The organism is Mesorhizobium wenxiniae, assembly GCF_002284535.1.
Lineage (GTDB): Bacteria > Pseudomonadota > Alphaproteobacteria > Rhizobiales > Rhizobiaceae > Mesorhizobium > Mesorhizobium wenxiniae.
Genome location: NZ_NPKH01000020.1, coordinates 512,291 through 738,280 on the forward strand (window position 1 = coordinate 512,291; position 225,990 = coordinate 738,280).

214 protein-coding genes and 13 pseudogenes (1 of these 227 running past the window's edge) are annotated in these 225,990 nt (G+C 62.2%); 114 read left to right on the forward strand and 113 right to left on the reverse strand.

Annotated elements, in window-relative coordinates:
• The 3 genes from CIT31_RS12700 to CIT31_RS12710 form a co-directional block, all read left to right on the forward strand.
• Positions 1-732 carry the 3' portion of a tripartite tricarboxylate transporter substrate-binding protein gene (locus tag CIT31_RS12700; protein WP_095518852.1) on the forward strand. The gene continues 246 nt to the left of window position 1, outside the view, so the window shows 732 of its 978 coding nt (coding positions 247-978); its start codon lies off the left edge, out of view; the stop codon is at positions 730-732.
• 95 nt (positions 733-827) lie between these two features.
• Positions 828-1,301 carry a tripartite tricarboxylate transporter TctB family protein gene (locus tag CIT31_RS12705; protein ID WP_095518853.1) on the forward strand — a complete coding sequence of 158 codons (474 nt, stop codon included), beginning with the start codon at positions 828-830 and terminating at the stop codon, positions 1,299-1,301.
• Between the two features lie 10 nt (positions 1,302-1,311).
• Entirely contained in the window at positions 1,312-2,820 is a 1,509-nt protein-coding gene (locus tag CIT31_RS12710) for a tripartite tricarboxylate transporter permease (protein ID WP_029350468.1), read from the forward strand.
• A 6-nt stretch (positions 2,821-2,826) separates the two neighbouring features.
• Here the strand turns inward: CIT31_RS12710 and CIT31_RS12715 are convergent, their stop codons facing one another.
• The 6 genes from CIT31_RS12715 to CIT31_RS12740 all read right to left on the reverse strand — a co-directional run bounded on the left by CIT31_RS12715 (position 2,827) and on the right by CIT31_RS12740 (position 9,057).
• Complete coding sequence (locus tag CIT31_RS12715; protein ID WP_095518854.1) at positions 2,827-3,903, reverse strand: ABC transporter ATP-binding protein; 1,077 nt, start codon at positions 3,901-3,903, stop codon at positions 2,827-2,829.
• A gap of 5 nt (positions 3,904-3,908) precedes the next feature.
• On the reverse strand, positions 3,909-4,955 hold the full coding sequence (locus tag CIT31_RS12720; protein WP_095518855.1) for a carbohydrate ABC transporter permease: 1,047 nt from the start codon (positions 4,953-4,955) through the stop codon (positions 3,909-3,911).
• Positions 4,952-6,070: a carbohydrate ABC transporter permease gene (locus tag CIT31_RS12725; protein ID WP_165778425.1), complete on the reverse strand. Its 1,119-nt coding sequence runs from the start codon at positions 6,068-6,070 to the stop codon at positions 4,952-4,954. Before CIT31_RS12725 ends, CIT31_RS12720 begins: the two co-directional genes overlap by 4 nt.
• A gap of 91 nt (positions 6,071-6,161) precedes the next feature.
• Positions 6,162-7,634 carry an ABC transporter substrate-binding protein gene (locus tag CIT31_RS12730; RefSeq protein ID WP_095519360.1) on the reverse strand — a complete coding sequence of 491 codons (1,473 nt, stop codon included), beginning with the start codon at positions 7,632-7,634 and terminating at the stop codon, positions 6,162-6,164.
• A gap of 326 nt (positions 7,635-7,960) precedes the next feature.
• Complete coding sequence (locus tag CIT31_RS12735; RefSeq protein ID WP_095518857.1) at positions 7,961-8,509, reverse strand: SIS domain-containing protein; 549 nt, start codon at positions 8,507-8,509, stop codon at positions 7,961-7,963.
• Complete coding sequence (locus CIT31_RS12740; RefSeq protein WP_245316213.1) at positions 8,452-9,057, reverse strand: orotidine 5'-phosphate decarboxylase / HUMPS family protein; 606 nt, start codon at positions 9,055-9,057, stop codon at positions 8,452-8,454. Before CIT31_RS12740 ends, CIT31_RS12735 begins: the two co-directional genes overlap by 58 nt.
• A 283-nt stretch (positions 9,058-9,340) precedes the next feature.
• On the opposite strand from CIT31_RS12740, the pseudogene CIT31_RS12745 reads away from it, so the two are divergent.
• The 3 genes and pseudogenes from CIT31_RS12745 (at position 9,341) to CIT31_RS12755 (ending at position 12,626) form a co-directional block, all read left to right on the forward strand.
• Positions 9,341-9,981 (forward strand): annotated as a pseudogene (locus CIT31_RS12745) (glucose-6-phosphate isomerase).
• Between the two features lie 79 nt (positions 9,982-10,060).
• On the forward strand, positions 10,061-11,014 hold the full coding sequence (locus tag CIT31_RS12750) for a shikimate dehydrogenase family protein (RefSeq protein ID WP_095518859.1): 954 nt from the start codon (positions 10,061-10,063) through the stop codon (positions 11,012-11,014).
• Positions 11,015-11,102: 88 nt separating this feature from the next.
• Entirely contained in the window at positions 11,103-12,626 is a 1,524-nt protein-coding gene (locus CIT31_RS12755) for a xylulokinase (protein WP_095518860.1), read from the forward strand.
• A gap of 87 nt (positions 12,627-12,713) precedes the next feature.
• Here the strand turns inward: CIT31_RS12755 and CIT31_RS12760 are convergent, their stop codons facing one another.
• A complete protein-coding gene (locus CIT31_RS12760) occupies positions 12,714-13,307 on the reverse strand; it encodes a DJ-1/PfpI family protein (protein ID WP_095518861.1) in 594 nt (197 codons plus the stop codon).
• A gap of 63 nt (positions 13,308-13,370) precedes the next feature.
• Positions 13,371-14,072: a GntR family transcriptional regulator gene (locus tag CIT31_RS12765; protein WP_095518862.1), complete on the reverse strand. Its 702-nt coding sequence runs from the start codon at positions 14,070-14,072 to the stop codon at positions 13,371-13,373.
• Between the two features lie 141 nt (positions 14,073-14,213).
• On the opposite strand from CIT31_RS12765, the gene CIT31_RS12770 reads away from it, so the two are divergent.
• The 3 genes and pseudogenes from CIT31_RS12770 (at position 14,214) to CIT31_RS12780 (ending at position 17,781) form a co-directional block, all read left to right on the forward strand.
• On the forward strand, positions 14,214-15,440 hold the full coding sequence (locus CIT31_RS12770) for an iron-containing alcohol dehydrogenase (RefSeq protein WP_095518863.1): 1,227 nt from the start codon (positions 14,214-14,216) through the stop codon (positions 15,438-15,440).
• 18 nt (positions 15,441-15,458) lie between these two features.
• Positions 15,459-16,945: pseudogene (locus CIT31_RS12775) on the forward strand (NAD-dependent succinate-semialdehyde dehydrogenase).
• A gap of 11 nt (positions 16,946-16,956) precedes the next feature.
• Complete coding sequence (locus CIT31_RS12780; protein ID WP_095518864.1) at positions 16,957-17,781, forward strand: alpha/beta hydrolase; 825 nt, start codon at positions 16,957-16,959, stop codon at positions 17,779-17,781.
• Between the two features lie 65 nt (positions 17,782-17,846).
• Here the strand turns inward: CIT31_RS12780 and CIT31_RS12785 are convergent, their stop codons facing one another.
• The 5 genes from CIT31_RS12785 to CIT31_RS12805 all read right to left on the reverse strand — a co-directional run bounded on the left by CIT31_RS12785 (position 17,847) and on the right by CIT31_RS12805 (position 22,767).
• Positions 17,847-18,656 (reverse strand): formylmethanofuran dehydrogenase subunit C, encoded by an 810-nt coding sequence (locus tag CIT31_RS12785; protein ID WP_095518865.1) that lies wholly within the window; start codon positions 18,654-18,656, stop codon positions 17,847-17,849.
• Positions 18,653-19,561, reverse strand: a complete 909-nt coding sequence (gene fhcD / locus CIT31_RS12790; protein WP_095518866.1) for a formylmethanofuran--tetrahydromethanopterin N-formyltransferase — start codon at positions 19,559-19,561, stop codon at positions 18,653-18,655. The genes CIT31_RS12785 and fhcD overlap by 4 nt, the downstream gene beginning before the upstream one ends.
• The gene (locus CIT31_RS12795; RefSeq protein ID WP_095518867.1) at positions 19,549-21,180 is read right to left on the reverse strand and encodes a formylmethanofuran dehydrogenase subunit A; all 1,632 of its coding nucleotides are present in this window, start codon (positions 21,178-21,180) and stop codon (positions 19,549-19,551) included. The genes fhcD and CIT31_RS12795 overlap by 13 nt, the downstream gene beginning before the upstream one ends.
• On the reverse strand, positions 21,174-22,268 hold the full coding sequence (locus tag CIT31_RS12800; RefSeq protein WP_095518868.1) for a molybdopterin-binding domain-containing protein: 1,095 nt from the start codon (positions 22,266-22,268) through the stop codon (positions 21,174-21,176). Before CIT31_RS12800 ends, CIT31_RS12795 begins: the two co-directional genes overlap by 7 nt.
• A 118-nt stretch (positions 22,269-22,386) precedes the next feature.
• Entirely contained in the window at positions 22,387-22,767 is a 381-nt protein-coding gene (locus CIT31_RS12805) for a 4a-hydroxytetrahydrobiopterin dehydratase (protein ID WP_095518869.1), read from the reverse strand.
• A gap of 156 nt (positions 22,768-22,923) precedes the next feature.
• On the opposite strand from CIT31_RS12805, the gene CIT31_RS12810 reads away from it, so the two are divergent.
• The 7 genes from CIT31_RS12810 to fae all read left to right on the forward strand — a co-directional run bounded on the left by CIT31_RS12810 (position 22,924) and on the right by fae (position 29,481).
• Positions 22,924-23,892 (forward strand): beta-ribofuranosylaminobenzene 5'-phosphate synthase family protein, encoded by a 969-nt coding sequence (locus CIT31_RS12810; RefSeq protein ID WP_095518870.1) that lies wholly within the window; start codon positions 22,924-22,926, stop codon positions 23,890-23,892.
• 59 nt (positions 23,893-23,951) lie between these two features.
• Positions 23,952-24,845, forward strand: coding sequence for an NAD(P)-dependent methylenetetrahydromethanopterin dehydrogenase (locus tag CIT31_RS12815; RefSeq protein ID WP_095518871.1), 894 nt, complete (start codon positions 23,952-23,954; stop codon positions 24,843-24,845).
• A 13-nt stretch (positions 24,846-24,858) separates the two neighbouring features.
• Positions 24,859-25,953 carry an ATP-grasp domain-containing protein gene (locus CIT31_RS12820; RefSeq protein WP_095518872.1) on the forward strand — a complete coding sequence of 365 codons (1,095 nt, stop codon included), beginning with the start codon at positions 24,859-24,861 and terminating at the stop codon, positions 25,951-25,953.
• Positions 25,950-26,906, forward strand: a complete 957-nt coding sequence (gene mch / locus CIT31_RS12825; protein ID WP_095518873.1) for a methenyltetrahydromethanopterin cyclohydrolase — start codon at positions 25,950-25,952, stop codon at positions 26,904-26,906. Before CIT31_RS12820 ends, mch begins: the two co-directional genes overlap by 4 nt.
• 85 nt (positions 26,907-26,991) lie before the next feature.
• Positions 26,992-27,936: an ATP-grasp domain-containing protein gene (locus CIT31_RS12830; RefSeq protein WP_095518874.1), complete on the forward strand. Its 945-nt coding sequence runs from the start codon at positions 26,992-26,994 to the stop codon at positions 27,934-27,936.
• Positions 27,937-27,948: 12 nt separating this feature from the next.
• Positions 27,949-28,806 (forward strand): triphosphoribosyl-dephospho-CoA synthase, encoded by an 858-nt coding sequence (locus CIT31_RS12835; protein ID WP_101918689.1) that lies wholly within the window; start codon positions 27,949-27,951, stop codon positions 28,804-28,806.
• 168 nt (positions 28,807-28,974) lie between these two features.
• The gene (fae, locus tag CIT31_RS12840; protein WP_077373969.1) at positions 28,975-29,481 is read left to right on the forward strand and encodes a formaldehyde-activating enzyme; all 507 of its coding nucleotides are present in this window, start codon (positions 28,975-28,977) and stop codon (positions 29,479-29,481) included.
• 265 nt (positions 29,482-29,746) lie between these two features.
• On the opposite strand, the gene CIT31_RS12845 is transcribed toward fae, so the two are convergent.
• On the reverse strand, positions 29,747-30,445 hold the full coding sequence (locus tag CIT31_RS12845; protein ID WP_095518875.1) for a HisA/HisF-related TIM barrel protein: 699 nt from the start codon (positions 30,443-30,445) through the stop codon (positions 29,747-29,749).
• A gap of 56 nt (positions 30,446-30,501) precedes the next feature.
• Here CIT31_RS12845 and CIT31_RS12850 point away from each other — a divergent pair, with 56 nt between their 5' ends.
• On the forward strand, positions 30,502-31,536 hold the full coding sequence (locus CIT31_RS12850; RefSeq protein ID WP_095518876.1) for a hydantoinase/oxoprolinase family protein: 1,035 nt from the start codon (positions 30,502-30,504) through the stop codon (positions 31,534-31,536).
• Positions 31,537-31,549: 13 nt separating this feature from the next.
• On the opposite strand, the gene CIT31_RS12855 is transcribed toward CIT31_RS12850, so the two are convergent.
• From CIT31_RS12855 to CIT31_RS35090, 4 genes are read right to left on the reverse strand one after another with little or no spacing between them, the layout of a single operon-like run.
• A complete protein-coding gene (locus CIT31_RS12855; RefSeq protein ID WP_095518877.1) occupies positions 31,550-32,140 on the reverse strand; it encodes a DUF447 domain-containing protein in 591 nt (196 codons plus the stop codon).
• A gap of 3 nt (positions 32,141-32,143) precedes the next feature.
• On the reverse strand, positions 32,144-33,538 hold the full coding sequence (locus CIT31_RS12860) for a DUF6513 domain-containing protein (protein WP_095518878.1): 1,395 nt from the start codon (positions 33,536-33,538) through the stop codon (positions 32,144-32,146).
• Positions 33,531-34,082, reverse strand: a complete 552-nt coding sequence (locus CIT31_RS12865) for a flavoprotein (RefSeq protein WP_065010930.1) — start codon at positions 34,080-34,082, stop codon at positions 33,531-33,533. Before CIT31_RS12865 ends, CIT31_RS12860 begins: the two co-directional genes overlap by 8 nt.
• Positions 34,083-34,085: 3 nt before the next feature.
• Positions 34,086-35,927 carry a (5-formylfuran-3-yl)methyl phosphate synthase gene (locus CIT31_RS35090; RefSeq protein ID WP_095518879.1) on the reverse strand — a complete coding sequence of 614 codons (1,842 nt, stop codon included), beginning with the start codon at positions 35,925-35,927 and terminating at the stop codon, positions 34,086-34,088.
• Between the two features lie 225 nt (positions 35,928-36,152).
• Between CIT31_RS35090 and CIT31_RS12875 the strand changes: the two genes are divergently transcribed.
• The 6 genes from CIT31_RS12875 to CIT31_RS12900 all read left to right on the forward strand — a co-directional run bounded on the left by CIT31_RS12875 (position 36,153) and on the right by CIT31_RS12900 (position 41,333).
• Positions 36,153-37,403, forward strand: a complete 1,251-nt coding sequence (locus tag CIT31_RS12875) for an ABC transporter substrate-binding protein (RefSeq protein WP_095518880.1) — start codon at positions 36,153-36,155, stop codon at positions 37,401-37,403.
• A gap of 66 nt (positions 37,404-37,469) precedes the next feature.
• The gene (locus CIT31_RS12880) at positions 37,470-38,411 is read left to right on the forward strand and encodes a YVTN family beta-propeller repeat protein (RefSeq protein WP_165778459.1); all 942 of its coding nucleotides are present in this window, start codon (positions 37,470-37,472) and stop codon (positions 38,409-38,411) included.
• A gap of 38 nt (positions 38,412-38,449) precedes the next feature.
• On the forward strand, positions 38,450-38,944 hold the full coding sequence (locus CIT31_RS12885) for a cupredoxin domain-containing protein (protein ID WP_095519361.1): 495 nt from the start codon (positions 38,450-38,452) through the stop codon (positions 38,942-38,944).
• 99 nt (positions 38,945-39,043) lie between these two features.
• Positions 39,044-39,832: an ATP-binding cassette domain-containing protein gene (locus CIT31_RS12890; protein ID WP_095518882.1), complete on the forward strand. Its 789-nt coding sequence runs from the start codon at positions 39,044-39,046 to the stop codon at positions 39,830-39,832.
• Positions 39,829-40,704: an ABC transporter permease gene (locus tag CIT31_RS12895; RefSeq protein WP_095518883.1), complete on the forward strand. Its 876-nt coding sequence runs from the start codon at positions 39,829-39,831 to the stop codon at positions 40,702-40,704. The genes CIT31_RS12890 and CIT31_RS12895 overlap by 4 nt, the downstream gene beginning before the upstream one ends.
• Positions 40,704-41,333, forward strand: coding sequence for a hypothetical protein (locus tag CIT31_RS12900; protein ID WP_095518884.1), 630 nt, complete (start codon positions 40,704-40,706; stop codon positions 41,331-41,333). The genes CIT31_RS12895 and CIT31_RS12900 overlap by 1 nt, the downstream gene beginning before the upstream one ends.
• A gap of 27 nt (positions 41,334-41,360) precedes the next feature.
• On the opposite strand, the gene CIT31_RS12905 is transcribed toward CIT31_RS12900, so the two are convergent.
• The 4 genes and pseudogenes from CIT31_RS12905 to CIT31_RS12915 all read right to left on the reverse strand — a co-directional run bounded on the left by CIT31_RS12905 (position 41,361) and on the right by CIT31_RS12915 (position 43,887).
• Positions 41,361-41,561 (reverse strand): hypothetical protein, encoded by a 201-nt coding sequence (locus CIT31_RS12905; protein ID WP_095518885.1) that lies wholly within the window; start codon positions 41,559-41,561, stop codon positions 41,361-41,363.
• 272 nt (positions 41,562-41,833) lie between these two features.
• Positions 41,834-41,950: pseudogene (locus tag CIT31_RS36025) on the reverse strand (oxidoreductase); the annotation flags it as partial.
• A 6-nt stretch (positions 41,951-41,956) separates the two neighbouring features.
• Positions 41,957-43,261: a beta-ketoacyl-ACP synthase II gene (gene fabF, locus CIT31_RS12910; RefSeq protein WP_095518886.1), complete on the reverse strand. Its 1,305-nt coding sequence runs from the start codon at positions 43,259-43,261 to the stop codon at positions 41,957-41,959.
• A 47-nt stretch (positions 43,262-43,308) separates the two neighbouring features.
• Complete coding sequence (locus CIT31_RS12915) at positions 43,309-43,887, reverse strand: TetR/AcrR family transcriptional regulator (protein ID WP_095518887.1); 579 nt, start codon at positions 43,885-43,887, stop codon at positions 43,309-43,311.
• A gap of 122 nt (positions 43,888-44,009) precedes the next feature.
• Between CIT31_RS12915 and CIT31_RS12920 the strand changes: the two genes are divergently transcribed.
• Together CIT31_RS12920 and CIT31_RS12925 are read left to right on the forward strand one after the other, a co-directional pair.
• Entirely contained in the window at positions 44,010-44,561 is a 552-nt protein-coding gene (locus CIT31_RS12920; RefSeq protein WP_245316215.1) for a nuclear transport factor 2 family protein, read from the forward strand.
• A 377-nt stretch (positions 44,562-44,938) separates the two neighbouring features.
• Complete coding sequence (locus CIT31_RS12925; protein ID WP_165778427.1) at positions 44,939-45,364, forward strand: hypothetical protein; 426 nt, start codon at positions 44,939-44,941, stop codon at positions 45,362-45,364.
• A gap of 72 nt (positions 45,365-45,436) precedes the next feature.
• Here CIT31_RS12925 and CIT31_RS12930 read toward each other — a convergent pair whose 3' ends face one another.
• The gene (locus CIT31_RS12930; RefSeq protein ID WP_095518888.1) at positions 45,437-46,396 is read right to left on the reverse strand and encodes a LysR family transcriptional regulator; all 960 of its coding nucleotides are present in this window, start codon (positions 46,394-46,396) and stop codon (positions 45,437-45,439) included.
• Between the two features lie 123 nt (positions 46,397-46,519).
• Here CIT31_RS12930 and CIT31_RS12935 point away from each other — a divergent pair, with 123 nt between their 5' ends.
• The 10 genes from CIT31_RS12935 to gph all read left to right on the forward strand — a co-directional run bounded on the left by CIT31_RS12935 (position 46,520) and on the right by gph (position 56,525).
• Positions 46,520-47,566, forward strand: coding sequence for a class 1 fructose-bisphosphatase (locus CIT31_RS12935; RefSeq protein ID WP_029350350.1), 1,047 nt, complete (start codon positions 46,520-46,522; stop codon positions 47,564-47,566).
• Positions 47,567-47,571: 5 nt separating this feature from the next.
• Positions 47,572-48,444 (forward strand): phosphoribulokinase, encoded by an 873-nt coding sequence (locus tag CIT31_RS12940; RefSeq protein ID WP_065010922.1) that lies wholly within the window; start codon positions 47,572-47,574, stop codon positions 48,442-48,444.
• Positions 48,445-48,454: 10 nt separating this feature from the next.
• Entirely contained in the window at positions 48,455-50,491 is a 2,037-nt protein-coding gene (gene tkt, locus CIT31_RS12945; protein ID WP_095518889.1) for a transketolase, read from the forward strand.
• 12 nt (positions 50,492-50,503) lie between these two features.
• Positions 50,504-51,583 carry a class II fructose-bisphosphate aldolase gene (gene fba / locus CIT31_RS12950; protein WP_095518890.1) on the forward strand — a complete coding sequence of 360 codons (1,080 nt, stop codon included), beginning with the start codon at positions 50,504-50,506 and terminating at the stop codon, positions 51,581-51,583.
• Between the two features lie 21 nt (positions 51,584-51,604).
• Positions 51,605-53,098 (forward strand): ribulose-bisphosphate carboxylase large subunit, encoded by a 1,494-nt coding sequence (locus CIT31_RS12955; protein WP_095518891.1) that lies wholly within the window; start codon positions 51,605-51,607, stop codon positions 53,096-53,098.
• A gap of 18 nt (positions 53,099-53,116) precedes the next feature.
• Entirely contained in the window at positions 53,117-53,551 is a 435-nt protein-coding gene (locus tag CIT31_RS12960; RefSeq protein WP_065010919.1) for a ribulose bisphosphate carboxylase small subunit, read from the forward strand.
• Between the two features lie 8 nt (positions 53,552-53,559).
• Entirely contained in the window at positions 53,560-54,498 is a 939-nt protein-coding gene (gene cbbX / locus CIT31_RS12965; protein ID WP_095518892.1) for a CbbX protein, read from the forward strand.
• Between the two features lie 62 nt (positions 54,499-54,560).
• The gene (gene rpe / locus CIT31_RS12970; RefSeq protein ID WP_065010917.1) at positions 54,561-55,247 is read left to right on the forward strand and encodes a ribulose-phosphate 3-epimerase; all 687 of its coding nucleotides are present in this window, start codon (positions 54,561-54,563) and stop codon (positions 55,245-55,247) included.
• A gap of 22 nt (positions 55,248-55,269) precedes the next feature.
• Positions 55,270-55,827, forward strand: a complete 558-nt coding sequence (locus CIT31_RS12975) for a thioredoxin family protein (RefSeq protein WP_095518893.1) — start codon at positions 55,270-55,272, stop codon at positions 55,825-55,827.
• Entirely contained in the window at positions 55,824-56,525 is a 702-nt protein-coding gene (gene gph / locus CIT31_RS12980) for a phosphoglycolate phosphatase (protein WP_095518894.1), read from the forward strand. Before CIT31_RS12975 ends, gph begins: the two co-directional genes overlap by 4 nt.
• Positions 56,526-56,653: 128 nt before the next feature.
• Here the strand turns inward: gph and CIT31_RS12985 are convergent, their stop codons facing one another.
• Entirely contained in the window at positions 56,654-57,034 is a 381-nt protein-coding gene (locus tag CIT31_RS12985) for a c-type cytochrome (RefSeq protein ID WP_095518895.1), read from the reverse strand.
• 568 nt (positions 57,035-57,602) lie between these two features.
• On the opposite strand from CIT31_RS12985, the gene CIT31_RS12990 reads away from it, so the two are divergent.
• From CIT31_RS12990 to CIT31_RS35100, 7 genes are all read left to right on the forward strand, one after another.
• The gene (locus tag CIT31_RS12990; RefSeq protein WP_065010914.1) at positions 57,603-57,812 is read left to right on the forward strand and encodes a hypothetical protein; all 210 of its coding nucleotides are present in this window, start codon (positions 57,603-57,605) and stop codon (positions 57,810-57,812) included.
• 42 nt (positions 57,813-57,854) lie between these two features.
• Positions 57,855-58,838: an ABC transporter substrate-binding protein gene (locus tag CIT31_RS12995; RefSeq protein ID WP_425350599.1), complete on the forward strand. Its 984-nt coding sequence runs from the start codon at positions 57,855-57,857 to the stop codon at positions 58,836-58,838.
• Positions 58,835-59,662, forward strand: coding sequence for an ABC transporter permease (locus CIT31_RS13000; protein WP_095518897.1), 828 nt, complete (start codon positions 58,835-58,837; stop codon positions 59,660-59,662). The genes CIT31_RS12995 and CIT31_RS13000 overlap by 4 nt, the downstream gene beginning before the upstream one ends.
• A complete protein-coding gene (locus tag CIT31_RS13005) occupies positions 59,631-60,371 on the forward strand; it encodes an ABC transporter ATP-binding protein (RefSeq protein ID WP_095518898.1) in 741 nt (246 codons plus the stop codon). The genes CIT31_RS13000 and CIT31_RS13005 overlap by 32 nt, the downstream gene beginning before the upstream one ends.
• Before the next feature lie 36 nt (positions 60,372-60,407).
• On the forward strand, positions 60,408-61,376 hold the full coding sequence (locus CIT31_RS13010) for a quinoprotein relay system zinc metallohydrolase 2 (protein WP_095518899.1): 969 nt from the start codon (positions 60,408-60,410) through the stop codon (positions 61,374-61,376).
• A gap of 117 nt (positions 61,377-61,493) precedes the next feature.
• Positions 61,494-61,802, forward strand: a complete 309-nt coding sequence (locus CIT31_RS35095; RefSeq protein ID WP_245316217.1) for a thiosulfate oxidation carrier protein SoxY — start codon at positions 61,494-61,496, stop codon at positions 61,800-61,802.
• The gene (locus CIT31_RS35100; protein ID WP_245316219.1) at positions 61,799-62,356 is read left to right on the forward strand and encodes a quinoprotein dehydrogenase-associated SoxYZ-like carrier; all 558 of its coding nucleotides are present in this window, start codon (positions 61,799-61,801) and stop codon (positions 62,354-62,356) included. The genes CIT31_RS35095 and CIT31_RS35100 overlap by 4 nt, the downstream gene beginning before the upstream one ends.
• A gap of 54 nt (positions 62,357-62,410) precedes the next feature.
• Here the strand turns inward: CIT31_RS35100 and CIT31_RS13020 are convergent, their stop codons facing one another.
• Positions 62,411-62,764, reverse strand: coding sequence for a hypothetical protein (locus tag CIT31_RS13020; RefSeq protein ID WP_095518900.1), 354 nt, complete (start codon positions 62,762-62,764; stop codon positions 62,411-62,413).
• Between the two features lie 685 nt (positions 62,765-63,449).
• Here CIT31_RS13020 and CIT31_RS13025 point away from each other — a divergent pair.
• The 4 genes from CIT31_RS13025 to CIT31_RS13040 all read left to right on the forward strand — a co-directional run bounded on the left by CIT31_RS13025 (position 63,450) and on the right by CIT31_RS13040 (position 67,496).
• Positions 63,450-65,348 carry a methanol/ethanol family PQQ-dependent dehydrogenase gene (locus CIT31_RS13025; protein WP_095518901.1) on the forward strand — a complete coding sequence of 633 codons (1,899 nt, stop codon included), beginning with the start codon at positions 63,450-63,452 and terminating at the stop codon, positions 65,346-65,348.
• A gap of 184 nt (positions 65,349-65,532) precedes the next feature.
• Positions 65,533-66,057 (forward strand): c-type cytochrome, methanol metabolism-related, encoded by a 525-nt coding sequence (locus tag CIT31_RS13030; RefSeq protein WP_095518902.1) that lies wholly within the window; start codon positions 65,533-65,535, stop codon positions 66,055-66,057.
• A 1-nt stretch (position 66,058) separates the two neighbouring features.
• The gene (locus tag CIT31_RS13035) at positions 66,059-66,919 is read left to right on the forward strand and encodes a substrate-binding domain-containing protein (RefSeq protein WP_165778428.1); all 861 of its coding nucleotides are present in this window, start codon (positions 66,059-66,061) and stop codon (positions 66,917-66,919) included.
• 19 nt (positions 66,920-66,938) lie between these two features.
• Positions 66,939-67,496 (forward strand): PQQ-dependent catabolism-associated CXXCW motif protein, encoded by a 558-nt coding sequence (locus CIT31_RS13040; RefSeq protein ID WP_095518904.1) that lies wholly within the window; start codon positions 66,939-66,941, stop codon positions 67,494-67,496.
• A gap of 50 nt (positions 67,497-67,546) precedes the next feature.
• On the opposite strand, the gene CIT31_RS34180 is transcribed toward CIT31_RS13040, so the two are convergent.
• Positions 67,547-67,684 carry a hypothetical protein gene (locus tag CIT31_RS34180; RefSeq protein ID WP_023797673.1) on the reverse strand — a complete coding sequence of 46 codons (138 nt, stop codon included), beginning with the start codon at positions 67,682-67,684 and terminating at the stop codon, positions 67,547-67,549.
• Between the two features lie 239 nt (positions 67,685-67,923).
• On the opposite strand from CIT31_RS34180, the gene pqqB reads away from it, so the two are divergent.
• Genes pqqB through pqqE form a run of 4 tightly spaced genes read left to right on the forward strand, consistent with a single transcriptional unit; the run spans position 67,924 to position 71,028 of the window.
• The gene (gene pqqB, locus CIT31_RS13045; RefSeq protein WP_095518905.1) at positions 67,924-68,862 is read left to right on the forward strand and encodes a pyrroloquinoline quinone biosynthesis protein PqqB; all 939 of its coding nucleotides are present in this window, start codon (positions 67,924-67,926) and stop codon (positions 68,860-68,862) included.
• Positions 68,859-69,617, forward strand: coding sequence for a pyrroloquinoline-quinone synthase PqqC (gene pqqC, locus CIT31_RS13050; protein ID WP_095518906.1), 759 nt, complete (start codon positions 68,859-68,861; stop codon positions 69,615-69,617). Before pqqB ends, pqqC begins: the two co-directional genes overlap by 4 nt.
• Positions 69,614-69,910: a pyrroloquinoline quinone biosynthesis peptide chaperone PqqD gene (gene pqqD / locus CIT31_RS13055; protein WP_095518907.1), complete on the forward strand. Its 297-nt coding sequence runs from the start codon at positions 69,614-69,616 to the stop codon at positions 69,908-69,910. Before pqqC ends, pqqD begins: the two co-directional genes overlap by 4 nt.
• Positions 69,907-71,028, forward strand: coding sequence for a pyrroloquinoline quinone biosynthesis protein PqqE (gene pqqE, locus CIT31_RS13060; RefSeq protein ID WP_095518908.1), 1,122 nt, complete (start codon positions 69,907-69,909; stop codon positions 71,026-71,028). Before pqqD ends, pqqE begins: the two co-directional genes overlap by 4 nt.
• Positions 71,029-71,039: 11 nt before the next feature.
• On the opposite strand, the gene folP is transcribed toward pqqE, so the two are convergent.
• Positions 71,040-71,873, reverse strand: coding sequence for a dihydropteroate synthase (folP, locus tag CIT31_RS13065; protein WP_095518909.1), 834 nt, complete (start codon positions 71,871-71,873; stop codon positions 71,040-71,042).
• 105 nt (positions 71,874-71,978) lie between these two features.
• On the opposite strand from folP, the gene CIT31_RS13070 reads away from it, so the two are divergent.
• Both CIT31_RS13070 and CIT31_RS13075 read left to right on the forward strand, forming a co-directional pair.
• Positions 71,979-72,449 carry an SRPBCC family protein gene (locus tag CIT31_RS13070; protein WP_095518910.1) on the forward strand — a complete coding sequence of 157 codons (471 nt, stop codon included), beginning with the start codon at positions 71,979-71,981 and terminating at the stop codon, positions 72,447-72,449.
• A 22-nt stretch (positions 72,450-72,471) separates the two neighbouring features.
• Entirely contained in the window at positions 72,472-72,897 is a 426-nt protein-coding gene (locus tag CIT31_RS13075; RefSeq protein ID WP_095518911.1) for a GFA family protein, read from the forward strand.
• Positions 72,898-73,024: 127 nt separating this feature from the next.
• Here CIT31_RS13075 and CIT31_RS13080 read toward each other — a convergent pair whose 3' ends face one another.
• Positions 73,025-73,744, reverse strand: a complete 720-nt coding sequence (locus tag CIT31_RS13080) for a DUF899 domain-containing protein (protein ID WP_095518912.1) — start codon at positions 73,742-73,744, stop codon at positions 73,025-73,027.
• A gap of 645 nt (positions 73,745-74,389) precedes the next feature.
• Between CIT31_RS13080 and CIT31_RS13090 the strand changes: the two genes are divergently transcribed.
• A complete protein-coding gene (locus CIT31_RS13090; protein ID WP_342586922.1) occupies positions 74,390-74,629 on the forward strand; it encodes a DUF2905 domain-containing protein in 240 nt (79 codons plus the stop codon).
• A gap of 1,113 nt (positions 74,630-75,742) precedes the next feature.
• Here CIT31_RS13090 and CIT31_RS13100 read toward each other — a convergent pair.
• Both CIT31_RS13100 and CIT31_RS13105 read right to left on the reverse strand, forming a co-directional pair.
• Positions 75,743-76,777 (reverse strand): S-adenosylmethionine:tRNA ribosyltransferase-isomerase, encoded by a 1,035-nt coding sequence (locus CIT31_RS13100; protein WP_095518915.1) that lies wholly within the window; start codon positions 76,775-76,777, stop codon positions 75,743-75,745.
• A complete protein-coding gene (locus tag CIT31_RS13105) occupies positions 76,774-77,496 on the reverse strand; it encodes an SDR family NAD(P)-dependent oxidoreductase (RefSeq protein ID WP_095518916.1) in 723 nt (240 codons plus the stop codon). Before CIT31_RS13105 ends, CIT31_RS13100 begins: the two co-directional genes overlap by 4 nt.
• Positions 77,497-77,581: 85 nt before the next feature.
• Between CIT31_RS13105 and soxR the strand changes: the two genes are divergently transcribed.
• Entirely contained in the window at positions 77,582-78,016 is a 435-nt protein-coding gene (soxR, locus tag CIT31_RS13110; protein ID WP_095518917.1) for a redox-sensitive transcriptional activator SoxR, read from the forward strand.
• A 233-nt stretch (positions 78,017-78,249) separates the two neighbouring features.
• Here soxR and CIT31_RS13115 read toward each other — a convergent pair whose 3' ends face one another.
• The 6 genes from CIT31_RS13115 to CIT31_RS13140 form a co-directional block, all read right to left on the reverse strand.
• Positions 78,250-79,086, reverse strand: a complete 837-nt coding sequence (locus CIT31_RS13115; protein ID WP_095518918.1) for a 3-oxoadipate:acetyl-CoA acetyltransferase — start codon at positions 79,084-79,086, stop codon at positions 78,250-78,252.
• 9 nt (positions 79,087-79,095) lie between these two features.
• Complete coding sequence (locus CIT31_RS13120; protein ID WP_095518919.1) at positions 79,096-79,530, reverse strand: type II 3-dehydroquinate dehydratase; 435 nt, start codon at positions 79,528-79,530, stop codon at positions 79,096-79,098.
• Positions 79,531-79,534: 4 nt separating this feature from the next.
• Complete coding sequence (locus tag CIT31_RS13125; RefSeq protein WP_095518920.1) at positions 79,535-80,836, reverse strand: TRAP transporter large permease; 1,302 nt, start codon at positions 80,834-80,836, stop codon at positions 79,535-79,537.
• Positions 80,833-81,351, reverse strand: coding sequence for a TRAP transporter small permease (locus CIT31_RS13130; protein WP_095518921.1), 519 nt, complete (start codon positions 81,349-81,351; stop codon positions 80,833-80,835). Before CIT31_RS13130 ends, CIT31_RS13125 begins: the two co-directional genes overlap by 4 nt.
• A 73-nt stretch (positions 81,352-81,424) precedes the next feature.
• Positions 81,425-82,411, reverse strand: coding sequence for a TRAP transporter substrate-binding protein DctP (gene dctP / locus CIT31_RS13135; RefSeq protein WP_095518922.1), 987 nt, complete (start codon positions 82,409-82,411; stop codon positions 81,425-81,427).
• Between the two features lie 48 nt (positions 82,412-82,459).
• Entirely contained in the window at positions 82,460-83,368 is a 909-nt protein-coding gene (locus tag CIT31_RS13140; protein WP_095518923.1) for a shikimate dehydrogenase, read from the reverse strand.
• Positions 83,369-83,544: 176 nt separating this feature from the next.
• Here CIT31_RS13140 and CIT31_RS13145 point away from each other — a divergent pair, with 176 nt between their 5' ends.
• The 7 genes from CIT31_RS13145 (at position 83,545) to CIT31_RS13175 (ending at position 89,833) form a co-directional block, all read left to right on the forward strand.
• On the forward strand, positions 83,545-84,231 hold the full coding sequence (locus tag CIT31_RS13145) for a TetR/AcrR family transcriptional regulator (RefSeq protein WP_095518924.1): 687 nt from the start codon (positions 83,545-83,547) through the stop codon (positions 84,229-84,231).
• Positions 84,232-84,315: 84 nt separating this feature from the next.
• Positions 84,316-86,208, forward strand: a complete 1,893-nt coding sequence (locus CIT31_RS13150) for a bifunctional sugar phosphate isomerase/epimerase/4-hydroxyphenylpyruvate dioxygenase family protein (protein ID WP_095519363.1) — start codon at positions 84,316-84,318, stop codon at positions 86,206-86,208.
• A 5-nt stretch (positions 86,209-86,213) separates the two neighbouring features.
• Positions 86,214-87,014, forward strand: a complete 801-nt coding sequence (gene pcaD / locus CIT31_RS13155; RefSeq protein ID WP_095518925.1) for a 3-oxoadipate enol-lactonase — start codon at positions 86,214-86,216, stop codon at positions 87,012-87,014.
• On the forward strand, positions 87,011-87,415 hold the full coding sequence (gene pcaC / locus CIT31_RS13160) for a 4-carboxymuconolactone decarboxylase (protein ID WP_095518926.1): 405 nt from the start codon (positions 87,011-87,013) through the stop codon (positions 87,413-87,415). Before pcaD ends, pcaC begins: the two co-directional genes overlap by 4 nt.
• Positions 87,412-88,170 (forward strand): protocatechuate 3,4-dioxygenase subunit beta, encoded by a 759-nt coding sequence (pcaH, locus tag CIT31_RS13165; RefSeq protein WP_095518927.1) that lies wholly within the window; start codon positions 87,412-87,414, stop codon positions 88,168-88,170. The genes pcaC and pcaH overlap by 4 nt, the downstream gene beginning before the upstream one ends.
• Positions 88,170-88,784, forward strand: a complete 615-nt coding sequence (gene pcaG / locus CIT31_RS13170) for a protocatechuate 3,4-dioxygenase subunit alpha (protein ID WP_095518928.1) — start codon at positions 88,170-88,172, stop codon at positions 88,782-88,784. Before pcaH ends, pcaG begins: the two co-directional genes overlap by 1 nt.
• Entirely contained in the window at positions 88,781-89,833 is a 1,053-nt protein-coding gene (locus tag CIT31_RS13175; protein WP_095518929.1) for a 3-carboxy-cis,cis-muconate cycloisomerase, read from the forward strand. The genes pcaG and CIT31_RS13175 overlap by 4 nt, the downstream gene beginning before the upstream one ends.
• 122 nt (positions 89,834-89,955) lie before the next feature.
• On the opposite strand, the gene CIT31_RS13180 is transcribed toward CIT31_RS13175, so the two are convergent.
• The 4 genes and pseudogenes from CIT31_RS13180 to CIT31_RS13195 form a co-directional block, all read right to left on the reverse strand.
• Complete coding sequence (locus CIT31_RS13180) at positions 89,956-90,354, reverse strand: hypothetical protein (RefSeq protein ID WP_165778402.1); 399 nt, start codon at positions 90,352-90,354, stop codon at positions 89,956-89,958.
• Positions 90,315-90,674: pseudogene (locus tag CIT31_RS13185) on the reverse strand (alcohol dehydrogenase catalytic domain-containing protein); the annotation flags it as partial. The gene CIT31_RS13180 and the pseudogene CIT31_RS13185, both read right to left, overlap by 40 nt.
• Before the next feature lie 23 nt (positions 90,675-90,697).
• Positions 90,698-91,198, reverse strand: coding sequence for a cyclophilin-like fold protein (locus tag CIT31_RS13190; protein WP_095518931.1), 501 nt, complete (start codon positions 91,196-91,198; stop codon positions 90,698-90,700).
• Positions 91,180-92,356: pseudogene (locus tag CIT31_RS13195) on the reverse strand (MFS transporter); the annotation flags it as partial. The pseudogene CIT31_RS13195 and the gene CIT31_RS13190, both read right to left, overlap by 19 nt.
• A 747-nt stretch (positions 92,357-93,103) precedes the next feature.
• Here CIT31_RS13195 and CIT31_RS13200 point away from each other — a divergent pair.
• The 3 genes and pseudogenes from CIT31_RS13200 (at position 93,104) to CIT31_RS13210 (ending at position 96,175) form a co-directional block, all read left to right on the forward strand.
• Complete coding sequence (locus CIT31_RS13200) at positions 93,104-93,757, forward strand: 5-formyltetrahydrofolate cyclo-ligase (protein WP_095519364.1); 654 nt, start codon at positions 93,104-93,106, stop codon at positions 93,755-93,757.
• Positions 93,738-95,450, forward strand: a pseudogene (ctaD, locus tag CIT31_RS13205) (cytochrome c oxidase subunit I). The gene CIT31_RS13200 and the pseudogene ctaD overlap by 20 nt, the downstream one beginning before the upstream one ends.
• 44 nt (positions 95,451-95,494) lie before the next feature.
• Positions 95,495-96,175, forward strand: coding sequence for a Tim44/TimA family putative adaptor protein (locus CIT31_RS13210; RefSeq protein ID WP_095518932.1), 681 nt, complete (start codon positions 95,495-95,497; stop codon positions 96,173-96,175).
• A gap of 144 nt (positions 96,176-96,319) precedes the next feature.
• Here CIT31_RS13210 and CIT31_RS13215 read toward each other — a convergent pair whose 3' ends face one another.
• From CIT31_RS13215 to fsa, 3 genes and pseudogenes are all read right to left on the reverse strand, one after another.
• Entirely contained in the window at positions 96,320-96,610 is a 291-nt protein-coding gene (locus CIT31_RS13215; protein ID WP_133116142.1) for a hypothetical protein, read from the reverse strand.
• Positions 96,611-96,683: 73 nt separating this feature from the next.
• Entirely contained in the window at positions 96,684-98,210 is a 1,527-nt protein-coding gene (locus tag CIT31_RS13220) for an FAD-dependent oxidoreductase (RefSeq protein ID WP_095518934.1), read from the reverse strand.
• Positions 98,211-98,453: 243 nt separating this feature from the next.
• A pseudogene (fsa, locus tag CIT31_RS13225) lies at positions 98,454-99,107 on the reverse strand (fructose-6-phosphate aldolase).
• A 142-nt stretch (positions 99,108-99,249) separates the two neighbouring features.
• Between fsa and CIT31_RS13230 the strand changes: the two are divergent.
• The 4 genes from CIT31_RS13230 to CIT31_RS13245 all read left to right on the forward strand — a co-directional run bounded on the left by CIT31_RS13230 (position 99,250) and on the right by CIT31_RS13245 (position 103,099).
• Positions 99,250-99,621: a DUF488 domain-containing protein gene (locus CIT31_RS13230; protein WP_095518935.1), complete on the forward strand. Its 372-nt coding sequence runs from the start codon at positions 99,250-99,252 to the stop codon at positions 99,619-99,621.
• Positions 99,622-99,900: 279 nt separating this feature from the next.
• Entirely contained in the window at positions 99,901-100,749 is an 849-nt protein-coding gene (locus tag CIT31_RS13235) for a LysR family transcriptional regulator (protein WP_095518936.1), read from the forward strand.
• Between the two features lie 483 nt (positions 100,750-101,232).
• A complete protein-coding gene (locus tag CIT31_RS13240) occupies positions 101,233-102,195 on the forward strand; it encodes a CBS domain-containing protein (protein WP_165778429.1) in 963 nt (320 codons plus the stop codon).
• Between the two features lie 133 nt (positions 102,196-102,328).
• Positions 102,329-103,099, forward strand: a complete 771-nt coding sequence (locus tag CIT31_RS13245; protein ID WP_133116143.1) for a two-component system sensor histidine kinase NtrB — start codon at positions 102,329-102,331, stop codon at positions 103,097-103,099.
• Positions 103,100-103,233: 134 nt separating this feature from the next.
• Here CIT31_RS13245 and CIT31_RS13250 read toward each other — a convergent pair whose 3' ends face one another.
• From CIT31_RS13250 to CIT31_RS35865, 10 genes are all read right to left on the reverse strand, one after another.
• A complete protein-coding gene (locus CIT31_RS13250) occupies positions 103,234-105,774 on the reverse strand; it encodes an NAD-dependent epimerase/dehydratase family protein (protein WP_095518939.1) in 2,541 nt (846 codons plus the stop codon).
• A gap of 143 nt (positions 105,775-105,917) precedes the next feature.
• A complete protein-coding gene (locus tag CIT31_RS13255; protein ID WP_133116144.1) occupies positions 105,918-106,148 on the reverse strand; it encodes a hypothetical protein in 231 nt (76 codons plus the stop codon).
• Between the two features lie 330 nt (positions 106,149-106,478).
• The gene (locus tag CIT31_RS13260; protein WP_095518941.1) at positions 106,479-107,033 is read right to left on the reverse strand and encodes a DUF488 domain-containing protein; all 555 of its coding nucleotides are present in this window, start codon (positions 107,031-107,033) and stop codon (positions 106,479-106,481) included.
• 1,048 nt (positions 107,034-108,081) lie between these two features.
• Complete coding sequence (locus CIT31_RS13270; RefSeq protein ID WP_095518942.1) at positions 108,082-108,621, reverse strand: GreA/GreB family elongation factor; 540 nt, start codon at positions 108,619-108,621, stop codon at positions 108,082-108,084.
• A 146-nt stretch (positions 108,622-108,767) separates the two neighbouring features.
• Positions 108,768-109,217: a nucleoside diphosphate kinase regulator gene (gene rnk, locus CIT31_RS13275; protein ID WP_029350268.1), complete on the reverse strand. Its 450-nt coding sequence runs from the start codon at positions 109,215-109,217 to the stop codon at positions 108,768-108,770.
• 600 nt (positions 109,218-109,817) lie between these two features.
• On the reverse strand, positions 109,818-110,015 hold the full coding sequence (locus tag CIT31_RS13280; RefSeq protein WP_095518943.1) for a universal stress protein: 198 nt from the start codon (positions 110,013-110,015) through the stop codon (positions 109,818-109,820).
• Complete coding sequence (locus CIT31_RS13285; protein WP_133116145.1) at positions 110,012-110,335, reverse strand: hypothetical protein; 324 nt, start codon at positions 110,333-110,335, stop codon at positions 110,012-110,014. Before CIT31_RS13285 ends, CIT31_RS13280 begins: the two co-directional genes overlap by 4 nt.
• Before the next feature lie 322 nt (positions 110,336-110,657).
• On the reverse strand, positions 110,658-111,134 hold the full coding sequence (locus tag CIT31_RS13290; RefSeq protein ID WP_095518945.1) for a hypothetical protein: 477 nt from the start codon (positions 111,132-111,134) through the stop codon (positions 110,658-110,660).
• A gap of 319 nt (positions 111,135-111,453) precedes the next feature.
• Positions 111,454-111,612 carry a hypothetical protein gene (locus tag CIT31_RS34185; protein WP_165778430.1) on the reverse strand — a complete coding sequence of 53 codons (159 nt, stop codon included), beginning with the start codon at positions 111,610-111,612 and terminating at the stop codon, positions 111,454-111,456.
• Positions 111,613-112,056: 444 nt separating this feature from the next.
• Positions 112,057-112,248, reverse strand: a complete 192-nt coding sequence (locus CIT31_RS35865; RefSeq protein ID WP_342586923.1) for an NUDIX hydrolase — start codon at positions 112,246-112,248, stop codon at positions 112,057-112,059.
• Between the two features lie 292 nt (positions 112,249-112,540).
• Between CIT31_RS35865 and CIT31_RS13300 the strand changes: the two genes are divergently transcribed.
• Genes CIT31_RS13300 through CIT31_RS13310 form a run of 3 tightly spaced genes read left to right on the forward strand, consistent with a single transcriptional unit; the run spans position 112,541 to position 116,927 of the window.
• Positions 112,541-113,566, forward strand: a complete 1,026-nt coding sequence (locus CIT31_RS13300) for an ABC transporter substrate-binding protein (RefSeq protein ID WP_095518946.1) — start codon at positions 112,541-112,543, stop codon at positions 113,564-113,566.
• A 2-nt stretch (positions 113,567-113,568) separates the two neighbouring features.
• A complete protein-coding gene (locus CIT31_RS13305) occupies positions 113,569-115,851 on the forward strand; it encodes an ABC transporter permease (RefSeq protein ID WP_095518947.1) in 2,283 nt (760 codons plus the stop codon).
• A complete protein-coding gene (locus CIT31_RS13310) occupies positions 115,851-116,927 on the forward strand; it encodes an ABC transporter ATP-binding protein (protein WP_095519365.1) in 1,077 nt (358 codons plus the stop codon). Before CIT31_RS13305 ends, CIT31_RS13310 begins: the two co-directional genes overlap by 1 nt.
• Here the strand turns inward: CIT31_RS13310 and CIT31_RS13315 are convergent.
• From CIT31_RS13315 to CIT31_RS13340, 5 genes are all read right to left on the reverse strand, one after another.
• The gene (locus tag CIT31_RS13315) at positions 116,917-117,711 is read right to left on the reverse strand and encodes an inositol monophosphatase family protein (RefSeq protein ID WP_206073358.1); all 795 of its coding nucleotides are present in this window, start codon (positions 117,709-117,711) and stop codon (positions 116,917-116,919) included. The genes CIT31_RS13310 and CIT31_RS13315 overlap by 11 nt on opposite strands.
• A 691-nt stretch (positions 117,712-118,402) precedes the next feature.
• Complete coding sequence (gene fdhF, locus CIT31_RS13325; RefSeq protein ID WP_095518949.1) at positions 118,403-121,192, reverse strand: formate dehydrogenase subunit alpha; 2,790 nt, start codon at positions 121,190-121,192, stop codon at positions 118,403-118,405.
• Between the two features lies 1 nt (position 121,193).
• Positions 121,194-122,867, reverse strand: coding sequence for an NAD(P)H-dependent oxidoreductase subunit E (locus tag CIT31_RS13330; protein ID WP_095518950.1), 1,674 nt, complete (start codon positions 122,865-122,867; stop codon positions 121,194-121,196).
• Positions 122,868-123,095: 228 nt separating this feature from the next.
• Positions 123,096-123,335 carry a sulfurtransferase TusA family protein gene (locus tag CIT31_RS13335; RefSeq protein WP_095519367.1) on the reverse strand — a complete coding sequence of 80 codons (240 nt, stop codon included), beginning with the start codon at positions 123,333-123,335 and terminating at the stop codon, positions 123,096-123,098.
• A gap of 117 nt (positions 123,336-123,452) precedes the next feature.
• Positions 123,453-124,709, reverse strand: coding sequence for a molybdopterin molybdotransferase MoeA (locus CIT31_RS13340; RefSeq protein ID WP_095518951.1), 1,257 nt, complete (start codon positions 124,707-124,709; stop codon positions 123,453-123,455).
• Between the two features lie 181 nt (positions 124,710-124,890).
• Here CIT31_RS13340 and fdhD point away from each other — a divergent pair, with 181 nt between their 5' ends.
• Both fdhD and mobA read left to right on the forward strand, forming a co-directional pair.
• The gene (gene fdhD, locus CIT31_RS13345) at positions 124,891-125,784 is read left to right on the forward strand and encodes a formate dehydrogenase accessory sulfurtransferase FdhD (RefSeq protein WP_095518952.1); all 894 of its coding nucleotides are present in this window, start codon (positions 124,891-124,893) and stop codon (positions 125,782-125,784) included.
• Positions 125,774-126,406: a molybdenum cofactor guanylyltransferase MobA gene (mobA, locus tag CIT31_RS13350; protein ID WP_095518953.1), complete on the forward strand. Its 633-nt coding sequence runs from the start codon at positions 125,774-125,776 to the stop codon at positions 126,404-126,406. Before fdhD ends, mobA begins: the two co-directional genes overlap by 11 nt.
• Here mobA and CIT31_RS13355 read toward each other — a convergent pair.
• The 5 genes and pseudogenes from CIT31_RS13355 to CIT31_RS13375 all read right to left on the reverse strand — a co-directional run bounded on the left by CIT31_RS13355 (position 126,390) and on the right by CIT31_RS13375 (position 131,785).
• Complete coding sequence (locus CIT31_RS13355; protein ID WP_095518954.1) at positions 126,390-128,330, reverse strand: molybdopterin biosynthesis protein; 1,941 nt, start codon at positions 128,328-128,330, stop codon at positions 126,390-126,392. The two genes, mobA and CIT31_RS13355, sit on opposite strands and share 17 nt — an antisense overlap.
• Positions 128,331-128,337: 7 nt before the next feature.
• Entirely contained in the window at positions 128,338-129,468 is a 1,131-nt protein-coding gene (locus CIT31_RS13360) for a molybdopterin-binding protein (RefSeq protein ID WP_095518955.1), read from the reverse strand.
• 41 nt (positions 129,469-129,509) lie between these two features.
• A complete protein-coding gene (locus CIT31_RS13365; RefSeq protein ID WP_165778464.1) occupies positions 129,510-130,334 on the reverse strand; it encodes an ABC transporter substrate-binding protein in 825 nt (274 codons plus the stop codon).
• A gap of 35 nt (positions 130,335-130,369) precedes the next feature.
• The gene (locus CIT31_RS13370) at positions 130,370-131,089 is read right to left on the reverse strand and encodes an ATP-binding cassette domain-containing protein (protein WP_095519368.1); all 720 of its coding nucleotides are present in this window, start codon (positions 131,087-131,089) and stop codon (positions 130,370-130,372) included.
• Between the two features lie 2 nt (positions 131,090-131,091).
• Positions 131,092-131,785 (reverse strand): annotated as a pseudogene (locus CIT31_RS13375) (ABC transporter permease).
• 35 nt (positions 131,786-131,820) lie between these two features.
• Here CIT31_RS13375 and CIT31_RS13380 point away from each other — a divergent pair.
• Positions 131,821-132,695, forward strand: a pseudogene (locus CIT31_RS13380) (substrate-binding domain-containing protein).
• A 42-nt stretch (positions 132,696-132,737) separates the two neighbouring features.
• Here CIT31_RS13380 and CIT31_RS13385 read toward each other — a convergent pair.
• Positions 132,738-132,944 carry a DUF6494 family protein gene (locus CIT31_RS13385; RefSeq protein WP_095518957.1) on the reverse strand — a complete coding sequence of 69 codons (207 nt, stop codon included), beginning with the start codon at positions 132,942-132,944 and terminating at the stop codon, positions 132,738-132,740.
• Positions 132,945-133,053: 109 nt separating this feature from the next.
• Between CIT31_RS13385 and CIT31_RS13390 the strand changes: the two genes are divergently transcribed.
• Positions 133,054-134,340 carry a c-type cytochrome gene (locus CIT31_RS13390; protein WP_095518958.1) on the forward strand — a complete coding sequence of 429 codons (1,287 nt, stop codon included), beginning with the start codon at positions 133,054-133,056 and terminating at the stop codon, positions 134,338-134,340.
• 3 nt (positions 134,341-134,343) lie between these two features.
• Here CIT31_RS13390 and CIT31_RS13395 read toward each other — a convergent pair whose 3' ends face one another.
• Positions 134,344-136,383, reverse strand: coding sequence for a 4Fe-4S binding protein (locus tag CIT31_RS13395; RefSeq protein ID WP_095519369.1), 2,040 nt, complete (start codon positions 136,381-136,383; stop codon positions 134,344-134,346).
• A gap of 102 nt (positions 136,384-136,485) precedes the next feature.
• Here CIT31_RS13395 and CIT31_RS13400 point away from each other — a divergent pair, with 102 nt between their 5' ends.
• The 10 genes from CIT31_RS13400 to CIT31_RS13445 all read left to right on the forward strand — a co-directional run bounded on the left by CIT31_RS13400 (position 136,486) and on the right by CIT31_RS13445 (position 145,616).
• Positions 136,486-137,223: a biotin/lipoate--protein ligase family protein gene (locus CIT31_RS13400; RefSeq protein WP_095518959.1), complete on the forward strand. Its 738-nt coding sequence runs from the start codon at positions 136,486-136,488 to the stop codon at positions 137,221-137,223.
• Complete coding sequence (locus CIT31_RS13405; protein ID WP_095518960.1) at positions 137,214-137,756, forward strand: DUF6505 family protein; 543 nt, start codon at positions 137,214-137,216, stop codon at positions 137,754-137,756. The genes CIT31_RS13400 and CIT31_RS13405 overlap by 10 nt, the downstream gene beginning before the upstream one ends.
• Positions 137,753-138,769 (forward strand): DUF6352 family protein, encoded by a 1,017-nt coding sequence (locus CIT31_RS13410; RefSeq protein ID WP_095518961.1) that lies wholly within the window; start codon positions 137,753-137,755, stop codon positions 138,767-138,769. The genes CIT31_RS13405 and CIT31_RS13410 overlap by 4 nt, the downstream gene beginning before the upstream one ends.
• A gap of 13 nt (positions 138,770-138,782) precedes the next feature.
• On the forward strand, positions 138,783-139,295 hold the full coding sequence (locus CIT31_RS13415) for a DUF3305 domain-containing protein (protein ID WP_095518962.1): 513 nt from the start codon (positions 138,783-138,785) through the stop codon (positions 139,293-139,295).
• Positions 139,292-139,993 (forward strand): DUF3306 domain-containing protein, encoded by a 702-nt coding sequence (locus tag CIT31_RS13420; RefSeq protein ID WP_095518963.1) that lies wholly within the window; start codon positions 139,292-139,294, stop codon positions 139,991-139,993. Before CIT31_RS13415 ends, CIT31_RS13420 begins: the two co-directional genes overlap by 4 nt.
• 103 nt (positions 139,994-140,096) lie before the next feature.
• Positions 140,097-140,768: a TorD/DmsD family molecular chaperone gene (locus CIT31_RS13425; protein WP_095518964.1), complete on the forward strand. Its 672-nt coding sequence runs from the start codon at positions 140,097-140,099 to the stop codon at positions 140,766-140,768.
• A 33-nt stretch (positions 140,769-140,801) separates the two neighbouring features.
• The gene (locus CIT31_RS13430) at positions 140,802-141,014 is read left to right on the forward strand and encodes a formate dehydrogenase (protein WP_095518965.1); all 213 of its coding nucleotides are present in this window, start codon (positions 140,802-140,804) and stop codon (positions 141,012-141,014) included.
• Positions 141,015-141,021: 7 nt separating this feature from the next.
• Entirely contained in the window at positions 141,022-143,934 is a 2,913-nt protein-coding gene (locus CIT31_RS13435) for a formate dehydrogenase subunit alpha (protein ID WP_095518966.1), read from the forward strand.
• Between the two features lie 15 nt (positions 143,935-143,949).
• Positions 143,950-144,546, forward strand: a complete 597-nt coding sequence (gene fdh3B / locus CIT31_RS13440; protein ID WP_095518967.1) for a formate dehydrogenase FDH3 subunit beta — start codon at positions 143,950-143,952, stop codon at positions 144,544-144,546.
• 53 nt (positions 144,547-144,599) lie between these two features.
• Positions 144,600-145,616, forward strand: a complete 1,017-nt coding sequence (locus tag CIT31_RS13445; RefSeq protein ID WP_095518968.1) for a formate dehydrogenase subunit gamma — start codon at positions 144,600-144,602, stop codon at positions 145,614-145,616.
• Positions 145,617-145,731: 115 nt separating this feature from the next.
• On the opposite strand, the gene CIT31_RS13450 is transcribed toward CIT31_RS13445, so the two are convergent.
• Together CIT31_RS13450 and CIT31_RS13455 are read right to left on the reverse strand one after the other, a co-directional pair.
• Positions 145,732-145,953, reverse strand: coding sequence for a hypothetical protein (locus CIT31_RS13450; RefSeq protein WP_095518969.1), 222 nt, complete (start codon positions 145,951-145,953; stop codon positions 145,732-145,734).
• Positions 145,954-145,998: 45 nt separating this feature from the next.
• Positions 145,999-146,664 carry a hypothetical protein gene (locus CIT31_RS13455; protein ID WP_095518970.1) on the reverse strand — a complete coding sequence of 222 codons (666 nt, stop codon included), beginning with the start codon at positions 146,662-146,664 and terminating at the stop codon, positions 145,999-146,001.
• A gap of 463 nt (positions 146,665-147,127) precedes the next feature.
• On the opposite strand from CIT31_RS13455, the pseudogene CIT31_RS35870 reads away from it, so the two are divergent.
• The 3 genes and pseudogenes from CIT31_RS35870 to CIT31_RS13465 form a co-directional block, all read left to right on the forward strand.
• Positions 147,128-147,372: pseudogene (locus CIT31_RS35870) on the forward strand (hypothetical protein); the annotation flags it as partial.
• Between the two features lie 784 nt (positions 147,373-148,156).
• Positions 148,157-149,368, forward strand: a complete 1,212-nt coding sequence (locus tag CIT31_RS13460; protein WP_245316221.1) for an efflux RND transporter periplasmic adaptor subunit — start codon at positions 148,157-148,159, stop codon at positions 149,366-149,368.
• A complete protein-coding gene (locus CIT31_RS13465) occupies positions 149,365-152,547 on the forward strand; it encodes an efflux RND transporter permease subunit (protein ID WP_095518971.1) in 3,183 nt (1,060 codons plus the stop codon). The genes CIT31_RS13460 and CIT31_RS13465 overlap by 4 nt, the downstream gene beginning before the upstream one ends.
• Before the next feature lie 977 nt (positions 152,548-153,524).
• On the opposite strand, the gene CIT31_RS13470 is transcribed toward CIT31_RS13465, so the two are convergent.
• From CIT31_RS13470 to CIT31_RS13510, 9 genes are all read right to left on the reverse strand, one after another.
• On the reverse strand, positions 153,525-154,604 hold the full coding sequence (locus tag CIT31_RS13470; RefSeq protein WP_095518972.1) for an ABC transporter ATP-binding protein: 1,080 nt from the start codon (positions 154,602-154,604) through the stop codon (positions 153,525-153,527).
• 11 nt (positions 154,605-154,615) lie between these two features.
• Entirely contained in the window at positions 154,616-155,428 is an 813-nt protein-coding gene (locus tag CIT31_RS13475) for a carbohydrate ABC transporter permease (protein ID WP_095518973.1), read from the reverse strand.
• Positions 155,425-156,273 (reverse strand): carbohydrate ABC transporter permease, encoded by an 849-nt coding sequence (locus CIT31_RS13480; protein ID WP_095518974.1) that lies wholly within the window; start codon positions 156,271-156,273, stop codon positions 155,425-155,427. The genes CIT31_RS13475 and CIT31_RS13480 overlap by 4 nt, the downstream gene beginning before the upstream one ends.
• 100 nt (positions 156,274-156,373) lie before the next feature.
• A complete protein-coding gene (locus CIT31_RS13485; RefSeq protein ID WP_425350601.1) occupies positions 156,374-157,669 on the reverse strand; it encodes an ABC transporter substrate-binding protein in 1,296 nt (431 codons plus the stop codon).
• 29 nt (positions 157,670-157,698) lie between these two features.
• On the reverse strand, positions 157,699-158,706 hold the full coding sequence (locus tag CIT31_RS13490; protein ID WP_095518975.1) for a Gfo/Idh/MocA family protein: 1,008 nt from the start codon (positions 158,704-158,706) through the stop codon (positions 157,699-157,701).
• On the reverse strand, positions 158,703-159,416 hold the full coding sequence (locus tag CIT31_RS13495) for an N-acetylmannosamine-6-phosphate 2-epimerase (RefSeq protein WP_095518976.1): 714 nt from the start codon (positions 159,414-159,416) through the stop codon (positions 158,703-158,705). The genes CIT31_RS13490 and CIT31_RS13495 overlap by 4 nt, the downstream gene beginning before the upstream one ends.
• 73 nt (positions 159,417-159,489) lie before the next feature.
• Entirely contained in the window at positions 159,490-160,383 is an 894-nt protein-coding gene (locus CIT31_RS13500; protein ID WP_095518977.1) for an N-acetylmannosamine kinase, read from the reverse strand.
• On the reverse strand, positions 160,367-161,194 hold the full coding sequence (locus CIT31_RS13505) for a MurR/RpiR family transcriptional regulator (RefSeq protein WP_095518978.1): 828 nt from the start codon (positions 161,192-161,194) through the stop codon (positions 160,367-160,369). Before CIT31_RS13505 ends, CIT31_RS13500 begins: the two co-directional genes overlap by 17 nt.
• Before the next feature lie 22 nt (positions 161,195-161,216).
• Positions 161,217-162,392, reverse strand: a complete 1,176-nt coding sequence (locus CIT31_RS13510) for a GNAT family N-acetyltransferase (RefSeq protein ID WP_095518979.1) — start codon at positions 162,390-162,392, stop codon at positions 161,217-161,219.
• Positions 162,393-162,477: 85 nt separating this feature from the next.
• On the opposite strand from CIT31_RS13510, the gene CIT31_RS34190 reads away from it, so the two are divergent.
• From CIT31_RS34190 to CIT31_RS13530, 3 genes are all read left to right on the forward strand, one after another.
• Positions 162,478-162,888, forward strand: a complete 411-nt coding sequence (locus CIT31_RS34190; RefSeq protein ID WP_165778432.1) for an SIS domain-containing protein — start codon at positions 162,478-162,480, stop codon at positions 162,886-162,888.
• A complete protein-coding gene (locus tag CIT31_RS34195; RefSeq protein ID WP_165778433.1) occupies positions 162,885-163,487 on the forward strand; it encodes an SIS domain-containing protein in 603 nt (200 codons plus the stop codon). The genes CIT31_RS34190 and CIT31_RS34195 overlap by 4 nt, the downstream gene beginning before the upstream one ends.
• A gap of 1,819 nt (positions 163,488-165,306) precedes the next feature.
• Positions 165,307-165,897 (forward strand): hypothetical protein, encoded by a 591-nt coding sequence (locus tag CIT31_RS13530; protein WP_095518981.1) that lies wholly within the window; start codon positions 165,307-165,309, stop codon positions 165,895-165,897.
• Between the two features lie 216 nt (positions 165,898-166,113).
• Here CIT31_RS13530 and tnpC read toward each other — a convergent pair whose 3' ends face one another.
• The 3 genes from tnpC to tnpA form a co-directional block, all read right to left on the reverse strand.
• Positions 166,114-167,646 (reverse strand): IS66 family transposase, encoded by a 1,533-nt coding sequence (gene tnpC, locus CIT31_RS13535; protein ID WP_095518982.1) that lies wholly within the window; start codon positions 167,644-167,646, stop codon positions 166,114-166,116.
• Between the two features lie 69 nt (positions 167,647-167,715).
• Positions 167,716-168,072 (reverse strand): IS66 family insertion sequence element accessory protein TnpB, encoded by a 357-nt coding sequence (gene tnpB, locus CIT31_RS13540; RefSeq protein WP_023800865.1) that lies wholly within the window; start codon positions 168,070-168,072, stop codon positions 167,716-167,718.
• On the reverse strand, positions 168,069-168,503 hold the full coding sequence (gene tnpA / locus CIT31_RS13545) for an IS66-like element accessory protein TnpA (protein WP_095518983.1): 435 nt from the start codon (positions 168,501-168,503) through the stop codon (positions 168,069-168,071). The genes tnpB and tnpA overlap by 4 nt, the downstream gene beginning before the upstream one ends.
• A 124-nt stretch (positions 168,504-168,627) precedes the next feature.
• Here tnpA and CIT31_RS35735 point away from each other — a divergent pair, with 124 nt between their 5' ends.
• Positions 168,628-168,759 (forward strand): hypothetical protein, encoded by a 132-nt coding sequence (locus tag CIT31_RS35735; RefSeq protein ID WP_268929511.1) that lies wholly within the window; start codon positions 168,628-168,630, stop codon positions 168,757-168,759.
• A 563-nt stretch (positions 168,760-169,322) separates the two neighbouring features.
• Here the strand turns inward: CIT31_RS35735 and CIT31_RS13555 are convergent.
• The 11 genes and pseudogenes from CIT31_RS13555 to CIT31_RS34200 form a co-directional block, all read right to left on the reverse strand.
• Entirely contained in the window at positions 169,323-170,423 is a 1,101-nt protein-coding gene (locus CIT31_RS13555) for a DUF4238 domain-containing protein (RefSeq protein ID WP_091595756.1), read from the reverse strand.
• Positions 170,424-170,834: 411 nt separating this feature from the next.
• Positions 170,835-170,977: pseudogene (locus CIT31_RS36030) on the reverse strand (IS5/IS1182 family transposase); the annotation flags it as partial.
• A gap of 237 nt (positions 170,978-171,214) precedes the next feature.
• Positions 171,215-171,976: a hypothetical protein gene (locus CIT31_RS13575; RefSeq protein WP_091595760.1), complete on the reverse strand. Its 762-nt coding sequence runs from the start codon at positions 171,974-171,976 to the stop codon at positions 171,215-171,217.
• Positions 171,977-171,978: 2 nt separating this feature from the next.
• Entirely contained in the window at positions 171,979-172,206 is a 228-nt protein-coding gene (locus tag CIT31_RS13580) for a hypothetical protein (RefSeq protein ID WP_091595762.1), read from the reverse strand.
• The gene (locus CIT31_RS13585; RefSeq protein ID WP_164746655.1) at positions 172,199-173,026 is read right to left on the reverse strand and encodes a cupin-like domain-containing protein; all 828 of its coding nucleotides are present in this window, start codon (positions 173,024-173,026) and stop codon (positions 172,199-172,201) included. Before CIT31_RS13585 ends, CIT31_RS13580 begins: the two co-directional genes overlap by 8 nt.
• A gap of 107 nt (positions 173,027-173,133) precedes the next feature.
• Positions 173,134-174,162, reverse strand: coding sequence for a protein-L-isoaspartate O-methyltransferase family protein (locus tag CIT31_RS13590; RefSeq protein WP_091595766.1), 1,029 nt, complete (start codon positions 174,160-174,162; stop codon positions 173,134-173,136).
• A gap of 411 nt (positions 174,163-174,573) precedes the next feature.
• Complete coding sequence (locus tag CIT31_RS13595) at positions 174,574-175,947, reverse strand: transposase (protein ID WP_095518985.1); 1,374 nt, start codon at positions 175,945-175,947, stop codon at positions 174,574-174,576.
• Positions 175,948-176,158: 211 nt separating this feature from the next.
• Positions 176,159-176,719, reverse strand: coding sequence for a hypothetical protein (locus CIT31_RS13600; RefSeq protein ID WP_091595768.1), 561 nt, complete (start codon positions 176,717-176,719; stop codon positions 176,159-176,161).
• A gap of 883 nt (positions 176,720-177,602) precedes the next feature.
• Positions 177,603-177,797: pseudogene (locus tag CIT31_RS13605) on the reverse strand (transposase); the annotation flags it as partial.
• A gap of 752 nt (positions 177,798-178,549) precedes the next feature.
• Positions 178,550-178,936, reverse strand: coding sequence for a hypothetical protein (locus CIT31_RS33820; protein WP_133116148.1), 387 nt, complete (start codon positions 178,934-178,936; stop codon positions 178,550-178,552).
• 105 nt (positions 178,937-179,041) lie between these two features.
• Positions 179,042-179,179 (reverse strand): hypothetical protein, encoded by a 138-nt coding sequence (locus tag CIT31_RS34200; protein WP_164746654.1) that lies wholly within the window; start codon positions 179,177-179,179, stop codon positions 179,042-179,044.
• Positions 179,180-179,330: 151 nt separating this feature from the next.
• Between CIT31_RS34200 and CIT31_RS13615 the strand changes: the two genes are divergently transcribed.
• Positions 179,331-179,690: a helix-turn-helix transcriptional regulator gene (locus tag CIT31_RS13615; RefSeq protein ID WP_425284473.1), complete on the forward strand. Its 360-nt coding sequence runs from the start codon at positions 179,331-179,333 to the stop codon at positions 179,688-179,690.
• On the opposite strand, the gene CIT31_RS13620 is transcribed toward CIT31_RS13615, so the two are convergent.
• The 5 genes from CIT31_RS13620 to CIT31_RS13640 all read right to left on the reverse strand — a co-directional run bounded on the left by CIT31_RS13620 (position 179,671) and on the right by CIT31_RS13640 (position 185,376).
• On the reverse strand, positions 179,671-180,924 hold the full coding sequence (locus tag CIT31_RS13620; RefSeq protein ID WP_095518986.1) for a tyrosine-type recombinase/integrase: 1,254 nt from the start codon (positions 180,922-180,924) through the stop codon (positions 179,671-179,673). The genes CIT31_RS13615 and CIT31_RS13620 overlap by 20 nt on opposite strands.
• Positions 180,925-181,241: 317 nt before the next feature.
• On the reverse strand, positions 181,242-182,804 hold the full coding sequence (gene guaA / locus CIT31_RS13625; protein WP_095518987.1) for a glutamine-hydrolyzing GMP synthase: 1,563 nt from the start codon (positions 182,802-182,804) through the stop codon (positions 181,242-181,244).
• A gap of 55 nt (positions 182,805-182,859) precedes the next feature.
• A complete protein-coding gene (locus tag CIT31_RS13630; protein WP_095518988.1) occupies positions 182,860-183,525 on the reverse strand; it encodes a 5'-methylthioadenosine/S-adenosylhomocysteine nucleosidase in 666 nt (221 codons plus the stop codon).
• Between the two features lie 4 nt (positions 183,526-183,529).
• Positions 183,530-183,988 (reverse strand): PaaI family thioesterase, encoded by a 459-nt coding sequence (locus CIT31_RS13635; RefSeq protein ID WP_029348345.1) that lies wholly within the window; start codon positions 183,986-183,988, stop codon positions 183,530-183,532.
• A gap of 98 nt (positions 183,989-184,086) precedes the next feature.
• Positions 184,087-185,376, reverse strand: coding sequence for an RsmB/NOP family class I SAM-dependent RNA methyltransferase (locus tag CIT31_RS13640; protein ID WP_095518989.1), 1,290 nt, complete (start codon positions 185,374-185,376; stop codon positions 184,087-184,089).
• A 228-nt stretch (positions 185,377-185,604) separates the two neighbouring features.
• Between CIT31_RS13640 and CIT31_RS13645 the strand changes: the two genes are divergently transcribed.
• Positions 185,605-186,282, forward strand: a complete 678-nt coding sequence (locus CIT31_RS13645) for an MIP/aquaporin family protein (RefSeq protein ID WP_095518990.1) — start codon at positions 185,605-185,607, stop codon at positions 186,280-186,282.
• Between the two features lie 114 nt (positions 186,283-186,396).
• On the opposite strand, the gene katG is transcribed toward CIT31_RS13645, so the two are convergent.
• The gene (gene katG, locus CIT31_RS13650; RefSeq protein WP_095518991.1) at positions 186,397-188,592 is read right to left on the reverse strand and encodes a catalase/peroxidase HPI; all 2,196 of its coding nucleotides are present in this window, start codon (positions 188,590-188,592) and stop codon (positions 186,397-186,399) included.
• Between the two features lie 148 nt (positions 188,593-188,740).
• On the opposite strand from katG, the gene CIT31_RS13655 reads away from it, so the two are divergent.
• The 7 genes from CIT31_RS13655 (at position 188,741) to CIT31_RS13685 (ending at position 195,336) form a co-directional block, all read left to right on the forward strand.
• Complete coding sequence (locus CIT31_RS13655; RefSeq protein WP_095518992.1) at positions 188,741-189,649, forward strand: hydrogen peroxide-inducible genes activator; 909 nt, start codon at positions 188,741-188,743, stop codon at positions 189,647-189,649.
• A gap of 332 nt (positions 189,650-189,981) precedes the next feature.
• Complete coding sequence (locus CIT31_RS13660) at positions 189,982-191,112, forward strand: TRAP transporter substrate-binding protein (RefSeq protein WP_095518993.1); 1,131 nt, start codon at positions 189,982-189,984, stop codon at positions 191,110-191,112.
• Positions 191,113-191,182: 70 nt separating this feature from the next.
• Positions 191,183-191,842, forward strand: a complete 660-nt coding sequence (locus CIT31_RS13665) for a TRAP transporter small permease subunit (protein ID WP_095518994.1) — start codon at positions 191,183-191,185, stop codon at positions 191,840-191,842.
• Complete coding sequence (locus CIT31_RS13670) at positions 191,839-193,260, forward strand: TRAP transporter large permease (protein ID WP_029348357.1); 1,422 nt, start codon at positions 191,839-191,841, stop codon at positions 193,258-193,260. Before CIT31_RS13665 ends, CIT31_RS13670 begins: the two co-directional genes overlap by 4 nt.
• A gap of 396 nt (positions 193,261-193,656) precedes the next feature.
• On the forward strand, positions 193,657-194,181 hold the full coding sequence (locus CIT31_RS13675) for a hypothetical protein (protein ID WP_095518995.1): 525 nt from the start codon (positions 193,657-193,659) through the stop codon (positions 194,179-194,181).
• A gap of 50 nt (positions 194,182-194,231) precedes the next feature.
• Complete coding sequence (locus CIT31_RS13680) at positions 194,232-194,588, forward strand: SDR family NAD(P)-dependent oxidoreductase (protein ID WP_206073359.1); 357 nt, start codon at positions 194,232-194,234, stop codon at positions 194,586-194,588.
• A 34-nt stretch (positions 194,589-194,622) separates the two neighbouring features.
• The gene (locus tag CIT31_RS13685) at positions 194,623-195,336 is read left to right on the forward strand and encodes a haloacid dehalogenase type II (RefSeq protein ID WP_095518996.1); all 714 of its coding nucleotides are present in this window, start codon (positions 194,623-194,625) and stop codon (positions 195,334-195,336) included.
• Positions 195,337-195,418: 82 nt separating this feature from the next.
• Here the strand turns inward: CIT31_RS13685 and CIT31_RS35105 are convergent, their stop codons facing one another.
• From CIT31_RS35105 to hisS, 6 genes are all read right to left on the reverse strand, one after another.
• Entirely contained in the window at positions 195,419-195,568 is a 150-nt protein-coding gene (locus tag CIT31_RS35105) for a hypothetical protein (RefSeq protein ID WP_245316224.1), read from the reverse strand.
• 190 nt (positions 195,569-195,758) lie between these two features.
• Positions 195,759-196,232, reverse strand: a complete 474-nt coding sequence (locus tag CIT31_RS13700) for a VOC family protein (RefSeq protein WP_065010942.1) — start codon at positions 196,230-196,232, stop codon at positions 195,759-195,761.
• Between the two features lie 164 nt (positions 196,233-196,396).
• The gene (locus tag CIT31_RS13705; RefSeq protein ID WP_095518997.1) at positions 196,397-198,169 is read right to left on the reverse strand and encodes an AMP-binding protein; all 1,773 of its coding nucleotides are present in this window, start codon (positions 198,167-198,169) and stop codon (positions 196,397-196,399) included.
• A gap of 202 nt (positions 198,170-198,371) precedes the next feature.
• Entirely contained in the window at positions 198,372-199,076 is a 705-nt protein-coding gene (gene hisG / locus CIT31_RS13710) for an ATP phosphoribosyltransferase (RefSeq protein WP_095518998.1), read from the reverse strand.
• Entirely contained in the window at positions 199,073-200,194 is a 1,122-nt protein-coding gene (locus CIT31_RS13715; protein WP_095518999.1) for an ATP phosphoribosyltransferase regulatory subunit, read from the reverse strand. The genes hisG and CIT31_RS13715 overlap by 4 nt, the downstream gene beginning before the upstream one ends.
• Positions 200,195-200,458: 264 nt before the next feature.
• Positions 200,459-201,958 carry a histidine--tRNA ligase gene (gene hisS, locus CIT31_RS13720; protein WP_095519000.1) on the reverse strand — a complete coding sequence of 500 codons (1,500 nt, stop codon included), beginning with the start codon at positions 201,956-201,958 and terminating at the stop codon, positions 200,459-200,461.
• Between the two features lie 215 nt (positions 201,959-202,173).
• On the opposite strand from hisS, the gene CIT31_RS13725 reads away from it, so the two are divergent.
• The gene (locus tag CIT31_RS13725) at positions 202,174-202,425 is read left to right on the forward strand and encodes a hypothetical protein (RefSeq protein ID WP_095519001.1); all 252 of its coding nucleotides are present in this window, start codon (positions 202,174-202,176) and stop codon (positions 202,423-202,425) included.
• A gap of 53 nt (positions 202,426-202,478) precedes the next feature.
• On the opposite strand, the gene CIT31_RS13730 is transcribed toward CIT31_RS13725, so the two are convergent.
• Positions 202,479-203,114: a DNA-3-methyladenine glycosylase I gene (locus CIT31_RS13730; protein ID WP_095519002.1), complete on the reverse strand. Its 636-nt coding sequence runs from the start codon at positions 203,112-203,114 to the stop codon at positions 202,479-202,481.
• Between the two features lie 213 nt (positions 203,115-203,327).
• Here CIT31_RS13730 and CIT31_RS13735 point away from each other — a divergent pair, with 213 nt between their 5' ends.
• The gene (locus CIT31_RS13735) at positions 203,328-204,074 is read left to right on the forward strand and encodes a L,D-transpeptidase (protein ID WP_095519003.1); all 747 of its coding nucleotides are present in this window, start codon (positions 203,328-203,330) and stop codon (positions 204,072-204,074) included.
• A 273-nt stretch (positions 204,075-204,347) separates the two neighbouring features.
• The gene (locus tag CIT31_RS13740) at positions 204,348-205,268 is read left to right on the forward strand and encodes a bifunctional 5,10-methylenetetrahydrofolate dehydrogenase/5,10-methenyltetrahydrofolate cyclohydrolase (RefSeq protein ID WP_095519004.1); all 921 of its coding nucleotides are present in this window, start codon (positions 204,348-204,350) and stop codon (positions 205,266-205,268) included.
• A 198-nt stretch (positions 205,269-205,466) separates the two neighbouring features.
• Here CIT31_RS13740 and glcF read toward each other — a convergent pair whose 3' ends face one another.
• The 6 genes and pseudogenes from glcF to CIT31_RS13770 form a co-directional block, all read right to left on the reverse strand.
• The gene (glcF, locus tag CIT31_RS13745; RefSeq protein ID WP_095519005.1) at positions 205,467-206,798 is read right to left on the reverse strand and encodes a glycolate oxidase subunit GlcF; all 1,332 of its coding nucleotides are present in this window, start codon (positions 206,796-206,798) and stop codon (positions 205,467-205,469) included.
• A 9-nt stretch (positions 206,799-206,807) separates the two neighbouring features.
• Positions 206,808-207,209, reverse strand: a complete 402-nt coding sequence (locus CIT31_RS13750; RefSeq protein ID WP_095519006.1) for a DUF4870 family protein — start codon at positions 207,207-207,209, stop codon at positions 206,808-206,810.
• Positions 207,206-208,462 carry an FAD-binding protein gene (locus tag CIT31_RS13755; protein WP_095519007.1) on the reverse strand — a complete coding sequence of 419 codons (1,257 nt, stop codon included), beginning with the start codon at positions 208,460-208,462 and terminating at the stop codon, positions 207,206-207,208. Before CIT31_RS13755 ends, CIT31_RS13750 begins: the two co-directional genes overlap by 4 nt.
• 76 nt (positions 208,463-208,538) lie before the next feature.
• Positions 208,539-209,056: pseudogene (locus CIT31_RS13760) on the reverse strand (endonuclease domain-containing protein).
• Between the two features lie 2 nt (positions 209,057-209,058).
• A complete protein-coding gene (locus CIT31_RS13765; protein ID WP_095519008.1) occupies positions 209,059-210,555 on the reverse strand; it encodes an FAD-linked oxidase C-terminal domain-containing protein in 1,497 nt (498 codons plus the stop codon).
• Positions 210,556-210,730: 175 nt separating this feature from the next.
• Complete coding sequence (locus CIT31_RS13770; protein ID WP_095519009.1) at positions 210,731-212,053, reverse strand: DUF3422 family protein; 1,323 nt, start codon at positions 212,051-212,053, stop codon at positions 210,731-210,733.
• 199 nt (positions 212,054-212,252) lie between these two features.
• On the opposite strand from CIT31_RS13770, the gene CIT31_RS13775 reads away from it, so the two are divergent.
• The 3 genes from CIT31_RS13775 (at position 212,253) to CIT31_RS13785 (ending at position 215,300) form a co-directional block, all read left to right on the forward strand.
• Positions 212,253-213,056 carry a FadR/GntR family transcriptional regulator gene (locus tag CIT31_RS13775; protein ID WP_029348383.1) on the forward strand — a complete coding sequence of 268 codons (804 nt, stop codon included), beginning with the start codon at positions 212,253-212,255 and terminating at the stop codon, positions 213,054-213,056.
• A 298-nt stretch (positions 213,057-213,354) separates the two neighbouring features.
• Positions 213,355-214,491: an alpha-hydroxy acid oxidase gene (locus tag CIT31_RS13780; RefSeq protein ID WP_029348384.1), complete on the forward strand. Its 1,137-nt coding sequence runs from the start codon at positions 213,355-213,357 to the stop codon at positions 214,489-214,491.
• Positions 214,492-214,526: 35 nt separating this feature from the next.
• Complete coding sequence (locus CIT31_RS13785) at positions 214,527-215,300, forward strand: metallophosphoesterase (RefSeq protein ID WP_095519373.1); 774 nt, start codon at positions 214,527-214,529, stop codon at positions 215,298-215,300.
• A 26-nt stretch (positions 215,301-215,326) separates the two neighbouring features.
• Here CIT31_RS13785 and CIT31_RS35740 read toward each other — a convergent pair whose 3' ends face one another.
• Positions 215,327-215,458 (reverse strand): hypothetical protein, encoded by a 132-nt coding sequence (locus CIT31_RS35740; protein ID WP_258124092.1) that lies wholly within the window; start codon positions 215,456-215,458, stop codon positions 215,327-215,329.
• A gap of 283 nt (positions 215,459-215,741) precedes the next feature.
• Positions 215,742-216,440, reverse strand: a complete 699-nt coding sequence (locus CIT31_RS13795) for a type 1 glutamine amidotransferase (RefSeq protein ID WP_029348387.1) — start codon at positions 216,438-216,440, stop codon at positions 215,742-215,744.
• An 87-nt stretch (positions 216,441-216,527) separates the two neighbouring features.
• Here CIT31_RS13795 and CIT31_RS13800 point away from each other — a divergent pair, with 87 nt between their 5' ends.
• The 4 genes from CIT31_RS13800 (at position 216,528) to CIT31_RS13815 (ending at position 220,689) form a co-directional block, all read left to right on the forward strand.
• Positions 216,528-217,175, forward strand: coding sequence for a hypothetical protein (locus CIT31_RS13800; RefSeq protein ID WP_095519010.1), 648 nt, complete (start codon positions 216,528-216,530; stop codon positions 217,173-217,175).
• A 31-nt stretch (positions 217,176-217,206) separates the two neighbouring features.
• On the forward strand, positions 217,207-217,941 hold the full coding sequence (locus CIT31_RS13805; RefSeq protein WP_095519011.1) for a 16S rRNA (uracil(1498)-N(3))-methyltransferase: 735 nt from the start codon (positions 217,207-217,209) through the stop codon (positions 217,939-217,941).
• 161 nt (positions 217,942-218,102) lie between these two features.
• On the forward strand, positions 218,103-219,476 hold the full coding sequence (locus tag CIT31_RS13810) for a glutamate--cysteine ligase (protein ID WP_095519012.1): 1,374 nt from the start codon (positions 218,103-218,105) through the stop codon (positions 219,474-219,476).
• 205 nt (positions 219,477-219,681) lie between these two features.
• On the forward strand, positions 219,682-220,689 hold the full coding sequence (locus tag CIT31_RS13815) for a DUF937 domain-containing protein (RefSeq protein ID WP_095519013.1): 1,008 nt from the start codon (positions 219,682-219,684) through the stop codon (positions 220,687-220,689).
• 182 nt (positions 220,690-220,871) lie between these two features.
• On the opposite strand, the gene CIT31_RS13820 is transcribed toward CIT31_RS13815, so the two are convergent.
• Complete coding sequence (locus tag CIT31_RS13820) at positions 220,872-221,162, reverse strand: DUF1127 domain-containing protein (protein ID WP_029348395.1); 291 nt, start codon at positions 221,160-221,162, stop codon at positions 220,872-220,874.
• Between the two features lie 223 nt (positions 221,163-221,385).
• On the opposite strand from CIT31_RS13820, the gene CIT31_RS13825 reads away from it, so the two are divergent.
• The 3 genes from CIT31_RS13825 (at position 221,386) to CIT31_RS13835 (ending at position 225,151) form a co-directional block, all read left to right on the forward strand.
• Positions 221,386-222,342, forward strand: a complete 957-nt coding sequence (locus CIT31_RS13825; protein ID WP_095519014.1) for a LysR substrate-binding domain-containing protein — start codon at positions 221,386-221,388, stop codon at positions 222,340-222,342.
• A gap of 72 nt (positions 222,343-222,414) precedes the next feature.
• Positions 222,415-223,980 carry an exodeoxyribonuclease VII large subunit gene (gene xseA / locus CIT31_RS13830; protein ID WP_029348400.1) on the forward strand — a complete coding sequence of 522 codons (1,566 nt, stop codon included), beginning with the start codon at positions 222,415-222,417 and terminating at the stop codon, positions 223,978-223,980.
• A 40-nt stretch (positions 223,981-224,020) separates the two neighbouring features.
• A complete protein-coding gene (locus tag CIT31_RS13835) occupies positions 224,021-225,151 on the forward strand; it encodes a DmpA family aminopeptidase (RefSeq protein ID WP_095519015.1) in 1,131 nt (376 codons plus the stop codon).
• A gap of 79 nt (positions 225,152-225,230) precedes the next feature.
• Here CIT31_RS13835 and CIT31_RS13840 read toward each other — a convergent pair whose 3' ends face one another.
• Positions 225,231-225,485: a DUF768 domain-containing protein gene (locus CIT31_RS13840; RefSeq protein WP_095519374.1), complete on the reverse strand. Its 255-nt coding sequence runs from the start codon at positions 225,483-225,485 to the stop codon at positions 225,231-225,233.
• Positions 225,486-225,990: the final 505 nt, after the last annotated feature.

The following is a 225,990-nucleotide window of genomic DNA, read 5'->3' on the forward strand; positions in this document are numbered from 1 at the left end:
GAGCCGGACGGCTATACGCTGCTCCTCCACCACATCGGTATGGCGACAAGCGCCACGCTGTACCGAAAGCTCGCATACGACACGCTGAACAGCTTCGAATATGTCGGTCTCGTCACCGAGGTGCCGATGACCATCGTCGGCCGCAAGGACCTCGAGCCGACCGATCTGAAGGGGCTGGTCGACTACGCCAAGGCCAACAAGGATACCGTCACCGTTGCCAATGCCGGTATAGGCGCGGCCTCGCATCTGTGCGGTATGCTGTTCATGAGTGCGATCGGCACTCCGCTGGTCACCGTGCCCTACAAGGGCACCGGGCCGGCCATGACCGACCTTCTCGGCGGTCAGGTCGATATCATGTGCGATCAGACGACCAATACCACCAAGCAGATCCAGGGCGGCACGATCAAGGCCTACGCCGTGACCTCGCCGGAACGCCTCGATGTTTTGCCGGATCTCCCGACGACGACGGAAGCCGGTCTCCCTGAGGTGCAGGTCGGCATCTGGCATGGCCTCTACGCGCCCAAGGGCACGCCTGCCGAGGTCACCGTGCGCCTGTCGAAATCGCTTCAGGTCGCACTGAAGGACCCGAACGTCGCCGCCCGCTTCGCCGAGCTCGGCACCAAGCCGTCGTCCGACGCCGACGCGACGCCGGCCGCGCTGAAGGCCAAGCTGGAAGGCGAGATCGCGCGCTGGAAGCCGATCATCGAAGCCGCCGGCCAGTACGCCGACTGAGGTTCGAAACGGGGCGCCACCAGCGCCCCGTTTTCGCTTCGGCCGCGTTTTCGCACTGCACCGGCGCGCCCGCGGCGCGGGCCTGGGAGGACGACATGAAACCTTTCGTAATCGACACGACCAACGGCATCTGCGCCGCGCTGTTCATCTTCCTCGGCGGATTCTTCGCGCTGCAGTCGCTCGGCCTCGAAATCGGCACTGCTTTCCGCATGGGACCGGGCTATTTCCCGCTGGTCCTGGCGATCGTGCTGATCCTGCTCGGCGCCGTCATCCTCATCCAGGCGGTGCGCTTCGAGAGCGAGCCGATCGGGCATATAGCCTGGCGCGGCATGCTGTTCATCCTCCCTGCTCCGATCTTCTTCGGCCTGACCGTGCGCGGCCTCGGCTTCATCCCCTCGATCTTCCTGACGGCGCTGATCGCATCCTTTGCCAGCGGCCGCATGAGGCCGCTGACCGCGCTCGTGCTGTCCGCGGGCCTGACGCTGTTTGCGTTCCTCGTCTTCAGCTATGCGCTCGGCCTGCCGTTCCGGCGCTTCGGCCCGTGGCTGCCCTCATGGCTGGTATTGTGAGGGGCTGAACATGGAACTCCTCGACAACCTCGCGCTTGGCTTTTCGACGGCCACGTCGCTGGCAAACCTCGGTTTCTGTCTGATCGGCGTCCTTCTCGGCACGCTGATCGGCGTCCTGCCAGGCATCGGCGCCACCGCGACCATCGCCATGCTGTTGCCGATCACCTTCCAGATCGGCGACCCGGTTTCCTCCCTGATCATGCTCGCCGGCATCTATTACGGCGCGCAATATGGCGGCTCGACCACCGCCATTCTCATCAACATGCCCGGCGAATCCTCGTCAGCCGTCACTGCAATCGACGGCTACCAGATGGCCAAGAACGGCCGCGCCGGTGCGGCACTCGCCATCGCGGCAATTGGCTCGTTCTTCGCCGGCACGGTGTCTACTTTCCTCGTCGCCATCTTTGCCCCGCCGCTGACGGCGATCGCGCTGCAATTCGGCGCAGCCGAGTATTTTTCGCTGATGATCGTCGGCCTTGTCTCGTCCGTCGCGCTCGCCCACGGCTCGATTGTCAAGGCGCTGGCAATGGTGGTGCTCGGCCTGCTGCTCGGCATTGTCGGCACCGACATCTATACCGGCACACCGCGCTTCACGCTCGGCATCCGCGAATATGCCGACGGGCTGAATTTCGTCGCGGTGGCGGTCGGCGTCTTCGGCGTCGCCGAGATACTGCGCAACCTCGAAAACGAGCACGAGCGCTCCGTGCTGATCAGAAGGGTCTCCGGCCTGATGCCGACCCGCGAGGACTTTCGACGCATGGCGGCGCCCATCGTGCGCGGAACGATCATCGGTTCGGCGCTCGGCATCCTGCCGGGAGGCGGTGCGATCCTTGCAGCCTTTGCCTCCTACACGGTCGAAAAGCGCGTATCGAAAAACCCGGGGGAATTCGGTAAGGGCGCCGTCGAAGGCGTCGCCGGACCGGAATCGGCCAACAATGCCGGCGCGCAGACCTCCTTCATCCCGATGCTGACGCTCGGCATTCCGGCCAACCCGGTGATGGCGCTGATGATCGGCGCGATGATCATCCAGGGCATCGTGCCCGGCCCCAATGTCGCGATCGAACAGCCGGCGCTGTTTTGGGGCATCATCGCCTCGATGTGGATCGGCAATCTGATGCTGATCATCTTGAACCTGCCGCTGATCGGGCTTTGGGTAAAACTCCTGACGATCCCCTATTACGTGCTCTTCCCGATCATCATGGCGTTCTGCTCGATCGGCGTTTACAGCGTCAACACCAACGTCTACGACCTCTACGCCGTCGCCTTCTTCGGCTTCCTCGGCTACCTCCTGACCAAGCTGCGCTGTGAACCCGCGCCGCTGCTGCTCGGCTTCGTGCTCGGGCCGCTGCTCGAGGAAAACCTGCGCCGCGCCATGATTCTCGCGCGCGGCGACCCGAGCACCTTCGTGACGAGGCCGATCAGCGCCGGCCTGCTCTTCATCGCGCTCGCCGTGCTCGTCATCGTCTTCCTGCCGGCGGTCAAGAAGAAGCGCGAAGAGGTGTTCGTGGAGGAGAATTAGCGAGAGTCACGCGGCCGCTTCTCGACGGCCGCGGCCGCCGATGCGGGTGCCGGTTTCCGAATCGAACAGGAAGACCGCAGTGTCATGGAATGTGATCCCGATCGGCTCATCCATATCGTAATGCGCCGATTTATCGGCCTTGACCGTTACGGTGGCCCCACCGAATTGGCAGGTGATCAAGGTATGATCGCCCATCAGTTCCACGGCATAGACCCGCGCCGCGATCTTGCCCTCCGATGCGCCGGTGACCCGGCAATCCTCGGGCCGGAGGCCGGCAGTGACCTTTTTCCGGCTTTCGGCAACGCTGGTCGCAAATCGCCCTTCTGCGCAGGCGAACGCACCCTGGACGAGCTCGCCCTGGAGAAAATTCATCGGCGGCGAGCCGATGAAGCCGGCGACGAACAGGTTCGCCGGATCGTCGTAGATCTGTCGGGGCGTCGCGATCTGCTGCACGACACCGCGGTTCATGATGGCAACACGGTGAGCCAAGGTCATGGCCTCGATCTGATCGTGGGTGACGTATATCGTCGTCACGCCCAGATCCGCCTGCAGGCGTTTCAGCTCCGAGCGCATGTGGCCGCGCAGCTTGGCGTCCAGATTGGAGAGCGGCTCGTCCATCAGGAAGACGCTCGGCCGCCGCACCATGGCGCGGGCGAGTGCGATGCGCTGCCGCTGACCGCCGGAAAGCTGCCGTGGATAGCGGTCGAGGAACTCCTCAAGGTGGACCTTGACGGCGGCGCTGCGGACGGAGGCGTCGCGTTCGGTGCGCGGCACGCCCCGCAGCTTCAGCGGATATGCGATGTTCTCCGCGACCGTCATATGCGGATAGAGTGCGTAGGACTGGAACACCATCGCCACGTCGCGATATTTGGGCAGAACGTGGGTGACGTCGCGGTCGCCGATGAGGACGCGGCCGGAACTCACCGATTCAAGCCCGGCGACCATGCGCAGCGCCGTCGTCTTGCCGCAGCCCGAAGGGCCGAGCAGCACGAGGAACTCACCGTCCTCGATCTCCAGGTCGAGCCCTTTGACGACTTCGACCGCGCCGAAGGATTTGTAGATATCGGACAGGGTGACCCGCATATCGACTAGCCCTTCACTGCGCCGACCAGCAGCCCGCGCGCGATGTGCTTCTGCAGGATGCTGGAGATGACGATCACGGGGGCGATCATCACGGTGATCAACACCGACATATTCCACCATTGCGGACCGCGGGTCGTGTTCTGTGCCGATACAAGCACCGGCATCGTCTGCGCATCGGCATTGGAGAGGAAGAGGGCCAGCAGATACTCGTTCCAGGCAAGGATCAGTACCAGCAGGAAAGTCGCGACCAAGCCGGATCGCACCAGCGGCAGCGCGATGGTGAAGAACACGCGAAACTTGGAGGCTCCGTCTAGCTGTGCGCTCTCCTCAAGGTCGAGCGGGATGCCGGCGAAGAAATCGCGCGTCAGCCACACGACGATCGGCAGGTTGATGGCGGTGTAGGTGGCGATCAGCGCCACCTGCGTGTCGAGCAGGCGCATCTGCTGGAACATCACGTAGATCGGCAATACGGCGACGATCGGCGGCATGATACGGTTCGAGATCATCCAGAACTCAATGTCGTTATTGCCGACCGCAAGCTTCGTGCGTCCAACGAGCGTGAACAGCGCAATGATGAAGAGAGCGGCCGCCACGGCAATGGCGATCTCCCACCGCACGCCGAAAGTGGCCACTGCGACGATGATTGCGGTGAGCAGGATCAGGAAGATTGCAACGGCGGCGAGTTTCACCTGGAAGCGGATACGCACGAGCGCGTAGGCCGCCAGCGAGCCGATCAGGACTGCGAGCAGCGTGCTGGCCAACGCGACGACGACGGAATTCATATAAGGGCGCAGTGTGTAATTCTGCACGAGCATGAAATCCCATGCCTGCAGCGAGGGGGCAAAGTCGACGAACGGGAGATAGAACGGCCCGTTGTCGACCTCTCCAGGCCCCTTGAAGGAGGTGATCAACACCCAGTAGAGAGGAATCACAACAACGAGCGCCCACAGGAACAGCAGCGCATAGGTGACGATCTTGGTGACCGGCGCCTGGCTGTCGATCGAGGCCGGCTCGAACAGCCGGCGCGCCAGTGAGCGCGGCTCGGCGCTCATGCTTCGAACCGGCGCGCCGGCCGGACCACGAAGTTGAAGAACGAGACGCATACGATGGTCGAGATTAACAGGAGCATGTAGCCGACAGCGGCCGAGCCGCCGAGATCCTGGGTGCGCCAGGATATGAAGGAATGGAGCGTCATCGATTCCGTTGCCAGGCCAGGGCCGCCGCCCGTGAGCACGTTCGGCAGGTCGATGATCTTGAAAGCCTCGATCAGCCGGATCAGCACGACGGTAGCGGCAATCGGCGCGATCGCTGGCCAGGTAATGTCGCGAAAAATCTGGAAGCCGTTGGCTCCGTCGAGCCGCGCCGCCTCGACCTGATCGCGCGGTTGGTTCTCAATGGCCGCCAGCAGCACGATGAACATGAACGGCGTCCACTGCCAGGTGTCGCCAACCAACACCATGAGTCGCGCCGACCAGGCCTCTGTGGCCCATGACCACTCGCTGATGCCGAAAGCGCGCACGAGCGGGGCGAAGGGGCCCTTCTGCATGTCGGCGAGCATGCGGAACGTGTAGGCGATGCCGACCGGGGTGACCATCAACGGAATGAAGAAGAGGACGCGAAAGAAATTTCGGCCGCGGATTGGCTGCCCGCAGAGGAGCGCCAGGCCCAGCCCCAGTGCGAACTGCACGGATACGCCGACGAACACGTAGAGAAGCGTGTTGACGACGGTCCCCGGCACGCCGCCCGGCGCCATGGTGGCCAGCGCAAGTACCGCCAGGGCCATAGCCGTTGCCGTCGCGAGAAGGCGACCAACCATGCCGGCGATCGTCGGCCTGCCACGCCAGAGATAGCGGGCGAGAAGAAAAAGCAGCGCTGCCGCTATCAACGCCAGCAAAGCCCATTGGACAAAGCCGAACGTGCCAAACTTGCCGAGCAGGTGATACTGCTGTGAGCCGACCAGCAACTTGCGGAAGTTCAAAAGGCCGATGAATTTCAGCGTGAATCCGCCCGACGCGAGTGCAAAGCGCGAAAGCGCGAGATAGGCCGAGATGATGAGTGGAAAAATCGCGAAACAGAGAAGCACGACGACGGCTGGCAGCACCATGATCCGGCCCGAGTGACCGTCCAGCCATTCGGCCCAGCTGCGGCGGGCGGCAGCTTCTGGCATAGTGTCGGTTGCGGTCATCATAACCCGGGAAAGTGTGGCAGGCACGAGACCCGGCGCGGACCGATGCCACGCCGGGTCGATTGCTTCACGCCTATTTGGCGCCGATAGTCGCCTTGTAAAGTTTGAGCTGCTCGTCTTTGCCAATCTCTTCGTTCAGCTCATTCCAGCCTTCCTCGACCGCTGCGACGGTCGCTTCCTTGTCGATTTCGCCGGCGAGGAAGCGCGAGACCGCCTCGTCGAGCACGACCTGCTGGTACTTCTGATTTTGCGGGATGCGCAGGTCGAGGATCATGTTCGGGCTGCTCATGCTGTCGTTGATCGCTCCCAGGTAGACTTTAGCCTCGTCCTCGCTCATGCCGGCCTTCTTCCAAAGGTCGCTGTAGCTGAGCTGCGAGGTGCGGTACGGGTTGAAGCCGGTGCCGCCGACGGTGACGTCGGCATTTGACTGTGCCGGCTGCGTCATGAACGAGAAGTAGGCGTAGGCGGCGTCCTTCACCTTCGGATCGGCCGCCGCGTTGATGCCGCCGCCCCAGCCGCCAAAGGCGGCGAACGGTGCATGGTTCACGCCGTCGATCGCGTGCGTGCAGTTTTCTGCCGTGCAGGCCTCCAGCTTGCCGGTGTCCCAGTTCAGGACCTCCTTGGATCCGGGCATGATCGCCGCGCCCCATTTGCCCATCACCTTGGACTGCGCCGGATCGATCGAGATCGTGCCTACATCACCCCAGTCGAGGTTCAGCGCGCAGCGGCCGGAAGCGAAGAGCGGCCTTGTGTCGCTGACATCGAGGTTTAGCTCGTCCGGCGGGCCGTATTTGGTCGATTCAAACAGGAAGTCGAGCGCCTTCCGGAAGGCGTCGTTGTTGACGAGCGGCGTCATGTCCTTGGTGTTGAAGAAGGTGCCCTGGCTAGTTCCCTTGGACTGGGTCATCGAGCCGACCACATCGGTGACGAACCAATAGCTTTGCGCGTTGCGCTTCTTGGCGATGCACGAGCCGAAATCCGGCGTGCCATCGCCGCTCATATCCTTGCCATGCGTGGCCTTGGCGACCTCGAGATACTCGTCCCAGGTTTTCGGCACCGCCAGGCCGGCCGCTTCCAGCACGTCCTTGCGGTAGTACATCATGTGGAAGTCGCCATCGAGCGTGATCATGTAGGTCTTGCCGTTGTACTTCTCGGAGAAGTCCCGGAAGAACGCGCCCACATCCTCCTGCTGAATGTCCTTGTCGGCCTCGACCCGCGGCGTCAGGTCCTCGAGGTAGCCGCCGGCGATGTAGTCGACCATCCATTGCGGGGCGAACACGCCGGCGTCGACCGAGTTGGTGCCGCTCGCCCAGTCGGTGAGGATCTTTTGATAGAGATCCGAGAAGGGCACCGCGATGACATTGATCTTGGCGCCGGTGAGCGCTTCGAACTCGGGCGCGCGCCTCTGTAGAGGCTCCTGAATCGCACCGGTCTGCGTAATAACGTTCACGGTAACTCCCGCGAACGGCTTGTCCTGCGCGAAGGCAGGTGCGCCAACAAGCGCAGAAAAGGCCGAAAAGCCGGCCAGAAAGGCCCCAATTCTCATCAGACTTCCTCCCATATTGACCGGGGACCTGTTCCTGCGAACAAGCCGCCGGCATCTCCCCGTCGGTTGCCGTCGCCAAAGCACGGCACCAACGCTCCTCAAGTACAATATCGGCATCGCACAGCGAGTCCAGTGTCTTGCCGCTACGGAAGGTGAGACGCCCAGCGAGCTTCCTGGCTACTGCATATCGCCCAAGAGATGTCCTCGGGCGTGACCCGAGGGTGCGCGGCTTGAGCGCGTCGCCGGGAGACCGCTCGATCTTGCCTGAGAAAATCCCACCGCATCGACAGTCCCCGTCTCCGATGCTCGCACCGTCGGCACGGGCGTCACTGCAAGTTGGTGTGGCGGGACAACATCAGCTTGTGCGCGTCGGGAGTCTGCTGCGCCAAGCCGAGCACAATGCTGTCGAGCAGGATGAGGCAGGATTGCTCGAACAGGCTGCCGCCAAACTGTTCCGATTTCTCGACAGGTACATGCAGCGTGACATCTGCAATGCCAGCCAGGGTCCCCGCCGGCTTATGCGTCAGCGTAACGATCTTGGCGCCCTCCGCCTTGGCGATGCGGGCAAAGCCTGTACTGACCGACGTCTCTCCAGAGCCGGAGATGATCAGCAGCGCATCGCCCTTGCGGATCGACGGCGCCGATACCTCACCGACGAAATGCACCGTTCGGCCAAGGTGCATGAAGCGCATCGCGCCCATCTGCGCGACAAGGCCGGAACGCCCCTGCCCGGAAAAGAACCATCGCTGATCGGGGTCATCGAACGCCTGCACCAGCCTTGCAAAGGCGACGGCGTCGATCCGGCCAAGAAGGTCGGTTATTTCCTGTCCCACGGCCAGCCACGGCCTGGATTGGGCAATCTGTCGCGAATCCATCGTGCTACCTCTTTCGGGCTTGCGGATTCTGTAATGGCGCTGCCAACCACGAGGATTTCGGGTTCGACTGCGATCACCGCCTCCAGCGTGTCGGGGCCGATCCCGCCGGCGAGCGAAACCAGGAAGCCGCGATCGTGCATCTTTCTTACGGCGTCGATATGTGACGTGGAGGTGTTGCCCGCCAGCCGCGCATCCTTTGGCGAGTGGACCGCGACATAGCCGAAGCTTTCGGGGAAGACAGCATTCAAGGGAAGCAATTCTGCCTCGCCCGACTCGGTGATGGTATCGACGATGACCGTCGCGCCGAAGGCGGCGGCACGTTTTCCTATTGCTTCGTGCGTGGCGGACGAAGCACACGACAGGACCGTCATGAACGCGGCACCGGCGCCGAATACCATATCAGCCTCGAGCTGGCCGCCGTCGACGGTCTTGGTATCAGCCAACACCATGATTTCAGGGCAGAGCTCGCGCGCCGTGGTGATGGCAGAGAGGCCAAAGCGTTTCAGCAACGGCGTGCCGATCTCGATAATGTCGGCGAACGCCTTCATCTGCGGGAGCAGGGCCAGGTGTTCTGGCTTGTCGAAGGCGACTTGAAGGAGCAAGGCGGTTCTCTCGGATTGCTTAAGACAGCGGGGGCGGCATGACGACAACGCCCAATTCACTGTCGTGTGCCTCGTAGTCGAAATCTGCCATAATCCAGAAACCCCCAAGCTGGTCTGCATAGGGAGAGCAAATCGTACCCTGCAAAGCAAGTGTGGTTCTTGTCGAAAAGCAGGAGGTGCAGTCCAGATCAGCGCCGATACCAACAGTAACGCGATATGAGGTAGTCCTTTGACAAGATTGTTTGAGCCCATTGGATGCAAGGTCGATCTGTCGACTGGTGCGATGGGAAATGCAACCGGCAGCTACCAAAAACGCTTCTGCGATCTGGACGGGCTCTACGCGGACCCCGCTGCCTTCGAAGCCATGCGCGCGACGTGGGGCGAGCGCATCGTCTACGAGGTCTCCGAGTTCCGAGCGACCGAGCAGTCGGGCGATCTGATTTTCGGCGTCACGCGCATGGCGCCCGGAAAAGTCGGCGACGAGTATTTCATGACACGCGGTCACATCCACAACCAGGCCGACCGGCCCGAGATCTACTATGGCCAGAAGGGGCACGGCCTCATGCTGATGGAATCGCCGGAGGGCGAGGTCCGGATCCTGTCCGTCGATGCGCAGACCGTCTGTTACGTGCCCCCTTTCTGGATCCACCGCTCGATCAATGTCGGGGAAGACGATCTGGTGATGCTGTTCTGCTATCGGCCGATTCAGGGCAGGACTACGAGATCATCGCAAAATCGGGAGGCATGCGCTCGCGCGTGGTCGCCGACGATGGAGGCTGGAAGGAAGTCGACAATCCGGATTGGCGACCGCGTGACGCGAAGCTGATCTCCGCCCTGTATGGGCAACAATCCCGCACGGTGCCGGCATGAAGGCTCCCTTCGAGACCGCTGCTTCACTTCGCAATATTGCGGCTGTGCTGCGCGCGAGGGAAATCCGGGAGATCGGCAAATGAGCCGCTATCGGCCGGCTACCCAGCCGACACTCTATTTTATCGGTGTCACGACGACGAGCAGTTCGATCATGCGGGTTTTCCCTGCATGGGCGCGCCACCTCGGGCTGAAGGATGCGGTTCTCAAGGGCATCGACTTTCCGCTTCATGCCGATCCGGAGGCCTACCGTGAGGTTGTCTCCTTCATAAACTCCGACCCGCTGTCGCTTGGCGCGCTCGTCACCACGCACAAGATCGATCTCTTCAACGCAGCGCGCGACCTGTTCGACGTGATCGATCCGCACGCTCGCCTGATGCACGAGACCAGCTGCCTGTCGAAGCGGGGCGGCAAACTCATCTGCCATGCCAAGGATCCGATCTCTTCGGGCCTTGCGATAGATGGTTTCGTCCCGGTGGGATACTTCGCAGACACCGGCGCGGAAGTCCTGTCGATGGGCGCCGGCGGATCGACGATTGCGATCACCTGGCACCTGATGCGAAAGGAACGTGGCGCCGACGTACCTCCGCGCATCGTTGTCACCAACCGTTCGCAGCCGCGCCTCGACGAAATCGAGCGTATCCACGGAGAGATGATGTCGACGGTCGAGATCGAGTATGTCCTGGCAGACAGACCCGAGATCAATGATGAGACGTTGGCGGCGCTGAAACCAGGCTCGCTGGTGATCAACGCGACAGGACTTGGCAAGGACGCCGCTGGCTCGCCGATCACTGATGACGGCGTGTTCCCCCAGCGCGGCATTGCCTGGGATCTCAACTATCGCGGTGACCTGATCTTCCTTGACCAGGCAAGGCGGCAGCAGGCCCGACAGCAGTTGCAGATCGAGGACGGTTGGACATATTTCCTGCATGGTTGGACGCAGGTGATCGCAGAGGTCTTCGACATCGCGATCCCGGTGTCGGGGCCGGATTTCGAAAAGATTTCGCGCATCGCCATCGAAGCGGCGAAAGGCTAATGCCATGGAACGCATTCTCGTCACGCCGCGCTTGCTCTGACCGAAAGACAGAGGATCACATGCTTGCCCATCTCAGGAATCTGCCGAAATGAGCGGCGAGCTTTTCCTCGCCATCGACGTCGGCACCGGCAGCGTCCGCGCCGCTCTGATCGATGTCACCGGCAATATCCTCGAACTTGCGTCGCGAGAGCACGACCAGATCGTGCCGGAGTTCGGCCGGGCCGAACAGCGGCCGGTCGATTGGTGGGAGGGTGCGCGAGCGAGCGTCAAGACGGTGCTGGACCGCCTCGATGGCGCCCGCGAACGCATCTCCGCCATCTGCGTCTGCGGGCAGATGCACGGGCTGGTCCTGCTCGATGCGCACGGAGCGCTGACGCGCGAGACGGCGCCGCTCTGGAACGACAAGCGCACCATCGATCTCGTACGTCGTTTCGAGGAAGCGAATGAGCCGGACAGCTACCTGCCCGAAAGCGGCAACACGCCGACCCCCGCATGGCCGGGTTTCAAACTGCAATGGGTCCGAGACAACGATCCCGCCGCATACGCCCGCAGCGCAGTCGCCATCATGCCGAAGGATTACATCAACTACCGGCTGACCGGCGAGATTGCCATGGATACTGGCGATGGGTCCTGCAGCTTCCTGATGAACCCAGAGCGGCTCGACTGGTCGCCGGTGATGATCGAGCGCATGGGTCTGGATGCCGCCAAGTTGCCGCCAATTCGCAACCCGCTGGATGTCGTCGGCCACGTCACCGAACAGGCGGCGCGTGACACCGGCCTGCGGTCAGGCACCCCCGTGCTGGTCGGCGGCGCCGACTATCCGGTTGCACTGCTCGGCTCAGGCGCTTGTCGGCCGGGAATGGGTTCCGACAGCACCGGCACGGGCGCGATCATCACGGCGATCGCAGAGAAGCCGCTGCTTGACCCGGAAATCTCGAACGTTGCGACGATCGAAGGCAACTGGGCGCAATTCGTGCTGCTGGAGACCGGTGGCGACGGCATGCGCTGGGCACGCCGCGCCTTCCACAGCAACGCGCTGTCCTATGACGAGATCGTCGCCTGCGCCGCCGAGGCACCCGCCGGTTGCGACGCATTGCTCTTCATGCCCTTTCTCACCGGCGAGCGCCTGGGGCGCCATCGCAACGCCCGCGCACAGTTCTTCGGATTGGGCGCCGGGCATGGCATGGAACATCTGCACCGCTCGATCCTGGAAGGCATCGCCTTTGCCATGACGCGTCACATCCGCATCATGGAACGCGCGTCAAACAAGCCGCTGGAGCGCGTTATCGCCGCGGGTGGCGGGGCGCGCACCGAACTCTGGCTGAAGATCAAGGCAAGTGCCTTCAACATTCCGATCCTGGTTCCGCGGGAGCCCGAATGCGGCATTGTCGGCTGTGCCGCGATGGCCGCGAAGGCGACCGGCCGCTTCTCACGGGTCGAACAGGCGGCCGAGAGCTTCGTGAGCTACGGCGCCGAAATCCTGCCGGACCCCAGATGGGCCGAGACCTACAGGCGCACCCAACCCGTTTTCGACAAGCTCTACTATCACAGTCAGGCGCTCTACGACGACATCGACGCACTGGCGGCCGCCACGCGGCCGACGCAGCCGTGACGCATCTCAGGCCTGTGGGGCCGTGCCTGCAGCGACAGACCTGGCAATCACGACGCATCCCGTCTGGGATGCATCGGGCCGATTGACTCAGTTGTGGCGGATTTCCGTTCCCAGCACTTTCAGGCACTCGCGGATGAACGCGGCTAGTGCGGTCCAGCCCTTTGCCGAGACCATCGTTCCGTCGACATAGGCCTCAGTCGGGGACAGGTCGATATAGGTTCCGCCGGCCAGCGTCACTTCCGGCTCGCAGGCGGCCAGCGCACCGACTTTCTTGCCACGCACGACGCCGTCGACCGCAATCAGGATCTGGACGCCATGGCAGATGGTAAAGATCGGCTTCTTGTTTTCGTGGAAATGGCGGACCATCGCCTGCACGCGCTTGTCGGTGCGGATGTACTCGGGGCCACGACCGCCCGCGCAATAGACGGCATGATACTGATCGAGCTGTCTTTCCGCCTCCGAAAAGGTCTTGTTCAGCAAGGCATAGTGGCCGGGCTTTTCGGTGTAGGTCTGGTCACCTTCGAAATCGTGAAGCGACGTCTTGATCAGGTCTCCAGCGTTCTTATCGGGACAGACAACGTGGACGATGTGGCCGACGGCCTCCATCGCCTGCTGATAGACGAAGATCTCGTATTCTTCGGTAAACTCACCGGTCAACATCAGTATTTTCTTGCCAGGCATGGGTCGGTTCCTCGTTTTGTGAATGGAAGTCGGGCGGGCATTGACTCGCCGGCGGCGCGAATCTCAATCGAACGCCGGCAACAAACGATCACGAGAATGCTCGATATGACGGCGCATCGCCTGTTCCGCCGCAGCGGGGTCGGAGGCGGCGAAGGCGGCCAGAATGGCCTGATGCTCGTCGAGCGCTTCCTCGGTGACGCGCGAATGGAACATCAGGCGGAAGATGTGGAAGTGGGTATGCTGGAAGGCGAGCGTCTCGCGCACCAGTTCATTGTTGGCAAATTCCATGATCCGGTCGTGGAAGATGGCATCCTGCCGCGCAAAATTGGAGTAACGTAGGCGTTCATCCTTGCCTTCGCGGCGCGCCATGCCGCCTGCGGACTCCTCAAGCACCGCAAGTTTCGTCTCATCCATCAATGCGGCTGCTTTGGCCGCCGCATGCGGCTCGAGCAGCAGGCGAAGCTCATAGAGTTCGTCAAATCGGCGCCTGGTTATCTGTGGCGCGGCGCGGTAGCCGATCAAATGTGTCTTCAGCACAAGACCTTCGCCTTCGAGGCGGCCAAGCGCTTCACGGATTGGCGTGTGGGAGACGTCGAGTTCCTTGACCAGACTGTCGACGGTGATCCGTGAGCCAGGCGCGATCTTCAGCGACATGAGTTGCGCGAAGATCGCTTCATAGACGTCCTCAACAAGGCTGGTGGATCGCTGGATGCGCCCGCCGGCGGGGTCGACTTCTCGGGTAGTGCTTGCGTTCGTGACCTGCATCTTTGCCTCTTGACAGGACCACTGGCTAACACGATGCTCTGCTCAATACAATCCTATATCCTATACGATTTAATAGAGGATATTTTTGGGCCGAGTTCGGCGAGCTTTCGCCTTTCCACCATCATCAAGGAACGCAAGAACATGAGCCTTTTCGCTGCCATAAGGCTGCCGCGTGAAATCCTCTTCGGAAAGGGTCAGCGCCATGTCATTCCAACCGTTGCGGCCAGGCTCGGCCGTCGCGCTCTGGTCTGCACGGACGAGCGCTTTGCCGCAACTGTCGTCTTCTCCGAGATCATCGCGGCGCTCGAGGGCGCATCGATCGCTGTGCTGGTGCACGATCGTGTGCAGCCCGATGTGCCGCGCGACACGGTTGCCGTCTGCGTCGAGGAGGCGCGGGATTTTGCGCCCGACATGGTGATCGGCATCGGCGGCGGCAGCTGTCTCGACATGGCCAAATGCGCCGCGTTGCTCATCAGTCACGGCGGCCTGCTCCAGGACTACTACGGCGAGTTCAAGGTGCCCGGCCCGACGCTGCCGCTGATCGCGGTGCCGACGACAGCCGGCACAGGCTCGGAAGTGACCCCTGTCGCGGTGATCTCCGATCCGGATCGCACTATGAAAGTAGGCATCTCCAGCCCGCATCTGATCGCGGCAGCCGCCATCTGCGACCCGGAACTGACGATGACATGTCCCCCGGGGCTGACGGCGATCGCCGGCGCAGACGCGCTGACCCATGCGGTCGAGGCTTTTACCGCCGCCAGGCGCGGCACTGACCCCAGCCTGCCGCAACAGCATGTCTTCATCGGCAAGAGCGCGCTGACCGATCATTTTGCGCTGCTCGCGATCAAGCTGCTTGGCCGCAGTCTCGAGAAGGCATACCGCGATCCGGCCGACGAGGACGCTCGCGCCGATGTGATGATGGGGGCGCTTGCAGCCGGCTGCGCGTTCGGCACTGCCGGAACGGCGGCGGCGCACGCGGTGCAGTATCCGGTCGGAGCCCTTACCCACACCGCGCACGGGCTGGGTGTCGCCACCATGTTGCCGTACGTCATGAAGTACAACCTTGTCGCCGCGGCCGCCGAGATGACCGAGATCGGCCTTGCCCTTGGTCTCGACGGGAGGGAACGGAGTACCGCTGAGATGGCCGACGCGGCGATCGACGAGATCGGCCGGCTGTTTGGAGCGATCGGGATCACGCCTACGCTGGCCAGGCTCGGGCTCCCCTCCGACAAGCTCGATTGGACGGCCGAACAGGCGCTCGGCATCGACCGTCTCATCAAGAACAATCCGCGTCCATTCGATCCGGCGGCCATGCGGGGCCTGATCCAGGCCGCCTATGATGGCGACCTCGCCGCCTCTGTCATGTGAGCAATCGAGGAGCAGGCCATGAACATATCGCATCAGGTGCTGGAGGACGAGGAGGACACTGCCGGCTTCCATAGGTTCTCCCACGGCTTGTATATCGGCGGCCAATGGCGGCAATCCACCGACGGCAGGGAAATCCAGATCGTCGACCCTTCAACTGAAGCGGTGATCGCTGCGGTTCCCGATGCGACGATCGAAGATGCCGCGGCCGCCGTCGAGGCTGCGGCCAGGGCCGCCGATGGCTGGCGCACGACGGCGCCGCGCAAGCGTTCCGAAATCCTCAGAAATTGCTTCGAGCTGATGACGAAGCGTTCCGAGACGCTGGCCACACTGATCTCGCTGGAAAACGGCAAGGCACTACGGGACGCGCGTGGCGAGATCGCCTATGCCGCGGAATTCTTTCGCTGGAATGCCGAGGAAGCCGTTCGCATCACCGGCGAATTCGGCATGGCGCCTTCCGGCACCAACCGCATCGTCGTCGACTACGAGCCGATCGGCATCTGCGTCCTTGTCACACCCTGGAATTTTCCTGCCGCCATGGCGACGCGCAAGATCGCGCCCGCCCTGGCTGCCGGGTGCACGTGATTTTGAAGCCGGCCAGCGAGACCCCGCTCACCGCCTACGCGCTTGCCGCCCTATATGAAGAAGCGGGTGTCCCGCCGGGGGTTGTCAACGTTCTGACAACCTCCAAGCCCGGTCCGGTGACGGCCGCGATGCTGGCCGATCCGCGGGTGCGCAAACTCTCCTTTACCGGCTCGACTGGTGTCGGGCGCGTTCTGCTGGCCGAGGCCGCAAAGCACGTGGTTTCGTGTTCGATGGAACTTGGCGGCAACGCGCCATTCCTCGTGTTCGACGACGCGGACCTCGACGCGGCGGTCGATGGCGCGATGGTGGCGAAGATGCGCAACGCCGGGGAGGCCTGCACGGCCGCAAACCGCATCTATGTCCAGTCCGGCGTTTACGATGTGTTTTGCAAAAACCTCGCCAGGCGGATGTCGGCACTCAAGATCGGCGCCGGCCCGGACGCGGCCACGGAGTGCGGGCCGATGATCACCAGGAAGGCCGTCGACAAGATCGACCGCCTGGTCAACGATGCTGTCGCCCGTGGCGCGCGGGTGCTGTGCGGAGGCAAGGCAGGCTCGGGAACAGGATACTACTATCCGCCGACCGTGCTCTGCGACGTCCCGGCCGAGGCGGAGATCGCGCACGAGGAGATTTTTGGGCCGGTGGCGCCGATGTCGAGGTTCGAAACGGAAGCCGAAATCATCGCCCGCGCCAACGACACCGAATACGGTCTTGCCGCCTACATCTACACGCGCGATCTTCAACGTGGAATGCGGGTGGCGTCCAGGATCGAAGCTGGGATGATCGCTCTCAACCGCGGACTGATGTCCGATCCGGCAGCACCGTTCGGTGGGGTCAAACAGAGCGGCCTCGGCCGCGAGGGCGGCCAGCATCACGGCATTGCCGAGTTCATGGAGGCGAAATACCTCGCCATCAGCGCCTGAGCGGAGGAAGAGTGCAAAACGATCCGTTCCGCATCCGCGACCATGTCGCCGATTTCGATCAAATCGTCCAGGACATCGTTCACCGCAGCGAGGCCGTCCGCGCCACTATTCCGATGACTGCGGACGTTGCCTATGGACCGGATCAGACCGAAACCATCGACCTTTTCTTTCCCCCGGGCAAACGAAGCGGCCTGCCGGTGCACATGTTTATCCATGGCGGCTACTGGAGGATGTTCTCCAAGCGCGACTACTCATACGTCGCGGCGACGATTACCCAGGCCGGTGCGATTGCCGTCATCGTAGACTATGCGCTGATGCCCAAGGTCAGGATGGCGACGATCGTCGACCAGGTGCGCCGCGCCAAGCAGTGGGTTCTGGCCCATATCGCCGACCACGGCGGAAACCCGGCAGAGCTGACTGTCAGCGGCCATTCGGCTGGAGCACATCTTTCTACGTTTCTGTTCAACAGCGAGAATACCCCATCGAATGTGCGGGCAGTCCTTCTGCTCGGCGGGCTCTACGATTTGAAACCACTCCAGAACTCCTTTCTCGCCAACGAGATTGGAATCACCGATGAGGAAGTCGCCATGTTTACACCTCTTGCCAATCGGCATGATCCTCAGACCAGGGCGACGGTTCTGGTCGGAGCCAATGAGACGCCGCCTTTCCATCAGCAAGCAGATCGATTCAAAGAGAACCTGCTGCAGCAGGGTTCGCCGGCAACGTCGCTTGTTCTCACGAACCGCAACCACATGGACAGTGTCAGAGATCTCGGCGTGCCTGAGAGCCAGGCGGGTGATTGCCTGACGAAACTGATTGCCAACGACCGCCGCTAACCCTCCCAGCAGACATGCCGGCCATCACCACGGCGGCTTAACCGCAATGCCGTCTGCTGAACGCCTCAACGAGGGAAAAGAACCTCACCCATTCCAAGCACCGCGTTGTCACCGCCATATTTCTGCGGCGCCTTGCCCAGAAGCGGCCGTTTCAAAATACCCTCGGCGATCAGATGGCGATCGACGATGGCGGCGAAAACACTCTCTGGCGCGCCGCATTCGACGAAGCTCGGCGACAGGCTTTCCGGCGCGCGATCGAGAAGGATCGAACCCCGACGCATCAGATAGCCGGGCATCTCGCCGGTGCCGCCGGCCACCACCAGCGTGCCGGCGATCATGCGGCTGCCGGCATGGTCGCCTGAGCCTTTCAGCACCGCGATCAGGCCGCGCCGCATGCGGTCGGCGGAAAAAGCGCCGGCTCTGCCCCTGACGATCAGCACGCCGCCATTCATGCCGGCCAGTTCCCCGGCGAGCGGCGCCCCAAGGTGATCACCGGCGTTGCCTGTCATTTCAAGCCTGCCGCCGCGCATGCCGGAGCCGGCATGCGGACCGGCATTGCCTTCGACCGTGAGTTTGCCGCCGCGCATGGCACGCCCGGCCTGGGCGCCGGCATTACCGACGACGCGAACCGAACCGCCCCGCATGCCTTCCGCCACGCGGTCGAGGCGCGTGCTTCCACCTTCGAACACGATGTCCAGCGGATCGTTGCCGGCGACCCGAAAGATATCGCCGACCTTCGATCCATGCTTCGACATGCCGATCTGGACTTTTTCGATATCGCGCCTTTCCATCCCGGCAAGCCGCTCCGGCGTCAGCGGCGACAGGTCAAGGCGCTCTGGCGGCTCGGCGACAAGGGTGAAGGTCAGCGCCTTCATGGCAGCATATCCTTCAGCGAATAGATGAACTTGCCGAGCTTGCCGCCGTAATTGCCGGCGCTTATGCGAACCGCTCCTCGCTTCGGCCCAAGCTCGATGACGGCCTTGATGCCGGCCTTCATCGCGGCGGCAACGGCTTCGTTGGTCTCGCCGTCGATGACGATTTCCAGGACGGCGTTGATGTGGGGACCGAGCTCACTTCTGACGACACCGCGCAGTGTCGGCGCGTAGGCTTCGTTGGCCGAGGCGATCATGCCCTTGTATTTACCACCGATCTTGGAACCCGAACGGGCAATGCCGCCCGGAAACGGCACGATCGCGCCAGGCACCTGGCCGATTGCGGCGACGGCGGCCTCGGCAGCATCCAAGGCCTTGGCGCTGCTTTCAGCCATGACAAAGAAATTGCCGCCGCCGACGGCATCCTTCGTCAGTCCGGTTGTTGCTTCGCACAGGAATTCGCCATCCATGACGGGAACGCGCCAAAAATGCCTGCCGCCGATTTTCTTGGAGATCTGCCAGCCGTCGCCAAAATAACGCAGCGCCGAACCGAGCTTCAACTCGAGGCTGCCCTCCAGTCCGGCGAAGCAGGCCGAACCCGGCGAGGTCAAGACACACTGGCCGACGCGATTGAGCAGTTGTTTCTGCAGTTCCTCGGTCCCCATCGCAAAAATCATCACGCGGCAGCCGGGCCGGCCATCCGGTGTGGCCGATGGCGGCAGTTCGACATCGATTGCCGCTTCGCAGCCGCAGCCGATCACCGAGGTGGCAAAGCCGGTCATAGTGATCGCCGCCTGGCGCGCCCATTTCCGGTTCGGCGCGGTGATGATGATGGCGGTTGCGCGCATGCCGAAGGCCTCGGCAAAGGTATCGTCGATCGTTATGCCATTTACGCTCACATTCGGCATGCTACCTCGCCGAACGGCTGTTCGCGCGCGATTGCGGAATCCGGGAAATTGAACCAGTCCAGCGACAGGCCGTAACGCTGCTGGTGATAGTCGTCCAGCCGCCGCACCATCGCCTTGTCCGGCGACGGATTCAGCCTGAGCGCCTTGCCCCAACGGTAATGGGTGATCTCCCCATCTTGCACGACGAGATCGCCATCCTTGAAGACATACGCCGCCTGCCCCAGCATTTTCGCAATATTCTCGTCCCTGCGGTAGACAGCGATGTCGGCTGTGACGCCGACGCCGAGATGGCCCCGATCCGTCAGCCCGAGCAGCTTGGCTGGGGCCGCGCGGGTCATGATGGCAATTTCCTCGAACGTGTATTCACGGTCGATTGACGCCAGGGTGGACAGCGCCATGGCGGATTTTGGAAGTTCGGCAATCGTTTCGGCGCGCGCTTCCCGGCTCATCAGCAGCTCGAACAGAGCCGGGTAGACGGTAAAGGGCGCGCCATTGGGATGATCGGTGGTGAAGAAGACACGCCACGGATCGTCGATCAGGAGAAAAAGCTCGAGCCCGATCGCCCACTGCATCGTGCCATAGAAATCCTTGCCATAGCTGTAGGGCACGATGCCGCCGCCATTGCCGTCCCCATCATGAATGACGGATTTCTTCGGGTGGGCACTGCCACGCGCCGAAAACTGCCGCATGACGTCGGAGGAGACAGTGACCGTCTGGCCGAACATTACCTGGCCGATGTCGATGGTGACCTCCGGCGTCGCGTTGACCAATTCGGCTAGACGCGCCGCGGCCGAGGAAAACCTGCGCTTGCCTTCGGTGCCGTAGCCGTAGAACTGGAGATGCGCGAGGTGCAGCGGCAATCCTTCCGCCGCCGCGATCGTCGCGGCCGCCGTATCCGCCGATCCAGGGCTGCCCAGATTATTGCAATGGACATGCAGAGGATGCGGGACGCCGAGACTGTCGACGGCGGCCTGCAGCGTCTTGACGATCTTGCGCGAGCTGACGCCATAGGAAGGCACGACTTCGTCCAGCGAGAAGGTGCGGACGTTTTCCTTGAAGGCGGCCGCCGCACCGGCGTTGATCACCTTGACCCCAAGCGCCCGCGTCGAGGCGACCGTCCAGGCGACATAGTCTTCGATCATCTTTGAGGGGGCGTCGTCGCGGATCATCGACAGCAGGAAATCGTCGTTGCCGAGAATGGCGAGCGTCGCCTTGTCGATGATCGGGATGTCGGCCAGTTCGAGGTGGGTGTGAAGTGCGGCTCCCGGCGACATCGCCGGCTCGACGACCGTCGTGAAACCCATTTTGGCGTAGAGGCAGCCGGTCTGGAAGGTCGACCAGCCCGCGTTGGAGAGCGGCGTCGTCGCCGGCCGCGCCTGATGCGCGGCATGCTGCTCGGGCAACAGCAGCCGTGCCGTATTCACGTTGCCGCCGCCGATGTGGGAATGGATGTCGATGGCGCCCGCCATCACGATGCAGCCGGCAGCGTCGATGGTCCGGTCAGCAGCTCCCCCCGCCGGCGCCGCAACGATCTTGTCGTCCCTGATCCAGAGGTCGCCCTTGCCGAGACGGCCGTTGACCGGATCGATGATGTCGCCGCCCGAGATTTTCGTCAGCATGACAACGCGGCCTCGGCGGAGACATGACTGGCGACCAGGCGGATAACAGTTGCAGCGGAGGGCAGTTCCGACGCCGCTCGCACATCGACCGACCTTAGCGAACCGGTGCGGCTGGAATAAACCACCGCCTCGTGATCGACGCCCGCTTCGCCAATGGCGATGGTGACTGCAGCACCCGCGATCGGCTCCTGCGTTTTCGCCAGCACAATCAGCGCCATGCGGTTCTTTTTCTTCTGCGGCTGGACAATTGAGGAAGAAATCCGCAGGTGCAGGTCGGCTTCGCCGGCAGCGATCATGCGCGCGACATCGTAACGCCAGGGATCGAATTCCGGAAAGCCGCGCGCAAAGCCGGTGCGCAACGGGAAACCCGTCATCCAGGTCGAGGCGAGCGCGCTTCCCCAGCCGTTTTCGTTCGCCGGCAGATGAAGGCCGGATGCGCGTGACTTGCGGTTGAGATCGGCGATCAGTCCTTGCAGCATCTCCAGCGCCAGCCCTTCGGTTGCGCCGCCTGAAAACAGGAAGACGGGAAAATGCGCAGCCTCCAGGGCTTTGGCGAAATCGTCGAAATTCGACACCGGTTGCGATGTCCGACGCCCCCTGCACTGCGCCCTCATCGCCGCCAGCGTCGCGCCGAGGCTTGCCTCGCCGCAGGAAAGGAGCGTCGCCGTCCGCCCGTTGTTCAGCGGCGGAGCAGACGCCCCTTTCGATCCGACCAGAAAGATTTCCCGCTGATTCTTGGCCGAGAGATCGGGAACCGTCTCAGCAAGCTCGCCGACAAATTCATGATGGATTTGCGGGAGTTCGCCCACAATCACCACGACATCGGCGCGCCGGCGCGTCTCGCCGGGCGCGACGGTCATCGCGCCCTTGTCGGTAAAAAGCGCGGTCTCCCGCGAAAGTGCCGCGCCATCGGCGGCATGATCGTATGCCGCGCCAACCCGCTCAGCCAGCGCGATCGCCGCCCTGGTGCCGTGTATATCCGTATCCAAGCTGAAAACCGGGCACCGGCTCGACCCCAACAGCGCGGCGGCATGTGCAGCCGCGCGCTCGACCAGCGTTTCCCGGTTGCCGATCCAAGCAACCGCCATCCACTAAGCTACTTTCTGGTGCCGGCCCGATCCTAGACGAAACTGGATTGGCCGTGAACCCCGCCTGCCAGCAGATTAGCGAATGTTTTCATACGCTATCAACAAATTCCAATCGCGCTTAATCATATTTGATGTAAGCGAAGCGCTGATCGGTCGGCGGAGTGCCTTCCAGCGCGCCGCCTTCCTTGGCCGGCTGCCACTGGACGACATCCTCGATCTTCTTGGCCAATTCGAAGTCTTTGTCGGTGATCCCCTTCGCTGCGTGGTTCATTAGGCGCACCTCGACCCAGGCATAGGAGGCGGTGATGTCGGGATGGTGCCACGCCGCCTCGGCGAGATGGCCGACCGTGTTGATGACCATAAGTGTCGATTTCCAGCTGTGGGTCTTGTACTTGCGCCGGATCCAGCCGTTCTCGTAGCGCCATTTCGGCAGCTCCTTCTCGAGCCGCTCAGCAATCTCGGCTTCCGAATAGACCTTTTCCTTAGCTGTCTCGCTCATCTCGATCTCCGCGAACTGCCCGCTCTGTCATGCCGGGGCCAAAACAGATAAAACGAATGCACTCTCTCCGGCTTGCCCCTTCGACGAAAACAGCTATCATGGTGACGGGCACCTAAACTTCCATGATGCGTCTATGATGCACCCATCGGGGGGTAGATGTCGAATTCTGTTACCATACGAGTGCCCGCCCGCCTGCACCTTGGCTTCGTCGATCTCAATGGCGATACCGGCCGCCGGTTTGGCAGCGTCGGGCTACCATTAAGCGAACCCGAAACCGTCGTCACTCTGTCGCGGTCCAGCGAGACCATCGTCGAAGGCACCGAAAGCCGTCGCGCCAGCGAGCATTTGTCGACGCTCTGCAGCCATCTCGGCATTCGCGGCCAGCACCGGCTGGTGGTCGAACAGTCGATCCCGAGCCATGCCGGCCTGGGCTCCGGCACGCAGATCGCACTTGCCGTCGCCTCGGCGCTGCGCACGCTCCACAAATTACCTCTCGATATCGGCGGCGACGCGACCCTGCTCGAGCGGGGCGGCCGATCCGGCATCGGCATCGCCAGTTTCGAACGCGGTGGTGTCATTGTCGACGCCGGCAAGGACGACAGCGGCAGGCCGCCGCCGGTCGTGGCGCGCCTGCCGTTTCCGGAAGAATGGCGCGTCATCATGATCCTCGACCACGGCGGCCATGGACTGCATGGCGATGCCGAGATCGCGGCGTTTCGTTCGTTGCCACCCTTCCCGGCGTCCGGCAGCGGCGAGATCTGCCGGCGGGTGCTGATGGGCATTATGCCGGCTTTGATCGAGCACGACCTTCCAGCCTTCGGCGCCGCCGTCGCCGCGATCCAAATGCTGATCGGCACCCATTTTGCCCCGGCGCAAGGCGGCGTGTTCACCTCCAAGCGGGTCGAGAGGGTGGCCCACGGTCTCAATGAAGCAGGCGCCGTCGGCATCGGCCAAAGCTCGTGGGGACCAACAGGATTTGCCTTCGCCCCATCGCAAGACGCCGCAGTCAGCTACGTTAGCGCGGTTCAGCAGAAAGTTGAAAACGGCATCCAGATCAGGATCGTCAAGGGCAGGAATTCCGGCGCGAACATCAGTTCGACCAAACTTGATCTCGTCGGCAGCTGACGGCTCGGCAACGCGATCACGTTCAAGCTGACAGGCGAGAAATGGCAGAAAGGCGAGAAATGGCCCGCAAACATATCCTGCATATGCTGACGCCGTTGAAGCATATGAGCCCTTTCGACGTGAATATGGCGCTCGACGCAGGCTTCGACGCCGTCGTGCCCTATGTCGATGTAAGCCTCGGCGAGGTGACAGGCCTGGTGCAGGACGCGATCTTTTCGCGCCCGCCCGATGCGGGCGTCGATACCGGCATCTTCATCGCCGGCAAGGATGCCTCGCTGGCGCTCGACATGTTCGACACGGCGCGAAAGGCGATGGTGCCGCCCTTCCAGGTTTCGGTATTCGCCGACCCAGCCGGCTCGTTCACCACTGCCGCTGCGATGGTGGCCAAAGTCGAAAAAGCGCTGGAGAAAAAACTCGAGCGAGGGCTGAAAGACACCAGGATCGCTGTTTTCGGCGCCACCGGCGTCGTCGGCTTTTGCACCGCCGTCATCGCCGCCAGGGAGGGCGCAGGGGTGACGCTTGTCGGCCATGACGGTATCGAAAGGGTCGAGCAGATCGCGGCCGAGATCAAAAGCCGATTCAAGATCGCCGTCGACGCGGCTGACGGGTCGAGCGACGCCCGCAAGATGAAGCTGGTCGAGGCGAGCGAAGTCATCCTGGCTTGCGCAAAGGCCGGCGTCCAGGTGATCTCGAAAGCCCAGTTGAAAGGCAAAGGTCTGCTTATTGCCGCCGACGTCAATGCGGTCCCGCCGGCCGGCATCGAAGGCGTAGCCGTCAACGCCAATGGCGATCCGATCGAAGCGACCAAAGCTGTCGGCATTGGTCCGCTTGCCATCGGCAACGTGAAATACAAGGTCGAATTCGGCCTTTTCAAACGAATGATCGAAGCCGAAAAAACCATCACGCTCGATTTCCAGGAAGCGTTTTCCCTTGCACGCGAGATTGCCAAATAACGCCGGATCTCTCTTGATCGCGGCGATTTCAGGCCGGGCGCTGGCTGCCGCCGCGCGCCGCGCCGGCTATCGTCCGCTGGTCGCCGATTTCTTTTGCGACACGGACACGGTCGCGCTCGCCGAACGCGCGACGATGCTGCCGGGCGACCTGCAAGGCGGCATCGACGGCGAGCGCATCATCGAGACGCTTCGGCAATTGGCTGGAGACGACCAGCCGGCCGCCATTGTCCTGGGCTCGGGTTTCGAACGGATGACGGAGACCGTCGACGAGGTTTCGCGCCATTTTCCGCTCGCCGGCAATAGCGGCGCCGCGATCCGCAGGATCAAGGACCCGCAATTGCTGGCCGCCGATTGCGCCGAGCTCGGCATCCCGCATCCGGAATTCCGATGGGACCGGCCGCCTGATCCGGAGAACTGGGTGGTCAAGACGGCGGGCGGCGCCGGCGGCACGCATATCAGACGGGCTGCCGGAGAAGCCCCGGCCACAGGCCGTTATTTCCAGCATTTCGTTCCCGGCCGCAGCATCTCGGCCCTCTTCGTCGGCGACGGCCAAACCGCTGATATCGTCGGCTTCAGCCAACAATGGGCGTCCCCCGCCCCGGCAGCGCCCTATCGCTATGGCGGCGCCGTGCGGTTGAGACGCTTCGACCGCAGGCAGGCGGCGATGATCCGCGGCTGGCTTTCAGGTCTGACGCGCCGCGCTGGCCTGGTTGGATTGTGCAGCGCCGATCTCATTCGCGCACCGGATGGCTACAAGCTCATCGAGATCAATCCGAGGCCAGGCGCCACGCTCGACATTTTCGACGATGCCGACGCGCCACTGATCGAAGCGCATTTGCGCGCCGCGGCAGGCAGGGCTTACCGCCTGCCGCGCTTCGTCGATTCGATGGCGTCGATGGTGACCTACGCGGCAGCGCCGATCGCCCGGTTTCCATCGATTGCCTGGCCTGAATGGACTGCGGACCATCAGTCGCCAGGCACCCGGCTGATCGCTGGCGATCCTGTCTGCACCATCTTCGCGCGCGGTCCGAGCGCCGATTTGACCAGGCGGCTCATCAAGGACCAAGCCAACCGATTGCAACATCAATGGGAAGGAGACCGGACATGAAAGATGGTTCGGCATTCCTGAATGACAATGCGCAGCGCATCATCGATGGCATGATCGGCGACGCCGAACGCCTGCGTATCGCCGTGTCGAGGGGCCCACTGGGCGAGTGCCTGATCGATGCCGGCGCCAAGGCCGCCGGCGGCGTCGAGGCCGGGCTGCGCATGGCAGAGGCCGCGATGGGCGGTCTCGGCAGCATTTCGGTCTGCATGGACCGTGCGTCGCAGAAATGGCCGCTCACCATCGAAGTGCGGTCTTCGCAGCCGGTGCTTGCCTGCCTGGGCAGCCAGTATGCCGGCTGGAACCTGTCGAGCCAGGGCTATTTCGCCATGGGATCGGGGCCGGCGCGGGCGCTCGCCCGCGTCGAACCGCTGTTCGAAGCGCTTTCCTATCGCGATACGGCGTCATCCGCCGTGCTTATCCTGGAGACGGCCGAACCGCCCCCCCAGGCGATCGTCGAGAAGGTCGGCAAGGTGACTGGACTGCCAACCGAAAAGCTCACCTTCCTCTATGCGCCGACACAAAGCCTTGCGGGCAGCGTGCAGATCGTTGCACGCGCGCTCGAGGTCGCCTTGCACAAGAGCAACGATCTCAAATTTCCGCTGGACAACATCGTCGACGGCATCGGTACCGCCCCTATCCCCGCTCCCCATCCGGATTTCCTGACCGCCATGGGCCGAACCAACGACGCCATCATCTATGGCGGCAGCGTTCAGCTCTTCGTAAAAGGGTCGTCGAAAGACGCCCGTGAGCTCGCGGAGCGACTGCCGAGCCGAGCCTCGCGGGACCACGGCCATCCCTTCGCCGAGATCTTCAAGCGGTTCAACGGTGATTTCTATGCTATCGATCCGCTGCTGTTCAGCCCGGCCGAAGTGATCGTCACGGCGATCGAGACCGGCGATACGTTTCGCACCGGCGAGCGTGATCTGCAGATGCTCGAACGGAGCCTCGGTTAGGGCATGGCGCTGCAATGGATTCCTCGTTCATCCGCCTGCCGGGCCGCCCGCTCGCGCCTTCGGTATCCGGTATCCGAGGCGTGACATGATCCCCCGCATCCTGATCGTCAGCGACGTCTCGGACGCCCGCGCCAAGGGCCTGGCGGCAAGGCTGGAACGGCGCGGCGCGGTGGTCGCAACGGTGCCGCTGGCGGCGATCGCGTTCGACACCGGCAGCCCGAGCGGACTGTCGATCCCCGGCTTCGACGGCGCGCTGCCCGACGCCGTGCTGGTCCGTTCGATCGCCGCCGGGTCATTCGAAGCGGTCACCCGCCGCCTCGGCGTGCTGCACGCATTCGGCAAGCTTTCCATTCCGGTGTGGAATTCCGCACAGGCGATAGAACGCTGTGTCGACAAGTCGATGACGACCTTCCTCCTGAAGGATGCCGGCCTGTCGACGCCGCCGACATTCGCGGTCGAGGGACGTGCCATGGCCGAAGTGATCGCCGGACGCGAACTGCCGTTTACGCCGCTGGTGCTGAAGCCGCTCTTCGGCGCACAGGGTCGCGGCATCAGGCTGATCGAAACGCTGTCCGATCTCCCCGCCGAGGACGAGGTGAACGGCGTCTACTATCTCCAGCACTACGTGCCGCGTCCCGGCCCTCCTTTCCGCGATTTTCGCGTTTTCGTCTGCGCCGGCGAAGTCCTGGCGATGATGAGCCGACGTGGCGACGACTGGATCACCAACGTCAATCGCGGGGCAGTGCCCGAGCAAGTCTCAGGGCACGGCGAAACCGAATTAGCGGCGCTGGCAAAAGCCGCCGCCGCCGCTATGTCAGCGGATTTCGCCGGCGTCGATATCGTGCCGGCGGCCGACGGCAAGCTGTTCGTGCTGGAGGTCAACAGCATGCCGGCCTGGTCCGGGCTTCAATCGGTCGTCGCGGTGAACATCGCCGATGCGATTGCCGATGCCCTGCTGAAATTCCTGGCTGATCGCACCGAGGCGGCGGCGGCGCGCGCCTACCGCCTTACGGCGCCGGCGAATTCGTGACGAGCCGGTAGAATGGCGCTTTCGCGAGAACGCCTCCGGGTTGCCTACAAGGATTCCTGCCGGATGGAGATCGAGGCGCTGAAACCGGGCAATGTCCATCTGTTCGCCGACGGGCACGGCATGTCCGCCGCCCAGTTCATGACCAGCGCCGAGGTCTCGTCCGGACCGCTGACCGACCCTCGCCTGCCGGTCGGACGGCGCATGCTGGAAGCGGTCCGCGCGACTCGCCTGGCGGTCGCGACCAATACCAACCTCGGTATCATACTTCTGGCAGGGCCTCTGCTGTGCGCCGCCGGAATGGCAGGCGCCCCACTGCACGACAATCGGCTGCGCGACAATCTCGACGCGGTGCTGCGCGCGATGAGCATGGACGATACCAGGGCGGTGTTCGAGGCGATCGTTGCGGCCGTGCCGGGCGGTCTTGGCGAGGCCGCGAACGATGTGCGGCAGGAGCCGAAGGTTCATCTGCTCGAAGCCATGCGGGAGGCGGCCGACCGCGACATGATCGCCCGCCAGTATGTCACCGGTTTCGGCGACGTGTTCGGCGTCGGGCTTGCGGCTCTGCAAGCGGCGTTGGCACGCGGCGAAGGCGGCATGTGGCCGACGGTGTTCGCCTATATGGCGTTTCTCGCCGGCTTCCCTGACAGTCATGTGGTGCGCAAGCATGGCGCTGAAGCCGCACTTCAGGCGCGCCAACAAGCCCTTGCCGTTGAGGCGGCGCTGCATGCCAGCGATGACGAGACGTCACGCATTCGTCTGCTCATGGAGCTCGACCGCCGGCTGAAAGCGAACAAGGTCAATCCCGGCACCTCGGCCGACCTGACCGTGGCTACTCTTTTAGTCCACACCCTCGGCGTTCAGCTTGCATAATCGCGACGTTGGTGGTTGACTTTCAGGAGCGGAAGCTGGGCTTCCGCGGCTATCCAGCCAACCGGTCCGGATCTCCGGGCGCTGCCAACAAGGATAGCTGTCCATCGAGCGCTCGCTCGGTTTGCGGCGTCTTTGGACACCATAACTGTGTCTTGGAGGAGAATTGGCATGGCAAAGATCTCGAAAGTAATGGTCGGTGAATCGCTGGTAGGAGACGGCAACGAAGTGGCGCATGTCGACCTGCTCATCGGCCCGCGGGGGAGCGCGGTCGAAACAGCATTTTGCAACGCGCTGACCAACAACAAGGACGGTTTTACCTCCCTTTTGGCGGTGATCGCGCCCAATCTTCAGTGCAAGCCCAACACCGTGATGTTCAACAAGGTCACGATCAAGGGCGCCAAGCAGGCCGTGCAGATGTTCGGCCCGGCGCAGCATGCGGTTGCCAAGGCCGTACAGGACAGCGTCGCCGAGGGGATCATTCCCGCCAACGAGGCGGACGATCTGTTCATCTGCGTCGGCGTTTTCATCCACTGGGACGCCGCCGACGACGCCAAGATCCAGAAGTACAATTACGAAGCGACGAAGGAAGCCATCCAACGCGCCGTCGCAGGAACGCCGACCGCCGCCGAGGCCACGGATAAGCGGGACCAGGTGAAGCATCCGTTCGCGGCTTAGACAAGAGACAGCCCCGCACAGGCAAAACCCTCGGCGGAGCCCGAGGGTCTGTTGCGCCGCCTGAAAAAGCTTCTGGGCCTTTAGGAATCGGACCCGATCTTGCCTTCTCCCCTTGTGGGAGAAGGTGGATTGGCGCGCAGCGCCAAGACGGTTGAGGGGTGCTGGAAGGATCGCCGGCGGTGCCAAGCTGGAACACCCCTCATCCGATCGAGCTTCGCTCGGCCACCTTCTCCCACAAGGGGAGAAGGCAAGAGCCGCGCGGACCTCAGGCACCAAGCGTTGTGAGGTGCCCGGGCGTGAGCGTGCCGTCATGCAGCGAGGTTGCGACCAGCGCGGCGGCGATACCGAGTGACGAAAGGGCGCGAATGTCGGCCTCGTTGCGCACCCCGCCGGCCGCGATGACGGAGCGGCTTCCAGCCTTCCCCTTGATGGCCTCGAGCCGCGTGAAATCGGGACCGGAGGCGGAACCGACCTTGGCCAATGTCATGACGATCAATTTTTGCGGCCAAAGCGCCGGCTCGTCGAGAAATGCTGCCGGGCCGCGAAACCCGTCGTCGAAGAAATCCAGCGACAGGATAAGCTCCGGATGATCGCAAAAGCGCCGCAACAGCGCGTCGTCCTGCTGCGATTCGGATCCCAGGACCGGGCAAAGCCAGGGTTCGGCAAGTGCTGCCGAAAGGGTTTTCTCGTCGGCGAAGCCGGCATCGAGCCAAAGCTCCGGCGGCTCCGCCATCGCCTTCAGCCGGGCAAGCGCGCCGCTGTTTGGCGTTCCGCCTTCGATGGCATCGAGATCGGCGATATAAAAGGCCGGAAAAGGGTAAAGCCGGCGCAGGCCTTCGGCGACCGCAACGACGTCGGAAGTTTGGCTGAGCGGCGTGACGATCGGCTTGTAGCGATCGCGTTTTCCTTGCTGGGCGCGGACCACCTCGCCGCCTTTCAGGTCGAGAACCGGAATGATACGCAACGCTCTTTTTCTCGCTGACCAACTGCCCCTGACCAACTGTGATGAAAGCTTGAAGTGTGGAAAAAAGAAAGAGCATCGTTGCCGGCTTCGATATTGGCGGCGCGCATCTGAAGGTGACGCGTGCGCAAGACGGCCGCATCCTCGAGGCAGTAACGGTCGCCACGCCGCTTTGGCTCGGGCTCCATACCCTGACCTCGGCGTTCGAGGAAACGGCTCCAATCTATGCCGGCGCCGATCTCAACGCTTTCACCATGACCGGCGAACTGGCGGACATCTTTCCGTCCCGCGATGCCGGCGTCGCGGCACTGCTGGATGAGATTTCAAGCCGTTTCCCAGGCGAAAACCTGATCTATGCCGGACCGTCCGGCTTTGTCGGGGCTGAGCAGGCAGCGCGGCTGAGCGCCGATGTCGCCTCCGCCAACTGGCACGCGACAGCGTCGTTGGTGGCAAAGCTCGCCGGCGATGCGCTGTTCGTCGACATGGGCTCGACCACCACCGACATCATCGCCATAAAAAATGGCGCCGTCGCCAATGACGGCTACACCGATGCCGGACGGCTTCTGAGCGGCGAACTGGTCTATACCGGCTTCACCAGGACGTTCCTGTTCGGCGTCGCCTCGTCTGCTCCCGTCCGCGGCAGGCTGACGCCGCTGATGAACGAGTATTTCGCCTCGATCGCCGACGCGCACCGGATCCTGGGGGTGCTCGACGAAAAGGACGACAGGCACGCTTCCGCCGACGGCAAGGAAAAGACGATCGACGGTTCGATCGCCCGGCTGGCGCGCATGATCGGGCGCGACGCTGCCGACCTGACGTTGCCGGAATGGCGTGAAGTCGCGCGCTGGTTCAGCGAACAGCAGTTGCGCAAGATGCACGACGCAGCGTCCCTGGTTGCCGGGCCCATGGCGCGGGATGTGCCGATCGTCGGCGCCGGAACCGGCCGCTGGCAGATCAGGCGGCTGGCCGAACGCATGGAACGCCGCTTCGTCGACTTCGCCGAGATCATCCCCGCAGATGACGCCGTTCGCGGCGAAGCCAGCAGCGTCGCGCCTGCGTCCGCAGTGGCGCTGCTGGCGGGATCTCAATTGTAGGCACTATATTGGTTCAGCCGCGTACCTCATCACCGCTGGACTCCTTGACCGACAGGTGATCGCCGACACGCTGCATCAGCCAGTCCCAGGCTTGCTTTTCGGCCTCGCCCGCGGTCTTTTCGATGGCAATCGACAGGTAGGCGACTTCCGCCTCGATCTTGTCGCGCTGCAGCATGCCGAGCCGGCTGACCAGGATGGCCAGCTCCAGCACCGCCGCCTTGGCGCGGTTGAAGCCGGTGAACGGCGCATGCGTTTCCTCCTGCACCACGCGGCAGAAGTGGCGAGGTCGCATAGCATCGTCATCGATACCTTCGACTTCGAGGACAGAATGCGCGAGCGCCGCTGCGAGCCGCGGCACCGGAAACCCGTTTACCGCAACGGTTGGCCAATGCTTGCGCCCGGTCAGGCAGCCGGCAAAGATACGCACGTCATCGGTGTAATTGGCGATGGCGAACGGCACTTCGGCGAGATTGTCGAGCGTGATCGACGGCCGGAACGGCGCGATCACCCAGCCGTCCTTCTCGGCGATGATGCCGATCGGCGCTATGTGGACGTCGCCGGTCTTGCTGACAGTGGTGATGATCGATTCTCTGATGTAGGGCATGGTTTAGCGCTCTTTCTTCGCGCGAAGCGTGTGGCCCGCCTCCGCAAGGCGGGTGCGGTCGGTTTCTGGAGCCGGCGCGGCAACGCCCCATGCGAGCGGCTCGTCCTGCACATAGCGCTTGCCGAGGCGCCACGCGATCTCGGCCTTCATCAGTTCGGCGCCGAGATAGAACGCATGCGCGCCATCTGCCTCAACGCCAAGCCCGGCAAAGAGTTCGAACGCATCCCTGGAAACTGCATGCCCCTTGCCGTTGAAAACATGAATGCCGTCCTCGGCGGTCATGATGCGGAAGTTGTTGTCGCGCACCTCCGCCGCGAGCGCTGCGATATCCTCGGTCGAGGCCGTAAACGGCTTGCGGTCGTGAACCTGCAGCAGCCCTGGATGGTAACTGCGCGGCAGCGCTCCGTCGTTCTTCGCCGCAAACAGGATGCGGCGGGCAACATCGTGCTCCTCGATCGTTCGCAGCGTGTGCGGGCTGACATGCACGGCAAGCACGTTTCGGATCTGAAGTTCCGAGCAGAGCCCGGCCAGAACCGCGGTAACGCCGGAACTGTCGGCGTCGGTCAATTCGGTGAGATTGCCGGTGCCCATCAGCAGTTCGATGTCGGGCCAGCGCCGCCGCGCCTCAATGAAGCGCGCAAGTGAGGCCGCAAAGCCGAAATGGATCGGGTCGAGCACGGGATCGGCGATGAAGGCGACGCCGGCCTTTTGCGACGCTTCAATGGCGCGGCCGAGCGAATCCAGGTCGCCGGGCGTGGCCGGGATCAAAACTGGTACGGCCTTGTAGTCGAAGGCCAGCGGCAGCGTGTTCTCATCGAGGCTGAGAAGATAGTCCGCACCGGCGCGTGCGCCGATCGACAGTTCGTCTGATCTGGCCGAATCGACGCTGACCAGAAATCCCTGTGCCTTCAGTTCGCGCACCGCCTCTTCCAGCAAGGGAAACGGCGTTTCCGGCAGGCAGCCGAGATCGATGACGTTGGCACCGGCCGCGGCCAACGTCCGTGCCCTCGCCACCAGCGCCTCGACCGACAGCATCGGCGCGTCGACGATTTCGGCGAAGATGCGCATGTCGTGACGCGAAAGGTCAGGCGGCTCGCCCGCCCGGCCGAGGAAGGCCGGCAGATCGGCGATCTCGTCAGGCCCGCGCACGAAGGGCACGCCGAAATGGTTCGACAGATGCTCGATGTCGCCGCGATAGCGGCCGGGCAGGATGACGCGGTCGATGCCGCCCGTCAGGCTGAGCCGCCGCTTGATGATGTCTTCGCTCATCAGCGCCGCAACCTTGACGCCGATGTCGATGATCTCCCAGGCAAATTCGGTTTCGCCCAGTCCGGCCAGCAGCCTTTCCAGCCGGACTTTTGCCAGGTGGCCGGTAAGAAAGACCAGCCGCTCAGCCATGGCGTGCGAGTTCGGCGTAGCGCCGTCTGACCGAGGCTTCGAGATCGGCAAGCGACTCGACCACCTGTGTTCGCTCAAAACTCTTCAGCTGGTTGGTATTCTCCAGGTCGATCCTGCGCGGATAGACCTTGACCAGCCCATGCGGCGCCATGGTTTCGAGTTCCGGCGCGGTGTCGCAGGCAAAGACGATGGCCGGCACCCGGCATTTTCCCGCCTGGGCAAAGACGTTGGTGGCGAGCGTGTCGGAAATGCCGTGCACGCATTTGGCGACCGTATTGGAACTGGCCGGCGCCACCACCACCGTATGATAGACACCATGATAGAATTCGCCGACCGGGATCGCGCTTGCCGTCTTGTCGTGCAGCACGCGCGTCGTCTCCGGAAAATCGAGCTTGAGCTTGTACATGCGCAGCACTTCGTTAGCGGCTTTCGACACGAAGACATCGCAATGCTCGATCTGGTGGATGAGTGCAAAACTCTCCGTAAAAAAATGACCGGAACCGGTCAAAACCCATGCCCAGCGCGGCGTATGCAGCGTCGCCATCGCCTACCCTGCTTTTCTTGCCGACCGGATCGGAGCCGCGATCCGAATGCCGGGCAGACTGCCCGCCGCGAGCAGCGCCGCGGCGTCGGCGGCATCTTTCGGGCCGGCGAGATGGACATCGACACCGTCGGGCAGCATGGCGGCGAAGCCGGCATCGACGATGCCTCTGGCCGCCAGGCTGTCGATCGCGTCGCTGCCGAAGAAGGCGCCGGTCTGCTTGATCAAGAGCAGCGCATTGGCGCCGAGCTTGCCGGCAAGCCAGGCGGCCAGCGAATCGGAGGTAACGTCCCAGGACGCCGGAATGTCCGGCGCCGGCAGCGCCAAGGACGATGGCAGCCACACCGGCACTTTCCCCGCGTCCAGCGCCCGCCGCATTTCTTCCAGCGACCGCGCCGGCGCCAGCCTTTCGTCGCGGTCGAGGATGATTTGGGCGAACTGCTCCATGGCGAGGATCGCCATGGCGTGGGCGGCGGTGTCGGAAAAATCCATGTAAATCTGCGTCTCGCGCACCTGGTCGGCAAAGCGGCCGCCGCCGGGCACGATGACGATCGGCAGGCTGGAGCCCGCCAGCGCCGCGATCCAGTCCGCCATTTCCGTCGCATCGGCCGTGCTGCCGCCAAGCTTGACGACGGCTCGCTTGGCGATGACGCGCCTGACGGCTTCGGGCCTTTCCGGTCGCGGCTGGGAAACAGCGCCTTGGTCTTTTCGGCCGGCAGCGCCGGAGGCGACGCCGCGGCCAGCCGATTGGCGCTTGCGTTCGATCTCGACGCCGACGCCGCCCGGGCCGAGTTCGAGTTTTTCCACCCTTACCGTGACGCGTACGACACGCGGGTTGTCCAGAATGTAGGTCGCCACCTGCTCGGCCAAGGCCTCGCTAAGCTGGACGTGGCCGCGCGCAACAATGGTGCGAATGCCATCCATGATGATGTCGTAGGAGAACACATGGCGCATGTCTTCGGGATGGTCGGTGACTTGCAGCACGTCGGCGGTCACGTCGAAACGCACCTTCTGTGTATGGCCGTGCTCGAAGCTGTAAGCGCCGATCTGAACCGGCAGGACAAAGTCCCGCACGAAGATTTTGTCGGTGCCCAGTGTCGGGTCGGTGCCCGGCGAATAGCCCCTCGCCGCCAGCAGGCGGTAGTCGACGCTCGACGGGCCGCCGGCCCGGGATTCTTCCGGGACCAATTCGCGGATCTGCGCAACGGCCTCGACACTGATCGAACCCACGCGGCCGGAGTGGCCGCACAGTGCCCCGCGAAAGCCGAGAAAATCGGGAGCGAAGGGCAGCAGACGCGGGATATCAGGGATTTCCAGCGATCCGCTCAGGCCAACAATCAGACCGAGCGATTTGGCTCGATCGATGAAACCCGGGATACGCTCGGGCGGCAGATGGTCAAGCAGCCGCCCGTTTGCCTTGATCGCAGTGTCGACCATAGCGCCATGGAAGCGATGTTTGGCAAGCATCGGCAGAAGCTCGAAATCCGGCGCCAGGTCGGCGAAAAGCACGGCGATCAGTTTCGTTCGCGCGGCGAGCGGCTCGAGCGCCGCCGCGCAGGCGGAGACATTTTCCGACGGGAAAAAGCCTATCTTGACGTAATCGACGCCGGTCGCGGCGATCTCTTCGGCCTTGCCGCGGATCGTCTCCGGTTCCATCGGCAGGTCGCCGCAGACCGCGCTGACCGGCGCCCGGCCGGCGATGAATGAAATCGTCCGGCGGATGGTTTGCGTGGATACCGCGCCCAGCGCCCCCGCCTTCGGATCCTTCAGGTCGACGATGTCGACGCCACCCGAAAGGGCGATCTCCGCCTCGTCGACGCCGGTGACACTGGCCAGCATTCTGGTCATTGGAAGACTTTCTCCGGCATGAGGGACAGGGCGCTCTCGGGTCCGGATACCGAAATCCGCTCAGTTGCGCTTCCGGCGAGCAGGCATGCCACTAAAGCAGACGCGAGAAGTCCACTTTCAGGGTTTGATAAAATTTGCGGGTCAGCTAAGCTCATCATGGGCACCTTGACTTCGCGCCGGTCCGGCAACAATCGGACTTTAGCGCAAGAACGGGTAATTTTATCGATGACGAGCGCGGTGCCGGGCACTCTCGCGGCCTTTTTGTGCTTTTTTTCCCTGACCGTCAACGTTCCGGGCGCGCTGGCCCAGGAAGCGACGGGCAAGCAACCGGCCGCAACGGCCAAGCCGGAAAAAAAGCTGACCGAAATCAAGATAGGCTATTTACGCGCCTATGCGCCGCAGCTCGCTTTGTCGGTGCTCGACGTCCCGCCCCGCGATGAAGGCGTTGCCGGCGGCAATGTCGCGATTGCCGACAACAACACGACCGGCAGCTTCCTCGGCCAGAAATTCAGCCTCGACGTGATCGAGGTAAAGCCGGACGCGGATGTCGTTGCGGCCTTCCAGGAAATGATCGCCAAAGGCGACCGCTACGTAATCGCAGACCTCTCGGTCAAACAATTGCTGTCGATCGCCGATCTTGCCCGCGACAACGGCGTTCTGATCTTCAATGCCGGCGCCACCGACGACAGTCTTCGCGAGGAGGAATGCCGCGCCAACATCTTCCACACCATCCCGACGCGCAGCATGCTGGCTGACGGGCTGGCGCAATATCTGATCTGGAAGCAATGGCGGCGCTGGGTGCTGATCTTCGGCTCGCACCAGCGCGACCAGCTTTTTGCCGAGGCCCTGCGCCGGGCGGCGACGCGCTTCGGCGGCGAGATCGTCGGCGAAAAGCTGTTCGAGGATACCGGGACAGCACGGCGAACCGATTCCGGCGTCGTCCAAATCCAGCGGCAGATGCCTGTCTTCACCCAGGATCTGCCGGAGCACGATGTGTTGCTGGTCGCCGACGAAAGCGAGGTGTTCGGCACCTATGTTCCGTTCCGCACCTGGACTCCGCGGCCGGTCGCCGGCACCGCCGGGCTCACCCCGTCGGCCTGGCATCCGGCCAGCGAGCAATGGGGCGGCACCCAGATCCAGAACCGCTTCGCCAAGGCAAACGGCCGCCGCATGATGTCGAAGGATATGGCGGCATGGACCGCGGTGCGCATCCTCGGCGAGGCGGCGACCCGCACGCAGGGTGCCGACCCGCGCAAGATGGCCGACTTCATCCGCTCCGACGATTTTTCGATCGCCGCGTTCAAGGGGCAGAAACTGACTTTCCGCAAGTGGAACCAGCAGTTGCGGCAGCCGATCTTCCTCGGCGACAACAGGTCGGTCGTCTCGACATCGCCGCAGGAGGGTTTTTTGCACCAGATGTCGGAGCTCGATACGCTCGGGGTCGATGAACCGGAAACAAAATGCGTGCTTGAGTAGAACCAATTGGGAGGAATTTCAGTGCAGAGACGAGCTTGCGCACTCGCCATTCTCGCGACCGGCTTCATGGCCGGCCCAGCGTCGGCCTACATGGCCTATGTTTCCAACGAGAAGGACAACACGATGTCCGTCGTCGACACCGCGACGATGCAGGTGGTGAAGACCGTCAATGTCGGGCAACGTCCGCGCGGCATCACCATCTCGCATGACGGCAAGCACATTTATCTCTGCGCCAGCGACGACGATTCGATCGAGGTGATCGACACGGCGTCGCTGGAGATCGTCGATACCTTGCCCTCCGGGCCCGACCCGGAGCTCTTCGTGCTCTCGCCTGACGGCAAGACGCTTTATATCGCCAATGAGGACGACAATCTCGTCACCGTCATCGACATCGAGAATAAGAAGGTGCTGGCTGAAATTCCGGTCGGTGTCGAACCGGAAGGCATGGGCGTCAGCCCGGACGGAAAGATCATGATCAATACGTCCGAAACGACAAACATGGCGCATTTCATCGATACGTCGACCCACGAGATCACCGACAACGTGCTGGTGGATGCGCGTCCGCGCTTCGTCGAGTTCACCCCCGACGGCAAGCAGGCCTGGGTGACTGCCGAGATCGGCGGCACTGTTTCGGTGATCGACAATCAAACGCGCGAAGTTGTCCAGAAGATCACCTTCGAGATTGCCGGCCTGAGGGCCGAATCGATCCAGCCGGTCGGTGTGCGCATCACCGCCGACGGCAAGAAAGCCTATGTAGCGCTCGGACCGGCCAACCGCGTCGCGGTGATCAACACGCAGACATACGAGGTCGAGAAATACGTGCTGGTCGGCCAACGCGTCTGGCAGCTCGCTTTCACTCCGGACCAGAAAACCATCATCTCGACCAACGGCGTGTCGAACGACATCACCTTCATCGACGTGGAGACCGACGAGCCAGTGCAGTCGGTGACCGTCGGCGCGCTGCCATGGGGCGTCGTCGTCTCGCCCAATTTGAATCAACCCAATTGAATCAAACAGACAGAAAAACAGCAGAAGGGCAGGAAATCATGCGGATATTTCGGGCCGTCACTTTCGCTGCGCTGGTCGGCATGGCACTCACGCAGGGCCAGGTCTGGGCGCAGGACCATGACGACGACGCAGCCGCCGGTGCGGCCACCAAAACTGACGCCAGCCCCGAAGCCGAGAAGGCAACCCGGGCCAGCAAGGACGTGCCGGAACTTATCCTCGGCAGCAAGGGAGACCAGTTCACCGCCAACCAGAAGGACTTCCAGCTGATTGCCGGCCAGGGCTATCGCTGGAAGATCACCGCAGCGGGCGGGCTGGAGTACAAATTCCATACCGACCTCTTCCGCAATGTGTGGAACAACCAGATCGTGATCAATGACCTCGAGGTGCACATGAACGGCGCACCCGCATGGCTCGAATTCGACGCCGACGGCACCATCCAGGTGCAGTTCACCACCGTGAGGCCCGGCATCTACACATGGTCGGTGCCCGACCTCGCCGACAGAGGCATGAAAGGCACAATCACGATCAAGTAGGATCACCGGAAAGCGGGACCTTCGCGATCGGGCCCGGTGCGCTAGACTCCTGGTGCGCTAGGTGCGCTAGACTATCGTCGACGACAAGGAGCCAGCCGCGTGCAGCATGTGAGGACAAGCGGACCAGGAGATGAGGTGGCGGCGCTCGACGTCGTCGGCGTCAGCCATTCCTATGGTCCGAAGCGGGCGCTCAACGACGTCTCATTCTCGATCGCGCCGGCGACCTTCACCGTCCTTCTCGGCCTTAACGGCGCCGGCAAGACAACTCTGTTCTCGCTGATCAGCCATCTTTACGACACGCGCCGCGGATCGATCCGCATCTTCGGTCATGACGTCAGCCGCGCTTCTGGCGAAGCACTCAGGCGTGTCGGCATCGTGTTCCAGGCCCGCACGCTCGACCTCGATCTCAGCGTCCACCAGAACCTCTCCTATCACGCCGCGCTGCATGGCATCGGCGGACGCGAGGCCCGGCAGCGCATTGCCGCGCTGCTCGATACGGTCGACATGCAGGGCCGCCAGCATGACAAGGCACGCAGTCTTTCCGGCGGCCAGATACGGCGCATCGAGATCGCCAGGGCGCTGCTCCACCGCCCTTCCCTGCTGCTGCTCGACGAGGCGACCGTCGGTCTCGACATCCAGTCGCGTGCGGGCATTCTCGCCACCATCCGCAAGCTCGTCGAAACCGAGGGCATTGGCGTGCTGTGGGCGACGCATCTGATCGACGAGGTCAAAGACGGCGACCATGTCGTCGTGCTGCGGCAGGGCGAACTGGTCGCCAAGGGCAAGGTTGCCGATGTCGTCAGGACGAGCGGCGCCGGTTCGATCCGCGACGCCTTTTCGAGGCTCAGCCGCATCGAGGCAGCCGGCATCCCGGAGATATCGCCATGAGCGCTCCCGCAATGCCCGAGAAAGTCGCCGGCATCATCCCGGTGAAGTTCGAAAAATTCGGCCTGGGCCATTATCTCGTTTGCCTCAAAGGCGTCGTCCTGCGGGAGTGCCTGCGCTTCCTGCACCAGCGCGAGCGCTTCATATCCTCGCTGGTTCGGCCGCTCATCTGGCTATTCATTTTTGCCGCCGGATTCCGGCAGGTGCTCGGCGTATCGATCATCCCGCCCTACAAGACCTACGTGCTCTACGAGGTCTACATCACGCCGGGCTTGTGCGGCATGATCCTGCTGTTCTCAGGCATGCAGTCTTCGCTGTCGATGGTTTATGACCGCGAGATGGGCAACATGCGCACGCTTTTGGTCAGCCCCTTCCCGCGCTGGTTCCTGCTGGTGTCGAAGATGCTCGCCGGCGTCTCCGTATCGATTGCGCAGGTCTACGCGTTCCTGATCGTTGCCTGGTTCTGGGGCGTCAAGGCGCCGCCGATCGGCTATCTCATGGTGCTGCCGGCGTTGTTCCTGTCGGGCATGATGCTTTGCGCGCTCGGCATGCTTTTGTCGTCGATGATCAAGCAGCTCGAAAATTTCGCCGGCATCATGAACTTCGTCATCTTTCCCGGCTATTTCGCCTCTCCGGCGCTCTATCCTTTGTGGCGCATCCAGGAGGCGAGCCCGCTGCTCTACAAAATCTGCCTCGCCAACCCGTTCACTTATGCGGTCGAGTTGATCCGCTTCGCCTTCTACGGGCAGGTTAACTGGCTGTCGCTGGGCGTCGTTGCCGGCTGCACGCTGCTGTTCCTTGCCGCCGCCATCATCGCTTACGATCCTTCGCGCGGCCTGATGACCCGCAAGCAGGACACTGGAGGAAATGCCTGATGGCACGAATGAGCCTTGTTCGCTGCCTGGCTGTGGTTGCGATGCTCGCGCCGAGCGTGAATGCCAAGGCGGCGAGCACCGATCCGGACTGGCCCTGCATACAGCGCAAGGTGCCGCAACTCTCGCTCGGCCAGATCTGGAACGGGCCGGAGCTGCCGCCAGCGGCGAAGGACTTGTCGAAAGACCCCGGTATCTCCGCGCTGGTCGAGGAGGTAGCAGCCCGGCGGATACCGATTGCCGAAGCCCAAAAGAAGATCAAGGATTTCGCCGCCTCGCTGCCGGCCGAGCAGCTTGCGCCGAAAATGGCGATGCTGGTGCAAGGCATGTTCGATCACATGGACGCCGAGCGTTCTCACGTGATCTCAGGCATTGCCCGTTACGCCCACAAGCAGCTCGAAATGGCCGCCGCGTTGCGCAAGGAAGCGTCCGACGTCGATGCGTTGCGGGCAAAGCCCGATGCAGATCCCAACGAGATCGAACGGCGAACCGAACAGCTGAAATTCGCAACGCGAATTTTCAACGAACGCGTCCAATCACTGACTTACGTCTGTGAAGTGCCGACGATCATCGAGCAGCGGCTTTATCAATTGTCCAAGGCGGTCTCGGAAACACTCGCCGCGAAGAAGTAGAACCTCATTCGACCTTCGCGGCGGCTCTCACGATCCTCGGCCGGGCAGCACGCGCCAGCGCTGAACGAAATAACCGGGATGCGTCTCGATCCACTGGGCGACCAGCGGCTGCGCCTGCATGAAGGCGGTCCCGGGATTCATCGCCAGGCCGTCCACCATCTGTTCGCGTTGTTCACAGGTCTGCGGCACATCCGTCAGGCAGACCATCATTACGAGCGTGTAAAGCATTACCCCCTTGTCCCATCGAGTCCCGAACCCCATGCCCGGGAGGTTTCAGTGATACCGACCAGTCTGCAGGGGTCGCACATACAGATTGCTTACGGCTATGAAAGGACGTTGCCCCTGCTCTTTCGCACTGCAACATAACATATCGCTTATCTAACGCCAACGATCGCCGGGACGTTCTCCAGAGCAATTGCTTAAGGTTTGCGCTGCCTCGATGTGGCGCCGATGTTTCCAGTGCCGATGAATCCGATCTTCACGGCATGTCGTCGATGTCGTCAGACCGGCAGCCCGTTCTGCTTACGCAGGCTCTTGTCGAATGCCAATGCGGGGCGAAACGGCGCAGGAAACTGACCTGGCGCGCCATTTTTTCCCGCCGCATAGCACCTTCTCGGAGGGCGTCAGTTATGAGCGCCTCTGGTGCCCGCACCCGCCAACTCGTCCGTCCAGCGCCGGAATAGCGCGCTGGCATTGACGCCTCCGAAGCCGAAGCCGTTGGAGATCGCGTAGTCCATTCCCATTGGGCGGGCTTGGTTTGCGACGAAGTCGATCCCGTCGCCGGCTGGATCCGGCGCGCTCAAATTGAGTGTCGGCGGTGCTACTTGATCCCTGAGCGCCAGGATTGCGAAGATGGCTCCAAGTCCGCCGGCGGCTCCGAGCAGGTGTCCGGTCGCCGATTTCGTTCCGCTGACAGCGATGGCGGGATCTGCGCCGAAGAGTGTTCTGATCGCCGCGATTTCCCCGAGATCACCGACCGGCGTCGAGGTCGCATGCGCATTGAGGTGGCGAACCTCACGCGCCGAAATGCCGGCTTGGGTGATCGCGATCTCCATAGCCCGCCGCGCCCCGTCGCCGTCCTCGGGACCGGAGGTGACGTGATGAGCATCCGCCGTCGTGCCGTAGCCGACGAGCTCGGCGAGCGGTTTCGCACCGCGCGCAAGCGCGTGGCTCAATTCCTCGATCACCAGAATGCCGGCTCCTTCGCCCATGACGAAGCCGTCACGCAACATGTCGAACGGACGGGAGGCCTGATCAGGACGGTGATTAAAGGAGGTCGAAAGAGAGCGAGCCGCGGCAAAACCACCGAGGCTGACAATATTCATGCATGCTTCCGTCCCCCCGCACACCGCGATATCGGCTTCATTGGCGCGGATAAGACGAGCCGCATCGCCGATCGCCTGGATGCCGGCCGCACACGCCGTCACCGGTGCGCCGAGTGGCCCCTTGAAGCCATAGCGGATCGAGATGTGGCCCGCCGCGAGGTTCACCAGGAAGGACGGTACCGTAAACGGCGATAGACGGCGGACGCCGCGCCGGTCGACCGTGCGCACCGCCTCGGTTATGGCGGGGAATCCGCCGACGCCCGAGGCGATGATCGTAGCCGTACGCAGGCGATCCGCTTCCGAGGCGGGTGCCCATCCTGCTTGGGCGAGTGCCTCTTGTGCAGCGGCGAGTCCAAAGAGAATGAACCGGTCTACCTTGCGCTGGTCCTTTGGCGGCAGGACGGCATCCGGATCGAAACCAGCGTCCGGATCGTCTTCCAGCGACGGAACCACCCCGCCGATCTTCGCCGGCAGGTCTCCCACCACATCGTCCGGAAGCCTGCGGATGCCCGAGCGGCCGGCCAGGAGGCGCGACCAGGACGCTTCGACATCGGCGGCAAGGGGCGTGACCGCTCCCATGCCTGTAACAACGATCCGTCGCATCTATTCTCCTGTCGATTTGGCTGCGCCGCCAGCGCTGCTCATGCCGCTCAAGCGCCGGCTGCTTCACGAACCTGTTCGGTCGCCGCGTCCAGAAAGGCTTGGGCGAGGTCCGGGTCATTGACGACGCGCGATAGCGTCAGCGCACCGACCATCGTCGAGAGAATGGCCATGGCCTTTCCATCGGACTCCTCACCATTGGCCTCGGCAATGAAACGGCCGAGGATTTCGAGATGCTCCCTGATCCCGGCTTCGAACGACGCTTTCACGTCGCTGCCCTGTCTGGCGGCATCCGAACCGAGCGCGACAATCGGGCAGCCGTCCATCTTTTCTCCGCGATGGTCCATACTGAGGTAGAACGCGATCACCGCGCCAAGCGGATCCTCGGATTTTGCCGCAGTCGCGGCCGACCACCGGAGTGTGGCGCTCTTCATCGCCCGCCTGGACGCCTGCGCCGCCAGATCGTCCTTGGACGCGAACTGCTTGTAAAACGCGCCCTGGGTCAGCCCCGCAGCCTCCATCAGGTCCTTAAGGCCGATGCCGTCAAACCCGCGCTCCCGAAAAAGCCGGCTTGCCACATTGATCACGGTTTCGCGGTTTTCCGCAGCCTGAATGCGACTCACGCGCATGGTCGACCTCCTAAATTAGCTTGCGTTAGACATCTATAGCAGATATAGAGTGCGAACGCAATCCAATTTAGCTGCGCACGGTGCCGACGATCACGCCATCGAAAGTTTGGAGGAGAGGTCAAATGCTTTACAGTTATTTTGTCGAGAAATCGATCCGGCAAAGCTTCGATCACGTCAACAAACATCGCGGGGATGAGGCGGTGAAAGCACTCGTGCCGCATGTTCATCATCGCGTTTCCGGCGCCCACGCGCTTGGTGGTGAGCGGCACGACAAAGAAGCCGTGCGCCGCTGGTTTGAGCGCCTCGGCCGCGTCCTCCCCAATCTTCATCTCACAGTCAACCACATCTGGGTGAAGGGCTGGCCGTGGCATACCACCGTGTTCGCCCCGTGGGACGGCACCGCAACGCTGCTCAACGGCGACGCCTCGTACGTCAACCGTGGTATCCACATGTTCACGCTGCGGTGGGGCAGAGTTTATGCACTTGAGGAATTTACGATTCACAGGCAGCGGCCCGCGCTCTTGCCGCCCAAGCGGCAACTGGCCTCGAAGGAGCTGTCGCCGAACAAATCGTGGGCTAAGCGCGGTCAGAGGCCCACCGCGTGGGTGACCGCGGGTGCGCTGGCCCGTGGCCCGTCATCGCCTGGCTGGCTATCGCCTCGGATCGGCAAATAAGTATTTCGCCACCAGCGATGCCTCCCAACCCTCGATCATCAGAATCGACCCGCTGAACTCGCGTGGACGGCACCTGTGTGGCGCGCTATGTGCTCGACGGTGACGCCGCGGGGGCGCTCGGTCATTGCCTCGGTCCGTGCTGGGCATCGTCCGCAGACGACCCCATCTGCACGCCCTCGGCCGCTGCTTTTAGGAACCGCTTCGACAGCCGCTCGAGTTGACGGCCCCCGAGAGGAGCACCGCACCGACCATCGTCGAGAGAATGGCCATCGCAGCCTGAATGCGACTCACACGCACCACCAATTTTCTTTTTAGATTGCATTCGTAATCTATCTCCTATAGAGTTCAAACGTAATCTAAAAAAGGAGATACGAGAGATGATCCGCAGAACCCTGAGCGCATCACTTTTAGCCGCGCTGTTTCTCGCCACCCCGGCGATTGCCGAGGAAGCCACCACAGGACGCCCGATCGAAGGCGGCAGCCTGCACGAGGGACACCTCGACATGGTCGCTTATTACGTCCCGGTCGACGGCGACCTCCTGGAGGTCACCGCCACCTTCGCGCCGAAGATCGGGGGCGATCCGCAGCGCGTCGTCATGGGCCTCGCCGACGGGGACTCCGTGGCCTTTTCGATGCCGGGCAACCGGGGCGCCCTCTACGCGTTCTCGAGGTCCGGCGAGGAGGTGACGGTGTCGTCCGAGACCGACGTGCACCTGCGAGCCGACGCCAGTGCACTGACCCGTCCTGCAGACGGCAGCCTGCGTGCTGCTGGCCGAGAGCTCGCGTCCGTGGGGCCGATGTAAAGGTCAAACGCAATCTAACTTGAGAGCGACGAGGGCCATCGTTTGTCTGAAGGGTTTGTCCTGGGCCGCGCCCTAACTCGCGCGACCTCTAGTGTTCGGTTCTTCGTGCGGATAGAGCTTGCCGAACAGGGGCAGGTACATCGCGCCTTTGCGCATCAGGAAGTCGTGGAACGTCGCCATGGCAGGCGAGATCGCGTGATCGCAGCGCATCACCGAAAACCATTGCCGGCGGATCGGCATGCCGACAACGTCGAGGATGACCAGCCGGCCGGCTTCGGTTTCGGCGGCGATGGTGTGGGCAGAGATGAAGGCAATGCCGAGCCCGGCCATCACCGCCTGCTTGATCGTTTCGTTCGAGTCCATCTCGACGCCGAGATCGTCGATGCGGCCGGGCACGTCGCTCAGGAATATCTCCAGCGAGATGCGCGTGCCGGAGCCGGGCTCGCGAATGAGGAAATGCTCCTCGGCGATCCGCTCCTTGGATATCTCGCGTGCCGAGGCCAGCGGGTGGTCGGGCGGCGCGATGATGACCAGCGGGTGATCGCCGAAGACCGAGGCACGGACCGGGACTTCCTTCGCCGGGCGTCCCATCAGCGCAATGTCGATGTCGTGGTTCTTCAGACTGTCGATCGTTTCGGCGCGGTTGCCGATGGCAAGCCGCATGTCGATGTCGGGATGCTCCTTCATGAAGCCGGCCATGAGCCGCGGCGCGAAATATTTGGCGGTGGAAACGACGCCCAGCCTCAAGCTGCCGATGCGCACGCCCTTGATCGCATCCATCCTGTCTTCGAGCAGGCGAAGCCGCTCTTCGATCGCCTGCGCCGTCTCGACGAAGGCCAGACCTGCGGCAGTGGGACGCATACCGTCCGACGTCCGGTCGAACAAGGCCAGTTGGAACTCCTCCTCGACTTGCCGCAACTGGATCGTCAGCGCTGGAGGAGACAGGCCTAACGCCTTGGCCGCGCTGACGATTTTTCCGTGGCTGATGATTGCCTGAACTGTCTTGAATTGCTTGAGGGTGAGGTTTCTCATGCGACATACTAAATTTTTTTTAGTGCAGAAGTAAAGTTATTGAATTTTACTTATCCGGTGGTGTTTGTTCTCATTCCCCTGTCCGGCCGACCCGAGGAGAGGCGGCTGGATCGGGAGGTTACGATGCCAGCCGCAACGCTCGATGCTTTTCTGAATTCCTATCTCGGCCCGCCGGACGAGCTGCGCTCCGCGGTGGTGGCGACTGTCCGCCAGCTGACGCAGGCCGCTACCAATATCCGCAACACCATCAATCAAGGGGTGCTCGGCACCGCCTTTGCCGGGACCCGCGGCGCCAATGCCGATGGCGACATCCAGAAGGATCTCGACATCTTCGCCGACGACATCTTCCTCGACGCCATGCGCCACGCTCCGGTCGCGCTCTACGCCTCCGAGGAACTGGAGCAGCCGGTCCTGCTCGACAGGCAAGCGCCTCTCGCCATCGCCATCGACCCGCTCGACGGCTCCTCCAACATCGACACCAACGTGTCGATCGGAACGATCTTCTCGCTCCTCCCTGCAACTGGCGCGCCGGACGAAAATCCGGCCGCCTCTTTTTTGCAGGCAGGCGTGAACCAGCTGGGTGCCGGTTTCTTCATCTACGGGCCGCAGCTGGCACTGGTTCTGTCGCTCGGCAGCGGTACGCATGTCTTCGTCCTCTCGACCAGGCTCGGCACTTTCGTCCAGGCCTACGAGAGCCGGATCATCCCGCAGCGCACCCAGGAGTTCGCCATCAACGCCGCCAACTACCGGCATTGGGACGAGGCAGTGCGGCTCTACATCGACGACTGCCTCGAAGGCACCGAAGGCCCACGAGAGAAGGAGTTCAACATGCGCTGGATCGCCTCCCTGGTCGCCGACTGCTATCGCATATTGATGCGCGGCGGCGTATTCCTGTATCCAGGCGACAAGCGCAAGGGTTATCGCCAGGGACGGCTGCGCCTCGTCTACGAGGCCAACCCGATCGCCTATCTCATCGAACAGGCGGCCGGTGCCGCTACCGATACGATTACCCGCATCCTCGAAATCGAACCCGAGAGCCTGCACCAGCGCGTCCCCGTGGTGTTCGGATCGGCGCGGGAAGTCGCGCGCATCACCCGCTATCACACCGAGCCCAGCGCCATCGGCGAGCGTGCGCCGCTGTTCAGCCGCCGCGGCCTGTTCAGGGCTTGAGCATCATGTCGGCAAAGCACCCCATCATCACCATCACCGGGTCGTCGGGCGCAGGCACCACCTCGGTCAAGCGCATCTTCGATCTGATCTTCCGGCGCGAGAATATCGAGGCCGCCTTCATCGAGGGCGACGCTTTCCATCGCTACGACCGTGCCACGATGAAGGTGAAGGTGGCCGAGGAGGAGAAGGCGGGCAATCCGAACTTCACCCACTTCAATGCCGCGGCCAACGAACTCGGAATCCTCGAAGAGGTGTTTGAGGAATATGGCCGCCGGGGAACCGGAAAGACCCGCACCTACATCCATGACGAAGACGAGGAGAAGCAGTACGGCACGCCGCCGGGACAATTTACCGAATGGCGCGAATTCCCGCCGAGCGATCTGCTCTTCTACGAGGGCCTGCATGGCTGCGTCGTCACCGACAAGATCAACCTGGCCAGGCACGCTGACCTCAAGATCGGCGTGGTGCCGGTCATAAATCTCGAATGGATCCAGAAGATCCATCGCGACCGGGCAACGCGCGGCTATTCCACCGAGGCGGTGATGGACGTGATCCTGCGCCGCATGCCGGACTATGTCCGCTACATCGTCCCGCAGTTCTCGCAGACCGCCATCAACTTCCAGCGCGTGCCGATCGTCGACACGTCCAACCCATTCATCGCGCGCTGGATTCCGACGCCCGACGAATCGATGCTGGTGATCCGCTTCGCCAACCCCCGCGGCATCGATTTCCCCTACCTGCTTTCCATGATCCACGACTCGTTCATGTCGCGGCCGAATTCCATAGTGGTACCAGGCAACAAGCTCGACCTTGCCATGCAGCTGATCCTGACGCCGCTCATCCTGCAATTGATCGAACGCAAGAACCGTGTGTCGTGAGGAGGACGCCATGAACAGCCAAGCAACAGCATTGAAGCCCGTCGCAGCCGTCTCGGAGCGCGACATGGCGAATGCCATTCGGGCACTGGCGATGGACAGCGTCCAAAAGGCCAATTCCGGTCATCCTGGCATGCCGATGGGCATGGCCGATGTCGCGACGGTACTATTCAGCCGCTTCATCAATATCGATCCGTCGGCGCCCAACTGGCCCGATCGCGACCGCTTCGTGCTTTCGGCCGGGCACGGCTCGATGCTGCAATATGCGCTGCATTTCCTGCTCGGCTACGACGACATCCCGATCGAGGAACTGCAGCGGTTTCGTCAGCTGGGCAGCCGTACCGCCGGACATCCGGAATATGGCCATGCGCTTGGCATCGAGACGACCACCGGTCCGCTTGGACAAGGCATCTCGACCGCCGTCGGCATGGCGCTGGCCGAACGCATGCTTGCTGCCCGCCACGGCGCCGATCTCGTCGACCATTTCACCTATGTGATCGCCGGCGACGGCTGCCTGCAGGAAGGCATCAGCCATGAGGCGATCGACCTTGCCGGTCACCTGAAGCTCTCCCGGCTGATTGTCTTTTGGGACGACAATGCGATCTCGATCGACGGACCGACTTCGCTGTCGACATCGATGGACCAGCCGGCACGGTTCAAAGCCGCCGGATGGCATGTCCAATCGGTGGACGGCCACCATATGGAGGGCGTCGCTGCGGCAATCGAAGCAGCACAGCAGTCGGATCGACCATCTCTGATCGCCTGCCGCACGATGATCGGCAAGGGCGCGCCCAATCTGGGCGGCTCGGAAAAGACACATGGCGCACCGCTGGGCGATGCAGAGATCGCCGCGACGCGCGAAAACATCGGCTGGGCCTACGCGCCGTTCGAGGTGCCGGACGACATCCTGTTCGCCTGGCGCGAGATTGCCGAGCGCGGGCAAGCGGCGCGGCACGCCTGGGAGCAGCGGCTTGCCGCCTCGCCTCAGCGCCAGGCCCTCGAGAGCGCGGTCGCCGGCAACCTGCCCGACACAGTCTTCGAAGCGCTCGGCGCTTTCCGCAAGGAGCATGTCGAGAAGGCGACCAAGGTTGCAACGCGAAAAGCCTCCGAAATGGCGCTCGGCGCAATCAACGCCGCGACCGACCTGACAGTCGGCGGCTCCGCCGATCTGACGCATTCGAACCTGACGATCACCAAGGGCATGGATCGCATAGCGCCGGATGACTATGCCGGCCGTTACATTCACTACGGCATCCGTGAGCACGGCATGGCCGCGGCCATGAACGGAATCGCGCTGCATGGCGGCTTCGTGCCTTATGGCGGCACGTTCCTGTGTTTCGCCGACTATGCGCGCGGCGCGATGCGGCTCTCAGCGCTCATGGGCCAGCGCGTTATCTATGTGATGACGCATGATTCCATCGGGCTCGGCGAGGACGGCCCGACCCACCAGCCGGTCGAGCACCTGGCGATGCTACGGGCGACGCCGAACCTCAACGTCTTCCGGCCGGCCGACATCATCGAAACGGCGGAGTGCTGGGAACTGGCGCTGAAGAGCAAGAACCGGCCGAGCGTGCTGGTGCTCTCGCGCCAGAACCTGCCGATGCTGCGCCAAGCACACAGCGAGGAGGCACACAGCGACGAGCCACACAGCGACGAGAACCGGTCGAGCCAGGGCGCCTACATCCTGCGCGAGCCAGCCGAGCACCGCGCCGTGACGCTGATCGCCACCGGCTCGGAAGTCGAGATTGCCGTTGCCGCCGCCGAACGGCTGGAAACCGAACACCGCATCGCCGCAGCGGTCGTCTCGATGCCATGCTGGGAGCTCTTCGAGGAACAGGATGCGGACTACCGCAAGGCCGTCCTCGGCTCGGCGCCGCGCATTGCCATCGAAGCCGCGGCGCGGCTCGGCTGGGATCGCTGGATCGGCGACACCGGCGCTTTCGTCGGCATGGCCGGTTTCGGCGCCAGCGCCCCTGCCCCGGATCTCTACCGGCATTTCGACATCACGCCCGAAGCCGTCGCCGCAGCGACGCTGAAGCTCATCATCTAGGAGGACCCGATAATGGCCCGCATCACCCTTCGCCAGCTTCTCGACCATGCCGCCGAGCACGGCTATGGCGTGCCCGCATTCAACATCAACAACATGGAACAGGGCCTCGCCATCATGGAGGCGGCCAAGGCCTGCGACGCGCCGGTCATTATCCAGGCGTCGCGCGGCGCCCGCTCCTATGCCAACGACATCATGCTGGCCAAGATGATGGAGGCGTTGACCGAAATGCATCCGGCCATTCCGCTATGCGTCCATCAGGATCACGGCAACAACGAAGCCACCTGCCTTTCGGCGATCCGCCATGGCTTCACCTCGGTGATGATGGACGGGTCATTGATGGCGGACGCCAAGACGCCGGCGAGCTACGATTACAACGTCGCCATCACCGAACGTGTCGCACGCATGGCGCATTGGGTCGGCGCTTCCGTCGAAGGCGAGCTCGGCGTGCTCGGCTCGCTGGAAACCGGCCAGGGCGAGGCCGAGGATGGCCATGGCGCCGAAGGTGCGCTTTCCCACGACCAGCTTTTGACCGATCCCGATCAGGCGGTCGACTTTGTCACCGCCACCCAGGTCGACGCGCTGGCGATCGCCTGCGGCACTTCGCATGGCGCCTACAAATTCAGCCGCAAGCCGGACGGCGGCATCCTGGCTATGCAGGTGATCGAGGCGATCCACGAAAAGCTGCCCAACACGCATCTGGTCATGCATGGTTCTTCCTCGGTGCCGCAGGATCTACAGGACATCATCAACAAATATGGCGGCGAGATGCCCCAGACCTTTGGCGTTCCGGTCGAAGAGATCGAGCGCGGCATCCGCTACGGCGTGCGCAAGGTCAACATCGACACCGATTGCCGCATGGCCATGGCCGGGCAGTTCCGCCGCATCGCTACGGAGGACCCGCGCGAATTCGATCCGCGCAAATTCCTGAAACCCGCCATGGACGCCTTGCGCGACCTGTGCCGCGATCGCTTCGAACGCTTCGGCACAGCGGGCAACGCCTCGAAGATCAGGGTTATCGCCATGGACGAGATGGCCAAACGTTACGCCGCGGGAAAGCTCGACCCGCAAATCGCAACCGCGAAAGCCGCCTGAGCGGCAAACAGGAGACCTGTTATGAACAAGATCGACATGCCGTCAGCAGGCACCCTCAAGGAAGGCAAGGAACGCTACAAGTCGGGCGTCATACCCTACAAGAAGATGGGTTACTGGGAGCCGGACTACCGGCCCAAGGAAACCGACCTGATCGCCATGTTTCGGATCACGCCGCAGTCCGGCGTCGACCACGAGGAGGCGGCCGCCGCCATCGCCGGTGAATCCTCTACCGCGACATGGACCGTGGTGTGGACCGACAGGCTGACCGCCTGCGAGCTCTACCGCGCCAAGGCGTTCAGATCCGAGCCGGTGCCGAACACAGGTCCCGGCACCAAGACCGAGCAGCAGTACTTCGCCTACATCGCCTACGACCTCGACCTGTTCGAGCCGGGCTCAATCGCCAACCTGACTGCATCGATCATCGGCAACGTGTTCGGCTTCAAGGCAGTCAAGGCCTTGCGGCTCGAGGACATGCGCATCCCGGTGGCTTACCTCAAAACCTTCCAGGGCCCGGCGACCGGCATCGTGGTGGAACGCGAGCGGCTCGACAAGTTCGGCCGGCCGCTGCTCGGCGCGACGACGAAGCCGAAGCTTGGCCTGTCAGGCCGCAACTACGGCCGCGTCGTCTACGAGGCGCTGAAGGGTGGCCTCGACTTCGTCAAGGACGACGAGAACATCAACTCGCAGCCCTTCATGCACTGGCGCGACCGCTTCCTCTACTGCATGGAGGCTGTGAACAAGGCCTCGGCCGCTACCGGCGAAGTCAAGGGCCATTATCTCAACGTCACCGCCGGCACGATGGAGGAGATGTACGAGCGCGCCGAATTCGCAAAACAGCTTGGCTCCTGCATCATCATGATCGACCTCGTCATTGGCTACACGGCGATCCAGTCGATGGCCAAATGGGCACGCCGCAACGACATGATCCTGCACCTGCACCGCGCCGGCAACTCGACCTATTCGCGCCAGAAGAACCACGGCATGAATTTTCGCGTCATCTGCAAATGGATGCGGATGGCCGGCGTCGATCACATCCATGCCGGCACCGTGGTCGGCAAGCTGGAAGGCGACCCGCTGATGATCAAGGGTTTTTATGACACGCTGCGCGAGGAGCGCACGCCGCAGAACCTCGAAACCGGGCTGTTCTTCGATCAGGAGTGGGCCTCGCTCAACAAGGTGATGCCCGTTGCCTCGGGCGGCATCCATGCCGGCCAGATGCACCAGCTGATCCATTATCTCGGCGAGGACGTCATCCTGCAGTTCGGCGGCGGCACGATCGGCCATCCGGACGGCATCCAGGCCGGCGCGACGGCCAATCGCGTCGCGTTGGAGGCGATGATCCTCGCCCGCAACGAGGGCCGCGACTATCTGCGCGAAGGGACCAAAATCCTCGAACAGGCGGCCAGATGGTGCACGCCGCTGAAGGCGGCCCTGGAGACCTGGAAGGACGTCACCTTCAACTACGAATCGACCGACACGGCCGACTTCGTGCCAACCGCAACGCCCAGCTTCTAGACGAAAGGAACCGTCGCCATGATGACCAATCCGGGAAACAAGGTCACGCAGGGACAGTTTTCGTTCCTGCCCGACCTGACCGATGAGCAGATTTCGGCGCAGATCAAATACGCGCTAAAAAACCACTGGGCGGTCAGCGTGGAGTACACGGACGATCCGCATCCGCGAAACACCTATTGGGAAATGTACGGCAACCCGATGTTCGACCTGAAGGACCCGGCGGGCATCCTGCTCGAAGTCAACAGCTGCCGGAAAGCCATGCCCAACATGTATGTCCGGGTCACCGCCTTCGATTCGACCAAGGGCTGGGAAGCGCCACGCATGTCGTTCATCGTCAACCGGCCGCCCAACGAACCCGGGTTCCGGCTGCTGCGCCAGGAGCGCGACGGCCGCAGCCAGGGCTATTCGATCGTGCCTTATGCGACCGACAGGCCCGAAGGCGAGCGGAGCTAGCCGAAACCATGCTGGACGCGATAGCAAAGGGCGCTGCCGCGCAGGACGAATCGGTTGACCTGCAGGCCGAGTTCGAGGCGTCTAACATCGACGAGGTGATGGACAAGCTCGACCGCGAACTCGTTGGCCTGAAGCCCATCAAGACCCGCATCCGCGAAATCGCGGCGCTGCTCCTGGTCGACCGGCTTCGCCGCAAGTTCGGCCTGACCTCGGGCGCGCCGACGCTGCACATGAACTTTACGGGAAATCCCGGCACCGGGAAGACCACCGTGGCGCTCAGGATGGCCGAAATCCTGCATCGTCTCGGCTATGTCCGCGAAGGCCATATGGTCGCGGTGACGCGAGACGATCTCGTCGGCCAGTATGTCGGCCACACCGCGCCCAAAACCCGCGAAGTGATCAAGCGCGCCATGGGCGGGGTGCTTTTCATCGACGAGGCCTACTATCTCTACAAGCCCGAGAACGAACGCGACTACGGCCAGGAATCGATCGAAATCCTGCTGCAATGCATGGAAAACAACCGTGACGACCTGGTCGTGATTCTTGCCGGTTACAAGAACAAGATGGACCGCTTCTTCGACAGCAATCCCGGCATGCGCTCGCGCATCGCCCACCACCTAGATTTTCCCGACTACGGCGTCAGCGAACTCAAATCGATCGCCGAGATCATGCTGGCGGAACAGAATTACCGTCTCAGCGAGGCGGCGGCCAAGGCGCTCGAAGAGTATCTCCCGATACGCATGCGGCTGCCGCATTTCTCCAACGCCCGCTCGGTCCGCAATGGGCTCGACCGGGCGCGGCTTCGCCAGGCCAACCGGCTTTTCGCGTCGCGCGATCGGGCGTTGACGAAAACCGACCTTATCACCATTGAAGAATCCGATATTCGCGGCAGCCGCGTGTTCGCGGAAGGCAAGCTCGAAGGCGAACCGGAGACGAAGGCGCGCTGACAAGATGACGCCAGTTGGTGTTCAGCGACCGGAAACGGTAGACAGAATGGGAGCCGACGACCATGGGTACTAAGACAATCATCGCGCCCTCGGTGCTTTCTGCGGATTTCTCGCGGCTCGGCGACGAGGTCGAAACGGTCGTCCGGGCGGGTGCCGACTGGATCCATCTCGACGTGATGGACGGCCATTTCGTGCCAAACATCACCTTCGGCCCGCCGGTGATCAAGGCGATCCGCGACCGAACGGACAAGATCTTCGACTGCCATCTGATGATCGCGCCGGCCGATGCATATCTCGCCGCCTTCGCCGATGCCGGCTGCGACATCATCACGGTGCATGCCGAGGCCGGGCCGCATCTCGATCGTTCGCTGCAGGCGATCAGGAATCTCGGCAAGAAGGCCGGCGTATCGCTGAACCCGTCGACGCCGGAAAGTGTCATCGAATATGTGCTCGACCGGCTCGATCTGGTGCTTCTGATGACAGTCAATCCGGGTTTCGGCGGCCAGGCGTTCATTCCGGCGGTCGTCGACAAGGTCAGGCGGATCAAGGCACTGATCGGTAACCGCCCGATCGACATCGAGATCGACGGCGGCGTCACGCCCGAAACCGCGCCCCTGGTCACCGCGGCCGGCGCCAATGTGCTGGTTGCCGGCTCGGCCATTTTCAAGGGTGGCACCGAGGCTGCCTATCGCGCCAATATCGGCGCCATCAGACAGGCAGCCGACGGGGCGATCCGGAAAGCCGCGTAAAACCATTTCATCGGAGGGCAACATGGGGGCGATCCCACCTGTCTGCGATTTCGGCTGGCAAGCCATCGATGCCGTTTTGCCCGGCATCGACGGCAAATCGCACTCGATCTTCAGCCACGCCGGCCCGAACGGGCTGGTCATAGCCTTCATCTGCAACCACTGCCCTTATGTGAAGGCGGTGATTTCACGCATCGTCCGCGATGCCAACGATCTCAAGCCCGAAGGCATCGGCTTTGTCGCGATCAATTCCAACGATGCCGACGCCTATCCGGATGATTCCTTCGACAACATGAAGCTCTTCGCCAGGACGAACGGCTTCACTTTCCCCTACCTCCACGACGAGCGCCAGACCGTGGCGCGTGCCTATGGAGCCGTTTGCACTCCGGATTTCTTCGGGCTCAACAGCGAGTTGACGCTGCAATATCGCGGCCGGCTGGACGCGGCGCGACGCGACGCCGGACCGCCCGGGTTGAGACGCGACCTGTTCGAGGCGATGAAGCAAATTGCCCGAACCGGCGACGGGCCGCTCGACCAGATCGCTTCGATCGGCTGCTCGATCAAGTGGAAGGACGCCGCATGAACGTCGGCATGGGTAGGCGGCTTCGATCGTCGAAAGCGATCCTGTTCGATCTCGACGGCACGCTGGTCGATTCGGCGCCTGATATAACGGCCGCAGTCAACGAGTTGCTGGCCGGCCGCGATGTGCCGCCGCTGCGCCTGGAACAGGTTAAGGCCATGATCGGCGGCGGCGTCAGGAAACTGGTCGAGCGAGCCTTCACCGCTTCCGGTACGCCGCTCCTCGGCAGCGCGCTTGACGAGGCCAACCGCGTCATGGCGCCGATCTACCGCAGACATCTCACCGGCCTGACGACGCTGATGCCTGGCGTCAGGGAGGTTCTCACCCACTTCCACTTGAGCGGAATAGCCATGGGTGTGGTGACCAACAAGCCGCAGTTGGCGGCTCGCGAAATCCTGCTGCATTTTGGGCTGACGGAACACCTTAGCGCGATCGTTGGCGGAGACGCGGTGACATACCTGAAACCGGCGCCCGACGCTCTGCTGCTGGCGCTCGACCAGCTTCAGGTCGAACCTCGTGACGCGCTGATGGTCGGAGACAGCGGCGCCGACGTGGCTGCCGCGCGCGCCGCCGGTATGCTTATCATTCTGCTGCGTGGCGGCTACACCCAAATTCCGGTTGAAGAGCTTGGCGCCGATCTCGTTTGCGACAACTTGTTCGACCTGCCTTCCGCGATGCGCAGGCTGCAAGACGCCGCCTGACCGGCGTCACCACCAGGCGGGCGCCGGCTGAACGCAGTTTCGAACGGCCGGCGAAGTCGCGTTATTTCCGGGGAAGAACAGGGTTACTTCATGCGGAAGAACCAGGTTATTTCTGCGGAAAAACCGGGTTATTTGGAGAATTGCTTCAGATAGGCGATGACGTTGGCGAGGTCCTCATCCTTCTTGAGGCCGGCAAACGCCATCTTCGTACCTTTGATCATGGCCTTGGGGTCGCGAAGATAGGCTGTCAGCGTGGCGTCGTCCCATTTGACGCCGGATGCACCCGCCTCGGTCATGGGTTTGGAATACTTGAACCCCGGATGCGTGCCGGCCGTCCGGCCAATAACGCCGTTCAACGACGGACCGATCTTGTTCTTGTCCTCGTCGACGACGTGGCAGGCCTTGCATTTGGCGAAGACCTTCTCACCCGCGGCGGCATCCTGTGCCTGAGATTGGCTCGTGATAAACGTCGCAACGGAGACGACGGCGAAAAACGCGATTGCACGCATGGCATTTCCTCATTGATCGTCAAGGTGCCCTGGACGATTTGCGCATGCCTTTGTTTGATCATCGGCATGCGTCGATTATGGCAGAGCGAAAGCTTCTCCCCTGTGGAGTTGCGACGCCTGCATCTTGGAAGCTACCCGGGAGATGAGCGATGTCAACCATACAGAGGTCCAGTGAACCGCAGGCACGGCGAGAAGTGCCCGGCACGGGAGATGAGGGCAGCGCAAAACCGGAAGCGATTGCCCTGGTCGCGAGCTCGCGATTCGTTGCTTTGTGGCGGCATTTATGCTATTGATTTGGCCATGCGCTGATTTGCGCCAACGACCCGCCCGCCGAGGCGGGTTTTGTGTTTTCAGGTATCGCCGGCGTCCTTCCCGAATTCAGAGGAGCTCGGCTCCGGCGCCCTATCCATTCGACTTTGTTGACGGCCATCGGGCGAACGCGTAGCCTCAAACCATTCCGGTTTTCCATGGGCACCTCGGGACTCCGGCAGTTGGTGATTTTGTCCAGGCTCGCAGATCGGGCCGGATCTCGCCGAAGCGGCGTCTTTAAGCGCGCAAGAGGTGCTGAATGGATATGGTCGACCTCATATTGACGGTTTGCCTGATTACCAATCCGGGCAATTGCCGAGACGAGCATCTCTATTTCGAGAGCCGTGGCTCTCTCGTCCAATGTATGGTCTTGGCGCCCAGCGAAATCGCGAAATGGTCGCAGGAACACCCGACCCTCAAGGTCAAGCGCTGGAAATGCGCTTTCCCGAACAAGGACCGTGCGATCTGATCGGCGCCCCGGCCTGTTACGGCCCCGGGAGGAGACATCATCATGATTTCGCGTCGAGGAACGCTCCGTCTGGCGGCTCTTGGAACGGCCGCAGCGCTTGTCTCAAAACCCTCCTTCGCCACGAGCAAGGTTCGCATCGGCGTGCTGAAGTTCGGCACCGTGAGCTGGGCGCTTGATACCATGAAGCAACACAAGTTCGACACAGCCAACGGCATCGATCTGGAGATCGTCGATTTCGCCGGCGAGGATGCAACCAACGTCGCCATGCTGGCCGGCGCGATCGACAGCATCGTCTCCGACTGGCTGTGGGTTTCGCGCCAGCGCTCGGAAGGCGTCGACCTCACGTTGGTCCCCTATTCGACCGCCGTCGGGGCAATCATGGTGAAGGAGGGGGCGCCGATCCGCACGATCATCGATCTCAAGGGAAAAAAGATCGGCGTCGCCGGCGGGCCTCTCGATAAAAGCTGGCTGCTGATCCAGGCGCTGGCCAGACGCGATCACGGCCTCGACCTGCCGGCAACCAGCGACATCGTCTTTGGCGCGCCGCCGCTGATTTCAGAAAAGGCGATGCAAGGCGAACTCGATGCGGTGCTCAATTTCTGGCATTTTTGCGCCCGCCTTGAGGCCAACGGCTTTCGTCGGCTGATCGGCGCCGATGATGCGGCGAAAGCGCTCGGTGCCTCGGGCGCCGTGTCGGCGCTCGGCTATGTCTTTCATGACAAATGGGCGAACGAAAATCCGGCCGCCGTCCGGGGCTTCATCAAGGCTTCGGCGCAGTCCAAGGACTTGCTGGCCAGATCCGACGATGAGTGGCTGCGCCTTGCGCCGATTATCCGCGCACAGGGCAAGGAATTGGCCAAACTGCGTGACCGCTTTCGCGAGGGCATTCCCAGACGCCCGGTCGCCGAGGATGCGGCCGACGCCGGCAAGCTCTACCGCGTGCTGGCCGAGATCGGCGGCGAAAAGCTGGTCGGCCGCGCGCCGGAAATGGCGCCAGGCACGTTCTGGCAGGAGCTCCCGCAATGAGCGCACCTGATACCGGCGATCGCCCGCCGGGCGCCGTGGCCGACATCTCCAGCCAATCCAGCCTTGCAACGGCGCTGACACCCGTGCTGACGGTCGCGGTCTCTCTGCTCGGGCTTTGCCTGCTGTGGGGTCTTGCGGAAAATGCCTGGCCGAGCCGTGCCTTTCCAGGGCCGGGACAGGTCTGGCAGGTGCTGCTCGCAGAGGCGGCGAACGGCGACCTTTTCTACCATCTCGGCGCGACACTCGGCCGGGTTGCCGCGGCATATGTCGTCGCGATGGTTGTTGGCTCGGTCATCGGCGTTCTCCTCGGCAGCCACCGCAGCGCAGACCGGTTCTTCAGTCCCTGGGTGGTTCTGTTCCTCAACATTCCCGCGCTGGTGGTCATCGTGCTCGCCTACATCTGGTTCGGCCTCAACGAAGCGGCGGCGATTGGCGCGGTTGCCGTCAACAAGATCCCCAATGTCGTCGTGACGATGCGCGAAGGCGCCAGAGCGCTTGATCCGAGTTACGCCGAAATGGCCGCCGTCTACCGCTTCGGTCTTCTCGACCGTGTCCGCCACGTCCTGCTGCCGCAACTGCAGCCCTATCTTGCCGCCGCCTCACGATCCGGCATCGCTCTCATCTGGAAGATTGTCCTGGTGGTCGAACTGCTCGGCCGCTCCAACGGCGTCGGCTTCCAGATCTATCTTTATTTCCAGCTCTTCGACGTCGCCGCCATCCTCGCCTACACGCTGGCTTTCGTGGCGGTGATGCTTGTCATCGAACTCCTTCTGGTGCAGCCCGTTGAACGACATGCAACCCGTTGGCGCCGTCGTCCCGCTTAGGGTCGACATCGCCGAAAAGACCTTCAGGTCCGCGCAAGGCGTCTCGATCACGGCGCTCCAGGACCTTTCCTTCGAGGTCCGGCAAGGCGAATTCGCCTGCTTGCTGGGACCGTCGGGTTGCGGCAAGACCACGACGCTGCGCATCCTGCTTGGATTGGACAAGAACTTTTCCGGCTCATTCCAACTGCCTGAAGGCGGCTCCAACCGGATCGCCGCCGTATTCCAGGAGCCAATCTTGCTGCCGTGGCGGACGGTGGAGCAGAATGTCAGGCTGGCGCTGCCGAAAAGCCTGAGAACGAAAAATCTCGACGGGCTGTTCGACACGCTCGGCCTCGCCGGCATGCGCTCGCTCTATCCGGCCGAGCTTTCGCTCGGGCTTGCACGCAGGGCAGCACTTGCCAGGGCCTTCGCCACCGAACCGGCGGTGCTTTTCCTGGACGAACCCTTTGCCTCGCTCGACGAACGGACTGCCGGGCGGCTTCGGCACCTGCTTTTGACCGTCTGGTCGGCGCGGCCTACGACGGCCCTGATGGTAACCCACAATCTGCGCGAGGCGCTGATGCTGTCGGACCGCATAATCGTTCTCGCGCAGCGGCCGGCCCATGTGCTCGGCATGTTCGACGTAAAGCTGCCGCGGCAATATCGCAATCCACAGGTGATGAGCGACCTATTGCGGTCGTTCCATCAAAAATTCCCAGGCGGGGCCTGATCGCCTTACGGTTCGGAATGCATAGTGGGGAAAGCCATGCCGATCGACAGGGTACGACGCAAGCTTGTGAACGGCTTCGCCTGCACCGCGGTCAGCGCCGCGATGCTGCCCTGTTGCCACGGGCGGGCCGCTCTCGCCGCGGCCGGCCTTGAATTCAAGCTCAGGAAAATCGCCGACGGCGTCTTCGCTTTCCGGGGCGTCGATGCAATGATGAGCGCCGCCAACCAGGGCGCCATCTCGAACCTGGGCGTCGTCGTCGGCACCGACGCTGTTGCCGTCATCGACAGCGGCGGCAGCCTGATCGAGGCGAACGCCTTCATCGCCGCGATCGGCAAAATAACCGCCAGGCCGGTTCGCTACCTGATCAACACCCACATGCACCCCGACCACATCTTCGGCAATGCGGCATTCCGGGAGATCGGCGCGACCATCGTCGGCCATCGCAATCTGCCGCGCGCGCTCGAGGCACGCGGCGCGTTCTACCTGCAAAGCTTCCGCGAACAGATCGGCGACGCGCTCATGAAAGGGGTCGAGATCATACCGCCGACGATGCTGGTCGATGATCGCCTGCAGCTCGACCTCGGTGGACGCGTGCTCGAATTGCAGGCATGGAAAGCGGCTCACACCGACAACGACCTGACCGTCTTCGACAGCGCGACCCACACGCTGTTTGCCGGCGATCTCGTTTTCATAGGTTCCTTGCCGACGCTCGACGGATCGCTGCTCGGTTGGCTTCGCCAGATGGATGCGCTCGCCGCGATCGGCGCCGTGCGCGCCGTTCCGGGTCATGGCCCGGTGCCGGCCGACTGGCCGGAGGCACTGACGGCGGAGCGGCGCTATCTCGAAGTTCTGGCGCGCGATATTCGCAAGGCGATCGTCGACGGGACGCCGCTCAGCGAGGCAGTCAAGACCGCCGGCGCAAGCGAACGGGGCAATTGGCATATGTTCGACGACTACAACCAGCGCAATGCAACGGCCGCCTTTGCCGAAGTCGAATGGGAATAGATCACACCGACAAGCGTTGGACGGGATGAAGTGGATCGATTTGCCAACGCATCGTCAAGGGTCTATCCTCGACTTCGGCCTGGGCACCACCTCTTTGACATTGGTGGAGGCATCGAAATGCAGAACCACGCTTACCGGAGCCGGCAGCTCGGCTTGCCGCTCGCAGTCGTCTTTGCCGCGATTGTCCTGACCGTCGGCACGCTGTTTGGCGCCTCCGGCGCCGCCAACGCCCAGCAGACAACCGCGTCTTCGAACAGGATCTGGCAGGCTCTGAAAGGCGACGTGTTCGGCGATCGGGCAATTCTGGTCGATAGCGGCGTCGTCAGGATCGAGGCGCCGAAGCGGGCTCAGGATGCCGCCATCGTGCCGTCGACATCTATATCGACCCGGCCAGGGCGCCCGCCGGCATCAAATCCGTCACCTTGATCATCGACGTCAACCCGGCGCCGGTGGCGGCGACGTTCGAGATCGGCAAGGACGCCGGCGTGACGCATCTGTCGACGCGCGTGCGCGTCGACGACTATTCCTATCTGCGTGCCATAGCAGAGACGCAGGGCGGCGAGCTTCACATGGCCCAGACCTTCGTCAAGGCGTCAGGCGGATGCTCCGCCCCGGCGGTCAAGAACCAGGACGAGGCGATGGCGACGATGGGGCAGATGAAGCTGCGCCAATTCCCGCCGCAAGAGACGATGACAAAGGCGCAGGAATTGCAGCTGATGATCCGCCACCCGAACAATTCGGGCCTGCAGCGCAATCCGCTGACCCAGTATTTCATCCCCGCGCATTTCGTTCAGAAACTGTCGGTCTCGCAGGCCGACCGGCTGATCCTGTCGATGGAAGGGGGGATATCTATTTCGGAAGATCCCAATTTCCGGTTCGATTTCACCGCGCACGGCACTGGCCAAATCCAGGTCGAAGCAATCGATACGGATGGCAAGGTGTTTCGCAATCAATGGCCGCTGGAGGTTACGGGGCTTTGAAGCCTCGAAACCACATGCAAAGCGTCGCATGAATCCACTCAAACGCGACGCGCTTTAAAAGCAGCGCACGTCGGCCTCCGCCTGCGCGCGCTTCAGTTCCGTGCTTGCGGCTTTTGCCGGCGCGTTTTCGCGGAACAGTCCCGAACGCTCCCCTGTCGTCAGGGACATGCTCTTGAAAGTCTCGGCCCTTTCATAATCCTCGAACGGAAGGATCGAGGCGATGACGTCGATCGAGCAGGAACAACTCTCCAGCGCCTGACGTGTCTGGCCATTCGTCTGCATGCAGCCGAGCACATAGTTGACAACCGTCACCGTCGGATAATCTGATGCGGCGCCGGCCGGATTGGCGAAGGCCAGGCCCGAAATGAGCAACAGCGGCAAGCTCGAAAAGCCGACAAATCTGATCATGGAGAACCTCCGATTGGCCCGGAACGTGACAGGCCGAGCCCGCTGGCCGAGCCCGCTGGATCGAGACGGATCACCGCACCAGTTGGCCTCGCGAAACCACGCCAGTCAAGTTCTCGTGCAGGCCATATAGTACCAAAGGACAGGGCCGTCCCGGCCGGCAAAAGGCCTCCCCGACAGCACGAACATCGGCTCCGAATCCTGGTGCTGAGCTTGATTTCAGGTCTCCTCCACTATCGGCAACCGAAGCGACGTGCGCATACTTAAAATCATACGCTCCAACGAATATTCGATAATAAAAATCAATACATTTTGCGCAAAAAATACGCAAAATTTAACCACTTATATAAATCTCGCTTCATCCACAGTCGATCAATAGCTTTCAGTCCGGGTTTTTTCACATCTATTTCTCTATATTGCAGTGCAACATAGATGGAAGTGATTTTTCTTGCCTTCCGTCTGGGGATGACATAGCTTCATCCTGTTTCCGGCTTCAAGGGCGTCACCGTCATTAGGGAGCGGCGACAGTCTTTCGTAGGCCAGGTGGGATGGGCAGTAACGGTGCCCTCTGCTCATTCGGCTTAGGTCGTGACACGCTGCCGGAAATACTTCCCCCACATGAATCGCTTGGGCAAGCCCTGGTGGGCTCAACGGACGATTCGTCATTGTGCACCCTGGGAGGACTTTGATGCGTGTATTAGCGAGAACTGCCTACCTACTAACGACCGCGGCGCTCATGTCGTTCGGCGCGGTCCACATGACGTCGGCCAATGAAGAGCTGATGAAAATGTCCTCTGACCCCAAGAACTGGGCGATGCCAACGGGTGACTACGCCAACACCCGTTATTCGAAACTGAACCAGATCAACAAGGACAATGTGAAGAATCTGCAGGTCAAGTGGACGATGTCCACTGGCGTGCTGCGCGGCCATGAAGGCGGCCCGCTGGTGATCGGCGACGTGATGTATATCCACACGCCGTTCCCGAATATCGTCTACGCTCTCGACCTCAATAACGAGGGCAAGATCCTCTGGAAGTACGAGCCCAAGCAGGATCCGAACGTCATTGCGATCATGTGCTGCGATACGGTCAATCGCGGCGTCGCCTATGGTGACGGCAAGATCATCCTCAACCAGGCCGACACGACTGTTGTGGCGCTCGATGCCAAGACCGGCAAGGTCGTCTGGTCGGTCAAGAACGGCGAGACCGACGGCAGCAAGGGCGAATCCGGCACAGCCGCGCCTATGGTCGTCAAGGACAAGGTCATCATCGGCGTTTCAGGTGCTGAATTCGGTGTCCGCGGCTGGACCGCGGCGTATAACCTCAAGGATGGCTCGCTTGCCTGGAAGGCTTATTCCACCGGTCCGGATGCAGAGACGCTCATCGATCCGGAAAAGACCACGCATCTCGGCAAACCCGTCGGGCCGGATTCCGGCATCAACACCTGGGAGGGCGAGCAGTGGAAAACAGGTGGTGGCACGACCTGGGGATGGTTCGCTTATGATCCCAAGCTGAACCTGGTTTACTATGGCACCGGCAATCCCTCGACCTGGAACCCGGTCCAGCGCCCGGGCGACAATCGCTGGTCGATGACGCTCATGGCGCGCGATGCCGACACAGGCGTGGCCAAATGGCTCTACCAGATGACCCCGCATGACGAGTGGGATTATGATGGCGTCAACGAGAACATTCTCGTCGACGGCATGGAGGTCAACGGCGCCAAGCATGACGTGCTGGTGCATTTCGACCGCAACGGCTTTGCCTACACCATGGATCGCGCCAGCGGCGAGCTTCTGGTCGCCAAGAAATACGATCCCACGGTGAACTGGGCGACCGAGGTCAACATGGACCCCAAGAGCGACCAGTATGGCCGCCCGCAGGTCGTGGCCAAATATTCGACCCAGCAGAACGGCGAAGACACCAACACGACGGGCGTCTGCCCGGCCGCGCTTGGCACCAAGGACCAGCAGCCGGCGACCTATTCGCCGAAGACCGGTCTGTTCTACGTGCCGACAAACCATGTCTGCATGGACTATGAGCCCTACAAGGTGAGCTACACCGCCGGCCAGCCCTATGTCGGCGCCACGGTGGCGATGTACCCGACCCCCAACAGCCATGGTGGCATGGGCAACTTCATCGCCTGGGACGCTGCCAAGGGCGAGATCGTCTGGTCCAAGCCCGAGCAGTTCTCGGTCTGGTCCGGCGCGCTTGCAACCGAAGGCGATGTGGTCTTCTACGGCACGCTGGAAGGCTACATCAAGGCCGTCGATACCGAAGGCAAGGAACTCTACAAGTTCAAGACGCCGTCGGGCATCATCGGCAACGTCAACACGTTCGAACATCGCGGCAAGCAGTATATAGCCGTCCTGTCGGGTGTCGGCGGCTGGGCTGGCATCGGCCTCGCAGGTGGCCTTTTGGGAGCCGAAGGCGCCGCGGCCTGGCAAGCGGCAGTGGCGGGTGAAAAAGCTCCGACCGAGGAAGAAAAGTCCATCTCCACGGCTGGTCTTGGTGCGGTCGGCGGCTATGCCGCTCTTGCCGACTACACGACGCTGGGCGGTCAGCTCACCGTCTTCGGCCTCCCGGATTGATCTTCCGGGACATCGCACGACCCTAGCGATGCAAAGGCCCATGGCCTGAGAAATGGCCTGAGAAACGAGAGCCCGGATCACCGGCGAATGCCGCCGGGCTCTCGATTTCGCCGCGCTCCAAAACATCGATCAATGCCGCTTCACGACAGCAAGACCGTGTGCAGGCGAAATGAAGGAAGTCTGAATGTCCGTTCGCATTGTAATTTCCGCTCTCGCTCTGGCTCTGCTGCCTTTGGCAAGCTCAAGCCTCGCACAAGCCCAGGACAGCGCGGAAAAAGCCAAGGCAGTGACGGAAGAAAACGGCAAGCATTTGGACGCGGACGGAAATCCGACCTACAAGATCGAAAACGGAACCGTCGATTGGTACACGTTCAGCGGTTACCGCCGCTATCACTCCGACTGCCATGTCTGCCACGGGCCCGATGGCGTCGGCTCGAGCTACGCGCCGGCCCTGGCGGAGACCATGAAGAACATGGACTATGGAACCTTCCTGTCGATCGTCGCCGAGGGTCGCAAAAATGTCGGCGGCGGCAAGGAAAACGTCATGCCGGCCTTCGGCGACAACAAGAACGTCTACTGCTACATGGACGACCTCTATGTCTATCTGCGCGCACGCGCCATCGGCGCTGCTCCGCGTGGCCGCCCGCCCAAGAAGGCGGAGAAGCCGCAGGCAGCCAAGGACCATGAAGCGTCCTGCATGGGAGGATGAGATGAGTTGGTACCGCGATAGACTGCGCCTCTTCCTGTTCGCTGCCACGGCTGCCGCGTTCGTCCCCGCCCATGCGCTGGCGCAAGATGCGGGACTCGGCGCCGCCGGAGAACTGGTCGACCCGGAAGTGCTGCGCGTCTGCGCCGATCCCTCGAACATGCCGTTCACCGACCAAAGTGGCGAAGGTTTTGAAAACAGGCTGGCCGAACTGGTTGCCGAAAAGACCGGCCGGAAATCAGTCGCCTATACCTGGTTTCCCATGATCACCGGTTTCGTGCGCAACACGCTGACAGCCAACCGCTGCGACGTCATCATGGGATACGCGCAGGGCGACGAACTGGTCCAGAATACCAACGCCTATTACCGGTCGGCTTATGTGCTGGTTTACAGGGAGGGCGGCGGTCTCGGCGGCGTCGAAACCATAGGGGATCCCAAGCTTGCGGACAAGAAAATCGGAATTGTCGGCGGAACGCCGCCGGCTTCCAACATGGCCGCGGCCAAGCTGATGCGAAGCGCCAAGGCCTACCCGTTGATGGTCGACACGCGCATCGCCCCATCGATGGCCGAAATCATGATCAAGGATCTTTTGGCAGGCACGATCGACGCCGCGATCGTGTGGGGGCCGATGGCGGGCTACTACGCCAAGAAATCGGGCGCCGATCTCACCGTCGTTCCGCTGGTGAAGGAAAAAACCGGCGTCCGCATGTCCTACCGTATCACCATGGGCGTGCGTCCATCCGACCAGGAATGGAAGCGGACGCTCAACCGGGTGATCAGGGAAAACCAGGCGGAGATCAACAGGATCCTGCTGGACTACAATGTGCCGCTGATCGACGAACACGATAATCCGATCACGCAATGACGAGAAACGTATGAAGGGTATGAAGGGAAAGGAGACGATTTTGCTGGTCGCCGCGGGCCTTCTGGGTCTAACCGAACCGATGTGGGCTGGAGATATCGCCGAGCCCGGCGGCTACCGGATGGACGAATATCGGGCGCCGGTGCCACAGACGTTGCAGGGCGCGAAGGTCGTGACGACGGCGGAGGCGGAGGAGCTGTGGCGGGAGAAGAAGGCCGTCTTCTTCGACGTCATGCCGAACACGCCCAAGCCGGCCAATTTGCCGGCAGGAACGATTTGGAGAGCCACGATCAGAAAGGACATCCCCGGCAGCACCTGGCTGGCCAATGTCGGTTACGGCGCTCTCTCCGAGGAGACCGCCAACTATTTTCGCCAAGGCCTCGCGGCCGCAGCCGGTCCCGACAAGTCGCGTGCCATTCTGTTCTATTGCATGACGAATTGCTGGATGTCGTGGAATGCTGCGAAACGGGCCATCGAATGGGGCTACAGTTCGGTGATCTGGTATCCGCCCGGCGCCGATGGATGGGAACGTGCCAACCTTCCACTGGAGGAAAGGAAGCCTTATGTGATTAGCAATTGAGCATGAGCATTGCTATTTTCTTGTTTTTCGACTTTTCAGGACCTGCCGTTTCATTTGTCCATTTTGAGAGCTGATGGACGAGCCATTGCAATGGTGCCCAGCAATGGTTGACTGAGAAAAGGATCGGCCCCTTCGGGCTGGTAGAAGAGGAGATATGCCATGAAGAAGAGCTGGACAAAACCGACCATGTGCCAGGTTGCTGCGGGCTTCGAGATTTCGCGGTATCTGCCTGCTGAAATTACTCCCAAGAAGTAGGCCGCAGAGGTGCGTGTCCCCGGCAACGGGGACACGCACTGCCATTTCGCGCGAGCTCTTGGTGAAAGGCTTTGACGCGTTCAATGCGGGCGCGAAGCCATTCGCGGTCGAAAATTTGCTGTTGGTTGAACAGGCCGCTGTTGGTTGAACAAGCCGTTGGGCGGGCATTGCAATGCGCTTGAAGATCATCGGCTCGGCGGCAGGCGGCGGCTTTCCGCAGTGGAATTGCAACTATCGCCTAAGCCGCGCGGCTCGCACCGGGATGGCTGGCGTGCATTCGCGAACCCAATCAAGCATCGCCGCCTCGGTGGATGGGGCCGGCTGGGTTCTCTTCAACGCCTCGCCCGATATCCGCCAGCAGATTGCGCAAACGCCTGAATTGCAGCCGGCGCAGGATGCGCCGTTGCGTTCGACGCCCATCCGCGCGGTGGTGCTGACCAATGCCGATGTCGATCATGTCGCCGGCCTGCTCAGCCTGCGTGAGCGGCAGCCCTTCGCCATCTACGCAACGACACAGGTGCTGGCGACGCTGGAGGCGAATTCGATCTTCAATGTCCTCGATCCGGCGCTCGTGCCGCGACGCATCTTGCCGCCGGCGGAAGAACTGGCGATCTGCGACGCAGACGGCCACGACACCGGCGTGACTGTCGAGAGTTTTCCCGTGCCCGGCAAGATAGCCCTCTATCTCGAGGAAAGAAGCCGGCCGGAAGCCAAGTTCAGTTCCGACGCCGGCGACACGATCGGCGTCCGTATCACTGGTGCCGGCAGTCGCGGCTCCGTCTTCTACATCCCGGGCTGCGCGCGCATCGATGCGGCCCTGCGCACGCGTCTGGCCGATGCCGCCTGTCTGCTGTTCGATGGCACGGTCTATACGGACGACGAGATGATTGCCGCCGGCGTCGGCCAAAAAACCGGGGCGCGCATGGGGCATCTGGCAATGTCGGAAGACGCGGGTTCGATCGCCGGCTTAGCCGATCTAAGGATCGGCCGCCGTGTCTTCGTCCACATCAACAACACCAACCCCGTTCTGGACGAGAATTCCGCCGAACACGCAGCGGTCGAGGCGGCCGGCTGGGAAGTCGCCGCCGACGGGATGGAGATGGAATTTTGAGTGATTTCCACGACGCGGCCAGGAACGGCCTGTCCTTCAGCGAGCTCGAAGCCGTGCTGCGTCAGGTCGGTGCCGAGCGCTATCACAACCGCCATCCTTTCCATCACAGGATGACCAGTGGTGCGCTGTCGAGGACCGAGATGCAGGCCTGGGCGCTGAACCGCTACTGCTACCAGGCTGTCATCCCGCGCAAGGATGCCATGATTCTCGCAAATGCCGAGGACCCGGCGTTTCGCGCCGCCTGGCGCAAACGCATCGAGGACCATGATGGCGAGGACGGCTGGAGCGGCGGTATCGCGCGCTGGCTGCATCTGGCGACCTCGCTCGGCCTCGACGCCGATGCGGTGAAGAGCGAAAGGCTGGCGCTGCCGGCGACACGTTTCGCGGTCGGCGCTTACCTCTCCTTTTGCACGAACCGGACGCTGTTCGAGGCGGTCGCGTCGTCGCTGACCGAGATGTTTTCGCCGCTCATCATCGGCGAGCGGGTGCCGGCGATGCTGGCCAAATACGATTACATCACCGAGGATACGCTGGCCTACTTCACCCGACGGCCCGAACAGGCCTCGCGCGACGCCGACTTTGCCCTCGCCTACGTGCTCAGCCATGCCGACACGGCGGAGCGCCAGCAGCAGGCGATCGATGCGCTGGTGTTCAAATGCGATATACTCTGGGCCATGCTCGACGCGCTTCAACACGCTTATGCCGAGCCGGGAAACATCCCGCCCGGCGCCTTCCGTCCAGAGACAGCCCGATGATGGCGCTGCGCGAAAGAGCTTTGGTGTCGTCACGATCGGTGCCTTCGCTGCCGAAGCACGTGCGCATACGGTACGATCCCGTGCGGCAGGCCTTCGCCGTGCTTTCGCCGGAAAAAGTATTTTGGCCGAACGACATCAGCCTCGACATATTGCGCCGCTGCGATGGACGGTCCACGGTCGGCCACATCATTGCCGACCTTGCCGCGGATTATGACGCCGAACAGGAGGCCGTGGCGGCCGACGTCGTCGCCTTCCTGCAGGAATGGTCGGACAAGCTGCTGGTGAAGCTATGAGCGAGCCCCTTCTCCCTCCGATCGGCATGCTTGCGGAACTGACGCATCGCTGCCCGCTGCAATGCCCTTATTGTTCCAATCCGCTCGAATTGCTGAAGGCCAATCGCGAACTCGATACACAGACCTGGCTCGACCTGTTCTCGCAGGCCGCCGATCTCGGCGTTCTCCAGGTGCATCTGTCGGGCGGCGAACCGACGCTGCGCCGCGACCTCGAGCAATTGATCGCCGGGCTTTCGGCGCGCGGCGTCTACACCAACCTGATCACCGCCGGCGTCGGCATTGCCGAAGGCCGTATCGAGGCGTTTGCCGAAGCCGGGCTCGACCATCTGCAGCTGAGCTTCCAAGGCGCACGTCCGTCGACCACCGACCGCATCGGCAACCACAAAGGCGGCCACGAAAAGAAGCTGGAGACGGCCGGCCGCGCTCGCGCGGCCGGCCTGCCGCTTACCATCAACGCACCGATCCATCGTCACAACATCGAGGAGGTGCCGGAATTCATCGATCTGGCCCTCTCGCTGGGCGCGGAGCGGCTCGAGATCGCCAACGTGCAGTATGCCGGCTGGGCGCTGACCAATCGCGATCAACTGATGCCAGAGCGTGCTGCGGTCGACCGTCAGGCGGAGATCGTCGCGGCGGCGCGCGAACGGCTCACCGGCATCATGAACATCGATTTCGTCACGCCGGATTATTTCGCCATCTATCCCAAGCCGTGCATGGGCGGCTGGGCGCGCGACGCCTTCATGGTGGCCCCGGACGGCACCGTGCTGCCATGCCATGCCGCACAGACCATCCCGTCGCTCAGTTTTGAGCGTTTCGGACCGCGCAGCTTGGCCGAGATCTGGACGGATTCGCCGGCATTCAACGCCTTTCGCGGCACCGACTGGATGCAGCAGCCCTGCCGCAGCTGCGAACGGCGTGAGATCGACTGGGGCGGCTGCCGCTGCCAGGCGATGGCGATCGCCGGCGATGCCGCCGCGACGGACCCGGCTTGCGCGAAATCGCCGATCCATGCGCGCATGGCAATGCTGATCGACGAAGCCCAGGGTGCTGCGGCGATTCCTTCGAACGACGAACAATTCGTCTACCGGCGGATCGGCGTCGTGACCGAGCCCGCCTGACGCGCGCTCTTCTATTCCACCGTCTCGCGCTCGCGCACCGCGTCGGCGAAAGCCAGTGCATCGCGATTGACCGCGACATTGTGCACGCGGAAGATCGAAGCGCCCTTCAACCGCAGGATGACGCTGGTCGCCGCTGTGCCGACGTCTCGCCCCTCGTCAGTCCCGCCGACCAGGTGACGGGCAAGACGCTTGCGTGACGTGCCGACCAGCAATGGAAAACCGAGCGCGCGCAATTCACCGAAGCGAGCCATAAGCTCAAGGTTTTCCTCTCCGTCCTTGGCGAAGGCGAAGCCCGGGTCCAACACGATCCGGTCGTCCGGGATGCCGGCGTCGCGCGCGATCTCCAGCGATCTGTTCAGAAACAGGATCTGGTCGGCGATCACATCCGCCAGTTTTTCGCGGCCGCGCCCGGTGTGCATTATGACGAGGCCGGCCCCGGTTTCCGCCGCGACATGCGCGATGTCGGGCTCGCGCTGCAGGCCATGCACGTCGTTGACGATATGTGCGCCCGCAGCGACCGCCAGGCGCGCCGTCTCGGCCCGATAGGTGTCGACCGAAACGAGGGTGCCGCCGTCGGACGACAGCGCCTCGATGACCGGGAGGATGCGCGATTGTTCCTCGCGCGCCGAAACGGCGCCGGCTCCGGGCCGGGTGGATTCGCCGCCGACATCGATGATCGCCGCGCCCTCGCCGATCATGCGCCGCGCCTGCTGGAGCGCCGGCTCCGGCCGATCGAATTCCCCCCCGTCGGAAAAACTGTCCGGCGTGACGTTCAAAATCCCCATCAGCAACGATTTCGCGCCAATGTCGAGATGCCGTCCATGAGCAAGGTGCCAGCGCGTCATGCATCAACCTTCCGGCATACTAGAAGCCATTCGCGACACGATTGTCACTCACACGAGTCCGGTTTCCCATCTACCTATGCTCGCGAAACTACAAGGAGCGTAGCAATGACCAAGGAAAGCTTTATCTACACGACCTATGTTGTCTCGACACCGGGAAAGGTGTTTGAGGCGATAACGAAACCGGACCTCGCACGGCGCTACTGGGGGCACGAGAACGTCTCTGACTGGAAGCCGGGTTCAAGATGGGAACATATCCGCGCCAATGATGAACGGACCGTCGAACTCGTCGGCAAGGTCGTCGAGGTGTCGCCGCCGACCCGTCTCGTCATCACCTGGGCAAACGCTTCGCAGGCATCTGATCCGGCGAGCTACAGCCGGGTGACCTTCGAGCTCGAGGAATACGAGGCCATGGTCCGGCTGACCGTCACCCATGACGAACTCGAAGCCGGCAGCGGGATGGCGAACGGCATCAAGCGCGGTTGGCCGATCGTCCTCTCCAGCCTGAAATCCTTCCTCGAAACGGGTCAGGCGATCGATGTCTTCGCCAGGCCGCGCGCCTCCGAACGAGCGGCCTGACCCAGGACAAAGGACCGAGCAGATGAGCACTCTCTACACCGGCGGATGCGCGTGCGGCGCGGTGCGCTACGAGGCAAAGGCAGCCCCGATCTTCGAAAACCACTGCCAATGCCGCGATTGCCAGAAAAGAAGCGGCACCGGTCATGGATCCTATCTGACGTTTGCGGCGCGAGCGGACGTGGCCATCACCGGCACGACGACGGACTGGCGTATCGCGGCGGACAACGGAAATGTCAAAATCCATTCCTTCTGCTCGGTCTGCGGAACCCCGGTTTACTTGACATACACCGCCATGCCGGACCCGATCACGGTCCATGCCGCAAGCCTCGACGATCCGAGCCGGTTCAATCCGACCGTTGTGACCTACGGCAGCCGGGCCCTCCCCTGGGACAGGATGGAAACCGGGCTGACGACGTTCGAAAAGATGCCGCCAGGCCCGGCGTCATAGCGGACGCGCACTATCTTCATGAGGCGGATCTGCGCCCACCGCGGGCGCGGATCGAAGGCACGGCAGGCAGAAAGGAAATAGCGCACCTGTCACCGTAATTCGTGGTTGTGCCCATCACACTCACCGCTCAGCGATTGCCGTACTCGTCATGGCGGCGCCACCATGCCTGGGGGAACTCGAGCCCGTTCTCGTTCCTTCCCCACGGAGCCAGGTCGAGGAAACGGTAGACCCCCATAAGCGCCTCGGTGCCACGGGCGTAGGTGGAGTAGGTGTGGTAGACGGCACCGTCCTGGAGCGCGAAGACGCTCATTCCCTCCTTCTGCGGCTCGGCCCTGTCGACATGCTGATAGTTATAGTCGGCGCCGTCTCTCTGCTGCTCTTCGGTGAAGGCGGCGCCGAAGTCGTATTTGAAATCGCTCCCGAGCGACGAAACCCACGGAAAGCGCCAGCCCATTTGCTGCTTGTAATCCTGGAGCTTCTGCAACGGGGCGATCGATTCGCAAACGAGGGTAATGTCGCGGCCGTTCAAGTGGGGGATGACGCAGTCGAAGTGATCGGCGATCAAGGAGCATCCGGTGCATCCTTGGCGCTCATCGGTGAGCCGGTATCCGTAGCCGAACATGAAATGATAGACGAAGAGTTGCGAGCGCCCTTGGAAAAGGTCGGCGAGCGAGGCGCTTCCCTCCTCGGTCTCCAATAGATATTCCTTATCGATCCGAACCCACGGCAGCTCCTGTCGCTGTCGCGCCAGCTCGTCGCTCTGCCGCATGAGCCGTTTCTCCGCCTCGAGCAGTGCGAGCCGCGCTCCCAGCCATTCCTCGCGTGTTCCGGTCTTGTGTTTCGTCATCGCTCCTGTCTCCTCCTCGGTGTTTCCTTTCCGTTCCTCGAAGCAACTTGTTGTGTCAGGAGATAAACTTAACGCCGGAGGCGAAACATGGTAGCCAGATGTGGGGCGGGTTTCTGATGGACTCCCTGATCACGGATGCCAATGATGTCACCTTGGCCTTCGAAGACTACAAATGGATAGCGCTCCCGCTCGAACACCTCTGCTCGATGCGTTGCGGACCGCAGGCGGAAAAAGAAGGACGGAGTCACAAGGCGAGGTGCTGATGTTCCCTCGCGGCGGGGCATTTCCTGCTTGAGACGCACGCCGAACCCGGCGCCCTCCCTCTTGATGGAGTTCATCAAGCGAACACAGGGGGAGCGGCGACCGCACCTACAACGGCCAGCCCATGTCGACCCGAAGATCCTGCAGCCCGCCATGTCCGCTGATAACCGAGCAGCTGTCGACAACAAAACCTCGACTTTCTCACGCGCCTGTGGGCCGTGTGGAACCTGCGCCAAACTCGTGAGTTCCAGATAACGCCCAATCCGTCCGGCGCTTTGGCTGATCTTCGACCTCGAGCTCAGCCAGCCTGGCATGGCATCGCCGCTCTTGCGGGTTGACGCTGGCCATCCAGCGTCCCGAGACGCCGACAATGAAACGCCGAAGATGAACGAGAAAGAAGCAGCGGAAATTGAGCGCAACGAGATGTCGCGAACCCTGATTGTCATTGGTTTGATTATAGTCGCCACAGGCCTATTGTGGCCCTGGTTGTCTCGAATCGGTCTGGGCAGACTGCCTGGCGACATCGTGATCGAACGTGAGAACTTTACGTTTTATGCTCCGATCGGCACCGGAATATTGATCAGCATCGTTCTCTCTTTTGTTCTGTGGCTACTCAACCGGTAACGAGTCCGGCGAGCCTGCGTCTCCGGAGGGAACGGACGACGCGGGGAGCAACCCGATCTGGCAGCAATAGCGATTGCGCCTTATCTCGGCGAAGGCGGTTTTTCCGCTGCTCGGCAACAGAAACTCTTGAATAGTACACGGCTTTCACCAATTCGATTTTGCTGGGCGAGTCACCCGGCGGTACAGACGGCGGGACCTATACAGCCCCTCGTCTACTTCGGAGGATGCGGCTGTGAGCGCGAGATTCTGTACGAGATACGTGTATCGTCAGGGAGGCCTGAAATGCGCCGGGATTATCGCGACTGGGATGCTGTGATGCTTTGGTCGGGTATCGGATTCATTCTGATCCTATGGTCCACGTCGATTCTCAAGGCCCTAACCGAGTGATTCAGAAAAGGGCGGGTCCTTGGCCGCCTCCTATGTTGAATTCGTATTGGCAGAAGCAGCCGCACTTCGCAGATCCGCATTCGTGACCTATGGTATCCGGGCCCTCCCTTGGGACAAGATTGATACCGCGCTGAAGACGTTCGAGAAGATGCCGCCAGGCTAACCGGCCCGGCGGCAGGGCGGACGCGCACTATCTTCAGGAGGCGGATCTGCGCCCACGACGGCATTACGGATCGAAGGCACGGCAGGCAGAAAGGAAAATAGTGCACTGTCACCGCAGTTCGCGGTTGTGCCCATGACACTCAGCGATTGCCGTACTCGTCAATGGCGGCGCCACCATGCCTGGGGGAATTCGAGCCCGTTCTCGTTCCTTCCCCACGGAGCAAGGTCGCATCAGACCGGCTGCGCATGATCTGCGAATGCGAAGCCGCTGATATCGCCAGCGTTCGGAACGTCCAGCACGAGGCTGAAGCCAGGTTTGAGCGGCTGCCGATGTGCTGGGCGAGCCGTGAGATCCAGTCGTCAGGCTAGTGCGGATGAAAGTTGCAAGCCGTCGTTGTGTGTCGGAACCTAGCCAGCAGGCAACCGCTCATTTCTAGATCGAAGTGCGCCTCGCCGAATGCAGCGTCCAGGCGTGCCACCGTGGCGGCGATGCGCCAATCTTCCATGACCGTGAAGGACGCATGTGAGGGACGAGGAGGAGGAGGAGGCCCGGTCCTGTTCGCGCTATAGATGCAGCGGTTGGCGATTGAGCAGCATGGAATCGCCGAATTCATGCGTGCGGTATCGGTACGCGGTGAAGGCTGCGGAGGCCTTGGCGAGCAGAGCATCGTCGGCAAAGGCACGCAGGAGCTCGAAATGGCTTTCGCCGGGTTGGTGGACGCCTGTGAGAATAGCATCGACCACGTGAAGCCGCGTGTCCCGCGCGATGCGCCCTGTCGCAATGGCATTTTCGGCACGCACATTCCCGTCGGGATTGGCGGCCGCCTCAAGCGCGCGCACTACACTCGTGCCGATCGCGATGATGCGGCCGCCGCGGAGCTTCGCCCGCGCAACCTGCGCCGCGGTGCGCTCAGGGATGCGGTACGGCTCGTCGAAAGGGAGGCGCAGGTCGAGCGCGGGATCGCCGGTGGAGGAAACGCCTGCGGCATGCGTGACTGTTGCGAAGCCGACGCCGCGCCGACGCCAGGCTTGGAGCGTGCGCCAGTCGAGTGCAAAGCCTGCCGACGGCGCCTCGAACGCGACCGGCCCGGCGGCAATCTTTGTCCAGACATCCCACAGTGCCAACGGCTCGGGAACATGCGCGTACTGAATCGGCCGGCCGTGCTGCGCCAGTCCAGCAAGCACCGCTGCGCGATTGCCTTGGAAGCGCAGCTCGAGAAGGCGAGGATGGTCGAGAAGGCGCTCTACGACGGCTTCCAGCGGTCCGAGCCGGAGGCGATCGCCTGGTGACAGCGGAGGCGGCGGCAGCCGGTCTTCCGTGCGCGTGCGGTGATCGCCCGCGCCGAAGGCAATAGCCACGAAGCGGGTCGGATCGGGAAGTGACAGCCAACCTGCCAGGCGAATCTCGATAGCCTTTTCGCTGGGGACATGCGTGCCGTGCAAGCTGGCAGGCAAGGTCGCGGCGTCGTTGCCGACGACCAGATCGCCGGGATCGAATAGCATCGCGAGTCCAGCGCGCGGCAGGTCACGCATCGTGCCGTCTGCCTCGATGACGAACAGCCTGGCGGAGCGCCGGTCGGGACGGTCGGCGGCAATCATCCGCGTGTCCCGGCGAGAGCCGCTGTGCTGACCGGCAACGCGTCGAGCATCTTTTCGATGATCTCGGCAGCAGCCACTTCGGGGCGCTTCAATGTCGACGGGTCGGCGTCAGGAAGCGCCAGCGCGTGCAGCGGGGTGTCCATATCGCCGGGATCGAGCGCGAGGAGCCGGATGCCGTCGGCTTTCGCCTCCTCGTCCCAAATCGCCGTGAGATGGGCAAGAGCAGCCTTGCTCGCGCCATACGCGCCCCAGCCGGGATAGGCGTTCACCGCCGCGTCGCTGGAGATGTTGATCACCAGCGCGCCACGGCCCTCGCGTGCCGACACGGCAAGCGCACCGAACAGGGCTTTCGTTAGCCGGAACGCGCCGACGAGATTGACCGCGAGTGCTTTTTCCAACTCCTCGCACTCGGTATCGGCAAGAAGCGCCAGAGGAACAGGTCCGAGGCTCGACGCATTGTTGATCAGGACGTCGAGCCCGCCGAGGCTGGCGGTGACTTGCAACGCGATCGGATAGATGTCTTCCTTCTTGCCGACGTCGCCGACAATCCCGTGCGCGCCGGTCTCGTCGGCGATCCGTTCGACGTCCGCGGTGGTGCGGGCGACGAAGGCGACGGACGCACCCTGCTCGGCAAGCTGCCGCACAAGAGCCAGTCCGAGGCCGGACGTGCCGCCCGTGACCGCCACGCGAAGTCCCTGAAGATCGATATTCGTCTGCATTGCCGGTGCTCCTTCAATCTGTACTGCCGTTGCTACAAGTTCAAGTTAACTTGAAGTCAAGCGGGAATTGTGCTTTCGTTCATGCATGGAATCCATGCTGACCATCACCGACGTGTCGCGGCGCAGCGGCGTCGCCTCATCGGCATTGCGTTTCTACGAGGAGCGCGGGCTGATCGCTTCCGAGCGGGCTGGCTCGGGGCATAGGCGCTATCCGCGCTCGGTGCTGCGCCGGATCGCCTTCATCGTCTTCGCGCAGCGAATTGGGCTGACGCTTGAGGAGATTGGCGGCGAACTCGCCAAGTTGCCAGCCGATCGCGTGCCGTCACGTCGGGACTGGTCGCGTTTGTCGGGCCGGTGGACCAAGCGCATCGACCAGCGCATCGCCGAGTTGCAGCGTCTGAGGTCCGGGCTTACCGAGTGCATCGGTTGCGGCTGCCTGTCGATCGACCGGTGTAGCCTTGCGAACCCTGCCGATATGGCAGGTCGCAAGGGGCCGGGGCCGAGGTATTGGCTGGGATGAGTTGGCGGCGTGCCTGTCAGAGCCGCTTGTCCGGTGTGATGGGCAGTTCGCGGATGCATTTGACAGTGCACTTTTTGTCGGGCTCGGTGGTAAAAGCCGGCCTTATTGATGTCCGGGTGCGCCAGGATGTCGAGCTTCCTCCTTGTCGCGGATAGCGATGTCTGAAGGATCGACGAGGACGGTGGCCAAGGCGCAACAGCTCCGACAGCGCGGCGCGAAGCTGCGGCCGGGAATTACGGTCCTGACGCCAGACCAAGCGTTTGACGCGCCTCGTTGACGGTGGCCACACGCCGGCCAAGCCTCTCGACTGAGGCCGCCGCGAGTTCGACGAGCTCGGCGTTGCTGCGCGCCAGGCGTTCCCTAGTGATCCTGATATTATCCTCAAGTCCGGTACGCACTGCGTCTGCTCCGCGTGCCAACGCCCATTGCATTACGATCGTCTGGTTGCGGCCTATTCCGGCCGCCGTCCAGGTGGATTGTGGAAACAGGAATTTCGCTTCCCTGAGGAGCGCGTCGAGCAATCTCTCCTCCGCAGGCAGTGCGTTTTGCACGCCCATGACAAACTGGATGTGCGGGCGTTCACCTATAAGTCCGCCGTCGGCCAGCCGCCTGGCAGTGTGAAGGTGCGAGAGGTCGAAGATTTCGATCTCCGGCAGCACGCCATTTGCCTTCATCGCGGTTGCGAGATCACCGATCAGGGCGGGATGGTTCTCGTAGACTATGGATGGGAAGTTGACCGAACCGGTCGAAAGCGAGGCCATGTCCGGCTTCAGATAAAGTGCTGAGCCACGCGCGGCAGGATCACGACCGCGCCCGCCGGTCGAAAACTGGACGATCATACCGGGGCAGTGCCTACGCACCCCCGCCTGAACGGCAGCGAAGCGCGTTGGTTCAGACGATGAACTCTGATCGTCATTGCGCACGTGGATGTGCACCAGCGACGCACCTGCTTCAAAGGCTTCCTGGGTCGACTCGATCTGTTCGGCCACGCTGATTGGCACGGCAGGATTGTCTTCCTTGCGTGGCAGCGAGCCGGTGATCGCAACGGCGATGATACAGGGTTCAGGCATGGCGATACACTATCGGTCGACCTGGTCCATGAGCCAGCGGATCGCGAGCGGATACCCCTCGGCGCCGAGCCCCGCGATCACGCCGGTGGCGACCTTCGATACCAGCGACCGATGATAGATCTCCTCGCGGCGATGGATGTTCGAGATATGCAGTTCGACGATCGGGCCCGGAAACATTTTGAGCGCATCGAGCACCGGGATCGAAATGAAGCTCAAACCCGCGGAATTGATCAGAATGCCCGCGCCTTCGTCGATCGCCTCATGGACCCAGTTGACGATTTCGCCCTCAATGTTCGACTGGTGAAAACGGATCGGATGGTCGCCGGCGGCGTCACGGCACATCTCCTCGATTTCTGCGAGTGTCGTCCTCCCATAGATCTCCGGCTCGCGCATGCCGAGCCGGTTGAGATTTGGGCCGTTGAGAACGAAGATTGGCTTGGTCATGGTCCTATCCTTGATATCCCAGCAGGCGCGGCAGCCACAACACCAGCGATGGGAAGAAGGTGATCAGCATCAGGGCGGCAATCATGGCGTAGAGAAACGGCATTACGTCGTGCACCAGGTCGCGCAGCGGCACTTCTGCGATGCGGGTCATGATGAACAGCAGCAACCCGTAGGGCGGGGTGACGAGCCCGAGCATGATGTTGACGACGACCATCACGCCGAAATGCACCATGTCGACGCCGAGCGCCTTCGCTGTCGGAATCAGCACCGGCACGATCACCAGCAGGATAGTCGTGCCCTCCAGCAAGCAGCCCAGGATCAGCAGCAGGATGTTGACCAGGCTCAGGAAACCCATCGGCGAAAGATCCCAGGACTGCAGGATCACCGACAGCGACTGCGGAATGTTCTCAACCGTGACAACGTAGTTGAACACCAGGGCGCCGGCGATGAGCATTCCGATCGAGGCGGTGGTGCGGGCGCTGTTGAGAAGCGCATGGTAGAGCTGACCCGGCGTCACGCTGCGATAGATCGCGACCGAGATGAGCAGCGCGTAGCCGGCGGCGACCGCAGCGGCCTCGGTCGGGGTCATCACGCCGCCCCTTATGCCGACCAGCAGGACGACCGGCAGCATCAGCGCCGGAAATGCGCGCAAGGTGATCCCCGGAACTTCCCTGAGCGGCACCGGCTTCTCGACCGGAAAGTTTTTCCGGCGCGCGTCGATGGCGACGATGATCATCTGCGACAGCGCGAGAAGAAGGCCCGGCACGATACCCGCAATGAAGAGATAGCCGATCGATGCATCCGAGATTAGCGCATAGATGACCAGCGGAATTGACGGAGGAATGATCGGGCCGATGACGGAGGTGACGGCTGTCAGCGCAGCGGCATAGCTCGCCGGGTACTTGCCATCCTTAGTCATGAGTTTCTGCATCATCTTGCCGGTGCCCGCGGCGTCGGCGATGGCCGAGCCGGACATGCCGGCGAAGATGATCGACTGCAGCACGTTGACTTGCGCCAGGCCGCCGCGGAAACGGCCGACGACGGCGTTGCAGAATTGCAGCAGCCGGTCGGTCATTGTCCCGGCGTTCATCAACTCCGCGGCGAGAATGAACATCGGTACGGCAAGCAGAATGTAGCTTGTGTAGAGCCCGTTGAGGAGCTGCTCGGCGGAGGTTCCCATGTCGAGCCCTGCAAGCCAGAGATAGAGGATCGACCCGGCGATCATCGAGTGACCGATCGGCAGGCCAAGCAAGGCCAGCGCTGTGATCGCAACGACTGACAGCGAAAAGGGGCTCGCGAGATTCATACGCCGGAGCTCGCTTTCGTGGGGTCAAATTCCGCCGGTGCTTCGCCGCGCAGAGCACGCCACGCCAGCCATAGGTAGCGGGCGATCACGGCGACCACGAAGACCAGATAGATCGAGAACAGCCAGTCGAAGCGTATCTTGAGGTAGGCGGTGCTCTCGACCTTCATGAAGGTCACGTAGTCGAAGACGGCCAGAAAGGACCAGCCATAGAGCGCGACGAGAGCGATTGCGAAGGCAAGTGTCATTACCCGCCTAATGTCCGGACCGACTGTGGCGTAGAGGAGATCAAAACGGATTTCCTCTTCTTCACGAACGACGAACGCTGCGCCGAACAGCACAACCCAGATCCAGAGTACGATGGTGAGCTCGTTGCTCCAGCCGGTCGGCCAGTTGAGAAGGTAGCGAAAAGCAACCTGCAGCAGAAACGCGGCGAACATGGTGCCGATTGCGATGGCGATGGCGTTCTCGGCGCGCCGGTAGAGCCAGCCGCCGACCTTTCTCAATCCCGGGTTCATAATGCCTCCCTGGCGGGCGTCTGGCCAAACGGGCCAGCCGCTCGCAAGCGGACCGGCCGGCGAGTTCGTCGCGTCAAAGCGCGTTGATCTTGTCGATCATCCCGGCAGGCCATTCCTTGGCCAGGTCGGAGGCAAGATATTGCTCCTGCACATGCTTGCGGAATGCTGCGACATCGGGCTCGTAGATCTTCAGGCCCTTGCCCTTGAATGTTTCAACGAGTTCCTTCTCGCGCGTCAGGTGTTTCTCTGTCGAGAAGTCGATCGCCTTGTCCGCCGCGGCCTGGACCTTTGCCTGCTTCTCGGCCCCCATCTCGTCCCACACCTTTTTCGAGATGCTGAGAAGGTCGAAACCGACAAGGTGCGAGGTAAGTACGATCTGCGACATGACCTCGTAGAACTTCATGTTCTCGACGTTGGGCAACGGGTTGTCCTGCCCGTCGATTGCGCCTGTCTGCAGGCCGGTATAGACCTCGGCGTATGCCATGGGCGTAGGGTTCGCGCCGAGCGCCTGGCCGAGGAATTGCCAGGCGTCGCCACCCGGCATACGCAGCTTGATGCCGGCCATATCGGCGGGAGTCTTGATTTCCTTGTCCGGCTTCAGACCGACCTGGCGCAGGCCGAAATAGGTGGGGCCGAGCACCCTCACGCCGAGTTGGTCCTCGGTCATCCTCTTCAGCTCCGCCCCGGCATCGCTGGCAAAGAAGGCCTTCAGGTGCGCGGCGTCACGGAACAGGTAGCCGGCGGTGACGATAGACCACGCCGGAATCTGCTTGGAGATGTCCTGCGGGGCAACGTTGCCCATCTCAAGATTGCCGCGCTGGATGGCGACAAGTTCGGTGCCCTGCTTGAACAGGTTCCCGCCGTAATAACCCTCGAAGGCAAAGTCGTCCTTGATGGCGTCGGCGAACAATTTCATCATCTCGGCCCGGATGTCCTGTTCCGAGAACACGGCCGAGAAACGCAGTTTCGGTTTGTCCTGAGCGAAGGCGGGAACGGCGGCCCCGGCGGCGAGTGCGCCGGCGGCGACCATAAACAGGCGTCGGTTCATTTCAGCTTTCATGTCGATTTCCTCCCTATGGTCTTCATATGGTTATAAGCGTCATTGCCTTCATGCGGCGGCCTCGAAATGATCTGCCATGGCGCGGCGGTCGGCCTTGCGCCCGGTGAAGAGTTCGAACGCACGTACGGCCTGATAGATCGCCATGCCGATGCCGGGCAGCGTTCTGCAGCCGATCGTACGGGCCGCGACCAACAACTCTGTTTCGGTCGGAAAGTAGATTATGTCGGCGACCCATTTTTCGGCTGTCAGAAGAGCCGTGTCGAACGGTGTTCCGGGGTATTTCGCCATGCCCACCGGGGTCGTGTTGACGATCCCGTTTGCCATGCGCACGGCTGCGGCCGGGTCCGGCCACGTCTCGACGCGACCGCCGAACAAGGCGCCCATGCGCGACGCAAGATCCGAGGCGCGACTGGGTTGGCTGTCGAGGACGAACAGCCGGCCAACGCCCATTTCCATCAGCGCGTTTGCGACTGCAGCGCCCGCTCCGCCGGCGCCGAACATTGCGACGCAGCCCATCGATGCGCCTGTCATCGCTTCGCGAAAACTCTCCGCGAAACCCCAGCTGTCGGTGTTGTGGCCTTCCTTGCGTCCGCCAGCGAAGACGACCGTATTCACCGCGCCTATTGCGCGCGCTGCCGGCGACAGCACATCCAGGACGGGCATAACAGCCTGTTTGAACGGATGAGTGACGTTGAGGCCATGAAAGCCTGCAATCTCCGCCGCCGCGATCAAGTCGCCGATCGCCGCGTCGGGAAATCCGAGCCGGTCGAAATCGAGCAAAAGGTACGAATAGCCGATGCCGAGGCGCCGGGCTTCACGCTCGTGCATGCCGGGAGTGCGCGAGGACTGAATGCCGCGTCCGACGAGGCCAATCACGACCTTTTCGCTGTCGCCGCTGGCGGCGCCCTTGTGCTCGTCCGCAAGACGGCAAAGGAGGTCGACAAGGCTGTCGCCCATCTCCGAATTTCCTCCCTGTGGCGGGCCGCCTCCCAGCCCAAATGCGGCAATTCCTGGATCGCCCTTGTGTTCACGCCAAACGCGCCGGTAAATGAGTCCGTCGCGATTTGCGAATGATGTACTAACTGGTTAGTTTAGTCAAATGCCGGCTGCGCCGGGGCGGGAACTCAAACTGCATGGCCGTTATCAAGAAAGAACGAAAGCCGAAGCCGGACGCGAGCACGACGCGTATCCAGGACCCTGAGGGCACGCGCCGCAACATCCTGGAGATCGCCTCCAAGGAGTTTGCCCTGAACGGCTTGTCGGGCGCCCGCATAGACGAGATTGCAGCGCGCACGCGCTTCAGCAAACGCATGATCTACTACTACTTCGGCGATAAGGAAGGTCTCTACCTGCGCGCGCTCGAGAACGCGTATCGCCAGGTGCGCGAGGGCGAGGCTCAACTTGATATCGAAGGTCTGCCCCCCGTGGCGGCACTGGCACGCCTGGTGGAGTTCACGTTCGACCACCATCACCGACACGAGGAATTCATCCGCATGGTGATGATCGAGAACATCCATCACGGCCATTACCTCGAACAATCGAATGCGATCCGCGAACTGAACGTGACTGCGATCGACCATATCTCTCGCATCTATTCACGCGGTGTCGAAGAGGGGGTCTTCCGGCCGGGACTCGACGCGGTCGAACTCCATTGGCAGGTAAGCGCGCTGTGCTTCTTCAACGTTTCCAATCGCACCACCTTTTCGATGATCTTCGGACGCGACTTCGGCGCACCGGCACAACTCGAGCGGCTCAAACGCAACACCGTGGAGATGCTGTTGCGTTTTGTCGCGAAGGACGAAGCTCCCGCAGAACGCTGAGCGCGCCGAACTTGCGGTGCTGCCAGCGTTGCCTTAGTTATGTACGAACTGGTTCGTTCACAACAAACCAGGGAGGAGGCGCGTTTGAAGACTTCGATCGCGACGGTGTCGATCGCTGGTGACCTGGCGGAGAAATTCGCGGCAATTTCCGCCGCGGGCTTCGACGGCGTTGAAATCTTCGAGAACGATTTCCTCGCCTTTGACGGCTCACCGCGCGACGTCGGCCGAATGGCTGGTGACACAGGTCTGACCATAACCCTCTTCCAGCCGTTCAGGGATTTTGAGGGTTTGCCGGAGCCCCAGCGCAACCGCGCCTTTGATCGTGCCGAGCGCAAGTTCGACGTCATGCAGGAACTCGGCACCGACCTGATGCTGGTATGCTCGTCGGTGTCCCCGGTCTCGCTTGGCGGGATCGACCGGGCTGCCATGGATTTTCACGAGCTTGGCGAGCGCGCCGCCAAGCGCGGTCTGCGCGTCGGCTACGAGGCATTGGCCTGGGGGCGTCACGTCAACGATCATCGCGATGCATGGGAAATCGTCCGCAGGACTGACCATCCGAACGTCGGGCTGGTTCTCGATTCCTTCCACACGCTGGCCCGCAGGATTGAACTCGGCTCCATCCGTTCGATACCCGCTGACAAGATCTTCATTGTCCAACTCGCCGACGCGCCGCTGATCGAAATGGACTTGCTCTATTGGAGCCGGCACCTCCGCAACATGCCAGGCGAAGGTGATCTGCCAGTGCGACAGTTCATGCAGGCGGTCGCGGCAACCGGTTATGACGGCTATCTGTCGCTCGAGATTTTCAACGACCAGTTCCGTGGCGGGTCGGCAAAGGCGATCTCCGTCGACGGACGGCGTTCGCTCGTATGGTTGATGGATCAGGTGCGGCGTGAAGAACCGGCGCTTGAGATGGCCATCCCGCCCATGCCCGACCGCATCGGGGTTGGAGGGGTCGAGTTCATCGAGTTCGCGGCCGATCGCCAGGACGCCGGACAGCTTGGATCGCTGTTGCGCATGCTCGGCTTTGTCGAGGCCGGTCGGCACGTCTCGAAGGAGGTCACGCTCTACCGCCAGGGCGAGATCAATATTGTCATCAATACCGAGCGGCAGGGCTTTGCCCATTCTTCCTTTGTTGTCCATGGCACGTCGGCATACGCGATGGGCCTCAAGGTCGAGGACGCCGCCGCCACGGTCGCGCGCGCCGAGGCGCTGGGCGCGGAAATCTTTCACCAGCGGGTCGGGCCCGGCGAGTTGTCGATCCCGGCGATCCGCGGCGTCGGCGGCGGACTGATCTACTTCCTCGATGCCAAGACCGACCTGGCGAAAGTCTGGGACATAGAGTTTACGCCGGTCACGTCGGCAAGCTCCGGCAATGGCGTCGGCCTCACCCGTATCGATCATGTCGGGCAGACCATGGCACAGGAAGAGATGCCGAGCTGGCTGCTGTTCTATGTCTCGATCTTCAGGACGACCAAGACCCCCATGGTCGACATCGTCGATCCGGCCGGCCTAGTGCGTAGCCAGGTGATCGAAGGTCTGGACAAGCGCTTCCGCCTCACGCTGAACGGCGCCGAGAGTCACCGCACGCTGGCTGGCCATTTCATCGCAGAAACCTTTGGTTCCGGCGTCCAGCATCTGGCACTCGCGACGGATGACATCCTTGCGACGGCGGCGAAGCTGCAGGCCAACGGCTTCGAACCACTTCAGATATCGATGAACTACTACGACGACGTAGAAGCGCGCTTCGGTTTGAATCCGGAGGTCGCCGATCGGTTGCGCTCAGCCAATATCCTTTATGACCGCGACGACAACGGCGAATTTTTCCAGCTCTATGCACCGACATTCGGAGAGGGGTTCATTATCGAGTTCGTTGAACGGCGCGGCGCGTATGCAGGATATGGTGCGCCGAACGCACCATTCCGCATTGCCGCGCAAAAACGGCTGATGCGGCCCAAAGGAATGCCAAAGGTATGACGGGTATGAACTTTGCTCGCATTAATGGCGCGACGATCCATTACCGGCATCGTCCCGCAGCTGGCAGGCCGACGGTCGTCTTCGCGAACTCGCTCGGCACCGATATGCGCATCTGGAACGAGGTCGAGCGAAGGCTCGCCGACGACTGCACGTTCGTTGCGTTTGACAAGCGCGGACACGGCCTGAGCGAACTGGGTGGCGCGCCGCAAACAATCGAGACCCATTCGACGGACCTTGCAGGGCTGCTCGACCATCTTGGCGTAAAGCGCGCGGTGATCTGCGGGCTTTCGATCGGCGGCGTCATTGCGCAATGCCTTTACAAGACGCGATCGGATTTGATCGAGGGGTTGATCCTTTGCGATACGGCAGCGAAAATCGGTACGCCCGAGATGTGGAACGGGCGCATCAACGCGGCTCTGTCGGAGGGCATCGCGAGCTTTGCCGACGACGTGATGCGAAAATGGTTCACACCGGATTTCCATAAGAATCGCGGCGAGGAACTGGCGGGTTATAAAACGATGCTGACGCGCCAGGATCCGAACGGCTACGCCGCTGCCTGCGCGGCAATCCGCGACGCCGATTTCACCGCGACGACCGCCGCGATCAAAGTGCCGACACTCTGCATTGTCGGCGATCAGGACGGATCGACGCCGCCTGAACTGGTGGAATCGCTGGCCCGCTCAATCCCCGCCGCACGGTTCGAGGTCATCGCCGGTGCGGGCCACATCCCATGCGTCGAGCAGCCGGAAAGGCTCGCCGGGCTGATGCGTGGCTTCCTGAACGACATGCGAAGAGAGCGCAAATGAGCAAGCCACAACACGGCGACCGATACGTCGAAGGGATGGCGACGCGCCGTTCGGTGCTGGGTGACGCCCATGTCGACCGCGCAGAGGCGGCCAAGACCGAATTCGACATTCCTTTCCAGGAACTGATCACGGAGGCTGCATGGAGCCACGTCTGGTCGCGGCCGAACATCACCAAGCGCGAGCGCTCTATGATCACCATCGCGCTGCTCGCCGCTCTGAAGCAGGATGAAGAGGTTGCGATGCATATCCGCGCCAGCGTCAATACCGGGGCGACGCGCGACGACATACGCGAGGCGCTGCTGCATGTGGCAATCTATGCCGGCGTACCGGCGGCAAATCATGCGATGAAGATCGCCAGGAAGACGTTCGACGAAATGGACGCTCACGCCGGCAAATCATGACCAACTCGCGCTTTCCCGCCAACCGCACGCCGGAAATCGGCGCCTTCTTTCGGCGCGACCGCAACTGGCATCCGCCGGCCTTCACGCCAGCCTACAAGACTTCCGTGCTGCGCTCGCCGCAACGGCCGCTTCTTTCCCTCGACAACACCCTGTCGGAGCTTACGGGGCCGGTCTTCGGCCACAATATTCTCGGTGAACTGGACAATGACCTCATACACAATCTTGCCGGGCCTGGCGAAAGCGCGATCGGGCCGCGCATCCTCGTCTATGGCCGCCTATTCGACGAGCGCGGCATCGGCGTCGCCGGTGCGCTGCTGGAGGTATGGCAGGCCAACGCCGGCGGACGCTATCGACACAAGAAGGAGACTTATCTCGCGCCACTCGATCCGAACTTCGGCGGCTGCGGCCGCACCATCACCGGCGAGGATGGCTCCTATTGTTTCCGCACGATCCAGCCGGGGCCATATCCCTGGCCCAACGGACCCAACGACTGGCGTCCAGCTCACATCCATTTCTCGATCTTCGGGCACGGCTTCGCGCAGCGCTTGATCACCCAGATGTATTTCGAGGGCGACCCGATGATCTGGAGGTGCCCGATCGTGCGGACCATCAACGACCGCCGCGCTATTGAAGGCCTCACCGCCACGCTCGACATGGAGGCAACGATACCGATGGATGCGCGGGCATACAAATTCGACATTGTACTGCGCGGCCGCCGCTCGACGCTGTTCGAGAATCGTATGGAGGGCAACTGATGGTCCAGGCTCTCCGTCGGCTGAAGGAAAGCGCCTCGCAGACCGCGGGACCCTACGTCCATATAGGGCTGACGCCCAACTTTGCCGGTATCTCGGGCGTCTATGAACGCGACCTTGGCACCGCGATGGTCAATGACAAGACCAGGGGCGAACGCATCAGGGTCAACATCCGGGTGATCGACGGCGCCGGCTCGCCGCTGAAGGACGCGCTTGTGGAGATCTGGCAGGCGGACGCCGCCGGCATCTACAATTCGCCCTCGGATCTGCGCGGCTCCGCCGACCCGAATTTTACCGGCTGGGGCCGGCTGCCCACCGACATGACGACGGGCGAATGCATGTTCGAAACCATCAAACCCGGTCGCGTGCCCTTTTTTGACGGCCGCAAGATGGCGCCGCATTTGACGGTCTGGATCGTCGCGCGTGGAATCAACATTGGCCTTCACACCCGCATGTATTTCAGCGACGAGGAAACGGCCAACGCCGAGGATCCCGTCCTGATGCGCATTGAGCAAAGAGAGCGCGTGTCAACGCTGGTCGCGCCGCGCGATGGCGACATCTATAAGTTCGACATTCATCTCCAGGGCATCAACGAGACGGTCTTCTTCGACATATGATCGCAGCATTCGACAATCCCCTCCTGTCCGGGCTTCTCGGCGATGAGAAGATGGCGACGCTGCTCGGCGTCGAGGCCGAACTTGCGACGATGCTGCAAGTCGAGAAAGCGCTCGCCGACGCAGAAGGTGCACTCGGCATCGTCCCGGCGGTTGCAGCAAGCGCAATCGGCCGCGTCCTCGACAATTTTCGACCGGAAATCCAAGCCCTGAGGGACGCAACGGTGCGCGACGGCGTCATGGTGCCGGAGCTCGTGCGGCAGATTAGGCATGCTGTGGGAGAGCCGCATTCGGAGCATGTGCATTTCGGTGCGACCAGTCAGGACGTGATCGACACGGCCATGATCCTGAGAATTCGCGCCTGTATCGACCTATTGGAAGAACGGCTTTCGGCTCTGGTGGTCGCCTTCGCCGATCTCGGCCATCGGTTTGGCGATCGCCCGCTGATGGCCCGAACCCGAATGCAGGCAGCGATTCCGATTTCTGTAGCCGACCGCGTCACAAGCTGGCGCCAACCGCTCGTGCGCCACCACGAGCGGCTTCAATCGGTGCGAGGATCGATTCTCGTCATCCAGTTCGGCGGGGCCGTCGGGACACTCGAGAAGTTCGCAGACAAAGGCGCCGCCATCCGTGCCGCGCTGGCCCGGCGGCTAAGCCTCGGCGACGCGCCGCAATGGCACAGCCAGCGCGACCGCATCGCTGAGCTGGCCAACTGGCTGTCGCTTGTGACGGGCGGCCTCGGCAAGTTCGGGCAGGACATTGCGCTGATGGCGCAGGCAGGCGGCGAGCTGCAACGGGCGGGCGGCGGTTCATCGTCCGCCATGGCGCACAAGCGCAATCCCATCGACGCTGAGATGCTGGTGACGCTTGCCCGCTACAACGCAGTCCAATTGTCGGGAATGCATCATGCGCTGATCCATGAGCAAGAGCGCTCTGGTGCAGCCTGGACGCTGGAATGGTTGATCTTGCCGCAGATGCTCATGGCGGCTGGAGCATCGACCTGTGTCGCGGACAGGCTGGTCCGAACCATAGCGGCAATCGGAACAACCTAAAGCGCGTCGCATGAGGCCGGTCAAACGCGACGCGCTTTAGGCGGCTCACGCCGTGGATTCTGCGATTTAGCCGTCTCCGCTACCACTTGGTCAGTAAGATCAAGCGGTCACGTGAGCTGCCATCAGCCCCACTGAGCGCTCTCGCAGGCATCGAGAGGGTTGGAAATGGCCGTGCCCTGGTTTGCCGACAATTGTGCGGCCATACCCATGGCGACAGCTTTCCAGCCATCATCCAACGTCACCGCTATCGGCCCTTCGCCTCGTAGGGCGGCGCAGAACCGCTGATGCTGATAGAAAGTCGAGCCGTTGTGATCGCCGGCCGTCAACAATTGTGGGTCGACCGGGATCTCGACGGTATACGGTCCCTGCGGAAAGCGCGGGCTGACGATCAACTGCGGCGTCGGCGCCGCGCCGAGATGAGCTGGCCAGAAGCGGCCGGGACCCGGCACCAGGCATTCGACTTTACCTCGCGCACCGACGGCGCTGATCTCCTCCTGATAGCGGCTGCCCTCTGCATACATGCATAGTTCGCACAGGATGTCTGAAAGCCAAAGCGGCAATGCGAGCAGGTATTGTCGGAAATACAGAAGGAGCCGACGACGAACTGGCCGGGGCGGACCGTGCGGACCTCGCTGCCGACCTCGACGACGATGCCACAATATTCGTGACCCATATGCATTGGGCGGTCCACCGGCTGCAGCCCGCGATAGGGCCACAGATCAGACCCGCAGATGCAACTGGCTGACAGCTTGATGATGGCATCGGTCGGCTGCTGTATCTTGGGATCTGCAATCTCCTCGCAGCGAATATCGCCTGGCTGATGTAGGATGGTCGCGAGCATGGAGTGCTCCTTCTTGCGTTGCGTCAGGAAATGGCCTCGACGCGCAGTGGGAATTCGCCGCGCACATGCAGAGCCTCGTAGCCCTCGTCGAAACGGCCGAGCGTGATCAGACCGGGATGGCGGTAGTCGGCGTAGAACATCGCCAGGTTGCCCCAGGGAATGAAATAGCAAAGGTCGTAGGGCCTTTCATTGCCAAAGGGGCCACTGCCTTCCTCGGTGAGCTTGCGCGGAAGGTGGGCGATTTTTTCGTTGTTGCTGAAATCCTCGATCGTAAGGTCGAGCGGCGCCATGGAGAAAAAATCACGCGCCGACGGGTTGTCGTAAAGCGTGGCGGTCATGGTCCGACCGTCGAACGTCATGCTGATCCGCATGTCGGTAAGCTCCTGACTGGCCGGGTCCCTGCCCTGCTGGCCGTAGGCGAGACGCGGCAGGACCGCCGTTGCGAGCACGGCGCCGAGCAGCGTCCGGCGGGTGAGGGCTGAGTGCTTGTCGTCATTGGCAGAGACCTCCGAGCTGCGCGCCACGCGGTGACGGCGAAGAGCGACGATCCGCAGAGAAGTGCCGCGCCGAATGCGAACGCGCTCCACCAGCCGATCGCATCGAAGTGCATGCCACCGATCGCGGGGCCGCCCCTAATCGCAAGCTGGATGACGGCAACTTGCAGCCCGCCGCCGGCCTCCGCCTCATCAGGCAGAGTGCGGCTCAGCCACCTGCCCCAACCGACCGGCGCGGCGGTGGCGAAAAAACCCCAAGCGACGAGCAGCAGCGACACAGCAACCGGCATTGCTCCGAGCGCGATAAGCCCGACAGCGAGAACAGCCATCACCATCGGGATCACGATCAGGATGCTGAACAGTCGGGTTCGCAGCAGCCGCCCGATCCACCAGGCTCCCGCGACACCCGCCAGTCCCATCGCAAGCAGCATGGCCGAGAGTGCGGAAATGCCGAGTCCAGTGACGCGCTCGAGAAACGCGCGCAAGTAGGTGAAGAGCGCGAATTGCCCCATGAAGAGCATCAGGATGGAAGCCATGCCGAGCGCGACGGGCGGCGGCCAAACAGCGCCAGCACGAGCCGGACGCCCGTCTTCCCCGTGTAGCAAGCGGCGGCAGACTGATCCATTGCCAGACCAGCGCCAGCATGCCGAGCGGCACGACGAGGAAGAAGGCGCCGAGCCATCCGACATAAGCGCCTAGCAAGCTGCCAAGAGGCGCTGCGACGGTCGCCGCGATCGCGTTGCCGGCGTTCAGCATGGCAAGCCCCTTCGGGACAAGGTCTTCCGACAGCAGGCGCATGACGATCGAGGTCGACATCGACCAAAATCCGCCGATCGCGACGCCGAGCAGCGCCCGACTAACCATCAGAAGCGCGTAACTCGGGGCGAAGGTGACGGAGAGCCCGGAGACGATGAGCAGCACGGTGAAGCCAGTCACGACGAGCTTGCGGTCGATACGGCGCGTAACGCCGGCCACCAGCAAGCTGGTGACGACGGCAAAGGCGCCCGAGATCAAAATAGCCTGCCCCGCCTGGCCCTCCGTGATGTGGAGATCGGCCGCGATCGGCGACAGCAGGCTGACTGGCATGAACTCCGACGCGATCAGGAACGCAACGCAAAGCGCCATCGAGAGCACCGCACCCCATGCGCCGCGGGCATCGGCAAGCCGGGTGTCGTAGGTGGCTTCCATGGCGAGCATCCTGACAAGGCGGCAGGCGGTCATTCGTGCCGTCAGTCCACCGCGATGCCCGGGAAATAGCGTCCCTACGCTCATCATATTAGACAGTCCAATCCACTTGGACTTATCGATCCTGGGCATAAATGAGGTCCGAAGCCGTGCCTGCCCGCGGCCTGCAGAGGCTCCGGCCGTGGCCAAGAAAGCTTAATTGCCCCGCGCGCCTCCATGGTCCGTTTGAATTTCGAGCTCACCGAACGGAACATTGGGCCGGACGCGATCGCATTTAGTGCCAAGCCGACTTAGAGCGAGGCTCGCGGAGTGTCCGAGAGGGTCAGACATTCGGGTTTCGCAGGGACGCGTCGCACCGAAATGCCCGTTGCACCAAGCCACGCGAACTCTCGCGCTGTCCACACGGCCGTACCACCCGCTTGCAATGGAACTTCCGATTTCTCGAAGATTCCAAATGGGTTCGAATCCAAAAGATGGGCTCAAATAGCGCCAGAAAATCTAACAAATCGAATAGTTAAAATAGTGATGGGCCCGGAGGACGTATTCAGTCCGCCTCGGCTTCTGGGTGTCCTCTAAGACGAGAAAGCGGAATAATGCGTCCCGGCGCGTGCCCGAATTCACGGGCTGTGTCCTCGTCTGTTCAACATCCGCAACGCGCTCAGAGCAAAATTTTTGCGTTTATGAAGCATTTAATTCCGTTTGCCTTCGATTCTCGCGGCGCGCAGGCTGTGCACCGAACGGATCTCAGCCATGCAAGACGACATCCCAGCAGAAACCACTGAATACGCATCTCCACCGTGCTTCATGCATGAACTCTCGCCGGAATACCGCGTCGAGGCCCTGCGCTGGGACGGATGGAGCGGTGTCCCCAGATGGCGGAAAGCCGAGCGGAAACGGCCTCTCGACGGACGGCTGGCGTTGACCCAGCACGATCGGGAAGCCCGTTCCAGCCGCATCGCCAGCATGCTCGACCTGACGATCAGCGATTATAGCGGGCGAATTGTTGGCACTTACTGGCCATTCCGCGGCGAACCGGATCTTCGCAACTGGGGGACCCAGGTCGTTGAGCGAGGCGGACGCATCGCCCTGCCCGTCGTTATCCAAAAAGGTTGGCCACTCGAATACCGGATATGGACGCCGGGCGATCCGCTTGAACGCGGCGTCTGCAACATACTCGTTCCGGCGCAAGGCCCTTGCGTGCAACCCGACATCGTAATCGCGCCGGTCGTCGGTTTCGACGAGGCGCACTATCGCCTGGGCTACGGCGGCGGCTTGTTCGACCGGACGTTGGCCATCATGCGGCGCAAGCCGTTGATCATCGGCGTGGGCTACGCCCAGAGCAGGATACCGACCATTTACCCTCAGCCCCACGACATCCCGATGGATGTGGTTCTCACGGACTGACGGAGTACGCAGGCAAGGCCCGGCGCAACACGACGACGGCACCGGAGACGCCATCTCGCTCCACCACCGGGCCTGTCGCAACAGAAAGGCGGGACGCGATGTCAGCCACGACGAGCACTGCAGTAGATGACAAACCACCGTTCGTCAGACGTTGGCTGTTCTCGACCAACCACAAGGATATCGGGACGCTCTATCTCGTACTATCGATGTTATCGGGTGTCCTCGGCACCGGACTGTCTGTCCTGTTGCGTGCCGAACTGCAGGAGCCGGGCCTGCAGTTTTTCGCCGACCCTAATCTCTTCAATGTCGTCGTCAGCTCGCACGGATTGGTGATGATCTTCTTTGTCATCATGCCGGCTTTGATCGGCGGCTTCGGCAACTGGTTCGTTCCGATCATGATCGGGAGCCCCGGACATGGCGTTCCCGCGGATGAACAACATCTCGTTCTGGCTTCTGGCCACCTCACTTGTCCTGTTCATCCTGTCCCTAATCTTGCCAGGGGCCTCCGGTTCCTTCGGTCACAGCGGCGGATGGACGCTCTATCCGCCTTATTCGGCGGATGGCCAGCCGGGCCCCGCCGTTGACCTCGTCATCTTGTCGATCCACCTGTCGGGAGCCTCGTCCATCCTCGGCGCCATCAACTTCATAACCACGATCTTCAACATGCGTGCGCCCGGCATGACGCTGCACAAGATGCCGCTGTTCGCCTGGTCGATGCTGGTCACCGCGTTCATGCTGCTTCTGTCGCTACCGGTGCTCGCCGGCGCCATCACGATGCTACTCACCGACCGCAATTTCGAAACGACGTTTTTCAATCCCGCTGGAGGAGGCGATCCGATCCTCTATCAGCATCTTTTCTGGTTCTTTGGCCACCCCGAAGTCTACCATGATCCTGCCCGGCTTCGGCATCATCAGCCACGTCATCTCGACTTTCGCGAAGAAGCCGATCTTCGGATATCTCGGCATGGCCTATGCGATGGTGGCAATCGGCGCGATCGGCTTCGTCGTGTGGGCGCATCACATGTACACGACCGGCCTGTCGGTGGACACGCAGCGCTATTTCGCCTTCGCCTCGATGGTCATCGCCGTGCCGACCGGGGTAAAGGTCTTTTCCTGGTTGGCGACCATGTGGGGCGGGTCGATCGTGTTCAAGACGCCGATGCTGTGGGCAATCGGTTTCGTCTTGCTCTTCACCATCGGCGGCGTCACCGGCGTCGTCCTTGCCAACCCGGGCGTCGACCGGATGCTGCACGACACCTACTATGTCGTGGCGCATTTCCACTACGTTCTGTCGTTAGGAGCCGCCTTCGCGATCTTTGCGGGCTTCTACTATTGGTTCCCGAAAATGACCGGCTACATGTACAGCGAAACGCTGGGCAGGCTGCATTTCTGGCTGATGTTCGTCGGCGTGAACCTCGTCTTCTTCCCGCAGCATTTCCTCGGCATGGCCGGCATGCCGCGCCGTTACGCCGACTATCCGGACGCTTTCGTAGGCTGGAATTTCGTCTCGTCCATAGGCTCGTACATCTCTGCTGCCGGGCTCGTCGTCTTCTTCATCACCGTCGCCGAGGCCTTCGGCCGCAAGCGCATCGCGGGTGCCAACCCTTGGGGTGAAGGGGCGACCACGCTCGAATGGACGCTGTCATCACCTCCGCCTTTCCATCAGTTCGAGTCGCTCCCTCGCATTCGGTAGCCTGCGTTTCGTTTGGGGAGGCGCTTGAATAGGAGTGCACTGACATGAATGAAACGGTCGATCTTAACGCCTACGCGTCCTACGTCCTGATAGCCGTATACTACGTGATCATGCTTCGGCTATGGTTGCCGCCTCCGCCGTCGGAGAGGCGCGACGAGGCCGGCAATGACAAGGCCGTAGTTCCGGATGGAGTGTCATCCCGAGCAACCGGGCGGCAGATAGCGCCGCCCCCTCCCGGCGACAATGGCCAGCCGAGTCCGTCGACCAAAGCAGTGCAACCAGACGAACCGCTTGAGCGGATCCGCGCGGCGGACGAACATTTCGACGAAAGCGCTTTTCTTTCCGGGGCATCACAAGCCTACGAACTCGTCGTCAATGCCTATGCCAAGGGAGATATGTCGAAGCTGAACGGCCTTCTCGACGCCGATGTGGCCGCTGCTTTCCATGACGCCATAGGCGAGCGCAGGGAGAAAGGCGAAGTTCTCTCGCTTAGTTTCGTCCGCATTCGAGAACTGGACATTGCCGACGCCTGGCTCGAGGCGGGTCTGGCGGAAATCACCGTTCGCTTCGTTAGCGAGCTGGTCACGGCGACGCACGCGGCCGACAATACAGTTATCGCCGGTGACCCCACCAGGATTGTTACCTCGACCGATTTGTGGACATTTGCCCGCCGCGTGCCATCAAGCAATCCCAATTGGAAGATCGTCGCTACGGGTGGCCCTTGACCCGTCAGGTCTAACGTCGACGGGAGAAGCCGGCACGTTGCGGGTGCGAGAGCCTGAGGCTCCCTAGCTGGCGAATTTCCCCCAAGGCATCGCTAGTGACGCAGCCGACTGCAATGGGCTGCGAAGCTTGTAGGTCTCTTCGCTCTACTCGAACATCAAACGAGCGGTACACCTCTTTGCAATCAGCATCCTGCGGACATCCTGCATCCGCTCCGCCTGCTGTTTGCTATAAGGCCCCATGGGGCGGGTCCTTTTGTCGCCGCAGCGAACATTGCAATACCAGTTGTTACCGATCGCATAGATTTCAACGGATGTCGGGCTCGACTCTCTGTCCATTACCTTGTCGATGAACTTGACGGCGGCCGAATGGCCTTGCGCGGGCGTAACTAGGCGCAGACCGCTGGTGGTGTTCGGTTCCTGCTGCATTGTGGCCATGAGGCTATTCCTTTCCATCACCGCGACATTCGTGATTCCGCTTTCTATGCGAGTTGCTTGTCGAGAGCTCTTCCTACGCCGCCCTTAGGTGTTCCATAGCCAGCTCGGCCTCCAGGCTTTCGCTATCCCGGAAGATTGATGCGACAGCCAGTGTTCGCCCATTGCGCTTGAACCGGAGAAGGCAATCTCTGGTCGCAATGTCGCCCTCGATTTCGACCCCGTCCCATTGCTCGGCGTGGCCGACATAGTTGATCGAAACATCGTAATGCTGGCTCCAGAAGAAAGGCACGTCGGTATATTTCTCGCGCCGGCCAAGCATGTTGACCGCTGCAGTCTGCCCCTGTCGTTCCGCAACCACCCAATGCTCGACTCGAATGTTCTCGCCGGTGTGAGGATCCGGCCACCGGGCTATGTCGCCAGCCGCGAAGATCCCCGGCACGCTCGTTTCGAGAAACGCGTTCACGGTCACGCCGCGGTTGAGGCTCAACCCCGCGGTTTCGGCAAGCGCCGTCCGCGGACGCACGCCGATACCGGCGACGACGAAATCCGCAGGCAATGTGCCGCCGCCGTCGAGTTTCACCGTCGCGCCGTCGATTCTGCTCGCCTTGTCCTCGAGGTGAAAGACGACGCCGTTTTCCTCATGCAGGGAACGGATGAAGTCACCCATCTGGGCCCCAAGTATCCGTTCCATCGGTCGCTTGTCCGGCGCCACGACGTGAATCTCGATGTCACGGGCGCGAAGCGCCGCCGCTACCTCGAGGCCGATGAAGCTGGCGCCCAGCACGACCGCGCGGCGCGCGGTCCCGGCGCTGTCGATGATCGTCCTGCAATCGGCGAGTGTACGCAGCGTATGAACATGCGGCTGGTCAGCGCCGGGGATGGTCAGGCGAACGGGCTCGGCTCCGGTCGCCAGCAGGAGCCTGTCGAAGGGAATCCTGCTTCCGTCCACGAGCACCAGCTCACTGGAACCGACGTCGATGCCGGTTGCACTCGTCTCGAGACGCAAATCGATCTCGTTCTTCGAATAGAAGTTTTGCGCGCGCAGCGGAATCCAGTCCTCTGAGGCTTTGCCAGCGAGGTAGTCCTTGGAAAGATTGGGGCGATCGACGGGTGGCGCTTCGTCGTCGCTGAGCATGACGATGCTGCCTTGATATCGTTCGCGGCGCAATTTCTCGGCCGCGGCAAAGCCAGCCGCGCCGCCGCCGACGATGACGATCTTATCCGGAGCCTCAGCGGGCCCTTCATCACGCTGCTTCGGTGCGATGCGCTTGAGCTTCTCGCCTAGGAATATCTTGCCTTCTCGCTGTTCCACCGACCAGCACGCGAGCGGACTGAAGGCGGGAGCGCGCACGGCTTCGCCTGTGCGCAAATCGAAGCAAGCGTGATGCCATGGACAACGGACGGTGTCATCGACTACCAACCCATCGACCAGCGGCCCGCCGTAGTGCGTGCACGTCGCGCTGACCGCGAACACCTCGGCCCCGCGGCGCACCAGCAGCACCTGCTCGTCGCTGCATCGACCGACGAGTTTGCTACCGTCGGGGAGATCGCCAAGCGCAATGCCTTTGACGAGATCCGGTCCGTCCTGGCTTTCAGCCATTTTCCTTCTCCTTGACGATCTGATCGAACCAGCCGCTGCGACTGGAGGCACGAACTTCTGTGGTCGGCCGCTTCGGATTCTGTCCTGCCGGCACCCTCTGGCTTTTGCTCCACGCCGAACTATGTCCTCCGTGGCGGGTCGGGCCGCATTCAACCGATTGTCGAACCGTTCATGGCATCATGCAAACGAATTTAATCGGCACTTCCGCGCAACTTTTATGCTAACTCAATATCACCGCCACGGTTACAGGATCGCTTGCCCTGTCTTCTTCCAATCGCGAGAAAAGCTTCGAGCCCCTTGTCGGTGAGCGGGTGCTTGGCAAGATTTCTCAGTACTCCCGGCGGAATACTGTCGACATCCGCGCCTGCCATCGCTGCTAGCTTGACGTGGAGAGGCGTGCGCATCGAGGACGCGAGGATTTTGGTCTCAAAAGATTTGTCGTTGTCATAGATTGTCCGGATTTCGCGGATCACCTCCATGCCGTCCAGACCGATATCGTCGAGCCTTCCGACGAAGGGAGAAACGTAGGTTGCGCCCGTCTTCGCGGCGAGTAGCGCCTGGTTGGCCGAGAAGCACAGGGTGATGTTGACCTTTCGACCGCGCTCACTGAGCGTCCGGCAGGCCCTGAACCCGTCCCATGTAGACGGCACCTTGACGGCCACGTTGGCGGCAATGTCGGCTAGCCGTTCTCCCTCAGATATCATGCCGTCGAAGTTGGTCGCCGTGACTTCAGCGGACAGGACCCACAACTGTCTGGCAAATTTCTGCGATCACGTCACGGATTGGCCGGCCGGTTTTGGCGATATGCGATGGGTTGGTTGTCACCCCATCAAGTACTCCCGCCGCAGCGAGCTCTCGGATCTCCAAAATATCGGCTGTATCGACAAAGAACTTCATTTTTCTTCTCTTCGAAAGAGAACCTGTGTCCTTGATGATTGGATGCCGTTCCGCCAGTTCGGTTCCAAAATGATGATTCGTGTTTCAGTCATCGCTGGGCGTCCTATGTCTTAGAGGTAAGTGCAGTGCCGGAGCGTAGTCGATGGCTGAAAAGGTCCCCGAGGAACGAGTGAAAACGAAGCGGGCGTATGAGCGCCCGGCCGACGACGACGGCACGCGGGTGCTTGTTGATCGCCTTTGGCCCCGCGGTCTCAAGAAGACCGATGCTGCGATCGACCGTTGGGCAAAAGAGCTCGCGCCGAGCACGGATCTGCGGAAATGGTTTGGACACGATCCGGCCCGCTGGGAAGAATTCCGCCGACGCTATTCGGAGGAGATCCGCCAACATCGCGAGGAGTTCGACCGATTGCGCGATCTGGCGCGAAAAGGTCCGGTCACGCTTGTCTACGCAGCCCATGACGAGACCCACAACGACGCCGTAGTGCTCAGAGAGATACTGCTGGCGCGCCGGTAAACCAGGCCGCATCCATGTTTCCCAGATGGGCGGTGCGTCATATCTAGTCCTTCTTGAGGCGGGCGAATGCCCCTTCATCACCAACTCGCGTGACGCAGAAGCTCGTCAGCATCCTCATTCCCAGCAATGCGGAGCACTCGTCGCGGCGTTCGCCGATCCAATCTCGCCCCGCAGTATGGTCAGGCGCTCGGCTGCAGGTTCACCGAAGCGTAGCGCGCAGCTACCTATCTGACAAACGAAGTCGATTGACATTTGAATGCAAGTTTTATGCTATGTCGGATGGACATCGAACTCGCGCGCACCTTCATCGAAATCGTTTCTACCGGCAGCTTCATCCGGGCTTCGGAGCGGCTGAATGTCGCTCAAACCACCGTGAGTGCCCGAATCCGCAGCCTCGAGCAACAGCTCGGACGTGCGCTTTTCATTCGACATAAGGGTGGAGCTACGCTCACACCGGCAGGCGAGCAATTTCTTCGCCACGCTCCGATGTTCGTTCAGCTATGGCAGCGTACGCTTCATCAGGTTGCCGTGCCACCGGGTCGTCGCGCTGTTCTAACAGTCGGAAGCGAGGTCAGCCTTTGGCAACCGCTGCTCCTTGATTGGGTCCGATGGATGCGCCAGTCGCTACCGGACATCGCGCTTCGAGTGCACGTCGATGTGCCGCAGGATCTGATTAATCAAGTTGCGTCTGGAATGGTCGACGCTGCGATCATGTACGCCCCGCAGCATCGCCCAGGTCTGAAAATCGACCTGCTCACCGAAGAAAAGCTCGTGCTCGTGACGACCGATCCCGAAGCGCGCCTTCTAGGCGGCTCCGACTATGTGTATACGGATTGGGGGCCCGACTTTGTACTTCACCACGACATGAGTTTTCCGGACGTCGCACCGGATCTTTCTTTTGATCTCGGCCCACTTGCGCTCAGCTATCTCCTTTCAGCCGGAGGCTCCGGCTATGTCAGGATGAGTGCAGTCCAGCATCATATAGCGGAAGGCCGGCTTCACCTCGTTCCCGAGATGCCGCAGTTCTCCTATCCGGTCTACGCTGTGCACTCAGCTAATTCGGATGAAACCGTAGTAGGGCCCGCCCTGGCTGGACTGCATTCCATTTCAGAAGGCAGCACCGAATAGGCCATTCGCCTTCCGCGTTCTCCGGTAGAGCGGCGAAAAGGACCATAGAAACCTTGTTGTTCCGTTCAGCGCAAACCCGGCGAGGTACTTCGCCAACAAACGGTTGGGCTATGCACAGGCGGGCTGGATCGAGCAATGAACGTGCACTCACGCGGCAATAACATTCGTTGGACGTGGAACCCTATCCGGCAAACAATCGGGTGTCGGTCGCAGACAATGACATTTTTGACTTGAAAAGGGCGCTGCATGCCACTCCACACGGCTTTCAAGCCCAAGTTCCCAACGTTGATAACGCGGATTCCAGCTACGACCGCCCAACCAACGGGACGTCGGCAGGCACGGCTCGTGAGCATCCGCCTGCAACGGGAACTAACCAGGTGCGCGTGCCGTGGAATACCTATCACATACAGGCAGCTGCTCCGATCAATTGCAAATGTATCAGACGCCGACGCAACTCTTGTCAGGGCCGCCCTTGAAAGACTGATGGACGAGGACACGATCGCCGCCAGGCCCTTCGTGGCGGCGTTGGTTATAGGCACACAAGCAGGCGGGCGTCCGGAGCCATGGTTCTTCAGCAAGGCTCGAATGACCGGACGGCTGGCTTCGCTGTCGGATGAACTCGATGCGTTGGCATTCCACGCGAGAGAACTGCAGCGAGCGATTTCGTATTATCGCGCCATGGCGTCGAACTCCGCGGCAGCGCTCAGCGTGCGGCGCCCGGGCGTGGGTAATGAAGGAGCAGTCGAAATGCTGATGGCCAAAGATGTAATGACCCCGGACGTCATCACCGTGGCGTCCGACGCCCCTATTCACGCTGTCGCGGATATCCTCGTCACCCAAGGCATCAGCGGGGTCCCCGTTCTGGACAAGGATGTTGTGGTGGGTATCGTGACCGAAGGGGACCTCCTCCATCGCGCCGAAATCGGCACAGCTCGGCGCCCAGCGTCATGGTGGTCCAGGTTATTCAAGAACAAGGCACTGCTTGCCGCCGCGTACAGCCGCGAGCATTCCAGTCGCGTGGTGGACGTCATGACCAAGAACGTCGTGACCGTAGACGAATTCACGCCGATTGCGGACATCGCGGACTTGTTGGCGCAGCGAAGGATAAGGCGGGTGCCCGTGATACGCGGCGGGAAGCTTGTGGGGATAGTCAGTCGCGCCAACATAGTTCGCGCCCTAGCTGTAACCGCGAACCTGCCACGAAGCGCGTGCAAGGCAGATGACGAAACTATCCGCCAGCAGATTCTTTTGGCTTTGCGCGACGAGGCGTGGCCGAGCGGCAGCACGCCCAATTTTCCGGTCAAGAACGGCGTGGTCTCCTTCTGGGGCACCGTAGAGTCCGATGCGGAACGCAACGCCCTCCGGGTCCTATGCGAAAACGTTCCAGGTGTTCAAAAAGTCGAGGATCATCGTATGATTCTGAGCTTTCGGACCTTTGCCCTATGATCGGCGCAGGTAGGAAGACACATCCTGCGTCTTGTAATGTTAAAAGGACCAGGAATTGCGGTCGGATTGGCTCGCGGCCGTCGTGACGAATGCCGCAACGGCGTCCGATCTCCCATCCGCGATTGGAAAGAAGGTGACTCAGGAAACGTCCGTCCAGCTTCATACGCCGCTACCTTCCGCTGCTGCGGCGGAGCAGCGGGCAGCAGCGACACGAAGGCTGGCAGCGCTTGGCGAACTCACCGGAGGAATGGCCCACGATTTCCGGAACTTGCTGACAGCTATCGGGTCGGGCCTCAGGCTGGCTGAAAACAACTGGGACGATCCCGCGAAACTGCGCGCGTACCTCGCAGAGACGAAGATCGCGATCGACGGAGGGATCGCGCTGACGTCTCAGCTCCTTGCATTCGCCAGGCATCAGAGCCTGGACCCCCATGTCGGCAACGTGAACGAATATTTGCACACGTTCGAGCCTTTTCTCAGATACGGCGCCGGGCCGGACGCTCGTCTCATCCTGGATCTCACTCCTGACCTGCCGAACTGCCTGCTGGATCCAGCCTTCTTCGACGCGGCCGTTTTAAATCTTGTGACTAACGCCAGAGACGCCATGCCGAACGGAGGCAGGATCGACATCAGCACCAGACATGTGTCTGGCTCAGAGACACCTGGCATCGACCTCACATCGAGCTACGTTCGCGTCAGGGTCAGAGATGAGGGCTGTGGAATGCCCGCCGACATCATCCGCAAAGTGTTCGATCCATTCTTTACGACGAAAGGTGATCACGGGACGGGGTTCGGGCTTCCGCAGGTGCGCGCGTTCATGGAGATGGTTGGCGGCACGATAGCGATTTCCAGCGAGCCCGAAGCGGGCACGACTGTCGATCTGCTTTTCCCATCTGTCTCGTAAACCAGCTGTTGTCGCGACAGACCGTAGTCGGTCGACGGTGCACCGAACGGTTGGTTCGCATAGGCATTCCAGCCCCACCTCATATTCTCCACCTTCGAACAGGGCTGGCTCGTTCCTCCTCGGCCGTGTTCGAGTCAGATGATCGCTCGGTCCCAGCCGCCGTAGTGCTCTTCGCTGCGGGTTCCTCGGGGCAAGCTCAGGCCTGTCAGCGCCACGCCGATGATCACGGCTGCCGCCGTCCCAATCGGTGTGCCGCCCTCGAACACGAACGGTGATGCTGCGACGGCGAGACCAAACGGCACATTGAGGAAGCGAACGGGCCGCGCCACCTCGGCCATCGCTGTCACCGCGACCATGATGATGAGGCAGCCAAGAACGTGATCGCTGAAATAGAGCGGCGGCTCGGTGCCGAATATTGGCGGCGTCGCCAACAGCAGAATGCCGAGAGCCACGCTCGCCGCCAGCGTCCAGGGGTAGTTGACTCCGCCAATGACGAAATCGCGCAGAAGTCTTGTCGCCGGACGGTCGAGGTCTGGAGCCGGCGTCTGGTTCTCCGATAGCGCCGGTCCGCCTTTCCAGAAAGTGCGCCAGAACGGCTCGCCCGCCTTCGTGGCGCGCCACAGATACTGGACGGTCGCCAGCACCTCGTCGATCGAATAGGGGATGAGGGCCACCGTCACCGCCGCCTGAACGATACACAGCGTGCACAGCGCCCCGATCAGAAGCGGCTGGATGATGATAAAGAAGACGCTGGTCACTCCGAGCGGGATGATGAGCAGGCCGAACAGGAACACCATCCACGGCATAGTGCGCCAGCGCCTGCGGTCGCCGATCGCGCCGGCCAGGATGTCCAAGGCATAGGCGAAGGCACCGAAGCCGGCGTCGGCGATGGGGAAGCCCTTCGAGACCCAGGAGGTGACCACCGCCTCGCTGCCGTTGGCGACCGGCGCGTCGCCCGAACCGAAGAACGGATCCCATAGCCCGTCGATGTGTCCCATCTGGTAGGCCGCTAGATAGCGCGAGACGAACAGGCCGACGAAGGCGAGCGCCACGATTGGAATGCGCTGGGTGAAGGACGATGGCGAATAGCTCCAGCCCATCGGCCGGTCGTCGTCTGCGGCGAGCGCGCGACGGCTGATTCCGGGTATCGGCGGGATCATCACCGCGAAGGCGACGATCAGCATGCCGATCAGCGTGTCGATGCCGTAGGCGGCGGCGCTGGTGGTCCAGAAGACGAGCGGCGCGAGCATGATCCACACGCCGACCGCGGCGGTGACCCACTGCACCCAGTTCCAGCGGCGATACATGCCCAGCAGCGCGAAAATGGCGACCAGCAGACCCGATACAATCTCGCTCACCCCGAGGCGCAGGTTGCGAATATTGGCCTCATCAATCTCGTGTCCGAGTGCCGGCGGCGGCGCGACGCTCACGGGATCGAACAGTCCAAGAATCATCGGCGACGAAATCAGCCACAGGCCGAGCACGGCGTTCGTCAACGGTGCCCAGAGCGTCCGATAGCGGTGTTGCTCCAGGCCCGCGTCCACCTCCGCCTCGTTGCGCTCCAGCGGGCCCGCTATCCGCCGCCTCGCCTGCACGAGCTCCGGCCCGGATGCCGCCACCGCGGCCGGGTGCAGCTTGTTCTTCTCGTACCAGTCGGTCGGGTCTGCCTTAAGCCGGCGTATCATCTCCGCCAGCGTTTCCCCGAGGCCGTGGCGCGGCTGCCAGCCGAGGAGCCGCCGAGCGCGCGAGGCGTCTATCTCGTAATGGTCGTCGGAGTTCTCGATCATCCACGGCTGGATGTCGGTGTCCTCGTCCAGCACCTCAGTCTGGAACCATGATCCGGCCTTGGTCAAACCCTTAGGCAGTGACAGCGTTCGCCATTCCTCGTCGTGAACGAGCCGTCCGATACGCTTCTGCATCTCCTCATAGGAGAGCGTCTCCTCCTCGCCGACTAGGAGCACCGTCTCATCGGGAAGCTCTGCGCGGCGGTCTACGGTTCGGACCACTGCATCGACGAGATCGTCCCGGTGCAGATAAGGCTGGCCGCTTTCGAGATCGCCCGTGAAGAGATAGGCCGTCGGCCGCCGTTCGAAGATGCGTGCGATCTGCTGCGCGATGAAGGCGGCGCGGCAATCCTCGTCATAGACGCCGGCGAGCCTGAGGATGACGGTCTTGATGTTGCCGCGCTCGCGGGCGATCAGAGCCTCGGTCTCCGCCTTCGATTTTGGGTAGGCCCATGTCGGATCGAGTGCCGACTCCTCGTCGATTCTCACTCCCTTTTCCGGGCTGGGTGCGTGGACGAGCAAGGTGCTGGAGAAGACGAACTGCTCGGTTTCCAGCGCCTTCAGGGCGGAAAGCAGCCGGCGCGTTCCCTGTACCGTGACCGCTTCGTACTTCGGATTGTCTTGGCCCGTCGTGTCGTAATAAGCAGCGAGGTGAATGACGGAGGCGATGCGCCCGTTGCCGCGTTGGCGCACCTCTTCGACCGCCTTCGTGACGCTGTCGTCCGAGGTGAGATCGACGGGGATTGTCTCCGTTTCTTTCGCTGCTTGCCTCGCGTTGAGCAGATCGAAGCCGATGACCCGGTATCGTCTCTTCAATCGATTGGTGATCGCTTGGCCCAGAAAGCCGCTGGACCCCGTGATCAGGACGAAGGGGAGACTTTCATTTATCATAATCTTGCCCCGTCGGGTGCTGCGGGTGGCTATCTATCTCGGCTCGCCCCCGCGCAATGCGACAACGATCACGGGGCGCCGCCGGCCGGGACCACGGTTTCGAATCCCATCTGCCGTTCCCTTCACACGAGGAAATCGCCCGTTCAACGTGTCTGAGGGCCTTCTGTCACACCGTTGTCAATCGCCCCGCCTCTTTGCGTAAGGCCATAGTGGATCGATTGAAAGACAATCTTGCCGTTCTCGATCACGAAGCTGTCGGCGCCCTCGACCGCGTCAAAGCGCGTGGATTTCGCAGACCAGACCAACAGCGCATACCGCCCGCTCACCTGCTTTGCGGCAACGTGGAACCGCGCCTCCGGCAACTGCCGCCACAACCGGTCCGCCGACCTCCGTAGAGCGTTATGACCCTCGCATCGGAGTTGACCGTCAGGAGAAGCACATCTTCCGAGTAGTTTCGTCGAAGATCCTCGGCTGCAGCGCGAACCAAGCCTAAAGATGATGGCAAAAGTATCTTTCTCACGCTCGGAAAGTATACGTTGGGATTCAATGGCCCATGTGGTGGTACTCATAGCCCTGAAATGGGGCGACCAACATAAACGTCAAATGAATGTTATTGCGCTTTGAATGCAATTTAGTCGCACACCGAGCGGGGCTGGAAAGCGGCTAAAGCGCTCGGCCATTGCGCTGCGATGCCGTGGCTGCGCTCAGCTCATCCGCATTGACCAGGGGTATGATGGATAGATCACCAACTCGTCTTCACGGATGACCGCCCCGGAGGTGAGAACGGCCCTTTCGGCTCGGCCTCCATCCATCAGGTGACAGACGTCCTCTCCGCGCGCAAGAAGGTGGTCCGAAACGATGCGTCGATGGCATCGCCACCATACCGCCTCGGAGCACATCATGGCGCACCTCCGTGCCCTCCCGAAATCGATCAGGATCGCGAGCCCCTTCTGGAACTCTTGCGAGAGGGCGTAGTCGGCATAGTTGTGAAAGCTGCTGTTCCGCCATGCGCCGTTCAACTCGGGCGCCACGGAGTTCGTCTTTCCTCTACGTCCGCCGAGAAGCGGGAGGTGTTCATAGGCGATCTGGAACTCGGCTAGCGATCGGGAGAGTCGATCCTGGTCGAACTGGGGGTTGGTTCGCGAACCTGGGGATCTACGCACATCCGCCACGATGCCGATTTCAGCAACACGAAGGATCTCTAGAAACTCATGGAGGCTTCGGTTCGAATGTCCGACCGAAAAGAATGGGTTGGCCATCAACTCCCTCCCGACCTTTGACCTTCCACATTACGCTGGAGCCGAAGGCTATGTTCCCGCGAGCGGCATCCTCGATTGGGTTACCTCAGTGAGATGCCCTCGAGACATGATGGACCGGCCAATCCATCCATCCGGTGGCTCTCGAAGCGTCAGGTACCCTCTCGACTTGGTAGGAAGTCTGCGAGTCGCTCCCGTCTCTCTTCCTCGAAGGTTTGCATCCAGGCGTGCGCCTCGGCAGCCGTCCGGGATTGCCGGAGTAGGTTCGGAAGCCCATCGCGCCGCAAGTGGCGCCAGACTCCGCGCAGGGCGGGTACGAATCCTCTCGAATCCGGCGTCGGCCACAGCAGAGCAAATAGCAGATCGACCGAAGCGTCGCCCGGCGTGCCGAATGCAACCGGCCGCTGCAGTGTTGCCAACACAGCCACGGGAGGTTCCTTGAGACTGGGCGACACTCTACTGCTCTTTAAGCTATCGGCGCCGATCCGCAAACGACGCGGAAGTTTCTCGTCCCGTGAAACTGGCGCGGCGCGCAATACCGCCTGTCGCTGCGGGGCCTACCGCAACGACCTCGATCCATGGCGGCTCTGCAATGTCACTGCCGATCATGGGCATTCGGTCTCCCGTCGACAGTCCGAGCAAGGTGATCCCGAGAGGCGTGGCCACTGATATCTCAGCGGGAGGCCACATTCTGTCATCCGGATGGATCAGGAGCCCGCGTCCTGCCTTGTAGGAGCCTACCGTCCTGTAAGTGACGAAGCGGTCGAGCGAAACTGTGTCTGCCGAGATTGCCTCAGGATCGTGCAATTCCGCACGCTGGAGTTCCTGCAGGATCGGTGCTGCCAGGGGGTGGGACTGTTCCAGGAAGGACTGGGCAATCGCCTGCAGACGATTTCGGTCGCCTGCAGATATGACGACAGGGGGCAAGTCCGGATATGAGAGCATTCCAGCCTCCAACTGACAAATATCCACTCCTCCCCGATGGTGTCCTTTTGGATGCCGGCATTCGCTTTCAAAAGAACCGGCCTCCACCCTCGCTTGTGCACCGGCCTCATGCAGCCGAGGGTCCCGGGTCGTCGAAATCGTCTGACCCGGCGGGCACGAGGCGCGGCTCGTTGTAGAGCGCGCCGCGAACCAGCTTCAGCGATGGCTTGCGCTGCGCGGGAGCGGAAGAGCTCGACAAGGCTTCCCTCTCGCGCCGTGCGGCTTCCGGCTGATAGTGCACCTTCTCCAGCACGACACGCTCTTCCCGCCCTTCGTGGTCTGTCAGGAAGAAGTCCTCGCCCTCGGCAAGTCCAAGGAGGGCGAGCCCCCTCGGCGTGGTGATCGGCAGGAACAGGCCGGCTGACCCGTTCATCCGGTCGTGCGAGAGAATACGCGTATCGGGTTCGCGCCCGTCAACCCTGAACGCAACGCGGCTGCTGAGCGTCGCGACGTTGACGCGAACGTCATCGCGGAAAACCACCAGGGCGCTCTCGATCTTTCTCTTCAGGATCGGCGCCAGCGGATCGTCCCGGCCGAGGCAGCGTTCGCGCATGACCTCGAGGATGGTCAAATCCTTGGTGGTGAGAATACAGGTTTCTGTTGGCATCGCAGTTCTCCATCGCTCCGCCCCGGGAGCGGTTGCATTTAAACGGAATGGAGAATCCCCTGGCCGCGCACGGCGGCACAGGGGCTACGACCCTGCGATGAGACAGCCTCCGAAGAGCGAAAGGCGGCAAGGGGCCAGGACTTGTATCACGGCGCCGTCCTCAGTTCGGCGGGCGCAACAGGACTTGGGATTGTACCCGGTGCCTCCACCGTCTCGACTGTCAGACGGTGGATCCGGCCATCACGCGCAGTCCAGTCGATCGACTGTCCCGCGGAAAGGCCGATAAGCGCCGCGCCGATCGGTGTGAGGATCGAGATCTTGCCCGCGGCGATGTCGGCCTCGCCCGGAAATACCAGTGTCGCGCGCCGGTCTTCTCCCAGGTCGCTGGTGAAGCGAAGGGTGGACCCCATGCGAACGACATCGGCCGGGATGCGTGCGTCTTCGACCACGCGCGCGCGTTCCAACTCTGCCATGAGTACGTCCGCGACATCGGGGGCCCTCATCGCATAGGATTCCGCCAGCAGCCACAGCCGCTCGCGGTCGGAGCGCGTCATTGTAATCGCCGGCTTGCGCTGTCTCTTACTCTCGGGAGCCATCTAGGCCTCCTACTGGTTTCATGCTGCTGCCGGGCACGGCGTGCCCGCAGCCTGATCGTTGTCTTGGATTATGTCGCTCTGCGGCTAATCCCTGCGTCAGGGAAAGTGGCCTATGCCCCGCGACCAGGGCGCGACGCGACCTGGCCGGGGGTCAGGTGCCCGCGATGGGGCACACCCGCGTAAGGAGAAAAGTAAGGCGGTCGGTCAACATGTTATGAACGTGGGATGGCAATGACGAAAAGTCAAGCTCGGCACCAAGCTGGACTATGTCGACGCCCGCTCTCTTATGGGGATGGTCTCGCCACACGCAAGTTGCGGTCCAAGCAATGTAAGCAGCCAACATGGCTGCCCTCCCCGCGAGCTGACGCCAGCCGACATCGAATTTGCCACGCGAGCAATCAGCTCGCTGGACCCCAGGCCTGCAGCCGTCACAAACTTTCATGCGACTAGCTCCGTCCTATTGGTCGGCACCGTCCGTCGACCGGCGGCCAGTTTGCGTGCATCGGCCGCGGAGGTTCAGGCGTTAACGCCTGCGGGGGGACCGTCCGCAGTACCGAGATGCCAGGGCGAGAAGCTGAAGCGTCGCGACGCAGTCGAGTGTCAACGCGCACGGCTCGGCACGACGAGTACATCGCAGGGTACATCATTCAGAATGCGCGAGGCTGCGCTACCCAAAAGGGCATGCATCAAGCCGCTTCGTCCGTGCGTGCCTGCGATGACGAGATCGGTATCGGCTTCATTCGTCAGTACCTCGAGTCCGGTCACCGGGTCCCCATGCCGGACAATGACCTCAGTCATAGACACAGCATCCGCGCCTGCCACGCCCTGACGAAAGCCCGGCACTTCTCGACCGCGCTTTCCTCGAACTGCGTGTCGTAAGCTGCCTTGACGTCCACCAGACCGCGATAGGGCGGGTCGAACGCGTGAAACAGCTCAAGACGCCGAAACCCAAACCATCGCAACCCCACCATCAACGCCGGCTTCGACGAGTCCGACAGGTCGGTCGGCACGGCTGCTCGACCCTCCGTCTCCAGCACCCTCTTCTTCACGACCAGGAGTGGTACCGGCGACGTCCGCGCAAGAGCGTTGACCGTGCTGCCGATCAGTACATGAGCCAAGGGGCCGGTCCCGGCTATTCCGGTCTTCGGGCCTTGGCCCTTTTGATCAGATCAGCGCTCACACGACCCGCAATCCTACCATCCTTACCAAGGCGAAGGCCGGATTGCTGTCGGTCCGTTCAACAAAACGCGATTTTAGACAACATAGCAGCCGATGGGTTATTTCAACCAGCGGATGGCGGCTTAACGGCATTCTGTCCGAGCACGCACGCGTAGCGGCACAAGAATGCGACATCCTCCCAAATCGAACTGCCTTGAGATGAGTACACATTGTTGATTACAGCCTCTATCGCGCACTCGTGCAGATTCGGGCTGGTGCCTCCTAACAGCCTTCCGCCTTCAGCGAACGTACCATGCGGACTACAATCGGATCGTAGGGGATCTTCTCGTTGCGGCTATAATTGATGGTGAACAGGGCGGCGCGGTCCCAGCAGACTCTGATGGCCCGCACATACCGGATTTGGCCGTCTTTAACACCGGAGTAGCTGGCCCATTCCGGCGTCACCCGACGATAGGTCAATTGCCAGCCGTTCTGCTCGTCCTCGACCATGCGATGCTCGATCTCGGTCCGAAAACTCGCCTTACCGAGCCGCGCGCCCCAGACAGTAAGAAACGCGTCGTTTTTGCCCTCAAACGCTGCTCCCTCATTCGAACGCTGCGTCAGCACAAACCCGGGTGGAACATCGAACGCGAAGCCGAAGTGCCTGAAGCCAATGGGCAGCCATGTCTGAGCATGGAGCAACGCGGTGGGGATCATGATGAAGGTTAGAATGAGCGGGAAACGTGTGACTTGTCTCATTAGCGTGGCCTCGATTATGGCCGGTAGCCCGCGCCAATCTTCAGGCGCGGGCCGGCCGGCCTCTGGCGGAGAGCCAGCCATCCGCGGCTACTTGCCGGTGGCCGGCGGACTAAGTTTCAAACCGGATTGACCGATCTTCGTTCCATGACGATCTTGGAATATTAGCCGTATCTTCAGCAGTTGATCGCAACTCCGATCAAGGCCTGGAGCTCGACGTGTGCTTGCAGCCGGGCTCTAAGCCGTCGCAGTCAAGGCACGCAGTTCGACCTCACCAGCAACGTACCGTATTTCGCCCAAAGGTGCTCGCACTGCTGTGTTCTCAAAGCTTGGAAATCATGGCGGAGCGAACGTCCAACATCGACGCGTTCGCGACAATCTGAATTTGCTGCCCTAATTGGCGGTGATCGATCGCAGCTTCTTTCTTGTTCACCGTGTCAAACACGCCAAGGATCCGCGCTTCGTCATTGCGTGAGGCCAACTCTGAAATCATCGGGGACCTGAGCCAAATCCGACCCATTGGCGACCATTCCCCGTGAGGTCCCTTGCCAAGCAGCGGCGCGTCGCGACAGCGACGGCATCAGTAGTCGCTGCGGCCCGCGGCCACCGCGGAGATACTCTGCACCCGCAAGACGACGCCAGGATTGTCGGAAAATGGGCCCGTGCTCTGCGCCATCTTCCGACGTTAGCGTAAATCGCGGCAGGGTTGGCCAGATGCGGTATTCGCTGGACTTTGCCGATAGATGTAGCTGACCGCTGGTTCGGGGCACAGGAGCCTGAGCCATCGATCTCACGAGACTGACCAGTTGGGGTCCATCGATCAGGGCCGCAGCGTCGGCTGGCGGGAGCCAGGCGCGTTGCCGCTGGGAACCCTCATTCCAGTCAGGCTGCACATCGACGACCGATAGCAGGTAAACCTTGACGGTTACCCGCACGAAGTGACCGGAAAGGCGCTTCCAATAGGCGTAGACGCCAGTGGCTCCTTCAATGCCTCGCCAACAACGCCGGCCTCTTCCCATGCTTCGGCGACTGCTGTCTTCCTTCCGCTTATGCCATTCATCGGCCAGCCTTTCGGCACGATGAAGCGGTTGGTCGTCTTGGAGGTGATCAGCATCACCTCTACGTGCCGTGGCAGTCAACCCGGAACGGAACTGCCGCAACCTGCCTGATCGGTTTACCCTTCTTCGCCCCGCGGACGATCCGCTTTTCCTTCACCATCAAATCGTGAATCTCATTGAGGACGCGCCTGACGTAACATCGACGGTCCATTGCGGGAGGACCTATGGGCAGCCCTGTTCCGGCCGCTACCGACTCGATTTGCAAATCGGCAGAAAAGCTCCCAATCTGGTTGTCGCCGCAGCATAGCTTGATGCTTGTTAGACGGCGAAACAATGGGAGGAAATTCGCACATGAACAAGACCTATGTCCGTCTGGCGGCAACCGCTGTAATGCTCGTCTCTGCCGCCACCTCGGCTTACGCCGACAGCCTCACCCTCTATTGCGCCGCCGAGGAGGCCTGGTGCCAGCAGATCAAGACTACCTTCGAGGAAAAGACTGGCATCACCGTCGACATGACCCGCAAGAGCTCCGGCGAGACATACGCCCAGTTGCGCGCCGAAGCCGGAAACCCGAAGGGCGACGTCTGGTGGGGCGGAACCGGCGATCCTCATCTCCAGGCCGCCGAAGAAGGACTGACTGTGGAATATACGTCCCCAATGCGGGGCGAACTGCACGACTGGGCGATCAAGCAGGCGCAAGCCGCCAACAACAAGACGATCGGCGTCTACTCCGGTGCGCTCGGCTTCGGTTACAACAAGGATCTGTTGGCCAAGAGCAATCTGCCGGAGCCGAAATGCTGGGCCGATCTGACCAAGCCGGAATACAAGGGCCACATCCAGATGGCCAACCCAAACTCATCGGGCACCGCCTATACGATGCTCGCCACGATAGTTCAGCTCATGGGGGAGGAAAAGGGTTTTGAATACCTGAAGGCCCTCCACGCCAACATCAACCAGTACACCAAGTCGGGCTCCGCTCCGATTAAGGCCGCGGGTCTTGGCGAAACGACCATCGGCATCGTTTTCATGCATGACGCGGTGACGCAGACGGCAGCCGGCTTCCCGATCGTCACGGTGGCGCCGTGCGAAGGCACCGGCTATGAAATCGGCTCGATGTCGCTGATCAAGGGCGCCCGCAACCCGGAAGCAGCAAGGCAGTTCTACGACTGGGCGCTGACCGCCGAGATGCAGTCGAAGGCGAAGGACGTGAAGTCGTTCCAGTTGCCCTCGAATAAGAACGCCACCGCGTCCGACCTGTCGCCCGACCTGTCGACCATCAAGCTCATCGACTACGACTTCAAGAAGTATGGATCGAGCGCCGAGCGCAAGCGCCTGCTGCAGAAGTGGGATACGGAGGTCTCGACCCTGCCGCAGTAATCATGCGCGTCCGCACTGCCACGAGCGCGCTTCACCCGACCGTCGTCCTGTGGACGGCGGTCGGATTGGTCGGCTATGCGCTGCTGCCTTGGTATGGGCTGGAAAGCAACTTCTTCACCTTGTCCTGGCTGTTGGACGGCTATCCGCATGACGATGACGTCGCGCCGGCGCTTTTCCTTGTGCTGCAAGGCGAGAAACTCTGGCTTGCACCCCTCGGGCCGCTGCTTCTCGCGCCGCTCCTGCTATGGGGGCGCAGGAAGTCCGACCCTTTCTTTGGGAATTTGCTAATCGTCGTCGGCGCGACCGGCGTCGCCTACTTCCTGCTTCAAGGTTTCGGCATTGGTCTGCGCGGTTTCCAGTGGCAATGGCTGACCTGGCTCGTTGGCGAGCTCGACGACCGCCAGTTCGGCATGGGCTGGGGAGCACTGCTCGTAAGCGGCGCGTTCCTGTTCCTGTTCACCCTAGGGCTTGCGGCGCGCGGCGCGGTGGCCGGCGACGAGTTCGTCGTCGGCTCGATCGGCTTCGTCGTCGCCGTGGTCACCATCTTCATCTTCATGCCGATCGGTCAAATGCTGGGGAGCGCACTGCTCACACAAGAGGGCGACTATTCGCTTCCCATCTTTCTCGCAAAACTCTCCAGCGACCGGCTCTGGAATCTCGGCTGCCTTTTCGGCGGTCCGCGCTGCGGCGTCGCCTGGAATTCGCTGTTTCTCGCCATTCTGGTCGGCGTGATGACCACCGCACTCGGCTTGGTCTTTGCCCTGGTAGTGACGCGTACTGGCTTTCGCTACGGCGCGCTGTTGCGCGCGCTGACCGTGCTGCCGATCATCACACCACCTTTCGTCATCGGCCTCGCCATCATTCTTCTGTTCGGCCTCTCGGGCGCCATCAACCTGGGTTTCGCCGAGCTAATCGGCGTCCGTCCGACGCGATGGATCTATGGACTGCCTGGCCTGCTCATGGCCCAGGTGCTCGCCTTCACGCCGATCGCTTTTCTGGTGATGATCGGAGTGGTCGAGGGCGTCAGCCCCTCCCTGGAGGAGGCCGCCCAGACCCTGCGCGCCAATCGCTGGCAGACCTTCATCACCGTGTCTCTACCTTTGATGCGGCCGGGTCTAGCCAACGCCTTTCTGCTCGGCTTTATCGAGAGCATGGCTGACTTCGGCAATCCGCTGGTGCTCGGCGGCAATTTTGACGTTCTGTCCACCGAGATCTTCTTCGCCATTGTCGGCGCACAATACGACCAGGCGCAGGCGGCGATCCTCGCCCTCGTACTCCTGTTCTTTACCCTTGGGGCTTTCTACGCCCAGCGATTCTGGCTCGGCAAAAAGTCCTACACGACCGTTTCCGGCAAAGGCGACGCCGGCGTCCACCCGCTTCTGCCGGCAACATTCCGCAACCTCGTCGTCGCGGTAGCCGCTGTCTGGACGCTTTTTACCTTGCTGATTTATGCGACGATCTTCTACGGCAGCTTCGTCAAGCTGTGGGGCGTCGATTTCTCTCTGACCTTTGAACACTACGTGAAGGCGTTCTCCATCGGGTGGAACGAGTTCGGCGTCCACTGGCGCGGCTCGGCCTGGAGTTCGTTCTGGACGACCATGGAAATAGCTTTGATCTCCGCGCCGCTGACCGCGGCCATCGGACTCTTGACCGCCTATTTGCTGGTCCGCCAGAATTTTGCCGGCAAAGACGCTTTCGAATTCGCAACGATGCTGTCCTTCGCCATTCCCGGCACTGTGATCGGCGTGTCCTATGTGATCGCGTTCAACGTGCCGCCGATCGAGCTCACCGGCACCGGCATTATCCTGGTGCTCTCCTTCATCTTCCGCAACATGCCGGTCGGGGTTCGCGCGGGTGTCGCGTCGATGTCGCAGATCGACCGCAGCCTTGACGAGTCCTCCCTGACTCTCGGCGCTAACTCCTGGCAAACCTTCCGCAAGGTGGTGATGCCGCTCCTGCGGCCGGCCATCCTTGCCGCGCTGGTTTATTCCTTCGTTCGCGCAATGACCGCCATCAGCGCCATTATCTTTCTGGTCAGCGCCCAGTACGACATGTCGACCAGCTACATCGTCGGCCGCGTCGAGAATAACGAATACGGCATCGCCATCGCTTATTCCGCCGTCCTGATCGGTGTCATGCTAGCGGTGATCGGCCTGATGCAGCTTGCTGTTGGCAGCCGCATGATCGGCCGGCGCGGTCTCGACGGCGATCTGGCGCAGTCGCGCACCAATGTCAGCCAGTCAGTGGTGGCGCGTCCACAGCCGGCGATCTCGGGAGGCGGATGATGGCCGAAATTCGCAGCAACGCCGCCTCAGTCGAATTCAGGAACGTCACCAAGATCTACGGCAAGAGCAAGGCGCCCGCCGTCAATGGCGTCTCGCTGTTCATCGAGGCCGGGAAGCTGGTCACCCTCCTTGGACCGTCGGGCTGCGGCAAAACGACCACCTTGCGCATGATCGCTGGACTGGAAATGGTAACGGGCGGCCAGATCCTGATCGGGGGCGCCGACGTCACCCGTTTGCCGGCTACCGATCGTGATGTGTCCATGGTGTTTCAATCTTACGCGCTTTTCCCGCACATGACCGTGACCCAGAACGTCGAATACGGCCTGGGCTTTTCCGGCTTCGGGAGGAAGGAGACGGCCGAGAGGGCCAGAGCAGGGCTTGAGCTGGTCGGACTCTCCAACTTCGGCGACCGCCTGCCGAGCCAGCTTTCGGGTGGACAGCAACAGCGAGTGGCGGTAGCGCGGGCGCTGGTTCTGGAGCCGCAGGTGCTGCTCTTCGACGAGCCTTTGTCGAACCTGGATGCCAAGCTGCGCCGGCGCGTGCGCGAGGAGATCCGCGAGATTCAGCAGAAACTCGGCCTGACGGTCGTCTATGTCACCCACGACCAGGAGGAAGCGCTCGCCGTCTCCGATCGCATCATTGTCATGAACAATGCGGTGATTGCTCAGGACGGCACGCCACGCGAGCTCTACGAGCAGCCCGCAAATGCTTTCGTGGCCGACTTCATCGGCGAAGCCAACATGTTCCAATGCGAGGTGGTGTCGGTCGAGGGCGACAGCGCCACCGTGCAGCTGGGATCCGCTGTCCTGAAGCTGCCGGCTCGCGGCCGCAAACCGGGGCCAGCCAAGCTGGCGGCGAGACCGAGCCGCCTCGAGATTGGTGAACCGAATGCTCCCGGCACTTTGCCCGGCACACTTGAAAAAGTGACCTATGTCGGCAGCCACCTCGAATTCGTAGTCGCCACGCAATTCGGCGAAGTCTTTGTGATCTCGCCGGATGTCGACACGGCATTTCGAGCGGGGCAGCCGGTAAGCATCGGCTTTCCCGAACGCGGGCCCGTGCTGATCACAGACTGAACGCCTCTTTGCAAAGCGCGTGGACCTTGTCGAATACGCCCTTACCGCCCGCGATGACCAGTGTTCCTTCCTCCAGGACCGTTTTCGGATCGGGCGGGACGACCAATCCGCCGGCCTCTTCGACCAGAAGCATGCCTGCGAGGCAGTCCCAAGCGTTCATATGCTCCTCGACATAGGCGAGCAGCCTGCCCGACGCGACGTAGGCAAGCATAAGCGCGCCGGATGCATTGCGGAAAAAGACGCCGCCCTCCTGAAGCAGGAGATCGATCAGTTTGGCGACGGCACGAGCTTCACGCCGATTTGAGAAGCCGGTTCCGACCGAGCCTTGCATCAGACTCGTCGTCGGACTTGTCTTTATGGGCCGCTTGTTGAGGAAAGCTCCGCCGCCGCGTCGTCCATAAAAAGTCTCGCCGGTAGACGGTTCATGGATAACGCCCACGACCGTCACCCCCTCCTTGACGCAGGCGATGACGACGGTCCAGGCTGGGATGCCGCGCAGGAAATTGGCAGTGCCGTCGATCGGATCTATCACCCAGGTGTAACCCGATCCGCCCGCTAGTGCGGCGTGTTCCTCTCCGATAACGCCGTCTTCCGGGTACTGAGTCGCAAGCTCCTGGCGGATAAACGTCTCGACATTCCGGTCGGCCTCGGAAACCAGGTCCTGATGACCCTTGCTCTCGATTGTGAGCGTCTCCAGTTGTCGGAAATATTGCAGGCCGAGCTCGCCGCCGCGCCGCGCCAACGCAGTCGCAAACAGCATCCGATCGTTATTGCCACCGGCCATGGGCACTCGCTCTTTGTTGATTCCACCTCTTGTCAAAGCAGATGTCATCGCCTTCCGCTGATCAGGATCATTCACGCAGGTAATTGTGTCATTGTTTCTGCTTCCGTTCGTTCGTCAGCCGTTTGTATTGATCGCCGATTTTCGGGGGGAAGCTTGAGTTTAACCCTCGGCGATCGGCCGCCACTCGTGGATGACCTCGTATCCCGGCCACTCGAAAGTGAAGAAATGTCCAGGGAACGGTTGATGCCGACTGCGCGAAATCGGCGCATCCAGTAGCTCGCATAGCAAGAGCGTGCCGACACCGCCGTGCGACGAAAGCAATATCGCCGTCGGATGGGTCCCAAAGAAGCGAAACCCGGCCCGTACTTTGAGTTCCTGGGCATCGCACGGTCCCATCCGCGGACACTCTCATGTGGATTAGCGAAGCAGGAGTAAGCGACTCGTTCGAAATCGGCGGGTGGAAGGAAGCCTGTTGCGGAGCGGTCATTCTCGCCAAGGTGCTCATCCACTTGGACGGGCTGCGGCCAGCAGGCCAGCCGCTTCAATTGCCTCGGCCTCAGAGCTCGACCAGATGGACGTTAGGCCGGACAGCACCGCACCGTTCGGAGACGCTTGCGAAGCGAACGCGGGCTGCGGGCCGACGAATGGCACGCCCAGCCCTCTGGGTCGTGTAGATGGCGTGATATCGGTTTCATTCGGCAGCTTCGGCCTTCGCCGCCGGCGCAATTCGTGCGGCGCAGTATTTGAACTCCGGAATCTTGCCGTAGGGGTCCAGCATCGGGTTGGTGAGCATGTTGGCCGGACTTTCGTTGAAGCAGAACGGCATGAACACCATGCCGTCGGCGACTTCCCGATCGGCGCGGAGGATGGCGTCGACCGTGCCGCGCCGCGTCTCGACCGCAATCATCTCCCCTTGGCGTAGGCCGTGCCGTTTGATCTCATAAGGGTTCATCGCGGCGATCCCGTGTGGCTCGATCGCGTCCAGCACGCCCGCCCGGCGCGTCATGGCGCCGGTGTGCCAATGCTCGAGCAGGCGGCCGGTGGTGAGCACCAGTGGAAACTCTTCATCGGGCACCTCATCGGGCGGTAGCAAATCGGCCGGCACGATGCGGCCGCGTCCGTCCGCGGTCGGGAATCCGGACGAGAAGATGATCTCGTTGCCAGGCTTGTCGGGGCCGTCGGCCGGATAGACAACCGATCCCTCGCGTTCGACGCGATCCCAGGAGATGTGTTTGAGCGAAGGCATGACGCTGGCCATCTCGGCATAGACATCCGAGACATGGCCGTAATTCCAGTCCAGACCCACGCGCCTCGCCAGTTCGACGATCAGTTCCCAGTCCTGACGCGCTTGGCCTGGCAGTTCGAGCGCTGGACGCCCAATCTGCACCTGCCGGTTGGTGTTGGTGTATGTGCCGAGCTTTTCGGCATGTGCCGAGGCCGGCAGCACCACATCTGCATGCCAAGCGGTCTCGGTCAGGAAGATGTCCTGCACCACGAGATGGTCGAGCATGGCCAGTGCTTGCCGGGCATGGGTTTGGTCCGGATCGGACATGGCCGGGTTCTCGCCCATTATGTACATGCCCTTGATTTCGCCTTCATGGATGGCGTCGATGATTTCGACGACCGTCAGGCCCCGTTTGGGGTCCAGCGTCTGGCCCCAAAAGTTCTCGTAGGCGCCGCGGATGTCGATGTTCTCGACCGATTTATAGTCGGGGAAATACATCGGGATGAGCCCGGCATCGGATGCGCCCTGCACGTTGTTCTGGCCGCGCAGCGGGTGCAGGCCGGTTCCCGGCCGGCCGACATGTCCGGTGATCAGCGCCAGAGCGATCAGGCAGCGCGCATTATCGGTCCCGTGTGTGTGCTGGGAAATGCCCATGCCCCAAAAGATGATCGACCGCTCGGCGGTCGCGTAGGTGCGGGCGACGTCGCGCAGCACGCTCGCCTCGACACCGCAGACCTCGGCCATCGCTTCGGGCGAAAAATCCTTCACCTTGGCCTTCAGCGCCTCGAATCCGGAAGCGTTGGCCTGGATATACTGCTCGTCGTAGAGCTTTTCCTCAACGATGACGTGGATCAGCGCGTTCAGCATGGCGACGTCGCTGCCAGCCTTGAACCGCAGCGAATGCGACGCATGGCGCATCAGGTCCTGGCCGCGCGGGTCCATGACGATCAGCTTGGCGCCGCGCTTGGCCGCCTGCTTGAAATAGGTCGCGGCGACCGGATGGTTGGTGGTCGGCCGCGCGCCGATGACGATGATGCATTCGGCCTTCAGCGCGTCGTTGAAGGGCGCCGAAACTGCTCCCGAACCGACGCCTTCCATGAGTGCTGCCACCGACGATGCGTGGCACAACCGCGTGCAATGATCGACATTGTTGGTGCCGAAGCCTTGGCGCACCAGCTTCTGGAACAGATAAGCCTCTTCATTGGAGCCTTTCGCCGAGCCGAAGCCGGCCAGCGCCTGCCCGCCATGATCCTTGAGAATGCGCTTCAGCCCGCCGGCGGCACGCGCGAGCGCCTCTTCCCAGGTAGCCTCGCGAAACACGGTCAGCGGATCGACGCCGCGCATGTCCAAATCGCCCGATTTCGGGGCGTCGTCGCGGCGGATAAGCGGCTTCGTCAGCCGTTCAGGCGACATGGCATAATCGAAGCCGAAACGCCCCTTGACGCAGAGCCGGTTCTCGTTGGCATAGCCGTTACGGCCATCGACCTGGACGATCTTGTTGTTCTTGACGGCAACGCTGGTCTGGCAGCCGACGCCACAGAACGGGCACAGCGTGTCGATGACCTTGTCGAATTCCTGGATGACGCGGGTCTTACCTGTCTTGTCCATCAGCGACTTTTCGTAGAGCGCGCCGGTCGGGCAGGCCTGAACGCATTCACCGCAGGTGACACAAGTCGACAGGCCCATCGGATCGTGCATGTCGAAGACGGGAAGCGAGTGATTGCCGCGTTCGGCCATGCCGATCACATCGTTGACCTGGACCTCGCGGCAGGCCCGCACACAGGCGCCGCAAGTGATGCAGGAATCGAGATTGACGGCAATGGCGGGATTCGTGATGTCGAATTCCGGCCGAACATCGTCGCTGGCAAATTTTGAGCTATAGCGATCGCCCGAAATCCCCATCGAACCAGCCCACTGCCAGAACATCGACTGCTGATCCGGACCGTCGGCCGCCGGCCGCATATTGCTGGCGAGAAGCTCGAACACCATCTCGCGCGATTTCCTGGCCCGTTCGGTATCCGTCGTCACCACCATTCCGGCGGAAGGTTTGCGGATGCAGGAGGCGGCGAGCACCCGCTCGCCCTCGACATCGACCATGCACGCGCGGCAATTGCCGTCTGGCCGATAGCCCGGCATGTCAACATGGCACAGATGCGGGATCCTGGTGCCTTCGCGCTTCGCAACGTCCCAAATGGTCTCGTCGTCAGCAGCTGTGACCGTTTTACCGTCGAGGGTGAATATGACGCCATCTGCCATTTCAAAGATCATCCCTAAAATGCGTCAAAAGGTGATTGACCGGATTGGGCGCCGCCTGGCCGAGACCGCAGATGGAGGAATCTCGCATCACTGTTTCAAGGTCGCGCATCGCCGTCTCGTTGGGCACGCCCTTCTCTTTCAAGAGCGTTACAAGCTTTTCGGTTCCTTCCCGGCACGGCGTGCATTTCCCGCAACTCTCATGTTTGAAGAAATTCATGAGATTGAGGGTCACATCCTTGATATTGTCGGCTTGCGAAAGCACGACCACCGCATGTGAGCCGACAAAGGCGCCCTGTTTGGCGAGTTCGCCGCCGAAATCGAGTTCAATGTCGCCCATCGACGCCGGAAGGATGCCCCCCGAGGCTCCACCTGGCAGATAGGCCTTGAATTCATGCCCGTCTGCCATGCCGCCGCAATAATCCTCGATCAATTCGCGCACGGTGACGCCGGCCGGGGCCAGCTTGACACCCGGCTCCTTCACATGTCCGGAAACCGACCAGGAGCGAATTCCCTGATGGCCGGGCTTGCCTTGCGCGGCGAACCATTCGGGCCCCTTCTCGACGATGTCGCGAATCCACCACAGCGTCTCGACGTTGTGGTTGAGTGTCGGGCGTCCGAAAAGGCCGACTTCGGCAATATAAGGAGGCCGGTGTCGGGGCATGCCGCGCTTGCCCTCGATGCTTTCCAGCATCGCGCTTTCCTCGCCGCAAATATAGGCGCCGGCGCCGCGCCGCAGTTCGATGAAGCCGGGCTTGACGATGCCGGCCCCCTCGAGCGCCACGATCTCGGCGCGCAAAATGGCGAGCACGGCTGGGTATTCGTCGCGCATGTAGAAGTAAACGCGCTTGGCCTCCACCGCGTAGGCAGCGATCAGCGCCCCTTCTAAGGTACGATGCGGATCGCTTTCAAGATAGACGCGGTCCTTGAAAGTGCCAGGCTCGCCTTCGTCGCCATTGATCGACATCAGCCGCGGCCCTGGATAGCCGCGCACGAAACTCCATTTCTTGCCGGCCGGAAAGCCGGCGCCGCCGAGGCCGCGCAGGCCGGCGTGCTCCATGATCTCGATAATGGCATTCGTGGTCAGCACGCCGTCGCGCACTTTCTGCAAGAGCTGATACCCACCGGCAGCGCGATAGGCATCCAAGCCGACATAGTCAGGCGCCGCTGTGCGGATGTCCCCGTCTCTCGCCATCGCCAACAGCTTGTGGCTTGTCGCGTGGTCGACTTCGCGGTCGCCGACGCGCGCGGCAGGGGCGGTGGCGCAGCGGCCCATGCAGGGCGCACGCATGACGCGGATGGCCTGCGGGTCGGCGTCGCCGGCCAGTTCGCCAAACAGGCGTTCCGCGCCCGCCAGCATGCAGCTTATCGATTCGCAAACCCGGATTGTCAGCGGCGCGGGCCGCGCCTCGCCTTCCTTCACGATATCGAAATGGTCGTAGAAGGTCGCGACCTCGTAAACCTCCACCTGGGACAGGCGCATGTCCTCGGCAAGCGCGCGCAGATGCGCGGCCGACAGACAACCGTAGTGGTCTTGGATCAGATGCAGGAACTCGATCAAGAGATCCCGGCGCCGTTCGCGATGGCCAAGAAGTTCCCGGACATCTGCCAGGGCCACGTCATCCAGCGCCCGCCCTTTGGGTCCGCGATCCGGGGACCGCCGTTGCTGCATTGTCATTCTCTCTCCTCCCGGCGCGAACCCTTCGTCTGAGGAAGGCGGCTCAAGCCACCGATATCGTTGTCAGTTTCTCGCATTACAGTTCAAGTGAGCCGTATCCTGCCCTTGAGCCCGGCGCACCTTTGATCAAGGACCTGGCACACGAGTTGAAGCAATGCCGGTCTGGCAATTTTTAGCATCCCGGGGCGCCGCGACAGAACTGATCTGCGCCCTGATTTGTCGCACGGTTTATACCGGGGCAGCTTGCGCCCTCTCGATCAAGAAAATGATGTGGTCGCCATCCCGTTCCGTCGCCTCCAGGCGGTCGCCCGTTTCCTTGATCAGATTGGGAATGTCTATGGCCGCCAGCGGATCGGTGCAACGGACCTCAAGACGCTCGCCTGGCCTTATGCCGCTGAGCGCCTTGCGGGTTTTCAGCGCCGGCAAGGGACATTTCAATCCCGTCAGATCGAGCTGTCTCGTTGTCATGGTGGCGCACCATGGCGGACCGGTCACCGGTCGTCAACGGCCACGGCCTCCCGGCTGCCGCAAATGAGAGCGGCCAGGGGTCTCGGCAAACTGCGTGCGCCGGCCCGACGGCGTTCGTCAATTCAGGTCCGAATAGGCGAGGAACTGAACGGTCTGACCCGGCTCTACCTGGGCTACTTCCTCGCCGAGTTCGACAAGGCCGTCGGTTTGGACCAAAGAAGACAGCAGGCCCGCGCCCTCGCGCTGGAATTTGACGGCTTCATATGTACCGTCCTGCGTTCCACGCAGGCTTACCCGCACATATTCGCGTCGCCCCGGCTTTTTTCGGTAGGAAAAGGCGGCCCGAATAGGCCGCGAAATTGGTGGCTGCTGCCGTGCGCCGGCCAGTGCCAAGATCGCGGCGCGCGCAATATGGGCGAATGTGACGAAGCTCGCCACCGGATTTCCGGGCAGCCCAATGAAGGCTGTTCCCCTGATCACCCCCATGGCGACTGGTCGGCCGGGTTTTATGGCCACCCGCCAGAATACCAGGGTGCCCACACTCTCTAGTGCTGCCTTGACGCAGTCGGCCTCCCCGGTCGAGACCCCGCCGGAGGCCAGGATCAGGTCCTGGCCTGGGGCAGCCTCGCTCAGCACATCCGCGATCAGGCTGCTGTCGTCAGTCAGAATGCCCAAATCGGTGGTCTCGCAGCCCACTCTTGCGAGCATGGCCATAAGCATGAAACGGTTCGAATCGAAAAGCTGGGCCGGTCCCCGGACATTTCCCGGCGCGACGATCTCGTTGCCGGTCGAGAAGATCGCGACGCGAACTTTGCGCCGGACTTCGAGCTGCGTCATGCCGAGAGCCGCGGCGAGCGCAACATCTTGCGGGCGCATGCGCTGGCCGGCCTGCAGGACCACCTTGCCTGCTGCGACATCCTCGCCCGCCGGCCGCACGTTGGCTCCCCTTTTCAGGCCCGGCGGAAGAATGACCCTGCCGGTCTCGTCGACACGGACATCTTCCTGCATGTAGACCGTGTCTGCCCCCTCCGGCAGCGGAGCGCCAGTGAAGATGCGTATGGCTTGTCCGGGCGCGGCGGGCCGATCCGGGGCCACCCCGGCCTGGATCCTGTCGCTCACGAGGAAAGCTTTTTCAGCGGTTCCCGGCAGGTCGTCGCCGCGCAGTGCATAGCCGTCGACGGCTGAGTTGGTGAAAGGCGGCAGGGGCAGCGGTGCAACTAAATCTCTCGCCAGGACGCGCCCATCGGCATTCGCCAGCTGGACGGTTTCGGTCTCGTCCACAACGGTCAGCCGTGAAGCAATCAGTGCGGCGGTATCATCGACCGATCGCATCGGGCCGCCGAAAGCGAAGCAGTCGTCTGAAAGTTGCGCCATCGAGCCTTCAGCCTCTGTGGATCTGGCCGAACCGGCAGCTCGGCGCCATCCGGCAAGCCAGTCTGCGCTTATAGGCGCTTTTGTCGACCGGCCTGCGTTTGAACAGGGTATATAGTAGACGTCAAGCTGAAGGTTATGCATCCACCCCGGCGAGCGGGATTGCAATTTTCAAGAGAGCGCCATGCAGCAGATGAAAAGCCGACCAGACCCCGCCATCATCATGCCGAGTCCGGAGGACATCCGATTGACCGAACAGGTCAGCGGCATCGATCATACGGGCGCCGCTATTCAAGTCCGCGTCCCCGTTGAACGCCCGCTGACGCTCTATCTGAACGCGCAGGAGATCGTCACGATGATGACGATCAGCGATTATCCCGAATATCTGGCGCTGGGCTACCTGCTCAATCAGAACATGCTCAAATTCGACGACGTCGTAACCGAAGTCGAGTATGACGACGACCTGCAGGTCGTGATCGTTCGTACCGAGCGCAACACCAATTACGAGCAGAAGCTCAAGAAACGGACGCAGACTTCAGGCTGCGCGCAGGGTACGGCTTTCGGCGATCTTCTCGAGGCGCTCGAAAATACCGCTCTGCCGGCAGCCGTACTGCACACCTCCTGGCTTTACCAAATGACCCGTACGATCAACACGACGCCGTCGCTCTATCTTGAAGCGGGCGCGATTCATGGCTGCGTGCTTTGCAAGGAAGGAACGCCGGTCTGTTATATGGAGGATGTCGGGCGCCACAATGCCGTCGACAAGATCGCCGGCTGGATGTATCGCCACGGCATCGATCCGGCCGACAAGATCCTTTATACGACGGGCAGGCTGACGTCGGAAATGACGATCAAGACGGTTCGAATGGGCATTCCGATCCTCGTCTCACGCTCGGGTTTTACCGCTTGGGGCGTCGATTTGGCGCGTCAGGCAGGCTTGACGCTCGTCGGCCGGGCGCGCGGCAAGCGGTTCGCCGTGCTGTCTGGCGAGGATCGGATTGTCTTCGACCAGGACCTCGCTTCCGTCGACGAGGAAGCACCTCGTCACAGACGCAAGGGAGCCGCCGATGGCGAATAAGAAGGTGCCCACCCTGGGCGTCGTTCTCGCCGGGGGGCTCGCCCGGCGCATGGGCGGTGGCGACAAATCCATGCGTCGGATCGACGGACTCACGATCCTCGATCGTGTCCTCGATCGCCTCGGCCCGCAATGCGACGGGCTCTTGCTGAACGCCAATGGCGACCCTGCCCGCTTTGACCGCTTTCGCCTTCCAGTCGTCGCCGACCCGGTCGAGAACTATCCGGGGCCGCTCGCTGGCGTGCTTGCGGGCCTCGATTGGGCTGAGGAGAACAGGCCCGACGTCGAATGGATCGTCAGCGTCGCGGCGGACTGTCCTTTTTTGCCGCGCGACCTCGTCGAACGGCTGCATCGGGCGCGCTTGGCGAAAGGTGCGGATCTGGCGGTGGCGATGTCAGCGCGCCGGACGCATCCTGTCATCGGACTCTGGCAAGTGGCGATGCGCAATGAGTTACGCGATGCACTCGTCGAAGAGGGCATTCGCAAAATCGACCTCTGGACGGCTCGCTACCAGGTTGCCACCGCGTCCTGGCCGGCCAAGCCGGTGGATCCATTCTTCAATGTCAACACGGTCGAAGATTTTGCCGAGGCCGAACGGCTCTGGCACCTTAGCCAGGCCGGATAAAACCCATGGGCTCGATCCCCTCGTTGAATTCAGGCGAAGTGAGCGCGGTAAGGAAGGCCTGCACCGCGGGTCGCTCTTTGCGGGCAGAGACCAGCGCGAAATCATAATGCTCTTCCTTCAGCGCAATGAAACTGAGCCCGGCTGATTGCGCCACCGGCGCAATGGTGACGCCCCAGTCTGCTCGGTTCTGCGCCACGGCCGCCGCGACGGCGTTGTGCGAGCGGGGCTGGTTCCAATATCCGTCGGGACGCGCCGGACCAAGCAGTTGGTCGATCAGGATACGTGTACCCGAGCCCTGGTTGCGGTTGACCATCATGCAATTTGGATCGGCGAGTGCGGCACGCACCGCCTCGTCTGCGTCGGCCCCCTGGAAGCGGATGTCGCTTGGGCGGTAGACGATGCCCTGCATGCGCCGCCATCCCTCCACGAGTTCGAGGCCGTCGCTCAGGAACGGCGCATTGTAGCTTTGCGTCTTGGCGTCGAAGAGGTGGATGGGCGCGATATCGCACTCGCTCCGTTTAGCCGCGGCCAGGCCGCCCAGGCTCCCGACCGCGATAGACCGCACCGTCAGGCCGGCGCGAAACAGAATGCCCACGACGAGATCCAGGCCCGTGCAGTTGCTGCCGATCACCACGAGATCGGGAACACGGACGTGCGGTGTGAACAGCGTGACCGAAGCCTCGCTTCCGGCAGGCATATTGTCGGCTAAAGCTTCGATGCTGATGAAGCCATCCGCCTGGGCAAAGGAGGTTATCGCCCCCGAGCCCTTGCCGGTGGGATAGGCGACCAGCCCCTCATCACCCTCGACCAGCGATACCATCACGAACTCCGTGCGGCCGAGTTCGGATGGAATGCGCAGCGGAACCTTTGCCGTGACCTTCGCTTCGGTCCGAGGCGGCAGGCCCGCCATGCGGCGCAGCAAAGGTACGATCATGTCGTGCAAAGTGAACATGGCCGAAGTCGGAAATCCCGGCAGCACGACGACCGGTTTGCCGTCGCAAACGGCGAGACAGAGCGGCTTTCCCGGCTTCAGCGCCACGCCATGGGCAACGATGCCGGGCGCGCCGAGACGGTTCACGATGCGGTGGCTGACATCACCGGCGCCCTTGGACGTCCCGCCCGACAGTATCAGCACCTCATGGGCCGCTAGCGCCTCGCGCATGGCGGCTTCCAGCTTGGCTTCGTCATCCGGATACGCGCCGAGAAAGCTCGCCTCGCCGCCATTTTCAGTTATCGCGGCGCTGACGATTGCCCCATTGGCGTCGTAAATGCCGGCGGGTCGCAGGGCGTCGCCCGGTTGGACAAGTTCGTCGCCAGTCGACAAAACCGCCACGCGCAGCTTGCGCGCCACCGTCACCAGCGCAATTCCGCAGGCGGCAAGCATGCCAATTTCTCGCGAGCCGATCACCGTTCCGGCACGCAGCAGAACCTCACCGCGGGCAATATCGGATCCGGCATTCGAGATGAACTGGCCGGGCGAGGCTCCGCGCCTGACCTCGATGGCATCACCTTCGGTGGGTTGAGTGTGCTCCACCATGACGATGGCATCGGCGCCGCGCGGCACGGGACCGCCCGTCGAGATGGAGGTGGCGGTGCCTGCGAGCACAGGTATTTGCGGGGCAACACCGCATGCGATAGTTTCGTGGTTGAGCAGGAGCCTGGCAGGAAGGGCCTCCGACGCGGTGGCCATGTCGGCGGCGCGCACGGCAAAACCATCGACGTTCGAACGGTCGAAGGGAGGCACGTCGATAGGAGCCATGACATCATCGGCAAGCGCCAGCCCAAGCGCATCCGCAAGCGTCAGTTCTTCGGTCGGGATCGTTCGCGGAAATAGCGCCGCCTCGAAACGGGCGAGCGCCTCGTCGCGCGACAGGACCGTCAGGAACTGCTCCTGGCCGGTATCTTGGCGGGTCGATCTGGTCATGACTTACTCATCTGGGATCATCGAACACAAAGGCGCCGACAGCTGTTCCCGCAGCACACCCCTCACTGCCGCCTGGAATAGCAAGCCATGCATCCGCCATGCGGATCGCGTCCAGGGAAAAATCTCCTATCGCAAGTGGGGCCCATCTGTCTTGTTCCTGCTTCAGGAGGACGATCTCGGCCAGCCCGACCGTGGAGGAGATTTTTCGCTCCAGTGCTAGGACCGTCTGTCGCCGGGCGCTCCTGCCCGACAGGCGATCGATGGTCGGCTGAACCAGCGCAAGAAAGGCGGCAAAGGCCTGATCGGGCGCTCCGGGCAGAGCAATTATCGGGACCGCGTCGAGCCGGCCGATCGCCGCGGTTCGGCCGGGCTGCAGCGCTATGTTGTGGGCGATGAGCGCCCCACGCGCGGCAAGCACGTCGGCTGTTGCGTCGGCGCGCCCCGCACCAGTGCCTCCAATCAGGATGATCAAATCGCCGGCTGCACTCGCAAGGGCCTGGGCGACGGATCTGGCGTCGCGCGTAACCGTTTCGATATCGAACACCGTCGCGCCAGAGGCTCTTGCGAGGTCGGCGATAAAATGCCCCGTTAAAGTATCGCTCGCCGGGGCGGCGAGATCGATCAGGCGCAACTGCGGTGCCCGCACCGCAATTTCACCAATCCCTACACTCCGCAGGGCGAGGAGGTCCGCGGCCGACAGCCTGTGCCCTGCAATGATGAGTGGTCGGCCCGCCTCCATGTCCTCGCCAGCGCGTCGCACGCCCTGGCCCGGTGCTGCTTCCCCGAGCGCCTGGGGCATCGGGCCGCTGCAATCGATGAGATCGGCATCGAGGACGCAATCGCATCCCTCCGGCATGGCGACGCCTGCCTCTACCCAGACCGGAATTGCCATCAGCGGCAGCGGCGAATAGGCCGACGCACCGGCAAGATCGAGCGCGCGACACGCCCAGCCATCTGTCTTTGCCGTGTCACGGGTGGGCTGCGCGTGTACCAGGGGCGGCATAGCGGCCCCAATCTTTCCAAGCGTCTGGTAAAGCGGCAAAAGAGTGGGCGCAACCGGTACCACCCCGTCGAGGAGTGCGGCGAGAGCCGCTTCGAGACCGGTCAGCGCGCCGAGGGAAGGCTGCATTCTCATCATGTCCGATGATGGGGCAGGTGCGAACCGCTTTGCAACCGACTTCAGAAGCGCTCCTGCTCGGCGTTCGAGAAAAAGAGTTGCTGGCCGTCAATTTTGTATTCGGCAATCGCCTGCTGTCCTTCAGGCGAGATCAGCCAATCTATGAAGCGTTGGCCGGGTTCAGCTTTGACGCTCGCGTGCCTCGCGGGATTCACCAGCATGACGCCGTACTGGTTGAACAGCCTTTCGTCGCCTTCGACCAGGATCTCCAGTTCGCCGCGGTTCTTGAACGCCAGCCATGTGGCGCGATCGGATAGCACATAGGCATTCATGGCGCTGGCTGTGTTGAGCGCAGCGCCCATGCCCTGCCCAATTTCCTTGTACCAGGGCTCCTTCATCGCCGCGACATCGACACCTGCCGCCTTCCAGAGTCCGAGTTCTGCAAAGTGGGTTCCAGATTTGTCACCGCGGGAAACGAAAACAGCTTTCTTGCTCTGGATCGATGTCAAGGCGGCAGCGACATCCGGCGAACCCTTGATGCCGGCCGGGTCGCCTCTGGGCCCGATCAGGACGAAATCATTGTACATCACATCGAAGCGTCTCACGCCAAAACCTTGCCGGACGAATTTCTCCTCCTGCTCCCTGGCATGGACCAAGACCACGTCTGCGTCTCCCCGGCGGCCGGCGTCGAGGGCCTGGCCGGTTCCCTGCGCGACCACCCTCACCTCGATACCGGTCTTTGTGGCGAACAAAGGCAGTATGTGATCGAAAAGGCCGGAATCCCGCGTCGAGGTCGTCGAGGCCACGACGATCGACCGCTCCTGCGCGCCGGCCAATGCGCCGCTGGAGCCGAGGGCAGTCAAAATGATCGCAATTGCGGCAAACAGTCGACGGTTGAACACTGGAAGCTCCGTCTCCGCAGTCAAAGGACGAGGTCTCCTTGAATAAAGGCGGCAGCTTTTGCTGATGATGGGCGATCGAAAAAATCATCGACGCTGGCGTGCTCGCATAGTCGGCCGCAAACGAGGAAGACGACATCTGCCGCGAGCCGGCGCACCTGCCCGAGATCGTGTGAAGCCATGACGATCTTGGTGCCCGATTGCGAGGCCATGAGGATGATCTCCTCGACATGGCGGGTAGCAGCGGGATCAAGACTGGCGGTGGGCTCATCGAGCAGCAGGATCTCGGGCTCGCGCGCCAGTGCGCGGGCAAGCGCCACGCGCTGTTGCTCGCCGCTGGATAAGCGCCGCGCAGCTCGCGCCGCCAGGCCCAGAAGGCCCACACGATCCAGAAGTTCCTCGGTGCGTGCCGCGCGACGATGGCGCCGACAACCAGCTTGCGCCAGTCCGTAGGCGACGTTGGCTGCGACGGAGCAGCGCAGCATCACCGGTTTCTGGAGCAGCATTGCCCGGCGCCCTAGCCCGCGATCGGTGCGCCCACCCCAGCTCACAGTTCCTGCGGAAGGGGCGGCAAGTCCCATGCAAACCCGAAGCAGTGACGTCTTGCCCGCCCCATTGGGACCGAGCACGAGTGTCGGCGCGCCGGGAGTAATCGCCAGGTTCACGCGGTCAAGCATAGTCGTGGCGCCTGCGCTGAGCGAGACGTCCAGAATGAGAGGAAGGTCGGTAAGCGATGCACGCATCATCAAGCCACCCGTTGCTCCGACCACGTTCGCAGGCCCCAGGCAGCGGCATTGATGGCAAGAATGAGGCCGATCAGGATGATGCCGAGCCCCATCGCGAGCGGCAGGTCTCCCTTTGAGGTTTCGAGCCCGATCGTGGTCGTCATGGTTCGGGTAAAGCCTTCTATGTTGCCGCCGACGATCATTACTGTGCCGACTTCGGCGGCCGCCCGCCCGAAGCCGGCGAGCATTGCGGGTGATGAGGCTGAAACGGCTGTCCCACAAGAGCGTTACCACCCTGCCTGTCGGGCCGACGCCCATCGCTGTCAGTTCGTCGCGATATTCGCGCCACAAATCCTCGATGGTCTGGCGCGTCAGAGCTGCGATGATCGGCAGGACGAGAAGCGCCTGCGCGATGACCATGGCGGCCGGTGTGAACAGCAGGCCGAACTCGCCGAGTGGCCCTGATCGGGATAACAGCAGGTAAACGGTCAGGCCGACGACAACTGGCGGCAGGCCCATGAAGCCGTTAACAAGCACCACGAGCGGGGAACGTCCCGGAAAACGCGTCAGAGCCAGCAACGCCCCGAGCGGCAGTCCCACGACGGCTGCAATTGCAACGGCGGCCAGGGTGATGGTTAGCGAAAGACGCACTATCGAGATCAGCGTCGCGTCGCCGCTCGCGATAAGCTGCCATGCACTTAGGCCTTCCGACATTCCCGTTCACCTGCGCCGCGTCGTCCTGTATTCTGCTGCATTTGCTGACGACTCCGGAAGCCTCAGACTATTTGCGCCTGGGCGAACGCAAGCTTTACGAACTGGTCGCCAAAAACAGGATCCGTGCAGCAAAGTGACGGGCAAGTGGCTGTTTCCGCGTAACGAACTCGACCGGTGGGTTCTCTCGGGATTGGCGCATCCTGAGGGACTGATTCCGCCCGAGCCGCCGCCCATAGTCGGCGGCAGCCAGGACGATCTGCTTGAACGGAGCCTTCGCCAGGCAGGCTCCGGTCTCGCCTCGCTGACCGAGGGGACGGGAGCCGGCGTTGCGCGTCTTTTGCGTGGCGAAGTCGCCGCTGCCGCGATCCATTACCACAATGATGCAGCCGACCCCAATGTGGAGGCCGCGCGCGCAATGCCGCGGCTGCACGATGCGGTGCTGATCGGTTTCACGCGGCGCGAACAGGGGCTGCTGCTGCCGCCGGGCAACCCCCGATCGCTCAACAGCCTGGCCGATGTCCTTGAAAGCGGCGCCAAAATGGCGGTGCGTCAGACCGGGGCCGGAGCCCAAATGCTGCTGGATGTCCTGGTCGCCCGCGCCGGCGCCAGCCGGAAGCGGTTGAACCGGCTCGCGCCGCCATGCCTGACAGGGCCTGATCTCGCAGCCGCGATCCGGACCGGGAGGGCCGATTGCGGAATCGCCACACGCGCCGCCGCGCGCGCCGCCGGCCTGGAGTTCGTATCATTGGCGTGGGAGAATTTCGATCTGCTGATGCGGCAGCGAACCTATTTTCAGCCTTCGATCCAGGCGCTGATCCGCCTCATGGCTCAGGACAGCTTCGCCCGGCGCGCCGCAGAACTCACGGGGTATGACACGAGCCCGGCCGGGCAGGTCCGTTTCTTCAATTGAGGTGGGGTGTCAATGGGGCGTCGGACGCGCCGCCGAACCTATTCAGCCGAGGTCGATTTCGCCTTCGACGACGTGGTGCAAACCGGCGCGTTCAGCCGTAATCACGGCCCTCACAGTCAGACGCCCCTGCCCTTTCAGCCCCCCATCCGCCACGGCCCTTTCGATTGCCTGCTGCGAGGTTACGCCGACCTGCTTCAGGAACTTGCGCATCGACACGTTGAAGGGATCGGTTTCCATGTTTTGGGTCATATGATTGCCTCTAATAGCTGGGACGGTGCGGCTGGTCGGATTGCGATCGCATGCTGCTCTCCGGCGAAGGCGCTGCCGGCCAGCGGAACACGGAAACGTATGATGCGCAATGCATAAGACGCTCGCAATGCATTTGCTCGCTGCTGTTTTCCTCGCCGGCGCGACGACACATGGCGCCGAACTGCGCGGGCATGGCGGTCCCGTGCGGGCGATTTCCGTGGCGCCGGACGGAAAGACGGTGGCAACCGGCAGTTTTGACACCAGGGCGATCATCTGGTCGCTGGAGACCGGCGAAGCGCGCGACGTGCTGCTCTTTCATGACGGTGAGGTAAGTGCCGTGGCCGCACTGCCGAACGGGCGCTTTGCCAGTGCGGGTGCGGACGGTCGCATCGCGATCTGGCAAACCGGTCGAGCCGAGCCGGCCCTCATTCTGCAGGGTCACACCGGACCTGTCGCCGACCTCGAACTGTCACCCGACGGATCGATGCTGGCTTCGGCGTCCTGGGACACCACCGTCCGGCTCTGGCCCCTTGCTGGTGGGAAAGCGCGCGTCCTGGAAGGCCATGGCGCAAACGTCAATGCACTCGCCTTCCTGGCGGACGCAACCCTCGTCAGCGCCGGCTATGACGCCACAGTCATCTTTTGGCCGAGTCAGGCTGGGGCGGCGCCGGTTCGGGCCATCATGCCGACGCCGCTCAACACGCTTGTAAGAGCGCCCGGCGACCGGCTGTTCGTCGGAGGTGCGGACGGGCGGGTACGGTTGCTCGATCGGCGCGGCAAAGTGCAGTTGGAAGTTCAGGCCTTACGCAAACCGGTGATTGCGCTCGCCGCCACGCCAGACCCGAACTATCTCGCAGTCGCCGGCATCGATGATGGAATCCTGTTGCTGGACGCTATGAGCCTCTCCACCATCCGCACTCTCGACACATCCGGCGTGGCGGTATGGTCGCTTGCGTTCGCGGCTGGCGGCAAGACGCTTCTGGCTGGCGGCGCCGACCATCTGGTGCGGGAATGGAACATCGCGACGGGCGAGCGCCTTGGAGCCGCTACGGCCGGCAGGGCCGATCCGATGGCCAGATACGCGGGTAATCCGGACGCGGAAGTGTTTCGCGCCTGCGTAGCTTGCCATACTCTCGACCCGAAGGACGGCCATCGAGCCGGGCCCACGCTGCATGGAATTTTCGGGCGCAAAATAGCATCCGTGCCGGGTTACCACTATTCGCCCGCTTTCCGAAAAATGGACATCGTCTGGACACCGGAAACAGTGTCAGCGCTGTTCGAGTTGGGTCCGAACGCCTACACCCCCGGTACCAAGATGCCTGAACAGACGATCAGCAATGCTGAGGATCGGGCAGCCCTGATCCGCTTTCTTCAGGCCGAGACACGTACCGACTAGGGCTCAGACCGCCTTATCGCTCGAACTCTTGCGCTGCCGCTGATAGTCTTCCGTGGTTCGCGGCGGCGAGCGACCAGGGCCGGCATAAGGATCGAAGCCCTCATTCATGGCCGCATCGACACGGCAATTGTCGCACATCCGTACAAGGTCGAGCCGCCGTGCGTTCTCGCCTGCAAACATCCAGTGTTTGCCTTCGAGCTTGGCGACGATCCGCTCGACAGTGCTCCTTGTGCCGAACGGCTTCGCGCAGCGGATGCAGTTGTACGGCTCCTCTTGCTTCACGACCCGGCTGCGAGCGCCCCATGCCTGAAAATCCACCTGCGGCGTCAAGGTGATGACCTTCTCCGGGCAGGTCGCGGCGCAAAGGCCGCACTGCACGCAGGCGCTCTCGGAAAAATATAAGGCCGGCTGCTGCTCGCTGTCGGAAAGCGCCCCCGTTGGACAGGCCGATACACAAGAGAGGCAGAGCGTGCAGCCGTCGACATTGACGTCCAGGCCGCCGAACGGAGCCCCAGCAGGCAACGCCACGCGGTCGACCGGCGTCGGCGCAGCTCGATGGAGCTCGACCATGGTGCTCGTCAGCAAGCTGCGCTTCTTGCCGATGGGCAGGAATGCCGCCGGGCGCCGCGACGCAACGTCTGGGGTAATCATGTCGAGCGCCGAGGCGAGGATGTCGGGATCGTCCGCTTCGATCAATCCGCAGACCTCGGCGCCATAACCGAGAGACTGGCTCAAAAGATTGGCGATCGCGATGTTTGCGGCAATTCCGGTAAGCTCATGCCTGGGCTTGGCCGACGACAGAGCCCTTACAGCGCAAGCGCCCCAAGCGACTGGCGCGGTCCACGCCTCGACCCCTAACTGGGTTGTCTCGTTCACGGTGAGCGGCAGGACATTTGCGGGCAGACCCGCGCCGAACCGGGCGAGTGCGTCGATCAGCGGCTCGCCATGGCCGAGGTCATGGAAAAGGACGATCGCATCGAGGCCGCCCGCCTCCCGATAGGTGAAAAGAAGCGTCCGCAGCCGCCGAAGCAGCGATTCTGCATCCGGCACGGCGTAGGCGGCAGCACCCGTGGGACATGCCGCCGCGCAGCTGCCGCAGCCGGCGCATACTTCCGCATTGATCGCGACGTGGTTGCCGGCAGGCGTTATCGCCCCTGTCGGGCACAGGTCGAGGCACCGCGTGCAGCCGGTGATGCGCGATCTCGAATGGGCGCACAGATCGGCGGAGAAATCGATGAAGCGCGGCTTGTCGAACTCGCCCACCAAGTCGGCAGCCCTTGCGATCGCAGTGGCGACGGAGGCGCGATCGCCGGGATCGGCCTTCACGTAGCCGTCGCGCAATTCATGGGCAGGGAAAAGCGGAACTCCGCCGGAGAGATCAAGGATGATGTCGGCGTTCGAGACGGCTCCATCGCGCGATATCCCGAAGCGAAGCCGATCGCGCGAAGATGGATTGGGCGCCGCGAAATCGTCGACCGTCAGCTCGAAGGCGCCAAGATGGCCGCGCGCTTTGCGGATCGTGCCCTGCATGACCGGAAAATCCCAGACCCGGTGCGGCGCAATTTCGCCCGGACGGCTAAGCAACACAGTGACGTCCAGCTTCTCGGCAAGTTGCCGGCCCGCATCGATCGCCGTCGCGTCGCAGCCATAGACCAGGACGACACCATTGCTCGAAAGCGTAACGAGCGCGGGCGCCGAAGCGGGTTCGGCCGCCATAGCGAGCAGGGCCGCCGCTTTCGGGCCGGCAGCAGCAGCGCCTTGCGACCAGCCCCCCGTCTCGCGAATGTTTGCGAAAACCAGATCGCCTGCGAAACCGAGTTCCTCGGCGAGCTCGCCGAAAAGCGGCGCCTGTTGCGTGCAGCTGATGGTGACTGCTCCGCCGCTGCTCAGGGCGCTGCGCACCCGGTCGAGCTCCGCGCCACAGAACTGGTCCCCCGCCTCGACCCGTGCGCCCGGGCATCCGCGGGCGACGCTGGCACCGAAGCCCGGCATGCTCCGCTCGCAGGAGCAGACCAGGACCGTGGGTTGTTTGGCCAGGCTCATTCCGACTCCCGTGGCATCTTCCTTGCCCACGCGGTAGCGCCTCTTCCTTGGAAGTATTATAAAGACATTACAGTCGCCGTCATCAAAATATGGATCGGCACTATGCGCCCATCTGTCAGCGACCTCCAATTGCCACCGCCTTACAGCCTCGTGCCGCTGAGAGAGGCTGGCGACGCCTTCGCGCATGCCTGCGCGATCGCGGCAGAGGAAGGCGCAGGCACGCTCGCCTGGGTGCGCCGCTACGATCTGGCCGAATTCGCCGTGGTGCTTGAGCCTGAGGAGCCCCTGGAGGAAGCGCGTCGCGCGATCTATGCAGGCATGAACGCGCTCGCCGATGCGCTTGCGGTCCATGCTCCGCCGTCGCGGCCCATCACCTTCGACTGGCCAGGCACTATTCGCGTCGACGGAGTTCTCGTCGGCGGCGCCCGCCTGGGCTGGCCGGAAGGGGCACGGGAGCACGAAATCCCCGACTGGCTCGTCTTCTCAGGCATGATCCGCACTGCCGTCATCCGCGCCGGCGAGCCCGGTCTGCGTCCGCTGCTTGGCGCGCTTGACGAACTAGGCTTCGCTGCGCTCGATGCCGGTGAGATCGTTGCGAGCTTCTCCCGCCATCTGATGGCCGCATTCCACGAATGGAGCGACACCGGCTTCGGTTCGATCGCCAGCCGCTGGCTCGACCGGCTGCCCCGAAAGGGCGATGAGCATACAGAGCTTGCCGGTAACGGAGATCTACTGATTTCCCATATGGCCTCTCAAAGGCTTGGCGAGCGAAAAAGACTGGCCGAAGCGCTTGCCAGGCCTTCCTGGCTCGATCCGAGGACGGGAACGCCATGGATTTGAAGCTGCCGCGAACGATCCGTCTCGATGCTTCGGACACGTTTGTCTATTCGCGCGCTGCAGGACCAGGCGAATGGGCGGTGACCGGCACCTTCCTGTTCTTCGGCGCCGATACCGCCACGCTTTCCGGCAAGGAACGGCAGGCGTTCCGCGCCGGGTTCCTCGGCATTGACAGCTTCGGCTGGTCCACCCTCGTCGTGGTCACGGACGCGACCGCGCATGACCGCGCGGCAGCCGTCGATCGGCTGGCCGAGCAGCTTGTGGTGCGATGCGGTGCGCCGGACATCGAAACGGCGCGCGTCGCCGCCGAAGAGGAGATCGCCTTCGCGCAATCGCTGTGCGACCACCCGCCGAACACGCTGATTGGCGTCAACCGCACCAGCGAACAGGCCGGCATCCGAGAGTCGTTCCGCACCCTGCATCGCAAGGCGAGCCGGCTGGAGCCGGCAACGGCATTCCGCTTCGTCGAAATCGAGGGTGAAGACGCGTCGACGGAAAAGTTCGATCTCCTTGCATTCGCCGGGAGGCAGAAGTGAAGGATTTCTGGATTTCCTCCGGTCATCACCTTCTCGACAGAGATGAGGCCGGGCGCCTGCTCGTGACCGACTCCTTTCTGAAGGCATATTTTGCCCGGCCAGAGCTTCTCCCCCCCGAATCCGCCTGCCCGGCGGAGTTGCGCCTGCATCACGAACTTTTGATGCATCATCCGCGCCGGCCGGTCGCAAAGGAGGAGATCGCCGCCTTGGAGGATCCGGATGCGCGCGAGAACTGGCAGTTCATGATTGCCTTTCGCGATCATGTGCTGGCCGCTCCCTCACTCGAAGCCGCATACCTCGCGCTGGCGCGCGGCTCGGCGGAAAATATCCCCCCGCTGTTCATGAACCAGCTTGCCCAGGTCGTGCTGCGCAATGCGCTGGACGGTCAACATGACGCCTGCGTTCTGCGAGCCGCCGAGCTGTTTTATCGGCCGCAACGCGTGACGTCTCACGAGGGGGCTGTGCTTCTCGCCGATGCCGAAACAATCGAACTGCATGAACAGAACCGCCATGCCTCGCCGCTCCTCAACATGCTTGGTGGTCCAGCTGTCACGGAACTCGAGATACTCGACGATAAGAATCCCGAGAGTTACTTCGCCAGGAGCGACGCTTTCGATATGGTGCTCAAGCTCGGCAGCGCCCGGAGTCCGGCCCGGCGCGGCCTTGCGACCGCAATGGAGATCTGGATTCGCCATCTTGTTGCAGTGGGCGTGGAGATCGAGCCGGTGGAGCGGATCGAGGACGAGGACTGGGCCTGGTTCGTCGGCCTCGACGCCGAAGCGACCCGCATCGGCAATACGCTCTGGGCCGGCGGCGAACTCGACGCGGAGACAGCAAAGCGCGTCGTTGCACTATTCCGGCTCAGCTTTTCCGACACAGGCGAAGTTCAGCCGGCAGTGGGCGCCAGACCCGTCTGGCTCATAATGGCCATGACCGCCGACCGAACGATCCGCATGAAGCCGCAGAACCTCATCGCAGGCCTGCCGTTTCGCGCCCCGGGGACGGTGAATTAGGAGGATTGGTGCCATGGTGCGGGAGACTGCGGAAGTCGGGGTGATCGTCGAGCGACGGACTCTGAACAGCCCGTGGGTCGACCATGTCTGGGTGCCCGTGGCCGTGCTGGCGGGCGCGCCGTGCGCGGCGCCATGGTCAGTGCTGCACGAATCCGACGGCCTGACGCGTTTCTATGCCGGAACGTTCAAGCTCGAGCTCTTCGGGTGCGACACGGGCATGTACCGGGACAACCTCCGTTCGGGGCGGCCTAGCCTCTGGATCGCGCTCCGGTCGAGCCCTGCTCCACCCGGAGTTGTGCTGCACCTGGTGACCGCTGACCCTTTCGAAGGCGAGTCGCTGACAGAGGCTGGCCCCGACATCATCGAAGCCGTGCCTATGCCGATCGAGCTTCAGCAATGGGTGGCCGCCTTCATCGAGACGCATCACGTTGAGCGTCCTTTCATCAAGCGCAAGCGCGATCGGGCGGACAGCAATGCCTTGGCGAGGCGCGGTCCTCGCTCCGGAACGATGGATGATGCCGAATGAGCGCGGGAAGTGACAATGTCTTCGCCCGCTGGTCGCGCCGAAAACAGGCGGCGCGTTACAGCGCGACTGCGGAGCCGCAGAAGGATCAGCTTGCGCCTGACGAAGCTGTGACGCCAGCGGGTGTTGGGGAGCAGCTTGCACCAGCAATTGCGGAGCCGGAGGCCGCCGAGCCTGCCGAGCCCCTCCCCCGTGTCGAGGATTTGACCGCCGAAAGCGACCTTTCGGCCTTCCTACGCAAAGGCGTGCCCAAGATGTTGAAGCGCGCCGCATTGCGCAGGATGTGGTCGCTCGATCCGGCAATTCGTGATCATATCGGGCCTTCCGAATATGCCTGGGACTTCAATAGGCCGGGATCCATGGCGGGATTCGGCCCCTTGAAAGAATCCAGCGAACCTGTCGTGGATTTCCTGTCGACGTTGAGCGGCGGCAACCCGGCCGACCCAGCACGCGCCGCCATGGCTTTGGAGGCACCGGAGAAGGCGTCTGCGGCCACCGTCGTCTTGGCGGACGAGGACGCGAACGCCTCACCCGATGCTTCGCAGGCTGTTACGCCGGACAGTTCGATCGAGCCGGCAACCCGCCAATCCCCTTCGGCCGACGTGGCCGAAACCGCCGCCGGCCGCGACGAAGCTGCCGGCGCCGCGGAATCATCCCCGATTAATCGCCAGCGGCGCCATGGCGGCGCCGTGCCGCACTGATCTGGATATGTGGCCATTTTGGCACAGTTGCTGTTGCAATTGCCGGGCGGGGGACTAGTATTGACTTTACCCACTCGTTGAGGGGCACGGTCGAGGTCAGTAGATGAACCCAGACTTGCGCCTAGAGGAGGCAATCGGCACGTCGTGCGGGGCTGACGCTCTGGTTCCCGGCGTTAGAGATGCTGACGTCGACGACGTGAACAGCGCACGCGCGGATGAGTACGCGCTGCTCGCCACTCTTCTCCTGGCCGCTCCGGATGCAAACCTTATGGCGCGGCTTTCCAGTTTACGGGGCGACACCGAGACGCCGCTCGGCCTGGCTCATGCCGCACTGGGCCAGGCCGCGGCTTCGGCCTCCCCGGCAGCGGTCAGTCGCGAGTATTTCGAGCTCTTCATCGGAGTCGGGCGCGGCGAACTCCTTCCCTACGCCTCATACTACCTGACGGGCTTTCTCAATGAACGGCCGCTTGCCCGTCTACGCGGGGACATGAAGCGCCTCGGCGTTGAACGCGCCGACGGTCATTTTGACCCGGAAGATCATCTCGGCACGCTATTCGAGATCATGAGCGGCTTTGCCGCCACACATTTCGTGGTTCCCGCTGGCGAGGAGCGGGACTTCTTTGAACGTCACATCGCGCCCTGGGCGAGCCGCTTCTTCGCCGATCTGGAAAACGCGGCCGCGGCCAGGTTTTACCGGGCAGTGGGCGTGGTGGGGCGGATTTTCATCGACATTGAAGCCGAAGGCTTCGCCATGGAGGCGCGACGTAGCTCGTGACCTGATCGCGTCGACAGATAGGGAGGATGGCAGATGCAGGAAAAGAAACAGACGGCAATGAACCGCCGCAATTTCCTTCGCGCCTTCGGCGGCGCGTCCACGACCGCCGTGGCCGCCGTGACGCTCAGCCCCGGAGAAGCGCAAGCTTATGATCCCGGCGAGGAGGAGACGAGGGCCCGCTACCGCGAGACCGAGCACGTCAAGGCATTCTACCGTGTGAACGGTTATGAGACGTTGAAGAAGTGAGAGCGCCATGCTGACCAAGCGCAAGAGCGGTCAGGCGAACCGCACAAGATTGCACACGCTGATGGGAACGGTCGCCTCCGCTCCCATCGACCGGCGAACCTTCCTTCGCCGTTCCGGTCTCGTGGCCGGCGGGATGGCTGTAATCGGGTCGTTCCAGCTCGGCACCGTTCAAAAGGCGGCGGCCATCAGTCCGCCGCAGCCGGGCGAGCCCATCGAGCTCAAGAAAAGCGTCTGCACCCATTGCGCGGTCGGCTGCACCGTTACCGCCGAAGTCCAGAACGGGGTTTGGACCGGTCAGGAGCCTTCGTGGGACAGCCCGATCAACCGTGGCTCCCATTGCGCCAAGGGAGCAAGCGTACGCGAGCTCGTACACAGCGACCGCCGACTGAAATACCCGATGAAGCTCACCGCCGGGCAGTGGGAGCGGGTCTCCTGGGACGACGCGATCAATGGGATTGGCGACAAACTGCTCGAGATCCGTGAAAAGTCCGGCCCGGAATCCGTCTACTGGATGGGGTCAGCCAAGTTTTCCAACGAAGGCACCTATCTCTTCCGCAAGCTCGCTGCCCTGTGGGGAACAAACAATCAGGACCACCAGGCCCGCATCTGTCATTCGACGACCGTCGCCGGCGTAGCCAACACCTGGGGCTACGGCGCGATGACGAACTCCTTCAACGATATTCGCAATTCAAAGACCATGATCATCATGGGCGGCAACCCGGCTGAGGCGCATCCGATAGCGATGCAGCATCTGCTGGAAGGCAAGGAACTCAACAAGGCCAATCTGATCGTCATCGATCCCCGTTTCACGCGCACCGCCGCCCATGCGACCGAGTATGTCCGGTTCCGGTCCGGCACTGATATAGCGCTCCTGTGGGGCATGCTTTGGCACATCTTCGAGAACGGCTGGGAGGACAAGGAATTCATCGCGCAGCGCGTCTACGGGATGGATGAGGTCCGCAAGGAAGTCGAGAAGTACACGCCAGAGGAGGTGGAGCAGATCACCGGCGTGCCTGGGGACCAGGTGAAGCTCGTCGCCGAGCTGTTCGCCACGCAGAAGCCGTCGACGATGATCTGGTGCATGGGCCAGACACACCACACGGTTGGTACCGCCAATACGCGCGCGAGCTGCATCCTGTGTCTTGCCACCGGCAATGTCGGCAAGCCGGGTACTGGCGCGAACATCTTCCGGGGCCATGACAATGTACAGGGCGCGACGGATATCGGGCTCGATGTGGTCACCCTGCCCTTCTATTACGGGTTGACGGAAGGCGCCTGGAAGCATTGGTCTCGCGTCTGGGAGATCCCCTACGAGGACCTGCTGAGCCAGTTCGACTCGAAGGAAGCCATGGAAACCCCGGGCATACCGCTGACAAGGTGGTTCGATTCCGTCTCGCTGCCCAAGGACAAGATAGGGCAGCGCGACAGCATTCGTGCTATGTTCATTCAGGGCCACGCCAGCAACAGTATCGCTCGTATTCCGGAATCGATGAAGGGCCTGACAGGCCTGGAATTGCTTGTTGTCGCCGATCCCCATCCCACGACCTGGGCATCACTGGCGGTCGAAGCGGGGCGTCAGGACAACACTTATCTCTTGCCTGTCTGTACGCAGTTCGAGACGTCAGGCTCGCGCGTCGCCTCAAATCGGGCCATCCAGTGGGGCGAGCAGATCGTCAAGCCGAGCTTCGAGCAGAAGGACGACTACCAGGTCATCTATCTCTTGTCGAAGAAGCTCGGGCTTGCCGACAAGATGTTCAAGAAAATAGCCGTCGAGGGAGACCGGCCGGTGCCGGAGGAGGTGCTGCGCGAGATGAACCGCGGGAGCTGGTCAACGGGCTATTGCGGTCAGTCGCCGGAGCGCCTCAAGGCGCATATGAAGAACCAGCACAAGTTCGACCTGGTGACGATGCGGGCTCCGAAGGATGATCCCGAGGTCGGTGGCGACTATTACGGCCTGCCTTGGCCATGTTGGGGCAAGCCGGAGATCCGCCACCCGGGTACGGCCAATCTTTACAGCACCGGCCTGCATGTCATGGACGGCGGTAGCCCGTTCCGCGCCCGCTTCGGCGTCGAACGCAACGGCAAGACCCTCCTGGCGGAAGGTTCGTACACGCAAGGCTCGGAACTCACCGACGGCTATCCGGAGTTCACCATGGCCGTGCTTAAGAAACTCGGCTGGGACAAGGATCTGACGGCGGAAGAACTCGCCGTGATCGAAACGATCGGCGACGACATCAACAAGGTCTCGTGGTCGACAGACCTGTCAGGCGGCATCCAGCGCGTCGTACTCAGCCATGGCTGCCATCCCTACGGCAACGGCAAAGCTCGCGCACTAGCGTGGAACCTGCCCGACCCAGTGCCGATCCATCGCGAGCCGATCTACTCGCCGAAGGTGGACCTGGTCGCAAAATATCCGACCTATCCCGACGCCACACAGTTCCGACTGCCGAACATAGGGTTCAGCGTGCAGCAGGCGGCGGTGGAAAAGGGGATCGCCAAGACGTTCCCACTGATCCTGACTAGCGGCCGGCTCGTCGAATACGAAGGCGGGGGCGAGGAAACGCGGTCGAACAGATGGCTGGCCGAGCTGCAGCAGGAGATGTTCGTTGAGATCAACCCGGCCGATGCGTCCGAACGCGGCATCGGCGATGGAACCTGGGTTTGGGTGAATGGTGCGGAGAACAACTCGAGGGCGCGGGTGAAGGCGCTGGTCACGGAGCGCGTCGGCCGGGGCGTCGCTTTCATGCCCTTCCACTTTGGCGGCTGGTTCCAGGGTAAGGATCTGCGGGCTCACTATCCGCAGGGCTCCGATCCATATGTTCTGGGAGAGAGCGCCAATAGCATCACCACCTACGGCTACGACCCGGTGACGGGCATGCAGGAGCCGAAGTGCACGCTCTGCCAAATCGTAGCGGCGTGAACGGGAGGAACAGAAATGGCCCGGATGAAATTCCTTTGCGACGCTGATCGTTGCATCGAGTGCAATGCCTGCGTCACCGCCTGCAAGAACGAGCACGACGTGCCTTGGGGCATCAACCGCCGCCGCGTCGTCACCATCAATGACGGCAAGCCCGGCGAACGCTCCGTCTCGATGGCGTGCATGCATTGCACCGACGCGCCCTGCGCGGCGGTCTGTCCGGTCGACTGCTTCTATACCACGGCGGACGCGGTGGTGCTCCACTCCAAGGATCTGTGCATCGGATGCGGCTATTGCTTCTACGCCTGCCCATTCGGCGCGCCGCAATATCCTCGTGTGGGCAACTTCGGTTCGCGCGGCAAGATGGACAAATGCACCTTCTGCGCCGCCGGCCCGGAAGAGGATTCCACCGAAATTGAATATGCCAAATACGGAGCCAACCGGCTGGCCGAAGGCAAGCTGCCGCTTTGCGCCGAAATGTGTTCAACCAAGTCGCTCCTGGCCGGCGACGGGGAGATCATCGCGGCGATCTACAAGGAGCGTGTAACGCAGCGTGGCTATGGTTCGGGAGCCTGGGGCTGGCAGACGGCCTATCGAGAAACAATCAATGTCTAGGAGGTAGTCGGGCTCGTCCCGCGCGCAACGGAGCTATTACGGAGGACGGAAAAATGCCGGACAACTGGCTTGGTCGAGCGACGCCGCAGGCTATCGCAGCGTTCATGACACTCACGCTGCTGGTCGCAGCGCCTGTCTACGCGCAAGCCCCATCCGGGAGCAACCCGACCGCCCAGGCTGTGAGCGAACGGCAGCTTCTTGATGAGCTGCAAAAGATCGAGGGGCGCGTCACCCTGCCCAATACAGCCGCCGGCTTGCTCGAGCAACCGCAAGGCCGCGATTACCGCACCTTCCACGAGGGCTGGCTGCCGTGGATCGGCGGCATCGCGATTCTCGGCATTTTGCTGCTGCTGGCGCTGTTCTATTTCTACAGGGGCCGCATCCGCACACTGGCGCCCGAATCGAGCGTAAGGATTTTGCGCTTCGGTGCTCTGGAGCGGCTAACCCACTGGATGACTGCCACGGCGTTCATCATCCTAGCCATCACCGGCCTGAACTTTATCTTCGGCAAGCGTCTGCTGATGCCGCTGATCGGGGCCGATGCATTTTCAACCTGGTCGATTTGGGCGAAATACGCCCACGACTTCGTCGCGTGGGCGTTTATGCTCGGCATATTAGTCATGCTGGTGACATGGGCCTGGGACAACCTTCCGGATCGCCATGACGCTCATTGGCTCAGAGTCGGCGGCGGCTTTTTCGACAAAACCAACAGGACGCATCCGCCGGCCGGACGTTTCAATACCGGCCAGAAGCTCATCTTCTGGGCCGTCGTCCTGGGCGGAATTGCGATGTCGATATCGGGCATATTCATGCTGTTTCCGTTCGCATTCGCCGACATAAACGGCATGCAGACGGCCCAGTATATTCATGCGACTGTGGGCATAATTCTGATCGCTGTTCTTATCGCTCACATTTATATCGGCACGCTCGGGATGGAAGGCGCCTATGAAGCAATGGGTTCGGGCACGGTCGATATGAACTGGGCGAAGGAGCATCATAGCCTTTGGGTTGAAGGGCAGGAGGCGAAAGGTACAATACAGCCCCGCTCGGCGGCCGAAGCGGCCGAATAGTGCTTCTGCGCAAAACCGAAATGCGCGGGCCCTTGGTCCGGGCATTTCTTGGCATCCTCGTTGGGCTTTCATTGCGCGAGGCGGTGCCTTCGAACCCACGTCAACGAGCGAAGGGCTAGGAAGGCGTCTCCTCCCCGCCCGCGGCTGCGGTGGAGTTGTCGCCCGGCTCGCCCGTCCAGTTTTGACCAACCAGATTGTGTCCCGGATCGCCCACGCGAGTGCTCTCGCTGCTGTAAACCTGCCATGCTGGCTGTTGCTGCTGCGCGCTCAGAAGAAAATAGCCCGCCCCGAGCGCAATTGCGATCGAAACGACAATTCCGGTCAAGATCATACCCATCCCGCCTTCTCCCTTTCTCACCTGCTCAAAGTCGCAGTCATGCTCTCATTTCGGCGTCTGCGTCTGCTGCGCTGGATCCTGCCCCGTCGCAGGTGGATTGCCAGATCCGGATGACTGGGGGACCTCACCGGATTTTTGCTGAAACTGCAGGTCGAGCGCCGCCAGTGAAAGCAACGGCGGCGGCATGGCGACGCCGGCCACTCTCATTTGCCGCGCGGTCTTCTGACATTGTGCAATGTCATTGGCGGCGGCCAGTTCCTCCGCTTTCGCGACATCTATCACGGAATCCTTGGGGGTGCTCGACGTATCGGAGGGGGGCAACGGCGCGGCCCTGCTTTCCTTCTGGGGCGCGTTCGTGGCCGATCCGCTGGCCACCTTCTCCTTGTTCGGTTGTGGAGAGTCGCTGGCAACTCCAGATTGCCCCGTAATTTTCTGCGCCGAGCCCGTCTCCGGCTTGGCGGGCGCGGCTGCGCTGCTAGTAGATGTGCCAGCTTGCTGAGCCGGGGCAGCAGCGGTCGGGGTAGCCGCTTCGGCAGGCGCCTTCATGAAGGCGAGGAGCTCTTGGCAGAGATTTGCGGGCCCGCCTGCCTGCTGGGCAACAGGCATAGCAGTGTCGGCTGCTGGAGCCGTACCCTCGGGGGCAGTGCTCGTCTGCGCCAGCGATGTTGACGCCGACAGCACGACGATTCCTGCGAGAACCATTTCTTTCATCGCTTTGCTCCTTCCCTAATGAAAGTCACCCGCTTGGCTGACAACATAACGCCGGAGGGTGCCCGAACGATCCATGGACTTGCAAGGCCTAACCTGCCCCGCAATTCGGCCGCGGTCTCGCCGGCGGCCTTCATGGATTTTGGCCCAACGAATGCACCCCGCCCCCGCAGCAGAACCTGAAACGCGGCGTTACGGCGACCTTTCGGACCTGAGAAAGCCGACATGTGCTAACGTTCTGTCGATATCGTGATGGGCGACGCCGATCAGCGGCAGTCGAGCTACCGCCTGCTCACGCCCCGAATGGGATCTTGATCAACGTCGCCAAGGTATCGCGGCAGGGCCTAAGCAATGATCGAATCGCCTGTCTCGGTGCCGGTTGATCTGTGGCCGCCGGCCACCACGACCAGGTCCTGACGCCCGTCCGCACCCTGGGAAGTAAAGGGAGTTGCCCTGTCCGCCGGCCGTAGTAAACAGCGACGCCGACCAGGTCATCGTCGCCAAGCTGGGAACCATCATCCAGGAGCGCTGCCGGCTATTTCGTACGTGAGCGGAGGCCTCGAAAGTCCACAGATTCGCAGCCTGGTCTGCGAGATTCTAGAGGGTGGCGAGGCCGCCTTTCGAGACGATCCGAGGCCGCGACCGCTTTCTCCACTGGGTACAAGCATGCCATTAGCAAGGAGATCGATGGTTGCTATCGCGGCCGTCTAGTGTCGCAGTCCGACATGTTCTCGCTTGTTGGCTTTTCTAGCTCGTCTAATATTCGCGTCGATGACTCGTCTGTTTCGTCAGCTGGCCAACTTCTTCAGAATTGCTTTCATGGACGCCAAGCAAGTAAGACCAAGCAGCGTCACCGACGCCATGCCGTATGGCAGGTTTGCCGGCATAGGCATTGGGGTCGCGGTAGCGTCACTTCTCTAATTGCAGAGTGCATCCTTCACGATTGTCACGCCACAGCAGCACGCTTCCGATAAGGTGCTTGACCGGTTCGACCTCACCCTCGTTCGCGCCATACATGCGCGCTTATCGACGATCTTTTTTCCAAACTGCAGGAGAGACGAGCGGACGTGCGGTTGTCACGTCCAAGTGCTATGCGGGTGGTGCAATAGAGTTTCGGAGTGTCGCAAACGTCCAATCTGCCGATTTCATCGAAGCCTATATCGCCGCCTATAACCGCAGGATGAGAAGCAGGTCGGACCTCTATGCGAGAGCGGCCCTGTTCCTCCCGACAGAACCGCCGCACGTCGGGATGCGCAATGGCTCGTCAGATCCGCTTTAGCTCGAGCGCATGGCGATGCCTAAGCAGCGGATAAACGCGAGATGTGCGTTCGCGCTCCCCGGTTAGCCGCTTCGTTGTCAAGGTTGATGATGTTCGATGTTTGTTCTATAGCAAGCTGTCGGTTGTGGTGGTCAGTTCAAAAAATTGATTTGTGCGGCACACCCGCTGCCTAGATGTTACGGACTTCGCATAAAGGGCCGATTACGAGGGGTAACCATGGTTCACACTGCACGCCTCCGCCACGATTCTCTGGCCGCCCCCTCCAGCAGAAACGTCCCTGCAAAATGGCTCGCCGCCGCGGCCTTCGCGGCGATCGGCTTGCTCGCGGCCCCGGCCGCACAGGCGCAAGAAGCGCCTCCCGCGCCCGTCGTCACGGTAGCCAAGCCGCTGGTGCGCGATATCGTCGAGGACGATGAGTTCGTCGGCCGTTTCGAAGCCGTCGACCAGGTTTCGCTGCGCTCCCGCGTCGGCGGCTATCTCGACCGGGTCCATTTCCAGGACGGTACGCTGGTCAAGCAGGGCGACCTCCTGTTCACCATCGACCAGCGGCCGTTCAAGGCGGCGCTGAACCAGGCGCAGGCGCAGGTCGACTCGGCCAAGACCCTGGTCGAATTCAGCAAGATGCAGTTCGAGCGCGCCGAGACCCTGTCGCGCGAAGGCAACATACCGGTTTCGACACTGGACGACCGCCGCCGCGAATATCTCGCCGCCCAAGCGCAACTGGACGGCGCGGAGGCGGCACTTGAAAACGCAAGTCTCGATCTCGAATTCACCGAGATCAAGGCGCCGTTTTCCGGCCGGGTCGACCGCCGGCTCATCTCGCCGGGCAATCTGGTGCAGGCCGACCAGACCGTGCTGACCACCATCGTCTCGATCGACCCGATCGACTTCTATTTCGACATCGATGAGCGGACCTACTTCGCTTATGCGCGCGACGCCCGCGAGCGCGGCGGCGTCATGCAGGAGGGCGCCGGCGGCGTCGATGTTGTCGTCCGTGTCGCCGACCGTGATGAAGCGACGTTCAAGGGCAAGCTCGACTTCGCCGAGAACCGTCTGGACGAAGCTACCGGCACGATGCGGGCCAGGGCGCGCTTCGACAACAAGGACGGCGTGCTGCAGCCGGGCATGTTCGGCCGCATCAACGTGCCCGGCTCGCTGCCGCATCCGGGCGTGCTTCTGCCTGACGAGGCGATCGGCGCCGACCAGAACCGCCGCATCGTCTTCGTTGTCGACGAGGCAGGCCTGATCTCGGCCAAGCCGGTCCGCACCGGCCCGCGCATCGACGGCTATCGCGTTATCCGCGAGGGCCTCACCGGCGAAGAGACCGTGGTAGTCAACGGGCTGGTGCGAGTGCGGCCGGGCGTCACCGTCAAGTCCGAGATGACCACGTTGCCGCCCAAGGTTGAAGCCGAAGGGCAGACGCAATGAACTTCGCCCATTTCTTCGTCAACCGCCCGATCTTCGCGGTGGTGCTGTCGATCGTGCTCGTGCTCGTCGGCGGCATCGCCTATACGCAGCTTCCGGTCGCCCAATATCCCGAAATCGCGCCACCGACCATCGTGGTGCGCGCCTCCTATCCGGGCGCCGACGCCGAGACGGTCGCCGCGACCGTGGCGACGCCGATCGAACAGGAAATCAACGGCGTCGAGCACATGCTCTACATGTCGTCCTATTCCTCCGGCGAAGGCTCGATGTCGCTCACCATCACCTTCCGCCCCGGCACCGATCTCGACGCGGCGCAGGTGCTGGTCCAGAACCGCGTCTCGATCGCCGAAGCGCGCCTGCCGGAAGAGGTGCGCCGGCTCGGCATCACCACGGCGAAAAGTTCGCCCGACCTGATGATGGTCATCCATATGCTGTCGCCCGACGACACATATGATCAGCTCTACGTCTCGAATTATGCGCGTTCGCGCGTGCGCGACGTCCTGCTGAGGCTGGACGGCGTCGGCGACGTGCAGATCTTCGGCGAGCGCGAATATTCGCTGCGCGTCTGGCTCGACCCGGAAAAGCTGTCCGCCTACGGCATGACCGCAGGCGACGTAGTCCAGGCGCTGCGCGACCAGAACGTCCAGGTGTCGGGCGGCTCGATCGGCGCGCCGCCGATTGGCGACGGCTCGGCCTTCCAGTATACGGTCACCACGCAAGGGCGCTTCGAAGACGCGCGCGACTTCCGCTACGTTATAGTCAAGTCGACCAAGGACGGCCGCTTGATCTCCCTGCAGGACGTGGCGCGCATAGAGCTCGGCGCCAGGGACTACGTCACCAATTCCTATCTCAACAACAAGGCGGCGGTGGCGCTCGGCATCTTCCAGCGGCCGGGCACCAATGCCTTGGCCTCGGCGGAAGAAATCCAGGAGACCATCGCGGAGCTTTCGGAGGATTTCCCGGAGGGGCTGGCCTACGAGATCATCTACAATCCAACCGAGTTCATCGCCGAATCTATCAACGAGGTCTATGTCACCATCGCCGAGGCGATCCTGCTGGTGGTGATCGTCATCATCGTGTTCCTGCAGTCGTGGCGCATGGCGATCGTGCCGATCGTGGCGATACCGGTCTCGCTGATCGGCACGCTTGCCGTGCTGCTCGCCTTCGGCTTCTCGCTCAACATGCTCACTCTGTTCGGGCTGGTGCTGGCGGTCGGCATCGTTGTCGACGACGCCATCGTGGTTGTGGAAAATATCGAGCGGAACATCCGGCTGGGGCTCGCTCCGCGCGCCGCTGCGCACAAGACCATGGATGAAGTGGGAAACGCGGTCCTCGCGATCTCGCTGGTGCTGATCTCCGTCTTCGTTCCGGCGGCTTTCATTCCCGGGATTTCCGGCCAGTTCTACCTGCAGTTCGCCATCACCATCGCGGTCTCCACCGCGATCTCCGCATTCAACTCGCTGACGCTTTCGCCGGCTCTCGCTGGCGTGCTTTTCAAGCCGCACAGCGAGGAACATTCGAACTTCTTCCTGGCAAGGTTCGGCCGCGCTCTGGCGAACGGGTTCAACAACGGGTTCGACAGGATGGCGGACGGCTATGCGTGGCTGGTGCACAGGCTGGTCGGCACGACTCTGGCGCTTGCCGCCATGCTGCTCCTCTTCGCAGGCCTGCTCTACGCGACCTATCACATGCTGCAGACGGTGCCGCGCGGCTTCATCCCGAACATGGACCAGGGGTATGCGATCGTCGTCGTGCAGTTGCCGGAGGGCTCTTCGCTCGCCCGAACGGACGCAGTCATCCAGAAGGCGTCGGATATCATCCGCGAGACGCCGGGTGTCGCCAACGCCGTCGCCTTCGCAGGATTCAACGGCGCGACATTCACCAACGCCAGCAATTCCGGCGTGATCTTCGCGCCATTCAAGAGCTTCGAGGAACGGCTCGAGAGCGGCGATACTTCCGACAAGATCATCGGCACGCTGTTTGGCAGCCTGCAAGGCATCCAGGAGGCCTTCATCATCGCGCTGCCGCCGCCGCCAGTGCGGGGCATCGGCAACTCCGGCGGCTTCAAGATGATGCTCCAGGAGCGCAACAGCGCCGACATGCGGCCGATTCTGGCGCTGGCCAACGAAATCGCCGGCAAGGCCAACCAGACGCCCGGGTTGATGGGCGTCTTCACCACCTTCTCGGCCTCCAGCCCGCAATTCTTCCTGGCGATCGACCGCGACAAGGCGCGGATGCTGAACGTGCCGATCCCCAACATCTTCGAGACGCTGTCGATCAATCTAGGCACCGCCTATGTCAACGATTTCAACGCCTTCGGTCGCGTCTACCAGGTGCGGGCGCAAGCCGACCAGGCTTTCCGCATCGATCGCGACGACATATTGAAGCTGAAGGTGCGCTCGGCGGCCGGCGACCTGGTGCCGCTCGGCACACTCGTCGAGATCCGCGACGTCACCGGTCCCTCGCTCGTGCAACGCTACAACATGTATGTCTCCGTGCCGCTTCAGGGCAATGCAGCGCCGGGTGTCGCCACGGGCACGGCGCTCGACCTGATGGAGGGGATCGCAGCCGAATCGCTGCCGCAGGGCACTTCCTTCGAATGGACTGAACTCGCCTTCCAGGAGCGGCAGACCGGCAACACGGCGGTCTTCATCTTCGGCCTGTCGGTTCTGTTCGTCTTTCTGGCGCTCGCCGCGCTATACGAAAGCTGGATTACGCCCTTCGCCATCGTGCTTATCGTCCCGCTCAGCGTGCTGGCCGCCCTCTTGGGCGTCGCCTTCCGCGGTCTCGACAACAACATCCTCGTGCAGATCGGGCTGATCGTGCTCATCGGCCTGGCGGCGAAGAACGCGATCCTGATCGTCGAGTTCGCGCGCCAAGGTGAGGAGCGCGGCCTTGACGCCGTCGAGGCGGCTGTCGAGGCCTGCCGGCTGCGGCTGCGGCCGATCCTAATGACGGCATTCGCCTTCATCCTGGGCGTGGTGCCGCTAGTGATCGCCAGCGGGCCTGGCGCGGAAATGCGCCAATCGCTCGGCACGGCCGTGTTCTCCGGCATGCTGGGCGTGACGTTGTTCGGCCTCTTCCTGACGCCGGTCTTCTACGTTGCTCTGCGCAGGACATTCCGGCGCAGGCGGCCTGAAGCCGGCCCGACCCTGGCTTCCGAGAGCGGCGCAGCCGAGTAGACGCCGAGCCGATGAGGCGCCGAGCTACCCCAACTCGAACCCGAAAGGCCGCAGATCTGGTGTCTGGCGCTGCGCTCCCTCGCCTGCTTGCATCGGCGCTACCTCCTCGGCCGGTCGCCCAAGCGCATTGGAATTCGCCGGTCGTCTCCGCATGGCCGCCTACGGCCGGGACAGCCGTTTCAATACGAGATGGACCGGCAAGTAGGCGACCAGGGGCAGGAGCACCATGTACAGGCCGAGATACAATGCATGGCGGCAAGATCTTCTGCGGCTCCGGACCAAGCCCGTGCACCCAGTTGATGTTCTCGTCGGGCCGGGTGAATCAGTAACTTGCAACCATTACCACCCAGGCGAGAGCGGTCTGCGCTTTGAACGCGCGGCGGTCGTAGCCTTGCCGGATCAGCATGAAAATAATGATGGCCGGCATGAACAAATGAAAGCCGGACAGCGCCCTCGCATATGCGGGCTCCCTTGGATCGAACATAAGGCAGCGAGCCCGGTCAGCTTGCCGCCGGTCACGAAGACGGCAAGAATTGCCATTGTGGAAATCGCCCCCAAAACGCCGCCAGGAACTGGTTCGACGGACGGCCGCTTGAGATATTTTTCCACTCGCTCCTTCGCGATTTGGCTTTTGGGAACGTTTCATCTCCACATCCTCCCTGTATGCCCCGGCGTATGTCCCGGAAAAATTCGAGCCAAATCAGAATGATGCAAATCGGCCTTAAGCCGTTTGATTTAATGGTGGGCCCGGAGGATGGTTGGAAACCGTGAAAAATCAGACCCTTGACAATCAGTGGAACTGTCGGGTGTTCAAATCTTATCCAATGCTTTTCGATGTTTCTGTCCCACCGCATTTGCCGCGTGGTCGCTTGACGTGCTCCGGGAACGGCGTGACCTCGGAGAAGCGACCGTCACACCAGATCGCGTTGGCGACCGACGAGGCCTCCTGCTGCCAAAAGCTTCCTGGCCGTTTTCGCCTACCCGAGCCTGGCGCCGGAGGCGGGGTCGAACAGCAGGGCTTTGTCGAGATCCAGTTCGAGGCCGAGGCTGCCGCCCTGCACCGCCATGCCCGCCGGCGTACGGATAACTGACGGATGACCCTGGATATTGAGCGTCACGATGTCCTCCGGCCCCGTCGGCTCGACGAGATCGACGGTCGCGGACAGGGTCGGGCCGGCCTTGGCCGTTATCCGAATGTTCTCGGGGCGCAGCCCGAGGATCGCGGCGCCTGTGTGAACGGTCGCACCGGTGGCCATCGAAAGCGATAGGTCGATACCGGACGCAGGGATCGTGAAGCGCAGTCCGCCTTTGTGGCCGGACACCGCGCCTTGGATCAGCGTAATGGGCGGCGAACCAATGAAGCGAGCAACGAACAGATTGGCCGGATTGAAATAGATCTCGTGCGGCGAGCCTACCTGCTGCACGACGCCGTGGTTGAGGATGACGATCTTGGTCGCCAGCGTCATCGCCTCTATCTGGTCGTGGGTGACATAGACCATCGTGCGCCTGATCCGCTGATGGAGCCGCTTAATCTCGGCGCGCAGGTCGCCACGCAGGGCCGCATCGAGATTAGACAGCGGCTCGTCGAACAGGAACAGTCTCGGATCGCGGACCAATGCGCGCCCGATGGCCACGCGCTGGCGCTGACCGCCGGAGAGTTCCCTCGGCCGCCGCTCCAGCAGCGCCTCTATCTTGAGGACGGCCGCCACGCGATCGACGCTGTCGGCGATGTCGTTCTGCGAGAGCCCACGCATCTTCAGTGGAAAGCCGATGTTCTCCCGCACCGACATGGTCGGATAGAGCGCGTAGGACTGGAAGACCATGGCAACGTCGCGCTCGCGCGCCGGGAGATCGGTGACGTCCTTGTCGCCGATGACTATCGAGCCGCCGTCGATCTCGTGGAGCCCGGCGATGGCATGCAGCAGCGTGGACTTGCCGCAGCCGGAAGGCCCGAGTAGCACGACGAACGCGCCGTCCTCCACCTCGATCGAGATGTCGTCGAGAACGGTGACGGCGCCGTAGGACTTTTCGACGTTGCGTATCGAGAGCTGCGCCATGTAATCTCCAATCAGCCCTTCACGCTGCCGAGCGTCATGCCGCGCACGATCTGGCCCTGGACGAGCATGCCGAGCACAAGCATCGGCAGCATGATGAGCGTAGCCGCCGCCGTCAGGGCGCCCCACTGGATGCCCTGAAAGGTAAGGAAGGAGGTGATGCTCACGGGCAGCGTCTGTGTGTTGCGGCCCGACAACGTCAGGGCGACGAAGAACTCGTTCCAGGTGAACAGCACGCAGAGAATAAGCGTCGCCACCACGCCGCCGCGCGCCGCCGGCAGATAGATGCGCCAGAAGATGGAAAATTCCCTCGCGCCGTCGACGCGTGCCGCGTCACGTAGTTCGCGCGGAATGTCGTCGAAGAAGGTGATCAGCAGGGAGATGGCGAAAGGAACATTGATGAAGGCATAGACGGCGATCAGCAGCCAGTGCTGGTTGAGCGCGCCGAGGCGCACTGCGAAATAGTAGACCGGAATGACGAAGACCAGCGCCGGCGCGATGCGCAGGCTCAGGATGAACTTCTCCTGGCCGCGCCGCTTCTCTGCGTCCTGCTGGGTGATTCCGTATGCCGCGATCGCGCCGATCGCGACGGCTAGTGCGCTGGCTGAAAGCGAGATCACGAAACTGTTGGCGAACGCTCGCAGGAAGGTCTTGTTCGCGAGAATCGTGCGGAAGTTGTCGAGGGTCGGCTCGAACAGCCACACCGGCGGGATGGCGAAGGCGTCGCCGGGCAGTTTGAACGATGTCGCGACGACCCAATAGAGCGGAAAGAGCACCGCGGCGAGAAGGACAACCAGTCCGACATAGAAGAAGAGACGCCGGATCATGTGCGCTCGCCCTTCCTCGGGAACAGCACGCCGTACATGGCGAGCAGGGCCACGTTGGTGAAGATCGTAAGGATCAGGGCGACGGTGATGGCGTAGGAAATCTCGAAATTGGTGAAGGCTACGACATAGCCGTAGAAGTTCAACGTCTCGGTCGAGAGCGCGGGACCTCCCCGCGTCATGATGTAGAACAGGTCGAACGCCTTGATGCTGTCGATGGCGCGGATCAGAGCGACGATCGCGATCGCGCGGCGCAGCATCGGCAAAAGCACGTACCAGGTGACCTGCCATTCGCGCGCGCCGTCGACGCGCGCGGCATCGAGAGGATCGGAAGGCGCCGAATCGAGCGCGGCCATCGACAGGAGGATGACGAAAGGCGTCCACTGCCAGACATCGGCGATCAGCACCGAAAAGAGGGCGACCTGCGGGCTGCCCAGCCAGTCCATCGCACCGATGCCGAGGCGCGAAAGAAGGTAATTGGCCATGCCCGACGCCGGATCGAAGATGAACCGCCATGTGAGACCGACGACGACCGGCGTCATGATGATCGGGACGAGGAGAAGCGTCCGAACGATCCGCTTGAGCGCGAAGTTCCTGTCGAGAAACAAGACGATCGCCAGTCCGAGGACAACCTCGATCGACGTTGCGAGCACAGTGAAGAGGACGGTCCGCCAAAGCGCCCAGAGTCCGCGCGGATCGGCAAAGAAACGGATGTAGTTGTCGAGACCGACGAAAGTGTCGCGCCCTGCCCGCATGAGCGACAGGTCCCGGAGCGATAGCCAGACGACATAGAGGGTGAGCACCAGCGACGTGATGCTGAGCACCATCACGATCGGCTGATAGAACATCCGAGATGGATCGGTTCGCTTCACCACGACAACCTGTTCCGGAATGAAAGGACCCTGCCGCGCCCAGGGAGGTCGGCGCGGCAGGGTATGATCGGCCGCCTTAGCGCCCGATCGCTGCGTTGTTGGCTTCGTCGGCTTCCTTCAGCGCATCCGCGGCCGATGCCGTGCCGGCGAGCGCCTTGGAAACGGCTATGCCGGTGTTGTTAATGACCTCGTTGGCCTGCTCAATCGTCGGCAGATACTGGGGGTTGCCTTGGTTGATCGCGGCAATCATCGCATCCTTAAAGGCGCCGTATCGCTTGCCGAAAGATTTACCGTTGAGCGCGGTGAGCGAGGTGACGCCCGAATTCGGATCGGTCTCCATCGACTTCACCTGCTGCTCCTTGGCCGTCGCCCAGGCGGCAAACAGAGTCGCTGCCTCCTGGTTCTGCGAGTCAGCGGTCACATAAAGGCTGTGCACGGCAAGCGACGAGGAGCCACCCTTGGGTGACGAGGACTTCATGGGCACAGGAACGTAGCCTATCTTGCCCACGACGCTGGAGGCCGCCGGATCCTCGTTGTAGGCGCCGTTGACCGTGGCATCGAGGGTTATCGCCGCCTTGCCTTGCTGGAACAGGAGACGGTTTTCTTCCCAGCCGAAATTGGCGACGCCAACGGGACCGTAGGAATTCAGGACGCGGGTGAAGGCCTCAAGCGCTGCCGTGCCTTCCGGCGTGGCGAGCGCCGACTTGCCGCTGTCGTCGAGGAACGAGCCGCCGAAGCCCCACAGATAGGCAGCCCAGACATAGACGCCCTGGATGCCCTGCTGGCCGCGCATGGTAATGCCGGCGATCTCCTTGTTGGTCTTATCGGAAATCGTCTTTGCGGCATTCTCGATGTCGTCGAACGTCTTCGGCTCGCTGAGGCCGTGCTGCTCGAACAGGTCCTTACGGTACATAACGAAGGTGCTCTCACCGTATACCGGGAGCCCGTACACCTTGCCGTCTACGACATTGGTGTTGAAGTAGCCGGGGACGAAATCCGCCTTGTCGAACTGGTCGGTGTGCTTGGCGAGGTTCTGGTCCAGCGGCACGATGTAGCCATTCTTCAAGAAGCCCGGAATGTAGATGATGTTGTTCTGAACGACGTCGTAGCGGCCAGACTTGGAGGACAATTCCAGCAGCATCTTGGCCGTGATGTCCTGCTCCGGCACCACTTCCAGCGCGACGTCGATACCAGTAAGCGTCTTGAACTCCGGCAGCATCTTCTGGATGGCATCCGTGGTGGGATGGCCTTCCATCAGCACCGAGAGCTGCACCCCATCGAACGGCTTGTCCTGTGCCGTGGCCGGGGCAGAAAGGCCCGAAAGCATCGCCGCGGCCGCGGTCGTTGCAAGAAATTCGCGTCTGTTCAGCATGTTGGTTCTCCCATTGTTGTGAGTGGCGTTCAGCCGAGGCGCACGACCTCACCGGTCTCTGCGGAACGGATCATTGCGAGCGTGAGCTCCAGCGAGCGGAGCGCATCTTCTCCCGATGCAACTGGGCGATCGGCTCCCTCCAACCATTCGAGGACGGCCAGGAGCTGCTGGCGAAGGTCGCCGCCGACACGACCGGCCAGTGTTGGCCAGTGCTGTGTGTCCATCTCCTGCGAACGGTCATTGTCGGCGAAGTAGAGGCCGCTGTCGCCACACTGGACTTCGAACGAGCCTTCCGTGCCGATCAGTTCGAGGCGCGCATCGATCATGTGCCGCGCTCCGGAAGGCAGCGACCAGGCGCTTTCGAAGTTGACCACCGTGCCGTCCGAGAAACGGGCGATGGCGGCGATGCTGTCCTGGGTGCCGGTCGGTCCGAGCAAGCGGTCCGTCTGCTGCGCATAGACGGAAACCGGATGCTGACCGCGTAGCATCCACAGGACGAGATCGACGTCATGGACGGTGACATGCAGCGCCAAGGGAAGCTTGCCGGCATAGCGCTTCGGACCCTCGGTGCGTGCGCTGTTGCGGCGGGCGTAGAGATGAATTGGCGCGCCGATCCTCCCCTCATCGATCAGTTCCTTGGCGCGGGCGTAGCGAGGATCGAAGCGCAGAAGGTAGCCCACACCGAGCTTCACGCGGGCGTCGCGGGCCGCGGCGATGATGGCCTTGGCATCGTCCACGGTCGAGGCGATCGGCTTTTCGATGAAAAGGTTCACGCCCTTGGCGGCGACCGCTTCCGCCGGCGCGCGGTGGAGATTGTCGGGCGTGCAGATGCTGACCAGGTCCAACTTCTCGGCGGCGAGCAGCTCGTCGTGGCTGGCATAAACCTTGGCGTTGCCGCAGCGCGCCGCTACCGCCCTCGCGAGTTCGACATTCGGATCGACGACCGCCGCCAGTTTGCAGTTCGGCGCGCTCGAGAAAATCGACGCGTGCATCGACCCCATGAATCCTGCACCGATGACGGCGACGCGACGGGTCATGACGGGACCTTTCTCTGCGGGGTGGCCGCTTGTCGCCCAGCGATGGACCGGGCGAAGCGCTGCGTGATCAGCGTTGGGCGCGTGATCGCGCTGCCGACGACGACGAAGCTGGCACCAAGGTCGAAACACTGCAGCGCTTCGTCGGTCGTCCAGATGCGACCCTCGGCGACAAAGGAGATACCGGCGCGGCCAAGTGCGCGCATCAGACCGAAGTCCGGACCCTCATCCGCAGGTGTATAGCTGGTGTAACCGGCCATGGTGGTGCTGACCAGGTCGGCGCCAGCCGTAACCGCGGCACGGGCTTCCTCGACCGTGCTGATGTCGGCCATCGACAGCGCGCCGGATTCGGCGATGGCTGCGACCATTTCAACGACGGATGCCGGCCGCGGCCGGGCCGTCCCATCGAACGCGATGATGTCGGCTCCCGCCCGGGCAATCGCCCGTGCATCCTCGATGGAGGGGGTGATGTAGATTTCGGTGTCGGCGCGCGCGGTCTTGACCAGGCCGATGACGGGGACTGCGACGCACGCTCTCACCGCTTCGACATTCGCCAGACCCTCCGTGCGGATGGCGCTCGCGCCCCCCTCGACCACGGCGGCGGCAATCGCCGCGAGGTGTGTCGGCGCCGCCAGCGGCGTTCCGGCGTCAGCCTGGCATGAGACGACGAGCGTCCCGTAAAGGCTGTCAGGCAAAAGCTTTGTCAACGTCAACGACCCGATTTCCGTCTGCCGTCATGTGGCGGAAACAAGTCGTATTGCTGGCGAAGTAATTTGTCAATTAAAATCAGATGATGAAATTTTTCTTCATCGCCAGATCGGCCACGCCGATCAGCCCCGCATCGGCGCCCGCACGGGCCTGCACGATCTGGCGTCGAAACGCGGCGGGCAGGCTGTCCGCGTGACGAAGCACACGATCCAAGACGCCGGACGCCAGCCCTACTCCACCGCCCAGCGCTATGCGGTCCAGATCCGTTGCGGCCACCAGGTTGGCGAAGGTCTCGGCGAGCGCGGCGGCCGCATCTTCGAGCATGACCTCTGCTTCGGCGTTCCCCGCTGCCGCCTCGGCGAAGACATCCTTTGCGGTAACAGTGCGGCCCACGCGCTCGCCGAAACGTGCCGCGATAGCGGTTCCGGATGCCACGGTTTCAAGGCACCCCCGGCGGCCGCAACCGCAAGGTGCGTCCGCTCCCGACACGCTCATGTGACCGACGTGGCCGGCCAGCCCGGCTTGGCCGCTCTGTAGGCGGCCGGCGAGGACAAGCCCGCCCCCGATCCCAGTGGAGACGGTGACGAACATGAAGTTCCGGGAGCCCTGCCCCGCGCCGAACGCGTATTCGCCCCAGGCCGCCGCCTGCGCGTCGTTGACGACGAGCGGCCTCACCCCGATCGATGCTTGCAGCCGTGACGCCAGTGGATAGCCGTTCTCGATCGGTAAGGTGCGCGGATTGAGCGCAGTTAGCGTGCCACCATCGGAAACGATACCGGTCGTCGCCACTGCCAATCGGCTTGGCCGAGCGCCCCTGACCTCGGCAGCTATGGCCTCGACCAGCGCGTCACCGCCTGAGCGGGGCGTCGGAATCTGACGCCGGTTTTCCAGCTTCGCGCCAGCAACCTCCGCGAAGGCGATCTTGGTGCCGCCGATATCGACTGCAAGAACCCTCTCAGAACGATCGGTCACTCACGCTCTCCGCCGTGCGCTGGATCATTGCCAGCCTGCCCGGGTCCTGCCTCATCATTTCGGCCAGCAAGGCGTCGATGATCAGCAGCTGGCTTATCTTGGAAGGAAAAGCTCCACCGGTGAGCGGCGTCTCTGGCCATGAGGCGATCAGCGTCAGATCGCACACGGCAGCGAGCGGACTCTTGGAGCGGTTGCTGATGCCAAGAACAAAAGCACCGCGCGAACGCGCGAGCTTCGCGACGCCCACTGAATCCACGGTCGAGCCCGAGCTAGATATAATCACATGCGCCGTCGCTTTCGTGGCGGTCCCCGCGGCCATGGTGGCGAGGTGCGCGTCGGCCAAGGCGCGCGACAGCATGCCAATGCGCGTCATCTTATAGGCAAGGTACTGCGCCGTGACGGCCGAAGCGGCGGCGCCGAAACAATCGATCGCCTGCGAGCCGAGCAGCCGCTGCGCGGCCGTGGTGACGTCCTCGCGCACGATCAGCTGCTCAGTCTCGCGCAGCGCGACGACTGCGGTCTCAACCAGCCGCTGGATGTCGTCGGCGGGTTCGGCGCTATCCTTTTCCAGCTGCTCGCCGGCGAGTTCCTTGGCCATGGCAAGCTTGAAATCCTGGAATCCGGTGAAGCCCTGTTCGCGGCAGAACCGCATCACACTGGCTTCCGATGAACCCGATACTTCCGCAAGTTCGGTGATGCTCTGGTAGAGCGTGGTCTGTGGCTGCGCGAGGACGGTTTCCGCGACCTTCGCCAGTGCCGGCGTCATGCCGCCGGCTGCCGCACGTAAGCTGGCGATCAGTGCCTGTTTCATATTTGTCCCCGGGCGATGTCGTTCAGAAGTGTTCGGCGACCCAAGGCTGCGGGCCGGCGAAGACAAGGTCGCACAATTGCACGGCAGCCGAAGGGCCTGATAGGCGTCCGCGCCGTGAAAGCTGCGATGCGGAGTTGAATCCTGTGAAAAGGCTCGAGAGGAAGGCCCCGTCGACCATCACAGTCGGCAATCCGTCTCGCACGCCGCCGCTCACTCGCATGGTCCCGTCAGACAGGTCGAGGCTAAAATCGAGGTCGCCGGCGTCTGCGTCCTTGATACGAAGTCCGAGCGATGCGTCTTGCAGGACATAGCCGCGGGATTCCAGCGCCTGCGCCGGCTCCACGACGCGAGCAAGCCATTCCTCCTGGTGGAACAGACGCCACCCTTTGTCGGGCATGGCGGCTACAAGATCGTCCTGTGGACCGCCGTGCCAGCGAACCTTCGGATAAACGGACCTGAAACGTCCCACGAAACACAGTACCGCCTCGGCCATTTCTCCATTCGCCGCATACCAGTCTCGAATGTACAGGATGTCAGGATCGGATCCGTCGACGATGACATATGCGCCGATCGTATCCGCATCCGACTTGCAGGCGCCGTAGGCCGCAAGCGCATCTGTCGGCGCCCGCACAAGTTCCTTCCAATGCATGTCGGCCCGCCCCAGCAGCCCTGCTTCGACTCTTCGCTTTGCGGCATAGGCGGACACGACGCTGTCATCGGACAGGGGTAGGGGGACGAACGCGATTGGGGTCTTCAGAGGCAGCGCCGCTGTATCGGCTTCATAAATTATCTCGCTTCCGGCCAGCTCGAACCCACATTTGCGGTAGACGGGTCTTGCCGACGCGAACAGCGACACAATGAGCGCGCCCTGCTCCCGAGCATCGTCGCATAACGCGTCAACTAACGGCCGCGCTAGCCCCTGCCCCCTTGCCTCCGGCGCAAGGGCGACATGCGCAATATTGGCCGCCGGCACGTCCACCCCGCCGAACGCATGCGACGTCATTAGCAGAGCGGCACAGGCTTTCGCGGCGCCGTCGGGCTCTCTGACCATGCGAAACGAGGGTATCCCGGCGTGGTGTACATATTCGCGCGCCCGCTCCCGGCTGAACCCGAACGCCATCGTCAGCAGATGGCATACGGCGTCCTCCTCGCCACTCTTGGCCCGGTCATATACTAGACTTCTGGTAATTTTTTTCATTTACGATCCGATTGTGAAGTTTTACTTCATAGCGCAGTGTCGAGCCGGCCGCAAGAGGATGCATCCGGCCGCAAGAGGATGCATAATGAGCAACGACAGCGCGATCCTCAGGGAAATCGCCGAGATTCCGACTGTTCTGCGCCAATCGTCGGCGGTTCAGTTCGAAGCGATTGGCAAGGCGGTACACGCGCTTGGCGGCGAGAAGCCCCGGCTCCTCGCGACGATGGGCCGGGGCAGTTCCGATCATGCCGCTACCTTCCTCCGCTATGCTTTCGAGATTTCGCTCGGCATCCCCGGTTCCTCAATCTCACCGTCGATCAGTTCGATCTATGGACGCCAGCTGGACCTCAAAGGCGCGCTTTGCCTCGTCGTCAGTCAATCAGGCCGCAGCCCCGACATTGTCAGGGCGGCCGGGATGGCCAGGAGGGTGGCGCGCTGGTCGCGGCGATCGTCAACGACATGTCTTCGCCGGTTGCAAAGGAAGTGGATGTCGTGATTCCGATCAATGCCGGGGAAGAAAGGGCCATTGCTGCCACGAAGAGTTTCATGGGTGCTGCCGCAGCCGGTCTCCGCCTCCTGACAATCTTGTCCGGCGACGCAAGCTTGCGGAGAGCGCTCGATACGCTGCCGGATGTTCTGGAGCAGACCGATCGGAATCACACCATCGATCTCTTCGCCATCGTCAAGGCGCGCACCGCATTCGTCATCGGGCGGGGACCAGCTCTGGGGATCGCCCAGGAAGCTGCCCTGAAGCTCAAGGAGATCGTGCAGTTCCCCGCGGAGGCCTATTCGTCGGCGGAGGTACGGCACGGTCCCTGGCAACTCGGCCAGACGGACTGCGCCCTGGTCGGATGGAAGACCGACGCCGTTTCCTCGGAAAGCCAAAACGCCGTAGTCAGCGCGTACCGGGCGCTCGGTCGCCCCGTGCTCGATCTGCAGGACATTGGTCGCCGGTCGGCGGAGAACCTGGGCAACATGATAGCGCCCCTGATCCCCCTGCCGGGCTTCTATCGCGCGCTTGTCATGGCAGCGATGCAACTCGGGCTCGATCCGGACCGGCCCAAGCTGCTGAGCAAGGTGACCGAGACGATCTGAACTGCAGATTGCAACTCGTACTGAAAGCCGTTGGTCGGACCCCTCCCCGCTTCGAGCGGGCATTCCAACATACAGCTGACTCACCAAGCTTCGGATTGGGCGGAACCCACCCGGTGAAAGTTCGGTGGTGGCTGGTCAAACCATCCTAATTGCACGTCGTCGCCGCAGATTACCGCACTCATCACTCGGAGGCCTTTCAGAGTGAGAGCGCGTGAATTACGTGTTGTTGGTGTTAACAAGCAGGAGAATTATCCCGGACAAAGACGCGAGTTTCCCCTTAAATTCCGAATGGCCCACTTTCTGCGGAGAGTTGGTTCTAACCTGCTGAAATTTAACGATATGGTGGGCCCGGAGGATGTGCCGGGACCGTTGATTTCATTGGCTTTCTCGTGGGCCAAAATCAGAAATCTTCCCGTATCGCTCCGTATGGTTCCGCGCCTAAGCAAAGGACGCTGCACAAGATGGGGCTTCATGCAGGTCTGAGCCCCCGACCACTGTGGCGAGCGAGCAATCTTGGGTGAGATGAGCAATGCTGGCCGCAAGCTCCATAGGTCCACCTAGGTGTTCAAGCACCTGGCGGGCAAGCGACTCCGACTCCTCCTTGGAAAGAGGCGGTACGTCGATGACGCTCAGACGGTCTCCAGAAAAGGAATAGCTGCTTGCCTGGGCCCGGATATGCTCAACTCCATATCGTCGGAAGACAATGAGCAATTTTACACGACCCACGTTGGCCGCGGCGTAATTGAACAATGGCTGGAGACTTGTCGCTGTCATGAGCATCATCGACGACGAGGAGCAGGTCACCGGAACCAAGCTCTTCTAGAGACACCTTGGTGATCTCCATTGTCGGTGAGACAAGCCTGATCCTAGTCGCAGACTGATCGGCGGCGATTTGGTCCAGAATGGCTTGGAGCTCGAGATTTGCCGCCGCCGCCAGACCCCGTTACCAGCGTCACGCCAACGTCCGGATTCTTGTGTGCTTCCAAGGCTTCAGCAAGGGAAGCTTCTCTGCCGACCAGCTGCCAAGCATGGGTGAACAAGGTTTCCTTGCGTGCGAGAGCCGCAAAGAATTCCTGAGCCGTTTCCCACGGACTTGTGGGAGAGACGCCGAGAAGGCTATTGTCGATGTAGTCATCAGCATCCCAAAGGCTTCGGGTCGTTCCTAATATTCGGTTCAATCCGCTCAATGACGGGCTCGAACGCGGCATTAGCGACTTCGATGAGCACAGATCGATCAGCCCCGGCGACTGGCAGGGACGCAATGATGGCATTGGGATCCATGAGAGGATGATCCTTTTGGAGTGGCGTTTGGGACATCAGCCTGCGGTCGCCATGCCGACGGTGGTTCTTAGTGTGGTGGCCAATCGAGCCCAGGCGCTACCCTATGCTTACATGCGCACAGGCAGGATACGTGAGAATTTCGCAGATGCGGTCCAAAGCAGATGGGGCAGCACCTGCGGGCAGTCCGTCATCCAGGTCCTGCAAGGTGGGAGCTGAGTTGCTTACCTCAGCAGTGCCGCTCGCCCGCGCTATGGCCGGCAGTTCTAAGCTTTAGAGGAATAATGCGGGGCCGTTTTCGGATGAAAACGCCGATTGCCAAACGCCGCACCGGCTGGAATTTTTCGCGCTCAGCCTCTCCGTAAGCCGTAAAAGCGCGGAAAATTACGTGTCGCTGAATTTTCCGCGCTTTTGGATTCACGAGCGGGAATTTTCCGCGCTTTTAAACTGATCGGAGCTATTTAAATCGCTTGAGAATCCATCCGTTGCTACAATATCAAAGAGCGCACGGGGCAGACCGACACCAACTGGAGGCAAAGCAATGGAAGAGATTCAGAAGCGCCGCGTCGGCCGCCCAATTGGCAGCGGCGTCAAGAACAACGATCAGGCCCTTGCCAAGGTCGCAAGTATCTTGCTGGATAATCCTTCCATGAAGGCGACTTCAGCCATGAGGCGGGTCCTCAATGATATGTCCAGCTCGCGGAGGGAGACAGACGTTACCTTGATCCGTCGATGGCAGGGGCGCTGGAAGCTGAACAGACAGAAATTCATGAACGAAGCGGCGGCAACGAGAGCTGCAAGGACGGCGAGAGCGCCCTCGCGCACGACGTCATCGATCTCCGACTCGGCTAGCGAGTACCTTATGCGGAAAGCCAAAGAGACGGCGAGTATGTACAATTTTTCGGAAGCATCTGCTCTCCAAAAGGCCGCGGCTGGATACCTCGATACGCCCCTCAGGAAAGAGGTACATGGTGTTTTAGACTCACTGGCGCTGAGGACGGCGCTGGGTCTTCACGAATCGTCCATTCAGCGAGAATTGCGGCGCATGACGGATTCCACTGTCATGGGAACGATGCTGAAAGCCTTGGAGGAGCAGGATCGCTTCCTTGCCGAGCTGAAAAAATGGGGTTGAGGCTACAAAAACTGCCCAATAACGGCAATTGACGCCAAGGCAGCGCGCGACCGGTTCGCGAAGGACAGATTTCGGCCCCAGCCGGGACTGAAACGACGCATTTTGTAGTATAATTTTCTAAGATGGCGCTTTTGCAATTGACGCCTGCAAGGGTGCCTCATGCTTGCGCCGTAAAACGCAACACGAGCGCAGACGGTTCAGTCGTAAGCGCTGTTCTCAGGCCACGGCCCTGAGTTCGGGAGCCGGGATGTAGGCCCAGGGCAGCAGGTCGTCGATCTGGCTGTTCGGGTGGCCATTGACGATCCTGGTGAGGACATCGGCGAGATAGCCGAGGGGCTCGACGCCGTTGAGTTTGCAGGTTTCGATCAGCGAGGCGACGACTGCCCAGTGTTCGGCGCCGCCATCGGAGCCTGCAAAGAGGGCGTTCTTCCGATTGAGCGCGATCGGACGAATGGAGCGCTCGACTGTATTGGAGTCGATCTCGATGCGGCCGTCGTCGAGGAAGCGGGTCAGGCCTTCCCAGCGCGAGAGCGTGTAGCGGATTGCCTCGGCGAGCTTGGTCTTCTGGCTAATCAGGCCGAGCTTTTCGCGCAGCCAAGGTTCGAGATCGGCAATGATAGCGCGGCTATTTTCCTGACGCATCGCGCGGCGTTCGTCAGCCGACCGGCCGCGGATGACGTCTTCGATCTTGTAGAGCTCGGCGATCCGTCTCAGCGCCTCGCTGGCAATCGGCGCGGGACCGGCTGCCGCCAGTTCATAGAAGCGCCGGCGCACGTGTGCCCAGCAGAAGGCGAGCGTCACGCCGCTTTTCTCGGCCAGCACGCGATAGCCTCCATAGCCGTCGACCTGAAGGATTCCGGTGAAGCCTGCGAGATGAGCGATCGGACGCTCGGCCTTTCGGTCCGGCGCATAGACATAGGCGACGCCCGGCGGGTCGCTTCCATTCCATGGGCGGTCATCGCGGGCATAGGCCCACAGCTGCCCAGTCTTCGTCTTGCCGCGGCCCGGATCGAGCACCGGCGCCGTGGTTTCGTCAGCAAAGAGCTTCGGTGAAGTCTTCAGCTTGCCAAGCAGCCGCTCATGCACCGGACGAAGGTGCCAGGCGGCGCGGCCGACCCAGTCGGCGAGCGTGGACCGGTCGAGATTGATGCCCTGCCGGGCATAGATCTGCGCCTGACGATAGAGCGGCAGGTGGTCAGCATATTTGGACACCAGCACCTGAGCGACCGTCGCCTCGGTTGGCAAACCGCTCTCGATCAGCCGGGCGGGCGCCGGAGCCTGAACGACCACATCCTCGCAGGCGCGGCAGGCATATTTGGGCCGGCGCACGACGATCACACGCAGCTGCGCCGGAACGATGTCGAGCCGCTCGCCCACGTCCTCACCTATCCGATGCAAGCCATTGCGGCAGCCCGGACAGGCATGGTCCTCGATGTCGACGACCATTTCCACCCGCGGCAGATGGGGTGGCAACGCGCCGCGGTTCGTCCGGCGCTTCCTGGCGCGCTCCAGACGCTCTGCGGGAGATGCTTGTTCATTCTCTTCCTCGTCGGCGGCCTCGATCTGCTCGGCCTCTTCGAGCCCCAGCAGCAACTGATCCTCGGGAAGCGTCTCAGCTCTTCGGCCGAAGCGGTGACGCTGCAATTCCTTGATGATCTGGATCAGGCGGGCGTTCTCGACGTCGCGCGCCAGGACCATCGCCTTCAGCGCGTCCGGATCGTCGGGAAGCTGGTCAGCCGCCATCGCCATGACCGGATCAGACCATATTCGCCGACATCCCGCGACAGCGGAATCCAGGCTGATTCACTTCGTCGCGGGTCAGCCCGCCTGAACCGGAACGCGGGTCCTGCGCGCCTCGTGGACCCGCCGCCAGTCGAGACCTTCGAGCAGCGCCGACAACTGCGCGGCCGTCAGCCGCATCATGCCGTCATGCACTTTCGGCCAGCGGAACTCGCCGTCCTCCAGACGTTTGGCGTAAAGGCAGACGCCGGTGCCATCCCAGAAGATCAGCTTGATCCGATCCGTCCGCTTCGCCCGGAAGACATAGACCGCGCCGCTGAACGGATCGGCGCCCATCGTCTCGCGCACAAGCGCCGCGAGGCCCTCCGCACCCTTGCGGAAGTCCACCGGCTTCGTCGCCACCATGACCTTGACCGCACCCGTCGGCCCGATCACGTCGTCGCCTTCAGCGCTCGGATTACAGCGGCCACCGTCCTGGTGTCGGCGCCACGGCCGACCCGCATAGCGACGCCGTCTATCTCCAGCTCGATCACACCGTCTCGGGCGGCTTTCTGCTTCCGCCGCCGCCTTGCCGCCGGTTCAGGCCTCGGCGCTGCAATCACCGCCGGAACAAACAACGATTCCGGTGCCGGCGCTTCCGCCAACGGCTGACGAGCGGCCCGACGCCAGGCGAACAGCTGCTGCGGGGACAAAGCGTATCGCCGCGCCACCGCGCTCACGGTCGCGCCGGCTTCGTAGCTTTCCGCCACGATCCGCGCCTTCTCCTCCGGCAGCCATTCGCGCCGCCGACCGGAGCCCGTGAACACCTCGAACCGGCGCGCGGGCTCGTGATCGCTGGATTTAAGCGTAAGCTCTGAAATCGTCATGTGTCGAAGCCCTCAAAGGCTCCGAACATCGTCCTTCACGCCGATCACCGAAAGGTGCCGTCGGGACATCGCTTACGTTCAGTCTGTCGTTTGAACCTGGAATCTGGTGAAGGCAACCGAACCAATGGACAAGATCACAATCGACTTCTGGGGCTTTGCAATAACGGCCGAAGGGTTTTACGGCGTCTTGGCCGCGTCGGGGCTGGTGATGGCCATTGTCATTGTGTTGAAGGTCGGGAGGCGTCGGGGTACCTAAGGCTGCTTCTCGGCAAGACGGAGGGCATCGATGTGCGAAGCCAGTATGACATTGTTAAAGATTGGGCACTCCTATCCGACGACGAGGCGATGGAAGCCGAGATCGAAGGCACGGCAAGGACGCTACCACGTCGGTCGCCTAGTGTCCCTTGGAAGTGTCTGGCAATCGTGAAGATGCCGAATATCGATTCTGGTTCGATCTGTTTTTGAGACTTTCCAGAAAGGACGACGTCGGGTGGGCTTAGCCCGTAGGAGACTAACCTAACCAATCTGTCCCAGTTCGCATGGGACGCCACTCCCGCAAACGATAGCGGCTGCTCTTCGTGCTTCACACGCTAAGCTGTAAAGTCAAAGCCGACGCCGTACCTCCGTTCTATGACCCACTCGGGGACCAGCATCCCGCCATCGGCCAACGCGTTGCCTTTGCGATTGGCAAAAGGATTGGCGGAAAGGGCCATGAACGAGGATGACGACACCCTCTTCTTGGTCTTCGATGAAACCGAACAACCCGAAAACGCCGCCAGGTGAGAATGATGGCGAAGCGCCAGAATAGCATTGGTCTCCTTAGCCTCGAACCTTCCGCCAAGGCGGACTACCCCAAAGACTTGACGTCGCAGTCCTCCGACGGCGGAAGCCTGCGCCCGTATCGTTGGTGAAGACGAAACGATTGTTTCGAAACTTCAGGAACGAGGGCCACGTTGGCGGAACCGGCCTGACAGTTCTCACGTGGATAAGCACGTCGTCATGCTCCCGAGCGTCGGGGGCATCTACGACTGCGTAGTGAGTATGAGTTTCGGTTCTGCCGTCGGCTACCGCCATAACCACGTCAAACCGACTCGGGGGTCGCAGATGCGCAACTGAGATCGCTATAGCTTGCACATCATCCCCAGAGCTACGCTCGCCAAAGTACAGATTTGCCGCGCAGTTCAGTACCTGCTGGTGGTTGCACGCAAGAATGTCCGCCGTATTTGACACATCGATCCAGCCACCGACGTGCTCGGCTTGATAGACGTCGCCATCCAGGAGAACAGCCAACAGCGTTGGCGAAAGCGGCAGGAAGAGAAGCGCACCTGCGCTGGAGATTCCAAAAGATCTGTGCTGCGCATGCCTGTGCTGTTGATGCCAGCGGTTGGCGAGAGCAGCAGGGTCATCTGATGTGAGAAACGGCACCGAGGTAAGGTTGCGAACAACCCGCACCTTTAGATCGTCTACGACGCTCATCGTTTTGGCGTAGTGATGCATCGCCGAGATCACCGCACTTTTGACGGCCTCCTTGAAAGACGGTTGTTCGAAGTCCGCACCTTTGACTGACGTGGCAGCGAAAGCAAACTCCGCGGATCGACGCGCGGCGGCTTCTGTGCGGACATGCTGCAGGTAGGCGAAACGCCTGAGGATTGTGGCATGAAGATCCTTGATGACCGCACGTGGCTTGAGCAACGACGAAACGCAGTCGCCATAGTGTCCCTCGACGGTCTGGATTGCGGTTTCGAGCCTTGGGTCCTGCCCGTAGAAGTAATCCCTGGAACACTGATTCTTCACCGGGGCATCGAAGAATGATTGGTTGCGATCAAGGTTAAACAGGTGAATGGCTTTGCCTTCGGCACACACGCTGAAGGGCGATAGATGTACCCGGGGAACAAAGTGCTGGTTCTTGTTCTCCGCCATGCAATTGAGCGATCCGCCATTCCGGCACTGCCGTGGGGGCGCTCAAACACCCGCGCCAAGCCGTTGCTATCACACAGAGCTTCCAGCGGGAATGTACGTCTCAGGCCCGCCCTTCCTGGCACTCAATCGAAGAGACGTGACGAACGCCGTCGCAGGGTGGCGTTCGTTTCACGAAGCGTCAGACTTGGATGCGGCCGACGCGCTGTCCCGGGAGGACGGCTCCAAAGGAGACGGCGTGCAGGGCTGGCTTGTCCCCAACACGGGAGCGCAGCGAAGGAGCGGGCAGGAACGGGACAAGACGGCCGCGCCGGCTAGACCCGAGTAACCTTCCGATACCATGCCAAGGCGTCCGAAGGCCGGCGAAAAAGAATAGCGGTCGATCCTCGCTCAGGGCGAACCAGTAGTTCCGCTGAACATGAAGTCGGCGCGCGAGAAAGTGCCATCCGTGCGGTTTTATCGAACACGGGGATATGCTGCGCGATCTCCCGTTCCTTGACCAACCAGGCGAGGTTCGCTGCCGATCCGTAGGCGCTGTCGGCGGCCAGATGCGTCGGCTTCTGGGCCGCAAGCGGACTATTTGTTTTCGGGTTGGCCGGTCTAGAAACGGACTAACACGTCCAGCATAGCGCGGACCGCTTGGCGCCAACAGCCGTCCTGAGAACTGTCCGGTTGACTCCCCGCGGTTCGCAAGCGAATTTTCATCCAGGAGGTCGACAGATCTAACGGCGCGGGTCAACGGCGAAGGCGACCTGAATAAGAGCGTGCCTGCCAACACGATCCCCACGGAGCAATCACCGATCCCTAACTAGGGACGTCGCAAACCCTCCAGCCCTCTGGCTACCCAATTCGCGCTCTGTGTATGCGGTGAACTGTAGCAATCTCTGCCAAAAGAGTTCTTCAACCCGAGTCGAGGCAAATTCTTTGGACAGTTCTCCGATGCGTCTTGCAGTGTAGCGGATGTGGCTACACTCGTCGCCACTTAACTTGCATAGCGTTCGACCCAGCATGTCTAGGTTACGGTGCGGGCAATATGCCTCGAGCACGGGCTCCAACAACTTCTGGTGAATGCGGGTCCTCACCTCACCGAGGTTCACCTGAATCAAATAGTCGAGCACCCTCCAGGTTTCGAGGCTAGCGGCCTCGACCTGGCTGTGCTGCATGGGGGGAAACTGGGTCTCAACGGCCCCGCGCACATTATCTGGCAATGCGTCTGGAAATACCAGATCGGCGAGACGAAGGTACATTCGGCAATGACCTGCCTCATCCTCGACATGCTGGCTCAGATCGTCAACAAGCCCGGCACTTGTGCAAGCGTTGGCAATCTTCGCTAAGTCGCGGGAACCCTCGCCCTCTTTGATCGCATTCGAGACAAGCGACTGCAGCACCCATACCGGGTTCTCAATATGCGACCTAAAACTGTTGCCGTAGTCGGCGAGGAAGTATGGCGGCACGTGACGTGCAACAGCGTCGCCAAACAGCCGAAGGTAGTCGCGCGTTGCTATGTCGCCTTGTTCGTCAAGGGCAGTTTCAACAAAACGCGCGACGTAGTCCATTGTCATTTTTCAACTTCGAGCGGGCCATTGCAAGCGATAAAAGGGGCCATGCCGTCCTTGAAGGGTGAACTGCTGATACCGATTATCCCTGCGTTGATGGCAATGTTGTCGACCTTCAGGGTTGTCCCATCGACATAACCGGAAATGCGTATGCCTTTACCTCCAGCGAGGGACCTGAGGGCCTTAGCTTGATCTTCACTCAGTTCGAAGGAAAGCGGTGCTTCAGACATAGTCGAAAACTCCTTTGCCATAGAATTCACTGAACGCCGTTATAATTGCAAATCTTGCGATGGGAGACAATTGCAAAAGGACACGCTTCAAAGCAGAAGCGCCGCCAAACTCTTCAAGGTCAGCCAAGAATGTCCTAGTATCCGCCACAACGATTGCAGGACGCTCCCAACGCTCTTGCCCAACGCTGTAAATGATCTCTGCCAAGTGGTTATCGAACCACCAACGCGACACCGAAATGCTAACTGAGAGGGATTGGACGTAATGCCAGTAACTGGGAGGGATATGCAGGAGGTCGCATGGACCGACGATTGCATGACGTAACGACGGCACGCGTTGCCAGACATTGGGGTCCGTCGGCGAGGCATCGCAATGGTGCCCTCGCACTGTGGCGCCGTCCGTGAGCGCGAAGGTATCCCGTGGGTGGCAGACTGCAACATATTTCCACCCAAACAACTGAATGAAGTAATTATGGTTCGTGACGTAGTCGTTGTGGTTATCTTGATGAAAGGTTTGCACCGTTCCTGGCGGACCGATCCATATGTTGTCGAAGTATGCCGGCTCGCGTGATCGAGGTGAAACAGGCAATCGACGCGCGATGTCGACGAAGGACGCGTCACTCTGCCTGAGATAAAATTCAGTTGTGTCGAGACCAGCGAGATAATCGCCCAATCTCTGTTGCGCCCGGAGGTTCCGCCATCGTTCCTTATGCTCGAGCGTGACCAAGCGCGTCCCATGCCGTGCCGCGATACGCTGGGGTGTGAGGAGGGCAGCAAGTTCATCCAGAGCGGAAACGTCTCGCGACACCCAGGGAGTTTCCATCAGCTCTGCTGCGCACTTCATTCCGATGATGGGGATGCAACCTATTTCCCGAAATCTCACATCGGGACAAACGTATGACAAGTCTGGAGGAGCCGTCTGCAACATCCTCAGCCTCCAAGGGCAGCAACATATCCGCTTGGCAACTGGTCAGCATCGAACGCGGTCCAAGGGATATGATAGTGCACTCGGCTAAGATCCGACTGCCCATTTGCTTGCCATCGTTCCCGATGGGCTGCCAAGGTGCCGGCAAATTCGAGGCCCAGATCACCGAACACGACTATGTCGCGGCCGTGATAAAGCGCGCCCGAGCGGCGCTCGCTATCGATGAGACCGAAAGAGTAGTGTGTGAGGTCGAATGTACGCTCGACGCCTAGGTTCACAGCGCGGAAATTCGGTTCAGCGCCAAAAAGGTAGCTCCGGAATGCCAAAGAATCCAAAACAGGGTGACCAAAGCCTCGGCCCTTTTCAATATGCAAGAAGGACTTCGGTCGCGGATCAATAAGCTTTTCAAGCGGGATGTACCATGTGTCCTCATCTGCAATGGAACCGGTTGTAGGGACGGACACGGACATCCTAGCGCCGACCGTGAGTAGTCCTTTCTCGGTTGCTAGGAAGATCGTAAAGCAGTCCCCGCCACCCGGAATCGCTACAGGCATAGCGAGCATGCCTCCCGGCACCCGCAACGCCTCGCGAAGCAGTCGCGGGATGCCACGAAACGCAGAAGTGGCTATTATGACGTCGAAGAGACCCAGCTCGGGTAGTCGATCGACCCAATCACCTAATTGCACGCGCACACCAGAAGTGCCGATGAGGGCGCGCTGTGATTGATCGAAGAGGTCGGGAATAATCTCGCAACCAAATATCAGTGGGACGTCTCCTTCCCTGCCGGCTAGCAAGGAGAGTACTGACACCAGATAACCAGTTCCTGTTCCAATTTCGTATATGCGCTTCCCCCTCAGATCGCCGAGTTCTCTGATTATCCACCTAAGAAACGTTCGATCCGATATTGCTGAGAGAGTTGTCCCATCTGCGTCTGAGAACGTTCGAATAGGACCATCAAAACGCTCATGCCCCCTCGGGGCAAATCGCGCTATGTCCACCCCCGCGAAAGCGGCGTTGATGTCAGTATCGCCCATGGCACTAGGTTTAGCTAATTGATCTTACCTTAAGCTAATAGAGAGCGTCAGTTCGCACCGCGATGCAAGCACTTTTGCCAATACTAGTCTCCAGCTATCCATTTCAGTTGAACCCACATTCCATGCCTGTTCATGGCGCGACCGCGACGGCGCGCGTTGTCAACCGAAATGTCTGCTTCCGGGCAGAGGTAAAGTTCGCCTCTATGGCCGACACGAGGCGCAAAAGCTGCCAGGCGGCGTTGGGCCGTTGCAGGTTGGCAGTTTTAAGGCACAAATAGTCGGAAACGAACGTTGAGGCACCCCGCTAGGCATAGTCGTGACCTGACCGATAGTGTTGAAGAAGTCGGCGATGAAGCCGTGGATCCACTCGCACCGAAGCGTCTTGATTAAGGTCGACGCGACCTCCTCGCCCTAAGTGGCTCGGATGGGTGTCCCGAGGGTGCAGATCTTGGCCAATTTCCTGAGGTTCTGGGCGATGGCTGCAAGGTGGAACTCATCGCGGGCACCACAGGGGCCGCGCAATCGCAATCGATCGAGCTTCAGGATGCGCTTGAGGTGCGCGAACAGCATCTCCACCTTCTTCCGCTGATAGCGTGAGATCTGGTAGGCGTCGGTCTTGGCGATGTCGCGGGCCATGTCGCGCGCGCCCTCATAGATCGAGCGCAGCACCTTGCGCGCCGGCTCCTTCGGGCAACAGCGGGGCTTCAGGGCACAGGCGTCGCAATCCAGCTTTCTGGCGCGATAGCGCATCATGCCGTTCTCGTCGACGAGAGGGTGCGGCACCCGATAGGTCTTCTGGCGTTGCCTGAGCGTCTTGCCGCCAGGACAGATGTATGTATCGGCCTTATGGTCGTAGGTGAAGTCATCGCGCGAGAAGGTGCCATCCTTGCGCCTGGACTTGTCGAAGACCGGGATATGCGGCTCGATCCCACGCTCATGCACCAACCAGTTCAGCATTTCGGCCGAGCCGTAGCCGGTGTCGGCAATCAGCCGCTCCGGCCAGAGGCCGAGCTCGTCGTGCGCCCGCTCGATCATGGTCTTGGCGGCCGTCACCTCGGCCTGGCGCACCGCGGTCGAGGGCTCCACGTCCACGATGATGGCGTGCTCCACGTCGATCAAATAGTTCGTGCAATAGGCATAGACGGCTGGGCCACCCCAAGCGGCAGTCCAGCGCGCGGCGGGATCAACAGGGGAGACGAACTTGGGCTCCACCGGCGTGGCGGCCCCGAAGGCGGCATCATCCAAGGTGGCGAGGTATTCGGCCACGGCCCGCTTGGTCTCAGGCTTGAGCTCCTCGGCCGTCTCGACCCCGCGCTGACGCTGCGCGTCGGCGACGATCATGCTGGCATCGACCGCAAAGCCTTCGCCGCCGACGAGGCCTTCTGCCATGCAGCGTCGGACGACGGTTTCGAACAGTTCGCGCAGCAGATCGGCATCGCGGAAGCGTCCGTGGCGGGTCTTGGAGAAGGTTGAGTGGTCCGGCACATCACCCTCGAGGCCAAGCCGGCAGAACCACCGATAGGCCAGGTTCAGATGTACCTCCTCGCACAGCCGGCGCTCCGAGCGGATGCCGAAGCAATAGCCGACGATCAGCATGCGGATCAGCAGCTCAGGGTCGATCGAGGGACGGCCGATCGGGCTGTAGAAGGGCGCCAGATGCTGGCGGATGGCGGACAGATCAACGAAGCGGTCGATCGCTCTGAGCAGGTGGTCCGCCGGCACATGCCGCTGCAGGCTGAAGCCATAGAACAGCTCCTCCTGCATCACACTTTGCTCGCCCATCATCGACTCAATCTCCTCTTACAACGAAGATTGAATCAGTGCTTCAGGACCGCTGCAACCCGGACTTTTTCAACACTATCGACCCAAAGCTACCGTTTCGGCCAACACGGAAAAGCCCTCCAAAAGGGCCTCGCACTCAGTTCGCCATAGGCCGATTGCAGTGCGACGAATAGATCGCTTGCTGCGCTCAAACCCGGCTACAGCGAGAAATTCGCTACTGGTGCGGCATCGTGATGCCGGCCGCGGTCGGCGGCAGCGTGGTCGGTGCCTGCCAATTAACGTCGACTTTGCCCGACGCGGTCAGCCCTTGCGGGAGAAAGGCGGCCTGATCGAGCCTAACGACAAGGACGTAGTCACGGCGCTGTCCTGTCGGTGTGATCTGGATCGACCCCTTCTGTCCCAGCGTTGTAGGGATCTTGCCCTTGGTCAGTTCCAACTTGAACCACAGGGGGACCGTACCTGAAAACACCGGCGTGACGACATGGGCGAGCATGTAGATCGGCTGCGTGAGCCGCACATGGTAGGTTGTGCTGTCGCCATTGGGCGTATCAAGCGATGTCGACCCCGTCGCCGACTTCGCGCCCAAGGTAACCAGCGCGCCGCCGATTGGAATGGTGCCGCTTATCTTGCAGAACTCTACTTTGCCGCCGACCACTAAGCCGGCAAGGCCAAGTGTATTTTGAATGCGAAAAGCGAGGCCGTCATTCTCATTCCAGCTGTGATCGATATGATCGACGTGGAGCGCGCCGTAGAAAGCTTCGTTGAATGCCGGCACAACCTCGAAACCAATGCGACCTGGAAGCGGCCAAGGGCAATCGGTCCAAGTTCGAGCGATATAGCCCGAGTAGCCGTACGATTGATCGTCATCGTGCGATCGTTAAATCCAAGATTGTTGAATGCCTCGATCGTGTCTTCGATTGGCCTTCCGTGACGTCGAACTGGACATCCTGGCCTGCGCGCCCGCGGTACGGTGCCGCCATTCTTGAAGTGACCAGTGTAGCGCTCGCGGGGAAATAGGAAGCCATCGCTGCCGATTTAGTATTTCTGAAGGTCGGATTATAGTCTTTGCAGGCCATCTCGCTCAGAATAATTCGCGGCGGAGGGCACGTAGCAAAGATGGGTTCGCAAGCTCGATCAACGGCATCTTCTCTGTCGAAACGCCAACAGTGACGCGCAGTAGAACCGCGAAGGCGTGACGAACGAGATCGAGAGAGTGATCGTCGGCCCAATAGTCGCTGGACGGTCTCTTGCGCGTTCTCGCCCAAGTTGGTGGCACGCCATGAGCGATGTCATTCCTGATCGCAAATGCAAGACTGGCCGCATTGGACCATGTCTGAAGAAGGGTGCGCTCGTCTCCCGCTGGCAGCGGTTGACGCGAATGTTTCAAGCATCCGGATCAAATCAGAGATCATCTTCGCGTCGGTCTCGGGTCGAATGCCCTTTGGATTGACGCCCTTGAGCTTCCACAACGCCGCTCCAGGTGATGTTCGATGCTGGCGGCGAAGATGATGATCGGCGCAATGCGCTGGCCAACCAGCGGCTTCAACCCAAGCCGCTCTTCGAGGGTATCGGCCCTTCCATAGGTCATTCGCGATCTCGCGACACCTTGCCCGGACGGGGCGGACCATACATTTTTGCGGCAGCATCCTTCAAGATCCATTGTCGAGCATCCGCTCCGCCGGCAGCTTCTTGAGCCGCGCGTTCTCGTCCTCCAGCGCCGTCAGGGGACGGGCGTCGGACAATTCCATCCCGCCAAACTTCGCCTTGAACTTATAGAAGGTCGCTGCCGAAATGCCGTGCTTGCGGCAAAAGTCCGCCGTATTCGCACCGAGAATGTCTCGGGGCTTGAAGATCGATCAATCGAACCAACGTTGTGGATAGGTGGCAGAGCGGTCGATTGCGCATCCCTGATAAGGAGGTGGACCTTCATCGGTCTCGTGGGTTCGAACCCCGCCCTGAATTAGAAAAGCCCGCTCCTGGATTCAGTCGAGCGGGCCCTTAAAGGCTATTTTGTTTTCGGCTATGGTCCGCGGGTCACTTCGATGTCGACCGTCCGGATGGGCCCATTTCCCTTGCGTTTTGGCCCTTCGACATTCTGCTGTTTGAAGACATTGGAAACATCATTTCCGTTTGACCCTCAACCCGCTTGCGGCCAAGCTTTTGTGGCGAAACAGCCAGCTGTCTTCCTACTTCCGGAAGATCTATCATCCCCCAGGCGTTCGACGGGCGTCTTCTAAATCTGGACTTTAGGAACTTGCTTTGAGCGCGGGCCGACCTCACCCTCGGATGCAGCCTCTCTCAGCATCGGTGCCGTTGGTGGATCAAGGCAAACCAAAACGCCAATCTCTGCGCTCTCCAGTTTGTGGATGGCGTCGACGCCAACGTGCAGTCCACCTTTTCGGACACAACCAGTTCGCCGGAAACCAAACTCCTTGGCGCTCTTCTGAATGAGGCCAAAACTGCTTCATGTCTGTCAAACCGGCGCTATTTCTTTTTTTTCACCCTTTGCGTAAGAGCGGATCCCGCGACCGATTTGACTGCCTTTGAGGAGCTGTTAGAACGAAGCAACTTGGATGCCGTCGAAGCAACTTTCTTGCTCGTAGTCTCATTGGGTTTCTTCGCCATTGGTTTTCCCGCGCGGTTGAGTCGGAGTAATACGCATTGTGATGCGTCTGCAATCAACTGCCGGAGAGCACTGTCCCCAACTTTCATTTTCCAACACTCGGTCCGGTTCCGCAAACAACCAAGCGGAGCAGGAACTATGCTCGCCTTCATTGCCTTTCACCTTTTGTCGGTCGGCATCGGCTGTTCTGCCGTCCTCCGTGATCAGCCACGCTAAGGCACGCAGGAATTCGAAATATGCGAGCACATCTTCGATGAAGATGTTGGCGATGCAACGTGTCTCATCACAGTATTTGACAAGGTAGCCGTTGCGACCGCCGAGCCTGCTGCCGTTTAACCAAAGACCAAGTCTCGCCGTCCATGTCGGCAATCTCTCATGATTGGTGAGATCGGCGACGGCGTAACTGCGAAGCCGGCGGCGCTTCGCGTCCTCGGCTGTGAGCGTGATCTCGCGGCGCTTCGCCTCCGCCGCGATCTAGCCGCGCCGGCCGATTAACGCGTCAATTGGCGCAAGGTCATTGTCAGCGCGCAGCTTGAGATATTCGAGCATCGAGAAGCCTGCAGCAAGGATCGCCTGTCGGACCTTATGCAGCGCCTGCTCGATGGATCCCATTGGTGGTGCGGTCCTGACATAATCCGCAGTGAAATGCCCTTGAGTCTTCACGTCAGTAGGCGAGGATACGTGGTCGCAATTGAGGGCTGTACGAAACCTCGAAAAGTTGCGCGATTGTTGGCCAGTAAGGCAATCCATCCCGGTCACGCAAATGGTCAAACGGCAGCAGTCTTCCGAGGTCGATAAATTCAAGGGCATCGAAATTGGGCAGCCGGATCCACTTCTGGTTCTACCACACATCGCGTCGCGTCGAGTAGTGCGAACTGTTCGCCGGTCGCAGCTGCGAGAAATCGTTCCCCTGTCTGATACGACCGTCTATGAGATGGAACAGCGTGGCGAGTTCCCACGACGCTTCAATCTCACCGCCCGCTGTGTTGTTTGGGACTTGGCAGAAGTCGAAGCGTGGATCGAGGAGCGGCGGAATGCGTCATCTGTCGGAAAAATCAAGACCAAGCCTGCGCCTGACGTAAGACTACGAAAGGCAAGACCCGTCAAATCGGATCAAGGATAACCGCTGCCTCTGCAGGCGGCTGGAGTGTGGGCGTGTGCTTTTTGCCTGCCGCCCACGCATCGACCATGTCCGCCCATTCCTGCAGCATATGACGACGCTGCGGCTCATATTCAGCTCTGTTGTAGACACCTCGAGAGGACCGCCTGTCGTCGTGGGCAAGGCATTTCTCAATCCAGTCGCGATTAAATCCGATCTCGTTCAGGAGTGTTGAGCCGGTGCGCCGAAGGTCGTGCACTGTGAAAGGCGCGAGCGGAAAGTCTTGCTGCTTTGCCCGCTCGACAATCGCCGCGGTTACCCGATTGAACGTCGCGCGCGACATGGGCTCATCGGCATCGTAGCGGGACGGCAGCACATATCGGGAGTTCGCCGCACAAGTCTTGAGCGCGATCATGATATCGAGGGATTGCTGTGACAGGTAGACGTTATGCGGCTTCTTCCGCTTCATTCGCTCTTTTGGGATGCTCCAGACGGCGTTCTCGAAATCGACCTCGTCCCAAGTCGCCTCGAGTAGTTCACTCTTTCGGACCATCGTGAGCAGGATGAACTTTAGGCCGACCCGAATCGTCGGCAGCGTCGGCACGTTTTCCAACTCTTTCAGCATTATCCGGATTTCTGCAGGCGACAGAGCGCGGTCTTTCGCCTCGAACGTGGCAATTGAGGCTGGTCCCACCTCGTCCGCAGGGTTGGCGATCTTCTCGCCGTGCAGAATGGCGTAGCTATAGATCTGCTTCACGACATCGCGGATATGGACGGCGGTTGCCGGCGCACCACGATCCCTCACCTTTGCGCAGAGCGCCCGCAAGTCGTCAGGTGTTATTTCGGTTAGGAGTCTTTTTTCCCAAATCGGCAAAATGTCGCGATCGAAAATAGCCTTGCGCATCGAGCGGGTGCTATCCGCCATCTTCGCTTCCTTTAACCAGCGCTTGCCTTGATCCCCGAAGCTCGCCGTGCCTGACAGGCGACGCTTCTCGCGCTGCTTTTCTTGCGCCGGCGACTTTCCGGCTGCCACCATTTTTCGCGCGGCAAGGCAGCGGTCGCGTGCCTCTGCCAGCGTGAGACCTCCGTTGCCATATCGGCCCAGCGTCACAGTCTCTCTCCGACCATTGGTCCGGTAGTCGTACCGAAACGCAATCTGCCCAGTCGGAGACACCGCAGCGTACATACCGTCACGGTCGGCAACTTTGTACATTTTGTCTTTCGGTTTCAGCCGCTTAAGGGCAATATCTGTTAACATAATGACAGAGGATCGGATCACAACTTGGGTTTCTCGGCCGCCAATTTTACCGTCATTGATTTTACCGTCAACTGTTAGGAACAATCATTGTATTTCAATGCTTTGATGGGCAAGAAGTGAGTGCGCTTGCAATCGGCGGGACGACGGTATTGCATGGCAGGAAAGAGAACGCTGAAACGCATGCCGTCAAATTTACCGCCAAATGATTCCGCTTCCAGGCGATAGATGGCGATAGATGCAGTAAGGAAAACACACTTATTTCAGAGGCTTATACAACTCTGATCGATACTTACCGAAAGCTAGCTAATGATGCACCTTTATTCCCACTCGATTGTACCCGGCGGCTTGCTCGTCACGTCGTAAACGACGCGGTTGATGCCGCGCACCTCGTTGATGATGCGGGTGGCGGCGGCACCGAGGAACGCCATGTCGTAGTGGTAGAAATCCGCCGTCATGCCGTCGACCGAGGTGACTGCGCGTAGCGCGCAGACGAATTCATAGGTGCGGCCATCGCCCATCACACCAACGGTCTGCACCGGCAGCAGCACGGCGAAGGCCTGCCAGATGGCGTCGTAGAGGCCGGCCTTGCGGATCTCGTCGAGATAGATGGCGTCGGCCTCGCGCAGGATCTCCAGCTTTTCGCGGGTGATGCTGCCTGGGCAGCGGATGGCGAGACCCGGGCCGGGAAACGGATGCCGACCGATGAAGCTGTCGGGCAGGCCGAGCTCCCTGCCGAGCGCCCTCACCTCGTCCTTGAACAATTCGCGCAGCGGCTCGACCAGTTGCATGTTCATGCGCTCGGGCAGGCCGCCGACATTGTGGTGCGACTTGATCGTCACCGACGGGCCGCCGGTGAAGGAAACGCTTTCGATAACGTCGGGATAGAGCGTGCCCTGCGCCAGGAAATCGGCGCCGCCAAGTTTCTCGGCCTCTTCCTCGAACACCTCGATGAACAGCCGGCCGATGGTCTTGCGCTTCTTTTCCGGGTCCGACTCGCCCTCGAGCGCGCCGATAAAACGGTCCGAGGCGTCGACCAGGATGAGCGGCAGATTGTAGTGCTGGCGAAACATCTCCACCACACCAGATGCCTCGTCCTTGCGCATCAGCCCGTGGTCGACAAGGATGCAGGTGAGCTGGTCGCCGACCGCCTCATGGATCAGCAGCGCGGCGACCGAGGAATCGACGCCGCCCGAAAGCGCGCAGATGACCTTGCCCTTGCCGACCTGCTTGCGGATCGTCTCGACCGCGTGCTCGCGGTAGGCGCGCATCGTCCAGTCGCCCTCGATGCCGGCGATCTTGTGGACAAAGTTTTGCAGCAGCCGGGCGCCGTCCGGCGTGTGCACCACTTCGGGGTGAAACATGATGCCGTACATCTTGCGCTCGACATTGCCGAAGATGGCGAAGGGCGAGCCTTCCGATTTTCCGAACACCTCAAATCCCTTGGGCAGGGAGATGACGCGGTCGCCATGGCTCATCCACACCTGGTGGCGCTGGCCGGGCGCCCACAGGCCCTCAAACAGCGGGCTGTCCTTCTGGATCTCGACGAAGGCACGGCCGAATTCGCGATGGTCGGAGCTTTCGGCGACGCCGCCCATCTGCACGCACATGGCCATCTGGCCATAGCAGATGCCGAGAACCGGCACGCCGGCGTCGAAGACGATCTGCGGCGCGCGCGGGCTGCCGATGTCGCCGGTCGAGGCCGGGCCGCCGGACAGGATCACCGCCTTCGGATTGATGCGCTTGAACGCCGCTTCGGCCGACTGGAACGGCACGATCTCGGAAAAGACGCCGGCCTCGCGGATGCGCCTGGCGATGAGCTGCGTGAACTGGCTGCCGAAATCGACAATCAGGACGGTGTCGGGATGATTGGCTATCTTCATGGCGAGCGTTTAGAGAAAGAAATGAGTCGGCGCAATGGGTTGCGAGGTGCCTCCCTCAATCCGATTCCGCGTCTTCATGCGACGGTCCAAATTCCAGGGCGCCGGACCCGATCGCCTGTTCCAGCCGCGTGACCGCATCCGCCAGCTTCTCGTCGATGACGTGGAGATACTCCTTCCAGTCGCCGACATGCCTGAGATCGGCAGCCCCGTCGGAAATGCCGCGCAGGCCGACGAGCGGCACGCCGAACAATTGGCAGGCTCGCAGGCAGGCGAAGGTCTCCATGTCGACCATATCCTCGGCAATCGCATCATAAGCGCTGCCGGAAATGATGGCTGCGCCGGTCGACAGCGTCGCCTCCCTTATATCAGGAATCCTGAGCGGCAGCGGCACGGTCACCGGCAGGTCGAGAAACGGCGTCGCGCCCTTCTCGAAGCCCAAAGGCGAGGCGTCGATGTCACGGTAGGCGACCGAAACGGCCTGGTAGATTTCCGTCTGTTCCAGTGTCCGGCTACCCGCCGAACCGAGCGACACGACGAGATCCGGCAGCGCCTTTTCAGACTTCAGCCATGACAGTTCCGCGCCCAGCCTCACGCCCGCCTCGACCGGTCCAACGCCGGTCATGACAGGCGAGAACAGCCGCTGCAGATGAGGGCCGTATTCGGCCTGCGCCGCCATCACGAAGAGCACGTCCCTACCCGCAATTCTGACGGCCTTGCGCATCGGATCAGCCTTCAATGCCATCGCGACCGACCACCGTCATCATCGTTCCAGTCATGGTGGCGATCAGCTTGGCCTCGCCGTCGACGGCGAAGGCATAGGCCTGGCCGTCGGCGACGATGATGGTGCGGCCGGGCTTCGTCACCGAGCCGCGGAACAGGAAGCGTTCGCCCCGGCCCGGCGCTAGCAGATTGACCTTGAACTCAATAGTGAGCACGCCCGAATTCTCGGGCATCAGCGAGAAAGCCGCATAGCCGCAGGCCGAGTCCAGCGCCGTCGAAATGACCCCGGCATGAAGGAAGCCATGCTGCTGGGTCAGCGCCGTCGAATAGGGCATCTCGATCTCGATGATGCCGGGCGTCACCAGCGTCAGCTCGGCGCCGATGGTCGTCATGGCGTTCTGGCGCGCGAAGGATGTCCTGACGCGATCCTCATAGTCGGGGGCGGGTACGATCTTTGCTGCCATGGGCTTGTCACGCTCCTGTCAGAAAAGCTTATTGCAGAGGCAGGAGCGACAGGCAATCGCTATTGCTGCACTGCAGCAATCAGGTCCGCCGGCATGGTTCAGCCGTCCTTGCGCAGCGCACAGACATAAAATCCATCGGTACCGCTCAGCGCCGGCGACAGCGAAATTCCGCCTGCGGCGCCGATACGCGCAGCCGTCTCGTGGCCCGGAAAGCGGCTGTCCCAGAGCTGGCGGTGATCGACCGGGACAAAGCCGCTGTTACGATCTTGGAAGGCAGCGACCTGTTCGCCATTCTCCTCGTCGAACACCGAGCAGGTGATGTAGACCAGCAGCCCGCCCGGTTTGACGAAGGCTTTGGCCGCATCGAGGATCGCCGATTGCTCGCCTTTGCGTGCATCGAGCTGCTTCTGCGTCAGCCGCCATTTGGCATCGGGCCGGCGCCGCCATGTGCCGCTGCCGGTGCAGGGCGCGTCGACCAGGACGATATCCATGTGGCCCGAAAGGGTGCTGAGCTCGGCCGGCTTGGTGACGATTTGCACGTTGCGGTTTTCCGAGCGCCGGATGCGTTCGAAGATCGGCGCCAACCGCGCCTTTTCGGCATCATGTGCGAACACCTGGCCGCGATTGTCCATCGCCGCCGACAGTGCCAGGGTCTTGCCGCCGGCTCCGGCGCAAAAGTCGAGGACCTGCATTCCGGCCTCCGCGCCAGCCAGCGTGGCGGCGATCTGCGAGCCTTCGTCCTGAACCTCAAACCAGCCTTTCTGGAAGGCCGGTTCCGCCTGCACGTTCGGGTGCCTGCCGTTGCCCGCGATCGGCGGGATGCGAATGCCGTGCGGTGCGATCCGTGCAGCCCTGGCGCCGGTCCCGGCCAGCTCCGCGAGCACCTTGCCGCGGTCGGCCCGCAGCGTGTTGACCCTGAGGTCCAGCGGTGGGCGGGTCGCTAACGCCGCACCTTCGTCGACCCAGCTGGCTCCAAAGGCCTGCTCGAAAAGCGGTTCGCACCAATCCGGAATATCAGCCCGTACCGCCGACGGCGCAGCATCGAGCCGGCGATCGGTGACGGCCCTCAGTTCACCGTCGTTCAACAGCGGCGGCGCAAACTTGTCGCCGTCGAGCGTTTCGTTCAGCGACTGCGCCGTCTGGTTCCATTCAAGCAGCAGCGCGCCAAAACCGATGGCGCGCGGCGTATCTTCGCCCAGCAAAAACCCGGCCGAGCGCTTCCGGCGCAGCGCGTCATAGACGATGTTGCCGATCGCCGCGCGATCGCCGCCTCCCGCGAAGCGGTGCGCCAGGCCCCAATCCTTCAGCGCGTCGGCCACCGGCCGGTGCCGTCGGCCGATATCCTCCAGCACTTCGATGGCTGCCGCCAGCCGTCCGCCCAGTCGCATTTTCTTATTCCGTTACTCAGCAAATTAATTTCCCTGCTCTAAAGCGACCGACTGGCGCACACAAGCGGGAGAGTCCCGGATGCCAAGATCGAAGCAGCCCCCTTGGCACCCGCGGCTCTAATCGGTGCATTGCTTGTGCTTTCAAACTTTTGAAGTTGCGGTAGTCTTCCGCTGCGTGATTCGCGAAGAACTGCAAGCGGATCGGCGGGAAATTACGAGGAGAGGGCAATGAAGACTTATCTGGCGGAAGTTTTAGGCACATTTCTACTGGTGTTCATCGGTACGGCTTCGGTGGTGACTGGCGGCTTCGGCGGCGCGCTGCCGCTTGGCCAGGAAGGCATCGGTCTTGCTTTCGGCATCGGCCTGATTGCGGCGGCCTATGCAATCGGCCCGATTTCGGGCGCGCATCTCAACCCGGCGGTGACGCTCGGCGTGTTCCTCGCCGGCCGAATGCAGGCCAAGGACGTCATCCCCTATTGGATCGCACAGATCATCGGCGCCATCATTGCGTCGCTTGCGCTATGGATCATCGTCTCCGGACAAGTCGGCGGCCATACAGGCGGCTTCGGCGCCAATGGCTGGGATGCAACGAAGTGGGGCGTCAGCTCGGCGTTCCTGTGGGAGCTGATCGGAACTTTCACCTTCGTGACGGTGATCCTCGGCGTCACCAGCGGCAGCCACACGACGGCCTTTGCCGGCCTTGTCATCGGCCTGACGCTGGCGGGACTGCATTTCGCCATCATTCCGGTGACCGGCACATCGCTCAACCCGGCCCGCTCGATCGGCCCGGCGCTGTTTTCGGACAGTGCCGCGATCGGCCAGCTCTGGCTGTTCATCGTCGCACCGCTGATCGGCGGCGCCATCGCCGGCGTGGTCGCCAAGACCCGCATCTTCGAGAAGGACTGAAAGTCGAAGAAACGAATTAAAAAAGGCGCGGGCCTGACCCGCGTCTTTTATTTGGGGGCCGAGGAACTTACGGCGGCCTTTGAGGCAGCCGCGCCAGAAGCGCCTCGGCGCCGATCAGGCGAGTTCGAGGCGACCGGCGTTCATCACCTTGTTCCACGCCGCCACGAAATCGTTGGCAAATTTCTCCTTGGCGTCCGCGGTCGCATAGACTTCTGCGAGCGCCCGCAGCTGCGAGTGCGAGCCGAAGATGAGGTCGACGCGGGTGCCGCTCCACCTGAGCTCGCCTGTCGTCCGGTCGCGTCCTTCGAACACGTCCTTGGCCTCCGATGTCGACTTCCACACCGTGCCCATGTCGAGCAGGTTGACGAAGAAGTCGTTGGTCAGCGTCTCAGGCCGACTGGTGAAGACGCCGTGGCTGGACTGGTCGGCGTTTGCGCCGAGCACACGCAGGCCGCCGACGAGGACTGTCATCTCCGGCGCCGTCAGCGTCAGCAATTGCGCCCGATCCACCAGCGCCTCCTCAGGCGACAAACGCTGCGGGCCGCTGAGATAGTTGCGGAAACCGTCGGCGGTCGGTTCGAGCGGCGCGAAGGAATCGACGTCGGTCTGCTCCTGCGAGGCATCCATGCGCCCCGGTGTGAACGGGACCTTCACGTAGTTGGCGGCGTCCTTCGCGGCCTTTTCGATTGCGGCGCCGCCGCCAATGACGATCAGGTCGGCAAGCGAGACTTTCTTGTCGCCGGACTGTGAAGCATTGAACTCCTGTTGGATTGCTTCGAGCTTCTCCAGGACCTTCGCCAACTGAGCCGGCTGGTTGACGTCCCAGTCCTTCTGCGGCGCGAGGCGAATGCGCGCCCCGTTGGCGCCGCCGCGCTTGTCGGAGCCACGGAAGGTCGAGGCAGATGCCCAGGCAGTCGAGACCAGCTGCGGCACCGAGAGGCCGGAGGCGAGGATCTTCGCCTTCAGGGCGGCCACGTCCAGCTCGTCGACCAGCACATGATCGACTGCAGGGATAGGATCCTGCCACGGCAGCTCTTCCTTGGGAACGAGCGGGCCGAGATAGCGCACGATCGGGCCCATGTCGCGGTGGGTCAGTTTGTACCACGCGCGGGCGAAGGCATCGGCGAACTGGTCCGGATTCTGATGGAAGCGCCGCGAGATCTTTTCGTAGGAAGGATCGAACCGCAGAGCGAGGTCGGTGGTCAGCATCGAAGGCGCGTGACGCTTTGCCGGGTTATGCGCATCGGGCACCGTGCCCGCGCCGGCGCCGCCCTTCGGCGTCCACTGGTGCGCGCCGGCCGGGCTCTTGGTCAGCTCCCATTCGAAGCCGAACAAATTGTCGAAGAAGTTGTTGCCCCACTTCGTCGGCGTCGTCGTCCAGGTCACTTCCAGGCCGCTGCCGATCGCGTCACCGCCTTTGCCGGTGCCAAAAGTGTTCGTCCAGCCGAGGCCCTGCTCTTCGATGCCGGCAGCTTCCGGCTCCGGGCCTACCAGCGTCGCATCGCCGGCGCCGTGGGTCTTGCCGAAGGTGTGTCCGCCGGCGATGAGCGCGACGGTCTCCTCGTCGTTCATTGCCATGCGTGCGAAGGTCTCGCGGATATCGCGCGCCGCGGCGAGCGGATCCGGGTTGCCGTTCGGCCCTTCGGGGTTGACGTAGATCAGACCCATCTGCACGGCGGCGAGAGGGTTCTGGAGATCGCGTTCACCGCTATAGCGCTCGTCGGCCAGCCACTTGCCTTCGGGACCCCAGTAGATGTCCTGTTCTGGCTCCCAGACGTCGGCGCGCCCGCCGGCGAAACCGAAGGTCTTGAAGCCCATCGATTCCAGGGCGACGTTGCCGGTGAGAATCATGAGGTCGGCCCAGGAGATCTTGCGGCCGTATTTCTGCTTGATGGGCCACAGCAGCCGGCGAGCCTTGTCGAGATTGACGTTGTCCGGCCAGCTGTTGAGCGGCGCAAAGCGCTGCTGGCCGGCTCCGGCGCCGCCGCGGCCGTCGCCGATACGGTACGTGCCGGCGCTGTGCCAGGCCATGCGGATGAACAGTGGCCCGTAATGGCCAAAGTCGGCCGGCCACCACTCCTGTGAGTCCGTCATCAGGGCATGCAGGTCCTTGATCACGGCGTTCAGGTCGAGACTCCTGAATTCCTTGGCATAGTCGAATGCCTCGCCCATCGGGTCGGACAGTGCGGACTGCTGGTGGAGGACCTGGACGTTCAGCTGGTTCGGCCACCAATCGCGATTCGCCCTGGCAGCGGTTGCGTGCACGACCGGGCACTTGCCCGCGCTTGGGTCATCAGTCATTGCGTCCATCGTTCTCTCCGATTGTGGATTTCGATTTCCGGGATTGTTGATTTTCCCGACGGGCCTTGAGCCACGCCATTCTGGAATGGTCCCAGACTAGTCCGCATTGCCGATAAAAACAAATTGCCTTTCCTGTTAGTTGCGATAGGTTTTCCTTATGATAGGTCTCACCATCCGGCAGATGCAATATTTCGAGGCGCTGGCACAGACGCTGCATTTCGGCCGCGCGGCGAAGCTGGCCGGCGTCAGTCAGCCGGCGCTGTCCTCGCAGATCGCGGAGATGGAGCTGCGGCTGAATTGCCGGCTGTTCGAGCGCGGCAGCAAATCGGTTCGGATGACCGAGGAGGCACTGGCCATGCTGCCGCGCATCGAGCGCATTCTTGCCGATATCCGCGAGATCGAGACCACGGCCCGGCGTGGCCGCCCCGCCATGGAAGGACGCTTCCGGCTCGGCATCATCCCGACGGTGGCGCCCTATCTCCTGCCGCATGTGCTGCCGGAGCTGAAACGGCATTTTCCGGCCTTGCAGCTCGAATTGCGCGAAGCGGTGACCGCGTCCCTGGCCGAGGACACCGCCCTGGGAAAGCTCGACGCCTTCATCGCGGCCGTTCCCCTCGATCAGCCTTGGCTGATCACCGAGCCGCTTTTCTCCGACCGATTCTTCCTTGCCGTGCCGGCCGGCGATCCCGCATTCGCCTCGCCGCCGGTGCCGCCGGAAAGCCCGGCCTTGGAAAGGCTGATGCTGCTGGAGGAAGGCCACTGCCTGCGCGAACAGGCGCTTGCCGTCTGCGGCAGCGTGCGGCCGGTGGCAATGGCGAGCTATGGCGCAACCAGCCTGACGACGCTGCTGCAGATGGTGGCGCACGGGCTCGGCGTCACACTCATCCCGGAAATGGCCGCAGGGCCGGCCAGCGCCATGCGCGATTTGAAGATCGTGCCGTTCCAGGAACCGGTGCCGCAGCGCACGATCTGCCTCGCCTGGCGGCGCAACAAGGTCCGGCACGACGAATGTGTCGAACTGGCCAAGATTATCCGCGGGCTGGATCAGGCGGTGCTGGCGGCGTGAGGTGGAGGATCAGAGGGTCCGATTGACCTCAATCTCGTTTCCAAGCTGCGAGCAAGGGGCCTATGCTTCCATAAACAGGGCCCTTCGCGGACGGCCAACACTGGGGATCGTTACAACCGCCTTGGCAGCCTGCGCAGCAGTCCTACATTCGTTATGGGGACCAGATGGAGGATATGCGCAGACTGCTAAAAAGTTCGATGCGGAAACACAGTGGCGCTTGTGCCGGACCAGTTGCCCGAGGTCCGATGTCACCGGCAGCGAAATTGGTTGCGTGAAGGGCGAGTTTGCATATTCTGGTTGTGGCAGACGAGTTTAAACAGTGGGAGGAGTAAATGTCCGACAAGAAAATCTCGCGTCGCGGGTTCCTGGAAAAGTCCACCGCCATCACGGCCGGTGCGGCTGCAGCAACGACGCTCTCGGCCCCGGCCGTACTGGCGCAGGCGCCGGTGACCATCAAGATGCAGACCTCCTGGCCTGCGTCGGACATCTGGATGGATTTCGCGCGGCAATACATAGAGCGCGTCGAAAAGATGTCGGGCGGCCGGCTGAAGTTCGAGCTCCTGCCCGCTGGTGCGGTCGTTGGCGCGTTCCAGGTGCTGGATGGCGTCAATGACGGCGTCATCGACGCCGCGCATACCGTCCCCGTCTACTGGTACGGCAAGCACAAGGCCGCGTCGCTTTTCGGAACCGGCCCCGTGTTTGGCGGCAGCGCCACCACCATGCTCGCCTGGTTCCACCAGGGCGGCGGCAAGGATTTCTATCGCGAGCTGACGCAGGACATCATGGGCCTCAACGTCGTCGGCTTCTACGGCTTCCCGATGCCGGCGCAGCCGTTCGGCTGGTTCAAGAATCCTGTCACGAAACCCGCCGAACTGCAGGGATTCAAGTATCGGACGGTGGGTCTTGCGGCCGATCTCATGCAGAACCTCGGCCTCAGCGTGGCGCAGCTGCCCGGCGGTGAAATCGTGCCGGCCATGGAGCGAGGGGTCATCGACGCTTTCGAATTCAACAATCCGTCATCCGACCTTCGCTTCGGTTCGCAGGACGTCGCCAAGCACTACATCTTGTCGTCCTATCATCAGGCGAGCGAGTCGTTCGAATTCCTGTTCAACAAGGACGTATTCGACGACCTCGACGACGATTTGCAGGCCATTCTCGAATATGGCGTCGAGGCGGCCAGCACCGCGAACACCGCGTTCGCCCTCGACAACTATTCGGCCGACCTGCAAAGGCTGCAGACCGAGCACGGCGTCACCGTGCACCGTACCTCTAAGGAGATCCTCGACGCACAACTCCAGGCTTGGGACAAGATCATCCCGACGCTGGAGGCGGATGAGTTCATGAAACGGGTGCTCGATAGCCAGCGCCAATGGGTCGAACGCGTTGTCTACTACGAGCTTATGAATTCAGCCGACCTGACACTGGCATACGAACATTATTTCCCAGGCAAGCTGAAGCTCTAATTCGCGCCTCCGCTTCGGCAAATCCGGCGGTCTTCCGGACCGCCGGATTGTATCTGACGGAACCCAGCACATGCTCCGTTACATTGCATTCGCCGACGAACTTTCGGCATGGTTTGGAAAGGTGTTCGCCTGGAGCGTCGTCGTCATGACGCTCGGCGTGAGTTATGAAGTTGTCGTGCGATACCTGTTCAGCGCGCCGACAGCGTGGGCATTCGACCTCAGCTACATGCTCTACGGCACCATGTTCATGATGGCCGGCGCCTACACCTTGTCGCGAGACGGGCATGTGCGCGGCGACTTCATCTACCGTCTGTGGAGGCCGCGCGTGCAAGCAGCGGTCGAACTTGTCCTCTACATCATCTTCTTCTTCCCAGGCGTCACGGCGCTGATTCTGGCCGGTTGGAAGTATGCCGCGCGCAGCTTCCGCTATCTCGAGGTAAGCTCGAACAGTCCGGCCGGGATTCCGATCTTCCAGTTCAAGGCCGTCATCATGGTGGCAGGCATCCTGCTCTTCATGCAGGGGATTGCTCAGGTGTTCCGCTGCGTCGTCTGTCTGCAAACCGGAACATGGCCGCGCGCGGCTGAGGACGTGGAAGAGACCGAGAAGGTGCTGATGGAAGCCAAGACGCTCGATGTTCTGCATCACGGTTCGGAAGCAGTCGATCTTCCATTCATCCACCCCGACAAACACCCCGACAACCAACCCGACCGCGACGGAGAAGACAGATGAGCGATCCTCAGGTCGCCGTCGCGATGCTGCTCATTCTGCTTCTGGCGATCTTCCTTGGCTTCCCGGTTGCGTTCACTTTGATGGCGCTGGGGGTCGCCTTTGGCTACTACGCTTATTTAAATCCGGGGCGGATGTGGCGCGCCTACGAACGGGCGGTTGAGGATGGTGCCGACGGCTGGACGCTTACGGAGCATTGGATCGGCGGCTTCTTCAACAACCGCATTTTCGACCTGTTCGTGAATCAGACCTATTCAGTGATCTCGAACGACGTGCTGACCGCCATCCCGCTGTTCCTGTTCATGGGCTACATCGTCGAGCGGGCCAATATCATCGAGCGCCTTTTCGGCACCCTCTATATTGCCACCCGGCACATTCCTGGCTCCATGGCGGTCGCCGCCCTCATCACCTGCACCCTTTTCGCAACGGCTACAGGCATTGTCGGCGCGGTCGTGACACTCATGGGCCTGCTGGCGTTCCCCGCCATGCTGAAGGCGCGGTACGACATCAGCTATGCCTCGGGAGTGATCTGCGCGGGCGGAACCCTCGGCATTCTCATTCCGCCGTCCATTCTGCTCATCGTCTATGGCGCGACGGCGGGAGTTTCGGTGGTCCGTATGTATGCTGCAGCCCTGCTTCCAGGACTGCTGCTTGCCGGCCTTTATCTGATCTATGTGGTGGCGAAGGCGGTGCTGCAGCCGCAGGTGGCGCCGAAGCCGACCCGAGACGAGGTAGGGCACTATTCGGTCCTGCAAATCAGCTGGATGCTGCTGACCTCCTTCGTCCCTCTGGCGGTCCTGATCCTCGCGGTGCTCGGCGCTATTCTCTTCGGCCTCGCCACGCCTTCCGAGGCTGCCGCCATCGGCGCGCTCGGCGGCGTGGTGCTGGCCGCCGCCTACCGGGCCCTGACGTGGAAACGCCTGAAGGAGTCGGTCTATCTGACGGCGCGCACGACCGCAATGGTGTGCTGGCTGTTCGTCGGCTCCGCGACCTTCGCCTCGGTCTTTGCCTATCTGGGAGGCCAGCAACTGATCAGCGATTTCGTCACCGGCCTCGATATGTCGCCGCTGATGTTTCTGATCGTCGCCCAGATCATCATCTTCATCCTGGGCTGGCCGCTGGAATGGACGGAGATTATCGTGATCTTCGTCCCGATCTTCCTGCCGCTGTTGGCGCATTTCGAGATCGATCCGCTGTTTTTTGGCGTACTCGTCGCGGTCAATCTTCAGACGGCCTTTCTGTCGCCGCCCATGGCGATGTCGGCCTACTACCTCAAGGGCATTTCGCCGCCGCATGTTCAGCTTTCGGATATTTTCCGCGGAATGATGCCCTATATGCTGATCGTTATCCTGTGCATGGTCATCATCTACATCTTCCCGCAGATCGTGTACGGGCTGCCCAACCTGATCTACGGAGGCTGAGACGGGTATGCCGCGGCGGGCGGAGGACAATAGATGAATTTGAGCCGCTTCCTGGCCGTATCGGCGTTTGTTGTCTTTCTGGCGTTTTTCGGCGTCGTAATCCGGTTCGTCCCGCATCCAGATCTAGGCGTTGCGGTCGGCATCGGCGTCCTCCTTGCGGGCTACGACCTATGGAGCCAGCTAAGGTCTCGCGCGAGGTAATAGCTGGATTGGGGCGGTCGCGGGGAAGCTGCATGGCTGCAGCGACGATGCGGGCGAAGGCCGAACCGTCCGCTCGGCGTGAGAACATCAACTTCAATCAAATCCTCGTGAGTTGCGCCGAACGCCCGGAACCGCCGACGCGTGCCCGGCATTGGTTTTGCGGATGAGTCTGCGTCCAGAACAAGGAGCAGTGTTATGGCTTACCGTGATTACATCCACACGCCGGTGACGCCGCGCGACATCCGATGGGGACTCCAGCAGGGTGCCGTTGCGGGCATTGTCGCAGGCCTCGTCTTTGCGGCGTTTGAAATGACGGCGAGTGCGTTCATGATGGGGGCGGAAGCGTTTTTCACGCCCCTGCGCATGATCGGCGCCATCGCGCTTGGACCGGAAGCTCTCGATCCCGGCTACCCGCTCTTGACGGCCAGCATCGCTGGCGTGATCGTGCATTTGATCCTGGCCATCGTCTATGGGATCGTGTTCGGGGAGATTGCCGCAATGCTGCGAGGGCAGGCCACCTTCATTGGTCTCGGCAGCATCTTTGGCCTAGCCTTGTGGCTCGTCAATTTCTATGTGATCGCGCCGATCGCGTTCCCCTGGTTTCTGCAAGCAAGCCCGGTCGTGCAGTTCATTGCCCACACATTCTTCTTCGGTACCGTCCTCGGCTGGTTCCTGTGGAAATCGCACGAGAGAAGCGGGCTCGAAGGACCGGCGGTTTAGCCTTGCCAGCACCGACCTGGCGCCGTCGGATTGAGGCTGAACAGACAGCGGTGATCACCGGCGCTTCTGCTGGCATTGGGCGCGCTGTTGTGCTGCGCCTCGCGCGGGAGGGTGCGAAGGTCGCTTTGATCGCCCGCGACAAGCCCGCTCTGAGCCAGCTGACAGTGGAAATCGAAGGTGAGGGCGGCGAGGCTCTCGCCATAACCGCCGATGTTTCCGACGCGCCCAAGTATTCGCAGCGGCCGACGAGATCGAGTCAGCACTGGGGCCGATCGACGGGCAACCGCTCAATGTCATGTCCAACGATCTGGCATAGAAAAGCGGACGGCTGGCTGCCCTACAACGATCAGGTTTTCGACTATCTCAAGCGGCAGCTCGACAAGATCGGCCCCTCTTACCGCGACTGACGGCCCCCCCAATCGACGAGTATGGAGAGCGAAAGTGACGAAAGTTGAGGTATTGTTCTTCGACGTCCTGGGGACCGTTGTCGATTGGCGCGGCAGCATAGCGGCGGAGGCAAGTTCTTTTCTGAAGCGCCACGATGCTTTGCATATCGACGCTAGTGCTTTTGCCGATGCTTGGGTCGGACGCTATGACGCATCGGTTGAAGCCGTTCGCTGCGGTCGGCGGCCCTTTGTCCCGCTCGATCTGCTCAACATGGAGAACCTGGAAGCCTGTCTGAAAGGATACGGGTTGATGCCATCGGCTGTACCGAGCGCCGAACTGGAAAATCTCAATCTGGCTTGGCACCGCCTCAAGCCGTGGCCGGACTCGGTGGAGGGTCTTTTCAGATTGAAGGAACGCTTTATCGTCGCACCGCTGTCCGATGGGAACACCCGACTTCTGGTGGACATGGCAAAACATGCCGGGCTGCCATGGGATACGATCCTCGGCGCTGATGTCTCCGAGGCCTATAAGCCGATGCCACAGGTGTATCTTCGTGCCTGCGAGTTGCTGGGCGTGGAGCCGGACAGAGCGATGCTGGTTGCCGCCCACGACTACGATCTGGACGCCGCGCGTCGATGCGGATTGAAGACGGCGTATGTCGTTCGCGCAAATGCGCATGACCCGTCGAAGGCTGCCGTTGTCAAGCCGCGCGACGGTTGGGAATACATGGCAAATGACTTGATCGAACTCGCTGCAGTTCTGAAGTAGGTTGCGAGGGCCGCTCCGGCAGCCGGCAACAAAAGGCCGCGTTGTCCGCAAAGAGTCAGCACCAGCGTGCCGTACGGCTCGCCTACACGCCGAGCCACCGCTCGGCATGGTCGAGCATCACGAAAATGGTGATGAACATAATCGCGCTCGAAAGCGCTCCGATAAGGATCCTGACGCTCAGCGAACCTTCGTCTACCGACAGCGCGCTGGCTCCGACTGCGACAGCCATCACCAGGGAAATGAAGGTGCGGAGCGGTCGAGTTGCCCGTATTGCAGAGCAAGCCAATGACATCGCCGACTATCACCCGATCGCCCAGCTTGATGCGAAGGCTGCCGCGCTGCGCAAGCTGGTGGCTGGACGGCCGCACTTGGGCGGCGAGCGGACAAGCTCTGGCAGCAATTGGCCGCAAATCGATGGAGCATCAACCGCGCCGCGCCGCCTCGATCGCGGCGACGTCGATTTTCACCATGGTCATCATGGCATCAAACGCGCGCTTTGCCTCGTCGCCGCCAGCCGCCATCGCGTCAGTCAGCACGCGCGGCGTGATTTGCCAGGAAATCCCCCATTTGTCTTTGCACCAGCCGCACACGCTCTCCTGGCCGCCGTTGCCGACAATGGCATTCCAATAGCGGTCGGTCTCCTCCTGATCATCGGTGGCGATCTGGAAAGAGAACGCTTCGTTGTGCTTGAACTCGGGACCCCCGTTGAGGCCGATACAAGGAAGGCCCGCGACTGTGAATTCGACCGTCAACACGTCGCCCTCTTTGCCGGCCGGGTAGTCACTGGGTGCACGGTGCACGGCACTCACCACGCTGTCAGGAAATATCTCGGAGTAGAAGCGGGCGGCAGCCTCGGCGTCCTTATCGTACCAGAGGCAAATCGTATTCTTTGCCATTGCGGGTTCCTTTCGCTTTGGGGCCGAGATTTCGGCCTTGTTTCCCCATCCGCTCTCTTCCGAAATAGGTAGCCAACCGCTTTTCTCCACCCCGGAAGCATGCGTCTCGCCCGGGCGTCGCAAAGGGCAGCCAACAGGACTACGATGCTCCGCCGGTCCGGCCCTCAGGCGGTCTTCGGCGTCACCAGCCCCAGTTCGTCAACCATCGCCTCGCGCATGAGAAACTTTTGCGGCTTGCCGGTCACCGTCATCGGCAATTCGGTGCGAAAGCGGATGTGGCGCGGGAGCTTGTAGTGGGCGATCTGGCCGGCGCAAAAGGCCTTGATCTCCTGCTCGGTGGCGATCTGGCCCGGCTTGAGCACAATCCACGCGCAAAGCTCCTCGCCATATTTCGAGTCGGGAATGCCGAACACCTGCACTTCCCTGACCTTGGGATGGCGATAGAGGAACTCCTCGACCTCGCGCGGATAGACGTTCTCGCCGCCGCGGATGACCATGTCCTTGACCCGGCCGACAATGTTGCAATAGCCCTCCGCATCGATGGTGGCGAGGTCGCCGGTGTGCATCCAGCCGTCGGGATCGATCGCCTCGCGGGTTTTTTCCTCGTCGTCCCAATAGCCCTTCATCACCGAATAGCCGCGCGTGCAGAGTTCGCCCGGCGCACCGACCGCAACGGTGGCGCCATCGGCATCGATCGCTTTGACCTCGACATGGGGGTGGACGCGGCCGACCGTCGAGACGCGCTTTTCCAGTGGGTCGTCGACGCTGCTCTGGAACGACACCGGGCTGGTCTCGGTCATGCCATAGGCGATGGTCACCTCTGCCATGTGCATCAGCGACACCACCTTCTTCATCACCTCGATCGGGCACGGCGAGCCGGCCATGATGCCGGTGCGCAAGCTGGTGAGATCGAAGGTGTCAAAATCCGGATGGTCGAGCAGGCCGACGAACATAGTCGGCACGCCGTATAGGCCGGTACAGCGCTCGCCCGCCACTGCCTTCAGCGTGGCGCCGGCATCGAAGCCCTCGCCCGGGAAAACCATGGTTGCGCCCTTGGTGACGCAGCCGATCGTGCCCATCGACATGCCGAAGCAGTGATAGAGCGGCACCGGGATGCACAACCGGTCCTCGACGGTCAGCCTGATCGCCGATGTGACGAAATTGCCGTTGTTGACGATGTTGTTGTGGGTCAGCGTCGCGCCCTTTGGCGCGCCTGTCGTGCCTGAGGTGAACTGGATGTTGATGGCGTCGCCGGGCTTCAGCCCCTCGGAGATCCGGTCGAGGCTGTCATGCTCGTCACGTCCTGCCATCGCCAGAACGTCGGCGAAATTGAACATGCCGGGAGAATTCTCCTCGCCCATGCGGATGACGATCTTCAGCGCCGGCAATTTTTTCGCCTCAAGTTTGCCGGGCGTCGCAGTCGCGATCTCCGGCGCGAGCGTCTCAATCATGCCGAGATAGTCGGACGTCTTGAATTTGGCGGCCGTGACCAGCGCTCGGCAAGCGACCTTGTTCAACGCATAATCCAGCTCGGTCAGCCGGTAGGCCGGATTGATGTTGACCAGGATCAGGCCGATGCGCGCGGTGGCGAATTGCGTCACCAGCCATTCCCAGCGGTTCGGTGACCAGATGCCGACGCGGTCTCCCTTTCCGAGGCCGAGCGCCAGGAAGCCTGCGGCCAGGGCATCCACCGTGTCTGAAAGTTCGCTCCAGGTGAAGCGCTTGTCCTGTTCGACGAAGACCGCGGCATCGAGCGTGCCGTATCTGCTGACGGTGTCCGAAAGCAGCGCCGGGATGGTCTGCTGCAGCAGCGGAACGGTGCGCTCGCCCGACACATGCGCCCGGCCGTCGACCGGCGCGACAAACGTACCGCCGTTGCGCGGGCGGCGGCCGCGCAGACTGGTGGCATTCTTCAACTCGTCGAGATTGATCGGCATCGCCGTCTCCTCCGCAGACGAGGCCGAGTCTATCAGCCTGCCGGGGTGGTGGAAATCCCGTTGATGGTACTGGAGCGCGGCGATCCCTCCCCCTTGAGGGGAGGGTGGACAGCCGCCGAAGACGGATGGACGGGTGGGGTCGTTGCGGCAGCGCTCGACGTGAGACGACCCCACCCGCCTCGCTCCGCGAGGCACCCTCCCCTCAAGGGGGAGGGATTGCGCCTGCCACCTTCGCCGCGATGTCGCGCAAGATTGCCTCGTCCGCCGCCGTACGCAGCTTCCGCGATGCGACAAGGCAGGCCTGCGAGCGCAGAATGACGCCGTCGGCCAGCACCTTCAGATGGTTGGCGCGCAGCGTCGAGCCTGACGTGGTGATGTCGACGACGACATCGGCCAATCCCGCCGCCGGCGCGCCTTCGGTGGCGCCCAGGCTCTCCACGATGCGATAGACCTGGATACCGTGCTTTTGCGAAAAGAACTGCTGCGTCAGCCGCCAGTATTTGGTTGCGATCCTGAGCCGCCTGCCGTGGCGCTGTCGGAAATCGGCGGCGACATCGTCGAGATCGGCCATCGTATCGACATCGAGCCAGATGTCGGGCACCGCCACCACGACATCGGCGTTGCCGAAACCGAGGCGGGCGACGATCTCCGCACGCGCCTCCCAATCGGCGAGGCTTTCGCGCAACAGATCCTCGCCGGTGATGCCGAGGTCGACCGAGCCCTGGCCGATCTCGCCTGATATTTCGGACGCCGACAGAAACGCCACCTCGACGCTCTCCACACCTTCGATGCGGGCGCGGTATTTACGCTCGTCGCCGGGCAGGCTGACGGCAAGCCCGGCGTTGGCCAGCACCTCCAGCGCCTGCTCCTTGAGCCGGCCCTTCGACGGGATCGCCAGCGTGATCATTGCGCCTTCTCCCGCAACGCTTCGATGCGGTCGAGCCAGACGGAAAAGCCGACGCCGGGGATCGGCGTTTTCGCGCCGAGCAGCGTCAGCAAGCGGTCATAGCGGCCGCCGCCGGCCAGCGGCCGGTCGCCGTTTTCCGCCGCGATCTCGAAGACCAGACCGGTGTAATAGTCGAGCGGACGACCGAAGGCGGCGTCGTAGCGGATTTTTGCCGTGGGCAGGCCAAGAGCTTCGATCGACTTTGCACGTGCGGAAAAATTGTCCAGCGCCGCGCCCAGCGAAAGTCCGGCGCCGGCCGCGAACGTTTCGAGCGCCTGTGCGGCGCCGTCAAGCGCTACGTCGATCGCCAGAAAATCCTTCAGCGCCGAAAACGCCTCGTTCGACAGCCGCACGCTGCGCAGTTCGGCCTTTTCGATGAGCCGCCTAGCAATGTCGGCCGGCGAGCGCCCGGCCGACGCCGACAGCCCCGCTTGCTCCATGCCGCCGGCGATGTGCGACGAAAGCCCTTCCAGGTCGCCATTGAGGACAAGGGCAGCGACTGGGCCGGCGAGCTGGCCGTTGCGTGGCGGGTTGGCGAGGTCGGCAAGCGCTGCCTCCAGCATCGCCGCCGAACCGAAAGCCCGGGCCAGCCGCATGCGCCAGCCGCGCGGCAGGCCGAGCGCGGCGAGCACCGCTTCGAATATGGTCTGATCGCCGAGCGTGATCGCCAGTGCCTGGTCCGGCAGCACCAGCGAAAGCAGCGCATGCGCATCGGCCAGCGAACGGGCATCGGCCTGCGGCGTGTCGCGGTCGCCGAGATCCTCGATGCCGGCTTGGAAGAACTCATTGCCGCCCTCGCGGCGCTGGCGAAACACCTCGCCGAGATAGGAATAACGGCGCGGCGTGCCGGCCTGGCTGGCGATGTGGTCGAGGCAGACCGGGATGGTGAACTCGGGCCGCAGGCAAAGTGTGAGGCCGGTCTCGCTTTCGGTGAGGAAAATGCGGCGGCGCAGATCCTCTCCCGCCATATCGAGGAATGGGTCGGCCGGCTGCAGCACCGCCACCTCGACCGCATGCGTGTTTCGCGCGGCGAAGAGTTTTGTGATGTCTGATGCGATGGCGGGGTAGCTGGAGGTCATGGCAGGCGCCCTTCCCTTCTCCCCCTGTGGGAGAAGGTGGATTGGCGCGCAGCGGGTGCGGGACGGAGTGCGGAGGTTAGCGTTCTATGGCGCCCCCCTCTGCCCTGCCGGACATCTCCCCCACTTGGGGGGAGATCGGCTGTCGTCGCCGCTTTCGCCAATCGCCGACACTGAACGGATGGAGCCGCCGGTGAAACTGGCGATCTCCCCCCATGTGGGGGAGATGTCCGGCAGGACAGAGGGGGGCGCGACGAAACGCGACCTCTACTTGCCACGCGCTCGCTCCTCGGCCTGCGCCGCGAGTATCTTCCTGACCTCGCGAACCAGCTCGCTTTCCGCCACCGTCACCTGCGCCGGGCGTGCGGCGCGCCATTCGGCGTTGTCCGCAATCTCCGCCGACATGCGGGCGCCCTCGATCAGGTCCTTGATCTGCACCTCAGCCTTGGCCCGCTCGTCGCCGCCCTGGATGATGGCGACCGGGCTGCCGCGGCGGTCGGCATATTTGAGCTGCGCCTTCATGCCGGCGCCACCGAGATACATTTCGGAACGGATGCCGGCGGCGCGCAACTCGGCCACCATCTTCTGGTAGCGGCCGAGGCTTTCCGTGTCCTTGTCCATGGTGAGCACGACGACCGGTGCGATCACGTCAGACGTATCGAGCTTGCCGAGGTTCTTCAGCGCGGTCATCAGCCTGGAGACGCCGATGGAAAAGCCGGTCGCCGGCACCGGCTCCCCACGAAAGCGCGAGACGAGGCCGTCATAACGCCCGCCACCGCCAACCGAGCCGAAGCGCACGATTTTTCCCTCTTCGTTGGGGATCTCGGCCAGGAGCTCGGCTTCGTAGACCGGACCGGTATAATATTCGAGACCACGAACGACGGAACGATCCATAACTATTCGGTCTTCGCCATATCCAGCTGCCCTTACCAAGTCTTCAATGGTTGATAGTTCGGCAACGCCTTCGTTGAAGGACTGGCTGGCTCTCACTGCGGAGTCCGGGTGTCCTAAATCACCTAGCTCAGGCTTCGCCGTAGCGTGAAGGATTGCCTCAGCTTGAACGTTGTCCAGCCCGGCGCCCTTGGTAAAATCACCGCTCTCGTCCTTGCGTCCGGTGCCAAGCAGCAGACGAACCCCCTCGACGCCCAGCTTGTCCAGTTTGTCGATCGCCCGCAGCACCGTCAGCCGCCGGCCGACATTCTCGTCGCCACCGAGGCCGATCGCCTCGAGCACGCCGTCGAGCACCTTGCGATTGTTGACCCTAATGACGTAGTCGCCGCGTTTGATGCCCAGCGCCTCCATCACGTCGGCCATCATCATCGCCATTTCGGCGTCCGCCGCCACACCCGGCGTGCCGACCGTGTCGGCATCGAACTGCATGAACTGGCGGAAGCGGCCGGGGCCGGGCTTCTCGTTGCGGAACACCCAGCCGGAGCGGTAGCTGCGATAGGGTTTCGGCAGACGCTCGAAGTTCTCGGCGACGAAGCGGGCCATCGGCGCGGTCAAATCGTAGCGCAGCGACAGCCACTGGTCATCGTCGTCCTGGAAGGAGAATACGCCCTCGTTCGGCCGATCCTGGTCGGGCAGGAATTTGCCCAGCGCATCGGTGTATTCGATCATCGGCTGGTCGACCGACTCGAAGCCGTAAAGCTCATAGACCGAGCGGATCGTCGCCATCATCTTCTCGACGGCGCGGATATCGTCGGCGCCGCGGTCGACAAGCCCGCGCGGCAGCCGCGCTTTCATCTTTTCCGATTTGTCGGCCATCGTATGGGTACTCGGTGTTTCCTAGCGTTCCGTGGATCGGCAAAATTACTGAATTTCCACAGCGCGGGTGTCCTAACCGATGCAGCCGGGAGCGGCAAGGGTTTGCATTTTTCCTGAAACACACCGGGCCAAAACGAAACAATTCCGCCATGAGCGCGGCATCGTGCCGACACAATCGCAGCCGATAAAGCGCGCCGAAACAAGGGGTTCGAGCCATGACCACGGCACGGCAATTCGACATCATCGACAGCGGCACCCGCGAGCGGCCCCGGCTGCGGCCGGCCGATCATCATGCACCGAGGCCTGCAACCCAAATGGCGGGACCGTTCGAGGTTGCCGCGGACGAGCGTACAGGACCGACCATGCGCGATGCGCTGGTGACCGGCCTGCTGGTGATCTACCCAGCCCTTGCCACGGTGGCGGCCATCGTCGCCGGGCTTTTTCTGGCCGGCGCCAGCGGCGCTTGAGTTTTTGAGCGCCCTTTCCTTCTCCCCTTTGTAGGAGAAGGCAAAAAGGAAGCTCACTTCGGCCGCTTGAACGCCTTGCGCTCCGCCTCGACCTGCTCGCGGCAGACACAGCCCTCGAGATGGTCGTTGACCAGCCCCATGGCCTGCATGAAGGCGTAGACGGTGGTCGGGCCGACAAAGCTCCAGCCGCGTTTTTTCAGCTCCTTTGACATCCGCACAGAGACCGCCGTGGTCGGGTTGGCGCGCAGATGCGCGAGATCGACGATTTCGGGCCGCTGGTCCGGGCCGGGTTCGAACTTCCAGAACCAGGCCGCCAGCGAGCCGGCCTCGTCGGCCATTTCACGGGCGCGCTTGGCGTTATTGATGGTCGAGACGATCTTGCCGCGGTGGCGGATAATGCCGGCATTGCCGAGCAGGCGTTCGACATCCTCGTCGGTGAAGGCGGCGATCTTGTCGATATCGAAGCCGGCGAACGCCTCGCGGAAATTCTCGCGCTTGCGCAATATGGTTAGCCAGGACAGGCCCGACTGAAAGCCTTCGAGGCAGATTTTTTCGAACAGCCTGGGGTCGTCAGTGACCGGCCGGCCCCATTCATGATCGTGGTAGTGCAAATAATCCGGCAGATTGCCGTGCCAGAAGCAGCGCGCGACACCGTCGGGTCCGGAGAGCAGGCCTGTCTTCTCATCCATGGCAGAATTCCATTCGTTAATGCGTCTCAGCGCTGCCTTTACCGCGGCTTTACCAGATTCCTGAACCGGCCGGTAACCACACCGAAAGGTTTACTGACAATGGAGCATTTTACGCATTCCGATTCACGTTTCGGTTGCCGCTCCGCGCCCAATGTCCGCGAAATCGGGGACGCTTTTGGGCCCCGGCGTGTTCGATGATCAAGGTGCGTTCCGATGAAGACACTTTTGTTCCCGCTGCTCGGCGCCGCGGCCGTGCTGGCCGCTGCCGCTACATCCTCCAGCGCCAATGACCGCTATGCCGACAGGCCGCCAGTGATGGTGAGCCCCGACCTTTCGGCGCCCTGGGTGCTGCAGCTTGGCCGCGCGCCGGGCATCGTCCGCCAGAACCGGCAAGAGATGCAAAAGCCGCAGCGCCGTTCTCAAAGGCAGGCGCAACCGGCTCAGCTGCATACGGCGGCGATGCAGGCGCCGGCCAAGAAGCGCCTGCTCGCGCGGCCGCAGATCAACCCGATCTACCTGCCGCAGGAGGTGGCCTATGACGGTCCGGAGAAGCCGGGCACGATCGTCATCGATACGAGGGAGAATTTCCTTTATCTGGTCGAGACCAACGGCAAGGCGCGGCGCTATGGCGTCGGCACCGGCAAGCCGGGCTTCGAATGGGCCGGCAAGCACAAGATCTCGCAGAAGAAGGTCTGGCCCGAATGGCGACCGCCGGCGCAGATGATCTCGCGCGAGGCCGCCAACGGCCGTTATCTGCCGACCTATGTCGCCGGCGGCGTCGAGAACCCGCTCGGCGCGCGCGCTCTCTATCTCGGCTCGACGCTCTACCGCATCCACGGCACCAACCAGCCCTGGACGATCGGCGGCGCCGTGTCGTCGGGCTGCATTCGCATGCGCAACGAGGACGTCGTCGACCTCTATGAGCGGGTCGATGTTGGCACGACGGTTGTGGTGATGTAATCTGCAGTTGATTTTGTTGCCGATTCTGTCCAGAAGACTCTGGATCATCGGAACACGGGGGACGGGCCGTGTGGGGATGCGGCCAGTCAAGAAAGGGCAGCGCGGCAAACCGCGCTGCCCTTTCTGTTTCTAGGACGCGACAGGATCACGTCTGGCAGGGTCAGCTTTGACCGGTAGGTCGCGCCCGGGGTATGGCGGTTCGCATTCTCGCTGCCATTCTTCTCGTTATTTTGCTATGTCGGCTGCAACGTTCCCAGACAAAGGCCAATCTACATGCCCCTGTCCGATGACAGCCGCTATCTCAAAGGCGGCCCGGTCGCCCAACGCATCATCGCCTCGGTGCGCGAGGATGCAGCGATCGCTACCGCAGAAGGTTTTCCGCCCAAACTGATATCGATCACCGTCGGCGACACCGCTGCGGTCGACGTCTATGTGCGCAACCAGCGCGCCAAGGCGGCATTGGCCGGCATCGGTTTCGAGGAAAGACGGTTTGCCGCCGACATCACCGCCGGCGAACTCGAAGCAGCGATCCACGGTCTTAATGCCGATCCGCGCGTCACCGGTATCATCATCCAGCGGCCGGTGCCGGTGCATATCCCGATCAAGACGCTTCAGGCGGCGGTGCATCCGCTCAAGGACGTCGAGGGCATGCACCCGGCCTCGATCGGCAACATCGTCTACAACCAGCTCGACCTTGCACCGTGCACGGCGGCCGCTTCGGTCGAACTGCTCAAGGAGACCGGCCTCGATCTGAAGGGGCTCGAGGTCGTCATCGTCGGCCACTCCGAGATCGTCGGCAAGCCGATCGCCTTCCTCTTGATGAGCAAGGGCGCGACGGTGACGGTCTGCCATCACATGACGCGCTCGGTGGCAGCGCACGCGCGCCGTGCCGATGCGCTGTTCGTCGCCGTCGGCAAGCCGCGGTTGATCAAGGCCGACATGGTCAAGCCGGGTGCAGCCGTCATCGACATCGGCATCAATGCCGAGACAGGACCGGACGGCGAGAGCCGCATCGTTGGCGACGTCGACGCCGAGAGCGTCAAGCATGTCGCGTCCTGGATCACGCCAGTGCCGGGCGGCGTCGGCCCGATCACCGTGGCGATTCTTTTGCGCAACACGATGGTGGCGCTCAGCCGCCAACGCGCACGCTACCAGGCGACCTACGGCGTGGTGGACAAGCTCGCGGCGGAATAGGCACGTACCGGCAGGCCCCCTCACCCAGCCTCCGCTTCGCTCGGCTGACATCTCCCCGAGGGGAGAGGCGGCTTTCAAGGCCGGCACCAGTCTCTTGTCCCCAACGGGGAGAAGGTGGCAGCCCACGGGTCTTGCCTCCGGCAAGCCCGAGTACAGGCTCCGCGGCCGGATGAAGGGGCTCGCCTCAGAACTGTCCCGTCACTCCGCTGCCACGACTGCCCTGTTGTCCGGAACGCCTTCCGGCCTCGGTCCGCCATAGGCCCAGTCGAGCAGTTTTACCGTGTGCACCACAGGCAGCTTCGCCGCTGACGCAATCTGGGTGATGCAGCCAATGTTGCCGGTGGCGACGATTTCAGCACCTGTCGCCTCGATATTCCTCACCTTGCGATCACGCAGCTGTACCGAAATCTCGGATTGCAGGATGTTGTAAGTGCCGGCCGAGCCGCAGCACAGATGCCCCTCGCGCGGCTCGCGCACGATGAAGCCGGCTTTGGCCAAAAGCTCCTTGGGCTGGCGGGTGATCTTCTGGCCGTGCTGCATCGAGCAGGCAGAGTGATAGGCAACGATGGTGCCGGGCTTGCGCACCGGCTCGGGCAGGTCGAGACCCACCAGATATTCCGTGATGTCCTTGGCCAGCGCCGACACGCGCGCCGCCTTGTCGGCATAGGCCGGATCGAGGCGCAGCATGAAGCCGTAGTCCTTGATGGTGGTGCCGCAGCCCGACGCGGTGATGACGATGGCATCCAGCCCTCCCTGGTCGATGGCACGCGTCCAGGCGTCGACATTGCGCCTGGCCGAGGCAAGCGCTGCCCCCTCGCGGCCCATGTGATGCACCAGCGCGCCGCAGCAGCCCTCACCCTCGGGAACCACGACCTCGACGCCCAACCGCGTCAGCATCGCGATCGTCGTGTCGTTGATGCCGGGATCGAGCACGGATTGTGCGCAGCCGGTGAGAATGGCGACGCGGCCGTTTTTTGCTGCGCCCTGGCCGGCATGGATGCCCGGCGAAGCCATTGGCGAGGCCGCAGGAACCGACGCCGGGGCAAGCTTGAGCATCGCGCCCAGCGGCTTCAGCGCCGGGATCTTTTCGAACAGACCGGCGAATGGCTGCGCGAGCCTCGCCAGCTTGAGCGCAGCGCGAAAGCGCGAGGGATAAGGCAGGACAAAGGCCAGCATGGCGCGCATCAGCCGATCGAGCGGCGAGCGCCTGTAGGTCTCCTCGATATGGACGCGGGCGTGGTCGACCAGATGCATGTAATTGACGCCCGACGGGCAGGTTGTCATGCAGGCGAGGCAGGACAGGCAGCGGTCGATATGGGTGACGATCTGCTTGTCAGCGGGGCGACCGTTCTCCAGCATGTCCTTGATCAGGTAGATCCGCCCGCGCGGCGAATCCAACTCGTTGCCAAGCGTCACATAGGTCGGGCAGGTGGCCGTGCAGAAGCCGCAATGCACGCATTTGCGCAGGATCTTCTCCGATTCCGCGACATGCGGATCGGCAAGCTGGGCAAGCGAAAAATTGGTCTGCACGCAAAAATCCTATAATCCCAAGAACCAGCTTTCCGGGTCTTTGACCGGCTCGCCCCGCTGCAGCGCCTGCAGGCCGAGAATGCAGCGGGCGATGAACCAGACGGCGACGGCGAACATCAGCACGACGCCTATCGCCACCATCATCAGCACAACCGAGATCAGCGCATAAAGCAGACCGATCCAGAAGGTGCGGATCAGGAATGTATAGTGGCTCTCGACGAAGCCGCCTGCTTTGCCGCGGTTGATATAGGCCAGCACGATGCCGACAATACCGGTGACGCCGATGACGAGGCTGGCGAGATAGAGGATGTAGATGACCAACGCGTTGGTCGGACCCGGCTCCAGCCAGCGGTCGGTCTGGCGCGGCGCGGGTTTACCTGAATCGATCGGGCCTGGATTGACGTCGCTCATAATGCTGCTCCCTCGGTTGCCGTGCCAAGAGTAGCAGAGCTTGCAGCCGGCGCCATACGGCCGGGATTGAGGATATTCTTAGGATCGAATTCGGCTTTGAGCCGCGCCAACAACGCTGCCAGTTGCGGCGCCTGCGGCTCAAACACCGGCACAGCGGCGCGATGCGAAGGCGCCGCGCGCACCAGCGTCGCATGGCCGCCGCCATACTGTCTCACCAGGCCGCGCAGAAGATCGGCTTCGGGATCGCCATGCTCCATGCGCAGCCAGATCAGTCCGCCCTGCCAGTCATAGAAGGCATCGGCCGCCGCCTGCATGCGCAGCGCCAGCACCATCTGGTGACCTTGCGCCGGCGCCATCGACACGCGCCACACCGGCTTTTCCAGGCCGTCGGCAAACGGCGCGCAATCTCTGATGTCGCGCCAGACGGAATGCGAGATATCGCCCGAAATCTCCTCGAGCGGGCCGGCATTTCCGAGCAGGTCTTTCAGCGCGGCGATGCGGTAGGCGACCGACGGGCCGAACCCCTCGACGCGCAGCAATGTCGCCGCGGCATTGCCGAGGCTGCCGCCGGCGACCCGCGCGGCGACGCGTTCGGGAAGATGGGCCGCACTCGACACTTCGGTGCTGGAGCCGAGCGCCAGCGCCATGGCGGCGGCGGCATGATCGTCGAGCAGGCCGCGCAGAGCGAGCGTGACTTCGGTCTCGGCTGATGGCAGCACCTTGAAGGTGACGTCGGTGAGGACGGCAAGCGTGCCCCAGCTGTTGGCCATGAGTTTCGACAGGTCGTAGCCGGTGACGTTCTTGACGACGCGGCCGCCGGACTTGAAGGCCTCGCCGCGACCGGAAACCGCCGCAACGCCGAGAATATGGTCGCGCGCCGCCCCCGCCTTCAGCCGGCGCGGGCCGCAAAGGTTCGCAGCCAGCACGCCGCCAATCGTGCCTCGCCCTAACTCACCGCCGAGCAGCGGGCCGTAATCCAGCGGCTCGAAGGCCAGCTGCTGGCCGTTTTCGGCAAGCAGGCTTTCGATGTCCGCGAGCGGAGTGCCGGCTTTGGCCGACAGCACCAGTTCGGCCGGCTCGTAGAGCGTCACGCCGGATAGTTTCGACAGGTCGAGCGTATGCTCGGTCTGCAGCGGACGGCCGATACCGCGCTTGGAACCATGGCCGAGGATTTCGAGCGGCGAGTCTTCGGCGGCGGCCCAGGCAACGGTGGAGAGGGTTTCGGCTGCGGTGGAGGGAGTGAAGGTGGTCATGGCTATCTCTGGTTCCTCGCTCCCGCAACGCGGGGGAGAGGTGGCTCGGGCGAAGCCCGAGACGGAGAGGGGGCAATCATAGAACGCCACCTCCAATCTTCTCGGCCGCAAAAACGAACCTCAGGTCCGAGGCGATCACGTCTTCGGCCAACCGCCCTTCCAGCGCCGCAAGAATGGTCTCGCAAACGCTTGTCCGGCTCTTGAGTACGTCGACGTTCCAGAACCGCACTACCGAGAACCCTTCGCCACGCATGAATTCGTCGCGTCGTCTGTCATAGGAACTCTCGGCGGCATGGTGACTTCCGTCCAGTTCAACGACCAGCTTTTCGCTTCGGCAGGCGAAGTCGGCGAAATACGGCCCGATTGGCATCTGTCGCACGAATTTATATCCGCCAAGCCTTTTGGCTTTCAGTTCGGTCCACAGGTTGCTTCCATCGGATTGTCGCCATGCCGAAGCTCACGAGCACGCGCGATCCTTTCAGGCGAGCGGCGACTTGGCACGTCGGCCGCAGACCCCCTCTCCGTCTCGGGCTTTGCCCGAGCCACCTCTCCCCCGCTTCGCGGGGGCGAGGAACCCCCATTCTGAAATCCCATCATCAAAACCTCGGAATGTCCGGAAACGCTGTCTGCCCGCGATGCACGTGCATGCGTCCGAGCTCGGCGCAGCGGCGCAACTGGGGAAACACCTTGCCCGGGTTGAGCATATGGTTGGGATCGAAAGCGCATTTGACCCGCATCTGCTGGTCGAGGTCGATCTGGTTGAACATTTCTGGCATCAGGTCGCGCTTCTCCACCCCCACCCCGTGCTCGCCGGTCAGCACGCCGCCGACTTTGACGCAGAGCCGCAGGATGTCGGCGCCGAAACTTTCCGCCTTGTCGAGCTCGCCCGGCACATTGGCGTCATAAAGGATCAGCGGATGCAGGTTGCCGTCGCCGGCATGGAAGACATTGGCGACCCCGAGGCCGTATTTCTCCGACAGTTCGCGCATCCCGTGCAGCACGCGCGGCAGTTCCTTGCGCGGGATGGTGCCGTCCATGCAGTAGTAGTCGGGCGAGATGCGGCCGACCGCCGGAAAGGCAGCTTTGCGGCCGGCCCAGAAGCTCAGCCTCTCCTGCTCCGACTGCGAGATGCGGCATGTGGTCGAGCCGTTCCTATAGGCGATGGCTTCGACAAGGCCGATCAGGTGATCGACCTCGACGCCCGGCCCGTCGAGCTCGACGATCAGCAGCGCCTCGACATCCAAGGGATAGCCGGCATGGACGAAATCCTCGGCCGCGTGGATCGCCGGGCGGTCCATCATCTCCATGCCGCCCGGGATGATGCCGGCGCCGATGATGTCGGCGACGCATTGGCCACCCTGCTCGCTGGTCGGGAAGCCGATCAGCAGCGCGCGCGCCGTCTCCGGCTTCTTCAGGATGCGCACAGTGACCTCGGTGACGACGCCGAGAAGCCCTTCGGAACCGGTCATGACCCCGAGCAGGTCGTAGCCTTCCGCGTCGAGATGCTTGCCGCCGAGCCGCACCACCTCGCCGTTCATCAGCACCATCTCGATACCGAGCACATTGTTGGCGGTAAGACCGTACTTCAGGCAATGCACGCCGCCGGAATTCTCCGCGACATTGCCGCCGATCGAGCAGGCGATCTGGGAGGATGGATCGGGGGCGTAGTAAAAGCCCTCCTGCTCGACGGCGGTGGTGATGCCGAGATTGGTGACGCCCGGTTGGGCGACGACGATGCGGTTGGGAAAATCGATCTCGAGAATGTGGTTGAACCTGCTCATCACCAGCAGCACGGCATCTTCGAGCGGCAGCGCGCCGCCGGACAGCGAGGTGCCAGAGCCGCGCGGCACGACGCGGATGTTGCGGTCGTTGCAATATTTCAGCACGCGCGAGACCTGCGCCACCGTTTCGGGCAGCACCACGACCAGCGGCAATTGCCGATAGGCGGTGAGGCCGTCGCTCTCGAACGCACGCATCGAATTGGCAGCGTCGACGACGCCTTCGCCCGGCACGATGATGCGCATATCGGCAACGATCTCGTCGCGCCGGCGCATCGTGGCGTCGTCTGGCTTCGGCATCAGCAGGCCGGACATCGACAGTCTCCTTCGATCGACTGGTAAAAATCTTTTACCAGCGACAGGCGCCTGTTGCAAATCCTGCTTTGGCCGAAATCGAGCGCCGACACCGGGACGGCCTTCCGCAGCGGCAATCTGCCGCTGAGATTTCATGCTCCCTTTTGGGTTGTTTGGACCGGGGGGTGACCCGGTCCTACTCGCCCGCCTGCTTGGCGGGTTCGGAGTGCAAGCGGCGCACACGGCGCACGCCCCACCAGACCAGCAGGATGGCGAGCGGCACCGAGGCGGCGGTGACGAGCTCGGGCGCGAAGGCATGGCCGAAGATCGAGGCGCCCTTGGCGACGTAGCCGATGAGGCCGACGACGTAGTAGGAGACGGCGGCCACCGACAGCCCTTCCACCGTCTGCTGCAGCCGCAGTTGCAGGCGGGCGCGGTTGTTCATCGACGCCAGCAGATCGCGGTTCTGCTTCTCGACTTCGACGTCGACCCAGGTGCGCAGCAGCGTGGTGGCGCGGGTGAGCTTCGTCGACAGATTGGCCTGACGCTCCTCGACCGAACGGCAGGTGCGCATGGCGGGGGCGACGCGACGCTGCAGGAACCCGCCCCAGGTGTCGTAGCCGGGCACCGCCTCCTCCTCCAGCGCCTCCAGCCGTTCGCGGACGATGCCGTCATAGGCGCGGCTGGCGCCGAAGCGATAGAGGCTGGAGGCTGCATCGGCCTCCAGCTCGGCGGCAAGCTCGGTCAGGTCGGCAAGCAGCGTCTGGCTGTCGCGGGTTTCGGCGACTTTCATTTCCAGTGTGGTCTGCGCCAGCCTGTCTTCGATGCGGCGCGCGCGACCGGACTGCATCAGTGCCAGCGGCAGGCCAAGCATGGCCAGCGTGCGGTAGGTTTCGATATCGATCAGCCGCTGCGCCAGCGCGCCGGTGCGCGCTGGCGTCAGGCCGCGGTCGAGCACCAGCATGCGGGTCATGCCGTCACCGTCCTGGCGGAAATCGGTGACGATGGCGGCGTTGCCGCGCTCGACCAGCGAATAGCACAGGCTGGTTGGGTCGAAGCTGGCGATCAGCTTTTCGCTCGCCTGCGTCCATTTGCGGATTTCGAGCCTGATGCCGGAAATCACCGTTCCCGGCGGCGAAAACCCGTTGCCGAAAGGCGACTCGTCGTGGCGCTGGCCGCTCTCGGAGAGCGGCCCTTCCCACAGATAGGTGGAGAATTCCGTGTGCCGTTCCCAGCGCAGCGAGCCCTTGCCCCACTTCATCGCGTGGTGGCGGGCATGAGGGTCAGGCGCGGCGATGCCGAGCCGCCGCGACAATTCGGAAAGCACGGCCTGGTCGACGCCGGACCCAGCTTCGGTCATGAAGGAAAGCTGCACCAGCACGCGCGGTTTCTCGACCAGCGGATGCGGACGGGCGTGAACCTCGCCGAGCGCGCCAGGCCGTCCCTGATGCGCGGGAAAGCCCATGACGCTGCCCTCGACGCGCGGCTGAAATTTGAGATTGGACGGGTCATCTGCCACGGCTGGTCCCCCCGGGCCTGGTGCAATCGCGTCCCTCTAGAGCCAATTGCCGGGGGACGCAAACGACAAGTTAGCCGAAATCGATGTGCCGCGACGACGTAGGACCCGGCCAAACCGACGAATTGGATAAATAATTTGACCAGTTGGCGACACTGGCTTTATCCTGCGCGACACCGGTTCAATCCCCAGGCCATCCCCGTTGAGCGATATTTTCTCCCGGATCGAGCATCCCCGCACCGCCGACGAGGTGGTGCAGCAGATCGAGAGCCTGATCCTCGAAGGCGTTCTGCGCACCGGCGACAGGCTGCCGGGCGAGCGCGAGCTGGCACGGCAGTTCGAGGTGTCGCGGCCGATCCTGCGCGATGCGCTGAAGGCGCTGGAGGGGCGAGGGCTTTTGACGACGCGGCCCGGCGGCGGCACCCATGTCGCCGACGTCATCGGGCAGCTGTTCACCAAGCCGGTGACGGACCTGATCTCCATGCACCGCAAGGCGGCGACCGACTATCTGGAATACCGCCGCGAGATCGAAGCGGTGGCGGCCGAGTACGCGGCGCGGCGCGCAACATCGGACGATCTGGCGTTGCTCGACCGCATCATGGCGCGCATGGACGAGGCGCACCGGACCGGCAATTTCGACGACGAGGCGGAAATCGACGTCGAGTTCCACCACGCAATCTGCGAATGCGCGCACAACATCATCCTCCTGCACACGCTGCGCTCGTGCTACCGACTGCTGTCGGAGGGCGTCTTCCAGAACCGGCTCTTGGTGTTCAACGTGCCCGGCGCGCGCGAAGCGCTGCTTTCGCAGCACCGGGCGATCTACGCGGCGGTCAAGGCCGGCGATCCGGCGGCCGCACGGCAGGCGGCGATGGACCACATCACCCATGTCGAACGCACCATGGCCGAGGCCGAGCGCAGCGGCGACTGGCAGCGTGTGTCGCGGCTGAGGCTGATTCAGCGCTCAGAGGCCGGCGACAGCGAGCCGGCAAGAAAACGCTCGTGAGAGACTGTTTGGAAACTCTACCGCGGCGGCCATCTGATGGCGTTTTCTGCGCTTACCTACAGCGCCGCGCGTCCTTTGGACGCGCAAAGGACGCTGTAGCACTTTTGATTTTGCGCATGATCCTTTCCGAAAATCTTTCCAATTGGGGTCATGCGCGGGCTCACGGACCCCAAATGTCCGCTCCGCTCCGGTTCTCGAAACCCCCACCATATGACTCGCCGGAGCGACTTTCCAAACAGCCTCTGAGCGCCGGCCAAGAAAATCAACGACGAATTAGCGAACAACCAGCGGAAAACCCATGAGCATGATCCTCACCATCGCCGATCTCAAGGACCTGGCGCGCCGCCGCGTGCCGAAGATGTTCTTCGACTATGCCGATTCAGGTGGATGGACCGAAAGCACCTACCGCGCCAACGAGGAGGATTTCCAAAAGATCAAGTTCCGCCAGCGCGTGCTGGTCGACATGAGCAACCGCTCGCTGGAATCGACCATGATCGGCGAAAAGGTGGCGATGCCGGTGGCGCTGGCGCCGACCGGTATGACCGGCATGCAGCACCCCGACGGCGAGATGCTGGCGGCGCAGGCGGCGGAGGAATTCGGCGTGCCGTTCACGCTTTCGACGATGAGCATCTGCTCGATCGAGGATGTCGCATCAGTGACCAAGAAGCCGTTCTGGTTCCAGCTCTATGTGCTTCGCGATAAGGATTTCGTCCTCAATCTCATCGACAGGGCGAAGGCGGCGAAATGCTCGGCGCTGGTGCTGACGCTCGATCTGCAGATCCTCGGCCAGCGCCATAAGGATATCCGCAACGGGCTGTCGGCGCCGCCGCGCTTCACGCCGAAACACATCTGGCAGATGGCGACCAGGCCGGGCTGGTGCATCGGCATGGCCGGTACCCAGCGCCGGACTTTCCGCAACATCGTCGGCCACGCCAAGGGCGTCGGCGACCTCACCTCGCTGTCCTCATGGACGACGGAGCAATTCGATCCGCATCTGTCGTGGAAGGACGTTGCCTGGATCAAGGAACGCTGGGGCGGCAAGCTGATCCTGAAAGGCATCCTCGACAAGGAAGACGCGCTGATGGCGGCCAAGACCGGCGCCGACGCGATCATCGTCTCCAATCATGGCGGGCGCCAGCTCGACGGTGCGCCGTCGTCGATCGAGGTGCTGGAAGAGATCGCCGACGCTGTCGGTGACACGATCGAGGTGCATATGGATGGCGGCATCCGCTCGGGCCAGGACGTGCTAAAGGCGCTGTGTCTTGGCGCCAAGGGCACCTATATCGGCCGGCCTTTCCTTTACGGCCTTGGCGCGCTCGGCAAGGATGGGGTCACCAAAGCCTTGGAAATCATCCGCAAGGAGATGGACATAACGCTGGCACTGTGCGGAAAGCGTCTGGTAACCGACATGGGCAAGGATCAGCTTCGGCGTTAGACTCCCGTGACGGCATGATCACGGAGATGGACGCATTGATTGCCCCCGGCATCCACTTTCTCGACGCGCGCGGACCGGAAGGCATGCGCATCTATGCGGTCGGCGACGTGCATGGCCGGCTCGACCTGCTCGTCGCCATGTACCGCCGGATTGCGGCCGAGATCCGCCAGGCGCGGCCGGCCGACTGGCGTGTCATCCATCTCGGCGACTATGTGGACCGCGGCCCGGACTCCAAGGGCGTCATCGATTTCCTGATCGAAGTGCGAAAACGCGACCCGCGCCACCTGATGCTCGCCGGCAACCACGACATCGGCTTCCTCGACTTCCTCGATGCACCCGATGCGGACGGGCTTTTCATGCGCTATGGCGGCATCCAGACCGCGCAGTCCTATGGCGTGGTGCTCAATGAAGGCGGCGGTGCGTGGTTTGGCAGGTCCGAGGCGGCACTGCGGCAAGGCCATGCGGCGCTGGTCGAGGCCGTGCCGAAAAGCCATGTCGACTTCCTGCAGTCGCTAGCGTTTTCACTGACGTTTGGCGACTTCTTCTTTTGCCATGCCGGCATCCGGCCAGGCATTGCGCTGGAAAGTCAGAGCACGCAGGACCTGATCTGGATCCGCGATGTCTTCCACAATCATTCGGGCCTGCATCCGAAGATCGTGGTGCATGGCCACACGCCGGTTCCGGAGGCGGAGGTGATGGTCAACCGCGTCAATATCGACACGCTTGCCTACCAGACGGGAAACCTCAGCGCGCTCGTCGTCGACGGCGCGGACAAGCGTATCCTGGTGGTGTCAGGTGAGAGGGCCTAAAGCGCGTCGCGCTTCAAGTCTGTGCTTTAGCGGAGCGCGGCGGTGACGCCGTAGCCATCGACGGCGTTGTGGTTGTTGGCTGCGTCGCCGGCATAAGTGCCGAAGCCGCACAACACTATGGCCGACAACATGACAAAGGACAGAAGCGCTGCTTTCACGGACGTCATCTCTTGTTGAGCTCTCTTCATCTGTGCACGAGGCGGGTTACCAATGGGTTGAAACGGAAATACGTCTCGAAATTTCGACGATTTCGCGCTTCTAGGCAGTTTCTGTATCGGCGATGTGTCGCGCGAGTGAGACAAAGGGTTCATCGCGTTGCACGGAAGATGCAGCGCGCGTGCCTTCTAGGGTGGCGGGCGGCCACAAGCCTAGGACGAAACAAGCTGTCCACAGCGGATTTTTGCCAACGTGCCAAATATGCAACGTCGGGACCGACAGCCGTCAGATCGTCGCCACCCAGGCGCGGGCAATGGCCAGCCCGGCGGCATCGGCATCCGGTCCGTGATGGGCCATTTCGTCGTCGAGCCGAGTGCTCCAGTCCGGGTGCCGTTCGGCAATGAGCGATGCGAAGGATGAGCTCCAGTCGCGGACCATCGGCCGGTCCGCCTCGAAATGGAACTGAAAGCCATAGACGGCGCGGCCCATGCGAAACGCCTGGTTCTCGGCGACTTCGTTGCCGGCGAGCCGCACGGCACCTTCAGGCAAGGCAAAAGTGTCGTCGTGCCATTCGAAAATGGGGAAATTTTCAGGCAGCGCGGCGAGGACCGGATCGGCCTTCGCCGCCGGAGTGAGAGAGACCTTGTGCCAGCCGAATTCCGAGGCGCCGCCGATCCGGTTCTCGCCGCCGAAGGCGCGCGCGACCAGTTGGCTGCCAAGGCAGATACCGAGCACGGCGCGATCCTTGTTCGCAAAATCGCGCGTCAGGTCGAGCAGTTCAGGGAAATACGGGCAAATCTCGTCGTCCAGCGCATTCTGGGCGCCGCCGAGCACGACCATGGCGTCGTGCGCATCGCTGTCCTGCGGCAGCATCTCGCCACAATAGGGCCGGCGCAGGTCGATATCGGCGCCCGCCTCGACTAGCGCTGCGCCGATCTGGCCAAGGCCCTCACTGTCGAAATTCTGGACCACCAGCACCCGCATTGAAAAACCTGCTGACATGAAAATGATGCGTCGAGCGATATCATGCCGCCGTCATTTCGGCCAAGATGCGTATTCGGGGAGAAAGCTATGCCACTGCAGAACCGCGTAGACCCGTTCGGCGTTCTCCGCGCCGTGCCGGAGCGTGGCCTGTTGATGGGCAATCGCGGTATCATCCATGACCCCGAAACGAAGACGCTGCTGAAAAAGCGCTGGGCACTGCAGGCCTGGATCATCTGCGTCTGTGAATTCCGCGATGTACGGCGCGAGCCGATGGGCCGAAACAGGAACGGTGGCAAGACCGGCTGGACCGAGCTGTTTTTCCTGGACGAGGTCACAGCGCTCTCGGCCGGGCATCGGCCTTGCTTCTTCTGCCGGCGCGAGCGGGCGAGCGACTTCGTCCAGCGGTTCGGCGTGGCCTACGGCATTGCCGAGCCGCGCGCACCGCAGGTTGATAAGCGGCTGCATAAGGAGCGGCTGGCGGCAGGTGGGCGGGCACCGGTCGTATCCGAGGAAGAGCTTGCCGGGTTGCCGGACGGCGCCATGATTGCGGAAGGGGGCAACGCCTATGCGATGCGCGGCCGCAAGGCGCTGCACTGGTCGTCCGCAGGCTATGGCGATCCGGTGGGGTTCGGTGGTTTTGCCGTCCGTCCAATCCGCCTGCTCACGCCGGCAACCACCGTTTCCGTGCTGCGGCAAGGCTACGAACCGGTCTGGCATCCCTCGGCTGAGACTTGACGCCAAGGTTTGGCTCGCCCATTCCTCGGCGATGCGCGCCAATTACAAGATGCAGCGGCTGTTCGTGCCGAACGACCTCGGACCGGAAGCCGAGTTCGAGGCGAGCCCGCAGCAGGGTCATTACCTGATGCATGTGCTGCGGCTCTGCGAAGGCGCCGAAATCCTGTTGTTCAACGGCCGAGACGGCGAATGGTCGGCGGCAATCGCCGCGAAATCCAAAAAGGCGGTGCGGCTGAAGGTGCTTGCCTTGCAGCGGCCGCAGCCGCCGCTGCCCAATCTCATCTACTGCTTTGCGCCATTGAAGCAGGGTCGGCTCGATTATCTGGTGCAGAAGGCGGTCGAGATGGGCGCCGGCGTCCTGCAGCCGGTCATCACCCAGCACACGCAAGTGGCGAAGCCCGGCATCGAACGCCTGCGCGCCAATGTCGTCGAGGCCGCCGAACAATGCGGCATCCTGGCGGTTCCGGAGGTGCGCGAAGCGGAAAAGTTCGAGCGCCTGCTGGCCGGCTGGGGCAAGGAGCGGCGGTTGATCTTCTGCGACGAGGATGCCTCGACCAACAATCCCCTGCCCGCGCTGCAAGCGGTGCGGGAGAAGAAGTTCGGGCTGCTGGTCGGGCCCGAGGGCGGGTTTTCCGACGAGGAACGAAGGATGCTGCGGGTGCTGCCTTTCGTAACCGCCATTCCGCTCGGTCCGCGCATCCTGCGCGCCGACACGGCTGCGGTGGCGGCACTGGCGGTGATACAGGCGACGGTCGGGGACTGGTGAAGATTCTCCCCTTCTCCCCAGCGGGGCCCTTGCGGGAGAAGGAAGAAGCAGCGTCAATCAATTCCAGTTACCCTGTGGCTCAGGATTTTTCGCTTGATCGCCTACTGACATTTCGTCCATCTAGCGCCGGCGGTCGTCCGACCGCCTGCAGAGGACTTGTAATGGCGCGCGACACAACCGATTTCCGGCCGATCGAAGGCGTCGACGAGCTTGTCGAGCATCTGGCTGAAGGCAACAAGCCGCGCGACAAATGGCGCATCGGCACCGAACACGAGAAATTCCCGTTCTATGTCGACGGCAATGCGCCGGTGCCCTATGGCGGCGAGCACGGCATCCGCGCCATTCTCGAGGGCATGCAGGAAAAACTCGGCTGGGATCCGATCATGGATGCCGGCCGCATCATCGGGCTGGTCGAGCCGACCGGCCAGGGCGCGATCTCGCTGGAGCCCGGCGGCCAGTTCGAACTGTCCGGCGCGCCGCTGGAGACGATCCATCAGACCTGCCGCGAAGGCAATGCGCATCTGGCGCAGGTGCGCGAGATCGCCGAGCCGATGGGCATACGCTTCCTCGGCCTCGGCGGCAGCCCGAAATGGTCACTGGCCGAGACACCGAAAATGCCGAAATCGCGTTACGAGATCATGACGCGCTACATGCCCAAGGTCGGCACCAAAGGACTCGACATGATGTACCGCACCTGCACCATCCAGGTGAATCTCGACTTCGAGAGCGAGGCCGACATGCGCCGCAAGATGCAGGTGTCGCTGAAGCTGCAGCCACTGTCGACGGCGCTGTTCGCCAACTCGCCCTTCACCGAAGGCCGGCCCAACGGATTTCAGAGCTGGCGCGGCGACATCTGGCGCGACACCGACAACCAGCGCTCGGGCCTGCTCGAATTCTGCTTCTCGCCCGATTTCGGCTTCGCCGACTATGTCGGATGGGCGCTCGACGTGCCGATGTATTTCGTCATCCGCGACGGCCAGTACCACGACATGACACACGTCACCTTCCGCCAGTTCATGGCAGGTGCGGCCCGCAACGAGATACCCGACGGGCTGCCGACGATGGGCGATTGGGCGAACCATCTGTCGACGCTGTTCCCCGACGTGCGATTGAAGCGTTTCCTTGAAATGCGCGGCGCCGATGGCGGACCGTGGCGGCGCATCTGCGCGCTGCCGGCCTTCTGGGTCGGGCTGCTCTATGACGCGGCGGCGCTCGACGCGGCCGAGGCGCTGACCTCGAGCTGGAGCTATGAAGAGGTGCTGGCTATGCGCAACGCCGTGCCGGAACAGGGCATTTCGGCGCCGTTCCGCAACACGACACTGCGCGAGATCGCCCGCGACGTGCTGGTCATCTCGCGCATGGGGCTGAAGAACCGCGGCCGCAAGAACCGCGACGGCTATGATGAAACGTCGTTCCTCAGCACGCTGGACGAAGTGGTCGCGCGTGGCACGACAAGCGCCGAAGAGCTGCTCTCCGCCTTTCATACGCGCTGGGGCGGCTCGATCGAGCCGGTGTTCATGGAATATGCGTACTAGCCGTTGCTATCCGGTTGGCCGACAGCTCAGGAACAGTCGCCTCAGTTAGTAATGGAAACGAATTAGAGCGCCGCGCGCCCTGTGGACGCGCAAAGGACGCCCTGACTCTCTTTAAGCTACCGCATCGTGCTTTCCGAAAATCGATTCCGATTTTCGGGCCGATGCGGTAGGCTTTACTGCGAGGATTTTCCCGGAGGAGAAACCAATGCCTTCCTTGTTCGACATTCTGGCGCAGGCTCAGAACGGCAACGGCATGCAGGTCCTGGCCCAACAGTTCGGGCTGTCCCAGCAGCAAACGCTATCGGCGGTCGAGGCGCTGCTGCCGGCTTTTTCACAGGGGCTGAAGCGAAACACATCCGATCCTTACGGGCTCGGCGCGTTCATGACGGCAATGGCCAGCGGCCAGCACGCCAAATATTTCGAGGACGCAAGCCGGGCTTTCTCGCCGCAGGGCGTCGATGAAGGCAACGGCATTCTTGGCCATCTGTTCGGCTCGAAAGAGCTGTCCCGCGCCGTTGCCAGCCAGGCTGCGCAGGCAAGCGGTGTCAGCCAGCAGGTTTTGCAGCAGATGCTGCCGGCCGTGGCCTCGATGATGATGGGCGGACTGTTCAAGCAGACCACAAATCAGATGCAAGCAGCAGGCGGATTCGGCGGCGGCAGCAATCCGCTCGGCGAGATTATCGAGCAGATGATGCGGCAGGCCGGCGGAGCCGCGCAAGCGCCGGCACCACAGCAGCGCCAGGCGCCCGGCCCGATGGACAACCCACTCGGCAAGGTGCTGCAGGACATGTTCGGCGGCGGCGCGCAGCAGCAGCCGCAAACCCAGCCGCAGCAGGCGCCCAGTTCCTACGGCGACAATCCGCTCGGCAAGTTGCTGCAGGATATGTTCGGCGGCGGTGCGCAACAGCCGCAAAGCCAGCCGCAGCCCCAACAAACGCAGAACCCGTATGGTGACAATCCGCTCGGCAAGGTGCTGCAGGATATGTTCGGCGGTGGTGCGCACCAGCCGCAGCAGCCTCAGACGCAGCCGCGTCAGGCGCCCCAGCAGCGCCCGGCGCCACAGCCGCCGGCCAATCCGAGCGGCAGGCCAAGGAATCCGTTCGACGATTTGTTCGGCAAGATGTTCGAGACGGGCGCGCAGCAGCGCGACGATTACCTGAAGGGCGTCGAATCGATCTTCGACCAGTTCAAGCGAGGAATGGATCGCCGGTAACCCGACGAGGCTGCCGGCATCTGATCTTCAGCGTTGATCAAAGAAAATGCCCGGTCCTTGTGAGAACCGGGCAGTGTGCAGGCGGGCCGGCGGGGGACCGGCAGGGAGTGGGAGCCTGCGAAATCCAAGCGCCGTGCGCCCTTTAGACGCGCACAGCACGCGAAAGGCACGCAACAACGCCATCATGCCACCTTGCGGGCAATACCCTCTATCGTGTCTGTGCGATCGGCCGCGATGATGCGAAGCCTCTCGGTTGGATCGCGGCCGAACGGCACCTCGATGGCGACGTGGAGATCGGCGCGCGTCAAGCCGATGTCGGCGAGCTCGGAATCCGACATCTCGCCAAGGCGATAGAAGGCGCGGCGGTTTTTCCAGGCGCGATAGACGTTGGAGATGGTGTTGACTACGCGCGTCGCAATAGCCGGACGCGACGTAATGCGCGAAGTCTCGGTGGCGAAATCAAACGTAGCCATGTCAGTCTCCTTCATTCGAACGGACGAGACAGGTGATCGGCGCTGGCAACAGCGGCCGTTCCGGTCCCGATTCACTTACAAGATGCATGTCGTCGTCCTAAAACCGCTTTTAGGTGACATGCATTGCCTTGATGTGGACAATCGTAAATTTGCCATCGTTCGATTGATTAATCCAACGAATGTTTCTAATCTTTAGCATCAACAGCAGTGATGGATTGGACCGATGAAAGCGCCACTCGATCTCGATCAGTTGCAGACCTTCGTCACGATTGTCGACACCGGCAGCTTTACCCGCGCGGCAGAAGAGGTGCATCGGACTCAGTCGGCGGTGTCCATGCAGATGCGCCGGCTGGAGGAGCGGATCGGCAAGCCGCTGTTCGAAAAGGACGGGCGTACCAACAGGCTTACCGAGGACGGCGACAGGCTGCTCTCCTACGCAAGACGGCTGCTGTTCCTCAATCGGGAAACGCTGGCCGCCTTCGACGACCGGCGGCTCGAAGGCACGATCCGCATCGGCACGCCGGACGACTATGCCGATCGCTTCCTGCCCGAGATCATGGCCCGCTTCGCCCGTTCCAATCCACGTGTCGAGCTGACCGTCATCTGCGAGCCGACGCCGGGGCTGGTCGAGCATATCAAGCGCGGCAATCTCGATCTGGCGCTGGTGACGCATAATGACGCGCACGGTCAGTCGGAAGTGGTGCGGCGCGAACCGCTGCTGTGGGTCACTTCGGCCAACCATGCGACACATGAGCAGGACACGTTGCCGATGGCTTTCGGCCGCCCGAACTGCATCTGGCGGCGGGCTGCCGTCGACGTGCTCGATCGGCAGAACCGCGACTACCGCATCCTGTTCACCAGCTTCTCGGCAACCGTCATCACCGCCGCGGTGCTTTCCGGCCTGGCGATCTCGGTGCTGCCGGAATGCGCGCTGCGGCCCGGCATGCGGGTTCTGGGCGACGCCGACGGGTTCGGCGCCCTGCCCGATTGCCGCATCGGCATCATGCGTGGCCAGACGTCGCGGCCGGAGATCGTCGATGCGCTGGCCCGCCACATTTCGGAAAGCCTCGACAATATTTCCGTGCCGCTCGGCGAAGATACGGGAAGCTTCGACTTCCCGGCATTTGCCTTCTCTAAGACGAAGCGGACCAAGCCGAACCAGATCTCGCCGGGCTGGTGAAAAACCCCGCAATTGGCCGGCACCGGACACACCCGTCTTGACGCGGACGGACAACCGCCCCCCAATCGGCCAATGAGCGACGCAGTATCCGAATCACGCACCAACGCCACCGAATACACGGTGAGCGAGATTTCCGGCGCGCTGAAGCGCACGGTCGAGGACGTCTTCGGTAATGTGCGGGTGCGCGGCGAAATATCAGGCTATCGCGGGCCGCATTCCTCCGGCCACGCCTATTTCTGCCTGAAGGACGACCGCGCACGGCTCGACGCCGTGGTCTGGAAGACCACGATGAGCCGGCTGAAGTTCCGCCCCGAAGAGGGCATGGAGGTGATCGCCACCGGCCGGCTCACCACCTATCCTGGAAAGTCCAACTACCAGATCGTCATCGACAATCTGGAGCCGGCCGGCGCCGGAGCGCTGATGGCGCTGCTGGACGAGCGCAAGCGCCGGCTGCAGGCCGAAGGCCTGTTCGATGCCGGCCGCAAGCGCTTGCTGCCATTCATGCCGCGCGTCATCGGCGTCGTCACTTCGCCGACAGGCTCCGTCATTCGCGACATCATCCACCGGATCAAGGACCGGTTTCCGCTGCACGTGCTTGTCTGGCCGGTGCGGGTGCAGGGCGAGACGGCAGGCGCCGAAGTGACCGCCGCCGTCAACGGCTTCAACGCACTGGCGCAGGATGGCATTATTCCGCACCCCGACGTGTTAATCGTGGCGCGCGGCGGCGGCAGCCTGGAGGACCTTTGGGGGTTCAATGACGAGGGGCTGGCCCGCGCCGTCGCCGCCTCGCGCATTCCGGTGATCTCCGCTGTCGGCCATGAAACGGACTGGACGCTGATCGACCTGGCGGCGGATGTGCGGGCGCCGACACCGACGGGGGCTGCTGAGATCGCCGTGCCGGTCAAAGTCGACCTCGAAGCGACGCTTGCCGGTCTTGGCGCGCGGCTGAAGACCGCTGCATCGCGCAATTTCGAGCGCAAGCGCCAGGCGGTCCGTGCCGCTGCCCGGGCGCTGCCCTCGCCCGACCAGTTGCTGGCGCTGCCGCGCCGGCGTTTCGACGAGGCGACCAGCCGGCTGGGCCGGGCGCTGTCCGTCAGCGTCCAGCGCAAGCGAGCTAGGCTTCAGGCGCAGCGGCTGACGCCGGCCACCCTGTCGCGACGCATGAACGAGGCCCGCACGCTGGCCGGCCGCGACCTCGCCCGCGCGCAAGCGGCGTTCTTCGCCATCGTGCGCGAGCGGCGAACGCGGTTTTCGCGCACCGCGGCGCGGCTGTCGCCGGCGCCGATCGCAAGGCGGCAGAAATTGCAGGCAGATGGCCTGGCGGCGCTGTCGCGGCGACAGGACCGGGTGATTTCCGTACGGCTCGAGCGCTTGCGCGGGAAATTGACCCAGGCCGACCGGCTGCTGGCGACGCTGTCGCACAAGGCGGTGTTGGCGCGTGGCTTCGCCTTGGTGAAAGACGCCGACGGCGCGGTGATCAAGCAAGCGGCGGAAGTGGTGCCGGGTATGGCACTTTCGCTGGAGTTTGCCGACGGGACCGCCGATGCGGTTGCGACCAGCGGTGCCGCGCGGCCGAAAACAACTGCTAAGCCGGCCGCCAAAGCCAAGGAGCGTGGCAATCAAGGCTCCCTGTTCTGAGTGGCAATGATTTCTGAGTGCCTATGATTTCTGAGCCCGCATGACCGACAATCATCACCAGACGACGCCTTCCGGCAGGCCACGCGCGCGAGCCTTCGGCATAAGTTTTGAAGGCACGCCTGGGCCGTTCAACGCCATCACCGATGTGGCTGGCGTTGCGGTCGGTTATTCGACGCTGATTTTGGGCGATGGTGCGCTGGTGGTCGGCAAGGGACCGGTGCGCACCGGCGTGACCGCTATCCTGCCGAGACCGCGCGCCGATCTCGCCACGCCGGTTTTTGCCGGCATCTTCAGCCAGAACGGCAATGGCGAATTGACCGGCTCGCACATCATCGAGGAAACCGGTGCCTTCAATTTTCCGATCACCATCACCAACACGCATTCCTGCGGCGTTTCACGCGACGCAACGCTGCGCTGGATGCAGCGCGTGCTGCCGGCCGCGCTCGACAGCGGCTGGGGCCTGCCGGTGGCGGCGGAAACCTATGACGGTTTCCTGAACGACATCAACGGCCACCATCTCAGGTTCAAGCATGTCGCCGCGGCACTCGATGGCGCGACCAGAGCATCGATCGAGGAAGGCAGCGTCGGCGGCGGCACCGGCATGATCGCCTTCGGTTTCAAGGCAGGCTCCGGCACGGCATCGCGCCTCGTCGAATGGCACGGCCGGCGCTACACGGTCGGCGCGTTCGTGCAGGCGAATTTCGGCAAGCGGAGCAATTTTGTCATTCGCGGCTTGCGTGCCGGGCCCGATCTCGTGGAACCGGCTATCCGCGAAAGCACGCCGCGCGCCGAAAAGGGCTCAATCATCGGGATCGTCGCCACCGATGCGCCGTTCATGCCGCATCAGATGAAGCGGCTGGCCCGCCGGGCGCCGCTCGGCGTCGCCATGACCGGCGGCTTCGGCTATCATAGCTCGGGCGATATTTTCCTGGCCTTTTCGACCGCCAACCGCGAGGCGGCACTGGCGCCGTCAGGCCGCATCGCCAGCGCCGATTTTATCCCGGATACCGACATCGATCCGTTCTTCGACGCCGTGATCGAGAGCGTGGAGGAGGCGATCCTCAATGCGCTGGTCGCCAATGACGACATGACCGGGCGCGACGGCAATTTCGTGCCGGCGGTGCCGAAGGCATGGCTCAAGGGCAACTTCGGGGCAAGCCAGGGAAAGTAGGACTGTGGCGTGTCACACGTCGCACAGGTCTTGGAAATGGTTGAGCCTGGTAATAGATGCCTTTCGCCGGGTCGGCATGTCACTCGGCAGGCTTGTCCGAGTTCTTTTCGTCCTGGTCGGCCTCAGCCGCCTCTTCCAGCTTCGACGCTATAAGCTCCTGAATGTCGCCGACCTCTTCCTGGATATCCTCCAGCGGTATGCCGGCTTCAGCCGCCTTGGCGGCGCATTCCCTGGCGAGGGTCTCGGCCTGCTCCTCGATCCTGTCCAGCGAGGGCTGGCAGTGGACCTTTTCGCCGATCCACCCTTGCAAGAACTCGATCGCGTGTTCGCTCATGCTGCTGTTCCCTGGCGGCTGCGCCGGTTGGTACTCATAAACGCCGGTATCCCCGAAAAGATGCACGATCCCATTCCAACCGAGTCGTCGCCGTCCGGCAAGCCGATCTTGCCCAACCTCCACAGAGCTGACGTGAATCGAAGGTTCAAGGAGCACATTCTAATTGTTAAGGCGATTCTATTTCCTTGAGGAGACTGGCACCGTTGGCCGGGATCATGTCCCGGATCGCACCATTGTTTCTACTTGCTTTTTTCTGGTATTCCAGTCAATTTGTATGACAATAGGTGTCACAATACGTGGCACGTTTGCGGCGCCATTCGCTGCGCGCTCCTAGGGCACGCGGCCAAAGCCGCCGCTATATAGTGACATCCTCAGGCAATGTCGACTCTGCTCGCCATCCTGCTTGTTTCCGCTGCGCCGAGCGCATCTGGATGGCGTATTATCATCATCGGGTGCGGGCATACTTCACCGGGAATCGACCGAGCGCTTCGAGGTGCTGAGCAGC

Coding starts and splice junctions, on each gene's coding strand:
- CIT31_RS13735 (WP_095519003.1), top strand. CDS start 203,328: ATGAAGACACTTTTGTTCCCGCTGCTCGGCGCCGCGGCCGTGCTGGCC.
- pcaG (WP_095518928.1), top strand. CDS start 88,170: ATGGTCCAGGCTCTCCGTCGGCTGAAGGAAAGCGCCTCGCAGACCGCG.
- CIT31_RS13800 (WP_095519010.1), top strand. CDS start 216,528: ATGCCACTGCAGAACCGCGTAGACCCGTTCGGCGTTCTCCGCGCCGTG.
- pcaD (WP_095518925.1), top strand. CDS start 86,214: ATGAACTTTGCTCGCATTAATGGCGCGACGATCCATTACCGGCATCGT.
- CIT31_RS13180 (WP_165778402.1), bottom strand. CDS start 90,354: ATGTATGCAGAGGGCAGCCGCTATCAGGAGGAGATCAGCGCCGTCGGT.
- CIT31_RS12830 (WP_095518874.1), top strand. CDS start 26,992: ATGATCCCCCGCATCCTGATCGTCAGCGACGTCTCGGACGCCCGCGCC.
- folP (WP_095518909.1), bottom strand. CDS start 71,873: ATGACGCGCTGGCACCTTGCTCATGGACGGCATCTCGACATTGGCGCG.
- CIT31_RS13660 (WP_095518993.1), top strand. CDS start 189,982: ATGTCCGACAAGAAAATCTCGCGTCGCGGGTTCCTGGAAAAGTCCACC.
- CIT31_RS12760 (WP_095518861.1), bottom strand. CDS start 13,307: ATGCCTGGCAAGAAAATACTGATGTTGACCGGTGAGTTTACCGAAGAA.
- CIT31_RS13460 (WP_245316221.1), top strand. CDS start 148,157: ATGGTTCACACTGCACGCCTCCGCCACGATTCTCTGGCCGCCCCCTCC.
- CIT31_RS12995 (WP_425350599.1), top strand. CDS start 57,855: ATGATTTCGCGTCGAGGAACGCTCCGTCTGGCGGCTCTTGGAACGGCC.
- hisS (WP_095519000.1), bottom strand. CDS start 201,958: ATGGCCGACAAATCGGAAAAGATGAAAGCGCGGCTGCCGCGCGGGCTT.
- CIT31_RS13510 (WP_095518979.1), bottom strand. CDS start 162,392: ATGAAAAAAATTACCAGAAGTCTAGTATATGACCGGGCCAAGAGTGGC.
- CIT31_RS12795 (WP_095518867.1), bottom strand. CDS start 21,180: ATGCTGACGAAAATCTCGGGCGGCGACATCATCGATCCGGTCAACGGC.
- CIT31_RS13130 (WP_095518921.1), bottom strand. CDS start 81,351: ATGAACCCGGGATTGAGAAAGGTCGGCGGCTGGCTCTACCGGCGCGCC.
- CIT31_RS13090 (WP_342586922.1), top strand. CDS start 74,390: ATGAACGAGAAAGAAGCAGCGGAAATTGAGCGCAACGAGATGTCGCGA.
- CIT31_RS13595 (WP_095518985.1), bottom strand. CDS start 175,947: ATGATGGGCGAGCAAAGTGTGATGCAGGAGGAGCTGTTCTATGGCTTC.
- CIT31_RS13025 (WP_095518901.1), top strand. CDS start 63,450: ATGCGTGTATTAGCGAGAACTGCCTACCTACTAACGACCGCGGCGCTC.
- CIT31_RS12925 (WP_165778427.1), top strand. CDS start 44,939: ATGATCCGCAGAACCCTGAGCGCATCACTTTTAGCCGCGCTGTTTCTC.
- CIT31_RS13000 (WP_095518897.1), top strand. CDS start 58,835: ATGAGCGCACCTGATACCGGCGATCGCCCGCCGGGCGCCGTGGCCGAC.
- CIT31_RS13030 (WP_095518902.1), top strand. CDS start 65,533: ATGTCCGTTCGCATTGTAATTTCCGCTCTCGCTCTGGCTCTGCTGCCT.
- CIT31_RS13485 (WP_425350601.1), bottom strand. CDS start 157,669: ATGCTGAACAGACGCGAATTTCTTGCAACGACCGCGGCCGCGGCGATG.
- fabF (WP_095518886.1), bottom strand. CDS start 43,261: ATGCGACGGATCGTTGTTACAGGCATGGGAGCGGTCACGCCCCTTGCC.
- CIT31_RS13370 (WP_095519368.1), bottom strand. CDS start 131,089: ATGCGTGCATCGCTTACCGACCTTCCTCTCATTCTGGACGTCTCGCTC.
- CIT31_RS13740 (WP_095519004.1), top strand. CDS start 204,348: ATGCCCCTGTCCGATGACAGCCGCTATCTCAAAGGCGGCCCGGTCGCC.
- CIT31_RS13100 (WP_095518915.1), bottom strand. CDS start 76,777: ATGATTGCCGCCGACCGTCCCGACCGGCGCTCCGCCAGGCTGTTCGTC.
- CIT31_RS13300 (WP_095518946.1), top strand. CDS start 112,541: ATGAACAAGACCTATGTCCGTCTGGCGGCAACCGCTGTAATGCTCGTC.
- CIT31_RS13640 (WP_095518989.1), bottom strand. CDS start 185,376: ATGCGACTGGGCGGACGGCTGGCGGCAGCCATCGAAGTGCTGGAGGAT.
- CIT31_RS12810 (WP_095518870.1), top strand. CDS start 22,924: ATGTCGAATTCTGTTACCATACGAGTGCCCGCCCGCCTGCACCTTGGC.
- soxR (WP_095518917.1), top strand. CDS start 77,582: ATGGAATCCATGCTGACCATCACCGACGTGTCGCGGCGCAGCGGCGTC.
- CIT31_RS13555 (WP_091595756.1), bottom strand. CDS start 170,423: ATGGCGGAGAACAAGAACCAGCACTTTGTTCCCCGGGTACATCTATCG.
- CIT31_RS13105 (WP_095518916.1), bottom strand. CDS start 77,496: ATGCAGACGAATATCGATCTTCAGGGACTTCGCGTGGCGGTCACGGGC.
- CIT31_RS13455 (WP_095518970.1), bottom strand. CDS start 146,664: ATGAAAGAAATGGTTCTCGCAGGAATCGTCGTGCTGTCGGCGTCAACA.
- CIT31_RS13385 (WP_095518957.1), bottom strand. CDS start 132,944: ATGACCCAAAACATGGAAACCGATCCCTTCAACGTGTCGATGCGCAAG.
- fdhD (WP_095518952.1), top strand. CDS start 124,891: ATGCAGCAGATGAAAAGCCGACCAGACCCCGCCATCATCATGCCGAGT.
- CIT31_RS13615 (WP_425284473.1), top strand. CDS start 179,331: ATGGTCAAACGGCAGCAGTCTTCCGAGGTCGATAAATTCAAGGGCATC.
- CIT31_RS13250 (WP_095518939.1), bottom strand. CDS start 105,774: ATGATAAATGAAAGTCTCCCCTTCGTCCTGATCACGGGGTCCAGCGGC.
- CIT31_RS13240 (WP_165778429.1), top strand. CDS start 101,233: ATGGACGAGGACACGATCGCCGCCAGGCCCTTCGTGGCGGCGTTGGTT.
- CIT31_RS34180 (WP_023797673.1), bottom strand. CDS start 67,684: ATGGTCGGTTTTGTCCAGCTCTTCTTCATGGCATATCTCCTCTTCTAC.
- CIT31_RS12785 (WP_095518865.1), bottom strand. CDS start 18,656: ATGAAGGCGCTGACCTTCACCCTTGTCGCCGAGCCGCCAGAGCGCCTT.
- CIT31_RS13425 (WP_095518964.1), top strand. CDS start 140,097: ATGAACCCAGACTTGCGCCTAGAGGAGGCAATCGGCACGTCGTGCGGG.
- CIT31_RS13670 (WP_029348357.1), top strand. CDS start 191,839: ATGAGCGATCCTCAGGTCGCCGTCGCGATGCTGCTCATTCTGCTTCTG.
- CIT31_RS12900 (WP_095518884.1), top strand. CDS start 40,704: ATGGCACGAATGAGCCTTGTTCGCTGCCTGGCTGTGGTTGCGATGCTC.
- CIT31_RS13400 (WP_095518959.1), top strand. CDS start 136,486: ATGCGCCCATCTGTCAGCGACCTCCAATTGCCACCGCCTTACAGCCTC.
- CIT31_RS13725 (WP_095519001.1), top strand. CDS start 202,174: ATGACCACGGCACGGCAATTCGACATCATCGACAGCGGCACCCGCGAG.
- CIT31_RS13035 (WP_165778428.1), top strand. CDS start 66,059: ATGAGTTGGTACCGCGATAGACTGCGCCTCTTCCTGTTCGCTGCCACG.
- CIT31_RS13480 (WP_095518974.1), bottom strand. CDS start 156,273: ATGTTCTATCAGCCGATCGTGATGGTGCTCAGCATCACGTCGCTGGTG.
- CIT31_RS13395 (WP_095519369.1), bottom strand. CDS start 136,383: ATGAGCCTGGCCAAACAACCCACGGTCCTGGTCTGCTCCTGCGAGCGG.
- CIT31_RS12955 (WP_095518891.1), top strand. CDS start 51,605: ATGAACAAGATCGACATGCCGTCAGCAGGCACCCTCAAGGAAGGCAAG.
- CIT31_RS13530 (WP_095518981.1), top strand. CDS start 165,307: ATGGAAGAGATTCAGAAGCGCCGCGTCGGCCGCCCAATTGGCAGCGGC.
- CIT31_RS13505 (WP_095518978.1), bottom strand. CDS start 161,194: ATGAAACAGGCACTGATCGCCAGCTTACGTGCGGCAGCCGGCGGCATG.
- CIT31_RS13070 (WP_095518910.1), top strand. CDS start 71,979: ATGACCAAGGAAAGCTTTATCTACACGACCTATGTTGTCTCGACACCG.
- katG (WP_095518991.1), bottom strand. CDS start 188,592: ATGGACGCAATGACTGATGACCCAAGCGCGGGCAAGTGCCCGGTCGTG.
- CIT31_RS13310 (WP_095519365.1), top strand. CDS start 115,851: ATGGCCGAAATTCGCAGCAACGCCGCCTCAGTCGAATTCAGGAACGTC.
- CIT31_RS12915 (WP_095518887.1), bottom strand. CDS start 43,887: ATGCGCGTGAGTCGCATTCAGGCTGCGGAAAACCGCGAAACCGTGATC.
- CIT31_RS13795 (WP_029348387.1), bottom strand. CDS start 216,440: ATGCGGGTGCTGGTGGTCCAGAATTTCGACAGTGAGGGCCTTGGCCAG.
- CIT31_RS12730 (WP_095519360.1), bottom strand. CDS start 7,634: ATGAGAATTGGGGCCTTTCTGGCCGGCTTTTCGGCCTTTTCTGCGCTT.
- CIT31_RS13290 (WP_095518945.1), bottom strand. CDS start 111,134: ATGAGACAAGTCACACGTTTCCCGCTCATTCTAACCTTCATCATGATC.
- CIT31_RS13755 (WP_095519007.1), bottom strand. CDS start 208,462: ATGACCACCTTCACTCCCTCCACCGCAGCCGAAACCCTCTCCACCGTT.
- CIT31_RS13490 (WP_095518975.1), bottom strand. CDS start 158,706: ATGACCCGTCGCGTCGCCGTCATCGGTGCAGGATTCATGGGGTCGATG.
- CIT31_RS12975 (WP_095518893.1), top strand. CDS start 55,270: ATGGGGGCGATCCCACCTGTCTGCGATTTCGGCTGGCAAGCCATCGAT.
- CIT31_RS13260 (WP_095518941.1), bottom strand. CDS start 107,033: ATGGCCAACCCATTCTTTTCGGTCGGACATTCGAACCGAAGCCTCCAT.
- CIT31_RS35735 (WP_268929511.1), top strand. CDS start 168,628: ATGGACAAGATCACAATCGACTTCTGGGGCTTTGCAATAACGGCCGAA.
- CIT31_RS13465 (WP_095518971.1), top strand. CDS start 149,365: ATGAACTTCGCCCATTTCTTCGTCAACCGCCCGATCTTCGCGGTGGTG.
- fba (WP_095518890.1), top strand. CDS start 50,504: ATGGCCCGCATCACCCTTCGCCAGCTTCTCGACCATGCCGCCGAGCAC.
- CIT31_RS13415 (WP_095518962.1), top strand. CDS start 138,783: ATGGTGCGGGAGACTGCGGAAGTCGGGGTGATCGTCGAGCGACGGACT.
- rpe (WP_065010917.1), top strand. CDS start 54,561: ATGGGTACTAAGACAATCATCGCGCCCTCGGTGCTTTCTGCGGATTTC.
- CIT31_RS13215 (WP_133116142.1), bottom strand. CDS start 96,610: ATGGCCACAATGCAGCAGGAACCGAACACCACCAGCGGTCTGCGCCTA.
- CIT31_RS34190 (WP_165778432.1), top strand. CDS start 162,478: ATGAGCAACGACAGCGCGATCCTCAGGGAAATCGCCGAGATTCCGACT.
- CIT31_RS13430 (WP_095518965.1), top strand. CDS start 140,802: ATGCAGGAAAAGAAACAGACGGCAATGAACCGCCGCAATTTCCTTCGC.
- CIT31_RS13040 (WP_095518904.1), top strand. CDS start 66,939: ATGAAGGGAAAGGAGACGATTTTGCTGGTCGCCGCGGGCCTTCTGGGT.
- CIT31_RS12895 (WP_095518883.1), top strand. CDS start 39,829: ATGAGCGCTCCCGCAATGCCCGAGAAAGTCGCCGGCATCATCCCGGTG.
- CIT31_RS12990 (WP_065010914.1), top strand. CDS start 57,603: ATGGATATGGTCGACCTCATATTGACGGTTTGCCTGATTACCAATCCG.
- CIT31_RS13765 (WP_095519008.1), bottom strand. CDS start 210,555: ATGTCCGGCCTGCTGATGCCGAAGCCAGACGACGCCACGATGCGCCGG.
- CIT31_RS13730 (WP_095519002.1), bottom strand. CDS start 203,114: ATGGATGAGAAGACAGGCCTGCTCTCCGGACCCGACGGTGTCGCGCGC.
- CIT31_RS12860 (WP_095518878.1), bottom strand. CDS start 33,538: ATGGCTGAGCGGCTGGTCTTTCTTACCGGCCACCTGGCAAAAGTCCGG.
- CIT31_RS13820 (WP_029348395.1), bottom strand. CDS start 221,162: ATGGCTACGTTTGATTTCGCCACCGAGACTTCGCGCATTACGTCGCGT.
- CIT31_RS13840 (WP_095519374.1), bottom strand. CDS start 225,485: ATGAGCGAACACGCGATCGAGTTCTTGCAAGGGTGGATCGGCGAAAAG.
- tnpC (WP_095518982.1), bottom strand. CDS start 167,646: ATGGCGATGGCGGCTGACCAGCTTCCCGACGATCCGGACGCGCTGAAG.
- CIT31_RS12985 (WP_095518895.1), bottom strand. CDS start 57,034: ATGCGTGCAATCGCGTTTTTCGCCGTCGTCTCCGTTGCGACGTTTATC.
- CIT31_RS13705 (WP_095518997.1), bottom strand. CDS start 198,169: ATGCCGATCAATCTCGACGAGTTGAAGAATGCCACCAGTCTGCGCGGC.
- CIT31_RS13645 (WP_095518990.1), top strand. CDS start 185,605: ATGAAGACTTATCTGGCGGAAGTTTTAGGCACATTTCTACTGGTGTTC.
- CIT31_RS13475 (WP_095518973.1), bottom strand. CDS start 155,428: ATGATCCGGCGTCTCTTCTTCTATGTCGGACTGGTTGTCCTTCTCGCC.
- CIT31_RS13700 (WP_065010942.1), bottom strand. CDS start 196,232: ATGGCAAAGAATACGATTTGCCTCTGGTACGATAAGGACGCCGAGGCT.
- CIT31_RS13305 (WP_095518947.1), top strand. CDS start 113,569: ATGCGCGTCCGCACTGCCACGAGCGCGCTTCACCCGACCGTCGTCCTG.
- fdhF (WP_095518949.1), bottom strand. CDS start 121,192: ATGGCAGATGGCGTCATATTCACCCTCGACGGTAAAACGGTCACAGCT.
- CIT31_RS12725 (WP_165778425.1), bottom strand. CDS start 6,070: ATGCCAGAAGCTGCCGCCCGCCGCAGCTGGGCCGAATGGCTGGACGGT.
- CIT31_RS12930 (WP_095518888.1), bottom strand. CDS start 46,396: ATGAGAAACCTCACCCTCAAGCAATTCAAGACAGTTCAGGCAATCATC.
- pqqD (WP_095518907.1), top strand. CDS start 69,614: ATGATGGCGCTGCGCGAAAGAGCTTTGGTGTCGTCACGATCGGTGCCT.
- CIT31_RS13010 (WP_095518899.1), top strand. CDS start 60,408: ATGCCGATCGACAGGGTACGACGCAAGCTTGTGAACGGCTTCGCCTGC.
- CIT31_RS13450 (WP_095518969.1), bottom strand. CDS start 145,953: ATGGGTATGATCTTGACCGGAATTGTCGTTTCGATCGCAATTGCGCTC.
- CIT31_RS13280 (WP_095518943.1), bottom strand. CDS start 110,015: ATGACTGAGGTCATTGTCCGGCATGGGGACCCGGTGACCGGACTCGAG.
- CIT31_RS12705 (WP_095518853.1), top strand. CDS start 828: ATGAAACCTTTCGTAATCGACACGACCAACGGCATCTGCGCCGCGCTG.
- CIT31_RS13445 (WP_095518968.1), top strand. CDS start 144,600: ATGCCGGACAACTGGCTTGGTCGAGCGACGCCGCAGGCTATCGCAGCG.
- CIT31_RS12885 (WP_095519361.1), top strand. CDS start 38,450: ATGCGGATATTTCGGGCCGTCACTTTCGCTGCGCTGGTCGGCATGGCA.
- CIT31_RS12880 (WP_165778459.1), top strand. CDS start 37,470: ATGGCCGGCCCAGCGTCGGCCTACATGGCCTATGTTTCCAACGAGAAG.
- CIT31_RS12940 (WP_065010922.1), top strand. CDS start 47,572: ATGTCGGCAAAGCACCCCATCATCACCATCACCGGGTCGTCGGGCGCA.
- CIT31_RS13810 (WP_095519012.1), top strand. CDS start 218,103: ATGGCGCGCGACACAACCGATTTCCGGCCGATCGAAGGCGTCGACGAG.
- CIT31_RS13175 (WP_095518929.1), top strand. CDS start 88,781: ATGATCGCAGCATTCGACAATCCCCTCCTGTCCGGGCTTCTCGGCGAT.
- pcaH (WP_095518927.1), top strand. CDS start 87,412: ATGACCAACTCGCGCTTTCCCGCCAACCGCACGCCGGAAATCGGCGCC.
- tnpA (WP_095518983.1), bottom strand. CDS start 168,503: ATGACGATTTCAGAGCTTACGCTTAAATCCAGCGATCACGAGCCCGCG.
- CIT31_RS13330 (WP_095518950.1), bottom strand. CDS start 122,867: ATGACAATGCAGCAACGGCGGTCCCCGGATCGCGGACCCAAAGGGCGG.
- CIT31_RS13715 (WP_095518999.1), bottom strand. CDS start 200,194: ATGACCTCCAGCTACCCCGCCATCGCATCAGACATCACAAAACTCTTC.
- CIT31_RS13585 (WP_164746655.1), bottom strand. CDS start 173,026: ATGGAAACTCCCTGGGTGTCGCGAGACGTTTCCGCTCTGGATGAACTT.
- CIT31_RS12905 (WP_095518885.1), bottom strand. CDS start 41,561: ATGCTTTACACGCTCGTAATGATGGTCTGCCTGACGGATGTGCCGCAG.
- CIT31_RS13620 (WP_095518986.1), bottom strand. CDS start 180,924: ATGTTAACAGATATTGCCCTTAAGCGGCTGAAACCGAAAGACAAAATG.
- CIT31_RS13575 (WP_091595760.1), bottom strand. CDS start 171,976: ATGGACTACGTCGCGCGTTTTGTTGAAACTGCCCTTGACGAACAAGGC.
- rnk (WP_029350268.1), bottom strand. CDS start 109,217: ATGGCTCCCGAGAGTAAGAGACAGCGCAAGCCGGCGATTACAATGACG.
- CIT31_RS13120 (WP_095518919.1), bottom strand. CDS start 79,530: ATGACCAAGCCAATCTTCGTTCTCAACGGCCCAAATCTCAACCGGCTC.
- CIT31_RS13145 (WP_095518924.1), top strand. CDS start 83,545: ATGGCCGTTATCAAGAAAGAACGAAAGCCGAAGCCGGACGCGAGCACG.
- CIT31_RS12755 (WP_095518860.1), top strand. CDS start 11,103: ATGAGCGGCGAGCTTTTCCTCGCCATCGACGTCGGCACCGGCAGCGTC.
- CIT31_RS12960 (WP_065010919.1), top strand. CDS start 53,117: ATGATGACCAATCCGGGAAACAAGGTCACGCAGGGACAGTTTTCGTTC.
- CIT31_RS12750 (WP_095518859.1), top strand. CDS start 10,061: ATGAGCCGCTATCGGCCGGCTACCCAGCCGACACTCTATTTTATCGGT.
- CIT31_RS13655 (WP_095518992.1), top strand. CDS start 188,741: ATGATAGGTCTCACCATCCGGCAGATGCAATATTTCGAGGCGCTGGCA.
- CIT31_RS12765 (WP_095518862.1), bottom strand. CDS start 14,072: ATGCAGGTCACGAACGCAAGCACTACCCGAGAAGTCGACCCCGCCGGC.
- CIT31_RS13235 (WP_095518936.1), top strand. CDS start 99,901: ATGGACATCGAACTCGCGCGCACCTTCATCGAAATCGTTTCTACCGGC.
- CIT31_RS13125 (WP_095518920.1), bottom strand. CDS start 80,836: ATGAATCTCGCGAGCCCCTTTTCGCTGTCAGTCGTTGCGATCACAGCG.
- CIT31_RS13470 (WP_095518972.1), bottom strand. CDS start 154,604: ATGGCGCAGCTCTCGATACGCAACGTCGAAAAGTCCTACGGCGCCGTC.
- CIT31_RS13580 (WP_091595762.1), bottom strand. CDS start 172,206: ATGTCTGAAGCACCGCTTTCCTTCGAACTGAGTGAAGATCAAGCTAAG.
- CIT31_RS12935 (WP_029350350.1), top strand. CDS start 46,520: ATGCCAGCCGCAACGCTCGATGCTTTTCTGAATTCCTATCTCGGCCCG.
- gph (WP_095518894.1), top strand. CDS start 55,824: ATGAACGTCGGCATGGGTAGGCGGCTTCGATCGTCGAAAGCGATCCTG.
- CIT31_RS13230 (WP_095518935.1), top strand. CDS start 99,250: ATGGCTGAAAAGGTCCCCGAGGAACGAGTGAAAACGAAGCGGGCGTAT.
- CIT31_RS34200 (WP_164746654.1), bottom strand. CDS start 179,179: ATGGGATCCATCGAGCAGGCGCTGCATAAGGTCCGACAGGCGATCCTT.
- CIT31_RS13210 (WP_095518932.1), top strand. CDS start 95,495: ATGAATGAAACGGTCGATCTTAACGCCTACGCGTCCTACGTCCTGATA.
- mobA (WP_095518953.1), top strand. CDS start 125,774: ATGGCGAATAAGAAGGTGCCCACCCTGGGCGTCGTTCTCGCCGGGGGG.
- CIT31_RS13665 (WP_095518994.1), top strand. CDS start 191,183: ATGCTCCGTTACATTGCATTCGCCGACGAACTTTCGGCATGGTTTGGA.
- dctP (WP_095518922.1), bottom strand. CDS start 82,411: ATGAAAGCTGAAATGAACCGACGCCTGTTTATGGTCGCCGCCGGCGCA.
- CIT31_RS13635 (WP_029348345.1), bottom strand. CDS start 183,988: ATGGCAGCAAAGATCGTACCCGCCCCCGACTATGAGGATCGCGTCAGG.
- CIT31_RS13270 (WP_095518942.1), bottom strand. CDS start 108,621: ATGCCAACAGAAACCTGTATTCTCACCACCAAGGATTTGACCATCCTC.
- CIT31_RS12875 (WP_095518880.1), top strand. CDS start 36,153: ATGACGAGCGCGGTGCCGGGCACTCTCGCGGCCTTTTTGTGCTTTTTT.
- CIT31_RS35095 (WP_245316217.1), top strand. CDS start 61,494: ATGCAGAACCACGCTTACCGGAGCCGGCAGCTCGGCTTGCCGCTCGCA.
- CIT31_RS13390 (WP_095518958.1), top strand. CDS start 133,054: ATGCATAAGACGCTCGCAATGCATTTGCTCGCTGCTGTTTTCCTCGCC.
- fhcD (WP_095518866.1), bottom strand. CDS start 19,561: ATGCCGAATGTGAGCGTAAATGGCATAACGATCGACGATACCTTTGCC.
- CIT31_RS12835 (WP_101918689.1), top strand. CDS start 27,949: ATGGCGCTTTCGCGAGAACGCCTCCGGGTTGCCTACAAGGATTCCTGC.
- CIT31_RS13020 (WP_095518900.1), bottom strand. CDS start 62,764: ATGATCAGATTTGTCGGCTTTTCGAGCTTGCCGCTGTTGCTCATTTCG.
- CIT31_RS12715 (WP_095518854.1), bottom strand. CDS start 3,903: ATGCGGGTCACCCTGTCCGATATCTACAAATCCTTCGGCGCGGTCGAA.
- CIT31_RS12865 (WP_065010930.1), bottom strand. CDS start 34,082: ATGGCGACGCTGCATACGCCGCGCTGGGCATGGGTTTTGACCGGTTCC.
- CIT31_RS13315 (WP_206073358.1), bottom strand. CDS start 117,711: ATGGCCGGTGGCAATAACGATCGGATGCTGTTTGCGACTGCGTTGGCG.
- hisG (WP_095518998.1), bottom strand. CDS start 199,076: ATGATCACGCTGGCGATCCCGTCGAAGGGCCGGCTCAAGGAGCAGGCG.
- CIT31_RS13590 (WP_091595766.1), bottom strand. CDS start 174,162: ATGGGCGATACTGACATCAACGCCGCTTTCGCGGGGGTGGACATAGCG.
- CIT31_RS13200 (WP_095519364.1), top strand. CDS start 93,104: ATGCAAGACGACATCCCAGCAGAAACCACTGAATACGCATCTCCACCG.
- pqqB (WP_095518905.1), top strand. CDS start 67,924: ATGCGCTTGAAGATCATCGGCTCGGCGGCAGGCGGCGGCTTTCCGCAG.
- CIT31_RS13435 (WP_095518966.1), top strand. CDS start 141,022: ATGCTGACCAAGCGCAAGAGCGGTCAGGCGAACCGCACAAGATTGCAC.
- CIT31_RS12855 (WP_095518877.1), bottom strand. CDS start 32,140: ATGCCCTACATCAGAGAATCGATCATCACCACTGTCAGCAAGACCGGC.
- CIT31_RS13675 (WP_095518995.1), top strand. CDS start 193,657: ATGGCTTACCGTGATTACATCCACACGCCGGTGACGCCGCGCGACATC.
- CIT31_RS13115 (WP_095518918.1), bottom strand. CDS start 79,086: ATGCCTGAACCCTGTATCATCGCCGTTGCGATCACCGGCTCGCTGCCA.
- fae (WP_077373969.1), top strand. CDS start 28,975: ATGGCAAAGATCTCGAAAGTAATGGTCGGTGAATCGCTGGTAGGAGAC.
- CIT31_RS13075 (WP_095518911.1), top strand. CDS start 72,472: ATGAGCACTCTCTACACCGGCGGATGCGCGTGCGGCGCGGTGCGCTAC.
- fdh3B (WP_095518967.1), top strand. CDS start 143,950: ATGGCCCGGATGAAATTCCTTTGCGACGCTGATCGTTGCATCGAGTGC.
- CIT31_RS13355 (WP_095518954.1), bottom strand. CDS start 128,330: ATGACCAGATCGACCCGCCAAGATACCGGCCAGGAGCAGTTCCTGACG.
- cbbX (WP_095518892.1), top strand. CDS start 53,560: ATGCTGGACGCGATAGCAAAGGGCGCTGCCGCGCAGGACGAATCGGTT.
- CIT31_RS13420 (WP_095518963.1), top strand. CDS start 139,292: ATGAGCGCGGGAAGTGACAATGTCTTCGCCCGCTGGTCGCGCCGAAAA.
- CIT31_RS12710 (WP_029350468.1), top strand. CDS start 1,312: ATGGAACTCCTCGACAACCTCGCGCTTGGCTTTTCGACGGCCACGTCG.
- guaA (WP_095518987.1), bottom strand. CDS start 182,804: ATGAAGATAGCCAATCATCCCGACACCGTCCTGATTGTCGATTTCGGC.
- CIT31_RS13080 (WP_095518912.1), bottom strand. CDS start 73,744: ATGACGAAACACAAGACCGGAACACGCGAGGAATGGCTGGGAGCGCGG.
- CIT31_RS13805 (WP_095519011.1), top strand. CDS start 217,207: ATGCGCGCCAATTACAAGATGCAGCGGCTGTTCGTGCCGAACGACCTC.
- pcaC (WP_095518926.1), top strand. CDS start 87,011: ATGAGCAAGCCACAACACGGCGACCGATACGTCGAAGGGATGGCGACG.
- CIT31_RS12740 (WP_245316213.1), bottom strand. CDS start 9,057: ATGAAGGCGTTCGCCGACATTATCGAGATCGGCACGCCGTTGCTGAAA.
- CIT31_RS12920 (WP_245316215.1), top strand. CDS start 44,010: ATGCTTTACAGTTATTTTGTCGAGAAATCGATCCGGCAAAGCTTCGAT.
- CIT31_RS13825 (WP_095519014.1), top strand. CDS start 221,386: ATGAAAGCGCCACTCGATCTCGATCAGTTGCAGACCTTCGTCACGATT.
- mch (WP_095518873.1), top strand. CDS start 25,950: ATGAAAGATGGTTCGGCATTCCTGAATGACAATGCGCAGCGCATCATC.
- tkt (WP_095518889.1), top strand. CDS start 48,455: ATGAACAGCCAAGCAACAGCATTGAAGCCCGTCGCAGCCGTCTCGGAG.
- CIT31_RS13360 (WP_095518955.1), bottom strand. CDS start 129,468: ATGATGAGAATGCAGCCTTCCCTCGGCGCGCTGACCGGTCTCGAAGCG.
- CIT31_RS12815 (WP_095518871.1), top strand. CDS start 23,952: ATGGCCCGCAAACATATCCTGCATATGCTGACGCCGTTGAAGCATATG.
- CIT31_RS13780 (WP_029348384.1), top strand. CDS start 213,355: ATGAGCATGATCCTCACCATCGCCGATCTCAAGGACCTGGCGCGCCGC.
- CIT31_RS12735 (WP_095518857.1), bottom strand. CDS start 8,509: ATGGATTCGCGACAGATTGCCCAATCCAGGCCGTGGCTGGCCGTGGGA.
- CIT31_RS13220 (WP_095518934.1), bottom strand. CDS start 98,210: ATGGCTGAAAGCCAGGACGGACCGGATCTCGTCAAAGGCATTGCGCTT.
- CIT31_RS13140 (WP_095518923.1), bottom strand. CDS start 83,368: ATGGGCGACAGCCTTGTCGACCTCCTTTGCCGTCTTGCGGACGAGCAC.
- CIT31_RS13405 (WP_095518960.1), top strand. CDS start 137,214: ATGGATTTGAAGCTGCCGCGAACGATCCGTCTCGATGCTTCGGACACG.
- CIT31_RS13630 (WP_095518988.1), bottom strand. CDS start 183,525: ATGCGCAAGGCCGTCAGAATTGCGGGTAGGGACGTGCTCTTCGTGATG.
- CIT31_RS13750 (WP_095519006.1), bottom strand. CDS start 207,209: ATGAGCGACGTCAATCCAGGCCCGATCGATTCAGGTAAACCCGCGCCG.
- CIT31_RS13835 (WP_095519015.1), top strand. CDS start 224,021: ATGACCGACAATCATCACCAGACGACGCCTTCCGGCAGGCCACGCGCG.
- CIT31_RS12770 (WP_095518863.1), top strand. CDS start 14,214: ATGAGCCTTTTCGCTGCCATAAGGCTGCCGCGTGAAATCCTCTTCGGA.
- CIT31_RS13005 (WP_095518898.1), top strand. CDS start 59,631: ATGCAACCCGTTGGCGCCGTCGTCCCGCTTAGGGTCGACATCGCCGAA.
- pqqE (WP_095518908.1), top strand. CDS start 69,907: ATGAGCGAGCCCCTTCTCCCTCCGATCGGCATGCTTGCGGAACTGACG.
- CIT31_RS12800 (WP_095518868.1), bottom strand. CDS start 22,268: ATGGCGGTTGCTTGGATCGGCAACCGGGAAACGCTGGTCGAGCGCGCG.
- CIT31_RS13335 (WP_095519367.1), bottom strand. CDS start 123,335: ATGACAACGAGACAGCTCGATCTGACGGGATTGAAATGTCCCTTGCCG.
- CIT31_RS35090 (WP_095518879.1), bottom strand. CDS start 35,927: ATGACCAGAATGCTGGCCAGTGTCACCGGCGTCGACGAGGCGGAGATC.
- CIT31_RS13340 (WP_095518951.1), bottom strand. CDS start 124,709: ATGGCGCAACTTTCAGACGACTGCTTCGCTTTCGGCGGCCCGATGCGA.
- CIT31_RS12720 (WP_095518855.1), bottom strand. CDS start 4,955: ATGAGCGCCGAGCCGCGCTCACTGGCGCGCCGGCTGTTCGAGCCGGCC.
- xseA (WP_029348400.1), top strand. CDS start 222,415: ATGAGCGACGCAGTATCCGAATCACGCACCAACGCCACCGAATACACG.
- CIT31_RS12805 (WP_095518869.1), bottom strand. CDS start 22,767: ATGAGCGAGACAGCTAAGGAAAAGGTCTATTCGGAAGCCGAGATTGCT.
- CIT31_RS13815 (WP_095519013.1), top strand. CDS start 219,682: ATGCCTTCCTTGTTCGACATTCTGGCGCAGGCTCAGAACGGCAACGGC.